The organism is Collinsella sp. CLA-ER-H7 (assembly GCF_040092345.1).
In the GTDB taxonomy this organism is placed as follows: Bacteria; Actinomycetota; Coriobacteriia; order Coriobacteriales; family Coriobacteriaceae; genus Collinsella.
Genome location: NZ_JBBNLT010000001.1, coordinates 1 through 230686, shown reverse-complemented (window position 1 = coordinate 230686; position 230686 = coordinate 1). Strand labels below are relative to the sequence as shown.

Sequence of the window (230686 nt, the reverse complement as noted above, 5' to 3'; positions counted from 1 at the left end):
AAGACGGGTTATTTTTGATTGGTAAAGCGTTTGACCTGCCAAAATAAACCTGTCCCTATTTGGTCGGTTGCCGTTTGGGGGCCGATTGGCAACGCTCGCTGATTGTAGTCTTGACCTGCGCTAGAATAGTGGCATCTGAATGTCCGGGCGCATGGAGGCGTGCGCCCGTATGCTGAGGAGGACTCTATGGCAACTGTTGCCGCACCTATCGATGCTACGTCGACTGCCGCTTGGAAGGCACTCGAGGCTCATCAGGAGAAGCTTGAGGCCGATGGTATCGACCTCAAGGCCTGGTTCGCCGCCGATGCCGAGCGCGTGAACAAGCTGAGCTTTGACGCCGGTGACCTGCACTTCGACCTATCCAAGAACCTGGTGACCGACGAGACCGTCAAGCTGCTGTGCGATCTTGCCCGCGAGGTGAAACTCGAGGAGCGCCGCGACGCCATGTTCTCCGGCGAGCACATCAACACCACCGAGGACCGCGCCGTCCTGCACACCGCGCTGCGCCGTCCGGCAAGCGAGAAAGGCCAGCTCATCGTCGACGGCCAGGACGTCGTCGCCGACGTGCACGAGGTCCTCGATCGCATGTATGCCTTCGCCGAGCGCGTGCGCTCCGGTGAGTGGAAGGGCGTTACCGGCAAGAAGATCGAGCACCTGGTGTCCATCGGCATCGGCGGCTCCGATCTGGGCCCGGTCATGGCCTACGAGGCTCTGCGTCCCTACGCCGACGCCGGTATCGACTGCCGCTACATCTCCAACATCGACCCCAACGACCAGGCCGAGAAGCTCAAGGGCCTGGATCCCGAGACCACGCTCGTGATTATCGTCTCCAAGACTTTCACCACGCTCGAGACCCTCACTAACGCTCGCGAGGCCAAGACCTGGATGCTCGAGCAGCTCAAGGCTCAGGGCGCCATCGACGGCTCCGATGAGCAGAACGCCGAGGCCGTGGCCAAGCACTTCGTCGCTGTTTCCACCGCACTCGAGAAGGTCGAGGCCTTCGGCATCGACCCCGCTAACGCTTTTGGTTTCTGGAATTGGGTCGGCGGCCGCTACTCCGTCGACTCTGCCGTGGGCCTGTCGCTGATCGTCGTGCTCGGTCCCGAGCGCTTCCAGCAGTTCCTCGAGGGCTTCCACGCCATCGACGAGTACTTCTGCAACACGCCGCTCGAGAACAATGCCGTCGCGCTGATGGGCCTGCTCAACGTCTGGTACGTCAACTTCTTCGGTTCCAAGAGCCACGCCGTGCTTCCGTACTGCCAGTATCTGCACCGTTTCCCGGCCTACCTGCAGCAGCTCACCATGGAGTCCAACGGCAAGCATGTCCGCTGGGACGGCAGCGCTGTGACCTCCGATACCGGTGAGATCTTCTGGGGCGAGCCCGGCACCAACGGTCAGCACGCCTTCTACCAGCTGCTGCACCAGGGCACCGTGGTGGTCCCGGCCGACTTTATCGCTTTCGCCAATACCGCCAACCCTGCGACCGACAGCGGTCAGGACGTGCACGAGCTGTTCCTGGGCAACTTCCTGGCCCAGACCAAGGCGCTTGCCTTTGGTAAGACGGCCGATGAGGTGCGCGCCGAGGGTACGCCCGAGCAGATCGTCCCGGCCCGCTGCTTTGAGGGCAACCGTCCGACGACCTCGATCTTTGGCGACACGCTGACCCCGTTCGCACTCGGCGAGCTCATCGCACTGTACGAGCACATCACGTTTGTCGAGGGCACGGTCTGGGGCATCGACTCCTACGACCAGTGGGGCGTTGAGCTGGGCAAGCAGCTTGCCAAGCAGATTACCCCGGCCTTCCACGACGACGCCGCCAAGGCCGAGCAGGACGCTTCGACCCAGGCGCTTATCGAGTTCTACCGCGCTCACCGTAAGTAGCCGCTGCTGTTAACGCATCGCGCCTTATAGTCAGGGGCCCGTATCCTATCGGATGCGGGCCCCTTTGCTTTGCCGTGGTCCCGGGGCGCACGGCCTTTGTGGAACATCGCCGGGGCGCCGCGCGCTGCGAGAACCCTGCGCCTAGATCTTGGCCTCCGCATGGCCTCGCTGCGCCTCGGGCAGCTCCCCATAGAGCGGATGGTCTTCGAGCCTAAAGCGCTCGACCTGTTCGGGAGTGCGACCGCGTACAAAGAGCCACGAGCGATCGATCGGCGTCGCCATGAGCGTGCTGGGCAGCGCGTCGGCGCGGTCGGAAAATACCCGGGCACTCTCGGGATCCTGGAACGCCAGCACCAGATGCGTGTCGCAGTTGCCCATGATGGAGCGTGCGCGTGCCTCGCCATAGAGCGCATCGAGCTGGTTGGTCGACTGCAGCAGCAGCGTTGCCCAGATGTTGCGGCTTCGGATAATCGAGAGCACGTTGTCGATCTGGGGGATTTGCAGATTTGCGAAGTCATCGAGCATAAAGCGCACGGGCACGGGCAGGCTGCCGTCGGGCTGCCTATCGGCCTCACGAATGAGGCCCATAAACGCCTGCGAAATAAAGAGGCCGGTCAGCGGATCGAGATTGCGGTCAATATCGCTCACGGTTACAAATAGGGCGCAGGGGGTGTGTCCCATGGAAGCGAAGTCCACCTGATGGCACTCACGATAGAGCTGTGCCGCACCGTCGAATCCCAGACACATGACCTTTTCGGCAAGGATGCCGACGATGCTCGCGTGCATGCGCTCGGCATTTTGCGTAATGGCGTAGCGCCGCCATAGCGAGAGAGCATAGCTTTGGGGGTCGATCGTGATCAGGTCGTCAAACAATCGACCCGTGGCACCGTCCTGCAGGTGCTCGATCAGCTTGATGACCGAGCTGATCGTCTGCTCGTCGGCGGGTAGCTGTTCGGTGACGTAGGCGATAAGACACGACAGCAGGTTTGCCGCCGCATGATCCCAAAAAGGCTGGTTGTTGTCCTCGATGAGGCAGATGGCCTTTGCCACCGAGAGGATGTCCTGCTGGTTGGGCCTGCCGTCCGCCTTGCGGCGAATGTGCCTCAGGGGGTTGTAGCCGCAGCGCTCGATGCCGGGCGCAAGGGCCGGGACGGTGTTGAGGTCGGCGAAGTTGAGACATTGCACGCGGTAGCCGTGGGCTGCCAGCACGGGTCCCACTTCGCGACAGAGCGTGCCTTTGGTGTCGAGCACGATGTAGCTTGCGTTCATTTGCAGCAGGTTGGGCTTGAGGACGTTTCGGGTCTTGCCGGCTCCCGAGGGGCCGATCACAAGTGCGTTGTTGTTGAGTCCCGTTTGGCGGGTGTCGCAGGAAAGCGTTCGATCCTTGGCGAGGATGGTGGACGATGCGGACTCAGATGCGGCGAGGCGGCTGGCGAGGTTAGACATGGGCGACCTCCTTGGTGGTCGAGAGGATTTCGTGGGCAAAGCCGAGCTCGACGGCGCGCTCGGCCGAAAGGTAGGTGTCTTTTGCAGTGAGGGACTGGATGCGCTTGGGCGTGAGGCCGCTGCGGTCCGAGAGGATTTGCGTGAGGGTCTTGCGGGTCTGCATGAGACGCCGGCTGGTTTCCTGCAGCGCAAGTGCCGAGCCGCCTGCCCCCTGGGGGATCAGCGGGTCGTGAATCATGAGCTCTGCATGGGGCGCCATACGGCGATCGTCGCCGCCCATAAAGATCACGGCGCCCATGGACGCGGCGAATTCCAGGCAGACGGTGCGGATGGGGCACGATGCGAGGCGCATGGCGTCATAGATCGCAAGACCCGATCGCACGCTTCCGCCGGCGCTGGCGACAAATATGGTGATGGGGCGGCTGGGGTCGGTGGCATCGAGCAGGCGGATTTGCTGGCATAGGTCGTGGGCCATCGGGGTTTCGATGTTTCCCATGACGGAGAGCTCGCGACGGGCGAGCATCTCATCGTAAATGCTGGTGAGCGTGATGCCTCGGGCGGATTCACGCATGGTGAGGGGGCTGATGATGGGGGAATGGTTGGTGTCCATGAGGACTCCTTTCTGTTGGTTGTGTTGTGGGATAGGATTGTTGCCCGCGGAGGGGCTGGCGAGCTACAGGGTTCGTCCGAGCCTGAGATCGAGCTCGGTTGTGGGGCAGGCTGCCTGTTCGTGCGGCTCGCAAGCGCCAAGGGCTCCAAAGCGATAGAGCGTTGCGGCGGGCGTGGTGTAGGCGAGCCGCAGCTGATGCTCGACAGGGGCACATCCGTCATTTTTGTAATGAGCCGCGTAGTACTGCGCGATGCTGGCGTTCATCTCGCTGCCATTGCGATGGCGCTCAAACTGGCGTCTGCAGGTCTCGATGATCTTTGCTACCGACTTGGGTGCCGTCGCGGGAACAAGGGCGAGATAGCCCTCAAATAGCTCGTTGATGCTCAGGAGGCACAGCAGGTCGATCAGCGTCCTTATGGCTGCTCCCTCGGCAGAAAAGTGCGCGGTCATGCGGTTATATCGGTTGCGGTCGACGATGGCCACATGGGGTCTAGGAGTTTTCTGCCCCGTGGTCCCGGGCTTTTGCCGCGCCTGTGTATTGAGCTTGACGTTGCAGCGCTTGAGGCCGTCCAACGGAAGGAACAGTGCGGTGCGCAGGGTGTTCCGCTTGCTTTCGAGTTCATGACGCTCGTCGGGTTCCCATTCGAGCTTGAGTTTCGTGTCGAGCGCCGTAAGCATATGGGCTAGGCAGCCTACGGTAAGAACGTGCGAATCGTTGTCGCGTTTTGGGGCATAGGGGTCTGTCAGCTTGCGAATGTCGGGGTCGCCCATGATCTTTGTGCAGCGCTTCAGCAGTTGAGGGTGATCGGCCAAGATCGTCGCGAGCGGTAGCGACGCGTAGTTCTTGATGGTCGCGGCGGCAAAGGCGGCGTCATATTCGTTTGCATATGCTCGCTCAATGCGGGCATCCAGAATGCTTTTCTTATCGCCGTCTTCAGCGTGGTGGTTTGTCATAGCTTCTCCAATCGGTTGATGTTCGTGCTGTTTGTTGATGTGTTGGTTGTCGTGAGTGATGTGCTTGCCGTGGGTGATGTGCTGACGTTGGGGTGCTATGCGGTTTTCAATGAGCCCGTGAGGCAGTTGCTGCAGGGGCGGGATGGAACGGCCCATGCAAGGCGGAAGGCATCGTGCTCAAAATCGAGACAGCAATGCCCTGGGTGCCTCACATGTGGCAGTTACCTCATTAAGTTGTCATTGCGTTTGGGGTTGTACTTTGCCGATCTTCCTTCTCTTACACGCTAAAACTCAAACTTCATATGCTCGATCTACTTAAAACCGCAACGGCGGTCTTTTATCAACTTATATGTCGGAACGCGTCTTTGCAAGTACTTTTTTGTCTTTGTTTCAAATGGGGTGGTTTTGCAACCGTCATACGCGCGCCGTGCGAACGTGCCCCGGCTCGGATAAGATAGTGCGCGATAAAAACGATGCAAGGAGGCACATATGGCAATTAAAGCCATCGCAATGGATATCGATGGTACGCTTACCAACGATCAGAAGGTGATCAGCCCGCGTACACGCGAAAAGCTGCTCGCGGCGCAGGAGTCGGGCATTAAGCTCATTTTGGCTTCTGGCCGTCCCGCATGGGGACTACATGCTCTGGCGCAGGAGCTCGACCTTCAAAACCATGATGGTCTGCTAGTCGCTTTCAATGGCGCGCATGTGGTCGACGCTCAGACCGATGAGGTTCTTTTTGACCAGGCCATGCCGGCTGACGAGCTGCACCGTCTGATTGATCATCTGCAAAACTATGATGTGATCCCCATGATCTCGCTCGGGCGTGACCTGCATGTAGAGGACTCGTATCGCTGCATGATTACACTGCCGGACGGCTCGCAGAAGAATATCGTCAAATACGAGCGCGATGCCTGCGACCTTAAGATCCGCGAGGTCGAGAGCTTGCATGAGGTCGTGGACACTTATCCCGTAGACAAGCTGCTGACGGCAGGCGACCCGGCATACCTGCAGGCGCATTACGAGGAGATGTATGCGCCCTTTAAGCAGACGCTTTCGGGCATGTTTACGGCCGACTGGTACTTTGAGTACACGGCGCCCGGTATCGACAAGGCTCGTGCGCTCGAGGGTGCCCTGCCCAAGCTCGGCATCGATGCCAGTGAGGTTGTATCGTTTGGCGACGGCCAGAACGACAAGTCCATGATTGAGTGGGCGGGTACCGGTGTTGCCATGGGAAACGCCATCGATGAGGTTAAGGCCGTGGCCAAGATGGTGACCGCCAATAACAACGAAGATGGTATTGCGGTGGCGCTGGATAAGCTACTGGGTTAGAATCGCCGATTAATGCATGGTTCGGGCGCCTACTCGCGGGCGCCCTTTTGTTAGGGAGGGTGCCGTGTCCGCATTTCCGTTCGACGCCGTTATCTTTGACATGGACGGCGTCATTGTCGATACCGAGTATTACTACCTGGGCGAGACTGCCGCGTTTGCCAAGGAGCTTGGGCTTAATCTGACTCAAGAGGAGTTGAACGGGCAGGTTGGTACCTCGCATCAGTTCTTCCTGCGTATGCTGGTCGATTGGTTTGAGCGCGCCGGGAAGGGGCATTTAACTGGCGAGGAAGCGTTGATCCGTTGGGACGAGTGGGCGCATAAGCGTCCGCGCGACTATCAGGCTTTGATTAACCCAGGCGCCGTGGATACGATTCGAGAGCTGCCGCGCCGTGGCGTTCGCGTGGCGCTTGCCAGCTCGTCTCCCATGGATAGCATCGAGGAAGTGCTCAATGCGTGCGGGCTGTCGGATGCCTTTGAGTATGTGGTGAGCGGCGAGCAGTTTAAGGAGAGCAAGCCCGAGCCCGACATCTACCTGCATGCGCTGGACCTGCTGGGGCTGCCCGCGAATCGCTGCTGCTGCGTTGAGGATTCGGTGCCTGGCATCACTGCCGGCAAGCGAGCCGGCCTGACAGTTATTGCCAAGCGCGAGGAGCGCTTTGGCTTTAGCCAGGATGCCGCGGACAAGATTATCGACCAGCTGCCGGAGCTGCTCACGCTTTCTTAGGAGCGCGGTAGTTGCGCGTTTTTCGGGTCAGATGGGTAAATACCCGACATTTTGGTGCGGCAGCAAGCATACTTTATGCTAATGCGGGCTTAAGGGCTTGTTGAATGCCCTTAAGCCCGCTTTTGACTTAATTGGGCTGGGAGAGGGTATATGCCACCGACTGAAGGGCTAACTGATGGTAAAGCAGCGATACCGCTGTACCAACAGGTTATTGATATCATTAAAAACGAAATCAACTCCGGTGCCTACAAGGCGGGCGCGCGGATACCCAACGAATTCGAATTGGCTGAGAGCTATAAAGTTGGCCGCGTTACCGTGCGACGCGCTATTGAGGAGCTCGTCCAGCAGGGCTATCTAACGAAGCGGCAGGGGAAAGGCACGTTTGTCAATGCCCCCAAGCTTAAGCGCAAGATTCGCCAGAAGGATGACGTCCAGAGTTTTTCGGACGCATGCCGCGTTAACGGAATGGAGCCGGGGGCGTGCGTCATTTCGAGAAAGATACTGCCGGCGGATTCCACTGAAGCACAGTTCTTTGGTGTTCCCGTTGGAACTGATTTGATTTGCGTTGAGCGTGTACGTACTGCCGATGGAGTCCCCGTCATACTCGAGAACAACATATACGTTTACGAGGACAACGCCTATCTATCAACGGCACCTCTATCTAACCAATCCATTTTTGAGTTCGTGCGCAACCGAACGGGCCGCACGCCCGCGTTTACCGACCCGTGCACGCTCGAGATCGCGTGCGCGTCGCCCGAGGTCGCTCGGCTGTTGGCAGTCCCCGTTGGCGAACCCTTGTTTTATATGGAAGCCTTCTTTTTCGATGAGCAGCGGCGGCCGTTTATCATCGGTCGTCAGCGGATCGTTGGGTCTCGCTACGTTTTTGACATCTAGGGCATTGCGAATGGAAACGCCCGGTGGATCATCTCACCGGGCGTTTCCATACCGTTCACGGCGCGAACACAACCGTTCAACCGCGTTGCGGCAATCAGTCTGAAATTATCTTGATGAAGGAAAAAGCTGCTGGTAATCTATGGGACGTCATAGAACGTTTGCATTGTGCAAACGTTGAAGCGAGATGCGATGCAGTCTCGAGTTCTTTGGAGGTATCTATGTCAGATACGAAGGCGAAGAAGACAAACAGACGTTTTAAGTTCAAATTACCGCATGTCTATACGATCATGTTCTTGCTGATCGTTGTCTTTGCGGTCCTGACTTGGATCGTTCCCTCTGGTCAGTATCAGCGCAAGACGATTTCAACAGCGGCGGGCGAGCGTGAAGTCGCCGTTGCTGGAACCTATGAACAGGTCGATAAGAACTACACCGATTCCGAGACCGGCGAGACCATCAATCTGGGTCAGGATATCTTCGCGGTCCTGCAAGCGCCCACCAAGGGCATCCAGGAGGCTGCCGACGTCGTTGCGTTCGTCTTATTGATTGGCGGATCGTTCGCGATCATCACCAAGACCAACGCTTTGAATGCCGGCATGAGCCGTGTGATTAAAAAGCTCAAGAACAAGGACATCCTCATCATTCCCATCACGATGACATTGCTGTCCATTTGCGGCACTACGTTTGGTATGTCTGAGGAAGCCCTGCCGTTCTATGCCATCTTCATTCCCATCATGATGGGTATCGGTTATGACTCGATGACGGCATTCATCATCTGCTTCCTTGGTCCTAACCTGGGATATTGTGCTTCGACCATCGACCCGTTTAATGTTTTGATCGCCCAAGGCATCATTGGCATCGAGGGTAATCCGCAACTGTGGCTGCGCGCCGTTTCTTGGGTTATCTTCACTGCCGTCGGTATCGCATGGGCCATGCGCTACGCCATGCGCGTCAAGAAAAACCCCGAGTCGTCCATTGTGTACGAGGACGATAAGCTCAAGCGTATTGAGTTTTCCGTGACCGATGCCTCCATCGAGGAAGAGTTCACTATTCGTCAGAAGCTCGTGCTTATCGATTTTGCTTGCGGTATGGGCATTATCGTCTGGGGTCTTGTTACCCAGGGCTGGTACATGAATGAGATTTCCGCTGTGTTCCTTGGCATGGGCTTGCTTGCCGGTATCCTGGGCGGCCTTGACCAGCAGACGATCGCAGAGGAGTTCGTTAAGGGTCTTGCCGACTTTGCGTACGCTGCCATCGTTATCGGTATCGCTCGCGGTATTCTGGTCATCGCCGAGGGCGGCATGATCATCGACACCATCCTCCAGGCGCTCGCTACCGCGCTTGCCGGTGCACCCGCCGCCGTCTACACCACGTTTATGTATATCGTCCTTGGCCTGCTCTCTTTGCTGGTTCCCTCGAGTTCTGGCCTGGCGGCGCTCACCATGCCCGTTATGGGCCCCCTGACCGAGCTCATGGGCCTCAATCCCGAGGCAGCCGTCACCGCGCTCCAGTTTGCCAACCAGACCATCAACACCATCAGCCCCGTGGCGGGCATGACGGTCGCCGGTCTTGCCGTGGCTAGGATTTCGTTTGGCCAATGGTGGAAGACCATTTGGAAGTTCTTCATTTTCATGGTCGTCTTTGGCGTGATTGTAACGGCAATCTCTGGCATGCTTCCGGTGTAGGTGGTTGTGATGTCTGATCGTTTGACGGTCCTGACGTCTAAGAGCGTCTTTACCGGTACGGGGGACCTGCCGTTTGAAGGTTTCGTAGCGGTCCGTGGCAATCGAATTGAGGCTGTTGGCACCAAGTGTGAGGTAGCTTCGTATTTGACCCAGGCGGACGAGGTAGTTGACCTGGGCGACCGCACCGTCATGCCTGGCCTGATCGACGTGCATACCTTCTATACAGGCTGGGCGCTGCGGACATTGGGGTCTGATCTGTCCGGCATCGCCGATGCCAAAGAGGCCGTGTCGCTCTTGCGCGCATGGAAAGAAGATCATCCGGATTGCGCGGCGGCTTTTGGCCACAACCTACCCGAAACGTTGGCATCGGATGCCGAGAACGCAAATACGGCAGCTGTGTTTGACGATTGTTTTGGCGATATCCCCGTCGTCTGCTTTACACCAGGAGCGGGGACCTGCGTTCTCAACGCTGCCGCCAGTGCGCGATACGGCTTTACACCCCAGGCGTGCTATGCCGAGAAGATCTGGCGCATGATGAGCGATTTCCTCGCGCTGCCCGAGGTGCGTGCCGGGTATTCGGACTACATGAGCATGCTTAACGAGCGCGGCGTTACCGCCATCAAGGAGATGGCGTTTGATGACTACTACGGCTTTGCCGACGAAATGGCTCGCCGTGAGGAATCTGGTGAGCTGACGGTTCGTGTCTCTATGATGTCGCAGCCGGTGGGTGCCGGTGCAAATCTGGCATATGCCCGCGAGGCGCGAGAGCGCTTCCGGGGACCGTTCGTTCGTTTTTCTGGCTTCAACCGTATGACCGATCGCGGCGTATGGGCGGGGCTTGCCGAGATGATTGATCCCTATGAGGACACGGCCGATGCGGGCGCTGCCGGCAAGACGGTCGTCGAGGAGCCAGAGTGGGATCTGATTGAGAACGAGCTGCGTGCAATTGATGCTGACGGCTTCCGATATTCCTTGCATTGCCAGGGCGATGGCGCCGTTCGTCGCACCGTGGCGCTCTATGCCTCGCTGCCTCGAGACGAGCATGGACGGATGCTTCGCCGCCATGCGATTACCGATCTCGAGAACTCTGACCCGACCGATCTTGTCGAGTTTGGCAAGTTAGGTGGAATTTGCGAGGTCTATCCGCAGATTCTGACGCTGGACCGGCGCGAGGATTGCCTGTCGATGATGCGTCGACAAATTGGCGAGACGCGACTTTTGCACAGCTGGAATCGCCGCGGCATGGAAGATTCCGGATGCACAGTGTGCTGCGGCACGGATCTGCCGCTGCTGATTCCGAGCCTGGGCGAGTCAATCTACAGCGCGTGCGGCGGATTCTTCGCCGACGGACTGCCCGTGAATGAGGTCAACACGCTGACGCTTGTCGAGCTCTTGCGCGCTTGGACTGCCGGGGGCGCGTACGACCTGATGCGCGAAGACGAGCTGGGTACGCTCGAGGTTGGCAAGCTTGCCGATATCTGCGTGCTCGATCGGGATGTGTTCGACCTCGATTATCGCGACGCACGCGATCTTGCGGTTGACATGACGATGTCGGACGGACAAATCGTGTTCGATCGAAATAAGGAGGCATAAGATGTCTGAATCCAAACCGACGCTGCACCGCGAACAGATTGCGGGCATGAATATCCACTACATCATGTGGTCGCTCGATTACTTCCTTGATGTGCAGCAGCGTTTGGGCTTTGAGTCCATTGAGCTGTGGTGTGCGGAGCCGCATGTGACGCTCGACCACACGGGCTACTTTGAGGCTGAGGTCCTGGCGAAAAAGGCTGCAGACCGTGGGCTTAGGTATCGTACTCTGTGTCCCGAGAATGTTGTCTATCCTTGGCAGTACTGCGCACGCAAACCGCTGCATGAACAGCGCAGCCTGGCGTACTTTAAGCACGGCATTGAGCTTGCCGAGGTACTTGGGTGCGACCGCATGTCCATCAACTCGGGCTGGGGCGACTGGGACGAGGACCGCGAGGAAGCCTGGAAGCGCAGCCGCGAGCACTTGTCCATTCTGGCGGAGTATGCCGGCGAGCACGGTCTGGTGCTTACGATGGAAAGCCTGCGTCCCGAGGAGAGCAACCTTGTGACGACGGTTTCCGATGCGAAGCGCATGATTGACGAGGTCGCGAGCCCGTACTTACAGCCCATGGTTGATACAACCGCGATGGGCGTTGCAGGCGAGACGCTCGAGGACTGGTTTGCCGCCTTTGGTGATGGGGCAATTCACGAGATGCACTTTATCGACGGTGACCCGTATGGCCATCTGGTGTGGGGCGATGGCAAGCACGATATGGACGCCTTCGTCGCCACACTCAACGCCCATGGTTTCGACGGCATGCTGGGCCAGGAAATCACGGACGGTCGTTACTACGATGACCCGGCGGCGGCAGATGCCAAGAACATGGCCGCATTCGAGAAATATCTGATTGACTAAAACAACCATCGGCCACGCAACCAACGTCATTGATTGCGGGCCAAACAAGAAAGGAACTGGATATGAACGCACACGATCTGATCAAAGAGGCAATTGCCGAGAAGGGCAAGTTCGACAGCGTCTACTGGATTGCTTGCGGTGGCTCCATGATCGATTTGATCCCGGCTCATGAGCTTCTGCAGCGCGAGGCAACCACCTTCACTTCGTATATCTATACGGCTCGCGAGTTCGATATCATGCGTCCGCGTCGTCTGGGCGAGAAGTCCCTGGTCATCGCTTGTAGCCACAGTGGCAACACCCCCGAGGTCGTCGAGGGCTGCGAGATTGCCCTTGCTGCCGGCGCTACGGTGATCGCCCAGACCGACAACGCTGGATCCAAGATCGACTCCGGCAAGTGGACCACGTGGGTCTACCCGTGGGGCGAGGGCGTGCCGCAGGCCGAGGTCCCCGCTGGCATTTCGCTGTCGCTTGCGGCCGAGCTGCTCGATCAGCAGGAGGGCTACGCCGATCTTGCCGATATGTATGCCGGTATCGCCGAGATGGATAAGATTCTTCCCCCGGCACGCGAGAAGGTAAATGCCGAGCTGGGCGATCGCTTTGCCAAGCTTTGCCAGGAGCACGAGTTCTTCTACATTCTGGGCAGCGGTCCCAACTTTAGCCAGACCTACGGTTTCGCTATCTGCTCTCTTATGGAGATGCAGTGGCAGCACTGTAGCTACATCCACTCTGCCGAGTACTTCCACGGCCCCTTCGAGGCTACTCAGGATGGCGTTTTTTACTTCCTGCAGATGGGCTCCAGCGAGTGCCGTGCTATGGACGAGCGCGCCCTGGCGTTCCTTAAGACGCATACCGATACGCTGATGGTGCTCGATGCCAAGGAGTACGGTATGGAAGCCGTGCCGGCGAGCGTCCGTGCCTATCTGGACCCGGTGCTGTTCTACGCCATGAACTGCGAGCTGCGTGCTGCACGCGGCAAGGTGTTTGATCACGATCCCGATTTCCGTCGCTATATGGGTGTTGTCGAGTACTAGAAGGAGCAAAGGCCATGGCATTTAACGTTAACGCGCTCGGATTTGGCGACAACGTCGTCGATCGCTACGAGCATATCCACACCATGTATCCCGGCGGCAATGCGGTGAACTTCGCCGTTTATGCCAAGAAATGCGGTGCCGCACGCTCCGCATACATGGGCATTTTTGGCAATGATGCCGCTGCCGAGCATGTCATTGCAAGCCTCGAGGATGAGGGTATCGAGCTTGACAAGTGCGAGCAGATGATTGGCGAGAACGGAGCGGCTCGCGTGACCGTCGTTGACGGTGACCGTGTCTTCCTTGGCTCCAACGAGGGCGGTATCCGTGGCGATGCGCGCTATGTCCTCGATCGCTTTGACCTTTCGTACATGAAGCAGTTCGATGTGGTTCATTCGGGAAACTATTGCTTTACCGAGCGCGAGCTGCCCAAGTTGAAGGCTGCGGGCGTCACGGTCTCTTTTGACTTTTCGGACGACTCTACCGACGAGTACTACGAGCAGATTGCGCCCTACGTCGATTTCGCTTTCTTTAGTGCGGCGGATGCTGCGAGTGAGGACGAGATTCGCGAGCGTCTGGCATGGGTGAAGGGCCTGGGTCCGCGTTTTGTGTCGGCTACGGCGGGCGCCGAGGGCTGCATTGCTTACGACGGCGAGCGTTATTACCGCCAGCTGGCTAAACCGGTAACGGACATGAAGGACACCATGGGGGCGGGCGACTCGTTCCTCACCTCGTTTTTGATGTGCTATCTCGATTCCGCCAAGCGCGGTGAGGATGGCGCCGAGGCCATCGAGCGCGCGCTCGACTTTGCTGCCGGGTTTGCCTCGACCGTGTGCGGCATGGAAGGTTCTTGGGGCCACGGAGCACCAATCGTCGAATAGCTTAAGAAAGCGTACGGCGGTCTGGCTATGAGGCCTTGGACAGCCGATGCAAAACAATAAGCGAAACGCGAAAAGGGGGCTCGCCATGTGGCGGGTCCCCTTTTGAACATTGGAGAAGACCATGGGTATTAAAGCGTGTGCGGCTGGTTTTTGCTGCGCGGACGTCTATCAAAACATCGGCGTGTTCTATCCGACTGGTAATGGCATTGACTGGGGTATCCATCTTGCACGAATGGGCGTTTCGGTATCCGCCGTGTCGGTTGTCGGCAAGGACGAGTACGGAGACAAGATGAGAGAGGCGCTGGCCGCTGAGGGGTTCGATATCTCACATCTGCGGGTGGAAGATGGCGACACCTCGGTGATGCTCATGGCATTGAAAGACGGCGTCGATCGCGTGCATCTCGAGGCAATCGATGGCGTAATGGAGACATATCGACCGAATGAAGACGACCGGGCGTTTATCCTAGAGCATGACATCATTCATACCGACCTGTTTGGCAATTGTTTGGACCTCCTGCCCGAATGGCATGATGCGGGCAAGACGGTGGTTATGGACTTCTCGGTGTTCAGCCAGGATCCCGAATATGCATGCGAGGCTCATTTTCCTTACGTAGACTATGCGTTCATGTCGTTTGAAGAGGACACTCCGGAGCTGCGGGACTGGGTACGCCACGTGCAGGAATTGGGACCGCGCGTTGCGGTTGCCACGCTTGGCGAGAAGGGGAGCATTGCCTATGACGGTGAGCGCTTCTATGAGTGCGGGATCGTACCGGCGGAGAAGGTCGTTAATACCGTGGGTGCCGGCGACTCGTATATTGCCGGGTTTACCAAGGGCGTGATCGATGGCCTTGATATTCCGGCGTGTATGAAGGCGGGCGCTGAGCTGTCGTCCCGAGTGATTGGTTCGTTTGAGCCGTACTAGGGTCAAATGCCTGGAAAGGAGTATGAAATGGTTATCGACATGTTGGTCCATCCTATGCTCTACGGCGAGATCTGTACGCCGGGTGATGAGCCTGATGGATTCGGTTTTTGGTCACGAGAATTTGGTATGGGGCATATGGGCCCCATGGATTGGGATGAGCTTCAAGTCGAGATGGACGTCTGTGACGTGCAGAAGAGCGTGCTCATGCCGCTCGATGTAACCACGGCATGCGGAGGGCACTTTGGCACTAATGACCAGATTGCCATGCTGGTTGCCGCGCATCCCGATCGTCTGTGGGGATTTGCGAGCGTAGACCCGCAGGTGAGCGGTGCCGCAGACGAATTGGAGCGCGCCTTTACCGAGTTGGGGGCAAAGGGGCTTTGCCTGCATCCTGCAAAGCAGGGTTTTGCCCCCGATGATGCTGTGGCCGAGCCGCTTTACGAGCTGTGCGAGCGCTATAACAAGCCGGTGGTTTTCCATGCCGGTATGTCTTGGGAGCCTGGCGCAGAGCTCTCGCGCAGTAACCCGCTTGCATTTGAGCACACAATCGCAACGCATCCAAATGTGCGCTTTAGTTTGGCCCACTTTGGCTGGCCCTGGGTGCGCGAGACCGTGGCGATGCTGCTCAAGTATCCCAACTGCTACACGGACACCTCTATCACTTACATCGATTCGCCCGAGGAGATGATGCAGCGTCTTTTCACGGTCGATATGGGGCCGCTGTGGTATGAGCGCGCGCTATCGCACCAAGTGATGTTCGCCAGCAATACGCCGCGCTTCCGTGCATTCAAACTCAAGCGGGCGCTCGATACCGTGCCCATGCGCGATGATGCGCGAGAAAGGCTCTACTGGGGTAATGCCCTGCGTTTTCTTGAAGGGGATGAGTGAACATGGTGACGCTCGAGACATTGAGCTATCTATCGACTGCTCCGGACCAGTTCATCGATATTACCGAGGACGTGCACGCCGCCATCGAACGCAGCTCGGTGACCAATGGCTTGGCAGCGATTATTTTGTCGCATACGACCTGTGGAATCGTGGTAAACGAGGGACTGCCCTGCGTGGAGACGGATCTTATGGAGACGCTCGATCGCATCGCCCCACTCGATGCCCCCTACGCGCACGCACACTTCCTGCCGAGCTATGGAGCCACCGGCAACAACTCCTGTGGGCATATCAAGAGCATGATTTGTGGAAACAGTTGCTTCTTTCCCGTCCAAGATGGCCACATCGTGTGTGGAGGTGCCCAGAACATCTATCTTGCGGAGTTTGACGGTCCGCAGAAGCGAAAAGTGTACGTCGAGGTGCTGGGGGAGTAACGTCCCTGCAATAACCCTATGAAGGAGCACGTTATGTCGTTTCTAACTTCGATGTTCAAGACCGAAAAGCCGGTTATCGGAATGCTGCACCTGCGTCCTCTGCCGGGCGATCCACTGTATTACCCGGGCGGAAGCGTGTCGCAGGTCGTGGAAGCCGCCAAGCGCGATCTCGAGGCGTTGCAGCAGGGCGGTGTCGATGGCATTTTGATTACCAATGAGCTCTCGATGCCCTACGAGCAGCACGTTTCTCCCTCAACCCTTGCATCGATGGGCTATGTTATCGGGGCTCTATCCCATGATCTGTCGACTCCTTGGGGAGCTGAGGCTATTTACGATGGTGATGCCACAATCGAGCTGTGCGCTGCCGTCGATGCGCAGTTCACGCGCTGCAATTTTTGCGGTGCCTGGGCCGGTGATCTCGGGCTGATTAACCGAGATTTCGCGCACACCATGCGTCGCAAGGCGGCGCTGCGCCTGGATGACCTCAAGCTTTTTCACTTCATCACGAGCGAGGGGGAGGTTTATCTCAACGACCGCACGACTGCGGACATTGCCGATTCACTTCTCTTTAATTGCCTTCCGGATGCAATGGTCATCGGCGGTTCGGCTGCCGGTCGTGGCGCTTCGGGCGAGCTTGCCGATGAAGTCCGCGAGCGTGTTGGCGAAGTACCCGTGGTATGTGGCACCGGTTGTCGCGAAAATACCGTGGCTGACGTATTTGCTCACTACGATGGCGCGTTTGTCGGCACCTGCTTAAAGCGCGACGGAAAGCTGGATGCTCCGGTTGATGTTGAGCGGGTAGCTCGTTTTATGGCTGCCGCTCGTACGGCGCGAGGGGAGTAGGCACCTATGGCGCTCTATCTGGGTATTGATATTGGGACAAGCGCCTCTAAAGGCGTTTTAATCGATGATCGATGCAATATCGTTTGCCAAGCCTCTTGTGGACATGAGACGGACAACCCGTGTGACGGATGGTACCAGCATGATGCAGAGGCAGTCTGGTGGGGCGATTTTTGCCGCTTGTCGCGCGAGCTGGTGGCGCGATCGGGGGTTAACGCGGCACAGATCGGATGCGTGGGCCTTTCCGCATTGGGTTGCGACTGTGTGCCGGTCGATACCGAGTGCAACGCGCTGGCGCCCGCGATTTTGTATGGAGTCGATGCACGTTCGAAGCCGCAGATTGACGAGCTTCTTTCCGAATATGGGTCAGACCGCGCACGCGAGCTTTTCGGGCACGATCCCTGTTCGTCAGATATTGCTCCCAAGATCTTGTGGTTTAAGGAGAATATGCCCGAGGTGCACGAACGTGCTGCGAAGTTCCTGACGGCGTCGTCGTTTCTATGCGCAAAGTTGACGGGGCGTTTTACGGTGGACCGTTATTTGGCGGAGGATTTTCTTCCCCTATACGACCGCTTCACTTGGAAGGTTGATGCTCGGGAATGTGCTCGTTTCTGCCGGCCTGACCAGATGGCGGAGGTAATGTCGGCTACCGATATTGCGGGGGTGATTACGCAGCGTGCGGCTGAGGCGACGGGGCTCGCGGTAGGGACACCTGTCTTAGTGGGAACGGGCGACTCTGGTGCCGAGGCCATTTCGACGGGTGTATTCCGTCCCGGCGATATGATGGTTCAGTTGGGGAGTACAGCGTATTTCATCTACCTAGCTGATCATATGATCGATGATGCCCGCCTGTGGCCGGGGACGTTTATCATTCCCGGAACTTACGGGATCTGCGCGGGGACCAATACGGCGGGTGCGCTCACATCGTGGCTGCGCCAAGAGCTGTATCGCGACGCCGTAGAGGCCGAGGACCACGGTGGCCCCGATGCCTATTCGGTTATGGCGCATGATGCCACCGATGTGGCGCCGGGTGCCGATGGGCTCCTGTGTCTGCCGTACTTTGCGGGGGAGCGTACTCCGCTCAACGATCCCGAGGCGCGTGGCGTCTTCTTTGGACTGACCGGAAGGCATACGCGAGCCCATATGGTTCGCGCCGCCTTGGAAGGCGTCGCGTATACCGTTGCATCCCATGTCGACATTATCGAGCGAGAGCATGGACTGCCAATTGGGCGCATTATGCTTGTCGGAGGTGGAACCAAGAATCCAGTTTGGATGCAGGCTATCGCCGACGTATGCGGGCGCGAGGTCTCGGTTGCCAAGGTTACGGTGGGCGCATGCTTCGGTGATGCCATCATGGCAGCTCTCGCAGGTGGTGCCTATGCATCATGGGATGAGCTCGCCCAAGTCCTTGGCGTTGCGCAAACAATCGAGCCCGATATGGCTGCCCACGAGTTATATGCGTCGCGCCGTCATATCTTCGACGAATTGTATGCACGCAACCGTGATCTCATGCACGAATTGGTGTAATGCTGCCGAATTGTACTGTCTACCAATAGGGGCTGCGTTGTGCGATTCGCATGTCCCTTGGCATTTTTGCCCACAGGGGTTAGCGAAGGTCAAAAACAGAGCGCGCATTTGCTAAAACTGCCGACTCAATGTGCTGTACATCGCAGTTTTTGAGTGAGGCAATGCGCATCGAGGTCCTTGTGAGCGATCTGATGAGCGACTGTGCGCTTGTTTCTGTGTTTGGTTCGGCTGGTGCATCGGTCTCGAGCAGTAAACGATCGAGTGGAATCTGTCGTGCGTATTCGCGTCCTCGTTTAGATGCGAGCATGCGTTCGTTGACGGAAAAATAACAGCCCGCATTACGTGCGCGGACGAGTTCGTCCGAAGTACCGCTAAACCAGTGGAAGATGATAACGGGGGAGTCGGGGTTTGGGATGAGTAGTCCATGCGATTCGAGGACGTCCAGTACGGCTCCTGCCGAACGAACGGCGTGAATTGATATCACGCGCCCGGTAAGAGGATGCTGCACGAGCGCATCGCAGAGCCGGTTAAGTGCCTGTATTTGTAGCGGCTCACTTCCAGCAAAGCGCGCGGAAAAGTCGAGTCCGACTTCGCCGATGTAGCGTTCTTGGGCAGCAACTTCGCAAAGCAGATTGACTTCGACAAAACCGCAGTGGCCATCGGCGAGCCACCAGGGGTGAAGCCCAACGCCGGCGATGATGCCTGGTTGGCGACAGGCGCGCTCGTTTGCGGCCGAAAAGTCGCGCGGATTGACGCCGCAGTCAAATAGACCCAAGCCCAGCGCCGTCGCCTCATCGGCAACGGCGTCCGGGTGAGCCATTAAATCAAGATGGCAGTGTGCATCAAATAACCGGGGCTCCATCTCGGTGCGCTCCGCTAGTCCAGACGTTGGCCATCGGAGCGTACGCGCTCAGTGCCGCGGCCGCTGATCTGGCGGATAACCTCGCCGGCAATCATCTGGCCCATGATGGGCGGCATAAAGCTGGCGGTTCCCAGCTCGGTGCGCTCGTGGATGTTGGAAGGGTCGCGGGGCTGTGTCTTAACCGATTCCTCGCAGCTAAACAGTACATGCAGGCTCTTGATTCCGCGCTTCTTGCATTCTTTGCGCATGATGCGGCTCATGGGGTCACGTACCGTATCGAAAATGTCGGCAAAGCGGAGGCACTCGGGATGGAGCTTGTTGGCCCCGCCCATGGAGCTAACCAAACGAATGTCGTGGTCCTGAGCATATTTGGCAATGGTGAGCTTGGCCGAGATGGTGTCGATGGCGTCGACGACGTAGTCGAGCTTGCCGTCCGTCTGCTCCAAAACGCTCGCGAAGAAATCATCGATGTTGTCGCTCAGCAGGTATTCGGTGCGCTTGATGACGGTAGCGGTAGGGTTGATGTCGTGAATCATAGCCTCCATGACGTCGACTTTGCGCTTGCCGACGGTGCTGTGAAAGGCGATGGCCTGGCGATTGATATTGCTGGGCGCGATGATGTCCTTATCCAGAATGACGAAATGACCGATGCCGCCGCGGGCGAGTGCCTCGCAGCAGTTGGAGCCCACACCTCCGCAGCCGAGCACTAGCACCGTAGCATCGGCGAGCTTATCGAGTGCCTCGCGGCCCATGATAATCTCGAGCTTGGTGTCGCGTGTCTCGATGGCGGCTGCGGCAGCGGTTTCGGTCATAAATATCCTCCGATGGGGAAGCGAATCGTGTTTTAGCTATCGTCATTATAGGTAATCGCCCATAGGTTGCGATGGCGTTTGCTTTGATGTGGTTTGAAGCATTGAGATTAGATAGTTAGACAAACATCTAAATATCGAGTATAGTGTGCACGTCATGAGAGATGATGAGAGGAGGTCTTATGCCGGGAGAGGGTTTTAAGGCGCTTGCCGATCCAACGCGACGGCGCATTTTGGAGTTGCTGCGCGAGGGCAATTGCACGGCGGGGGAGCTTGCCGAGCATTTTGATATCAGTAAGCCGTCGCTGAGCCATCACTTGGCGACGCTCAAAAACGCCGGGTTGGTGACCGACGAGCGCCATGGCCAAAACATCGTATACAGCTTAAACACCACCGTCATGCAGGATTTAATTGGCTGGTTTATGGGCTTTACAAACACTGAAGGTGATAAGGATGAATAACGAAAACAAGGGCATTCACCCCACGGGGGTATCGTCGCGCGTGTGGATTGCGCTGGTCGCTCTGTGCGTCGCCAATGTCGTAGCGCACCTCATGGTGATGCCGAGCTTGCCTACGCAGATTCCCACGCACTGGGGCGCGAACGGCGCCGTCGACGGTTGGGGTCCTAGCTGGATGGCCTCCGCGCTCGGCGTGCTGCCTCTGGCGCTTCTCGCAATGTTCCGCATGGTGCCGCGCATCGACCCCAAAGGTGAGGCATATCGAACCTCGGGCAAGTTCTACCAGGGCTTCGTAATCGCCTTCACCTTGTTCATGTGCGCCATAAGCTGGCTGGGAGAGCTTACGGTCTGGGGCGTGGTGCCGGCGGCCGGTTCGGTTAACGTGCTGATTTCCGGTGTTGTCGGTTTGCTATTCATCGGCGTAGGCAACTACTTGCCGCGTGTGAAGCAGAACTATACGCTCGGTATCAAGACACCTTGGGCGCTTGCCGATCCCGAGAACTGGCGCCGTACTCAGCGTTTTGGCGGCGCCTGCTTTATGGTGCTGGGTATTGGCCTGATTGTGATGGGCGTGGCAGGCAGCGTGCTTTCGAGTGAAGTCGTCGCCGCGGTGATTGCGGTTCTGGCGTTTGGTTCGGTTGGAGCCGTCTACGTCTACTCGTATCTGTTGTGGCGCAAATCGCAGCGAGCCGCTCGTTAAGGTTGCGGAAAACTAGCGTACGCAGTTCATAGTATGTTCCGGGGGACTTTTCCCAGGTAGTATTAGGGGGTGTGGGCAACCATGCCCCTTTTTCGTTACGTTTCAGAGCTGGTTCCCTCATTTCGTTTCCACTAAAGCGAATCAAGAATAGGGAAACAGCAGGTAGAAAGGATAGAACAGACATATGGCGGAGTTTATCTACCAGATGTATCAGGCTCGCAAGGCCCATGGCGACAAGGTAATCCTTGACGACGTGACCCTGAGCTTCTACCCCGGTGCCAAGATCGGCGTCGTGGGTCCCAACGGCATGGGTAAGTCGACCCTGCTCAAGATTATGGCCGGCATCGAGGAGGTCTCCAACGGCGATGCCAGGCTCACCCCCGGCTACACTGTGGGCATCCTGCAGCAGGAGCCGCCGCTCGACGACGACAAGACCGTCATCGAGAACGTGCGCATGGCGTTTGGCGATATGATCGCCAAGGTCGATCGCTTCAATAAGATCGGCGAGGAGATGTGCGACCCGGATTGCGACATGGACGCCCTCATGGCCGAGATGGGCAAGCTCCAGGACGAGATCGACGCCGCCGACGGCTGGGATATCGATTCCAAGCTCGGCCAGGCCATGGACGCCCTGCAGCTGCCCGATTCCGACATGCCGGTCAACGTACTTTCCGGCGGCGAGCGCCGTCGCGTGGCCCTGTGCAAGCTGCTGCTCGAGGCTCCCGACCTGCTGCTGCTCGACGAGCCCACGAACCACCTGGACGCCGAATCGATCCTGTGGCTCGAGCACTTCCTGCACAACTACCAGGGCGCGGTGCTTGCCGTCACGCACGATCGCTACTTCCTGGATAACGTTGCCGAGTGGATCTGCGAGGTCGACCGCGGTCACCTTTATCCCTACAAGGGCAACTACTCCACGTATCTGGAGACCAAGGCCGCCCGTATCGAGGCGCAGGGCAACCGCGACGCCAAGCTCGCCAAGCGCATGGAGGCCGAGCTCGAGTGGGTACGCAGCTCGCCCAAGGCTCGCCAGGCCAAGAACAAGGCCCGTCTGGCTCGTTACGAGGAGATGGAGGCCGAGGCCCGCGCAAGCCAGAAGCTCGACTGGACCGACATCCGCATCCCCGTGGGCCCGCGTCTGGGCAACAAGGTGCTCGAGGCCCATCACCTGCACAAGGAGTTCGATGGCCGTGTGCTCATCGACGACCTATCATTCACCCTGCCGCGCAACGGCATCGTGGGCGTCATCGGCCCCAACGGTGTCGGTAAGACCACACTGTTCAAGACGATTGTGGGTCTGGAGCCGCTGACTTCGGGCGAGCTCGAGGTGGGCGAGACCGTCAAGATTTCTTACGTCGACCAGAACCGTTCCGGCATCGACCCCGATAAGAACCTGTGGGAGGTCGTCTCGGATGGCCTGGACCACATGATGGTGGGCGAGACCGAGGTCCCCAGCCGCGCTTATGTGGCGAGCTTTGGCTTTAAGGGCCAGGACCAGCAGAAGCGCGCTGGCGTACTCTCCGGTGGCGAGCGCAACCGTCTGAACTTGGCGCTTACGCTCAAGCAGGGCGGCAACCTGCTGCTCCTCGACGAGCCCACGAACGACCTCGACGTCGAGACGCTGTCCTCGCTCGAAGCAGCGCTGCTCGAGTTCCCGGGCTGCTCGGTGGTCATTAGCCACGACCGTATGTTCCTGGACCGTGTTGCCACGCACATTCTGGCGTGGGAGGGCACCGACGAGAATCCGGGCAACTGGTATTGGTTCGAGGGCAACTTCGAGGCCTATCAGGCCAACCGCATCGAGCGCCTGGGCGAGGACGCAGCACAGCCGCATCGTATTCACCGCAAGCTGACGCGCGACTAGATCGTTACGCGGTTTTCCAAACCGCGTAACTGCTCGACGCTGCGCGGGTCGCAAGCACCCCATCTTGCCGTTCAAGCCGTCGCTCGCGTACCGAAGTACGCGTCGCTCCTCTTTCACGGCAACCTGGGGCACTTGCGGCCCGCTCGCTGTTGGTTACGCAACATCAACAAATAAAAACGGCTCAAATCCTGATTTGGATTTGAGCCGTTTGTCGTTACTGCTCGGGTTCTTCGACTTTATCGATGGCCCAGGTGGATCCGAGACCACCGGTGGTGTTGCGGCGAATGCGCACGGTGACTTCGTGGCGCTCGCCGGCCTGCGTGTAGCGCAGGGGGAAGCTTGCGCGGTTTCGCGCGGCCTCGATGGTACCGCGCTCGCGGGCGATCCAGTAGTACTCGCCGACAATGCCGAGGGTATCGGCGCCGTAGGGGAGATAGGTCGACAGCTGGTGCAGAAGCGGGCCGGGGCAGAAGACCTCGGTTGCGAAATCGATGGGGAAGTCCTCGGGGATGGTCGGTGCTGCGGGTGCGGGGGTTGGGGCCGCTGCGGGTGCCGAAGCCGGTGCCGGTGCGGGAATTTGGCCGCAAGCAGAGGTGGGCACGGATTCGATGACGGGTGCGGGCTCCGGCGTCGCTTCCGGCTTGATCGTGGAATCTGCGGGCTCCACGGTGACGGGCGCGTCTGCAGCTGCGGTTTCAACCTCAACCTGCGTCGCGTCCTCGTTCTCGACGCTCGACTTTGCTTCGATGGGCGTGGATGCCATGGTGGTGATGCCGGCGTTGGCGTTCTCGGGGTCATAGACGACCGTGAGCGAGATGGCGGGCTGCGGCGTCTCGGGCTCCGGTGTCGACTCGGTAGCGTCTTGATCTGCGGGCTTGTCGGACTGATCGTTCTCGGCCTCGTCGCCAAAGACGTCGCTGTTTTGGAACGCAGACGGCTCGGGTTGGTCAGCGGCTTCTTCGGTTGTCGACTTGGGCGCTTCGTTGAGCTCCACAGTGGCTTCCTGCTCGGATATGACTTCGGAATCGGTCGTGGCGGCGATTTCGGTTTCGGCTTCTGCCGTTACCTCAATAGCAACTTCGATCTCTGTCTCGGGCTCGGGTTCCGGCGCGGCTTCAACCATGGCTTCGGGCTCGGGACGCTTAACGTGCTTGGGGCGCACGGCCTTGAGGTCCTTCTCACCGCGCTTTTTCTTTTTGTAGGACTGCTTGGCGCCCTTGGCGGTCTTGGGCTTGTCCTCGCCCTTGGCAAGCGCAGCATCCCAGGCCTCGTTGGCGATGACCGTGGCATACAGGCGGCCACCTTTAAAGACGGTCAGCTTAATGCAGTCGTCGAGCTCCTCGAGCAGCTCGCGCGTGGACTCGAAGCCCAGGTCATAAGCGGTCATGTCGCCAGCGGCGAGCGCCTCCTCGACCTGCGTCATAAACGTTTGCTTGCCACATCCAATCGCATCGCGCAGCAGGCGATACAGATAGATGTGGTTGCCCAGCGAAAGCGTGGGCCTAACTATTGTCTTGCTCATGGCAAATCTCCTCTTTACACATGTAAAGCATCTTACCATCGCATGGCGTTCGCCATGGCGGCGCCCAAGGCAAACGGGCGCGAACCGCTTTCGATTCGCGCCCGTTGTACAGGTCGGTTATCTATGAGAGGCAAACGTGCTTAGTTGCCCGATGCCGTGCCTTGGCTCGAGTTGTCAGATGCCGTGCCGGAAGCGGTTCCGCTCGAGCTGTTGGTGTTGTTACTGTCTGCCGTGCCCGTTCCCGACGTGGTGTCGCTCGTCTGGCCTCCCGTGTTCGGCTGTGAACCGTCAGTCGTTTGGCTTGAGTCGGTCGTGCCGGACGGCGTGCCACTGTTGGCCGTAGAGGAATCGGTGCCCTGCGATTGGTTTTGGGTGTTCGAGGACGAATTGGCAGAGGTAGGACTGTCTTGCGTGTCGTCCGTCTGTGCCTGCTGATCCTGCGGCTGAGTGTTGCCATTTGCATCGCTCTCGGTCGTGCGCGACGACAGGATTGGCTCGGGACGCTCGCCCAGACCCTCACCGGCAGTGGTGATAAGGATGGCGCCGGCGCAGGCGATGACCGCGACGATGGCGATGGCGATCGAGAAGACGATGACCTTCTTTTGTGTCTGGCTGCGCTCTGCCGCCGCCTTGGCGCGCAGGCTGTTGGGGGCGACGCGCGCCGTGGTCGCGCGTCCCGCAACCTGGCGCATCTCCTGCGTGGTCGCGGCGCCACCTAGGTGCTCCTCGACATCGGGCTCAACGGGCTCGTAGGCGCCGGCAGGGTAGTCGACAGCGGCATGCGTGCCCTTGATTGCTTCGGCGCTGGCGGAGATAAAGTGGCGATAGACCTGCGAGGACACAACAGTGATGACTGAGCTCACAGCGGCACCAATCACCGAGCCGGCAATGCCGATCTTTGAAGCAAGCGCCACGCTCGTGGCGGCAGCTGCGGCGCCGGCGATGATCTGGGGAATGGAAATGTCGTCGAACAGGCCCTTTTTGGGCGCGATGGCCATGGTCTGTCCAATGGAATGGTTCTCGTGTACGCCGTTGTTGAGCGATGCCGGCGTCATGACGCGCGTGCGCGGCGCGTCGGTGTACTTGGTTGTCATACGGGGTCCTCCCGGTGTAAATCTGCTTCGTTTCGTGCAGCCATCAGGGTACCCACCAGATGTGAATCGTACGTGACATTTAACAGATACCATCAACTCATCAATTGCTCACCAAGTTGGTGGGATGCGGTTCCACCCGGCGGTTGAACTACAATAGGACTTGCTAATTGTTGTGAATGGCGTCTACGCACGGGAGCATTCTTATGAATCTTCACCTTTCTCAGTCTGATGGCTTTTTGCGTGTGGCGGCGGCGTCGCCGCAGATTCGCGTGGCCGATGTCGAGGGCAATGCCGAGGTTGCGCTGGCGGCTGTTCGCGATGCTGCCGGGCGTGGCGTTCGCGCGTTGGTGTTGCCCGAGCTTAATCTGACTGGCTATACCGCGGCCGATCTGTTCCATAATCGCACACTGCTGCATGCCTGCGAGGCTGCTCTGGTGCATATCCTCGATGAAACCCGTGAGCTGCCGATCGTCTTTACCATCGGTCTTCCCGTTGCGGTTGCCGAGAATATCTACAACTGTGCCGCCGTGTGCTGCGCGGGCGAGCTTTTGGGCCTCACGGCCAAGAAGTATCTGCCCAACTATGGCGAGTTCTATGAGCGTCGCTGGTTTGCTCCGTCGCCTGCGGATCCCGTGTGGGTTGAATTTGCCGGTCAGGGTCCGGTTCCGCTGGGTTCGGGGCTTGTCTACCGCTGCTGTGATGAGGGTGCCGAGGATATGGTGCTGGGCGTTGAAGTCTGCGAGGACCTGTGGGTGCCGGCGCCCCCTTCGACCGAGATGGCGCTTGCCGGTGCGACGGTGATTCTCAACCCGTCGGCCTCGGACGAGATTATCGGTAAGGCAGATTACCGCCGCAGCCTTATCTCCAATCAGAGCGCGCGCCTGTACTGCGCCTATGCCTACGCGGACGCGAGCGAGGGCGAGTCCACGACCGACATGGTCTTTGCGGGTGAGAACCTCGTCTACGAAAACGGCTCCAAGCTCGCCGCGACCAAACTGCTTACCTGCGATATGACCATCGCCGACGTTGACCTTGACCGCCTGGTTGCCGAGCGCCGTCGCTCGACGACGTGGACGCGCACCGACGATGCGCCGGAATCCGCGACCGTTGAGTTTTCGTTTGAGGGCGTACTGGCCGAAGAACCTGTCCTGCGCGATGCGCTCGACATCGACCGAGTCTTCCCCCGCGCTCCCTTTGTGCCGGCCGACCACGGTGATCTGGCTGAGCGTTGCGAGACTATCCTCGACCTGCAGACCGCCGGCCTCAAGACCCGCCTTGCCCATACGGGCACCAAGGCGGCCGTCATCGGCCTTTCGGGCGGCCTCGATTCCACGCTGGCGCTCCTCGTGACCGTGCGTGCGTTCGACGCCTTGGGCCTGCCGCGCACCGGTATCACGGCCGTGTCCATGCCCGGCTTTGGCACGACGCACCGCACCAAGTCCAATGCCGAGTCGCTCGCTCGCGACCTAGGCGTGAGCTTCCGCGAGGTTTCGATCCATGCGGCTGTGGAGCAGCACTTCAAGGACATTGAGCATGATCCGGCCGTGCAGGACGTGACCTACGAGAACAGCCAGGCGCGCGAGCGTACGCAGATTCTGATGGATCTGGCCAACCAGGCTGGCGGTTTTGTCATTGGCACGGGCGACCTGTCGGAGCTGGCGCTCGGCTGGGCTACCTATAACGGCGACCACATGAGCATGTACGCCGTCAACGCGAGCGTGCCCAAGACGCTTGTGCGCCATCTGGTACGCTATGCCGCCGATGTCTTTGGCGGGCGCATTGCCGAGGTCTTGCTCGATATCCTCGATACGCCGGTGTCCCCCGAGCTTCTGCCGCCCACGGGCGACGGCGAGATTGCGCAGAAGACCGAGGATTTGGTGGGCCCGTACGAGTTGCACGACTACTTCCTCTACTACCTGCTGCGTTTTGGCTTTGAGCCGGGCAAGATCTACCGCATGGCGCTCAAGAGCTTCGAGGGCGTCTACGACGCCAAGACCGTCTACACGTGGCTACGTACGTTCTACCGTCGCTTCTTTGCCCAGCAGTTTAAGCGCAGCTGCCTGCCCGATGGTCCCAAGGTGGGCTCGGTGACGCTCAGCCCGCGCGGCGATTGGCGTATGCCGAGTGACGCTAGCTCGCGTCTGTGGCTTGCGCAGATCGACGCGCTCAATCCAGTTGACTAAGGTTGGCTAAATTGAACCAATACGGGGGTTGCAAGCGTTACACTTTTGCAATCTGATGGCCCGTATCGCGCGGCGCTCTTGTCGGAGCGCCGCGTTTTTCATATCGAAAGGTGGCACCATGCAGGCATCGCAGCGTCTCGACCGCTTTGGCGCGGAGGTCTTCGCCTCGCTCAACAACAAGCTTCTCGCGCTGAAGGCTCAGGGCAAGACCATTTACAACATGAGCGTGGGCACGCCCGATTTTAAGCCGTACGACCATGTGGTCGAGGCGCTCACGCAGGCAGCCCAAGATCCTGAGATGTGGAAGTATGCCCTGCGCGACCTGCCCGAACTCAAGCAAGCCGTGTGCGATTACTATGAGCGCCGCTTTGGCGTTTCGGGCATTACGCCGTCTATGGTGCAGTCGTGCAACGGCACGCAGGAGGGCGTGGGCCATTTGGGCCTGGCCCTGCTCGATCCGGGTGACACCATTCTGGTTCCCGATCCGTGTTACCCGGTCTTTGAGGCGGGTGCCAAGATCGCCGATGCCAAGCTCGAGTACTATCCGTTGGTTGCCGAGCACAATTACCTGCCCTATGTGGCGGGCATCGATCCCGAGGTGGCCGATCGCGCCAAGTATATGATCGTGTCGCTGCCCGCGAACCCGGTCGGCTCGGTGGGCACGCCCGAGGTCTACGAGGAGATTATCGCCTTTGCCCGCGAGCATGATCTGTTGATCGTGCATGACAATGCCTACTCCGATATCGTGTTCGACGGCGAGCCGGGTGGCAGCTTCCTGCAGTACCCTGGCGCGCTCGAGGTGGGCGTGGAGTTCTTCTCGCTCTCTAAGTCGTTTAACGTCACCGGCGCACGCATCGGCTTTTTGGTCGGTCGCGAGGATGTGGTCTCGGCCTTTGCCAGGCTGCGCGGCCAGATCGACTTTGGTATGTTCTTCCCGATTCAGAAGGCTGCCATCGCCTGCCTGAACGGTCCGCGCGATGAGGTCGAGGCGCAGCGTCTGAAGTACCAGGAACGCCGCGATGCCCTGTGCGACGGTCTTGAGGGCCTGGGCTGGGAGCGTCCCAACGCGCATGGCTCTATGTTTGTGTGGGCCAAGCTTCCCGGTGGTCGCACCGATTCCATGGCGTTTTGCGAGGAGCTTATGGAGAAGGCCGGCGTTGTGGTGACGCCGGGCGCGAGCTTTGGCCCTTCGGGCGAGGGGCACGTGCGTATGGCACTGGTCCTGCCGCCCGATCAGATCGCTTTGGCTGTCGAGGCCATTCGCGAGGCTGGCCTGTATTAGAAACCTATTTCGACCCGTCAATAGCTCGAAACCGATTTCGTGCAGTTATTTTACGAATTCTGCAAACAATTTCGGTAAACGGTCGATTTTTGGCTGCGAATAGGAGCATAATCAAAGTCCCGATTGGATGTATTGGGATTACGGCAAGCCGCTCGGGTCGTTCCCGGGCGGCTTGTTTGTGGAGAGAGATGGGAGTTTCTAATGGTTAACGAGAAGAAGGTCGCTATTGTCGGCTGCGGTTTCGTCGGTTCGTCTTCGGCGTTCGCGCTGATGCAGAGTGGTCTGTTCTCCGAGATGGTCCTCATCGACGTGGACAAGAATCGTGCCGAGGGTGAGGCCCTGGATATCGCGCACGGCATGACATTTGCCGAGCCGATGAAGATCTACGCCGGCGATTATTCCGATGTCGCCGACGCCGCCATGATCGTCGTCACCGCTGGCGCTGCCCAAAAGCCCGGTGAGACTCGCCTGGACCTGGTCAACAAGAACGTTAACATCTTTAAGTCCATTATCCCCGAGATTAAGAAGTCCGGCTTCGAAGGCATTCTGCTCATCGTCTCCAACCCGGTTGATGTTCTGACCTATGCCGCCATCAAGATGTCCGGCCTGCCCGAGGGCCATGTCATCGGCTCCGGCACCGTGCTCGACACTGGCCGTCTGCAGCAGATGCTTGGTGCCCACGTCGAGGTTGACCCGCGCGATGTCCAGGCCTATGTCATGGGCGAGCACGGTGACTCCGAGTTTGTCGCTTGGTCCAGCGCTCAGGTTGCCGGCGTTCCGCTGAACACCTTCTGTGAGCTTCACGGCCACCTGGAGCATGAGGCTGCCGAGAAGCGCATCGCTGAGGACGTCAAGAACTCCGCCTACACCATCATCGAGAAGAAGCACGCCACCTACTATGGCGTCGCCATGGCCGTCAAGCGCATCTGCACCGCCGTTATGCGCGATGAGCAGACCGTTCTGCCTGTCTCCTCGCTCATGGTGGGCGAGTATGGCCTGTCCGATCTTGCCATCTCCATGCCGACTGTCGTTGGCCGCGACGGCGTTGTCTGCCGCGTCCCCGTGCCGCTGAACGATGACGAGCAGCATGAGCTCACCGTCTCCGCCAAGGCCCTCAAGGACATCATCGACAGCGTCGATTTCTCCTGCTAAATCAAGCTCGCTAGAGCGAAAAGCTACAATGAAGGCGTCCGGGTCCACACGGCCCGGGCGCCTTTTGGTGCAAAGTAACCTGACCCCAATGCACCATCCCAATACACCATAGTTGATGGGAGGGCCATGTCGGATTCGCCTAATTTTTTGACCTATGCCCAGACGGCGTTTGATCCGTTTGAGGAGCGGCCGTTCTGCGCGGTGGACAGCCTGGTCTTTGCGTGGCTGTCCTATTTGCGTTTGCCGGGTGATATGGCGGAGCTGACGAACTGGCAGGGCCTAGACGTACGCGAGCTGCTGCGTGCCGAGTGCTACCGGGACATGATTGACGACTTGTGGGACCCAGAGGGGAGCAGGGCCTTGCTGGAGGCCGTGGCAGCAAGTCCTCGCTACCGTGGCGTGCACGTTTGCGGCTATCGTGTCGTGAGCGATGTGGTGGCGACAGAGCAGTTTGCAGCCATGGCGTTCCGGTTTCCGGCAGGGTTTAGTTATCTTTCCTTCCGGGGGACCGATAGTACGATTGTGGGCTGGAAAGAAGACTTTAACATGGCGTTCCGGTGTCCTGTGCCGGCCCAGGAATCCGCGGCACGTTATGTGGACGAGGCGGCGGATGCGATTGACGGGCCGCTTTTGTGCGGAGGTCATTCCAAGGGCGGAAACCTTGCGGTGTACGGTGCGGCGATGTGCTCCGATGTCGCCCGTGAGCGAATCGAACGGGCGTATTCCCATGATGGTCCGGGCTTCGTCGAGGAGTTTCTGAACGGCAACGCCTTTGCCGATCTTTCCGGTCGAATCGACAAGACGCTACCTCGGTCGTCGATCTTTGGCATGATGTTCGAGACACAGGAGGACTATGCCATCGTTGAGAGCACCGAGTTCAGCCTGCTGCAGCACAATCCCTTTAGCTGGGTGGTTGATGGTCACGACTTCGTGTACTGTGAGCGCCTGTCTGCCGGTGCTCGATACGTTGATGGTTCCATTCGCGAGATGTTGCTTGCAGTGTCGCCTAGCGAACGCGAGCGTTTTGTAGATGCGTTGTTCTCCGTGTTTGAGGCTACGGGTGCTGAGCGGTTTGCGGATATCGCTGGGAATCTGCGCGAGAGCCTGCCCGTGATGCTCCAGGCTGCGCAAGGCTTTGACGAGGATACACGACGCTTTGTCTCGCAGACCATCGTAGCAATCCTTAAATGCGCACTGCTGCCCAAACGACCTCAGATCGACATGCCCGCTGCCGGCAAGAGTTTGGCAGAACAGCTCGAGGCTTGGCAGTCCGAGCTCCTGCGCTAACCATTGGTGCAAGCAACCTGTCCCCGATGCACCAATCTTCGAAGCGCCTGGGGCGGGCTCGACCGCTATACTGATTCGTGCCGAAATCGATCTAGAACGGAATGCCGTATATGAAAATCAATCACGCGATTCTGCATATCCTGGACTTTGACTCTGCCGTCAACGTCATGAGCCAGCGCGAGTTGGATATCGAAAGCCGTACTGTCCGCAACTTCGTGACCACACATCTGCGTCGCGCGCGCACTTCGGCCGATAACAAGCGTGCCACGTTTGCCGAGAACTCCGCATTCGGCGGCGAGCTCAAGAGCTATTTCTTTGGTGAGCGTGAGTTCGTGGACCTGTCGCAGCAGATTGCGGAGTTCATCTCTTCCGAACTCACCAAGGCCGAGAAAGCTGAGTCCACCGACGTGCTCGTGGCTGATTTTGACGACGATGAGGATGCCCGCTGGTTTGCCGTGATGCTGCTGGGCTCCAAGCAGGCCTTTATGCACGAAGTGGGCCGCGAGGAAGGGGAGGTGCGCAACGACATCGCGCGCCACTACGCCATTCTGCCGAACCCCTCGCAAAAGGTGCCGAGCTATGCCATCGTGCGCGCGAGCACCATGGAGATCGGCTATGTGGACAAGAAACGCAAGATCGCCGGCGAGGACCGTATGCTTATCCCCGATGGCCTGCTGCAGTGCGACACGGGCGTATCGGGCAAGGAGGTCATCGACACCGTGACGCGTGTGGTCGAGGAAGTCGCCGAGGAGCACGGTGCCAACACGGCTGTAGCACTCGCCAAGGTTAAGGCTGCTGTTGCCGAGAAAGTTGAGGATGACGAGGAACTGCCCCCTTGGGATATCGTCGATGAGGTCTTTGAGGACGAGCCGGTCATCAAGGAGAGCGTGCGCGCGGCACTGACCGAGGAGAAGGTGCCTGAGCGTGTGCCCGTGGAGCGCAAACAGGTCGAACGCGCGGCGGTGCGCAATCACAAGATTCGTACCGATACGGGCATCGAGATCAGCTTCCCGGCAGAGATGGGTTCGAATTCCGAGTACATTGAGTTCGTCAATGAGCCCAACGGCCTCATTTCCATCGAGCTCAAGAACATCGGAAGTATTGAGAATCGATAAGCTGCGCTTGGACGTTGCAGAAAAACAAAGGCCGAAGCCCTTCGGGACTTCGGTCTTTTTTGTTTTCGGCTTGGTTGCTGACATTGCGCCGCAGGTTGGGCATACGTCAGCGAAAACGCCCCAGAGCGAGCAAGGTGACGTGAAAGAGGGGGGCATTGACCTTTTGGTCATGCCCGACGATTGAACGTCAGATTGCCGCTCTGGGGCGTTTGCAGCGTCGACTAGTTACGCGGTTTGGTGAAAACCGCGTAACCCTACAGTTGACGTAAGCCCTCTTCCAGGCCGGTCTTGCTGTTGGTCTTCTCGTCGCGCATCTTGATGACGCGGGCGGGGACACCGGCCACGACGGCACCGGCGGGGACGTCCTCGACGCACACGGCGCCGGCGGCAACTACAGCACCCTTGCCCACGTGCACGCCCTCCAGGACCACAGCATTGGCGCCGATCATGACATCGTCCTCGATGATGACGGGCGTGGCGCTTGCGGGTTCCACGACGCCCGCCAACACGGTGCCGGCGCCGATGTGGCAGTTCTTGCCCACGGTGGCGCGACCGCCCAGCACGGCGCCCATATCGATCATGGAACCCTCGCCGATAACGGAGCCGATGTTGATGATGGCGCCCATCATGATGACGGCACGGTCGCCAATCTCGACGCGGTCGCGGATGATCGCGCCCGGCTCGATGCGGGCGTTGATGCCCTTAAGGTCGAGCATGGGCACGGCGGAGTTGCGGCAATCGTTCTCCACATCGTAGTAATCGATGGAATCGGCGTTGGCGTCCAGGATGGCCTTAAGCTCATCCCAGTCGCCAAAGACGGTCTTGCCGCGACGACCGCCGTAGACATGTGCGTCGCCCCAGGCAACCTTCATGCCGGGCTTTTCGCGCACGTACAGCTTGACGGGCGTCTTTTTGGGCGCGGTGGCGATGTAGTTGATAATCTCTTGTGCATCCATCTCGGCTGCGTTACTCATTTGCTATCTCTCCTTTGGGTGGATTCGGTTGATACCTGGTTAGGCAAACATGACCTGGTCGAAGTTGTAGAAGCCGGGTTCGCGGGCGACGAGCTTCTGCGCGGCTGCCAGGGCGCCGTTGACAAAGATCTGACGGCTCGTGGCGCGGTGGGTGAGCGTGACCTCCTCGTCCTGGCCAAAGAAACTCACCTCGTGCACGCCGGCGACGGTGCCCCCGCGCAGCGAGTGCATGCCGATCTCCTTGGGGTCACGCGCGCCGCACATGCCCTCGCGGCCATAGACGGGGTGGTAGCCTGCCTCGGGTTCAGCTTCGACGACGGCGTCGAGCAACAACTTGGCAGTGCCGCTGGGGGCGTCGACCTTTTGGTTATGGTGCGTCTCGACGATTTCACAGTCAAAGCCGGGCAGCTCGCGTGTGGCCTGGGCCACTAGATGACGCAGGGCTGCGATGCCGATGGAGTAATTGCCCGAGTGCATAACGCGGGTGTTCTGGCCCAGCTCACGCAGGCGGTCCATCTGCTCGGGGGTGTAGCCTGTGGTGCCCGAGACCAACGCCGCGCCCGTGCGCTCGACATAGGCGACGACGGCATCGAAGGTCACGACGTTCGAGAAGTCGATAATCACATCGGCAGCCGGTGCGTTCTCGAGCTTGCTCAAATCGAAGCCAATCTGGGCCACGATATCAAAAACGGGTTGACCGGCGGCGTCGACAACGCCCTCGGCGGTGGTGCGGATGAGCGAGCCCATGCGGCCCGTTCCCATAATGACGGTCTTAATCAAGCAGACCAGCTCCCTTCAGAGCATCGGTAAGTGCAGCGCGCGTGTCGTCTGCCATGGGGCACAGCGGCATACGGTAGTTTGCCTCGATCATACCCATCTGGGCGAGTGCCTCTTTGACGGGGATGGGGTTGACCTCACTAAAGAGGGCATTGATGAGCGGCTGGCCGGCAATTTGGATATCGCGGGCACGCGCCACGTCACCGTCCAAATAGGCGCGGCACATGTCATGCACGAGCTGCGGCTGCACGTCTGCCCACACGCTGATGGTGCCCGAGGCGCCCAGGCTCATGAGCGGCACGGTAAGCGCGTCCTCGCCCGAGTACATGCGAAAGTCGTCTGACAGCAGGTGGGCGATCTTGGCCGCGTAGGCGACGTTGCCCGAGGCCTCCTTAATACCCATGATGTTGGGGTGCGCGGCCAGGCGCTCTACGTTGCGCTCGCTGATACCGCAGCCGCAGCGGCCGGGGATGTTGTACAGGATGCAGGGGATGTTCACGGCATCGGCGACGGTCTTAAAGTGCTGATAGATACCCTCTTCGTTGGACTTGTTGTAGTAGGGGGTAATGAGCAGCAGGCCGTCGGCTCCCAAGCCCTGGTAAGTAAGCGACTTGGTGAGCATGGTCTGCGTGGAGTTGGAGCCCGAGCCGGCAATGACGGGGACGCGTCCTGCAACATGCTTGACCACGGCGGCGACGACGGAGTTGTCCTCGTCGTCGGTCATCGTGGCGCTCTCGCCGGTGGTGCCCAGGGTGAGGATGGCGTCGGTGCCGTTTTGCAGGTGGAAATCGATAAGGCGCTCGAGTGCGTCAAAGTCGACACTGCCATCCTTTTTAAACGGCGTGACGAGGGCGACGATTGAGCCCTCGAGATTGCGGATGTCCATGTTCTTCTCCTTCGCGTCCGCGATCTGGATGCGTTTGTTCCATTGGGCGGCGACTGCCAGGCGCTCGTCTTGGGCGCGACGGCGGGCACTTTCGGCGCGCGACTTGGCCAGCAGCTCTCGGCCGCTCGGCAGCACGTCGAGCGTGGCAAAGTAATCGCCCGGGCGCTCGGCGCGGCGGATGAGGTCGGCCGAGCCATCGGGGCGCAACAGGACCTCGGCGGAGCGCAGGCGTCCATTGTAGTTGTAGCCCATGGAGTAGCCATGCGCGCCGGTATCGTGGATCACAAGCAGGTCGCCCATGTCGATATGCGGCAGCTCGCGATCGATGGCGAACTTGTCGTTGTTCTCGCACAGATTGCCCGTGATGTCGTAGGTGTCCGTGACGGGCGCTGTGGTCTTGTCGTCGCCACCCGGCTGGCCCATCACCGTAATGTGGTGGTAAGCGCCATACATGGCAGGACGAATCAGATCGACGGCACTGGCGTCCACGCCGATATAGTCCTTGTAGATCTGCTTCTCGTGGATGGCCTTGGTGACCAGGCATCCGTAGGGGCCCATCATAAAGCGACCCATCTCGGTGCAGATCGCCACATCGCCCATGCCGGCGGGGACCAGAATCTCGTCGTAGGCTGCGTGTACGCCCTCACCGATGGCGTGAATGTCGTTAGCCTGCTGCTCGGGCAGGTAGGGGATACCCACACCGCCGGACAGATTGATAAAGGCGACATGTGCGCCGGTCTCGCGCTCCAGGCACACGGCAAGTTTAAAGAGGATGCGTGCGAGCTTGGGATAGTAGTCGTTAGTGACGGTGTTACTGGCAAGGAAGGCATGGATGCCAAAATTCTCGGCGCCCTTGGCCTTGAGCATGCGGAAGGCCTCAAAGAGCTGCTCGGTGGTCATGCCATATTTGGAGTCGCCCGGGTTGTCCATGATGCCGTTGGAGAGCTGGAACAGACCGCCTGGATTAAAGCGGCAGCTGACCGTCTTGGGGATGGGCCCCGCAACGCGCTCAAAGAACTCGATGTGGCTGATGTCGTCAAAGTTGACGATGGCACCCAGCTTGTCGGCGAGCTCAAAGTCGGCAGCCGGCGTGTCGTTGGACGAGAACATGATGTCGTGTCCCGTGATACCCAGTGAGCGGGCGATCATAAGCTCGGTATAGCTCGAGCAATCGCAGCCGCAGCCGTATTCGTTGAGAATGGAGATGAGCGCCGGGTTGGGGTTGGCCTTGACGGCAAAGTATTCCTTAAAGCCTGGGTTCCATGCAAAGGCGTCGCGCACTTCTTGCATGTTACGGCGGATGCCTGCCTCGTCGTATAGATGAAACGGCGTGGGGAACTGCTCGACGATATGCTCGAGTGTCTCCTTGTCCACAAACGGCTGCTTGGCCGCATATGCCTCGTTGGGGGTCAATGCCATGTCCCGTAAACCTCGCTATCCAGACGGCGCCATCTGCGCATCGAATCCGCATAGCGTGGACCCAATGTCCGGATAGCGCTCCCGCATTGCTGCAGACAGTCCTGTGGGTGTTTCCCACAGGCCCACCAGGTTGTTCGTGCCCGAAAAACCCAGTTCGGCGGGTTTCGCCTCCCCACGGGGTCAAAGCCTGCTGGCTCGCCCGCGGTTCTTCGTGCCCGCGCCTCTATCAAGTGGTAAAGACCCTATCACGTTGCACTTTACCAAACAAGAGTATTTGTATATAACGTTTAAAAAATGCAGCAATATGCTGGAAACATGTGTGCCACAATCCTGTATCACAATAAGTTGCAACAGATGTGCCTTACGAAGGGATTCTCTATGACCGAGCTCCAAGAACTCCGTCGCTATCGCCGCGATCTCCATCGCATTCCGGAGCTCGATTTCGATCTTCCGCAGACTATCGCCTATATCGAGGGCGTGTTGGCGCCGCTCGCTTGCGAGGTGACCCATCCGTGTCCCAGCTGTGTTTGTGCTTTCTTCGACGCTGGCACGGGCGCTGCGCATGTTACGGCGATTCGCGCCGATATGGATGCGCTGCCCATCGCGGAGGCGACGGGTGCGGCTTTTGCCTCGACGCATCCCGGCAAGATGCACGCTTGCGGACATGACGGACACATGGCCATGGCACTTGCCGCCGCGACGTATGTCGACCGTACGATTCGCGAGCAGCCGGGCGCCATTAGGCGCAACGTACTCTTTGTGTTCCAGCCGGCCGAGGAGACGACTGGTGGTGCCAAGACGGTGTGCGAGAGCGGCGTGTTCGAGCGCTACGGGGCGGATCGCATCTTCGGCTTCCACGTGTGGCCCGATCTGCCCGCCGGCACGTTGGCGAGCTGCCCCGGTCCGTTGCTGGCGCGTTCGAGTGAGACGCACATTCATATTCACGGGACGAGCATCCATATCGCTAAGACCTATGGTGTGCCGGTTGGGGAGTCGCACGATGCCGCGTTGGCGGCAGCGAAGTTTTTGGTTGCCGAGCGCAAGCTGATGGACGAACTGGGCACCGACGAGCCCTGCATTGGCAAGTTCGGCCTGCTGCAGGCAGGCACCGTCTGCAATGCGGTGGCGGGGGAGGCCCATGTTGCCGGTAGCTTGCGTGTGTTTACGGACGCCATGTTCGACCGTGCGCGCGGGGGCGTACGCCGCGTGCTGGACGATGCCTGTGCCGAAACAGGCTGTACGTACGATCTCGACTTTGCCGAGGGCTATCCGCCAGTCGATAACGACCCCGAGCTGTTTGCCTGCATTGCGCCTGCCTTGTCCGAGCTGCAACTTGTGGACGAGCCGCTGCTGATCGCCGAGGATTTCGCGTTCTATCAACGTCATCTGCCGGGCGTGTTCTTCTTGCTGGGCACGGGCGTGCCGGAGGGCCAAGACAACCCGAGTGATTCGGATGGCTGCCCCGCCTATGCCACAAGCGCCCTGCATACCGATAGCATGCTCTTTGACGAGGAAATCCTACTCAAAGGCCTCGATGTCTACAAACGATTACTTTCGCTTGACTAAGGCGTGAAGGACTATTTGTTCTAGAAAACACGAACAAACGTACGATATAATAGAGATGTAAGTCTATAGAAACGTTTGACGTTACTAACGTAAGGCGATACTATGATTGCATCGTATAAAGATGAGGATACCGAACGCTTTGCCATGGGTGTGCGGGTCAGGAGGTTCGTGCCCTTTGAGCGTGTTGCGTTGAGGAAGATTCGCCAACTGCAGGTTTGTGCTTCGCTTGATGATCTTCGCGTTCCACCGGGCAACCGCCTGGAAGCTTTGAAGGGCGTTCGTGCCGGTCAATATAGCATCCGTGTTAACGAGCGCTATCGGGTCTGTTTTGAGTGGAGACAGGAGATGGCTTGGAATGTCGAAATCGTCGATTATCACAAGTGATGAGACTTCGGCCGATTTGCTGTCGCCGGTGACTCCTGGTGAGCTTCTCAAAGAGGAGTTTCTTGTTCCCATGGGCATTTCTCAATATCGCCTTGCGAAAGAGACTGGGATTCCGGCTCAGCGTATCGGGCAGATTGTCTTGGGAAAACGTCGCGTGACGGCCGACACCGACCTCCGTCTTTGCCGTTATTTTGGCCTGACGGATGGTTATTGGCTGCGCGCTCAGGTGGCGTTTGACCTTGAGGCCGAGAAAAGGCGGATCGAACCGGAGCTGAATAAGATCGTTCCTGTCCAGCAGGCCGCTGCGTTGTAGTGCTCAAAGATATTGAGGTTGGAGTGACGATGGAACGACGCCGACAGTCTGCCGTTTATAGTCCCGGTGGGTGTGGATGCGGCTTGTTGTTGCTTTCGGTTATTGCTGTGAGCATTGGCGTGATGTTTGCGCTTGCCGGGTTGGCAGCAGCGGCACTCGTGTTGCTGATTGTGGCCATTGGCGTGACGGTCTGGCTGTCCCGTTCTCGCGAGCAACGTCGTGCCGACGGTAAGACCAATGTTGGATGGATTGCCTTTTTGGTCATTGCGTACCCGCTGAGTGTCAGCTACCTGGTGTTCTTTGTCCTGTTGATGGTCAGTGCCTTTACCGGGGAATCCGTCACGGTGGGTTGATGCGCTGCCGGCAGACGGTCGCGCAAAGTGCGTTTGCTCGGCGTTTGGATAACTGCATTGGCCGTTTACCGCAACCTTAGCTCTCAGCTAATGAATTCAAGTTTAATCCTTCCTACGATGTGCTGTGTGCCGGCACGGTAGCCGGATCGTAGGAAGGATGAATAATGGCAAAAGAGGGAAAGAAGCCGATCGGTAAGATTGTCCTAGGCGTCATCGTGGTGCTGGTTATTGTCGGTGCCGTGGGCTCTATGGGCGGCAACTCAACCGATTCGCCTGCGAGCGATTCGGCAAAACCTGCCGAGACGACACAGCAGGCTGAGGAGCAAAAAGAACCGCAAGAACCGTATACCATTGCTGACGAGGCTGAAGGCACTTCCAATCAGTTTGCCTATAAGATCACGGGGACGCTGACCAATAACACGGACAAGGAAAAGAGCTACATTCAGATTGAGTATGTTCTGTATGATGCTGATGGCAACCAGGTTGGAACGGCTCTTGCAAACACCAATCATCTGAAGGCGGGCGGCTCCTGGAAGTTCGAGGCGCTGGGCACGGTGTCTCCCGATCAGGTCGCCAGTTGGGAGCGTTCGGACGTAAGCGGTTTCTAGCATGTTGTATGCACTGGGGGAGGTGAAGTCGTATGCCCGATAAAAAGCTGACTGACGAGTTACTCAATGAGCTTCTCGACGCGCCAAACATCGATGGCTATATCAAAGAACACGACTTTGCCGCCCCGTCGCTTTCGAACTACCTGAAGCAGCTACTGCAGGAAAAGGGCTTGGAGCGCTCGCGCGTAGTTCGTATGGCCGATCTCAATGAGACCTTTGGCTATCAGATTTTTACCGGTGCGCGGCATCCGAGCCGCAATAAGGTGCTGCAGATTGCCTTTGCGATGGCGCTGACGCTCAAAGAGACTAACCGTGCGCTGACGGCTGCCGGGGTAAGCGTCCTTAACTGCAAGGACCGCCGCGATGCGATTATCATCTTTTGCATCGATCGTGGGTGCAGCCTCCAAAAGGTCAACGAGGAGCTGTATCGCTTTGGCGAGGAGACGGTGAGTTAGCGGCTGATATCTGAGCCGGCGGAGCTGCCGAACAACGATGCAAACGAACGGGGCGCGGATGCCATGGGGTGTCTGCGCCCTGCGCTATGATGGAGGCTATGGATACTCAGACCCCAACATATTCCGATGACGAGCTGACCGCAGCGCTTGCCGAGCACCTGGCGTCGCTCGATTGCGACGACAGCTATCGCGTGGAGCGTGTACTTAAGCGCTCGACCGTTGAAACAACCGAGCTCGTGTACTTTGAAGGAACCGGCGGTGGCTCGCTCGGCCCCTTTGTCCGTAAACGCATCGATGCTTCGGCTCAAATCGGCGGGGCATACGAGCGTCTGTTTGCCGTTCAGCGGGCAGGCAGGCGTTTTGAGCACCTGCCCAGAATCGTCGATTGTCGTCGTGTGGGCGACGAGCTCAACGTGGTTATGGAATACATCGAAGGGGAGACGCTCGGGGCGCTGGTGGACCGTCTGGGAGCCACCCCCGATTATGCGCGTGAATTGTATCCTGTCCTTTGCGACGCCGTGGGCGAGCTCCATGCCGGTTTTGCAATGGCGGGGGAGACGTCGGCGCCGGTGATCCATCGTGACCTCAAGCCGTCGAATATCATCGTGACAGGTGCCAACTATACGCCTGATGACGGCCTGACGTTTTCATCGCTGGTGATTATCGACCTGGGGATCGCGCGCGTATGGCACGATGGCGCCGATGCCGACACCGTCAAGTTTGGCACGCGACCCTATGCGCCGCCCGAGCAGTATGGGTTTGGGCAGACGAGCGTGCGAAGCGACGTCTACGCACTTGGCGCCCTGTTGTTCTTCTGCTTGACGGGAGTCGACCCTAAGCCAGGGCTCGACATGCGCGAGCAATGCGAGGCGCGCGGCATTCCCACTCCACTTGCCGATGCCGTCTGCATGTCGATGGCGCTCGACCCGGCCAAGCGTTTTGCGAGTGCGGAAGCGTTGGGACGGGCGACGCGCGCGGCATACGATCTGAGTCGCCCCGTGCGGCCTCCTGCGCCGCCTGTCCGAACTCCGGCCTCGGAGACGGTGTTGACGCCCCAAGGGCTCCAGAACCCCGCAGGGCCTCCTAGGCCTGCCGCCTCCGCTGCATGCGGTCTGCTCTCTCGCGTTCCGGAGTCTCTGGGCCGCATTTGGAATACGCTCGTCTGCTTCTCGCTGCTTGTGTTCTTTGCCGGAAGTCACTTTGCCGTCTTTCACCCCACCGGAGCAAACCAAAGCTACCCGACGTGGCTTCTCATAATCGAGTATTTTTTCTTTGTCGATGGCCTTATGGTGCTTATGCATTTCGCACTGCTCGATAAGCGCCGTCTTCGTCGGCGATTCGCACTGCTCGACAGCTATCGCGGCAAGAAACTCGCGAAACTCTGGCTCAAGGCATTGGGTGTGCTGCTCCTATGCATGATTGTCATAGTCGCGGTTGCCAATGCGACCGGCGTCGTCGATACCTCCGCTACCTAAAAGAAAAGGACCCCATTGGGGCCCTTTGCAGTTGCACTTAGATGCGGTTCATCTGAGCGGCGACTTTGTTGTACCAGTCCTGCCACGTGGGCGGGCAGTACTTTTTGGCCGCTGCCGGGGTAAGGGTGGAGCCGTAGTTGGCGCCCAGATAGGCAACGTGAGCGGAGATGCCCTCGCTCCAGCTGCCAAAGCTGCGCCAACCGCCGCCACGTGCACTCCAGCCCCAGGCGTTGTAAGAATTGGCGCAATAAGCACCCTTGGTGCTCTCGATGCAGGCGATGGCGGGGGACCAACGGGGGTCGACACCGGTATTCCAAGCGGCGACGGCAAAGTTATAGCCCTGGCCTGCCATGGGGGAGCCGGCGAGATAATTGTCGATGCGGCCTGTCCACTCATTAATGAACGAATCGTAATCGGAGCTACCAGTATTGGAGCTGTTCACCGTGGTGTCGATGGTGGTGTTGGTGTTGGTGGCCTGGCTGCTGGAATTGCTGCCGCTTACGCCCTCGCCCGAGAGCTTCTCGGCGGCAGCGGCCTTATCGGCCTCAAGCTTGGCAAGCTCGGCGGCATTTTCCTGCTCGGCTTTTGCCTGTGCCTCGCTGCGGAGCTGCTGGGCCTGTGCCAGCGCATCCTCGGCGTTTTTCTGCTCTGCCTCAAGCTGAGACTTGGCCTGCTGGAGCTCAGCCTTGTTCTGCTCGAGTTCGGTTTGCATGTTATTGAGCTGTTCGATCTCGTCGACGCTCGAGCTCGTGATCTGGTTGGTGTATTTGCAGGTCGTGATGAACTCACCCAGGCTCTGTGCGTTGACCAGGAAGCTCACGATGGGATTGGTGCCCTTCTGATACTTGTACAGATCGCGCATGGCGGAGCTTGCCTTGGCCTGCTGCTCGGGAAGCTTGGCCTCGATTTCCTCGATGCTTGCCTCATTGGAGTCAATCTGCTTTTGCAGGTCATCGAGTTTGGTGCGGGCGTCGTTGTAGGCGCTCGTGGCGGCTTCGATCTTCTGCTGGGCTGCGGAAAGCTGGTCCTGCGTTGCCTGCGAGGCGGCATACGCCGCAACGGGGGAGAGCATCGGCGTGGCCGTCAGCGCAACGGCGAGCACGGCGCTCGTGATGATACGAGCCGGCTTCGACGCAATGAACGCTGCGGTGCGATGATTCGAATGCTGCATCCAGTCCCTCTGCAATCAATCGTAGGTTATGGTTCGAACGGTATTCTACTACTGCTTTCGACCTCAACTTGAACCTTAAAGGTTCCAAAGGGTCAAGTTGAACTTGAGGCTTTGGCTTTGACCTGCAGTTATGATGAATTGTTGAGAAACCATAGAGTTCAACTTTAACGTTACAGAGCTCTGTTTGAGAGGAGTTTTGGGCTGTAAAAGCCATCTCAACGTGGGGTTTTATAACTACAGCGTGCCCTTCTGGCGAGCCTGCTCAATCTCTTCGAGGGCCTCGGCGGGGGTGAACGAACAGGTGCCGTCGCCGAGCTTGACTACCTGGATTTCGTCACCAGCGTTGACCTCTCCGCCCTTTAGTACCACGCCGAAAACGCCCTCGTGGGGAAAGATGCAGTCGCCGGCGAGATAGTAGATGGCGCAACGGGTGTGGCAGACCTTGCCGATTTGGCTGATTTCGACGAGCACGTCGCTTCCAAGCTTGAGCTGTGTGCCCAAAGGGAGCGAGAGCAGGTTGATGCCCCGGGTTGTGAAGTTCTCCCCAAAGTCACCCTCGTGTACGTCGAGCCCGCGTGCCTGCGCCGTCTGGATGGACTCCGCGGCTAAAAAGGAAACCTGACGGTGCCAATGTCCGGCGTGCGCATCGGTGGCGAGGCCAAATTGCTCTATAACGGTGTCGCGTCCATCGGCGACGGGCGACTTGCGAGTGCCCTTGTGTACCGACGTGTTGATCGAGACGATGTGGGCGGGTCCGTTGTAGGCGTCGTTTGCCGTGCACAGGGGAGCGGTCGCTTTCGCACGTTTCGCCAGCTCGCGCCTCGCGGCATTGAGGATGGGATTATCGGTCGGATGGTCTTGGGGCACGTGTGCGCCTTTCGCTCGAAGATGTCAATACACTGAATCCTACAACAACGGTAGGTTCATTGCCCATTGTCATACAACGGTGGGCGCCGTCTTCGTGCTGGACGATTACGTCGATTGCCATAGATACGGTGGAGCTTTGGGTGCCGGCGGCTTGGCACGCTAGAATAAATCAGTTGCGCAAAGACCGCCCGTTGTGTGGGCAGTTCATGATAGGAAGTTTCCATGGCATTGCAATTTACAGAGCGCGAGTTCATTCCCGTGCTGCTTGGTGGCGACATCAACGCCTATTCGGTGGCGCGCGCCTTCTACGAGGAGTACCAGGTCAAGAGTCTGGTCTTTGGCAAGTATCAGACGGGTCCCGCGTACCGCAGCCAGATTATCGACTACACGCCCAACGTGGATATCGACACCATGCCCGTGATGCTCAAAACCGTCAACGGCATTGCCCAAGCGCATGCCGACAAGACTATTGTCCTTGTGGGCTGCGGCGACAACTATGTCGCTCTCGTGGCTCAAGCCAAGGATGCTCATGAGCTGGCGGATAACATCGTCGCTCCCTACGCGCCCTACAGCATGCTCGAGCAGTGCCAGAAGAAGGAGATCTTCTACGAGCTGTGCGAGAAGCATTGCGTGCCCTATCCGCACACGTTTACCTTTACCAAGGCGATGCTCAATGCCCAGGGTGAGGCGCCTGCCGAAGTGCTCGACCAGATCGATTTTCCTTACCCGATGATTCTGAAGCCTTCTGACGGCATCATGTGGTGGCAGCATGAGTTCGAGGGCCAGAAGAAGGCCTATGAGATTGCCGACCGCGCCGAGCTGGAACAGGTCATTCGCGACTCGTATGCCAGCGGCTACACCGACGACCTGATCTTGCAGGATCGCGTGCCCGGCAACGACGAGTACATGCGCGTGCTCACCAGCTATTCCGACCGCAACGGTAAGGTCCGCATGATGTGCCTGGGCCATGTGCTGCTCGAGGAGCATCAGCCCCACGGTGTCGGCAACCATGCCTGTATCATTACCGAGCCCAACGACGAGCTCATGGGCGGCGTGCGCAAGTTGCTCGAGGACCTTCACTTTGTGGGCTATTCCAACTTTGACGTTAAGTACGACGAGCGCGACGGCTCGTTTAAGTTCTTCGATTTCAACACGCGCCAGGGCCGCAGCAACTACTACGTTACCAACAGCGGCTTTAACGTTGCCAAGTATGTGGTGGACGAGTATGTGTTCAACCGCCCGTTTGAGCCGGAGTTTGTGACGGCTCAGGACGAGGCCCTGTGGATGGTCGTCCCCATGGGCGTCGTCGACAAGTACGTCAAGGATCCCGAGCTGCGCGCTAAGGTGCATCGCCTGGACAAGGAAGGCAAGGGCGCCGACCCTTCGTTTATGAAGGGCGACTTTGTCTTTAACCGCTGGCTGCGCATGTGGCACACCAAGCTGCGCCACTTTAAGCTGTTCAAGACGTATTACAAGTAGATGAGCGCGGCGCCCGTCCGGTTTGCATCGGGCGGGCGCGGGTATGATACGCGCAATTGCGCAAGCGTCACCAAGGAGGCGGCGATGGAAAAGCTGGGAGTTATCGGCGGCATGGGCGCCGAGGCCACGTCGTATTACTACGACCAGGTGGTGCGTCATACGGCTGCTGCCTGCGATCAGGAACATATCGACATGGTGGTACTCTCCAAGTCGACCATGCCCGACCGCACGCTGGCCATTAAGACCGGCGAGCATGCCAAGCTGCTGGCGACCATGAAAGAGTGCGCCCAGGCACTCGAGTCGCTGGGCTGTGCACACATTGCCATTCCCTGCAACACGTCACACTACTTCTATGACCAGATCCAGTCGTTTACGAAGGTGCCGATTATCCACATGCCGCGTGAGTCGGTGCGCTATGCCCTTGCGGGTGCGGTGATGGGGGAGTGCGAGTTCGACCCCAACCTGAGTATGCCGGCCGAGCCGGTGCACAAGATTGGCATTATGGGAACCGATGGCACCGTGGGCGCGGGCGTCTACGGCCGCGAATGTAAGGCTGCGGGTGTTGAGGTCGTCTATCCCAGCGAGAAACGTCAGAACGATGTGATGTCGCTTATTTACGATGATGTGAAGGCCGGACGTGAGCCCGATATGGATAAGTTCGACCGCGTGATGTGGGAGTTCGCCCGTAGCGGCTGCGACCGCGTCATTCTGGCCTGCACCGAGCTCTCGGTGCTGCAGAAGTACCGAGAGATGCCCGAGATCACCCTCGACGCCATGGACGTCCTGGTGCGCGAATCCATCATCCGTTGCGGTGCTCCCTACCGCCTCTAGCTTCCGATCTGCCAAAAAGGGACAGGTTAATATTGGTAGGTTTTATCTGGTGAAACAGTAAAGGCCTCGGCTCGTTTGGTGCGAGCCGAGGCCTTTTGCGTTGGGCGGTTGCTGTCGGTGGTGAACTAGAACAGGAAGCCGATGGCGATGAGGGCGATGCTGACGATGAGCACGGCGATGTCTAGGCCCTTGATGGGGTAGCGCTTGTACGAGCTGGCGCGCGTACGCAGATAGAAGCCGCGTTGTTCTGCCGCCAAGGCTGTGGCATCGGTTTTGCCCACGCTTGAGATGAGCAGCGGCACGCACAGTGGCAGCATGAGCTTAAGCTTCTTAATGGGGTTCTTGGTGTCGTACTCGACGCCGCGTGCGGTCTGCGCCTCCATGATGGCGTTCATCTCCTGACCAAACACCGGCACGAAGCGCAGCGCCGTGGTAAAGGTGAAGGCATAGCGATACGGCACGTGCAGCACCTCGACGCAGGCGTTGGCAAGGTCGTTGAGCTTGGTCACCATGAGCATGAGGATGAGTGGTAACGCCACACCCAGCAGGCGCAGACAGGCCTTCGATCCTGTGATGAGACCCGTGTCGGTGATAAAGCCCCACACCACGTTGCCATCGCGCATAAAGGCCAGCTGGAGCACCAGCATGATAAGCGCGAGCGGAATCAGCAACTTGAGCAGCGAGAACAGACGGTCGACGACGCCGGCATAGGCACCCAGCGCAAGGGTGAGTGCCAAAAAGCCCAGCAGCGCCACGTAGGTGTCGGACAAGAAGATGCCGACGATGATGGCGGCGGCGAGGCCCAGTTTGACGACGGGATTCAGGCGATGCAGCAGCGTATCGCCCGGCATGTAGTCGATGACGTTAACCACGGTGGACCATCTCCTTGGCAATTCGAACGACATCGGTGACCTCGCTCACCTGCGCAAAAGCGGGCGAGACGGAAGATGCCAGACGGCGCGAGAGTTCAATAACCTGGGGAGGCTCCACGTAGGCACGCCGCATGAGATCGATGTTCGAGAATAGCTCGTGCGTGCGGCCGCGGTCGAGGATGCGACCGTCGGCCATTACCACAATGCGCTCGGCAAAGTCGGAGACGACTTCCATATCGTGGCAGACCATGATAACGGCGCAACCGCGCTCGGCCATGGTGCGCACCGTTTCCATGACGGTCATGCACTCGCGGTAATCAAGGCCGCTCGTGGGCTCGTCGAGCACGACGATCTTGGGCTCAACCACTACGACGGAGGCAAGCGCCACCATTTGTCGCTGACCGCGCGAGAGCGAGAAGGGCGCCTCGTCGGCCGGCAAGCCAAAGCGGTCGATGACGAGCTGGGCGCGACGCAGCGCCTCGGCACGGTCGATGCCGGCAAGCTCCAGGCCAAAGGCGACCTCGTCGAGCACGGTGTCCTTGCAGATCTGGCGGTCGGGGTTTTGGAAGAGGGTCGCGACCTCGCGAGCGATGCGGCTCGTGGGAACGGCTGCGGTATCCAGTCCCGTGACGCGCACGCTGCCCGAGGCGGGCTTAAGCAGGCCTGTGAGCAGTTTGGTGAGCGTGGTCTTGCCGGCGCCGTTTTGGCCGACGATGCCCACGAGCTCGCCGGGATAGAGCGTCAGGCTAAGGTCGTGTACGGCGGCGCCGCCATTGGGATAGGCAAACTCAACATGGTCGAAGGTGAGTACGGGTTCGGCGTCCTTGGCATGAGGGCGCAACGACGGTGCATGCGGGGAACCGGCGGGCGCCTGGGCTTCGATAGCCGCGCGTGCGGGGTCGACGATGCCCGAGATCATGCGCTCGGCCTCATCGACATCCAAGCAGGGGGTACCGCTTACCAGGCCATCGGCCTCGAGGCTATTGAAGATACGCGTGACGCGAGGGCAGTCGACGCCGATGGCACGGAGCTCGTCGGTATGCGCGAAGACCTCGTGTGGCTCGCCCTGCAGCGCGATTTCGCCATGGTTGAGCACGAGCACGCGGTTGCAGTACTCCGAGAGCAGGGCGACCTTTTGCTCGACGACGACGATGGTGATTCCAAGTGCGCGGTTTGCCTCACGCAGCGTCTCGAAGACCAACGTGGAGCTGGCGGGGTCGAGTGCCGCGGTGGGCTCGTCGAGAACCAAGACGCGCGGACGCATGGCGAGGATGGCGGCGATGGCTACCTTTTGCTTCTGTCCGCCCGAGAGGGTGGCGATCTCGCGGTCGCGCAGGTCGCTGATGCCGACGGTCTCGAGAGTTTCGCTCACGCGCTGCTTGATCTGGTCGTGGGGAACGCCAAAGTTCTCGAGGCCAAAGAGCATCTCGTCCTCGACGACCGAAGCGACCATCTGCGTGTCGATATCCTGCAGCACACTGCCGACGATTTGCGACACGTCGGTGAGCGAGACTTCGCAGGTGTCGTGGCCGTCGACCACGACGGACCCAAAGAACGTGCCGGTGTAGTGGTGGGGCACGGCGCCCGACAGGCAGGCGGCAAGCGTGGACTTGCCGGCGCCCGAGGGCCCGATGATGCCGATGAAATCTCCCTTGTTCACGCTGAGCGAGATGTGGCTGAGCGCCTGCTCGGTCTGCGTGCCATAGGAGAACGAGACATCGTCGACGTTGATGATCGTTTCCATGGATACCTTTCGTAGTCATTGGGGACGTTCTTAAATGACCAGTCGTTTAAGAACGTCCCCAAAAGCTAGTCGTTTGGGACAGTCTTTGGTGGTGAAGCACGGAGACGGCTTTACGAGGGACCCCAGGTTGGCGCGAAAGAGGAGTGAAGCGTACTTGGGTACGCGAGCGACGAATGAACGCCAAGATGGGGTGGCTCGTAAAGTCGAACGGGTTAGTTGAGCTTCAGGGCCTTCTGGATGGGCAAGTAGAGGGCGCCGACCAGAATGGCGTTAAAGACGGCGGTCATGGCGACGACGGGCAGCATGGCGGCGGCGAGCTCGCCTACCACGCCGAGCATGGCCATCTTGATGACCATGAAGATGACGCCGGAGACAAAGGTGGTCAGGAAGGTTGCGACAATAGCGATGGCGGGCTTGACCTGACCGTTCTTGCCGGCGGCGTTGACGATGCCGGCCATGAGCATGGCGGCGATGCCCTCGGCGGCAAAATCGACGAACGGCGAAGTGGTGGTGATCTGGATCACGGCAGCCGAGATGAGGCCAATGACGAGCGCCTGGCCGATGTTGGGACGAACGACCAGGATGGTGAGGCAGAAGGCCGAGATGATGAACTCGGGGCTGATCATGCCGCCCGAGATGCCCGAGATGGCCTTGCCGACGGTGAAGTTGAGGATGAAGCCGGCGGCGAGCAGGATGGCGAGCAGGACGAGGACGCGGACATCGAGTTTGCCGCGGTCGGCGGTCTGGACGGTGCGGGGCTGGGCGGCGGTGGTGTTCTGAGACATGGTGAAAATCCTTTCGGAATGGGAGTGCAAGAGAAAAGCGGAGGCGCGTGATGCGAATGCGATCGGGCGCGAGATAGAAAAAGGCCCCCGGTCGAAACCGGAGGCCTTCCAATCACCTAGAGCGCAAAAACAGGCGTGAGGGACTCACTGTCGACCGATCGTATTCGCATCACGCCACCACCAGTTGTTGAGAGACTTCATCGTGTTCTTCATGTTGGTGGCTCCTTTCGTGATGCCGTGGCGCGGTCGCACCTAGTTGCTGTTGCGCTGCACTATAGCACAGCGAAGTGTGTGCGGGGAAATCTTTTTTGAAAAGATTTCAGGCGGGTTTCCCGTCGGTCAAAAGAGCGGGCTGAGCGGGCGAGGCTGCCATTGCTGCCTTGCCCGCTCAGCTAAGACGTTACTCCTTATTGCGACGGTAGAGGAAGTAACCGCCTGCGGAGATGACGGCAACGCCAGCGATGGCGAATGCAGCCACCACGCGGCCATCAAAACGATCACCGGTGGTGGGCAGGCCGCCCTTGGTGTTCGTCTTGTTGGTGGTTACCGTGGTCGTGGTGTCCGACTTGCCAGGCTTCTCGGGCTTGGTGGTGGGCTGCTCGGGCTTAGCGGGCTGCTCGGGGGTACCGGGCTGCTCAGGAGTACCAGGCTGCTCGGGAGTGCCAGGCTGATCTGGGGTTACCGGGTCGGTGGCAAGAGCGTCCTTGGCGTAGGTGATGGACACCTTGAGGCCGTTGGTCTCGGTGTTCAGGTCGCTCGGGGTGAAGGGCTGGTCGAAGTTCTCAGCCTTCAGATAGGCGCGCATCTCCTGGAGCAAGGCCTTGCACTTGACGTAGGTGTTCTCGGTGGCAGCATTGCCGGCCTTGTTTGCCAGGGCGGTACGGGCCTCGGTGCCCTCGGTGGCCTGCATGACCTCGTCGACTTCCAAGTTCTGCTCGACGAGCTCGTTCTGGAGGGCGTCGAGGTAGGTGCGGACGTTGGCGCCGAGCAGCTCGGGATGCTCGAAGCAGAGGGAGCTGATGTCCATGAGGACGTAATTGATGGAGTTCTCGGGTTCTTCGTTGTTTACGATGTCCGTCTCTTTGCAGTGATCGTAGGAGACGGTCTGGTCGCTGAAATACGGGCTAACCTCGGTGAGCAGTGCGGAGTAGAAGGGGATGGCGACGGAGTACGCGGCGCGGGAGAGCATTTCCCATTGGATGGTTGCGATCTCGGGATCGAGGCCATCGCGAATCTGGAAGAGGTTGATCTCGCTGTTGCTTTCGGTACCGATGGCGTAGGCGCCGTCGGTGTTGGCGTTGAGGCCCGGGGCCTTCTCGCCGCGGTTGCCAAACGCGCGGATCATCTCAAAGGTGTTCCAGTTGGATTTGCCAGGCTGGAAGAACAGGGGCTGTGCCTCGAAGGGCAGAGCGCCGGTCGTGGCGCGGGCGTTTTCGCGCGTGTCCTTTACAATCTTATAGTCGGTGCCCTCGGTGAGCGGCGCATCGAAGTAAGCGCGACCCTGGACATAACGTGCCCAAGAGTGCATGGCATTTTCGCTAATTTCCTCGCCGTAGGTCTGGGCAACGTCGAACTGGCCATCATCGAAGTACTTGGCGAAGCCCTTCTCCTTGGGCATAGATTCGATGCCCTCGGAGTGGAGGCAGTTCTCGGTGTCGTTGAGGTCAACCTTGTAGTTGAGGTTGCCGATGTTGGGGTTAAGCGAGGCGATGTCATCGGTGAGCTTCATGGCGATCCACTGATGGCCGGAAAGTGCGGCGAACAGCCAGGTCTCATTGTTGTCGGAGATGATAATCTGGTCGTTGCCGCAGGCGCCCTGGTCGTCGATGATCTTGCCGAGGAGTTCGACACCCTCACGTGCCGTGGCGCTTTCGCCCAAGATTACGCTGCCGTAGCTATATTCGCCAATGCCAGTATCGGTCAGGGGGTCCGCAGCCTTGGCAGCTGCATTCATGTAGGTGGTCAGCGTGGCGGAGCAGGAGACACCCTTCTCGTTGATGCCAGCCTCGGAGTAGGCATCCCAGCGCTCGTCCCACTGACTGGGGTGGTCACGCACATAGGTGTAGCGATACGAGGTCTTGGTCGAGGTATACACGAATGCAGACTCATCCGAGCTGTAGGTGTGACCAGGGCCAAACGAAGGCTCGATGCCAAAGTGCTTGAGGTAACGCTTGCGGTAGTCCTCAGCACGGCCGTAGTACGTATTACCGTCGGCCGTCAGCTTGTTGCCCATGTATATCTGCGTGCAGGCGAGCGCAGATGTCGGCATGGACATGATGGTTGCAGCTCCAAAGGCGAGGCCTATGCCTAGCTTCTTGAGCGCGTTGACGGGGTGAGTTTTCCTCATTTTCCCTCCCAGCGTGCGAAAGCCCTCCGTTGCCAGAGGGCTTCAGCCAATAAAGACACCTCATTAGCGTAACGAACTGGAAACAATATTCATCTATGAAAAAAACTTACTCGATAAGCGTGATGAAATATGCGATGAGCGGTTAATTGTACTCAGTTTGTAGCTTTACTTTAATAAAGACGCCCTGTAATTACTGTAGCCGAATAAAGTAACTGGGAATGCCCGAAATGAAAATCCCCCGCTGTTTGGCAAATGCATAAACAGCAGGGGAGACGATAATTTGATGAATATCATACCAATGTGGAATTACTTCTTCCGGCGGTGGATCACGTTGATCGCATAGCCGACGAGCATGGCCAAAACGATGATGATAAAGCCGAGCAGGGGATTGTCGTTCATAGGGTCCTCCTATTTTCCGAGCGGGGAGAATTCGTCGACGATGAGGTCGAGGCATTGTGGAAGCGCGCGGGCTCCAAAGACGCCCGAATTGCTGGAGATAATTTCGCCATCGAACTGCATGCCCAGCGACGGGGTGCAGGTGATCTTGGCTTCCTTGGTCTGGATGATCTTGAACTGCGGGCGCCCGAGTACCTTGCCGGCGGGGTCAAGCGCAGCGGTGATCACGGTAGGCAGCAGCTGCACAGTGCGCACGGGTTCGATGACCGCAATGTCGACCATGCCATCGTTCATACGGCAGTCGGGGAACAGGTTGATGTCGTTTTGGATGACCGAGGTGTTGCCGGCCATGCAGCAGATGCCGTCGAGCTCCTCGACAATGCCGTCATGCTCAATCGTAAAGTGCGCCACCGTGGGATTGGGCGTGGCGAGCGCGGAGAGGAAGTAAGCGATCTCGCCGATGTCGTTTTTGGTGGGGGCGGCCTTCATCATGATCTCGGCGTCGAAGCCCGAGCCGGCGATGATGATAAAGCCGTGGCGCTTCTCGTTGCCGTTCTCGTCGAGCCAAAAGAGCTCACCCATGTCGACTTTGACCGTGCGACCGGCACGGCAGGCCTTGGCGAGCGCCGCTGCCTCGGGGGCATTACCGATGTTGTTAAAGAATAGACAGGCTGTGCCGGAGGGGAAGACGAGCGTGGGGACACCGCACCCGCGCATCTGGTCGAGCACGTTGGAGACGGTGCCGTCGCCGCCCGAAACGACCACGCGATCAAACTCGCGCACGTCTGCCACGGCATCCTCGGGCTCCATGCCATCGCCGATAAAACGCATCACGACCTCGTCGCCGCCCTGCGCGAGGGCGTGCGTGAATGCGTAGATTTCATCTGAGCTGGGGCCCGATGCCGGGTTGTGGATGATAAGGCAGCGCATACTTACGTTCCCGTTCTGTGACTAACCGAGTATAGTTGTAAGGCAATGCCGATATCCTACCCGTGTTTTTCGGGCCTAACCTTATTCGATGGGTTGATATGTACATTTCCACACATCAGGCTCTACTCGCCTTTTGCCAGCGCGCCCGTGAGTTCGACGCGATTGCCGTCGATACCGAGTTTTTGCGCGAGCGCACATTCCACCCGCGTCTGTGTTTGGTTCAGATTGCCACCCCTGCCGAGAGCGTCGCGGTCGATCCCCTGGTAATCGACGACCTATCGCCGCTGGCCGAGCTTATGGCCGACGAGAGCGTGACCAAGGTCTTCCACGCGTGCTCGCAGGATATGGAGGTCATGCTCCATACCGTGGGCGTGCTGCCACGACCGATTTTCGATACGCAGGTCGCCGCCGCCTTTTTGGGCGAGCGCCAGCAGATTTCGTATGGCGCGCTTGTTCAGACGTTCTGCGGCGTATCGCTGCCCAAGACCGAGTCGCTGACCGACTGGTCGCGCCGCCCGCTGACCGATAAGCAGATTGAGTATGCGATCGATGACGTCAAGTACCTGATCGTCGCCTATACCGAGATGATGAGCCGCCTGCGCGAGCTGGGCCGTGTGGACTGGGTGCTCGACGAGCTGCGCCCGCTGGCTGACGAGTCGCACTATCGCGCCGATCGCCACGAGGCGTTCCGCAAGGTCAAACGCATCAATTCGTGCAGCCGTCACCAGTTGGGCATCGCGCGCGAGCTCGCCGCCTGGCGCGAGGACCGCGCCGAGCGCCGTAACATCCCGCGCAAGTGGGTCATGTCCGACGACACGCTGCTTGTGCTCGTTAAGCGCAATCCCGTGCGCGTTGAGGAGTTCCGTAGCATCCGCGGTACCGATCAGTTGGGGGAGCGCGACGTGGACGGTGCGCTCATGGCCATCAAGCGCGGCGCGAGCTGCCCGCACGATCGCCTGCCGCTCATGGTGCGCGGGCACCGTCAGATTTCGCCGGAGTTGGAGAGCGTGACGGACCTGATGTACGCGCTCATCCGCCTGGTTGCCGAGCGCTCGGGCGTGGCGACTTCGGTCATTGCCTCGCGCGATGACCTGGCCGACTATATTGAGCATCCCGAGCAGAGCCCCTTGCGCGAAGGCTGGCGCTTTGAGCTTGTGGGCTCGCGCCTGGACGATCTGCTTTCCGGCAATATGGGGTTGACGGTGAAGGACGGAAAAATCGAATTGCTGTAAGGAAGCCTAGCCGCTTGAGTGGGTAGAATGCCTCCAACGTGTAACTCGATTCGGAGGAATTCGCATGCCTTATTACTATGGATACGGCTTTGGCATCGACCCGCTGTACCTGCTGGTTGTTCTTGTCTGCACGGTGCTTGGCCTTGCCGCACAGAACTATATCAACTCGACGTACAAAACCTGGTCCAAGGTTCGCTCGGACGGCGATACGGGTGCCACGGTCGCTCGCCGCATGCTCGATGCCAACGGCTGCAACGCCGTGGGTATCAAGGGTGTTGCTGGCGAGCTCACCGACCATTACAACCCGCAGGACAACAACCTGTATCTGTCGGATGCCAACCGTTCGGGCGGTTCGGTCGCAAGCGTTGCCGTCGCCTGCCACGAGGCGGGCCATGCCGCCCAGCGTCAAAGCGGCTATGCCATGATGAAAGTACGTACCGCCCTCGTGCCGGTCGTCAACTTTACCCAGAACACCTGGACCATCGTGTTGCTCTTGGGCCTTTTTATGAACATTGCCGGGCTCACAACCCTCGCGTTGATTTTCTTCTCGTTTAGTGTGTTGTTCCAGTTGGTTACGCTGCCGGTCGAGATTGATGCCAGCCGCCGCGCCGTGGCATATATTGAGCAGTCGGGTATGAGTTCCAAGCAGGTCAACGGTGCCAAGAAGGTGCTGACGGCCGCCGCGCTTACCTATGTTGCCGCTGCGCTCACCTCGATTATTCAGCTGCTCTATCTTATGGCTCGCTACAACAGAAACTCCAACCGATAACAAATTTGGTCGCTGGGCGCCGCGGGGATTCGTGTCCCCGCGGCGCTGTACTATGTGTTGGACTTGAATTTGCGCAGGGCCGAAGCCCTTGTGCACGATGACGAAAGGAGGCTGCGTGGCAGGCTGGAATCTAACCGGCAATGCCGTTTCCGCCGAGTTTGACGGTTCGGATGAGCAGGAGCGCAAGGAGCTCAGCGTGAGCCAGGCGGTAGAAATCGCTGCCAGTGCGCTCGATGCCATTCCGCAGCTGAGTGTCCTGGGCGAGGTCACGGGTTTCCGTGGTCCCAACGCCCGAAGCGGCCACTGCTACTTCCAGATTAAAGATGACTCGGCCGCCGTCGACTGCATCATCTGGAAGGGCGCCTATCTCAAGCGTACCTTCGATCTGCGTGACGGCATGCAGGTGAGCTTTAAGGGCAGCTTCAATCTCTATAAGGCCACGGGCCGCATGAGCTTTGTTGCCCGCTCGTTTTCGTTGGCGGGGGAGGGCCTGCTGCGTCAACAAGTGGCGCAACTGGCCGAAAAGCTACGCCGCGAGGGCCTGATGGACGAGGCGCGTAAGCGCCGCATCCCGGTGTTTTGCTCGCGCGTGGCGGTCGTCACCTCGCTTTCGGGTGCCGTAATCGACGACGTCAAGCGCACATTGCGTCGTCGCAACCCGCTCGTCGAGCTCGTCTGCGTGGGTGCCAAGGTACAAGGCGAGGGTGCGCCGACAGAGCTCATTGAGGGCCTGCGCCGCGCCGCTTCCATTACGCCGGCGCCCGACTGTATTTTGTTGGTGCGCGGCGGCGGCTCCTTTGAGGATCTTATGACCTTTAATGACGAGGAGCTTGCCCGCGCGGTGGCGGCTTGTCCTGTGCCCGTGGTGACCGGCATTGGCCATGAGCCCGATACCTCGATTTGCGACATGGTGAGCGACCGCCGCGCCTCCACGCCCACGGCAGCGGCCGAATCGGTGGCGCCGGCTATGACGGAGTTGGCCGATGTGCTTGAGGCACGTCATCAGCGTCTGGGTGCAGCGATGGCATCGATGATTGGGTCGAATCAGGTTGATTTTGAGATACTCGATCAGCGTGGTCGCCGCGCTTGGGATACCTATACGGCTCGCTTGGGCGATGCGCTCGATGCCGCCGCATGCCGCCCGTGCCTCAATGACCCCACATTTATGGTCGAGCGTCGCGAATCGGAGCTTGCGCTGACCGCCGATCGCCTTTCGGGTGCCATAGCGCGCTCGGTCGGGACATTCCGCTCCAACTTTGAACGTCTGCCCGAGCGTCTGGTTGCAAGCACCTCGGGGCTCGATGGCAAGCGCCATGCGCTCACGCTTGCAAGCTCCCGTCTGGAGCATCAGGGGCGCACGATGCTCAACAAGCCCGCGTCCGACCTGGGCCGTGCGGCAGCCTCGCTCGATGCTCTGTCGCCGCTCAAAGTGCTTGCCCGCGGCTATTCCATCGCGTACAGCGATGATGGCGTGGCCACGAGCGCCAAGACCTTTAAGCCCGGCGACGCCATTCGTGTACGCATGGCAGACGGCAACGTGGCGGCAACGGTCAATACGGTCGAGTAGGCCGCGTTTCACAGCGATAAACCTTTAGGAAAGGAAACAGATATGGCAGAGAAGACCCCGGTCGAGCAGCTTACGTACAAGCAGGCCTCGCAGGAGCTGGAGCTCATCATTCGCAGCTTGGAGTCGGGCGATATGGAGCTCGAGGAGTCGCTCGAGAGCTATACCCGCGGCGTCGAGCTTCTCAAGAGCCTGCGCACGCGCCTGGCCGATGCCGAGCAGAAGGTCTCGGTGCTTCTTAAGGACGTCGACGGCAACGACGTGCTTGCCGACGGCGAAGCCGCCAACACGGACGACAACCTCTCGTTCTAACCATCCCGACCAAATATAATTACCTTGGTCTGTGAGAAAGGAACCAACCATGTGCGATTGCATCTTCTGCAAAATTGCCAACCACGAGATCCCCTCGACCGTTGTCTATGAGGACGACCAGGTCATCGCCTTCGACGACCTCAACCCCCAGGCGCCGGTCCACACGCTCGTGATCCCCAAGAAGCACTACAGCGATATCGCCGATAACGTGCCGGCCGAGACCATGGGCGCCATGGCTCACGCCATCCAGGAGGTCGCTAAGGCCAAGGGCCTGGAGGACGGTTTCCGCGTCATCTCCAACAAGGGCGCCAACGCCGGTCAGACCGTCATGCATTTCCATATGCACGTCCTCGGCGGCAAGAACTTGGGTGAGAACCTCATCTGAGGGCGCGTAGGCCGTCGACTTGGCTGCCTTTGGAGTAATCTATGCAGCTTTCTCAACTCGAATACCTTCAAGCGGTAGCGAACTACGGCGGCGTGCGCAAAGCGGCTCGCGCCGTTCACGTGAGCCCACAGGCTGTCTCGTCGGCAATTAAGAAACTGGAGTCTGAGTATCAGATCGTTTTGCTCAATCGATCGGCGGGGGAGGCTGTTTTGTCTCCGGCGGGCAGAGAATTTGCGCGTCGTGCACGCGTGATCCTGGCACAAGTCGACGATCTCAAAAAGTACACCCAATCGGGGAACGGTGGCGTTTCGCCCGACGGCCACTTTCGTCTTTACGTCCCCTGTCCTCACGGGCGGGGGCGTCTTTTTTCCGAAAACTGGTACGACTCGTTTGAAAGCTCGCACCCTCAGATTCACCTTGATGTGTGGCATCAGCCAACGGCTACATGCTTTGAATCACTTGTGCTTGGCATTTCGGATGCAGCCATCTCATTTGAGGAGCCAAGGGACAGTGTCCTTTCTTCGAAATACTTGGGTGAAAAGGAGCTCAAGGTTCTTTCTTGCCCAGCGGGTCATCAATCTGTGGGCGCTATGACCGTTCGTGAGTTACTGGGCGGCAGGTTAGCTGTCCCCATTAATTTGTCGCCCTGTCTCAATGCAATCAATCAATGCCTCGAAGCTCAGCTGGTTAATTTCCGCTTTCGCGATGTCGAATACGGAAACAGGGCACAGGCTGAGTTTCTTCAGGCCGGGGGATTGATATTGAGTTTTTCTGGCTCTTCTCTCGCATCAGATGGGTCGGAAGTGAGCGAGTACTCTATTGAAGGTTCGCATGACGTAGCCTTGCCCATCTACTTTTGCTATCGACAAAATGCCTGGACCGATCGACACCAGACGGTATTTCTTCACCTATTGCGTCATCTTGCTTCGTGAGGCCATTTGGCCTCGTGTCGTCAAGTGAATGTTGACGCCTTGTAACACATGACTGACGGCTTTGCCCTCATGCTTTTCCAAGATTCCGATTTAGATTGTTGACTCTTGGAGGGCGGAGCATGAAAAACCGTACGGTTTTGCTTTATATGACGTTTGTTTTTCTGTCGAACTTCAGCACCATTTTGTATTTTCTGACGGTTTACCTTGAATTCGTCGGATTCTCGATGGTGGCGATTTCTAGCATGATGATTGCATATCAAGTGAGCAAGTTCATCCTTGAAGTTCCCACTGGCTATATTGCCGATAGGTTTGGACGAAAGACAAGTGGTTTCGTTGGCGTCGTGGGGATGCTTGGATACTACGCCGCCCTGCTTCTCGTCCGTTCTCCTCTGCTTTTAATCGGCGCGTTTGCTCTCAAAGGTTTTGCCGCTGCATGTATGAGCGGGTCCATGGAAGCGATTTACATTGACAGCGTCTCTCTGGACCAGCTCGTAAGGCTTAATGTCGTTGAGCGATTTGTTTTCTATGCCTCTTATGCCCTCTCCGCTTGTGTGGGCGGTTTCATTTCGTCCGCTGGCGCGTATCTCATTGGTCTTTTGGCAGATATCATCGCAATGGTGTTGACGTTGGTTGTCGTTGTCTGCATTCCTGAGATGCGAAGAGGGGACACTACAGCGACACCTAAGCGTGGAATTAGCCCGAAGATGATCGGTGCCGCTATTGCGCGTAACGGCATTCTTCGTTCAGCGTTCATCATGGACTGCTCTCAGGCATTTGCTTTTGTCGCCCTGGAAGACTTTTTCTCACTGTTGCTTGCGGGTCGCGGAATGAATGCCGTCGCTTCGGGTGTGATCATTGCGGTCCAGCTTCTTGCCTCGGCCTCCATGGGGCTTATTGTGCCCAGTGTGATTGCTCATGTCGACAAGGGCCGTTTTGCGCGTATTTGCGGCATCGTGCGCCTTTCCCTGGCTGCTCTGTTTTTGATTCCCTTTACTCCGGTCTATTTGCTGCCCGTGTTCTATGTACTGCAGACGGTCGCGTACTCGTTATTTGCTCCAATTAAATACTCAATTTTTCAAAATGCTGTCGATTCTTCGATGCGCTGTTCACTGATTTCGGTCCAAAGCCAGATGGTGGCGGTGGGTGCCATCCTTTTCTATCTGTTCAATGCTGCGTTGAGCAGCATCGCGGGCATTCGAGTCGTATTGCTTGTTGCGCTCGGGATTTCTTCCCTGGTGTACATCCCCGCGCTATTTCGTCTTACAAGTCAAAGGCCATGAGTATTTAGGCACCGATAACTTATATATCAACGCAATAAACCCGAGCGCGAGGGCGTTTGGGTTTATTATTGAAGCGTATGTAACCTGGCGGCGCCACACCGCCTGTTAGTAGGGAGACACATGAACGTTCTGGTCGTCAACGCGGGATCTTCGACCCTTAAGTATCAGGTCATCGACACCAAGTCCCATAAGGTGTCCGCAAAGGGCTCCTGCGAGCGCGTCTGCTTTACCGGTGGTACCTTCACCCATGCTGCCAATGGCTCCAAGAAGGTGACCGAGAACATCGAGTTCCCCGACCACAAGGTCGCCATCGAGGTCGTCCTGAAGGACCTTGAGGCCAACGGCGTCAAGATCGAGGGCATCGGCCACCGTATCGTTCAGGGCGGTTGGTACTTTGGTGATTCCTCCCTCGTCGACGAGGACGTCCTCGCCAAGATTCGCGAGGTCGCCCCGCTGGCGCCGCTGCACAACAACCCCGAGGCCAACGTTATCGAGTACTGCCTGGAGCAGTATCCCGATCTGCCCAACGTCACGGTCTACGACACCGCTTTCCACTTCAACATGCCCGAGGTCGCCAAGACCTACGCCCTTCCCAAGGACGTCTGCGACAAGCTGCACATCCGTAAGTACGGCGCCCACGGCACCAGCTATCGCTACATCTCCAAGAAGGTCGCCGAGATGACCAACGGCGAGGCCCGCAAGGTCGTCGTGTGCCATATCGGCTCCGGCGCTTCCCTGTGCGCCATCGAGGACGGCAAGTGCATGGACACCACCATGGGCTTGACGCCGCTCGACGGCGTCATGATGGGCACCCGCTGCGGCTCCATCGACCCGGCTACCGTGTGCTACCTGCAGCGCGAGGGTGGCTACACCTTCGACGAGGTCGACGAGATGATGAACAAGAAGTCTGGCCTTTTGGCTGTGACCGGTGGCAAGACCAACGACTGCCGCAACGTTGAGGAGCTCGCCGCTGCTGGTGACCCCGAGGCTCAGCTCGCCTTCGATATGTTCGTCTACAAGATTGCCGCTAAGGCCGCCGAGATGGCCACCTCCATGTGCGGCATGGACACCCTGGTCTTTACCGCCGGCATCGGCGAGCACGCTCCGGCCGTTCGCGCTGGCGTGGCCGATCGTCTGGCCTTTATGGGCGTCAAGATGGATCACGCCCGTAATGCCCTGCGTGGCGACGGCGCTTGGTGCCTGTCCGCCAAGGATTCCAAGGTCAAGATTTTCGTCATCCCTACGGACGAGGAGTTCATGATCGCTTCCGACGTCGAGCGCATCGTCAACGGCAAGTAATTGCAAGAGGGGAGGGGCTGGACGACCGAGCGCCGTTCGGCCCCTCTTTTGCGCTCGTTGGGCGATATGCTGATATCTATTTATCAAGATATGATAACTTCTTATTAACATGCGGCCGCCTTAAGGGGCCTGCGTCGACCGTATTGCACTGCGAAGGAGTCTCATGAACGTACTTGTTGTCAACGCCGGCAGCTCAAGCCTTAAATATCAGCTTTTGGATACCGATACCCGCAAGGTTTTCGCCAAGGGCAACTGCGAGCGTATCGGATCGGACATGGGCATCTTTGGCCACTCCGAGAACGGTGGCGCCAAGCAGACCGAGGAGGTCCCCTTCCCGGATCATCGTTCGGCTATCGCGCGTGTGCTCGAGGAGCTCGAGAAGACCGACTTTACGATCGATGGCATCGGCCACCGTATCGTTCAGGGTGGCTGGCACTTCGATGATTCCGCGGTCGTCGACGACGAGGTCATGGCTAAGATTCTCGAGGTGGCCCCGCTCGCCCCGCTGCACAATTACGGCGAGGCCGCAGCAATCGAGTATTGCCGCGAGAAGTATCCGGAGCTGCCCAACGTCGCCGTCTTCGATACCTCGTTCCACATGACCATGCCCGAGGTTGCCTACACCTATGCGCTGCCCAAGGACGTGTGCGATAAGTATCACGTGCGCAAGTACGGTGCCCACGGCACGAGCCATCGCTATGAGTGGATGATGGCCAAGGAGATCCTGGGCTCGCGCTGCCACCGTCTGCTTTCGTGCCATCTGGGCAACGGCGCTTCGCTCGCCGCCATCGAGGACGGCGTGTGCCGCGATACCACGATGGGCCTCACGCCGCTCGACGGCCTGATGATGGGTACCCGTTGCGGTTCCATCGACCCGGCCACCGTGTGCTATCTTCAGCGCGAGGGCGGCTACAGTTACCAGGAAGTCGACGACATGATGAACAAGCAGTCCGGCCTGCTTGCCATCTCGGGCATCTCCAACGATGCCCGAGACATCCGTACACGCGCCTCCGAGGGCGACGAGCGCTGCCTGCTCGCCTTCGATATGTTCGCCTACAAGGCCATGCAGCAGGCCGGTTCCATGATCGCTTCCATGGCGGGCGTGGACACCATCACCTTTACCGCCGGCATCGGCGAGAACGACTGGTCGATTCGCAAGGCTTTCTGCGACTGCTTTGAGTGGCTGGGCGTGCGCATCGACAACAACAAGAACCGCGAGGCCGTGGGCAACGGCCCGCAGGTCATCAGTGCCGCCGGTTCCGCCGTCACGGTCATGGTCATCCCCACCGACGAGGAATACATGATCGCCCACGACGTCGAGCGTCTGACCAAGAACAACTAACGCGCGCATTTGCAAGTAAACGAAAGGCCTCCAGAGCAACAGCTCCGGAGGCCTTTTTGCTAGCAGGCGGGCGGCGGAAACTTTGTCCCATTTCGAGCACAAATTCTGGGACACGCTTTCCGGTTGAGGCATGTTGCGGAAAGTGCGACCCACAATAAAGCAAAATTCCGTCCCAAAGTTTCCCAAACAGGCCCCAAGCGGAAGCCACATCCCACAATCCGCCTTCAAACCGGGACACACTTTCCGGCGGGCCAGACATCAGACCGCAGCCAACATTTCGGTCCCAAAGTGACCATATCTGCATCGTTTGACCCTCCAGCAACGGCACCCATTCATTCAGATTTTCAGCCCTAGCTCGTAGCCAAGCCGCCGTCCACCCCAGATACCCTGATTGCTACGTAGCGGTAGAAGGCCGTACGGGCTAACCCCTGAAAACAATCCGCAGACCAGAAACGCCCCCGTTCGTAGCTCCGAAGGAGCAGAACGGGGGCGTTTCATTGGTCGAGGACGTTTTCAGGGGTTAGCCCGTACGGCCTTCGAGCGAGTGCGTGCGCTACTCAGCCATCTGAGCCTGGACGGCGGTGATGGCCACGACACCCACGATGTCGTCGGCAGAGCAGCCGCGCGACAGATCGTTGACCGGCTTGGCGATGCCCTGCAGGATGGGGCCGTAGGCGTCGGCGCCGGCGAAGCGCTGGACCAGCTTGTAGCCGATGTTGCCGGCCTCGAGGTCGGGGAACACGAGCACGTTGGCCTTGCCGGCAACGGAGGAGCCGGGAGCCTTGAGCTGGGCGACGGTGGGGACGATGGCGGCGTCGAGCTGCAGATCGCCGTCGATGGCGAGCTCGGGAGCTTTCTCCTTGCAGAACTTCACGGCCTCCTGGACCTTCTTGGCGACCTCGCCGCCGGCGGAGCCCATGGTGGAGTAGGAGAGCATGGCCACGTGCGGCTCAACGTTGCCCATGAAGGTGGACCAGGAGTGAGCGGAGGCGATGGCGATCTCGGAGAGCTCGTCGGAGGACGGGTTGATGTTGAGGCCGCAGTCGGCGAAGATCAGCGTGCCGTCGGTGCCGAACTGCGGGGTGTCGGTGCACATCACGAAGAAGGCCGAGACCAGCTTGGTGCCCGGGGCGGTCTTGAGGATCTGAAGCGCGGGGCGCAGGGTGTCGGCGGTGGAGTGGCAGGCGCCGGAGACCAGGCCGTCGGCATCGCCCATCTTGACCATCATGGTGCCAAAGTAGGTGGCGTCCATCACCTGGGCGCGAGCCTGCTCGATGGTAACGCCCTTCTTGGCGCGGAGCTCGGCAAACTTCTGCGCGTACTCCTCGTGCTTCTCGGCATTGCGCGGGTCGATGACGGTAGCGCCGGGAACGTCGATCTCGTCGGGGTTGCCCAGGATGACGATCTTTGCCAGGCCCTCCTCGATGATCTTGGTGGCCGCGACGATGGTGCGCGGATCCTCGCCCTCGGGCAGGACGATCGTCTTAAGGTCGGCCTTGGCGGCAGACTTCATACGGTTTAGGAAATCGCTCATGTTACTCCTTACAAGCGTTTCGCTAAGCTCCAGGCGCCCGGCTGTTCACGAATAAACCCGCTGCTAGCGGGTTTACCTTTCAATTATGTTCGCCGCGGTGCTTGAGCTTTCCTTGTGTGGCAAGCTCATTATAGGACGCATTAGCGCTATAATCGCTCTGATAAATATGTCTCGAAGAATGTTCGAGAAAAGCCCAGCTAACGAGCCCGTGGCTTTTGACAAGGAGTATCGATGCAGATTACCTCAGGCCTGCCTGAAGGCTTTAACGCCGGCGCGTACGACATGATTGTCGTCGGTGCTGGATATGCCGGTGCCGTTTGCGCCCGCCGTCTTGCCGAGACCATCGGCTATCGTGTTGCCGTTTTGGAGCGCCGTAGCCACATTGCGGGCAATGCCTATGACTGCACTGATGAGGCCGGAATCCTGATTCACGAGTACGGTCCGCATATCTATCACACCTTTAACGAGCGCGTGCACAATTTCCTGTCGCGCTTTACCAAGTGGACGGATTATCAGCACAAGGTGCTCGCCAACATCAACGGTACCCTTATGCCCGTGCCCTTCAACCATGCGAGTCTCAAGCTCGCCTTTGGTGACGAGCGCGGCGAGGAGCTGTATCAGAAGCTCGTGGAGACCTTTGGCAAGGATGTCAAGGTGCCCATTATGGAGCTGCGTAAGAAGAACGACCCCGACTTGGCCGAGGTCGCCGATTACGTCTACGAGAACGTCTTTTTGCATTACACCATGAAGCAGTGGGGCCAGACGCCCGATCAGATCGATCCCTCGATCACCGGCCGCGTTCCCGTCTTTGTGGGCGATGATGACCGCTACTTCCCGCAAGCCCCCTTCCAGGGCATGCCGCAGGAGGGCTACACGGCGCTCTTTGAGCACATGCTCGACCACGACCTGATCGACGTGTTCTGCGACGTGGACGCCCGCGATCTCTTTGAGATCGACGAGACCACCGTCAAGATCGACGGCAAGGTCTATGGTGGCGAGATTGTCTATACCGGTCCACTCGACGAGCTGTTCAACCTCGACTTGGGTGCGTTGCCGTACCGCACGCTCGATATGAAGTTCGAGACGCTCGATATGGACCAGTTCCAGCCCGTGGGCACCGTCAACTACACCACGAGCGAGGACTACACGCGCATCACCGAGTTCAAGAACATGACCGGTCAGGTCCTGCCCGGCAAGACCACCATCATGAAGGAGTACTCCAAGGCCTATACGCCCGGCTCGGGCGAGACGCCGTACTACGCCATTCTTGAGCCCGAGAACCGTGAGCTCTATGAGCGCTATCTTGAGCGCGTCCAGAACCTGACGAACTTCCACCCGGTGGGTCGTCTGGCCGAGTATCGTTACTACGATATGGACGCCGTGACCAATTCTGCCCTCGATCTTTCGGATGAGATTATCGCCTGCCATGCATAAAGTCATAACATTCGGTATTCCCTCGTATAACGCCGCCAAGGACATGGACCATTGCATCACCTCCATCTTGGAGGGGAGCAATTACGCTACCGATATCGAGATTATCGTGGTGGACGACGGCTCCAAGGACGAGACGGCCGATAAGGCCGATGAGTGGGAGGCACGTTATCCTGGAATCATCCGCGCGGTGCACCAGGAGAATGGCGGTCACGGTATTGCCGTCCTTTCGGGTCTGCGCGAGGCGCAGGGCACCTACTACAAGGTTGTCGACTCGGACGACTGGCTTGACGGCGCTGCCCTTTCGACCATGCTGTCGATTCTGCGTGGCTTTGAGGAGCGCGACCAGCGCGTTGACCTGTTTATCTCGAACTACGTGTACGAGAAGGTTTACGAGGGCACGCATACCGCTATTGGCTACAAATTTGCCCTGCCGCGCAAAAAGATCTTTTCCTGGGATCAGCTCGGTCATTTCCGCCTGGACCAGAACCTTCTCATGCACAGCCTGTGCTATCGCACGGATGTGCTGCGCGAGTCCAACCTTCCCATGCCGCCGCACACGTTCTATGTGGACAACATCTACGCCTACGTGCCGCTGCCGCGTTGCAAGACCATGTACTACGCCGACATCGACCTCTACCGCTACTTTATCGGTCGCGAGGGCCAGAGCGTCAACGAGGCAACGATGGTCAAGCGTCTGGACCAGCAGTTCCGTGTTACGCGTATCATGATGGAGTCGTACCACTTGTACAGCGATGTTGGGTCGTCGCGCCTGCGTTCGTACATGATGGGCTACTTCACCATGATGATGGCGATCTGCTCGGTGCTTACCAAGCTTTCCGAGGAAGATTGCGCCGACGAGCGCCTAAAGACGCTGTGGAATGATTTGAAGGCCTATGACGAGCGCATGTATCGTCGTGCCCGCTACGGCGTGGTCGGGTTCTTCACCAATCTGCGCGGTCGTGCCGGTGACAAAACCACACTCGGCCTATACCGTCTTGCCTCAAAGATCTTCAAATTCAACTAGCTGCTGAGTAATCGCTGCTGATAGGTTGACTGGGCCCCTTGGCCTTTAGTTTGCTACTGCGAACAGTCCTGCTCGCGCGGAACTTGTATCAAACTAAAGGCCAAGGGGCCTCTGCTATAAGAATCGATTGTCAGGTTATTTGAATTTGAAGATCTTCGAAGCGCGGTACACAGGGGCCTGGGCTGAAAAGAATTAGGTTGGAAGTCGGTCGGAGGCGGGCGGGCATTACGTTTGTCGCGAGTTCCGCATGCAAAGAAGGCCACTTAATGTGGCCTTCGTCTTGCATAGGACTGTAGAGCAGCAAACGTAACGCCCGCCCGTCTCCGACCGACGGTCGAGTGGACTACTTCGCGGCGCCGGGGATGCTGTGGGAGGTTTTGGCGGTTTTGGCTCCGTTTACGATGGCAGTTTCCAGGGCCCTTACTGCGAGCATGCCCAGCAGGTCTAGGGGAACGGCGGCGCTTGCCTGGGCGCCCAGTTTGCCGCTGGCGAGGGTGTAGATGGTGTCGCCGTCGTTGGTGGTGTGCGTGGGACGGATGGCGTGTGCGTAGGCGTCTGCGGCCATCTGGGAGACCTTGGTGGCTTGTGCCTTAGTGAGTTCCACGTTGGTGATGATGCAGCTGATGGTGGTGTTGGTGCGGTCGAGCGGCATCTGCATGGATCCGGCGGCGGCAAAGGCTGCGAGTTCCATGTCGACGATCTGGTCGCTATCGGCTGCGGCGCGCATGCCGGCGACCCACTCGCCGGTGAAGGGGTCGACAACGTTGCCGCAGGCGTTGACCGAGACCACGGCGCCCACCTTGACGGGACCGAGTGCCACGGCGGCAGCTCCAAGACCGGCCTTCATGCAGGTGGCAGGCCCCATGAGCTTACCCACGGTGGCGCCCGTGCCGGCGCCTACGTTGCCCTGTTCGAGCTTGGTGGGGGTGTGGTCGAGTGCTTCGCGCACGGCGGCGATGCCGGCCTCAATGTCGGGGCGCACGGTGGGGTCGCCAAAGGCAAGGTCGAAGATACAGCTGGAGCACACGATAGGCACCTGCGTGGGGCCGACGGGAAGGCCGATGCCGCGGCTCTCAAGCTCGCGAGCGACGCCGCTTGCAGCTTCGAGGCCAAAGGCCGATCCGCCCGAAAGGCAGACGGCGTGGACCTTGTCGACGGTGTTCTCGGGTCGTAGCAGGTCGGTCTCGCGCGAAGCGGGAGCGCCACCGCGTACGTCAACGCCGCCGGTGGCGCCCTCGGGTGCCACGATTACGGTGCAACCGGTGCCGGCCTCCTCGTCCGTATAGTTGCCATAGCAAAAGCCATCGACATCGCAGACGTCAATGGCCTCGAGCAGTGTATCCATGTTTAACTCCTATCGGTTTTCCGCCGCGCCTTGTGCCCGGTCGGGATCCGTACGGTACGCCAAAATTGTAGGCGCTGGGGAATACCCAGCGCCAGATGCAATTACGAGAGTTTTTGAATCGCGCGCGCGACGCGGGCGATGGGTAGGCCCACTACGTTATAGAAGTCGCCCGAAATATCGTGCACGAGCATGCGGCCGCCTGTGCCCTGGATGCCGTAGGCGCCTGCCTTATCCATGGGCTCACCCGAGGCAACGTAGTGCTCGATCTGCTCGTCGGTGAGCTCGTAGAATGTCACGTCGGTCACATCGACAAACGACAGGCTCTCGGCGGCATGCGGGGCGGCCGTATCGCCTGCCTTAACGATGCAGACGCCGGTTGCGACCTGGTGCGTGCGGCCCGAAAGCTCACGGAGCATGGTGCGCGCCTCGCCCTCGGTTGCCGGCTTGCCCAAAATCTTGCCGTCGAAGGTGACGATGGTGTCGGCCGCGACCGTCAGTTCTTTGGGCTCGGCATACTCGGCAGCAACGGCAGCCGCCTTGGCGCGTGCCAAGCGCTCGACAAGCGTGAGCGGAGCCTCGCCATCAAAGGGCGTTTCGTCGATATCCGCGGGAATCACGCGAATGTTGTAGCCTGCCTCGCGCATCAGCTCTATGCGGCGCGGCGATTGCGAAGCCAAAATCATAGTTGGATGCCCTCGGCGACCTTCTCGACGGCCTTGTCGCCAGCGAGCGTGCGCAGCAGCTCCAATGCAAAGGGGAGTGACTGTGCCATGCCGCTGGCAGTGATGATGTTGCCGTCTTGCGTGACCTTCTCGCCAGTATAGGCGCCTTCGGGGAAGCTTTTCTCAAAGCCAGGGAAGCACGTGGCGTGGCGCCCCTCGAGTAGGTCGAGCTCGCCCAGGATAAACGGGGCGGCGCAGATGGCGGCGACGTGCTTGGTCGCGGCGAACTCGCAGACCACGTCGCAGACACGCTGATCGGCGCGCAGGTTGGTGGCACCGGGCAGGCCGCCGGGCAGCACGACGCAGTCGTACTCGTCAAAGTTGATCTCATCAAAGAGCGCATCGCAGGTCACGGGGATCTGCAGCGAGCTTACGACCTCACGCGTGGGCATAATCGAGACGAGCGTGGCACGCACGCCGCCGCGACGCATGACATCGACCATGGTCAAGCATTCAATAGTTTCAAAGCCATCGGCGGCGAGAACGGCAACGCTGGGCATGAGGGTTCCTTTCATAGGCGGCATACAATTAGCCGTCTTATACCCCGAAGACCTCCGCTTGCCACGCTCGATTTCCCAATGATTTTTCTGAGCAATGATTAAGTGGCTAGTTGCGCCTAAGGTGGACGACGGTCTCGCAGTGGAAGGTTTGTGGGAACAGGTCGACTGGCGTGATCTTTACGGGGGAGAAGGTGCCTTCTTCGACAAAGCGTTTGAGATCGCGCGCCAGGGTGGCCGGGTCGCAGCTCACGTAGGCGACATCGTGGGCACTCGTGCTGGCGATAAGGTCGATCGCTTCGGGGGCGAGGCCTGCGCGCGGCGGGTCGACCACCAAGACGTCGGCATCCTGGTCGGGGAACTCGCGCACCGCGTCTCCGCCAATGACGTCGACGTTATCAAGCTTGTTGATCTCCAGGTTACGGCGCAGGTCGCGCACGGCGGGGCCGTAGGCCTCGACGGCGGCGACAAAGTCGCAGCGGCGGGCGAGCGGCAGGGTAAAGGTGCCGGCACCGCAGTACAGGTCCACGGCAAGCTCGTCTTCCTGCGGATCGAGCGTTTCCATGACAAGCTCGATCAAAATCTCGGCACCCTTGGTGTTGACCTGGAAAAAAGACGGGGCAGACAAGCGCATCTGACCCTCGGCGATATTCTCGGTCCATGAGCCCTCTCCGGCGAGCATTTCGACCTTGGAAACACGGCGGGCCTTCTTTTCGCCCTTGCTCATCACGCGTACGACACTTGTGGGGTGCGCGGCGTCTGCCAACACGCGCGAGACTTGCGAGCGCGGGAAAGAGCCCGTAGGCGTCCAGAGCGCCACCTCGAGTGCCTTGGTGCGACGCGAGGCGCGAATGCCCACGCGCTCAAGGCCCAGGTCGTGGCTGCCGCTCAGATAATTGAGCGCGCCGACGACCGATTTGAGTGCCTTGGGGAAGCGTTTGTCGAACAACGGGCACGAATCGACGGTCACGATCTTGCGAGGATCGACACCGTGCATGCCAAGACGCACGCGGCCGTTTACAACGGTCGGCTCGAGTTCGATTTTATTGCGGTAGCCCCAATCATCCTTGGTGTGGCGGATGGGTTGCACCAGTTCATCGACTTGATCGGGGCAGAACTTGCCGATACGCTCGAGCGTGGAGCGCAGATTTTGCTCCTTGGCGGCGAGCTGTGCCGTGCGTGAGAGATTGCCCCACGAGCAGCCGCCGCAGATGCCCACGAAGGGGCAGGGAGACTGAATGCGATCGGGGCTTGGCTCCAGAATCTCGGTGGTGCGGGCACGCATGAACGACTTGCCGTCCTGTACGACCTCGGCCTCGACGGTGTCGCCTGCCACGGCGCCCTGCACAAAGACGGCCTTGCCGTTGTCGGCGTGCGCCAGCCCGTCGGCGCCGTAGGTCATCGATTCTATAGTGAGCTTCATATTCCTGCCTGTCATTCGCGTTGTTGTTCGCACCATGGTAGCAGGGAAAAGCGCCCCGCATCCGAGGCTTTCCTCAAATGCGGGGCGCTTCTACAAACTGCTTCTACAAACGACTATTTCGTCTTGCCGGTAATGAGCGTCTTAAGACCCAGGCCGATCAGACCCAGGCCCATGCGCACGCGGCCGGGGCGATGGCGCTCGATGGCCTTGGTCTTGCCGGCGGGCTTATCGCGACGGGCGCTCGTCTCGGGTGCGGGCTTGATGACCTGCGGATCGGGCTGAGGTGCAGGTGCAGGCTCGGGCTCAATGACGGTCGCCTGGACCTCTTGGACCTTGGGTGTGGCCGGCTGCGGCTCAGGAGCAGGGGCGGGCTTTGCCTCGGCGGCGGGCTCCGGAGTCGCAGTAGCGGGCTCGGGCGCTTTCTCCACGGCGGGCTCTGCGGCAGCCTCGGGCTCATTCACCGGGGGAGCTGCAACCGCTTCTGGTTTGGCAGCTGCCCCGTGTTCAACCTCGGCCTGAATGGCCTCCTCGGCCACACGTTCCTTCTCCTGTGCGCGCTGCTGCGCGGCGGCCTCGGCGTTGCGATAGGCACGCTCCAGCAGGGCTTCCTGCGAGTTGAAGGGTTTCTCACCCTCTGCACGCTCCACGGGGACCCAGGTGCCGTCGCTCGTGAGGCTGCGGGCCTTCACGTTGTCGCGCAGCTGCATGCCCATGTACTCGTGCACTAGGGTGCGGCAGGTGGGGTCGAGCACGGGGAAGGCAATCTCCACGCGGTGCTCGGTGTTGCGCGTCATCATGTCTGCCGAGCTCAGGTAAATCATGTCCGAGTCCACGCCGAAAGCATAGACGCGCGCGTGCTCCAAAAAGCGTCCGACGATGGAGCGGACATGCACGTTCTCGGTCTTGCCCGGAACACCGGGCTTGAGGCACGAGATGCCGCGGATGATCATGTCTACGCGCACGCCGGCACACGATGCCTCGGCGATCTTGTCGATAACCTCGCGGTCGGTCAGCGAGTTGAGCTTAAAGAACACGCGGGCGGGCTCGCCGGCAAGGGCGCGCTGGATCTCGCGGTCAAGCCCGCGCATGATGAGCGGTTTCAGTCCGACGGGCGCCACACCCAGGAAGCGGTAGTCGCCGCGCAGGTTGCCCAGCGACAGATTGCGGAAGAACAGGTTGGCGTCCTCGCCGATGCCGGGATGGGCTGTCATGAGCATAAAGTCGCTGTAGAGTTTGGCCGTCTTCTCGTTAAAGTTGCCGGTGCCCAAAAGCGTGAGGCGCGTTAGCGCCATGCCCTCGCGATAGGTGAGCTGGCAGATCTTTGAGTGGCATTTAAAGCCCTCGGAACCATAGATGACGGTGCAGCCGGCCTCTTCCAGGCGCTCGGCCCACTCGATGTTGTTCTGCTCGTCAAAGCGGGCACGAAGTTCCATGAGCACCGTGACCTCTTTGCCGTTCTCGGCAGCATCGATCAGCGACTCGCACAGGCGGCTCTGCTTGGCCACGCGGTAGAGCGTGATGCGCAGCGAGATGCACTCGGGGTCGTAGGCGGCCTCGTGCACCAGATCCAGGAAGGGGTTCATGGCCTCGTAGGGATAAAAGAGCAGCTTGTCGTGCTGCAGCACCTGCTCGCGGATGGAGCGGGTCATGTCGATGGTGGGATTGGGCTGCGGCCTAAACGGCGTAAAGAGCAGCTCGTTGCGCAGGTGCTCGGGAATCTTGCCCTCAATGCCAAAGACGTAGCCCAGGTCGAGCGGGATATCGCAGGTAAAGACAGAGCGGCGCGAAAGCTCGAGCGCCTTGCGGATGGTCTTGAGCGTTGCCTTCTCGAGCGACCCCGAGACCGCGAGCACTACCGGCTGCAGACGCAGGCGCTTCTTGAGGATGCGCTTCATGTGCTGGCGGTAGTCCTCTTCCTCTTCGACGCCCTCGCCGTCCGGATCGATGTCGGCGTTGCGGGTGACGCGGATCAGCGCACGATCCAGCGGCTTATAGGAGCCAAAGCAGCTGTCCAGGCAGGCGAGGATGACGTCCTCGAGCAAGATGTAGGAGTAGGTGCCGGTGGGCGAGGGGATCTCGACCACGCGGTTCATCGAGGCGGGAATCTCGATAAGGCCCAGCAGGCTCTCCTCGTCGGTGGCGCCGTCCAGACCACAGGCCAGATAGAGCGCGCCATTGCGTAGGTTGGGGAAGGGGTGGCGAGGATCGATGACCAGCGGCGAGATGACCGGCGACACGTAGGCCTGGAAGTAGCGGGTTACAAAGGTGCGCTCCTCGGGCGTAAGCGAATCGATGCGGGCGCGGTGAACGCCCAAGGTGTCGAGCTTGCCCTCGATGCTCTTAAAGATGGACTCCCAACGGGTAAGGAGCCCGGGCATTTCGGCCATGACAGCATCGACCTGTTCGGAGGCGGTCATATTGCTCTTGTTGTCGACAGGTTGCTTTTTGAGCTCTGCCAGATCGGACAGGCCGCCCACGCGCACCATGAGAAACTCGTCGAGGTTAGACTCGAAAATCGACACGAACTTTAGACGCTCGAACAGCGGAACGGTCTCATCGAAGGCTTCGTCAAGCACACGGTTGTCAAAGCGTAGCCAGCTGAGCTCTCGGTTCTGCGTGTACGAGAAGTCGCGAGGCGGTTTGCGCAGCTTTGCGGCGGCTTGCTTTTTTTCGATTTTGCTCGGCATATGCATCTGTCCGTTCAGTCCCCGCAGGGGACGGTAGCCTAACCCTATTCACTATTGTCTCAATTTAGTCGACTTGTGGCACGAACGTATTGTGCGAACGGTATCTTTACCTACTTCTTACGCTGACAAGTCATAGGACTGACGCCCTGCTCGTCTGCAAGCGGTCTATATCCTCACTCAACTGGTACGTAAGTGTGAATAAGAATGATGGATAGCTGAATATCATTGAATGCAGGCGGAAACGTAAACAAACATCATTTATATACATAAAACCGATTTAGCTATGCAATTCTGAATCAAAAGTTTAGAGATGCAATTGCAAATAGATTTTAGGAAAAAAGAGCGTTTACCTTAGAAAAGTTACTTTAGAACGCCGAAGTACATTATGGGGGAATCTCATGCGATATACCGTTCATCGCACTTTGTTGACCGTTCGGGGGCGAGGTGGAATTGCGGGTGGAATTTGGATATAACTAGAGCTGTCAGCAAGCAGCGTCCGCTATGGAAGGGCGCTGAGAGATTCGGCCGAAAGGCCCGAAAGAAAGGTAGGAGGCCATGACGAAAGGTCTGCACGTGCCTTCCGAGATCGGCAAGCTCAGGAAGGTCTGCCTGCACCGTCCCGGCGACGAGCTCCTCAACCTGCCGCCCGACGAGCTCGAGCGACTCCTGTTCGACGACGTCCCGTTCCTGGAGGTCGCGCAGCAGGAGCACGACACCTTCGCCCAGATCCTGAGGGACCAGGGCGTGGAGGTCCTCTATCTCGAGAACCTCGTCGCCGAGGTGTTCGACCAGGTCCCCGGCGCCCGCGCCGAGTTCACCGACCAGTACATCGCCGAGGCCGGCATCCGCGGCCAGCACATGCCGCAGATCGTCCGCGAGAAGCTGGACTCCATCGAGGACAACCTCGAGTTCGTCAAGAAGACCATGGCCGGCATGACCAAGTCCGAGATCGACATGCCCCTCACGGCGTCCACGACCCTCGACTCCCTGGTCAACTCCGAGTCCGAGTCCGACCTGATCATCGACCCGATGCCCAACCTCTACTTCACCCGCGACCCGTTCGCGGTCATCGGCGAGGGCGTCAACCTCAACCGCATGTACTCGGTCACCCGCAACCGCGAGACCCTGTACGGCAAGTACATCTTCAAGTACCACCCCGACTACAAGGACGTCTCGCTGTACTTCCGCCGCGACTGCCAGTTCCACACCGAGGGCGGCGACGTGCTGAACATCAACGAGAAGACCCTCGCCGTCGGCATCTCCCAGCGCACCCAGGCCGCCGCGATCGACGTCATGGCCCAGAACATCTTCTGGAACTCCGACTCCAAGGTCGAGCGCATCCTGGCCTTCGACATCCCGGTCTCGCGCGCCTTCATGCACCTCGACACGGTCTTCACCCAGATCGACGTCGATAAGTTCACGATCCACCCCGCCATCATGGGCACCCTGCGCGTCTACGAGCTGACCGCCGGCAAGAACCCGGGCGACGTGAACATCCGCCTGATCGAGGACACCCTCGAGCACGTCCTGGAGGACGCCACCGGCGTCGACCAGGTCAAGCTGATCCCCTGCGGCGGCGGCGACCCGATCGCGGCCTCCCGCGAGCAGTGGAACGACGGCTCCAACACCCTGTGCGTCGAGCCCGGCAAGATCTGCGTCTACGCCCGCAACACCGTCACCAACGACGTGCTGTACAAGGAGGGCCTGGACCTTCTCGTCGTGCCCTCCGCCGAGCTCTCCCGCGGCCGCGGCGGCCCGCGCTGCATGAGCATGCCCTTCTGGCGCGAGGACCTCTAAGGTCTTCAAGGACCCGTACAGGTCATAATACATACATCTAGCTGCCATTAGATGTCTCCCATTGGGGCGGTGCGGGTTTTCGCACCGCCCCAATCTTGTATGAGGAACGTCAACACGATTGGATGACTGCTTTTGTAAGGAGCTTGGCCATGGACATCAAGACGATTGGCGTTGAGGAATGGCTCAACGTTTGGGAGAAGAGCGCCACGTGGGACATCGCCCAGTCGACGATCTCGTCGCTCACCATGGGCGAGCTGCGCGCGCTCGATGAACAGGACGGCGCCACGTTCTACGAGCGCCTGGACCGCGAGAAGATGAACTACGGCTGGATCGAGGGCTCGCCGGAGTTTAAGGCCGAGGTTGCCAAGCTGTATCGTCGGGAGGTCAATCCCGATCACATTCTGCAGACCAATGGCTGCACGGGCGCTAACCTCAACGCCATCATGGCTGTGGTCGAGCCCGGCGACCATGTTATCGCCGAGTGGCCCACCTACGCGCCGCTCTACGAGATTCCGCGCACGCTGGGCGCCGAGGTCGAGTATTGGGAGCTTCGCGAGGAACTCGGCTGGAAGCCCGATATCGAGGAACTCAAGCGCTTGGTGCGTCCCAACACCAAGCTTATCTGCATAAACAACGCATCTAACCCCATCGGTACGGTGCTCGATGCCGATATGCTCGGCCAGATTGCCGAGATCGCCCGCTCGGTGGGCGCCTACGTGCTGTGCGACGAGGTATATCTGCCGCTCGAAAACACTGAGTCCTTTATGTCGATGGTCGACGTGTACGAGAGGGCCATTGTCACCAACTCGTTGTCGAAGACCTATTCGACACCTGCGGCCCGCGTGGGCTGGGTCCTGGCCGACAAAGAGGTGTCCAACCGCATCCGTACCTATCGCGATTACACCATGATCTGCGGCGGCGTGTTCAACGATGCTCTGGCGACCTATGTGCTTGAGCACAAGGATAAGATTCTCGAGCGCAATCGCAAGATCGTGTTTGGCAACCGCGATATCGCGCAGGCTTGGATCGATACGCAGCATCGCGTTTCCTGGACGGCCCCGCAGGGCGTGTCCACCTCGTTTATCCAGCTGGATATTCCCGAGGATGACGAGGAGTTCTGCAGGCGCCTGCTGTCCGAGAGGGGAGTGCTGCTGGTCCCCGGTAGCCGTTTTGAGCTTCCCTGCGGCGCACGCCTGGGCTACTGCGCGAGCGAGGACGTTCTGCGCGAGGGCCTGAGGCTTTTGGGCGAGGCACTGGCGGAGTTCGATCGCTAGGATTCCGATGGTCTTCGGGGGCCTTATCCAAATTAGCCGAAGATAATCGAAAACGGACCCGTTTCCCTAGGGGAAGCGGGTCCGTTTTTCTATACCGAGAAGTCAAGTTGTTACAAATGGGGCCGTAAAGCGAGGCGGTATCCGCTGGGCCTTATACTGAGTTTCCGGTGAACGGTATCAAGCGTCTGGTAAACGGTAATTTATTTATCAGAAATGAATAGGACAAACTTTTTTCTGAATAAAAATGAAAATGGTTGAGACGTGGTGTGAACCGCTAATTCTATTCATAGTTTTATTGGAAATATGCAATTTGAGGATGGTTTAACAAAGTTTAGTTCCATTTGATTTTAGGATTAAAACGCGTTTAAGCACGTAAATACGCTTTATTAAGATGAAGTGTGCCATGCGTGAAGTATATGTGTATGCCGTTCACCCCCTATAAAAAACCGTTCGGGGGCAAGGTGGAAGTATGAGCTGATTTTGGATATAAATATGTCGTCAGCAATAACGCCTCACACGGAGGGGCGCTAACGAATCGGCCCTGACAAGGGCCCGAAAGAAAGGTAGGAGGCCATGACGAAAGGTCTGCACGTGCCTTCCGAGATCGGCAAGCTCAGGAAGGTCTGCCTGCACCGTCCCGGCGACGAGCTCCTCAACCTGCCGCCCGACGAGCTCGAGCGACTCCTGTTCGACGACGTCCCGTTCCTGGAGGTCGCGCAGCAGGAGCACGACACCTTCGCCCAGATCCTGAGGGACCAGGGCGTGGAGGTCCTCTATCTCGAGAACCTCGTCGCCGAGGTGTTCGACCAGGTCCCCGGCGCCCGCGCCGAGTTCACCGACCAGTACATCGCCGAGGCCGGCATCCGCGGCCAGCACATGCCGCAGATCGTCCGCGAGAAGCTGGACTCCATCGAGGACAACCTCGAGTTCGTCAAGAAGACCATGGCCGGCATGACCAAGTCCGAGATCGACATGCCCCTCACGGCGTCCACGACCCTCGACTCCCTGGTCAACTCCGAGTCCGAGTCCGACCTGATCATCGACCCGATGCCCAACCTCTACTTCACCCGCGACCCGTTCGCGGTCATCGGCGAGGGCGTCAACCTCAACCGCATGTACTCGGTCACCCGCAACCGCGAGACCCTGTACGGCAAGTACATCTTCAAGTACCACCCCGACTACAAGGACGTCTCGCTGTACTTCCGCCGCGACTGCCAGTTCCACACCGAGGGCGGCGACGTGCTGAACATCAACGAGAAGACCCTCGCCGTCGGCATCTCCCAGCGCACCCAGGCCGCCGCGATCGACGTCATGGCCCAGAACATCTTCTGGAACTCCGACTCCAAGGTCGAGCGCATCCTGGCCTTCGACATCCCGGTCTCGCGCGCCTTCATGCACCTCGACACGGTCTTCACCCAGATCGACGTCGATAAGTTCACGATCCACCCCGCCATCATGGGCACCCTGCGCGTCTACGAGCTGACCGCCGGCAAGAACCCGGGCGACGTGAACATCCGCCTGATCGAGGACACCCTCGAGCACGTCCTGGAGGACGCCACCGGCGTCGACCAGGTCAAGCTGATCCCCTGCGGCGGCGGCGACCCGATCGCGGCCTCCCGCGAGCAGTGGAACGACGGCTCCAACACCCTGTGCGTCGAGCCCGGCAAGATCTGCGTCTACGCCCGCAACACCGTCACCAACGACGTGCTGTACAAGGAGGGCCTGGACCTTCTCGTCGTGCCCTCCGCCGAGCTCTCCCGCGGCCGCGGCGGCCCGCGCTGCATGAGCATGCCCTTCTGGCGCGAGGACCTCTAAGTCTTTCCGTTTCCGGTGCGGTCCCCCTACAACCGCACCGGCTTCGCCCGTTAAACGGGCAACACTAATACTTACGTAATTCATTTCTTCGAAAGGAATCGAACCATGGGTGTTAACCTCTCCGGCCGTAGCTTCCTCAAGCTTCTCGACCTCACCACCGAGGAGATCGAGTACCTGCTCAAGCTCTCCAAGAACTTCAAGGATATGAAGCGCGCTGGCGTTCCGCACCGCTATCTCGAGGGCAAGAATATCGTTCTGCTCTTCCAGAAGACCTCCACTCGTACCCGCTGTGCCTTCGAGGTCGGCGGCATGGATCTGGGCATGGGCGTCACCTACCTCGATCCGGGTTCGTCGCAGATGGGCAAGAAGGAGTCCATCGAGGACACTGCCCGTGTTCTCGGCCGCATGTATGACGGCATCGAGTTCCGTGGCTTTGCCCAGGACGACGTCGAGGAGCTCGCTGCTAAGTCCGGCGTGCCCGTGTGGAACGGCCTGACCACTGAGTGGCATCCCACCCAGATGCTCGCCGATATCCTGACCGTCCAGGAGAACTTCAACTACGACATCAAGGGCAAGACCCTCGTCTTCATGGGCGACTGCAAGAACAACGTCGCTCGCTCCCTCATGGTCGTCTGCTCCAAGCTCGGCATGAACTTCGTGGCCTGCGGCCCCGAGGAGTGCATGCCCGCCGACGACGTCATCGAGGCCTGCAAGCCCATCGCCGAGGCCAACGGTTGCACCATCAAGCTGACCACCGACGTCAAGGACGGCGTCACCGGTGCCGACGTTATCTACACCGACGTGTGGGTCTCCATGGGCGAGCCCGACGAGGTCTGGGCCGAGCGCATCGCTCAGCTCACCCCGTATCGTGTTACCTCCGAGGTCATGGCTATGGCCAACCCGGGTGCCATCTTCCTGCACTGCCTGCCCAGCTTCCACGACACCAACACCACCATTGGCGCCGAGAAGTGCGAGCAGTTCGGCATCACCGAGCAGGAGGTCACCGACGAGGTCTTCGAGAGCCCCGCTTCCAAGGTCTTCGACGAGGCCGAGAACCGCATGCACACCATCAAGGCTGTCATGTACGCCACGCTCAAGTAAGAGCATCTAGCATCTCGCTCGGGGTGTATTGCTGCACACCCCGAGCGGTTTTATCTGGTAATAATCTCGCATCAAGCGGCAGGCACGGCACGGAAGAGCCGCTTCTGGCGAGATCAGTAAATGATTTATGAAGGGGGGATGAGAACTATGACTGAGACTGCTAAGAAAAAGCGCGGTATGCCTTCATCGTTCACCATTCTTCTTGCTCTGCTGGCAATTGTCGCAGTGATTACCGTTATCGTCTCCGGCACGTCCGGCGGCGCGGTTACTGCCGCCCGTCTGAGCGATTTCTGCACCGCCCCGATTAAGGGCTTCGCTGACGCTCTGCCCGTCTGCCTCTTCGTTATGATCCTGGGCGGCTTCCTCGGTATGATGACCGAGACCGGCGCCCTGGACAACGGCATCGCCGTTCTGGTGCAGAAGCTTAAGGGCAACGAGATTATGCTCATTCCCGTGCTGATGCTCATCTTCTCCCTCGGTGGTACCACCTATGGTATGTGCGAGGAGACCGTTCCCTTCTACGCCCTGCTCGCCGCTACCATGATGGCCGCTGGCTTCGACCCCATGGTCGGTGCCGCTACCGTCCTGCTCGGCGCTGGCTGCGGCTGCCTGGGCTCCACGGTTAACCCGTTCGCCGTCGGCGCTGCCGTCGACGCTCTGACCGGCGTTGGCATTGAGGTCAACCAGTCCATCATCATCGGCCTCGGTGCCGTCCTGTGGATTGTCACTACCGCTATGTCCATCTTCTTCGTGATGAGCTACGCCAAGAAGGTCAAGGCTGACAAGGGTTCCACCATCCTGTCGATGCAGGAGCTCAAGGACGCCGAAGAGGCTCACGGCAAGGCTGCTTCCGAGGTTCACAAGGAGGTCAAGCTCACCGGTCGTCAGAAGGGTGTTCTGATTGCCTTCGCCTTCACCTTCGTCGTCATGATCGTCGGCTTCATTCCGCTGGCCGACCTCAACGAGGGCGTCGCTAACTTCTTCGACGCTGGCGCTGTCTACGACGCCGACGGTAACGCCGTCGTCCAGGGCTGGTCTGCCCTGATCACCGGCCTGCCCATTGGCCAGTGGTACTTCGACGAGGCTTCCACCTGGTTCTTCCTTATGGCCGTCCTGATCGGTATCATCGGTGGCCTGTCCGAGAAGCAGATCGTTAACACCTTTATCACCGGCGCTGCCGACATGATGTCCGTTGTTCTCGTCATCGCCCTCGCCCGTGGTATCTCCGTCCTCATGGCTAACACCGGCCTCGACGTCTTCGTCCTCGACGCTGCCGCCAATGCTCTGGCTGGCCTGTCCGGCGTGATCTTCGCTCCCATGAGCTTCCTGGTCTACTTCGGCCTGTCCTTCCTGATCCCCTCGACCTCCGGTATGGCCACCGTCTCCATGCCCATCATGGGACCGTTGGCTGTTAAGCTCGGCTTCTCGCCTGAGGTCATGGTCATGATCTTCTCCGCCGCCATCGGTGTCGTGAACCTGTTCACCCCGACCTCCGGCGCCATCATGGGCGGTCTCGCCCTGGCCAAGATCGAGTGGACGACCTGGCTCAAGTTTGCCCTTAAGCTCATCGTCGCGCTCTCTGTCGTCTGCGCCATCATCCTGACCGTCGCCTGCGTGTTGATCTAAGTACCCAACGGGTACCCCACGGAAACCTTGACGATCCTGTAGAGGATCACCTGGTCATCGTCTGTCCGGTGGGGTAAACCCACCGGTAGACTCCTACCTTTAGCCCCCTTCCGTTCCGTGCGCGGGAGGGGGCGCTCTTGTGTTCCGGCGTTTTACCAAACGCCGGAACCACTCGACGCTGCAAGCCCGCCAGAGCGGCAATCTGACGTTCAATCGTCGGGCATGGCCAAAAGGCCTATGCCCTCCTCTTTCACGTCACCTTGCTCGCTCTGGCGGGCTTTCGCTGACTTTTGCTCCACCTGCGGCGCTGCCATTGTTGGTGCTGAGTGCCTTGTTTCCCGTCCCAAATGATCTACCCCGGGTCCCCGGTGGTTGCGGTGGGCGTGTTTGGTTGGTGCCTGTTGATGGTCTGGGTATCGGGGAGGGCGGGCTCCGTTATAATCGCCTAGAACATTAAATGGAAACGGGACGGGAGCCATATATGCGCCAGGGTTTCGACAACGCGAAGTATATCGAGCTGCAGGCTGCTCACATTAAGGAGCGCATCTCGCAGTTTGGTGGCAAGCTCTATTTGGAGTTTGGCGGTAAGCTGTTCGATGACTATCATGCGAGCCGCGTGCTGCCGGGTTTTGAACCGGACAGCAAGTTCCGCATGCTCAAGAGCATCGCCGACGATGTCGAGGTTATCATCGCGATCAACGCGAACCACATCGAGAAAAACAAGGCTCGTGGTGACCTCGGCATTACCTATGACGAGGATGTGCTGCGCCTGGTTGACCTGTTCCGCGGCAACGGCTTTGCTGTCGCGGCTGTGGTCATCACCCAGTACGCCGGCCAGCCTGCTGCCGATGTGTTCCGCAACCGCCTGAACGCGCTCGGTATTCCCGCCAAGCTGCACTATCCCATCGAGGGGTATCCGCACGATGTCGATCTGATCGTGTCCGACGATGGCTACGGCAAGAATGAGTTTGTCGAGACCACCCGACCGCTCGTCGTGGTCACTGCCCCCGGTCCTGGCTCGGGCAAGCTTGCCACCTGCCTGTCTCAGCTCTATCACGAGCACAAGCATGGCACGGCCGCCGGCTATGCCAAGTTCGAGACCTTCCCGGTCTGGAACCTTCCCCTCACGCATCCGGTCAACATCGCCTACGAGGCGGCCACGGCGGACCTCGACGATGCCAATATCATCGACTCCTTCCACCTTGAGGCCTATAACAAGACCACGGTCAACTACAACCGCGACGTCGAGGCCTTCCCGGTGGTCCGTGCTCTGATGGAAAAGATCCTGGGCAAGAGCCCCTACCAGAGTCCTACGGACATGGGCGTCAATATGGTCGGCTTTGCCATCACCGATGACGATGCCTGCCGCGACGCTTCCAAGATGGAGATCGTCCGCCGCTACTTTACCGCGGTCGAAAATGTGCGCCGTACCGGCGTGGGCGATGAGCAAGTCGACCGTCTCAAGATCATTATGAAGAAAGCCGGCATCGATAAGAACTACTCACCGGCGCGCTCGGCAGCCCTCACCAGGGAGCAGCTGACGGGTGGTCCCGTGGGTGCCATGGTTATGCCCGATGGCTCCGTGGTGACCGGCAAGACTTCCACGCGCCTGGGCGCTGCGAGCTCGCTCATCATGAATGCACTTAAGCATGTCTCGGGCGTCGACCTTGAGCTCGAGGTCATTAGCGATGAAGCGATCGAGCCCATCAGCAAGCTCAAGACGCATTTCCTGGGCAGCAAAAACCCGCGCCTCCACACCGACGAGACGCTTATGGCGCTGTCGATCACCTCGGCCACGAGTGAGACGGCCGCTCGCGTCCTTTCGGGCCTGGAGCAGCTGCGCGGTTGCGATGCCTTCTTTAGCGTGATTATCTCGCCGACGGACGAGACGGTACTGCGCAAACTGGGTATCAACGTGTGCTGCGAGCCCAAGTTTGAGCGCCGCGGTTTCTTCCATCGCTAAGTTTGAAGCACCGCGGTAATTGCATTGCATTTTGGCCGTATCGGGTTAGCGCCCGGTACGGCTTTTTGATCAATAAAGCGCCTATTTCGGCGAAAAATAGCTGTTTACCTGCCTAGAAACAATTTGAGCGGTATACAATAACCGTAACTGTTTCATCCTTAGCGGGATGCCGCATGATGGATATTACCTGCCATCGTGAGGTGTGTCGGTCGCGCACGGCGCGTTAGATGCTCGTGCTCGGTTTGAGGAGGCTGCTATGGCGGGCAAGGGTCGTGCGAGTGTCAACGATATGAAGCGTGTCGAGGTGCTGGTGTTGATGGAGATCGACCAGCAAACCGAAGACAATGGCGGGCCGTATGGTTTCTCGCGCAAAACGCTTGCCGAGCGCGTGGGGGTTTCGCCGTATCGTGCCCGCGCCGCAATCGATCGCTTGGATTCCGAAGGCATGATTGATGTCGTCTCGCGTTATAGCGACGACGGCGGTCAGCTTGCAAATGGCATTTGCCTCACCGAACGTGGCGAGTGGTATCTTGAGGGCGTCCGTACCGGCATGCTCGTTCAAGAAATGCTTGAGGACGAGGTTGCTGATCGATAGCAGCATGTAACCCTTGCCATAGCGACGCCGCCTGGGAAACCGGGCGGCGTTTTGTTTCAAGATTGAGAAATGCAATCGCACGCGAGAAAAATTGCGAACGGTCCGCGGCGCGAGTATTACAATGAAGACCCGTAAGATGTGGATAAACAACTTCTACGGGAAGCGCAGGTAACTCAATATGACCAAGCATGTGTTCGTAACCGGTGGCGTGGTTTCGTCCCTGGGCAAGGGTATCACCGCGGCCTCGCTGGGCCGTCTGCTCAAGTCGCGTGGCTACAAAGTAACGATGCAGAAGGCCGATCCGTATCTGAACGTCGACCCCGGTACCATGAGCCCCTTCCAGCATGGTGAGGTCTTCGTTACCGAGGATGGTTACGAGTCCGACCTGGACCTGGGTCATTACGAGCGCTTTATTGATGAGAACCTGACCCGCGATTCCAACTTTACGACCGGCGCCATCTATAAGAGCTTGATCGCCCGCGAGCGTCGCGGCGACTTTTTGGGCGGTACCGTGCAGGTGATTCCTCACGTCACCAATGCCATTAAGGACAAGTTCCGCCGCATCGAGGAGCAGACCGGCTCCGATGTAGTCATCACCGAGCTGGGCGGCACGATCGGCGACATCGAGTCCCAACCGTTTGTCGAGGCCATCCGTCAGTACCGCAAGGAGGCCGGCCCCGAGAACGTCTGCTACATCCACGTGTCGCTCGTTCCCTATATCGCCGCCGCCCACGAGGTCAAGACCAAGCCCACGCAGCATTCCGTCAAGGAGCTCCGCAGCTTTGGCATCCAGCCCGATATCATCGTGCTGCGCTCCGACCACCATATCGATGACGCTATCCGCGGAAAGATCGCAAGCTTCTGCGACGTCGACACCGATTGTGTCTTTACCAACGAGGACTGCGCGAGCATTTACGATGTTCCGCAGCTGCTTGCCGAGCAGGACTTTGACCTGCGCATTTGCGAGCGCCTGGGTCTGGACCCGCGTGAGCGCGACATGAGCGAGTGGAATGAGTTCCTGCGCAAACAGAATCACGCCAACCATCACGCCGACAAGGTGAAGATCGCCGTCGTGGGCAAGTACACGCAGCTGCCCGATGCGTACCTGTCGGTTATCGAGGCCCTGCACCATGCGGGCGTCTTCTACGATCGCCATGTGGACGTCCAGCTGGTCGACGGCGAGAGCCTCGACGAGCAGAATGTCTCCGAGGTTCTGGGCGACGCCTCGGGCATCCTGGTCCCCGGCGGCTTTGGCAAGCGCGCCCTGGAGGGCAAGATCCTCGCGGCCGAGTTTGCCCGTGAGCACAAGATTCCGTATCTGGGCATTTGCCTGGGTATGCAGGTGGCCGTGTGCGAGTTCGCCCGCAACGTCGTCGGCCTTGCCGGCGCCAGCTCCTCCGAGTTCGATCCGGACGGCCCGTTTAGCGTCATCGATCTGATGAGCTCGCAGGAGGACGTGACCGAGAAGGGCGGCACCATGCGCCTGGGCGCCTATCCGTGCAAGCTCGCCGCCGATACCCTTGCTCGCGAGGCATATGGCGAGGAGCTCGTCTACGAGCGTCACCGTCATCGCTTTGAGTTCAACAACGCCTTCCGTGACCAGCTCGAGGACGCCGGCTTGGTTATCTCGGGTCTGTCGCCCGACGAGCGCCTGGTCGAGATGGTCGAGCTGCCGCGCGACGTGCATCCGTGGTATGTGGCAACCCAGGCTCATCCCGAGTTCAAGAGCCGCCCGACCAACCCGCAGCCGCTGTTCCGCGAGTTCGTGCGCGCTTCGATCGGCCAGCACGAGGGTGTCGACCGTCTGCAGGTGACGCCCATGAACCTCGCTTCGGACTAAGGGTGCCGGCGAATAAGGAACATACCGAAGCTACTCCCTCGTCGCTCGCCGTGGCGGCGGGGGAGTATCTCGATTACCTCGCGGTCGAGCGGGGTTTGGCGCGCAACACGATTGCGGCCTATCGTCGTGACCTGACGACGTACTGCGCCTATCTGGAGCGGGCGGGTATTGTGTCTTTTGAAGAGGTGACCCGTCAGGTCGTGGAGGGCTTTGTCGCCGACCGTCGCGATGGGGGCTATTCCGATGCCTCGGTGGAGCGTGCGCTTGCGGCTGTGAAGGGCCTACATGCCTTTTTGGTGCGCGATGGGGCTGTGGCCCAAAATCCAACGGCGGCGTTGCGCCTGCCTAAAAAGGCTGAGCGTTTGCCGGAGTATCTATCGGTGGAGGATGTCTCGGCGCTGCTCGATCAAGACTTCCCCGAGGGCGAGATGGGCTTGCGCGACCATGCCATCTTGGAAGTGCTCTACGGATGCGGTTTGCGTGTGAGCGAGTTGGTGGGGCTCGATGTGGGCGATATCCATATCGACGATGGCTTTGTGCTCGTTCGTGGTAAGGGCTCGAAGGAACGCCTGTCCCCGCTGGTAGGAAGCGCGGCGCGAGCTCTGACGCTTTATGTAACTGAGGGGCGTTCTCGCTTGGCGGCCCATGCCCGCGGAACCAAGACCTCGGCGGTCTTTTTAAATAAGAACGGCCGCCGTCTGTCGCGCCAGGGCATCCATGCCATCTGTGAGCGCTACGGGCGCCAGGTGGGACTGGTGGGGCTCCATCCCCATACCTTGCGCCACTCCTTTGCCACCCACATGCTCGCGGGCGGTGCCGACCTGCGTGTGCTGCAGGAGATTTTGGGCCATGCCGATATTTCGACCACGCAGGTCTACACGCATGTCGACCGAACGCAACTGACCGAGGTCTATCTGGCGGCGCATCCGCTAGCACATCGCTAGCACCTCGCTGACCTGCATATTTATAAATATTAAATGGGACGGGCCCCAGATTGCCGAGACGCACTTTTGCGCGCATGGGCAATCTGGGGCCCGTCCCATTTTTCGCCAGACACCGACGCGGTGGTGGGCCGTGTGTACCGTGGGCGGGGGAGTTTGGGGGCGATGTGAACGGCGTGTAAAGGGACGTAAAAATCGCCTCAAGGTCAACTTGAAGGTTGAGGTTCGCGGGCGTGGTTCTACAGGTGGCATCCCGCCGTTGCTGTAAACACAACATATTGTGTTTTCGAACATATGCTTGGGGGTGTTTTGCAATATATGGTGAGTGGAGTAGTGGGGCGGGGTGGGGGAAGGGGTGGGGAAAGGTGTTGAAAAATGGGGCGGTTCCCCATATTATTAATGACGTCGACAAGCGGGGTGGTTCCCCGCGTACGTGCCATCTGAGTAACCGAGGGGAGGGCGCACATGGGAATGACTGGTGCATACGAGCGCAATCTCGATGCAAAAGGTCGTCTGTCCCTGCCTGCACCCCTTCGCGAGGAGCTTGGAGAGCACGTTCGCGTGTTCAAAGCCCTGGATGTCGATGCTCTGTACGTGTTCTCTGCCGAGGCCTTCGATAAGTGGGTCGAAGGACTCTTCGCGGGTCGTGAGGGCCACGAGGGTTTTAACCCGCGTGACATTAATGACCAGAAGCTCATGAGGGCGATCAACAAGCGCACCACGTCGATGGATGTGGACAGTGCCGGTCGTATCGGTCTTTCCGAGTCTCTCCGCAAGCAGGCGAACCTCGACCGCGAGGTCACGGTTGTGGGCAACTACGACCACCTTGAGGTTTGGGATCGCGCCGCGGCCGATGAGGACGATGACGATGAGGCCCTGCTGGACCTCTTCTTCTCGTAAGGGCAAGGCACGGGTAACGGATGGAGCGTGGGATCTTGACACAAGAATATCGGCATGAACCTGTCATGCTCGGCGAAGTGCTTGAGTCGCTGCGGCTAAAGAGCGGCTCCGTTGTCTGCGATTGCACCCTTGGCGGTGCCGGCCATTCGGTAAAGATGGCCGCGCAGGTGGGGGAGACGGGCCTTTTGCTCGGCGTCGATCAGGACGACATGGCCCTCGAGGCCGCTGGCGCCCGTCTGGACCGCGAGGTTCCCGGCGTTCCGCACCAGCTGCTGAAGGGCAACTTCGGCGACTTGGACGAGCTACTTTGCTCGGCCGAGGTGCCCGGGGTCGATGGCTTCCTGTTCGATTTGGGCGTTTCGTCACCGCAACTCGATATCCCTGGCAGGGGCTTTTCGTATAACGAGGACGCCCCATTGGACATGCGGATGGATCCGGGTAATAACACCTTAAACGCAGCTGAGGTCATCAACACCTATAACGAACACGATCTCGCCCGGATTCTACGCGTCTACGGCGAAGAGAAGTTCGCCTCGCAGATCGCGCGCGAGATCGTGCGCCGCCGCGAGCAAGAACCGATCGAAACCACCGGCCAATTTGTCGAGATCATCAAGGCGGGTATCCCGGCTGCCGCTCGTCGGCATGGCGGACACCCGGCCAAGAAAAGTTTCCAGGCCATTCGCATCGAGGTCAATCACGAGCTCGATGTGCTCGAACGAGGGCTTGATGCCGCCACCAGGTGGCTCAACCCGGGCGGACGTATCTGCGTCATCTCGTATCACTCGCTCGAGGACCGTATCGTAAAGAACCACTTTAAGGAGATGAGCCAGGGGTGCACGTGTCCGCCGGAGATTCCGGTGTGCGTGTGCGGCAACGTGCCGATACTCAAGGTCATCACCCGCAAACCCTTGGTTGCCCAGCCTGATGAGGTTGAGCGCAACCCTCGGGCGAGATCAGCCAAAATCCGCGTGGCGCAGCGTCTGTAGGCGCGACCGCGCGATATTGGACCTCCCGCTCGCACCATAAACGAAGCTTAAACACACTACCAACGTACTCGGGATGGGAGGCGGCATATCATGGGCTACAACACTTCAAGCGCAGCACTCGCCTATGATATGAACGCCATGCCCGCCTATCGTGAGACGCCGCAGGCCCCCGTTGCTCCCCGTGAGCAGCGCGCGCCGCGCTTTGATGTCTACACGGGCGCGGGCCGTCAGGCAAACCAGGCGGTAAGCCCGGTTTTCATGAGCGTTCTTAAAACGTTTTGCATCATTGCGGCTATCTTCATGACGATCGGCGTCGCCCGCGTGGCGCTCGCCGGCGTTACGGCCCAGGTGCTCAACAGCAACGCCGAGCTTACCAACACGCTCGAAAAGGCGACCGATGAGAGCTCCGACCTGGAGGTCATGCATTCGGTCTATGGCGCCGACACGCGCATTCGCGACCTTGCGGGCGCTTATGGCATGGTGGAGCCCAGCGAGAGCGTTACACTTGACTTTTCGCAGGATGCAGCCGCGGGCGCCAACGCGACCGCGACCGCTCAGTAGCAAGACGGTAGCTGAGTATGACAAATGACTATCGCCGCGGTTCCGATGGGGGCCGCGGTTCTGGACGTCCCTCGTCGCGGGGACGTTCTGGTTATCAAGGAACGGGTCGGCAATCTTACAACGCCGGGCAGTCCCGTGGCAACGACCCGGCGTCGCGACTTCGCGGCTCGGGCGGCCCTCAAGTGCATAACACCAGGTCGCGCAAGAGTTCGTCGACCGAATGGCTCACAGGCGCACCTCTGCCTCGCCGCAAAGCCGTCATGGGCTTCATCGGGCTTGGCTTGGGCTTGGGCGTCTTTCGCCTTGCCGACTATCAAATTGTCGAAGCCGATAAACTGCGCGAGCGTGCCGATGCGCGCCGCCTGCTTGCGCAGACCCTCTATGCCAAACGCGGCACCATCTACGACCGCAACGGCAACGTGTTGGCGTCGTCGGTCGAATGTCGCAACATCGCCGTGAACCCGCAGCTTGTCGAGGATGTTGACAAGACGGTGTCGGCGCTGGTCAAGGCAACTGGAATCGATAAAAAGACCTGCCGCAAGCTCGTTGAGTCCGATGGAACCTGGGTGTATATCAAGCGCCAGGTGGACGAAGACGATGTTGCGGCGCTGGAGAAGAAGAACCTGCCCGGCGTGCTTTTTGAGCAGGCCATGAAGCGCGTATATCCATACGGCAATCTGGCATCGCAGGTGCTGGGTGTAGTGAATGTAGACAACGATGGCTTGACGGGTCTCGAAAAGCAATACAACAAGCTTCTGACCGGCACGAACGGTTCTCTCGTACGCGAGCGCGCGAGGGACGGCAGCTATATCGCGGGCGGTGCCTATAAAAAGGTGGCTGCGGTCGACGGCGTTGATATCGTGACGACGCTCGACGTCAATATCCAGCGTGCGGCCGAGGATGCCCTGGCAGAGGCAGTTGAGAAGACTAAGGCCAAGAACGGCTCGGCGCTGGTCACCGATCCTACGACAGGCGAGATTTTGGCAGCCTGCTCGTACCCGACCTACGACCAGACCGATCTGGAGAATGCCAAGACCGAGGATATGAATCTGCGCCTGGTCACCGACGCCTACGAGCCCGGCTCGGTCTTTAAGACGCTCGTGGCGGGCGCCGGCTTCGACTTGGGCGTCGTGCGATCGAGTACGTCGTTTGAGGTGCCGGCGAGCATCAAGGTGGGCGACGATACCGTCACCGATGCCGACAAGCGCGACTATGCCATGACCATGGATGTGCGCGAGATGATGCGCCGTTCGTCCAACGTGGGCTTTGTCCTAGTGGGGCGCAAGATCGGTGCCGACGACTTTGCCGCCTATGTGGACAAGTGGGGCATCGGTCACAGCTCGGGTGTCGATTTTCCGGGAGAGAGCCTGGGTATCGTCAAGGAGCGTGACCAGTATGACGGCGCCACGCTGGGCTCGATGAGCTTTGGACAGGCACTGTCCGTCTCGCCGATTGAGATCGCACGTGCCGTGGGCGGCATCGCCAACGGCGGCGTGATGATGACACCGCACTTCTATAAGTCCAGCAAAGGCGACGAGAAGGACTGGGGCGAAGGCGAGCGCGCGATTTCGGAGGACGCCGCATCCCAGGTGACATCGTGCATGCAGACGGTCGTGTCCGAGGGAACGGGCGTTGGCGGCGCGGTTGACGGCTATGACGTGGCGGGTAAGACCGGTACGGCCGAACGTGCCGACGAGAACGGCGGCTACCTCAAGGAGAACTACATGTCGTCCTTTATGGGCTTTGCACCGGCACAATCGCCCAAGGTGCTGTGCTATATCACGCTCGACGGAACGCCGAGCGGCTCAGATGCCGCTGCGGTGCCGTTCCAGTCCATTATGGCCAACGCGCTCGACGTGCTGGGTATCCCGCACACGAAGTAGGGGGTTACAATCTTTGGGGCGTGGTTTGTTGTCCCATATGAGGGTGTTCACATGCCCTGCACCACGCATGTGCGGCGCTGGGATACAATACGCCGATAGCATTATTAGGTTTACAGGGGAGCTGCAATGATAGAGATCGCCGTCAACAACCTCGCGGCCGCAACAGGGGCCCGAACCGTGACGGGAGAAGCCGATCGGGTATGCCGCGGGTGCGTTATCGACTCGCGCCAGGTCGAGGAAGGGACGATTTTCGTCGCCTTTCCCGGTGAAAACGTCGACGGCAATGATTTTGCTTCCCGTGCCGTCCAGTCGGGTGCCGGCGCCGTCGTGATGACGCGTGAGCCCGAGGCCGAGCTGGTCTCGCTGGCGCAGGACAAAGGATGCGCCATCCTGCTGACCGATGATCCCGAGGAGTTTCTGCTGCGTTTGGCGCACGCGTATCGCCTGGAGCTTGGCTGCCTGGTCGTTGGCATTACCGGTTCCATCGGCAAGACGACGACCAAGGACGTGCTCGCCGCCGTGCTCGCCAAGCGCTATCGTGTCTGGGCCACCAAGGGCAATTTCAATAACCTGATCGGCATGCCGCTCACGGTGCTTTCCGCCCCGGCCGATACCGAGGTCCTGGTGCTCGAGATGGGCATGAACCATTTCCACGAGATCGAGCGCCTTTCCCAGTCCGCCAATCCCAACTTTGCCATCGTGAGCAAGATCGGCACCTCTCACATCGGCATTTTGGGCAGCCGCGAGAACATCGCCCGCGCTAAGGCCGAGATTGTCCAGGGTATGCGCGCCGCCGGCGACTTCTTGCCGCTGCTGGTTTTGGGCGGTGAGGACGACTTTACGCCGTTCATTCGCGATACGTTCGCCCAGCCTGCTGGTATCGATGTGATGCTGGCCGGCGTCTCGGACGATGATGAGGTCCGTGCCCGCGACATTCGTGTTGATGACGAGGGCCGTCCGGTCTTTACGCTCGATTTTGGCCAGGGTGAGACGACCGATACCATGCTTGCCATCCCCGGCGTGCAGTCCGTCCCAAATGCCGTTAAGGCCGCCGCAGTTGCCTATCGCCTGGGCGTGACGCCCGAGCAGATCGATGCTGCCTTTAGAGGCCTCACGATCACCGGTCACCGCCAGGAGATCAAGCGCGCCAAGAGCGGTGCCCGCGTCATTGACGATTCCTATAACGCCAGCGCCGAATCCATGGCTGCTGGTCTCGATCTACTGTGCTCGCTTTCGTGCACGGGGTCTCGCATGGCGATCCTGGGCGAGATGGGCGAGATGGGCGATGAGGCTCCTCGCATGCATGAGCTCGTGGGCGCCTATGCCGCCGCCAAGAAGCTCGACATGCTGGCGTGCGTGGGCGGTGAGCTGGCCCAGCTTATGGCCGATGCCGCGCGCATGATGGGTATGGACGAGGACCGCATCCAGGTGTTCTCCGATTATCAGCAGGTGCTCGACCGCATGGGCGGCGCGCTTGAAAAACATGATGTTGTACTGGTCAAGGGTTCCCGCTTTGTTGAGCTCGACCGCTTTGTGGAAGGTGTGTGCTAGCCCATGTTCGGCAATCCCTCGTATCCAACGTATCAGGCTTTTTTGGGGCTTGGCATCGCCGCTGCCATTGCGCTGCTGCTCATGCCGTGGTGGATCAAGCTGCTCAAGGTCGAGGGTATCGGCCAGCAGGTTCGTGCCGACGGCCCCAAGCGTCATTTGGTTAAGCAGGGAACGCCCACCATGGGTGGCGTTGTCATTCTCGTCGCGATTTCGCTGACCTGCCTGCTGATGGGCAAGCTCACCACCGAGCTCGTGCTCGTGCTGCTCGCCACGCTGGCGACCGGCGTGCTGGGCCTGATCGACGACCTGACCTCCGTTACGCATGGGCGCTCGCTCGGTCTGACGCCTCATGCCAAGATGATCGGCCTAACCATTATCTGTGTCACCTTTACGGTACTTGCCGTCAACTGGTGCGGCGTCGCCCCCGAGATTCGTTTTCCCGGCGGCCTGACGATTGACCTTGGCGTGCTTTCGACCACCATCTGCGGCCTTTCGTTCCCGTGGCTCTACATTGTCTTTTGCTGGCTGATGATCGCCGGTCTTTCTAATGCCGTGAACCTGACCGATGGCCTTGACGGTCTTGCTGGCGGCACCTCCATGATTGCCATGCTCGCCATGGCTGCCATGGCGTTTTTGCACGGAGACGTGAACCTGTCCATCTTCTGCACCGCGTGTGCCGGTGCCTGCTTGGGCTTTCTGTGGTTCAACTGCTATCCGGCGAGCATCTTTATGGGCGATACCGGCTCGCTTGCCCTGGGCGCCGCGTTTGCCTGCACGTCCATCATGACCAACACCGAGGTCGTCTCCCTCATCATCGGCGGCCTGTTTATCGTTGAGACCCTGTCGGTCATGATTCAGGTTGTCTACTTCCACTTTACGCACAAGCGCGTCTTCCTTATGGCGCCCATCCATCATCATTTCGAAAAGAAGGGCTGGGCGGAGACCAAGGTCGTCATCCGTTTTTGGATTATCGCTGCTGCCTTTGGTGCCGTTGGCCTTGCCCTGTTCTTCCAGTTGGGATAGTGGTCTTTCATGCCTCTTGCTGATGTCTTTAGCCTGCTCGTTTTGGGTCAGGGCAAATCCGGTCTCGATGTCGCCCGCTGGGCGCTGGCACATCCCGAGCGCGTAAGTGCCGTTACCGTGTATGGCGGTGGCACCTCTGAGCCCAATGACGCCACGCGTGCGCTCGAGGCTGCTGGTGCGTCGTTTGTCTATGGGACCGAACAGGTCGAGGGCGCCTATGACGTATGCGTGACGTGCCCGGGCATCTCGGAGTTCTCGGGCTTCTTTAAGGCCGGGCGCGAGCGTGCCGCCCAGATTATGGGTGAGCCCGAGTTTGCCTATCGCCTGTCGCCCGATAACTGGATTGCCATCACGGGCACCAACGGCAAGACGACCACCACGTCGCTGACTGATTATCTGCTTAAGGCTGCCGGCGAGGCCAGCGTTGCTGTCGGCAACATCGGCGAGCCGCCGGTCAACGAGATTGACGGCCGAGCCCACAACGAGTGGTTTGTGGCTGAGCTCTCGAGCTATCAGATTGCTACGACAACCGAGCTCCACCCCCGCGTGGCGGTGCTGCTCAACATCACTCCCGACCACTTGGGCTGGCATAAGAGCCATAAGAACTATGCACTTGCCAAGATCAAACTGTTTGACAATATGGTCGATGACGATCTGGTGGTTGTCGACGTCGAAGACGCCGGCATTCACGAGTTCGATGAGTACATCTATACGCCGGGTCGTCGCATCTGCAAGGTTGCCTTTGACGAGCCTGAGGGCGAGGATGCCGCCTTTGTGCGCGACGGCAAGATGATCGTGCGTCTGAAGGGTGTCGAGACCCCGCTCATCGCTACATCCGAGCTCAAGATCTCGGGCCATCACAATGTTATCAATGCCCTGTGCGCTGCCACGGCTGCCTTGGCTGTCGGTGCCGATGTCGATGGTGTCTGCCGCGGTCTTGCCTCGTTCCAGCCGCTCGAGCACCGCGTGGAGCCGTGTGGCGAGATTGACGGCGTGCGTTACGTCAACGATTCCAAGGCGACCAACACCGATGCGGTCGAGAAGGCACTGACGGCATTTCCCGATGACGACGTGATCTTGCTGCTCGGCGGCCACGATAAGGGCACGCCGCTCACGGACTTCGCGCGCGTCGTTATGGACAACGTGCGCTCGGTCGTCTGCTTTGGCGATGCGCGCGAGCGCTTCACCGCCGCTATGGACGAGGCCGATGTCGATGGCGATGTGGATATCGCCCAGGCGGATGACCTACGCGACGCCGTGGACGTTGCCCGTTCGTTGTCGAGCCGTGGCGACGTGATCTTACTTTCACCTGCCTGCTCTTCGTTCGATGAGTTCTCGGGCTATGAGGAGCGCGGCCGCGTGTTTAAGGACTACGTGGCTCAGCTTGCCGCTGCGGCGAAATCACAAATGGAATAGGGGTTGCGGTGAGAGAGGAGAGCCCCCGACAAGGTATGAGGAGGCCCGACTCGGACCGTGCTTCCTTACGTCGCACCACACCGCGTTCCGGCCGCGGCGGGCAGTCGTTTAGCGAACGCTATATTGCCGGCGTTCCCGCCCGTATCATGCGCCCCCGTTTGATATTCATGGCCTGCTTGTTTACCTTGGTATGCTTTGGCCTGCTGATGGTGTACTCGGCGTCTTCGGTCGAGGCGCTGCACGAGAATGGCTCGGCGACGTTTTTTCTGGGTCGACAGGCCGCGTTTGCCGTGGTCGGTGTTCTGGCGCTGATTGCCATCGTGCGCGTTTTGCCGGACAGCTGGTTTGGGGAGGATGTGCTCAGGATCTTTCTTATCGGCATGATAGGGCTACTGCTTCTGGTGTTCTTGGTGGGCAGCGGCAGCCGCGGCGCCACGCGCTGGCTCAACATCGCCGGTATTCAGTTCCAGCCTTCCGAGTTTTTAAAGCCATTTGCCATTGCGTATTCGGCCATCATGCTTGATCGCTTCTTTTCGCCCGGTGGCAACATCAACGAATTCCTTCGCAAGATGGGCATCTACCTTGGCATTTCGCTCTTTCTGATCTTTATCCAGCCCGATTTCGGTACTGTCCTGATCATCCTGTTGACCCTCATGTGCATGGCGTTGTTTGCGGGTCTCGACCCCAGATTTATCATCGGCGTGCTAATCTTCGGCATTCTCGTGATCGTGATTGCGCTTGTCGCAGAGCCGTACCGTATGGTGCGTATTCAGGTTGCCTTGAACCCTTGGGCCGACGAGTATGGTGACGGCTATCAGGCCACGCTTGCCATCATGGCCTTTGCCTCGGGCGGTCTGTTCGGCCGTGGCATCGGCAACTCAACCATGAAGTACTCGTATCTGCCCGAGGCACACAACGACTACATCTTGGCCATCATTGGCGAGGAAGTCGGTTTTGTCGGAACCGTACTGTTCTTCTTGGTGTTTGCGATGCTGATCTACTCGGCGTTTCGCATTGCCGAGCAGGCGACCGATCGTCGGGGCGCGCTCATGGCGTCTGGCTCCGCAGTCATTCTCGCGGTGCAGTTTTTGATTAACGCGCTGGGCATCCTCAACGTATTTCCCATGACGGGCAAACCGTTGCCGTTTATTAGCTACGGCGGTTCGTCGATTATTGTGTCGCTTATGCTTGCCGGGTTGATCCTGCGCGTTTCGTACGAGAGCGCCCGCCGCGATGAGTATGACCGCCGCCGTGAGAGCTTTGCCGTTATGGATGAGAGCACCGCCGGCGTAGCCCATGTGCGCGGTGAACGACCTTCGCGTAGCGGCTTTACCGTTCTGGATGGTTCTGCATCCGAGCCGGCAGCTCGTCCACGCTCGCGAACGGCTCCGCAAGGCCGTCCGCAGCGCCCCAGCCCTCGCAACGCGGGCGGCGGATATAATCGAATCGATTTGAACTCGGACCCGTCGGCGCGTCTGCGCACCGACGACCAGGGACCGCGTGTACGAAGGGACTACCATGACCGATAAAATGACCGTTGCTATTGCAGCCGGCGGCACGGCAGGACACATCAACCCCGCGCTCGCCTTGGCCGAAGAGCTGCGTGACCGTGGTCACCACGTTGTGTTCGTGGGCCAGTCGCGCAAGCTCGAGGGTCGTCTGGTCCCCGAGGCTGGGTTTGATTTTGTGCCCATTACGGTCACGGGCTTCGACCGCTCCCGTCCTTGGACGGCGCTGACCTCGCTGTGGCGTGTCAACAAGGCCAAACGTGCGCTCGCCAGTCATTTCTCAAAGGTTGGCAAGCCCGATGCCGCCATTGGTTTTGGTGCCTATGTCGAGGTTCCGCTGCTGGGGTGGTGTAAGGGCGCGGGCGTTCCGTATCTGCTGCATGAGCAGAACTCTGTTCCGGGCCTGGCCAACAAGATGATGAACTCCCACGCCGCCCGCGTGTGCATCTCGGTGCCGGCAGCGCGCTCGGTCTTTGAGCACGAAGGTGACCCTGACCACGTGCTCATGACCGGCAATCCCGTACGTCGCTCGGTGATCGAGGGAGATCGCGCTCGCGGCCGCAAGGCACTTGGCGTTCCCGAGGACGCTACGCTGCTGCTCGTCTTTGGCGGTTCACTTGGCGCCCAGCACCTCAACGAGCGCGTGGCTTCGCTCAAAAACGAGCTGCTTTCGCGCAAAAATCTCTATGTGTTGCATTCGACGGGTGCCGACGGCTTTGAGGAGACCGAGCGCGCTTTGGCGCTGACGCCCGAGGAGGCGAAGCGTTACCGCGTCCAGCCTTACATCGACAACATGGGCGATATGCTGGCTGCTGCCGATTTGGTGCTCTCGCGTTCGGGCGCATCGAGCGTGGCCGAGATCGCTGCGCTCGCCGTGCCTTCGGTGCTCGTGCCGTATCCGCATGCGACAGCCGACCACCAAACCACCAATGCTCGTTATCTGGTCGACGCCGGGGCCGGCGTGCTCTGCGCCGATGCCGATATCGACGGTTCTGCCTTTGCCGATGAGCTGCTGCACCTGGTCGATGACGCGGCGGCGCGCGACGCCATGCGTCAGGCGGCGCGTGGTCTGGCTCAGGATAGGGCCGCCGCTCTTCTGGCGGATGCGGTAGAGGGTTTGCGTTAGTTAGACGGGATATCGTCGGTCGCCCTCGCGCTGATGCGGTAGGTGCGGTACAGTTAACGGGTTACAGGCAGTGTTTACGCAAGGAGTACACGAGCACATGGCTGATTCCCAGACTGCAACCTCCGCGCCCGAGTTTAAGAGCGCCCACTTTATCGGTATCGGCGGCGCCGGCATGAGCGGCGTCGCCCTCGTTCTTCACGAGCGCGGTTATGCCGTTACCGGCTCCGACCTTAAGACGTCACGTTATATCCGCCAGCTTACCCGCGCTGGTGTGAAGGTGCATGTGGGCCATGAGGCCGCCACGATCGACGAGGTCAAGCCCGACGTGGTTGTTGTCTCCACCGCTATTCCGGAGTCCAACCCTGAACTCGTGCGCGCTCGCGAGCTTGGTATTCCCGTGTGGCCCCGTGCCAAGATGCTCTCTGCTTTGGGCCACGGCTACACCACCGTCGCTGTTGCCGGCACGCATGGCAAGACCACCACGTCTTCGATGTGCGCCACCATGCTCGACCGCATGGGTCTGGATCCGAGCTTCCTGATCGGTGGCATCGTCGAGGGCTATGACACGAACGGCAAGAACGGCTCGGGCGACTACTTTGTCGCCGAAGCCGACGAGTCCGATAGCTCCTTCCTGTTCCTGAACCCCAACGTAGTCATTGTGACCAACGTCGAAGCCGACCACCTCGATCACTACTCGGGTATCGAGGAGATCGAGGCGACTTTCGCCAAATTCATGAGCCTGGTGGGCGAGGACGGCACCGTCATCGTCTGCGGTGAGGACCCGCATCTGGTCGAGCTCGCCAAGTCGACGGGTCGTCACGTGCTTTCCTACGGCTTTGCCGAGAGCAACGACATCGTCTGCATGCACCCGGATGTCAAGGGCATCCAGAGCGACTTTATCGTTCGCTTTGAGGACGGCACTGAACACGCTGTGGAGATCAAGAGCAATCCCGGTCGCCACAACATGCTCAACGCCACGGCGGTGCTCACCGTCGCCCATGTCCTGGGCCTTGACATCGACGCCGCCGCCAAGGCGCTCTCGAGCTTTGAGGGCGTCCGCCGTCGCTTTACCCACGTGGGCGATATCGATGGCATCACCGTGGTCGATGATTACGGCCATCACCCCACCGAGATCAAGGCGACGCTTGCTGCTGCTTCGTCGCTGGGCTACAAGCACGTCGACGTCGTGTTCCAGCCGCACCGCTATTCGCGCCTGCAGGCCCTGTGCGACGACTTTGCCGATGCATTTGCCAATGCCGATAAACTGCTGCTGATTGATGTGTTCTCGGCTGGCGAGATGCCCATTCCGGGTGTTACCTCTAAGATGCTCGCCGATACCGTGCGCGCCAAGCATCCTGGCAAGGAGGTCGTGTACTGTTCCAGCCGTCTTGAGCTTAATCAGGAGCTCGAGCAGATGGTGGGCGAGGGCGACCTGCTGCTCACTATGGGTGCCGGTGACGTTACGACCGTCGGTCCCGAGTTCATTGAGTATCTGACTGCCAAGAAAGACGCTTAAGTCTAATGGGTCTGTTTAACGCCGTCATGGCGCTCTCGGGCATGATCGACACGGATGTGATTGAGGACGAGCGCCTTGCGCGTCATACGAGCTATCGTATCGGCGGCAAGGCCGACCTCTTTGTGACGTGCCATAGCTATCATGCCCTCCGCCGCACCGTGGCGGTGCTCGATCGCGAGCAGGTGCCGTGGGTCATCATCGGCAAGGGCTCCAATCTGCTGGTTGCCGATGGCGGTTATCGCGGCGCCGTCATTTCGCTCGGACGTGAGTTTCAGCGCACGGTTGTTGCCGATGACGGTTGTACGCTGACGGTCGGTGCGGGCGTGATGTTTGCGCGCCTGGTCAACGATGCCCTGTCGCGTAGCCTCTCGGGCCTTGAGTTTGCCGTTGGCATCCCTGGCTCGGTTGGCGGTGCGATATCTATGAATGCCGGCACACGGACCGAGTGGATTGGCTCGCTGGTTGAGGATGTCGTAACGTTTGACCCGGCATCCGGTATCAAGCATTATGCGGGGTCCGAGATCACTTGGGGCTACCGCGAATGTAGCCTTCCCCGCAATGAGATCATCCTCGAGTGCGTGCTCAAGCTTAAACCGGCGCCCAAGGCCGACATTCGCGAGCGCATGGAACGGTACCTGACGAGGCGCAAGCGTACGCAGCCCATGGGTCGCGCATCCTGCGGGTCGGTCTTTCGTAACCCGCCCGATGCGAGTGTGGGCAAGCTTATCGAGGATTGTGGATTAAAGGGTTTTTCGATTGGCGGCGCGGAAGTTTCGCCCGTTCACGCTAATTTTATCGTTAATAACGGAACTGCCTCGGCCGATGACGTTGCCGCGGTTATCAGACATGTGCACGGAAAGGTGAGGGAGGCGTATGGCATCGAGCTCAGACCGGAAGTTAAATTCCTCGGCTTCTAGAGCATCGAAACCCACCTTCCGCCGCGCCGGAGGGCGTTCCGGCGCGCCTGCCAAACCTCAACGCAATACCGTCGCGCACTCTAAGCCTGTCGGGCATGCTCGACAGACCAGTCGTCCGGTCGTCGGCTCGCAGCTCGGTAATCGTCCGGCTGCAAAAAAGTCCTCGCGTCCCTCGGTGACGTCAAAGCCTGTTATGGGCGCCAAGCCTGCCCGCCCCATGGCAACTCCTAAGCCCTCGACGGGAACTAAAGCGGCGCGTCCAGGTCGCACACTGGGCGCATCGAAACCGCGCTCGCTGACATCGGTGCCGCCTACCGCCAAGAAGCCTTTGAGTAAAAAAGGCGTAAACCCGTTGTCTTCACTTGGGGCGATGGCAAATAAAACATCAGACGCCGCTTCTGTCGTTGCAGGCAAAGGCAAAATCGTGGGCGGAGTTCTGGCCGCCTTGGCCGTGCTCGTCGTCGTTGCCGTCGTGGTGATCAACTCTGGATTGTTTACCGCCACTGATATTCAGATTCAAGGCAGCGAGCATGTGACGAAGCACGATGCTATCCAGCTGATCGATTTGCCCGAGGGAACGTCGCTTTTTAACGTCGATCCCGACCAGATTACCGAGGATCTCAAGCAGAACCCGTGGGTCTCGGGCGTGGATGTCCAGCGTCAGTTCCCGCATACGCTCATCATTACGCCGATGGAGCGCAAGGTCATCGCAATTGCCTATATCAGCTCCGATGACCTTGCCTGGGCCATCGGGGATGATGACACCTGGATCGCCCCGCTGTCGACGTCGGTCGAAGTTGACGACCAGGGCAACGTCATCACGACAGGGCAGGGCTCAAATACCCTGACCGGCATTGATGCCGCACTTGCGCTCGCTAAGCACTATGGCGCGGTGTTGTTGACTGATGTCTCGGCGGATGTCGCTCCGGTTTCCGGCCAGGCAGTGAGCTCCAAGGCCGTTAAGGCTGGGTTGGATTATGTGCGTGGTTTTTCGAGCGAGTTCTTGGGACAAGTCAAGGATATTTCCACGCCTTCGGTCGAAGCCATCTCGGCAAACCTCAATAACGGCATTGAAGTGTCGCTGGGCGATTCGGACGATATCGTCAAGAAGGAACGCGTAGTCACCAAGTTGCTTTCGCAGGTAGAGGGCGTAACGTATATCAATGTGCGCTCTCCGGGTAACTACACATTTAGGAATGCTCCGACCTCGTAGCGCTGGTTGATGCTTTGTTGAGGGGCCATACCACGCCGTTTATCTGGTTTGTTTGGTTTTCACGGTCAATTATTTGACTGATACGTTCATAATGTGCAACCATAATACGGTTTACCTTTGCATTTACTTTCAACCTGAAGGTTAATGTGCGCAGGGGTCGACCCATGCTATGGCTATAACCTTTGTTCGGAGGACCGACATGCACGAGACAGAGATCAACAACTACCTTGCCGTCATTAAGGTGGTCGGCGTCGGCGGCGGCGGTACCAACGCGGTCAATCGAATGATCGAAGAGGGCATCCGCGGCGTCGAGTTTGTTGCCATCAACACCGATGCTCAGGCACTCGCGATCTCTGATGCCGATATCAAGGTGCACATCGGCACCGACCTTACCCGCGGCCTGGGCGCCGGCGCCAACCCCGAGGTTGGCCGCAAGGCTGCCGATGAGTCCCGCGACGACATTGCCGAGGCGCTCGCTGGCGCCGATATGGTGTTCATCACCTGCGGCGAGGGCGGTGGCACCGGTACCGGCGCTGCTCCTATCGTTGCCGATATCGCGATGAACGAGGTCGGCGCACTGACCGTCGCCGTCGTGACCAAGCCCTTCACCTTCGAGGGCCGCAAGCGCAAGAAGAGCGCCGAGGAGGGCATCAAGACCCTCTCCGATTGCGTCGATACCATGATCGTCATCCCCAACGATAAGCTGCTCGACATCGCCGAGAAGAAGACCACCATGCTCGAGGCCTTCGCGATTGCCGATGGCGTCCTTTCCCAGGGCACCCAGGGCATCACCGACCTCATCACCGTCCCCGGTATCATCAACTTGGACTTCGCCGATGTTAAGACCATCATGAAGCAGGCCGGTACCGCCATGATGGGTATCGGTACCTCTTCTGGGGATACCCGTGCCGTCGACGCTGCCCAGCAGGCCATCTCCAGCCCGCTGCTCGAGAGCTCCATCGATGGCGCCACGCGCGTGCTGCTCTCCATCGCCGGTTCCAAGGACCTGGGCATCCAGGAGATTAGCGACGCCGCCGACGTTGTCGCCAACGCCGTCGACCCCGAGGCCAACATCATCTTCGGTACCGTTGTCGACGAGTCCCTGGGCGATCAGGTGCGTATCACCGTCATCGCTACGGGCTTCTCCGACTCCAACGTCAACCGTCAGGACGAGCTCTTTGCTGCTCAGCAGTCTCAGAGCAAGGCCGCTGCCTCCGCTGAGCCGCAGCGCACCGCTCCTGCCACGAGCCCGGCTCAGGCCGCTCCGACCCGCAACGTCGGTGGCACCGAGCTTCCTAACTTCGGCAACGATCAGTTCGAGCTTCCCGACTTCCTGAAGCGCGGTAGCTTCTAAGTCGTTCTTTGCATTGTTGTGCACAGGGGCGTGTCCGTATGGACGCGCCCTTTTTATTTCGACTTTGTAAACTAGAACCTCCAATCTCTTTACGTTCCCTTTACGATTGCCTCCAGCGCAGCAGGTATCCTTTTAGAGAAGTATGACAGCCGTATAAACGCGGGCTGTAGCGGCGATGCCGCGGTACTTGTGTTATTAGGAGGCTTTAGTATGGCAGCACGTGCGGACAAAGTTTCGCGTGTCGACCATGATGGAGTTACGTTGGTGGAGGGCGCGACATCCGATGTTCGCTTTGCCTTCACCGAGCGCGCCGGTGGCGTTTCCGAAGATGCGTACTCCTCACTCAACTTGGGCTCGCATGTTGGCGATGACCCCTTTGCTGTTCAAGAAAATCGTCGTCGTGCGCTCGAGGCTATGGGTGCCGCCGAGTGCGAACACAACCTGCTCGTTCCCAATCAGGTCCATGGTGATCATATCGTTGCGGTGACCTCGAACGGCGCCGATGACCTTGAGGACGTTCGCGAGCAGATTGCCGAGGGCTGTGATGCCATCGTCTGCACGGCGCATAACGTGCCCGTGCTGCTCTGCTTTGCCGACTGCGTTCCCGTGGTGCTGGTGGCCCCTGGCGGATTTGCCGTGGTGCACTCCGGTTGGAAGGGCACGATTGCACGTATTTCTGCCAAGGCGTGCCAGGCGCTTTGCGATGCTGCCGGCTGCGATGCGAGCAACGTTTCCGCCTATATCGGCCCCCATATCTTGGGTGACGAATATGAGGTATCCCAGGAACTCATGGATCGCTTTGCCGCCGAGTTCTCTTGCATCGATGCGAGTGCCTCTCACATGCTCGATCTTTCCGCTGCCATTCGCGAGGCGCTGGTAGATGTCGGTGTCGACGCGGATAATATCGTGGATACCCAGCTTTCGACTGTGCGTCAGAACGACCGCTTTTATTCCTACCGTAACGAGGACGGCACCTGTGGGCGCCATGCTGCGATCGGCGTGATGCTATGAGAAAGATCGTATCGGTCCTGAGCGCCGCTGTGCTTACGCTTACGCTGTGCGCCTGTTCTTCGGGATCTTCTACCTCTTCCATTACCGTCGCCGGCTCCACGACCTGCCTTCCTATCGCCGAGATTGCGGCCGAGGGCTTTAAGGAGGAGACCGGCATCGACGTGCTCGTTTCCGGTTTGGGTTCTTCCGCTGGCATCGAGGCCGTCAGCGCCGGCACAGCCGATATCGCCAGCTCCTCCCGTGGACTCAATGCCGACGAACAGGATCTGGGCCTGACTCCCATCGTCATTGCCCACGACGGTATCGCGGTCATCGTGAACGACGATAACCCGGTCGATAACCTCTCGACCGAGCAGCTCCGCGATATTTACGCCGGCAAGATCACCAACTGGAAAGAAGTCGGTGGCGAGGACCTGAGGATCCAGGTCATCAATCGAGATGAGGCGTCCGGCACGCGTGAGGCCTTCCGCACCATCGTGATGGACGGCACCCCGTTCGATCGCCGCTCGGCCGTTCTTTCGGGCACGGGCCAGGTGCGCGACGTGGTATCTCGTTCGCGCGGTGCCATTGGCTACATTTCGCTGGGCTTCGTCGATAGCCTCAACGCCAAGACCTCGGTCAAGGCCGTCTCGGTCAATCATGTTGAGGCGTCCGAGAAGACGGTCGCGAGCGGCGGCTATCCCATCTCACGCGACCTTTACTTCTTTGTGAAGGGTGCGCCTTCGCAGCAGGCGCAGGATTATATCGACTATGTGACGTCCGAAAAGATGGACAAGCAGATTCGCGAGGCGGGCTTTATTCCCGTCACCAACGACGAGAAGGGGAGTGAGTAGCATGGAAGCACAGGAAAACTCCCAGACTGAGCAGAATGTTCAGACGCCCAAGAAGCGCGAGCTGGCGCTCGTATCGCGCAGTACCTATATCAAGGAGAAGGCGCTGCAGTGGATCTTCTTTGCCTGCGCGTTCTTGGCGGTCGTTACCGTCATCCTGATTTTTGTCTTTACCACGTACTCGGCGCTGCCCGTCTTTACTGACATCGGTCTGGCGGACTTCTTTAGCTTTACGTGGGCGCCTTCCGAGGGCCACTACGGCATCTTGTCGCTGCTTGCCGGCTCGGGTCTGGTGACCGTCGGTGCGCTCGCCATGGGCGTGCCGCTGGGCGTGGGTACGGCCGTTTACCTGGTCGAGATTGCCAGCAAGCGCGTGCGCAAGCTCATCAGCCCCGCCGTTGACCTGCTGGCGGGCATACCCTCCATCATCTACGGCTTCTTTGGCATGATCATCATCCGCCCGTTTATCGCACAACTGACCGGCGGCCTTGGTTTTGGTGCGCTGACGGCGTGGTTTGTGCTCGCCATCATGATCGTCCCTACCATCACCACGCTCACCATCGATGCTCTCAATTCCATTCCCATGGGCATTCGCGAGGCATCGTATGCCATGGGCGCCACCAAGTGGCAGACCATCTATAAGGTCGTGCTACCTGCCGCGAAGCTGGGTATTGTGGACGCCATCGTTTTGGGCATGGGGCGCGCCATCGGCGAGACTATGGCCGTGCTCATGGTCGTGGGCAATGCTCCGGTCATTCCCGATAGCATCGCGAGCCCCATCTCGACGCTCACGAGCCAGATTGCGCTCGACATGAGCTACTCCTCGGGCTTGCACCGCTCGGCGCTCTTTGGCATGGGCGTGGTCCTGTTTATCATCTCCGCCGCGCTGGTGGGCATTGTCCGTCTGATTTCCAAGAAGAAGAGGGGGTAGGCTATGTCCGATTTCGTTGACACGACGGTCGATACGACCTCGTCGCGCGAGCGCATTAAGCGTGCCCTTTCCCACGGCAAGAAGGGCCGCATCAACAAAGACCTGTCCAACAAGATCATGCTTGGCGTGTTTCGTGCCGCTGCCTACATCACCACGCTGGTGCTGGTCGCTATCATCGCCTACGTGGTCATTAACGGCCTGCCACATATCTCGCTCGACTTTATCTTCGGTTGGCCCCAGGGCGTCAACGCCGAGGGCGGAATTTGGCCCACGATCGTCTCGACCGTCTATGTGACGGCGCTCGCCATGCTTATCTGCACGCCGATCGCTGTGCTGGCAGCCGTCTATCTGGCCGAGTACGCCAAGCAGGGCAAGGTCGTCGAGCTCATTCGCTACGCTGCCGACGCTTTGGCCTCGGTGCCCTCCATCGTTATGGGTCTGTTTGGCTACGCCTTGTTTGTCGAGGCCATGGGCCTGGGCCTTTCGATGGTCTCGGCCGCTCTGGCACTCGCGCTCTTGATGCTTCCCATCGTCATGCGCACCACCGAAGAGGCCATTCGCGCCGTTCCGCGCTATATCCGTTGGGGCGCGTACGGCCTGGGCGCTACCAAGTGGCAGGTTGTCTCCAAGATCGTGCTTCCTTCTGCCTTTGGTCGCATCGCCACCGGTATCGTCCTTGCCATCGGCCGTGCCATCGGCGAGACCGCGGTGGTGCTCTACACCATGGGCCAGGCCATCAATCTACCTATTTCGCCGCTCGATTCCGGCCGCCCCATGACGGTTCACCTGTACCTGCTTGCCAACGACGGCATCAACATGAACGCAGCCTACGGCACCGCGCTCTTGCTGATGGTGATCATTCTGGCCTTCAACCTGTTTGCGCGCTTCCTGTCGCGCAGGCGTCGCTAGTTAAGGAGTCCCATGTCCGTTTATCAGTCCGCTCCCACGCTGGAGCAAGCGGCCATTACGGCCAAGGATTTCAACTTTTGGTACGGTGACTTTCATGCGCTGACGGGGCTTGACCTCAACATCGCCAAAAACGCCATCACCTCCTTCATTGGCCCTTCGGGCTGCGGTAAGTCGACGTTTTTGCGCTGCATCAACCGCATGAATGACCTGATCGAGGGCACGCGCGTCGAGGGCACCATGACGCTCGACGGCAACGATATCTATGCCGAGGGTGTCGACCCGGTCGATCTCCGTCGTCGCGTGGGCATGATCTTTCAGCAGCCAAACCCGTTTCCTAAATCCATCTACGAGAATGTCGCCTTTGGCCCTCGTCTGCAGGGCGTGACTAGCAAAAGTGACCTCGATGACATCGTGGAAGAATCGCTCAAGCGCGCCAACCTCTGGAAAGAGGTATCCAATCAGCTCAACAAGGATGGTTTGGCGCTCTCGGGCGGTCAGCAGCAGCGTCTGTGCATCGCGCGCGTGCTTGCGGTGCAACCCGATGTCCTTCTGATGGACGAGCCCTGCTCCGCCATCGACCCCACGTCTGTCTCTAAGGTCGAGGATCTGATGGCCGAGCTGGCGCCCGAGATGACGATCATCATCGTCACGCATTCAATGCAGCAGGCAGCTCGTATTAGCGACTACACCGCATTCTTCTTGCAGGAAGTTGCCGGCGAGCCCGCCACGCTCATCGAGTATGGTCAAACCGACGCGATCTTCACCAGTCCGGTGGACTCGCGGACGGAAGACTATATCACCGGCCGCTTTGGCTGATCGGTGCGACTAGTCCCAAGCTGATCGGACCTGGTCCGGTGTGTATTTACTGTGCGGGCGGCATGACCGCACCCAACTGATTGGAGTGAACCATGCGCAAACTGTTTTCCCGTCAGCTCGTCGAGGCCCGTCACGAGATGCTGAGCATCTATGAGGCCGTCGATCTGGCCCTCCACGATGCCGTGAAGGCCTATGTGACCGACGACCGCAAGCTCGCCACCAAGACCAAGAAGCGCACGCTTTCGATTGACGCGCGCTGCGCCAACCTGGAGGCCGTCTGCTACAACCTGATCGCCACGCAGTCACCGGTCGCCTCCGACTTCCGCCTGCTTCAGACGATCATCTACGTCGACTTTAACCTGCAGCGCATGACCGATAAGGTCCGTCAGATCTGCCGCGCCACGCGTCATATGATCAAGGCTGACATCTCGCTGCCCAAGGAGCTTGTCGGCACGGTCGAGGCCGAGGCTGAGGCCGTCTACCAGGTGCTGGGCTCTTCGCTTTCTGCGCTCGTCACCAATGACATGTCCATCATTTGCAACTTGGCCGTCGAGGACGAGCCAGTGCACGCCGCCTACGAGAAGTTCTTCCGCACCTTTAACCGTATGGATGCGGGCGACTTTATGGACGACGACAGCAACTATGACGACCTGCGCCGCGCCATCATGGTTTCGCGCTACCTCGATCGCATCGCCTCGATTTCCATCGATGCCGCCTGCCGTCTGACCTTCCTGTTGGCTGGTCAGCGCATGAATGCCGGCGATATCGCCCGCACTGATGAGGATGAGCTCGAGAGCATGCGCGTGCCTTCGGGCGAGGGTGTTATCATGAGGCCCGCCGTCGACGCTCGCTACGTTGCCAAGGTGCCCGCTAACGAGGTCAGCGAGGGTCTTCGCTACCTGCTCGATCATCTTGAGGATGAGGACGATGGCGAGGACGACGAGGAGTAAGCAACCCCGTTCGTCGAAAGATTGTAAATACCTAAGTGAGCGCGGCCTTGCACATGCGGGGCCGCGCTCTTGCGTTAGCATGGGACTACTTGTTTGGCTGTCAGCGGAGGCGATTAGCAATGGATAACTATTTGGACTTGATGCGCGCTCGCCGCGAGCAGATTCTGGAACGTTTTTATGCGGCGCTCGATCGCGCAGGCCGTCCCCACGACGCCGCGCGCCTCATTGCCGTGTCCAAGACCGTTGGTGTCGATGAGACCGTTGCCGCCATCCAGGCGGGGTATCGCCATTTTGCCGAGAATCGCCTGCAGGAGCTGGTTCGCAAGCTCACGGGTCTGGCGGAGCATCCGGAGCTGCCCGAGGTGCGCTTCGATATGATCGGCAACCTGCAGACCAATAAGATCAATGCGGTGCTGGGCTCAGCCGAGCTGATTCACTCGGTGGGTTCGCTGCATCTGGCGCAGGCGATCTCGAGCCGTGCTGTCCGCAAGATTGAGGCAGGCGAGCTCGCCGGCCCCCAGCGTGTGCTCATTGAGGTCAATGTGAGTGGTGAGGAGTCGAAGGGAGGCTTTTCGCCCGATGAGATTCGCGCCGCCGCGGGTGAGCTTGCGGAACTTGAGGGAATTTGCGTACAGGGGCTTATGACTATGGCGCCCCGGGGGAATAAGGATGTGGCACGCCGCACCTTTGCGGGGCTTCGTGAGCTGAGGGATGAGCTGGAGGCGGCGCATCCCGATTTGAACCTGCCTGAGCTTTCCTGCGGTATGAGCGAGGACTTTGAGCCTGCCCTTGAGGAGGGCTCTACGCTCGTTCGCCTGGGCAGGGTAGTATTTAGCCCGGAGTTTGCAGTAAAATAAGGCTCTGAAGTGCGCACTGATTATCGGGGCGCCTGCACTAAACCGCGAGAGGACACAACCATGGGCTTCCTTGACGAGATTAAAAATAAGATGCACCTGGGCGGCCAGCAGGGTTACGACCAGGGTTATGGCCAGGACGACGACTACGGCTACGATGATGGCTATGACGATGGCTATCAGGGCAACGGCTACAGCGGTGCTTCGGGCGAGGGCTTCTACACCCAAGACGAGCCGAGCAACGGCCTGCTTGGTCAGACGCGCCGTGGTGAAGCTGAGTCGGTTGCCGTGTATACACGCTCCGGACAGCTGGTCGGCGATGACTCTCGCCATGCCACGACGTATAACCCGCCTTCGCGCTCGCAGGACAGTGTTGCGAGCGGTTATCGTCCTGGTGCCTATGACACGCCGTCGAGCTACGCCGAGAACACCCGCGCCCGTGCCGCCGCTGCGCCCGCGCCTGCACCGAGCGATGCCTCGGCCTATGCGAGCAATATCATCAACGCCACACCGCAGCTGCCGGCCTATGTCCTGCGCCCCGAGAGCTATGACGACGTGGAGACCGTGGTGCGCCGCGTTCGCACCAAGCAGCCTGTCGCACTGATTTTTGTGGGCGTACGCACCGAAGTTGCCAAGCGCGTCTTGGACTTCTCTTACGGCTTTGCCTGCGGTCTGGGTGCCACGGTCAAGGAGGTGGGCGACCGCGTGTTCATGGTGCTGCCCGCCGGTTGCGAGGTCAAAGATTCCGATCTCAAGAAGCTTCGTGCCGACGGCTACCTTAAGTAAAGACAAGACGAGGAGATTCCCATCAACATCTACACTGTCGTCCAGCTGGTCAACACGCTGTTCAACTTCTATTCCACGCTCATTGTCGTCTACTGCTTTATGACGTGGATTCCCATGAAGCAGGGTGGTTTGCTTCAGGATATTGCCGCGGTGCTTGATAGCGTGTGCGGTCCGTGGCTCAACCTGTTCCGTCGTTTCATCCCGCCGATGGGCGGTATCGATTTTTCGCCGGTCGTTGCGATTATTGCGTTGCAGTTGGTGCAGAGGCTGGTTCTGCAGCTTCTTATAGGTATACTCGTGTAGAACTGACTTAGTAACTTACGTCGGGCGTGTAGCGCCGAGGCGATGAAAAAGGAGACTTGTTATGGCTATTACCCCTGCAGACATCCAGGCTCAGACTTTCTCTGAGGCCAAGCGTGGCTACGATCCTGCTGAGGTCGACGTCTTCTTGGAGACGCTGTCCTCCGAGGTCGACGCTATGCTCGCTAAGATCGTCGACCTTAAGGGTCGTCTGACTGCTACCGAGCAGCAGCTTGCCGATGCGCAGGCTCAGCTTGCCCAGGCTCAGGATGCCACCGCCCAGGCCGTTCCTGCCGCCCCCGTGGCTGCTCCCGCCCCTGACTTCTCCGCTCAGGAGCGCCAGATTTCCGCTGCCCTGATCGCTGCCCAGCAGACCGCTGAGACCATCGTTAACGATGCCAACGAGAACGCTGAGCGTATCCGCAATGAGGCTGACGCCAAGGCCCGCGAGGTTATCCGCCAGGCTCTGACCGAGAAGCAGGCCGAGCTCGAGGAGATCGATCGTCTCAAGGCTTCCCGTGAGGAGTTCAAGGCCGAGTATCTTAAGCTCATCCAGCACTTCATGGACGATGCCCAGAACTCCTTCCCGGCCGACCTCATGGCCTCCACACCGGTCGGTTCTGCCGCTTCTCCTGCAGTGACTGTTCCCGCCGAGCCGCTGCCCGTCGCTGACCCGGTTGTCCCCGTGGCCGATCCCTTCGCCCCGATCGACAACTTTGCTGCCGACGACCTGGACTAACATTCGGCCTACAATTTAGTGCCTAGAAAGGACCCGCAGCTTGCGGGTCCTTTTTTATGACTGTGCCGGGGTGCGTAACATAAAAACCGAGCCCTGCACATAGTGGCGCAGAACTCGGCGAACGGATGAACGGTCAAGGGTAGGTTTTAAGGCATGTCCCAAAAATCTACTTGAGGAGGAAGTCGGAGAGGGGAATGGTGCGGGCCTCGCGATGCTCGGGATCGGCGATGTGGTCGGCAGGATAGCCACAGACGAGCATGTGATAGGGGTAGACGCCCTCGGGCAGGTTGAACCGCTCCTGTGCCACCTCAGGCTTAAAATGGCATACCCAGCACGTTCCCAGACCCTGCTCGGTGGCCTCCATCATCATCTGATCACACACGATGGACGTATCGATTTCGCTGGAATTCATCTGATCATACGGGCGCACCCAAGCATCATCGGTAACGCTACAAATAAGGAAGATGAGCGGAGCGCCAAAGATGGACCCATCACGAGCAAACCGAGGCTGACAAACAGCAGCCTTCTCCAGAAGCTCAGGCGTATCCAACACCATCACACGGGTTGGATGATTATTACAAGCAGAAGGAGCAATCCGCCCAGCCTCAACAATGGCATCCACAACAGCTTGCTCTACAGCCCGATCTTCAAACTCACGACAAGAATACCGACCCCGAGCCAGATCCAAATAAGACATACAAGCCCTCCAACAATTAAAAATCAAACAAACCCAAAGTAACCCAAACAGTACCCAAAGCAGCAATCAGTCAAACGCTCATCGAGGGCCAAAGTGTCCGAACGGATACCAAAGGTCCCTTCAGCCAAGCCCCCATTGCACTATAACTATCAGCCAAAGTTCCCAATGGGGGTACATAAGGGAGCGGGCCCGACCACTAATAACCTTTTGAACGACTCTGCTTGCAGCCGGAGTGAAAAAGGTTATTAGTGGCCGGGCCCGCGACCGGTGGGACATGTACCCCCAATTAACTGTTCTTCATGACAATCGAATCCACGACATCGGCCACATTCTCGCAGCAGTCGGCGCAGTACTCCAGGAAGGCGTACACGTCACGCCAGGCGATGACCTCGAGCGGATCCTTGCCGTTAACGTGCAGGTTGCGCATGGCGTTGATATAGAGCTCGTCGGCCTCGGACTCGATGGTGTTGATCTGGATGACCAGCTCGCGCAGCGTTTTGGACTTGCGGTAGTTGGGCAGCTCGACCATCAGGTCCTTCATGGCGCGGCAGGCGTCGGTCACCTTGTGGGCGATCACGATGGCATCGGGATGGATGCTCTGGATGTTGGTGAAGTAGACGCGCTGCACTACGCCCTCGATACGATCGAGCACGGTGTCGAGCGAGCAGCTCATCAGGTCCAGATCCTCGCGCTCAAGCGGGGTGATAAAGGCGGTGAGCAAGGCGTCTTCGAGCTCATGGTGCTTCTTGTCTGCCGCATGCTCAATCGCATGCATCTTATCGAGCATGTCATGGATTTGCGTGGGGTCGAAGTTCTCAAAAATCTTGGTGAGCAGCTCGGCTGCCTGAACGGCGAGGTCAGCGCAAGCGACGTAGTTGTCAAAGTAGAACGAATCGGGTTTCTTTGCCATGGGTGGGTCCTTTCGAGGTGAAGACGGGTGGGCGAAGTGTTGCGGTCCGGATGGACGCTCGGTTTGATTAGAGGAACATCATGAACAGCTTGGCCATGACAAAGCTGATGAGTCCGCAGGCAGGGAAGGTGAAGAACCAGGTGAACATCATGTCCTTGACGACGCCAAAGTTGATGGCCGAAAGGCGCTTGACGGCACCGACACCCATAATGGCGCAGGTTTTGATGTGCGTGGAGGACACGGGGATGCCGGTAAGGGTGGCAAGTAGCAGATTCGCGGCGCCCGCGAGGTCGGCGGAGAAGCCCTGGTACTTTTCGAGCTTGACCATGCTCTGGCCGACGGACTTGATGATGCGCTCGCCGCCCACGCTGGTGCCGATACCCATGGTGGCCGAGCACAGCAGCATAATCCAGATGGGGATGCCTGCATCGCCGACGCTCGTCTGGCCGCTGGCAAAGGCCACGCCTAAAAAGAGCACGCCGATGAACTTCTGTCCATCCTGCGCGCCGTGCATAAAGCTCATGGCCGCGGCACTCGCGATCTGAGCGTATTTAAAGAAGACGTTGGCACGTCGCCTGTTGGCGGCGGCAAACAGAATCGAGACGAGTTTGCACAGGATCCAGCCCATGACAAAGCCCAGACCGATGGAGAGCGCCAGGCCGTAGATGACCTTCATCCATTCGTGGACGTTGACGCTGCTCGCGCCGCCGAGGGCGATAGCGGCACCGGTCAGGCCGGCGATAAGGCTGTGGCTTTGCGAGGTGGGGATACCAAAACGCGACGCTGTGGCGCCGTAGACGACGATGGAGAACAGCGCCGCGCAGAGGCACGCGAGCGCCATGGTGCTGTTTCCGCCAAAGTCGACGATATGTGAGATGGTGTTGGCGACGCTCGCGTTAAAGTGCGTCATGATGAGCACGCCGAGGAAGTTGAATGCGGCGCTCATGAGAATGGCGGCGCGGGCGGGCATGCAACGCGTAGTGACGCAGGTCGCGATGGCGTTGGGCGCGTCGGTCCATCCATTGACGAAGATGGCGCCCAACGCGAGGATCACGGTGACGGCAAGGACTGGGTTCGACACAATTTGGCCGAGGAAGGTTGAGAACGTTACGTCCATATATGGGCTTTCTCGAAGTTTGCAGACACGTTACAAAAACATGATAAATCGTATCACCTCCTGTGGGTTTCTTTACCGAGTTCTGATGGGAGAAGTGAACTTTTTGGCACTAAAATTGAATATTAGCCCTGTTGACCGCGGGTGTTCTATTTGCTAACACGCCATGCGGACACGTGCGATTACTACGACACTCCAAAACCACAGTCTGTTCGCTTTACAACATGCAAACATGCGTTCGATAATAGGAGGCATGGAATATCGACAGACAGATGGCAAAACTCGGCGCGTGCACAAGCAGTATGTGGACGTCGTGGCTCGCATCCTCGCGGGCGGGCAGGTCGTGCCGGTCACCGTCTGCTGGGTCGACGGTCGTTGCTTTACGATTGACGAGATTGTCTCGACCACTGGGTTTGGCCTGACGGTTCACGGCATCCGTACGGCAACCTATAAGGTGCGTTTTGGCGGGCACGCGACCGAGTTGTATCTGGAGGACCAGACGCGCGAACGACCAGATGGTTCGCAGGCCCATCTGATGCGTTGGTGGGTGTGGGCATTCGACCGTACGCTCGAGGGCGAGCGCCGTGGGTAAGGACGTACGGCATTCGGGTACAATGACAGGAATCTTGTCACCTGCTGCGCCGTCTTTCACGGCACTTTTTGAAAGGACGAACCTATGAACGATATCCAGGGCTTTCAGAACGGCCCCGTCGAGAGCGGCGCAAGCCGCGCCAAGGAGATGTCGCCGCGCGCGTACAATCTCGCCATGTCTGCCCTGATCTTCTTGGGCTTTTGCGCCATGGGCGCCGGCGCCTACTTTACGAGCACCATGTCGTTTGCGCGCATGATGATGAGCGGCGCCGCCCTGCCGCTGGTCTTTGGCTCGTTTATTTTGACCATCGTCGGCATGGTCATGATGTCGGCCGCCGCCAGCAAGCAGTCCGTGGGCCTGTCCCTTGTGGGCTACGTAATCTTTGCGAGTACCTTTGGCCTGACCGCGTCGTTTGGCCTTGCCAACTACGACCTGCCCACCATCAACACTGCCTTTATCGCCACGGCCGCCATCACCTTTGTCTTTGGCGCCTTGGGCGTGACGTTCCCCAAGTTTTTCCAGCGCGTATATGGCATCGGTTTTGGCATTCTGCTCGCAACTATTCTGGTTGAGATCGTGCTGATGTTCATGGGCGTCTCGCAGACCATCACCGATCTGATCGTGATCGTGGTGTTCGCCGGCTTTATTGGCTACGACACCTATGTTGCCACGACGGTGCCGCCTACTCTGCCCAACGCCGTGCTCATGGCGTCCAATCTGTTCGTGGACATTATCAACGTGTTCCTGCGCATCCTGAACATCCTTGGCCATCGCGACTAGTGGCGAATTGCGGCGGTGCTTGCCGTGCGTGTAAATCGATGCGAAAGGCGGTCCTTCGGGGCCGTCTTTTTTGTACTCGGCGGGGTATCATGGATGGGAAAAGCCGATAGCGGCAGCGACAGGAAAGGTGGCCACGTATGGCAGACGTCGACAACAGGAACCGTAACCGCAGGTCCAACCGAGCGGGTCAGCCCAATCCCAAGCGCGAGGCCCGTGCCAAGGCCGCCGAGCGTCACGTGGCAACTGTCTCCGAAGCGTGCGCCAAGGATATCGAGCGTTCGCTTGCCGGCGTGTGCGAGTTCGATGGTATGCCTGCCGGCTTTGTCTCGGCGATGAAGGCCAAGGCCCAAGCGGCCGACGCTGTCGAGGAACAGGTTGCCGAGGAGTCTGAGGCCGCCGAGGCCGAGACCGCTGAGGTTGCGTCCGCCGAGACCGAGGTTACGGCCGAGCCTGCACCCGCAGAGGAGGCCACGGAGACCGAGTCCGCGCCTGCCGCCGAGGAGCCCGCTCCGGTCCTGCCCGAGGTCACCGTGCTCGACGCCTCTGCCACGCAGGCCATTCTGGATAACGGCCGAGGCTACGCGCAATTCTGCGACATGGCCGTGCTCGCCTTTGCCTCGTTCACCAACCCGGGCGGCGGCTACATCCAGGGCTATCTGGGTCAGGAGGCCACGCTCTGTGCCGATTCGTACCTGTACAACGTGCTCGATAAACAGCGCAAATGGTACGGCGAGAACCGTCGCCGCAACATCAACTGCGAGCTTTACCGCAACCGTGCGCTGGTGGTGCCCGCGGTGCGTTTCGACCGCAACCATGTGCACGCCTATGCCGACGTAATCGTCGCCGCCGCGCCCAACGCCAAGCGCGCTCGCCAGGAGTATCGCGTGGGTGACGATGCCTTGCTGGACGCCCTGCGCGATCGCATCCGCTTCGTGCTTGCCATCTGCGACGAGCTGGGTCGCGAGAAGCTCGTGCTGGGCGCTTGGGGCTGCGACAACAACGGCTTTGACGCCGAGGCCGTGGCCGAGCTCTTCCGCAAGGAGCTCGCATCGGGCGACTTTAAGGTCAAGCAGGTCTTTTTTGCCGTGCCCTCTACGCGCTGGGACGAAGATTTTGCCAAGTTCGAGCACGTGCTGGCAAACTTCCCCGAGCGCAACGAGGAGTCCTATGCCCAGGTTGCCGCTCGCGCTGCGGCTGCCCGCGCCGCCGAGCAGGCCCAGGCTGCCGCCGAGGACGATGAAGACGATGACGATTGGCGCAAGTACCTGTAATCGGTGTGTGCTGACAGATAGGTCGATCCGGCGGGAGAGACTGCTCCCGCCGACTTTTTCTTTTTACTAGAGGAAGGGCTTACGATGAAAAACGTTCTGTGCTTTGGCGACAGTAATACCTACGGCTATGATCCGGCAGGCATGCGCGACGGCACCGCGGTACGCTATGCGCACGATGTGCGCTGGTGCGGTGTGGCCCAGCGCGACCTGGGCGAGGGCTGGCACGTGATTGAGGAAGGCCTCAACGGCCGCACGACGGTACGCGACGACATGTGCCATCTGGACACTAATCTCAACGGCATCCGCGCGTTGCCGATGCTGCTCGAGGCTCATAAGCCGCTGGATGCGATCGTGATTATGCTGGGCACCAACGACTGCAAGACGGTCTTTAGCGTGGGAGCTGCCGATATCGCTGACGGTGCCATGGCGCTGATTCGCACCGTCCGTGCGTTTCCCTGGACCGAAGCCGCGCCCTGCCCGCGTATTCTGCTGATGGCGCCTATCAAGATTAAACCGCAGATCGCCGATGTGTACATGACCGACTTTGACGAGCGCTCCGTCGAGGCCTCGGAGCATTTTGCCGAATACTATGCGTATGCTGCTAAACAGTTTGGCTGCGACTTTTTGAATGCCGCTGATTTTGCCGAGCCGGGCGATATCGATTATCTGCACATGATGCCCGAAAGCCACGAGAGCCTGGGCCACGCCGTGGCAGCCAAGCTCCAAGAGATGCTTGGTGAGTAGCGCGACCCCAAGCCACCGCAAAGGGGACGGGCGCCTTTGCGGTGGCTTTGGACTGCGAATCTTAATACTGCCACATGTGGTTGACGGGGCCGGAGCCTTTGCCCATGTTCAGGCCGGCGGCCAGAGCGCCTGTCAGGTAGGCCTTGCCGGCGTTGACGGCATCGGCAAGATCCATGCCCTGGGCCAGCGCGCAGGCGATGGCGGATGAGAGCGTGCATCCGGTGCCGTGCGTGTTGTCGGTCTCGATGCGCTTGTGGCGGAACCACGTGGTGAGTGGATCTCCCAGATGGTTGCCCTCGTCATCGAGCGGTGCGGGCTCTGCTAGTACATCGTTGGCCTCGTTGACAAAATGCCCGCCCTTAACGAGGGACGCGCAGCCAAAGCGGCGGGTGAGGAGCATGGCGGCGTTTTGCTGCGTACGCTCGGAGTCGACCTCGTAGTCGAGCAGGGCCATGGCCTCGGGAATATTGGGCGTGATAACCGTCGCCAGCGGGAACAGACGGCGGGTGAGCGCCTCGGCGGCATCCTCGGCAATCAGCCGTGCGCCCGAGGTGGCTACCATGACGGGGTCGACTACCACGTTTGTCGCGTTCCAAGCGCTCAGGCGGTCAGCGATAACATCGATAATCTCGGCAGAGGAAACCATGCCAATCTTGACGGCGTTGGGGCGGATATCGTCAAAAACGGCATCGATCTGCGCCGCGACAATATCCGGGGAGATGTTCTGCACGGCGGTGACGCCCAGGGTGTTCTGTGCGGTGATGGCGGTGATGGCCGTCTCGGCATACAGGCGGTGCGCCGTGATGGTCTTGATGTCGGCCTGAATGCCGGCGCCACCGCTGGAATCGGATCCTGCGATGGATAGAACGGCAGGTACCTTACTGCGATCCATGTTCGCTCCCTTGTTCGGTCGGAATCAAATGGGTCTATAAGCCAGCATTATAAAGATGCCCGGGCCGACTCTATGTCGAACCCGGGCGGGCGATGCAATCTTTACGCAAATGCAAGCAAATGTTCACACGTCAACAATTGACAGGCACCGGCTCGCCGCCAGAAGCGGCCGCGGCGACAGGGCTAGTCCTCCATGCCAAGGTCGATCGTGGTGCCCTCGAAGATCTTGTTGACGGTTCGGACGGCGCACATCTTGCCACACATGGTGCAAGTGCCCTCGGTGGCGGCGGGGGACTCCTCGTAGCGCTTCTTGCCCGTAACCGGGTCGAGCGCGCACTTCCACATGGCGTCCCAGTCGAGCTTGCGGCGTGCCTGGCCCATCTTGTCGTCCATGTCGCGGGCGTGGGGCACCTTTTTGGCGATGTCGGCGGCGTGTGCGGCGATCTTGGTGGCCATGAGGCCGTCGAGCACATCCTGGGCGTTAGGCAGGCATAGGTGCTCGGCCGGTGTCACGTAGCACAGGAAGTCGGCACCGGAGCTGGCGGAGATGGCGCCGCCGATGGCGGCGGTGATGTGGTCGTAACCCACGCCGATATCGGTCACCAGCGGTCCGAGCACATAGAACGGGGCGTTGTGGCACAGGCGCTTCTGCAGTTTCATGTTGGCGGCGATCTCGTCGAGCGCCATGTGACCCGGGCCCTCGACCATGACCTGGACGCCGGCGGCCCAAGCGCGCTTGCACAGCTTGCCCAGCTCGATCATCTCAGCGGTCTCGGTGGCGTCGTTGGAGTCGTAGAGGCAGCCCGGGCGGCAGGAGTCGCCGAGCGAAATCGTCACGTCGTACTCGTGGCAAATCTCGAGCAACTCGTCGTAGAACTCATAGAACGGGTTCTCGTTACCGGTGACCTCCATCCAGCCAAACAGCAGTGAACCGCCGCGGCTCACGATGTTCATCAGGCGGCCGGTCTCCTTAAAAGTCTTGGTGACCGACTTGTTGATGCCGCAGTGGATGGTCATAAAGTCCACGCCGTCCTCGGCGTGCGCGCGCACGACCTCGAACAGGTCGTCCTTGGTGAGCTTGACCAGCGGCTTTTCCATGTAGCCGATGGCGTCGTACATGGGGACGGTGCCCACCATGAGCGGCGTCTCGTCGATGAGCTGCTGGCGGAACTGGCGCGTCTTGCCCGAGTTGGAGAGGTCCATGATGGCGTCGGCGCCGTAGTCCTCGGCGATCTTGACCTTCTTCCATTCCTCGGCGGCATCGGCCTTGTCGCCCGAGATGCCCAAGTTCACGTTGACCTTGGTGGACAGGCCTTCACCGACGCCAAAGGCGCGCATGCCTTTTTTGATGTGCACGATGTTGGCGGGAATGGCGATACGGCCGTCGGCTACGCGCTCGCGGATGTACTCGGGGTCGCGATGCTCGCGCTCGGCGACTTCCTTCATCTGCGGCGTGATCTGCCCGGCACGGGCGAAGTCGATTTGCGTGACGAGCTTGGGCTCGGTCTGTGTGCTCATTGGCACGGCTCCCTTCGTTGGCATTACCCATATCAGGTTTGCGGGTCAGGGCGGGCGCGCCCAGTCTCAGCCTGCCGTCTTGTACTGCAAGCTCCCCGTTTATGTAATGGGCTCAAGTATAGCCTGAATGGGTACGATTGGGCCAACGAGCGTGCCTGTGGGGAGGCGAACATGGAAGACAAGCATCTATATCGAGAGACGCAATGGGACGTATCGGCCGAGGAAAGCCGTGCGCACCATGGCCTTGTTGCGATTGGTTTTGCGGTGCTTGCCGTGCTGGTGATTGCCTTTTGTATTTGGACGTTCGGCGGTCCTGGCGGCGCCACCTGGGGGTTTGAAGCCGACGAGGGCCTGCCGATTATGACCATGAAAGTTTCTGGTGGCAACACGGTTGCCGCACCGGGCGACTATTGGTATCCGCGCGACGAGTTTGTGCAGCTGCAGCTGAGCGGCGGGTCTATTCCGGGCGAAGAAATCGAACGCGTGACGTTTGATGCGACGCTCAAAACGCTGACGGTGAAGCTCAAAGATCAAGAGGACGTGCCCACGACCATGGACATTGCGCTGACGGAATGGCGCTTGGAGCCCCCGGCGGGCGCTGCGGTATCCGAGGTGGAGCACGTTAAGATTACCTACCAAGATGGCTCGACGAGCGAGATTGCAAAGGCCGATGGCTTGGCGGAGTAACGGGGTGTTTGGAAACGGCGGGCCTATAGTGCCTGCGCGTTCATGAAAACCAGGGTGTTTTTGTCTGAAAGCTCAGGGATGTGCCGATAGCCGATGTTGAATGCGGTAAGTTCGCTTGCATCCTCGAGCTTGTTTTCTGCCATCCACCGCACCATGGAGCCGCGCGCCTTTTTGCTGGCGGTCGACCGTTGGATGGGCTTCCCGTTGCGGACACCCTCGCCAAAGAGGCATGTGACGGCCGTGGCGTCGCCCGCGAGGTGGGGCAGAACGGCTTTGGCATACTCTACGCTGGCGAGGTTGACGATCGTGGTGTTTGAGCCTGTCGGGGCGATAGCCCGCGCGAGCTTGTCGTTCCAAAACGCGTAGAGGTCTCGGGCATCGTCAACGGCGAGCTTCGCGCCCATTTCCAACCGATACGGTTTGACGGCATGGAAGGGACGAACGCACCCGTAGAGGCCGGAGAGGATCCATAGATGGTCTTGCAGCCATGTGAGCTGCGCGGAATCCATCACCTCGGGCGCCATGCTTTGGTACTGAATGCCGTGATAGGACATGATGGCAGGGGAGAGGTGACGGGCGAGTGCGGGATTGTCGAGATCGCCGCTTTTCAGGATGGGCCCGAACTCATGCAGGGTGTTGAGGCAAGGTCCCAGCAGTTTGTCACTCACGTTCCACAGCGCCTGCAGGCCGCCGCTGCCTTCATTCCGCTCGATATCTAGCAGTGCGCGGTGGAGGCGAGCCGTCTCGCGCACAAAGGGCGGGATGCCCAGGACTTCAAAAGCATCTTGGGCCGCGTGCATCTGCTTGGCGGGCGAAATGATGACCTGCAGCATGAACTCTCCTCTGCCAAAAAGGAAGTTGCGGTGGAATACGGTCTGTTTTGGCCGTTTATGGGCCAGTTTAGTCCGTATTTCACCGCAACTGATGAAGGGTTGGTTAGGCTCGCTCGATGAAGGCCTTGTAGCCGCGGTAGGCCTCGTAGATGTCGGCCTTGTTGGCGACCTCCCACAGGGCGTGCATGGACAGGACGGCAACGCCGGAGTCGATGACGTTCATGCCGTACTTGGCCATGATGTAGGCGATGGTGCCGCCGCCGCCCGCGTTGACGCGGCCGAGCTCGCAGGTCTGGAAGTCCACGCCTGCCTCGTCCATGATGTCGCGGACGAGGGCCACGTATTCGGCGTCGGCGTCGTTCGAGCCACCCTTGCCGCGGCTGCCCGTGTACTTGTTAAAGCACAGGCCGCGACCCATAAAGGCGGCGTTCTTGGTCTCGAACTTGCCGGCATAGCCCGGGTCGAAGCCGGCGGACACGTCGGAGGAGAGCATGCGGCTGCGGGCGAGTGCGCGGCGCAGGGCCAGCGGGCTATCCTCGCCGGCGAGCGTCATGATCTCGGCGACGGTGTTCTCGAAGAAGCGGCTCGTCATACCGGTGGCACCCACGGAGCCGATCTCCTCCTTGTCGACGATGAGCGTGATGCTCGTGCGCTCGACATTGGCCACATTGATCTGGGCGAGCATGGAGGGGTAAGCGCAGACGCGGTCGTCGTGACCATAGCCCAGAATCATGGAACGGTCGAGGCCCATGTCGCGGGCGGGGCCGGCGGGCACGACCTCGATCTCGGCGGAGAGGAAGTCCTCCTCCTCGACGCCGTACTGCTCCTTGAGGATGTCCAGGAACATCTGCTTGACGGGCTCCTTGGGAGCGTCCTTGTCGTCCTCGTCAAACTTGACGGGACGGCCGCCTACGATCACGTCGAGGATCTCGGCGTCGACGGCGTCCTTGGCGGGCTTGGCCATCTGCTCGCTCGAGAGATGGATCAGCAGGTCGGAGATGGTAAAGACCGGGTCGTCGGCCTTGTCGCCGATGTTGATGTCGACGGTGGTGCCGTCCTTTTTGCAGATGACGCCCACGAGTGCGAGCGGGGAGGCCACCCAGTGGTAGCTCTTGACGCCGCCGTAGTAGTGCGTGTCGAGATAAGCCATGTCGCCGGCCTCGAAGGCGGGGTTCTGCTTAAGGTCCAGGCGCGGCGAGTCCACGTGGGCGCCCAGGATGTTAAAGCCCTGCTCGAGCGGGGCGGTGCCCAGGTTGACGAGCATGAGGTCCTTGCCGTGATTGGCGGCGTACACCTTGTCGCCTGCCTTGAGCTCGCGGCCTTCGGCGATCACGGTCTCCAGGTCGACGTATCCCGCCTCCTCGGCCATCTTGATGCCGGTCTTGACGCACAGGCGCTCTGTCTTGTTCTCGCTCAAAAACTGCTTATAGCCGCGGCAAAGCTCCTCGAGCTCCTCGACTTGCTGTGGCGTGTACTTTTTCCATGCGCAGGGACGCTCCATGACGCAGGCTCCTTTCGGATCGATCGTGCTGGTTGATGTACCGTGAGCCATCGTATCACGCGCGGGCTCACGGTGGCAGGGGGCTGATGTGCGGTAGCCGCGGGGCGGGGAGCGTGTAAACTGGAGTGAGCAAACCGTGCCCAGCCCAAAGCGAGGTATTCAATATGTCTGACAAGCGCCGCACTTTTGCCGTTATCGACGGCAACTCGCTCATGCATCGCGCCTTCCACGCCGTGCCGCCGACCATGAACGCGCCGGACGGTCGTCCCACCAACGCGATTTTTGGCTTTCTGAACATGTTTCTTAAGATGATCGACGCCTTTAACCCCGACGGTGTTGTTGTGGCGTTTGATAAGGGCAAGCCGCGCGTGCGTATGGAGATGCTGCCGCAGTATAAGGCGCAGCGCCCGCCCATGGACCCCGATCTGCACGCGCAGTTTCCGATGATCAAGGAGCTGCTCGGTGCGCTCAACGTGCCGATTCTGCAGTCCGAGGGCTGGGAAGGCGACGATATCCTGGGAACCATGGCGCGCCTGGGCGAGCAGGCCGGCTGTGACATGCTGCTGGTGACCGGTGATCGCGACATGTATCAGCTTGTTACCGAGCACGTCAACGTGGTCTCGACCCGCAAGGGCCTGTCCGACGTGGCGATTATGACGCCCGAGAGCGTGGATGACCTGTATCACGGCATTACGCCGGCGCTCGTGCCCGACTTTTATGGTCTGAAGGGCGACACGTCCGACAACATCCCCGGCGTGCCGGGCATCGGTCCCAAAAAGGCGAGTGCGCTTATTGCGCAGTACGGTAGCCTGGACGAGGTCATCGCACATGCCGACGAGGTCAAGGGCAAGATGGGCGAGAACCTGCGTGCACACATCGACGATGCGCTGCTGAGCCGCAAGGTCGCAACCATTCGCACCGATGCGCCCGTCGAGCTCGATTTTGAGGCGACGTCCTTCCCGGCGTTTTCTGCCGACGAAGTGTCCGCGGCGCTGGGCACGCTTGGTATCACCGCCATGCAGAACCGTTTCTTGGCGCTGATCGGCGGCGAGGGCGGGGCTGCTGCTGCCTCCAGTGTGTTTGAGATACCTGCGATGGTTCGCGCAGCTGCCGGCGATGCCGACGCGCTTGGTGCCGTTGCGGCTGAGGTCTCCCGCGCGATTGGTGCCGGCGAGTGGGTCGCCGCCGTGGTGGACGACGACAAGGAAGAGGGCGCGCTCTTTGGACTGACGCGCACGCTGTGGTTGGCGACGTCCAAGGGCCTGTTCGCGCTCGAGGAGGGCGATGGCGGTACCACTGCCGTAGTCGATGGCTTCAACTTCGTCCACGGCGTGATCTCCGGCGTGCTCGCGCGCCTGTTTATGGAGGGCCGCGTGGCGAGCCCGGACATGAAGGCGCTGCTGCACGAGCTTTCGCCTATCGATTCCTCTGAGCCCGAGCTCATGGATCCGCTGTCTGCCGATTCCACGCGCATCTTCGATACCGTGGTTGCCGCTTACCTGCTGGACTCCGACCGCTCCGAGTTCGATGAGGCGTATCTGGCCGATACCTATCTGCAGATGGCGCTGCCTGCGGCGCGCGGTGCAGAGGGTGCCGGCGAGGACGCTCCGGCACCTGCCGCTCGCACGGCGGCCTTGACGCTGGCGCTCGTGGCGCCGTTGCGCGAGTGCATGGCCCGCGAGAACGCCGTCAACGTGTTCGATGGCATCGAGATGCCGCTCGTTCCGGTACTTGCCAAGATGGAGCGCGCGGGTATGCTCGTGGATCCCGACCGCCTGCGCAGTCTGTCCGAGGGCCTGGCGACCCAGATTACCGAGGTCGAGCGAAGCATTCGCGACCTTGCCGGTGACGAGACCTTTAACATCGGCAGCCCCATGCAGCTCTCGCACGTGCTGTTTGACGTTATGGGGCTTCCGACCAAGGGCCTCAAGAAGACTAAGCGCGGTTATTATTCGACCAACGCCAAGGTGCTGAGCGACCTTGCGCGTGACCACGAAATCGTGCGTCTGATCTTGGACTGGCGTGAGAAGTCTAAGATCAAGTCCACCTATCTGGACACGCTGGGCCCGCTGCGCCGTGGTGACGGTCGTGTGCACACTACGTACAACCAGACCATCACGGCAACGGGGCGTTTGTCCTCGAGCGACCCGAACCTGCAGAACATCCCGACGCGCTCGGAGCTGGGTCGTACCGTCAAGACGGCGTTTTCGGCAGGCGAGGGAAGCGTCTTTTTGGCGGTGGACTACTCGCAGATCGAGCTGCGTCTGCTGGCGCATCTCTCGGGTGACGAGCACTTGGTGCGCGCCTTTAACGAGGGCGAGGACTTCCATGCCGAGACGGCCGCGCGCGTATTTGGCGTGCCGGTGTCCGAGGTGACACCCGACCTGCGCAGCCGCGCCAAGGCCGTGAACTTTGGCATTGTGTACGGTCAGCAGGCCTACGGCCTGTCGCAGTCGCTGCATATCTCGATGGCCGAGGCGCGCGACATGATCGACCGCTACTACGAGGCCTACCCGGGCGTGCGTACGTTCCTCGACAACGTGGTGGCGCGCGCCAAGCAGATGGGCTACGCCGAGACCATGTATGGCCGCAGACGCCATATTCCGAAGCTCAAGGCCAAAAACCCGCAACTCCGCGGCTTTGGCGAGCGCACGGCCATGAACCACCCCATGCAGGGCACCGCGGCCGACATCATCAAGATCGCCATGGCCCGTGTGAGCCGCCGCCTGGAAGAAGAGGGCTTTGCCGCCCACATGATTCTGCAGGTACACGACGAACTGGACTTTGAGTGCCCCGTCGACGAAGTCGAGCGCCTAACCACCATGGTCCGCGACGTCATGGAACACGTAGTAGACCTCCGCGTCCCCCTAATCGCCGAAGCCAGCACCGGCATAACCTGGGCCGACGCCAAATAGGGAAGTGCCCACAACCCTAAAGTAACCAAACCAGAAGGGGGCTCCTTGCCAACAAGGAGCCCCCTTCGTTCAATTAAATTCAGTCTAAGTATCTAGACACTCAAGACGCCATCTAGGCGGCAAGCAAGTAAACCTAGGGCCTGGCCGGGCGGCACAGGTTAACTTTTCGTAGATTCCGCACGCAAAGAAAGCCACTTAATGTGGCTTTCGTCTTGCGCAGGACCTGACCGAGCGAAAAGTTATCCTGTGCCGCCCGGCCAGGCCCGATGGGACGGCTACCGGGCCGCCAAGATGGCGTCGATGAGCGTCAGTACGCCCCCGTCGTTGTTGCTCGGAATGCGCCACTTGGCGTGCGCGTTCATGTGCTCCTCGGCATTGTCCACGATAAAGCTGTGCCCGACGCGCTCCAGCATGGGGATATCGTTGTAGGTGTCGCCCACGGCGGCGGCATCGGCGATATCGATGCCGAGCTGCTCGCACAGGTGCGCGACGCCAGCGCCCTTGTCGACGCCCAGGTTCATAAAGTCGATCCACTCGCGGCCGGCATTGGTGACGTAGAGCTTGTCCGAGAACTCGGGGCTATAGCTCTCGCGGAATGCGGGCTCGGCATCATAGGCCGGGAAGAAGATCGAGATCTTGTTGGACTCGATATCAAGGCCCTCAAAGCTGTCGACGTAGTTGATTGTGTTGTAGTAGACGCTGATCTCATCGTGGTATTGATGGTCGCGGGCAAGCACGTAGAACTCGTCGAAGCAGCACAGAACTGGGACAGCGCGCGGATCCTCCGAGGCGCGGCTCAAGACCTGCTGGTACAGCTCCACGTCAATATTGCTCTTATAGATATAGCTGCCGCGATAGATCACGCACGCTCCGTTGTCGGGACAAAAGGCGAGGCGGTTCCTGATGCCCTCGAACATCTCCTCGAGCTTGGGGGCGGGACGTCCGCTGGCGGGGCAGAATACGATGCCGGCGTCGGCGAGCTTGTCCAGGCGTTCGTCGAGGCCTTGCGGTAGCACGCGCTCGTCGGTCAGCAGCGTCTTGTCCATGTCGACGGCGATGAGCTTAATGTTTCCGATATTGGCGTCCGATTCGTAAGTTTGCATAAAAGCGAGCCTTTCGTTTCGAGATTGTTTCAGACGTTATAACCATCAACTCGTAGTCGGCCGTATTTTCGCAGGAACGGAGCGTATTTGCACCACGCTTCACAAACTAATGAAAAAACTTTTCAGAAATTTGAATTTGTCACTTGCGCAGCGTGCACTTTATCGTAATATAGCGACCATCGAAAACGGAGACGGAAAAACAACCGCTTACCGAGGAAAAGGTACCGTTTACGATATTAGAATTGCGCCCGGCGATAGGTGAAAGGAGAGGCAGATGCAGTTCGTAAAGATCATCACCACTGCAGACAATGCCATCCGACGCCAGCGCGCAATTTCCCGACGACGATAACAATCGTCTCTGTCCGCATGGGGCGAATTGCCTCAACAGAGTCATTTTGAGGTCGTTGGGTTTTAGCACGACATTGCTGCATGTTTCTAGGGCATGTATGTGCTGATTTTTGCTATTTAACCTGATATTGCACGGTATATGACCTTGAAATGACTTGCAACTGACCGATGTTCTAACTAGCTACCAAGGGCGAAAGGAAACAGCCATGAGCAAGGAAAAAGTCGTTCTCGCATATTCCGGTGGTCTTGATACATCCGTATGTGTCAAGTGGCTCCAGGACGAGAAGAATCTCGATGTCGTTTGTGTCTGCGGCAACGTGGGCCAGGAAGAGACCGGACTGGATGCCAAGAAGCAGAAGGCGCTCGACCTGGGCGTTCTCGATTGCCAGGTGCTCGACCTGCGCGACGAGTTCTCTGATGAGTTCCTGACTAAGGCCATCGCCGCAAACTCCATGTACGAGAACAAGTATCCGCTGCTCTCCGCCCTGTCTCGCCCGCTGCTTGCCAAGAAGCTTGTTGAGGTCGCCCACGAGTTTGGCGCGACCTACGTCGCCCACGGCTGCACCGGCAAGGGTAACGACCAGGTCCGTTTTGAGGCCGCCGTCAAGGCCCTCGACCCCGAGCTCAAGGTTATCGCCCCGGTTCGCGAGTGGGACCTGAAGTGCCGTCCCGACGAGGTCGCCTATGCCCACGCCCACAACGTGCCGGTTCCCGAGGGTGCCAACGACAACCCCTACTCTATCGACGACAACCTGTGGGGTCGTGCCATTGAGTGCGGCCACCTGGAGGATCCCTGGAACGAGCCGCTCGACGACGCTTGGGTTATGACCAAGAACCCCGAGGACACGCCGGATACCCCGACCTACACCGAGATTGAGTTTGAGGCCGGCAAGCCCGTCGGCGTCGACGGCAAGAAGATGAAACTCTCCGAGATCGTCATCGCCCTCAACAAGATCTCCGGCGACAATGGCTTTGGCCGCCTCGATCTGGTCGAGGATCGTCTGGTGGGCCTCAAGAGCCGTGAGTGCTATGAGGTTCCCGGAGCCCTGACGCTCATCACCGCCCACAAGGCGCTCGAGGACATCTGCGTCGAGGGCGACCTGCTCAAGACCAAGATCAAGCTCGAGCAGGATTGGGCCACCGCCGTGTACAACGGCCAGTGGTACAGCCCGCTCAAAAACGCGCTCGATGCCTTTATGGCCGATACCCAGAAGTTCGTGACCGGCACTGTCCGTCTGAAGTTCTTTAAGGGCAACTGCCATGTCGTCGGCCGCAAGAGCCCCTTCAGCCTCTACGACTACGGCCTGGCCACCTACGATCGCGACACCACGTTTGACGAGAAGGCCAGCGCCGGCTTTATCGAGATCGATACGCTGTCGCTCAAGACGTGGGCAAAGGTCCAGGGCCCCAGCTCTGCTGCCGCCCAGGCCTAGCGTCTCCTTCCCTTGGTATCCGCGCGGCCCATCCGCGTGATACATAACGGGCGCACGGGGTCCCTACCTTTCGTTATGCTTGCTGACACTTCTTAACATCGGTGGCCCCTACGTTCCGCCCGCATATATGATGCCGCGTCTGCGGCTGAGTCCGAGCCCCGCCGGGGTTGTCCGGCGGGGCTCCTTCTATCAATTTGGCGGCTCTGCGCCTATATATATGAGGAGTATCCATTATGTTCAATGCTATCGCGCATGCTTTACTTGCCCTCGCGCCCGAGTTCGATGCCGCAAGGGTCGAGGACGTCCCTATGAGCCTGAAGGCCTGGATCGATGGTTCGCAGGGCAACATCCGGAGGGAGACGTTGGGCGCCAAGTGCATGGCGCGTCACTTCTTTGCAAATTAGCTACATGGCTCCGCACACGGTGGGGAATGTGTAAAACTAGCGGTTGAAAAATCGCTTTAGCGATATGGCGTATTGCTTTGGGCGCTTGTTTTGGTATTTGGAGAAAGGGGACGGTTCCATGGCTCTTTGGGGCGGTCGTTTTGAGGCGGGCGTGGCCGAGGTCACGCAGGAGTTTGGCGCGTCGCTGCCGGTCGACAAACATCTCTATAAACAGGATATCGCCGGCTCTAAGGCGCATGCCAAGATGCTGGCGACCCAAGGCATCATCAGTGCCGAGGACGAGCAGACGATTGCCGAGGGTCTGACCGGAATCGAACAGGATATCGATGCCGGCAGCTTCACCTTCGACATCAACGACGAGGACATTCATATGTCCATCGAGAGCGAGCTGACGCGTCGCATCGGCGAGGCTGGCAAGCGCTTGCATACCGGACGTTCGCGCAACGACCAGGTGGCGACCGACACGCGCCTGGGCGTCAAGGCGCTGGCCAAGGAGCTCATGGAGGCCAATCTAGAGCTGCGCCATGTGCTGGTGGATGCGGCTAAGAAGTACGACAAGGTGATTTTGCCGGGCTACACGCACATGCAGCACGCTCAGCCCGTGCTACTGTCGCATCATCTGCTGGCGTATTCCTGGATGTTCGCGCGCGACTTTACACGCCTGAAGGCCGCCTTTGATGCCGCCGACAACTGCCCGCTGGGTGCTGCCGCGCTTGCCGGTACGAGCTATCCGCTCGATCGTCAGATGACGGCTGCCGAACTTGGCTTTGCGGGCGTGATCCCCAATTCGCTCGATGCTGTTTCCGACCGTGATTTCCTGCTCGATCTGCATTACGCCGGTTCCGTCATGGCCATGCACCTGTCGCGTCTTTCCGAGGAGATTGTGCTGTGGTCGAGCTCCGAATTTGGTTTTATCACGCTTTCCGACTCGTACTCCACCGGCTCGTCCATCATGCCGCAGAAGAAGAATCCCGACTTTGCCGAGCTTATTCGCGGCAAGAGCGGCCGTGTGTATGGCAACCTGGTGCAGCTGCTCGTGACCATGAAGGGCCTGCCGCTTGCTTATAACAAGGACTTGCAGGAGGACAAGGAGGGCGCGCTCGATACCGCTCACACGCTCATGCAGTGCCTGTCCGTTATGGCCGGTATGATTTCGACCTGGACCGTCAACGAGGATGCCATGGCGCGCGAGTGCGGCGTGGGGCACCTTGCCGCCACCGATGTTGCCGATTACCTGGCTAAGCGTGGCCTGCCGTTCCGCGAGGCACATGCCGTGGTGGGCCATCTGGTCCTGATGTGCGAGAAGCGCGGCTGCAATCTTGAGGACCTGCCGTTTGAGGTGTTCCAGGAGGCAAGCCCGCTCTTTGAGCGCGACATTACCGAGGCGCTCGACATCCCGTCGATTGTCGCCGCGCGCACGACCGAGGGCGGTACCGCCCCTGCCGCCGTTGCCGTGCAGCTGCAGCGTGCCGAGGCACAGCTCGTGGCCGACGAAGGCGTGTTTGGATCGCTAACCAAGGTCGTCGAGATGGGTCACGGGGCAAAGTAGAGGTTTGGCTGAAGACGTATTGTCCATTTATTGATAAATCGTTTTCGCTTTACGGGCGCCTACTGATGTAGGCGCCCGTATTTTGTTGCTATGGGGGAGGGGCTTGTCGAGAACTTCTGTAGGACCTTTGGGCAGGTTGTGAAGGGGATACGTTCGCGGGCGGCAACCGACCGCCTGCTCTGTTCGATGTGGTTGATGAGCGGTCGGATGGTACTCTAATCGGGCTTCGAAACAGAAGTGACACATATGGAGCGCTTTAATAAATTGCAGCGTTTCAATAAACAGCTTTTTGTTTAACTGCAGCTAAAACTCTGTTACGATGCAGTCCAGGCGGGTGCCGGAATGGGACTTGGGCACGCGCGAACCTACTTGAAAGGCTACTTTTATGGCTATCGAGAAGACCTTCATCATGATTAAGCCCGACGCGGTGCGCGATCGCAAGATCGGCGAGATTGTTGCTCGCATTGAGCGCAGCGGCCTTGTCATCGAGCGCATGGAGATGACCACGCTCGAGCGCGCTACCGTCGAGGAGCACTACGCCCATCTGGCCGACAAGCCCTTCTTTGGCGGTCTCTGTGACTTTATGACGAGCGGTCCGGTCGTCAAGATGGTCGTTTCCGGTCTCGCCGCTGTTGCTAAGATGCGCACCCTCATGGGCGCTACCAACCCGCTTGATGCTGCCCCCGGCACCATTCGCGGCGACTTCGCTGTCGATGTCAACGCCAACGTGATCCACGGCTCCGACTGCCTGGAGAACGCCGAGATCGAGATCAAGCGCTTCTTTGGCTAAACCAGCTTTGACTCCTTAAAGCTGTTAGCGTGTGGCTTTGGCGCCGCGGAATTCCATCCGCGGCGCCCTTTTTATTCCAAAATCTATGAAGGGGCCCGCTCGGACATGTGTTCCGAGCGGGCCCCTGCTGTTAGCTTGTGGCACTGAATAGTTTAGGCTTCGTCGACGATCTTAAGGCCGCGCGTGTGATCGATCTCGTTGAGGAGGTTAACGCGGCGCTCGTGACGACCACCCTCAAACTCGGCGTCGAGCCACTCGTCGACAATCATTTTGGCGAGCTCGGAGCCCACGACGCGGGCGCCAAAGGCGAGCACGTTGGTATTGTTGTGCATGCGGGAGAGCTTGGCGCTGAAGGGCTCGGAGCACACAACGGCGCGTACGCCCTCGACCTTATTGGCGGCCAGGCTGATGCCGACGCCTGTACCGCAGATCAGGATGCCCAGGTCGACGTCACCGTTGGCCACGGCCTTACCCACCTTGTAGCCGGCGATGGGGTAGTCAAAGCTCTCGGAGGTGTCGGTGCCAAAGTTCACGACCTCGCAGCCGCGCTCCTTCAGGTGCTCGGAAATGATGTTCTTGAGCTCGACGGCGGCGTGGTCGTTACCGATACCGATCTTCATGGATGGTTCCTCTCTGGTCTGTGCGGCGCAAATGCTAAAGGTGTTTACCGCGTTCGACTGCATGATAGCGCGACTTTTGCGTAAACGCTCGGGCGTTTTTTGGTCAAACGCTTTAGCATGCAACAAGACCGGCTTCTCATGAATGAATGCTGTCAGTTTGTGCTTGAGCGCCGTCCGCCGGAACCATGGTTGCGGTTTTTGATGCATTGTTATCAAATAAAGGAGCTAACTTTTTTGAGAGCCCAGCCCGTTATGCAAGCAGGAGATACCTATGCCTACCGATTCCATCCGTGATGCCGCGTTTTGCGATGTTCTGAACCGCGAACTTGTCTGTGCACTCGGCTGCACCGAGCCCATTGCCGTTGCCTATGCAGCGGCGCTGGCGAGCCAGACGCTCGGTTGCGAACCCGATCATATGGATGTTGCCTGCTCAGGCAACATCATCAAGAACGTTAAGAGTGTGACCGTGCCCAACTCGGGCGGTATGCACGGTATTGAGGCCGCGACCGTGCTGGGTGCCGTGGGCGGCGACGCCAAGAGCGCGCTCGAGGTGCTTGAGAGCGTTAACGATGAAGACCGTGCACGCGTGGCCGAGCTCCTCGCCGACGCCGGCTACTGCGATGTGTCGCTTGTCGAGGGTGTGCCCAACCTCTACATCAAGGTGACTGCGACGGCCGGGGGCCATACCGCGGTCGTCGAGATTACCGACCACCACACCAATGTTACGTGCCATACCCTCGACGGTATTCCGGTGTGCGGCAAGTCGGCGGGGGAGTGTGCCGCCTGCGCCGAGCGCGTCGTGGCCGAGCGGGCGGCAGATAACGCCGATACGCCCATGTCGATCGAGACCATCATCGACTTTATCGAGGACGGTGACATTGAGGACGCCCGCGCTGCCGTTGAGCGTCAGATTGAGCTGAACGGCGCGATCAGCGCCGAGGGCCTGGCGCACGCTTGGGGTGCCGAGGTGGGCCGCACACTGCTGGGCGCTCGTGCCGATGACGTTGCCTGCCGTGCCCGTGCCCGTGCGGCCGCCGGGTCCGACGCCCGTATGAACGGCTGCGCGCTGCCGGTCGCCATTGTGTGCGGCTCGGGCAACCAGGGCATTACCTGCGCACTGCCCGTTATGGAGTATGCCGAGTACCTGCGCTGCGACCACGAGCGCCTGGTGCGCGCCGTGATGCTGTCCGATCTTATCGCCGTGCATATCAAGAGCTATATTGGTGCGCTTTCGGCGTTTTGCGGTGCTATTTGCGCCGCGTGCGGCGCCGGCGCCGCGATTACCTGGCTGTGCGGTGGCACGCGCGAGCAGATTGGCGCCACGGTCTCGAACACGCTCGGCAACGTGGGCGGCATCGTGTGCGATGGCGCCAAGGCGAGCTGCGCCGCCAAGATCTCGGCTGCCGTCGATGCGGCGATTCTGGGCCATGATATGGCCATGCAGGGTCGCGGCTTCCGTGCCGGCGAGGGTCTGATCCAAGATACCGTCGAGCAGACAATCGCCAGCATGGGCTACGTAGGCCGCGTGGGTATGAAAGATACCGACGTCGAAATCCTCAACATCATGATCGGCAAAACCCAGGTTTGTTAGTTACGCGGTTTTACCAAACCGCGTAACCAGTCGACGCTGCAAGCCCGCCAGAGCGGCAATCTGCCTTTCAACTTCGGCGGCATGACCAGAAGGTCAATGCCGCCTTGTTTCAAGGCACTTTGCTCGCTCTGGCGGGCTTTCGCTGTCGTTGCCAAAACATCGGCGCCATCTTTGTAATGTGAAAAGGGGCTGAACCTTTGTCACATTCGGTCTGCGGCGTTATTTTGTTTGGAGCGAGCGAGGGGGTTCTATGACAGTTCGTCGGCTATTTGGTGCTCGTAGAAGGCCTCGATTACGGCGTTAAAGTCGCGGGCGAAGTCTTCCATGGTTCCGCGCCAGGTGGCTCGGCTGGGCTTGCCCTGGCCCACAAAGGCGGTTTGGATGCCGCAATCGGGGGACGGGAAGTCGCGTTTGGGATCGTTGCCCACCATAAGGACCTCGTGTGGCTCGAGCCCCATCACCTGAAGCTGCTCTAGATAGTAGGTGGCATCGGGCTTGCAGCGGGTGGTGTTTCCCATGTGCGTCACGAGTTCAAAGGGGGCGTCGGCCAGGTCGCCCCAGCCCATGCGGCACTCGATGGCCCCCTGGGGAAAGCTGGGGTTGGTAAAGAGCGCGCAACGCAGTCCAGCGTCCTGTACGGCCTGGAGCGCGGCGTGCGCGCCCGGCATAGCGTGGGCGTTAATGACCTCGTCGTTCTTGTACGGAAGAATTTCGCGGTCATAGTAGGTAAACGCCTCGTAGATGAGGGGATCGGAGAGGCAGATCCCGCATCGGCGCTCGACCTCTTCTTGGTAAAACTCAAGATTGGTGCGGTTGTCCGTGCCGCTGCGGCGATTGGCGTTGAGGTCGACCAGGATGGTGCCGAGGCGCGCCATCGTGCCACCGCGGCTGCGGCGCCCGATATCCGCGAGCATCGAAGAGACATCCTTAAAATAGCGAAGGATGAACGCGTTGAGGTTGATGCTGAGAAGCGTTTCGTCCATATCGAAAACGACTGCTTTGAGCACGCGGGCACCTTTCTCGAAAAATCGATCTAGAATCGTTGGCTCCAGATACTTTACCCCAAAGCCAAATGCCTGGCTGGTTATCGTCAAGTTGCGGAGACGTGTGTTCATAAGATTACGAAAAAGTCTCCACACGAGTAAAAAATCGCAGTTCACGCTTGAAATCGAACTCATTTCCCCGTAACCTATACGAACGTGATTGCATAAGCGTCACATTAGTATCTGTCGGCTCCCGAGTGTTCCTAAACGTTGTGTGCTTGTCGCACCCTTCTGTAGGTCCTAGCAATCGGGGCCCCGTAGTTCGAAAGGGGTCCACCTTTGAGTGAGATTCAGAACTCGTCCATTTTCTCTCTTGACGATGTCAACGAGGAGGAGATGAACAACCTCATCGACGGTACGATTACCGACTTTGATGAGGGCGATCTCGTTAACGGCACTGTCGTTAAGATCGAGCATGACGAGGTGCTCGTTGACATCGGATTCAAGTCCGAGGGCGTTATCCCGGTCCGCGAGCTGTCCATCCGCAAGGACGCTAACCCTGCAGACATCGTTGCACTCGGTGATCCCATCGAGGCTCTGGTTCTCCAGAAGGAGGACAAGGACGGTCGTCTGGTCCTGTCCAAGAAGCGTGCCGAGTACGAGCGTGCTTGGAACCGCATCGAGGAGAAGTTCAACTCCGGCGAGAACGTCGAGGGCGAGGTTATCGAGGTTGTCAAGGGCGGCCTGATTCTCGACATCGGCCTGCGTGGCTTCCTGCCCGCTTCCCTCGTCGACCTCCGTCGTGTCAAGGACCTCACCTCCTACATGGGCACTCGCATCGAGGCCCGCGTCATCGAGATGGACCGCAACCGCAACAACGTCGTCCTCTCCCGTCGCGTCGTGCTCGAGGAGTCCCGTAAGGCTGAGCGCTCCGAGATCCTGTCCAAGCTCAAGTCTGGCATGCGTCTCCAGGGCACCGTTTCCTCCATCGTCGACTTCGGCGCCTTCGTCGACCTCGGCGGTATCGACGGCCTCATCCACATCTCCGAGCTCTCCTGGAACCACGTCAACCATCCTTCCGAGGTTGTCAAGGTCGGCCAGGAGGTCGAGGTCGAGGTTCTCGACGTCGATCTCAACCGCGAGCGCATCTCCCTGGGTCTCAAGCAGACCACCGAGGATCCGTGGCGCGCACTGGTCAAGAAGTACCCCGTCGGCGCTATCGTCGAGGGCACTGTGACCAAGCTTGTCCCGTTCGGCGCTTTCGTCGACCTGGGCGAGGGCATCGAGGGCCTGGTGCACATCTCCGAGATGGCCAACAAGCACGTCGATCAGCCTTCTCAGGTCACCCATGTGGGCGACAAGGTTCAGGTCAAGGTCATGGAGATCGACCTCGACCGTCGTCGTATCTCCCTGTCCATGAAGTCCGCTGCTGAGACTCTGGGCGTCGAGATCGAGGTTACCCCGCTTCCTTCCGAGAAGAAGGACGAGGAGACCGACGCCGAGTAAATCGGTTTGACGATCACTTGTTTTAAGGGATCCGTCCGCAATGGACGGATCCCTTTTTGCAATTGGTGCCGAGATGCATGATGCTGCCCATGCTGTCTGCAGGCTATTTGGTTGTCGGTGCATGAAAAAATGCCGACATCCCGCCTCGGGGAGGAGGCGGGAACGCACCGAGTAGACGGAGGGGTGCGGAGCGCGGCCGCGTCTCGACTGACGACGTTGCCCATCGACAACCCTATTGTACTGCATGGCGTGGTTCTTGGTTTATCGTGTCGAACGCTTGTGTTGTGCCATTGCCTGCGGCAACGGTGTGCTACACTCTTGCACTGCTGAGTGGGCCAGACGGTCGCGCGATGTGCTGCTTGCAGCACGCGTGAGGAAAGTCCGGGCTCCAGAGGGCGGGATGCCGGCTAACGGCCGGGCGGAGTGATCCGACGGAAAGCGCCGCAGAAAAGAAGACTCCCACCTGCGCCGCAAGGCGTAAAGGGAAAAGCTGAAACGGTGGTGTAAGAGACCACCAGCGTCGTGGCAACACGGCGGCTTGGCAAGCCCCATCCGGAGCAAGCGCGAATAGGAACGCTATGGGCCGGCCCGGTCCGCGTTCGGGTAGCGTGCGTGGAGCTGCATGGTAACGTGCAGACAAGATAAATGACCGTTCACGACAGAACCCGGCTTACAGGCCCACTTGGCATTTTTGTTACCCTGACAATCGGTACGGCCTTTGCCGTATTATTGAGGCTGTTTGTTGCTTTGCTTGTTGTTGAGGGGCTTTGTTGGACAGCTATTTTACTCTGCAATCGAATATTGAGGCTTCGGGCGAGTTTTTGGACCGCAAGAGCCGGTTTATTGCCCAGCTGGTCCATATTGAGTCCGAGGACGAGGCGAATGCCTTTATCGAGATGGTTCGCAAGCGTCATTACGACGCTCGACACAATGTTCCCGCGTGGATTTTGGTCGATGGACGCGAGCGCCAGAGCGATGATGGTGAGCCGAGCCGCACGAGCGGCATGCCGACGCTCGAGGTGCTGCGCGGTGCGGGGCTCAAAAATGTTTGCTGCGTAGTGACGCGCTATTTTGGTGGCACGCTGTTGGGGCCTGGTGGCTTGGTACGCGCCTATACCGCGGCGACGCAGGCGGCGGTGGCCGCGGCTCAGGAGGCCGGGCAGATCGTCGAGATGACGAGTGTCGTGCCTGTTGACGTGCATGTGACCTATCCGCAGTATGAGCAGGTGCTTCGTTTGGCGCAGGATTCGGGTGCCAAGGTTTCGAATACCGATTACGCGGATACCGTGACGATTCATTTGGTGTTCAAAGCGGGGGAGCAGGAGTCGTTTTGCGCTAAGATGCGCGAGCTTATGGCGGGGCGCGAGGAGATTGAGGTCGGCGCTCCCGAGTTTGCCGAGTTCTAACGGCGACGGCCGGCGTGCTTTTGGATGGATTCCAAGTGCGCCGGCCGTCGCTTTTCTGTCGCTGCCGTTTACTCGGCGAGCTGCTTTAGCACATCGCAGGCGATATCGATGGCATCGTCGATGCAGCCGGGGCAACTGCGGAGCGGACCCTTATCCGATCCGATGCCCTTGAGCGTGCCGCAGACGGTCGTCGTGTTCTTCTCGCCAAATCGCTTGGCAATCTCGCGCGACAGCTTGTAGGTCTGGCCCTTAGTCTTGGGGTTTTCCATGCCGTCGCTCATTACAAAGCCCATGATGGCAACAGCGCCCGAAATGGCGCCGCAGGTTTCGGTCATGCCGCCCATGCCGGCGCCAAAGCCCTCGGTGAGGGTAAAGGCGGTCTGGGGGTCGAGCCCGACGGCAGGTGCGAGCGTGCAGGCGACGGCCTGTGCGCAGTTGAAGCCACGGGCGTGGAATTCGGCAGCCTGTGCCTGGCAGGCGATGATGTCGAGCTGAGCCGTATCGATTTGCTTCATCGTTGTCTCCTTGGTCACGGTGTACCCGCCTATGGTACCCGTGACGGTGCATGTAATCCATCGAGAGCTTCATGTATGCCTCATTTTTATCTATCGAATAAATGCCTAAGGCTGAGACGAATGCCCCTGATTCATTTGTCCCATAACCTATCGGCGGGATGGGTTGAGAGGGGTGCGGGGTAGCGGTATCGTGAACCGAATAAAAACAAAACCCAAGTAAGGGAGTTGGATATGAGCGAGCAGACCATCGGTACTACATGTGTTCAGGGCGGCTATCACCCGGGAGATGCCGAGCCGCGCCAGGTGCCCATCTACCAGTCCACCACGTGGAAATACGACACGTCCGAGCACATGGGCAAGCTGTTTGACCTGGAGGAGTCGGGCTACTTCTACAGCCGTCTGCAGAACCCCACGTGCGATCTGGTTGCCGCCAAGATCTGCGAGATGGAGGGCGGCACCGCTGCGATGCTTACGAGCTCGGGCATGGCTGCGAATTTCCTTGCGATCTTTAACGTGGCCGGTGCCGGCGATCATGTGGTCGCGAGCTCTGCCATTTACGGCGGTACGTATAACCTGCTCGCCCACACCATGGGCCGCATGGGCCTGACCTGCACGTTCGTTGCCCCCGACTGCACCGATGAGGAGCTGGAGGCAGCCTTTGAGCCCAATACCAAGCTTGTCTTTGGCGAGACGATCGCCAACCCCGCCCTTGCCGTGCTCGATATCGAGCGATTTGCTAAGGCCGCACATGACCACGGCGTGCCGCTGATGGTCGACAACACCTTCCCGACACCCGTGATGTGCCGTCCCTTTGAGTGGGGCGCCGACATCGTTACGCACTCCACCACCAAGTACATGGATGGACATGCTGCCTACCTGGGCGGTGTGATCGTCGACCACGGCCAGTTTGACTGGATGGCCCATGCGGATAAGTTCCCGGGTCTTACCACGCCCGACGAGAGCTACCACGGCGTGACGTATGCCGAGAAGTTCGGTCGCGAGGGTGCCTTCATTACCAAGGCCACTGCGCAGCTTATGCGCGACCTCGGCCCCATGCAGAACCCGCAGGCGGCCTTCTTCCTGAACAGCTCGCTCGAGAGCCTGCATGTGCGCATGCCGCGTCATTGTGAGAACGGCCTGGCCGTTGCCAAGTTCCTGCAGAGTCATCCCAAGGTACGCTTCGTGAGCTATCCGGGCCTGGAGGGCGACAAGTACTATGATCTCGCTCAGAAGTACATGCCCAACGGTACCTGCGGCGTTGTGAGCTTTGGCTTTAACGGTGGCCGTGCGGCGGCCGAGACCTTTATGAAGAGCCTCAAGCTCGCCCAGATCGCCACGCACGTGGCCGACGCCCGCACTTGCTGCCTGCATCCCGCTAATGCCACGCATCGCCAGATGAACGATGAGGAACTCATTGCCTGTGGCATTTCCGCCGACATGGTGCGCTTGTCGTGCGGCCTCGAGGACACGGCCGATCTGATTGCCGACCTTGAGCAGGCACTCGAGCAGTGCTAGGCTAGCGTGCGTGCGAGGCGTGGGACGGCTTTTCGGCTGACGACGTCCTCATAGTTCCGATTCCGTAGGCGGGACCCCGATCGTGTCCGTTTGTAGGCGATTGGGGTCCCGTTTTTGCGTTGCACGATAGAAAGGATATACATGGAGAAAACTGCCGAGCAGCTGCGCCGCGAACACATTGCCCTAGAGGGCGACACCCACGGTAAGAATAAATGGGCGATTCTGTTCACCGTGCTCGTCATGACCTTTATGGCGTGTCTGGATGCGAGCATCGTGACGGTGGCGCTCCCAGTGATGCAAAAGGAGCTGGGGGTGGGTCTCGACCGCATTCAGCTCGTGAGCTCGGTGTATCTGCTCGCGACGTGCGTCGCCATGCTGCCGTTTGGCCGCTTGGGCGATGTGCGCGGCAAGGTGAATGTGTTCCAGCTTGGTGTAATCGTCTTTACGGGTGGCTCGTTGCTTTGCGGGCTTTCGGCTTCGCTCGAGGTGCTTATCTTGGCGCGTTTCGTGCAGGGCATTGGCTGTGCCGCCGCGATGGCCAACAATATGGGCATCATCACCGAGTCGTTTCCGGCGCGTGAGCGCGGCCGTGCCATGGGCATTCTGGCGACCTTTGTGGCTCTTGGCATGATGTGCGGCCCCGTGCTCGGCGGCGTGCTGGTGGCGAGCTTTCCCTGGGAGAGCATCTTCCTTATCAATCTGCCCATTGGCGTAATCTCGTTTATCGTGGGACTCTATACGCTGCCGCATGTGAAGCCGGAGGCTGGCGAACGCCCTATGCCGTTGACAGAGGCGGCGCGTCGCTGCTTTGCGAGCTCGGCTTTCACGATTAACCTGGCTTGCATGCTTATCGTGTTCGTGGGTATCGGTGCCTCCGAGTTTGTGCTGCCGTTCTACTTTCAGGATGCCCACGGCTTTAGCTCCGATATCTCCGGCCTGTTGTTTTTGGCGATGCCGGTCGTGAATGCCTTTGTGGGCCCGCTTTCGGGCTCGGTGTCCGACCGTGTTGGTTGTGAAGCGCCCACGGCCGTTGGCCTGGGCGTGTACGTGTGCGGTCTCTTTGCGGTGAGCACGCTTGACGAGCACTCTTCCATCTTGATGATTGTGTGCTGCGTCGCGTTTATGTCGTGCGGCACGTCGATCTTCCAGAGTCCCAATAATTCGCTGTATATGGGTTCGGCTCCGCGTGAGGCGCTTGGCTTTGCGGGCAGCTTGAGCAGCTTGGCGCGCTATGCGGGCATAGCGCTGGGTATTACGGCGGCGTCGCGCATCCTGTATGGACAGACGAGCGCGGCGATGGGCAAGACGGTCACGAGCTATGTGGCGGGTCGTCCGGACGTGTTCCTCTTTGGCTTCCGTTTGGTATTCTACGTGCTGATGGCCGTTGCTACCGTGGGCTTTGCGCTCACATTGGTACGTTTGGTGAGGACGCGCACCCGGCATTAGCGTGTTGGGAGGCTGTCTGCCACGAATCGGGCCTATCTACTGGTCTTGCAGCTTTATAGTGCGATGCGGCTTGTGGGGCGGGCGGGGGTCGGTCCGTGGTAGACTATCGAACAACGTTTATTAATCGCGCGGTATCGTTGCCGCGAGAAGGGGTTGCGCCATGCAGGAGCTTGAGGATCGTATTCGCCATGACGGCATCGTAAAGGCCGGTAACGTCCTTAAGGTTGATGCCTTCCTCAACCACCAGTGCGACGTTGAGCTGTTCGACCATATGGGCGCCGAGTGGGCCCGTCTGTTCGAGGGTGTCGAGATCAACAAGATCCTGACGATCGAGGCTTCGGGCATTGGCATGGCTTGCATTGCGGCCCAGCATTTTGGCGGCGTGCCGGTGGTCTTTGCCAAGAAGGCACAGTCCATCAACCTCGACGGCGAGCAGTATGCCACGACCATCTACTCCTTTACCAAGCAGAAGGAGTACCCGGTCATCGTCGGCAAGCGCTTTCTGTCCGAGGGCGATAAGGTCCTGATTATCGACGACTTCCTGGCCAACGGCTGCGCGCTTGAGGGCCTTATCAAGATCTGCGAGGCTGCGGGTGCCGAAGTTGCCGGCATTGGCATCGCCGTTGAGAAGGGCTTCCAGGGCGGCGGCGATAATCTCCGTAAACGCGGCTTCCGCGTTGAGAGCCTGGCCCGTATCGCCGATATGGACTGCGAGAACGGCGAGATCACCTTCGCCTAGGCGCGCAACACAAGCGATTGGTATGCGATGTGACAAAGGGACTGTCCCTTTGTCACATTTTTTGTATGAGGGGAGGTGCTGATATGGATGAGAACAAGATGGAATGGCGCGAGTATGCGCGCTATGCCGAGATGTCGGCCGAGGAGTTGGCGCGCGATTGCGAGGTGCAGGTGTTTCGCGCGACGGGTCCGGGCGGACAGGGCGTGAACACGACGGACTCGGCGGTACGCATGAAACATATCCCTTCGGGGATTGTCGTGACGGCGCGTGAGAGCCGCAGCCAGTTTCAGAATCGCGCGAGCTGCCTGCGTAAGCTGCGCGCTGAGCTTGAGCGTCGCGGGCGTCCACCGCGTCGACGCGTAAAGACCAAGGTGCCTCAGCGCTCTCGCCAGCGCAGGCTTAATGACAAGCACTTCAACGCCATTAAAAAGGCCAACCGTCGCAAACCGGGCAGCGACGAATAGCCTCCTCATAAGTAGCGGTGAAATAGGGACTGTTTTGCGGCTTTAGCTACATAAACAGTCCCTATTTCACCGCAACTTAGGTGGGGTTAGCGGGTGGGATGCCAGACGTGGAGGACGCCGGCAAGGATGTCGACCTCGATGCGCGAGGCGACAACGGGCTCGCCGTCGGCCTGGATGGGGTAGTCGGGCTCCTCAAAGGTGAGCTCGACATGGCGGCAGCGGCGCATGCGAACCGGCGGCAACTTGGTATGGTGGCCGTCCTTGGCCGAAAGAAACATAGGCAGGGCAACCGCACGCGGAACGGGGCCGCAGGCGTAGCAGACGTCGAGTACGCCGTCGCAGGGGTCGGCATCGGGGCAGATGCGATAGCCCGAGCCATAGGTAGGACCCAGCTGAATTGCCATGATGATCGCCCGCACGCGCTCGGCGGGCGCGCCATCAAAGCTGATGGTCATGGGGTAGTTGCGATAGCGCAGGCCAAACTGCTCAAGTCCCGATAGGGTGTAGAGCGGAGCGCCGGCGAGGCCCGTCTTTTTGCGCAGCTCGGTGGTGCCCAGGCCGATGGCGGCATCGATGCCGACCGAAAGCGTTTGGTCGTAGTACTCAACGGTAGCCTCGCCGCTGCCGCTTGCGGGGTTCCATGAGCGAATGCGCCCGATGTCCTGACGCTGCAGCTCGCAGGTGAGCAGCGCGCCAAAATCCTTGCCGGAGAAATCGTCGATGCCGAGCGTTTGGGCAAAATCGTTGCCGGAGCCCACGGGCAGGACGGCAAGAGCGGGGCGGGCGTCCTCCTCTTGCGTCATAAGCCCGTTGACGACCTCGTGAATCACGCCGTCGCCGCCAAGGGCGATAACGGTGCGATAGCCCTGAGCCTGTGCGGCCAGCTCCTTGGCGTGTCCCATGCGCTCGGTCAGCACCAGATCAAACTGGGATGCGCGCGCGGTCATATCCAAAAAGCGTTGCAGGCGCTCGGCAACTTCGCGCGCCGCACCCGACTGGGCGGCTGGGTTGGCGATGATGAGCGTGCGGCCAAAATCAGTTGCGTGCATGGGGCGACTCCCGGCGTATGACGTGACGGTGCGGTCGCGCTCAGGTCGAATTGCCCCCGATTGTGGCTGCACGTCGAATACTTACGTCTACTCTATCAGGTCGTTGTGGCGCTCGATAGCATCCGCTACCGTACCGCCCTCATCCACAATAAGCGAACGGCGCTTGGGCGAGATGATGCGCTGGGCGGGGTACACGCCGCGGTGTCCGGCGGTTAGGTAGCTGATAAAGGCCACGATGACAAAGAACCCGGCTGCCGTGCCGTGGAACAGGTCGATGGCCATCATACAGGTGGTGATAGGCACGTTAAGGCCGGCGCAGAACACGCCGAGCATGCCCAGCGCTGCCAGAAAGCTGGGATCGATTCCGACGAGGCAACCGATCCAGCCGCCGAGCGCCGCACCGATACCAAACAGGGGCGTGACCTCGCCGCCTTGGAAGCCGGCGCCCAGGGTGAGCGCTGTGACGACCAACTTGATGACTGCGTCCGCCAGGGTGGTGTTGCCGGCAAATCCGGCGCCGGAAAGCCACGTGGAAAGGCCGGCGTAGTCCCAGGCGTCGAGGAGGGCATAGGCGGCCAAAACCACGAGTGCACCTATGAGTGCGCGAACAAGGTAATTGGTGATAAAGCGACCGTACAGGCTCTTGACGGTTCGAACTGACCAGGCAAAGAGGCTTGCCGTCAGACCGAAGATAATGGCGCTGATAACAACGATGACAACCGTCCGTGGTGTCATGTTTGGAACGCTGGCGATAACATTCGCCTCGTACTCGGTACCTAGGGCGAGTGATGTAAAGTAGCCGGTAAATGAGGCGACCAGGCAGTAGATGCCCGCCGTGTAGTCGATCTTGCCGATAAAGCACATCTCCATGCCAAAGAAAGCTCCGGCAAGGGGCGAGCCGAATACGGCGCCAAAGGCCGACGAGATGCCGGCGAGCATGAGGTCGTGGTGGTCATGCTTTTTGAGGTGGGCGAGGCTCGAGATGTTGCTGGCGATGGTGCCGCCAATCTGCACCGCGGCTCCCTCGCGACCGGCCGATCCGCCCGTTAGGTGCGTGAGCGTGGAGCAGACGAAGGTGAGGACGGCCATGCGCATATGGATGAGGCGTGTGCCCAGGGCGGAGTCGATGACCAGGTTGTTGCCACGCTTGGCGGCAAGACCGTGGTTTTTGTACACCCATGCGGTGGCAACGCCCACAACGGGAAGCAAGGCGTAGACCCACACATGGTGCTCGCGATAGTCGGTCGCGATATTCAACGAGGCCAAAAACGCCCAAGCGGCAACGCCCATGGCGAGCGAGACGATGACGACGAGTACGAGCAACTTAGCGCTCGCAAGTAGGTTGCGGGCATTGCGGCGCGTGTCGGCAGCCAAGAGATGCTCGGAGCGGGTAAGTTGATGCCTGCCTGCCGTGATGACGTCATTAAGAGAGAAAAAGCCGCCGTCGTCGAGCGGCTGGGAATGATCCTGCGCTTTGTTTGCGCTTTCGGGTTTGTCGTTATGAGCCATACGTTCCTCTTTTAGGTTGCAACGCAAGCATTATAAAACGCGGTAAACGCGACGAGCCGGTGGGTTGGTTTCCATTCTGTTTCGCGGCCTGCAACCGACAGGTGTATTTGCGGGTACAGGCCGAGTCGCGGTCGTGCGTTGGGGGATTATACTGAGACAAGCATAAAGAATTGGCGCCCCTGTTGTGCGCCGTGGCATTAAGAGGTGCATATGGCAGAGAAACTCATTCCACTGGAGGACGCACAGTCGATTGTCATGTCGCACGTTGCTCCGACCGATCTCGTCGAGATTCCCGTGTGGCAGGCGGCTGGTTTTCCCTTGGCCGAGGACGCGGTGGCCGATATCGATATCTCGCCGTTTGCCAACAGCGCTATGGACGGATATGCCGTGCGCTCGGCGGACTTGGTGCAGGCATCTGGCGAGGCACCGGTGACGCTCGACGTTATCGGACACGAGGCCGCGGGCCATGTGTTTGAGGGCGCAATCGGTGCGGGCGAGGCGGTCCGCATCATGACAGGCGCACCGGTGCCCGAGGGTGCCGATGCCGTGGTGAAGTACGAGATCGTCGATGTGCTCGACGGTGACGGCAACGAGGGCTCGCACGTTCGCTTTTCGGCGCCGGCCAAGGTAGGGGAGAACGTTCGCTCTGCTGCCGAGGAGGCCCATGCCGGCGATGTTGTGATGCACGCCGGCGAGGTCGTGGCTCCGGCGGGCGCGGGTCTGCTGGCGAGCGCCGGATACGCGAGCGTGAAGGTGCACGCTGCCCCGCGTGTGGGCATCATCTCGCTGGGCACGGAACTGGTCGCACCGAGTAAGGTACCGGCGCGTGGTCAGATTCGCGATTCCAACTCCTCGGCGCTGATGGCCGAGGCACTCGATGCCGGCGCCGAGCCCGTGTTCTATGGCATCGCGCCCGATGATGAGCAGGCGATTGCCGAGCTGGTACATCGCGCCACGCGAGAGTGCGATTTTGTCATTACGAGTGGTGGCGCCTCGGCGGGCGACTACGACTATGTGACGGCGCTCGTTCGGCGCGAGGGCGAGGTGCTGTTTGACCGCATCTCGATGCGCCCGGGCAAGGCCATCACGTTTGGCTTGCTCGCAGGTAAGCCCTACCTGGGACTTTCAGGCAATCCGGCCGCGGCGTATGTAGGCTTTGAGATGCTCGCCCGCCCGGCGATTCGCAAGATGCGCGGCTTTGCCGAGGGTGCGCGTCCTGTGCAGCAGGCGACGCTCACGCACGGCGTGAAGAAGCGCCAGCATCGCCGCTTCTTCGATCGCGCCACGGTTTTGCGCGACCCCGAGACCGGTGAGCTGTTGGTGACCGAGGCCAAGACGCAGAATTCGGCGCTGCTCGGCACGATGCAGCGGGCCAACTGCCTGCTGCGCATTGACGAAGGGCCGTGCGAGTTCAAGGCGGGAGATGTCGTGGACGTTGTTCGCGTCGACCTGCCTGAGGGAACGGTGCTATAGGAGGAACGCTATGGAGTTGAAGATATCGATCGTGACGTGCTCGGATACGCGCGACCTTGCCCAGGACGAGGCGGGTGCCGCGCTCGAGGAACTCATCGTGGCGCAGGGCTGGACGGTTGCCTCACATGTGGTCGTGCGCGACGACGCCAGCGAGATCGGTGATGCCATTGTGGAAGCCGCCGATGAGTGCCACGCCAACGTCGTGCTCACCTGCGGCGGTACGGGGCTTTCGATGCGCGATGTGACGCCCGAGGCGACGCGTGCCGTCTGCGACCGCGATGTGCCGGGTATTGCCGAGGCAATTCGTGCCTACTCCATGACCAAGACGCGCCGCGCCATGCTCTCGCGCGCTATTTGCATGCAACGAGGTCATACGCTTGTCGTAAACTTTCCCGGTTCTACGAAGGCCGCCCGCGAAAGCTGGGAGGCCATAGCGGACCAGCTGGAGCATGCGGCTCAGATGACAGCGGGCGGCGGACATACCAACTAAGCGGTTTACCTGCGGTGGGGCGACCTTATCGGTCGCTCCGCTTTTGTTTTCCGCCGAAGCGACACCGAGGTGCACGGTAACTTGAAACTATATTCTCTGGAGAGAATAATTTCTCATAATCATTATTCGCGCAGAAGTATAATCTGATTGCAGATTAAAGCCCGCGTTGGGGTACCCGGGCACAAGATCCGAAAGGGTTGAATATGTTCGATATGGTTTCACGCCGCGGTTTTGTCTCGCTTTCTGCTGCCGCCGGCCTTGGCCTTGCCGGCTGCTCGGGCAACAAGACGTCCGAGCCCGCTGGTTCCGATGCCGGCTCCGCCAAGTCTCCCTCTAAGAAGAAGGCTGTCGAGCTGCAGGTTTTCGCTGCTAACTCCCTCGAGAAGGCCCTTCCCGAGGTCCAAGAGCTCTACGCCGACCAGACCGGCACCACCTTTGCCGATACGCAGTTTAAGGCGTCTGGCGACCTTGTCGAGCAGATGCGCGCCGGTGCCGCCGTCGACGTGCTCATCACGGCTTCCAAGGGCACCATGGACGACGCCGAGGCCGCCGGGCTCGTCGACGCCGACACCCGTGAGGACATGTTCGTCAACGACCTTGTGATCATTCGCGCCGAGGGCTCCGACACCAAGATCGAGGCCATCGCCGACGTCGCGAACCTGGACGGCAAGATCGCCATTGGCGACGCCAAGACCGTCCCCGCCGGCAAGTACGCCAACCAGGCGCTGGCTTCCGTGGGCCTTTATACCGGCACCGAGGGCGACGACGGCGAGTATGCGCCCGAGATCGCCGACAAGGTGGCCCTGGCCGACAAAGTTGGTACCGCCGCCGCCTATGTGTCCACGGGCGACTGCGTGGCAGGCTTTGTCTACAGCTCCGATATCTTCCGCTACGACGGCATCGAGGAGGCCTTCGTGTGCCCCGAGGATTCGCACAAGCCCATCGTGTACCCGGGTGCCGTTGCCGAGAGCTCCGAGCATGCCGACGAAGCCAAGGCGTTCATCGATTTCTGCCTGACCAACAAGAAGGCTCAGAAGATTTGGGCTAAGTACGGCTTTGAGCTTTCCGCGTAGTGCGGCTTGGCGCGATAATTCCATCGTTTTGTGTTTCACTCCGTCCTTGTATTCGCTTGGAGCTTTTCGTGCTTAATAGATTCCGCATGCTTGTCGCCTGTGCTTTGACCTTCGCGCTTTGCTGGGTGCCGGGATTTGCGTTTGCTGGGGACGCTGAGGACGGGGCCCAGGTTGCTGCGACCGCTCATGGGCTTTCCTATGGGATCGAGGGTTTTGAGCGGCTGGCCAAGGGGACCGCTCGTGCCATGGAGGGCCAGCCTGAGGGCTACCGGTTTCCCGTTGACGAGGACGTGGACCTTGTGGTGGCGCCTGCTGCCGATCGCGTTGTGGTGTGGATATCGCCCAAGGCGGTCGAGAAGTATGGATTGGATCCGCAGGACAACGAGTGCGTATCGGGTCTCAAGGCCCTCGTCTGTAAGCTCGACAGCGCAAACTGCATGGGAGGTGCGCAGCTGGGGGACGTGGATCTTCCTTGGTATGTCACGGCGGAAACAACGTTTGATTCCGGCGGGTATACCTATGGCTTTGACGAGCGCGGTGCGGATGGGGACCGCTATGTGGTGATTGCATCAGCCTCGGGTGATGCCAAGGGCGGCGCGCGTTGGCTTGATAGCGCTCAAATGGTAGAAGCATCGTCTGTCGTATTGCGGGATGAGCAGGGGCCCTGGACCTCTCTGACCTCCTTTTTGTGCGACATCGACTATCGCCCGTTTTGGGTGTCCATAAAAACGAGCGGCCTTGCCCTGCTGATCTCCTTTGCGCTGGGCCTGTTCGCCGCGTGGAAGACTATGGGTACCTCGAGTCGCATCAAGGGCCTGCTCGACTCGGTCTTTACCATCCCTATGGTGCTGCCGCCCACGGTCTGCGGCTTTCTGCTCCTCATGCTGTTTGGCCGCTCGACCGGGGTCGGTCGGTGGCTTATTGCTCGCGGCGTCTCGATCGTCTTTACCTGGCCCGCGGCGGTGATATCTGCCGTGGTGGTGTCGTTTCCCCTGGTCTACCGCACGGCGCTCGGTGCCTTTGAGAGCCTTGACACGCAGATGCTCGATGCGGCGCGAACCCTGGGCTGGTCCGAGCGTCGCATCTTCACCAAGCTTATGATGCCGCTTGGCTGGCCCTCGATTGCCGCCGGCACGGTGCTCGCCTTTGCCCGCGCGATGGGCGAGTTTGGCTGCACCCTGTTCTTTGCGGGCAACTATGCCGGCATTACGCAGACCATTCCCATTGCGATTTACTTTGAGTGGATGGGCGGCAACACCTCGGTGGCCCTCTTTTGGGTCGCCGTTGTGATTGCGTTCAGTTTCCTGGTCATCCTATTCATCAACATGTACACGGCGCATTCGCAAAAGTATCGCGAGCGGGGCCTTTCCCGTGCGGAGCGCAAGCGGATCAAAGATCTTGCCGGACAGGGCGATTCGCTCGACCCGGCGGGCGGCGATGCCTTGCGTATCGATCGCGAGGCGCTGGCCGAGCTCATGCGCGATGATGCCGCTTTGCAGGGAGGTCGATAGGCCATGTCGCTCGTTCTGGATATCAAAAAGCGCTATCCCGGGTTTATGCTCGACATGCAGCTTGAGGCCGGCGAGGATCGTGTGGCGCTGCTCGGTGCCTCGGGTTGCGGCAAGAGCTGTACGCTGCGCTGCATTGCCGGTGTGGAGACGCCCGACGAGGGCAAGATCGTCGTCAACGGCGTGACCTTTTTTGACTCGGCGGCGGGCATCAACCTGTCGCCCCAGGAGCGAAAATGCGCCCTGCTGTTCCAAAACTATCAGCTGTTTCCCAACATGACGGTGGCCGATAACGTATGCGCCGGTGTAAAGGATGCGGGCGACGCCGCCGCGCGCAAAAAGCTCGCCGAGCGCTATCTGGGCATTTTCGGTCTGTCCGATTTTGCCGACCGCTATCCCGCGCGACTCTCGGGCGGTCAGCAACAACGTGTGGCGCTTGCCCGCATGGTGGCGGCGCATCCGGGCATTTTTATGTTCGACGAGCCCATGAGCGCACTCGATTCCTATCTTAAGAGCGCCCTCGAACAGAACATGCTCGACCTGTTCGATGTATGCAACCGCACCGTGCTCTACGTGAGCCACGACATCGACGAAGCGTGCCGCCTGTGCGGGCGCATCTGCGTGATGCACGACGGGCATGTGGAGGAGATCGGCTCCGTCGAGGACGTGGTCCGCCGTCCGCAGACGCTGGCGGCACTGCGCCTGACGGGCTGCAAGAACACAAGCCGGGCGCGCAAGATCGGCGACGAAGAAGTTGAGGCCCTCGACTGGGGCATGACCTTTAACGTGGGTCGCGAGGTTCCCGATAATGCAGCGTACCTGGGCATTCGCGCAAGCTACTTCCATGTTGACAATCGCGCGGAGCGGGGACGCAACAGCTATGATTTGCACGTGGCCCGTGTGAGCGATTCGCGCTTTGAGCGGCTGGTGCTGCTGGACGTGCCGCGTGCTGATGCGCCCACGCGTTTGCAGTGGAAGGTGAATAAGGTGAGTGTACCCGTGGAAGAGCTGCCGCAGGCGGGTGAGACTCTGCGCATGCATTTTGATGCAAGCAGGATTCATCTCGTTTGCCGATAATGCGGGGGCGATGCGGTCGAGGAGGTAGTCCTCGACCGCTTTGTTTTCACTTCGCCGTTCGCCGATTTCTACATGACTAAACCTTATCTGTCTGATAATTAATTATCAGACAGTGAGATGCTCACATCTCGACGCTGTCGTACGCATGTCGGCGGTGTTCGTCTGGACGACAACCGTTGATATAGTTACCTTCGACGAGAAAAGGAGGGTGCGCACATGCCGCAGACGACATACATTCGCCGCGTTGCCGCGCGCGCTCTGTATATGGCTCGGAGTCGCATATGAGCAGGTGTGTTCACGGCTCCGGGAGAGACGACGCACAACTAAATAATCGACCGCAAAGCAGGTTCCCTAAAATTCCGGGTTTGAGCACGGCCGGGCAATCGCCGTCCGTCGTGCATCGATACCGCTGTTATCCATTTTTGGTTCGAGAGGGGAACCGTCATGGCTGAAGAATTCGATTTCCATCCGATGTGGGAGAGCCTCGGCATGAATCTTGCCGATCACGACATGCTGCTGGGCGCCGTGGGCCAGATGTACGGCGACATGTTCCTGACGCAGAACAATCGCCCCAAGTCCACGTCCTACCTGGACTTTGTGGCCACCAACATCCACAGCGGCCGTATTAAGGAGATGCTCGACAAGAAGGAGGCCGGCGAGGCCACCAAGATCGTCGGTTCGTTCTGCGTGTACGTGCCCGAGGAGATCGTGCTTGCCTGTGACGGCATTCCCGTTGGTCTGTGCTCGGGTGCCGATTGGGCAACCGATAAGGTCGAGGAGCACCTGCCGCGCAACACCTGTCCGCTTATCAAGAGCTTTGCCGGCTTTAAGCTGGGCGAGGTCTGCCCCTACATTGAGTCGAGTGACCTGGTGGTAGGCGAGAACACCTGCGACGGTAAGAAGAAAGCCTACGAGTTCTTTGCCACGCAAAAGAACATGTACGTCATGGATATTCCCAACGTGCACGACGAGTCGACGCTCGTGACCTGGAAGGCCGAGGTCAAGAAGCTCGCCGCCAAGATCGAGGACGAGTGCGGCGTCAAGATTACGCCCGAGCGTCTGAAGGCTGCCATCCACGCCGTCAATGAGAAGCGCCGCGCCCTGCAGCGCCTCGCTGAGACCCGCGCTGCCGACCCTGCGCCCATCAGCGGTCTCGACAGCCTGCTGACCGTTCAGGCCGCCTTTATGGACGACACACCGCGTCTGACCGGAGCCATCAACGATATGGCGGCTGAGTGCGAGCAGCGTGTCGAGGCCGGCGAGGGCGTGGCACCCAAGGGGACCAAGCGCATCCTGTACACCGGTACGCCCATGGCCGTGCCCAACTGGAAGCTGTTCAACCTTATCGAGAAGGCCGGCGGCGTTGTGGTGGGCGAGGAGTCCTGCACTGGTTCGCGCTATTACAAGGACTTGGTCGATGAGTCCGGTGAGACGGTTGACGAGATGCTCGATGCTATCGCCGAGCGCTACTTTAAGATCAACTGCGCCGTCTTTACGCCCAACGACCAGCGTATGAAGGACATTGTCCAGATGGCCAAGGACCTGCATGCCGATGGCATCGTCGACGTGGCCCTGCAGTTCTGCACGCTCTACGAGATGGAGTCGTTTGCCGTGGAGAAGGCCGCCGAAGAGGCCGGCATCCCGTTTATGCACATCACGACCGACTACGCCGGCGAGGATGCAGGCCAACTGCAAACCAGGATTGAGGCTTTCTTGGAAACCATTTAGGGCTATCCGGTCCAGCGGCTTCCCCAAGCACCCGATCTTGCCGTTCAAACCATCGCTTGCATACCAAAGTACGCGGCGCTCCTCTTTCACGGCAACCTCGGGCACCTGGGAAAGCCGTTTCCTTGGTTGGTTAAAAGGTTTGTTAAGGAGTTATATGTCGGAAAATATTGAGCAGCCGTTGCCGTCCACGTTTGAGGAGTTCAACGAGCAACGCAAGGCGGCGTTTATTCGCGTCAAGGATTATAAGCAGGCGGGTAATCGCCTGGTCGGTTTTCTGTGCAGCTACACGCCGCTCGAGATTATCGATGCCGCGGGGGCTGCGAGCGTGGCGCTGTGCGGCACGTCCGACGAGGTGATTCCCGAGGCCGAGAAGGTGCTGCCGGCAAACCTCTGCCCGCTCATCAAGTCGACGTACGGTTTTGCCTATTCGCAAAAGTGCCCGTTTACGTACTTTAGCGACATGATCATCGGCGAGACCACCTGCGACGGCAAGAAGAAGATGTACGAGCTACTCAACGAGCTTAAGCGCACGCACATTCTGCACCTGCCGCAGGGTCGCGATCGCGCCTACGAGCGTGAGGGCTGGTACGAGGAGTGCCGTCTGCTCAAGGAAGAGCTCGAGAACTTCTACGGCATCACTATCACCGATGACGACCTGCGCGCTGCCGTCCGTCGTCGCAACCGCCTGCGCGCGGCCCAGCTCGAGATGTTTGCGCTTCAGGCCAACCAGCCGGCGGCCATGAGCGGTGTCGACCTGATGAGCACCATGTTTGCCGGTACGTTCAGCTTTGATATCGAGGCTTATACGCAGCAGCTGGAGCAAAAGGTTGCCAAGCTGCGCGAGGCCTACGACGCAGGTGAGCGCCCGGTCGCGGCAGACGCCAAGCGCATTCTGATCACCGGCTGCCCGGTGGGCGGCGTGATCAACAAGATCGGCCGTACCATCGAGTCCAACGGCGGCGTGGTCGTGTGTATGGACGACTGCTCGGGAGAGCGCACGGCGGCCATGATGATCGACCCGGAGGCTCCCGATATCCTGCGCGCGATTGCCGACCGCTACCTGGACATTAACTGCTCGGTCATGACGCCCAACGACGGTCGTATGGAAAACACGCTGGCCATGTGCGAGAAGTACCATGTCGATGGCGTGGTAGAGAGCGTGCTGCAGGCCTGCCACACCTTTAACGTTGAGAGCGCACGCATGCAGGAGGCCGTCGAGGGTGCGGGTATTCCGTATATGAAGATCGAGACCGACTACAGCAACGGCGACATGGGTCAGATCGAGACCCGCATCGCCGCCTTTATCGAAACCCTCTAGCTTCCTCAGGCACCGGATCTTGCCCCTCAAACCGTCGCTTGCGAACCCAAAGTACGCTGCGCTCCTCTTTCGGGGCAATCTCCGGCACCTGAGAAACCTAGAGCTAAGGCGCCTGAACGCGCCGCTACCTTTGATGTTTAGATTGGGAGAGAGCCATGATAGGGATCGGGATCGATATCGGGTCTACGGCGGCTAAGGCTGCTGTGGTCGACGGGGAGGGTTCGGTGGCGTGGACGTGCGTGCAGCCAACCGGGTTCTCCTCGGTCGATGCTTCCGAGCGGCTGCGCGAGGCACTGGCAGCGGCTGGCTACGACGTGGCTGCCGACGACGTGCGCGTGATCGCGACCGGCTACGGCCGTGTCGCCGTGCCCTATGCGCACAAGGTCGTGACCGAGATCACCTGCCACGGCACCGGTGCCGTGCGCCTGTTTGGCGATCACGGCACGGTGATTGACGTGGGCGGCCAGGACACCAAGGTCATTCAGCTTAAAAGTGGCCGCGTGGCCAAGTTCGCCATGAACGACAAGTGCGCTGCCGGTACGGGGCGCTTTTTGGAGATCATGGCCGACCGTCTGGGTATTTCCCAACAGCAGATGGCCGACCTTGCGCGTTCCGGTGAGCCCACCAAGATCAGCAGCATGTGCACGGTGTTTGCCGAAAGCGAGGTCATCAGCCTGATCGGTCGCGGTGAGCCGCGCGAGAACATTGCACGTGGCGTGATCGACAGCGTGGTCTCGCGCGTGGCGACCATGGCCGGGCAGGCCGCGGGCGCCCCGTACTACCTGACCGGTGGCCTGTGCGAGAACGCCTTCGTGGTGGAGCGGTTGGGCGAGCTGCTGGGGTCGCCGGTGACCACCTCGCCCCAGGCTCGCTTTGCCGGAGCGATTGGCGCGGCGATTCGCGCCGCCGCCTTGGCCTAGGGGTGTACCGCGACATGCGCATCCTCAATATCACGGCACAAAAACCAGATAGCACCGGCAGCGGCACCTACCTTGCCGCGCTTGTGCGCGAGCAGATCGAGACGGGGCATCGCGCCGCCGTGCTTTGCGGTGCGGCGCCGGGTGATACCCAAGGCGAGCTGGACCGGCGTGCTGCCGTGTTTGCCGTACCGTTCGAGTCGCCCGAGCTGCCGTTTCCCATCTGCGGTATGTCCGATGTCATGCCCTATCCCTCTACACGCTATCGTGACCTGACGCCTTCGATGCTCAAGGCATTTGAGCGGGCATTTGCTAATGCAATCGATCGGGCGGTGACTGAGTTTCGGCCCGATCTGGTGCTCTGCCATCACCTGTATCTGGTGACCGCATTGGCGCGCGAGTGCGTCCGGGGCGTGCCGGTTGTTGCCGTGTGCCATTCGACCGATCTGCGACAGCTGCGTTCGCATGCGCTCGAGCGCGATCGCATCGTACGTGCGGTTCGTCGGCTCGATGCCGTCTTTGCGCTCCATGCTGAGCAGGCTGAGCAGATTGGCCTGGTGTGCGGCGTCGATGCCGATCGCATCCACGTGATTGGGACGGGTTACGACCATCGCGTCTTCTGCCGCGACGCAAGCGTGGCGAGGCAGCCGGGATCGCTTGTGTACGTGGGCAAGATTTGCTTTAAAAAGGGCATCGAGTCGCTGGTTCGAGCCGTGTCATTGCCGATTGACGATGACGTCCGCTCATCTGGCTTGGTACTCGTGGGCGGCCGCGGGGACGATGCCGAGTACGCGCGTATCGAGCGCTTGGCCGCGGCCTCGGATGTGCCGGTGACGCTGGCGGGGCGCCTGGATAGCGATGGACTCGTGCATGCCTACCGCAGTTCCGACGTCTTTGTGCTGCCTTCGTTTTACGAGGGTCTGCCGCTCGTGACGATTGAGGCCCTCGCGTGCGGCTGCAAAGTTGTGGCGACCGATTTGCCCGGCGTTCGTCCCTGGATGGAGGCGATGCTTCCCGGTGCTCCCGTGACGTGGGTGGCGTCGCCGCGTATGACGGATGTCGACACGCCCGTGGCGGCCGACCTTCCGTTGTTTGAGCGCGCACTGGCAGATGCTATCGCGCAGGCGCTTGCGGCGCCGCCTTCGACGTTCGAGCCGTCGGCAGTCTCTTGGGAAGCGTGCCTGGGGCGTATACTTAGAGTCGTTGATTTGTTGGAAGGGGGTTCGTATGGCTAAGGACACCATAAGGCTTACGTCCATGACGGCCGCGAGCGGTTGAGCCGCTAAGTTGGCCCCCGGAGCCCTCGCCCAGGTCCTGGGCGATTTACCCAATGTGCATAACGACAACTTGCTCGTGGGGTTCGATACCTCCGACGATGCGAGCGTCTTCCGCGTAGGGGAGAACCTGGGACTCGTGCAGTCCATCGACTTCTTCCCACCGATGGTCGATGACCCGTTCCTGTTTGGCCAGATTGCCGCGGCAAATTCGCTGTCGGACATCTACGCCATGGGCGGGCGGCCGAGCCATGCCATGAACCTGCTCTGCATACCCAGTTGCCTGGGCGTCGAGGTTGCCGGTCAGATTCTGGCGGGCGGCGCCGACAAGTGCGTCGAGGCGGGTTGCTCCATCGCGGGCGGCCACACCATCAACGACGACGAGCCCAAGTACGGCCTGTCCGTGAGCGGCTTTGTCGCGCTCGACCGTATGCTCGCCAACAGCGGCGCACGCGTGGGCGATGTCTTGCTGCTGACCAAGGCGATCGGCTCGGGCATCATCACCACGGCCATTAAGGGCGAGCTCATCGAGCAGGACGAGGCCGCAGCCATGTTTGACTCGATGCGCACCCTCAACGAGGCCCCGATTCGTCTGGCCGAGGGACTCGAGCTTCACGGCTGTACCGACATTACGGGCTTTGGCCTGATCGGGCACGCATGCGAGATGGCCGAGGGCTCGGGCGTGCAGATTGAGCTTTCGTCGGGGTCGGTGCCGCTCTTTGACCAGGTGCTCGACATGGCGCGTCTGGGCATTATCCCCGCGGGCTCCTACCGCAACCAGGACTTCTTTGGCCCGCGCGTGGCTGCCGACGAGGACCTGGAGCCGGGCATGCTGGATGCGCTGTACGATCCGCAGACCTCGGGCGGCCTACTCATCGCGGCGCCTGCTGCCGATGTGGATGAGCTTGCGCGCCGCCTGGATGCCGAGGGGCGCATCGCCGCCGTTGTCGGGCGCGTGTACGAGGCAGTGCCGGGCGGTCCTGCCGTCCGCGTTGTTCGCTAGCCCGCACGTTTGTGTAATTGTTTACCGTTCTCTAGAACGGTTCTTTCGAAAGGAATTTACTATGTCTACCAAGATTGATGTCAATGCCATGGGCGATGCCTGCCCGCTGCCCGTCGTCAAGACGCTCAAGGCCCTCAAGCAGCTCGATGGCGAGGGCGTTGTCGTGACCTCGGTCGACAACGAGACCGCCGTCAAGAACATCTCCAAGATGGCACAGGAAAAGGGCTGCACGGCCTCGGTCGAGAAGGTTTCTGACGCCGAGTGGCACGTGACCTTGGCGACCTCTGGCGCCGTTGCCGTTGCGGACCCCGAGCAGGATAGCGCTGCCTTCTGTGATGCCAGCGCCGGCAAGGGCAAGCTCGTCATTTCCGTCTACACCGATTGCATGGGCCGTGGCGACGACGAGCTGGGCCACAAGCTCATGAAGGCCTTTATCTTTGCCGTGACGCAGCAGGAGGAGCTGCCCGCGACCATGCTGTTCTACAACGGTGGCGCCAAGCTCACCGTCGAGGGCTCTCCGGTGCTCGACGACCTGAAGGGCCTGGCCGAGCAGGGCGTCGAGATCCTTACCTGTGGCACCTGCCTCGACCACTATGGCATTAAGGACCAGCTTGCCGTGGGCGAGGTCACGAACATGTACGTGATCGTGGAGAAGATGGAGCAGGCCGTGCGCGTCGTGCGCCCGTAGCGTATTGGTTGGAGTTGCCATGAGGGAGAAGCGCCCGGCGCTTGTCATCACGTTTCCCACCACGGCGGCCGCCATGGGTTGCGAGTCCCTGTGCGTCGAGCGCGGCCTTCCCGGGCGAACGATTCCCGTGCCCGGGGAGGTCGCTGCCGGCTGCGGTCTGGCGTGGAAGGCGTTGCCTGCCGATGAGGAACTGCTGCGCAGCGAGCTTACCGCGGCGGGCGTTCCTACCGAGGGCTATACCGTGATTGATATGTGGGAGGTCGTGCGATGATCTATCTGGATAACGCGGCGACGACCATGCACAAGCCGCAGACGGTCATTGATGCCGTGACGCAGGCGATGTGCTCGCTCGGCAATGCCGGGCGCGGCGCCACGTCGGGTGCCCTCGATGCCGCTCGTACGATTCACGCTTGCCGTGCCAAGCTCGCGCGCCTTTTGGGTTGCCCGAGGGCGAACCATGTGTGCTTTACGCCCAACTCAACCGCGGCGCTCAACACCGTCATCAATGGCGTGGTTCGCCCCGGCGACCGTGTGGTCACAACAGTGCTCGAGCACAACTCCGTGCTGCGTCCGCTCAACCGCTTGGCGGTAGAGCGGGGTGTGACCGTTGAGCATGCGGGCTGCGACGCGAACGGCGCGCTCGACTACGACGAGCTCGAACGGCTGGTCACGCCCGGTACGCGTGCCGTGGTGGTGACGCACGCCTCCAATGTGACCGGCAACGCGGTCGACATTGCACGCGTAGCCGCCATGGCCCATGCGGCCGGTGCACTCGTGATCGTCGATGCCTCGCAGTCTGCCGGCACGGCGCATATCGATATGCAGGCCATGGGGCTCGACGTCGTGTGCTTTACCGGCCACAAGGGGCTCATGGGACCCCAAGGCACCGGCGGTCTGGCCGTGGCAGAGGGCATTGACGTGTCTCCGTGGGCCATGGGCGGCACGGGCGTGCACAGCTTCGACCCGCTGCAGCCGCTTGAGTGGCCCACGCGCCTTGAGGCCGGTACGCTCAACGGCCATGGCATCGCGGGCCTTTCCGCTGGTCTCGACTTTATCGAGGCCCAGGGTGGGGTCGAGGCGATTGCTTCCCACGAGCGTGCGCTCGCTGATCGCTTCCTTACCGGTGTGCGCGAGATTCCGGGGATTAAGCTCTACGGTGCGTTTGACCAACCCGCGCGCTCGGCGATCGTGTCGCTCAACGTGGGCGATATCGACTCTGCCGAGATCTCGGACGCGCTCATGCAAGGGTGGGGGATTGCGACGCGCCCCGGCGCCCATTGCGCCCCGCTCATGCACCGTGCGCTGGGGACCGAGCGCCAGGGCGTCGTCCGTTTCTCGTTTGGGTATTTCAACACGACCGAAGAAGTCGACACGGCTATCGATGCTCTGTGCGATTTAGCCTGCTAAAGCTGCTAGACCGTTTATACTTGCGGGATGGGTGTTTTTGCCCGTCCCGTTTTTGTTTCGACCCGAAAGGTGTGCATATGGCCTCATCCGCTCCGCGCGGTTTGCGCTCCGACCATGTTGTTACCGTCGGCATTGCGCTGTTCTCGATGCTCTTTGGCGCCGGCAACCTCATTATTCCGCCGCTGCTGGCGCTGCAGGCTGGTTCTGCCACGCCGGTCGCCATGCTCGGCTTTCTGATTGCCGCCATCGGCCTGCCCGTCATGGGTTTTATCGCCGTGGCACTTGCCGGAACGGCGCGCGAGCTTGCCGGCCGCGTGCATCCTAAGTTTGGCGAATTCTTCGTTGCGGCGGTCTATCTGGCCATCGGTCCGTGCCTGGCCATTCCGCGCACAAGCTCTACGGCGTTCGAAATGCTGGTGCCGCTGCTACCCGAGGGCGTTTCGCTCGGCACGGCACGTCTGGTGTTTGCCATCGGGTTCTTCGTCGTCGCGTTTGTGCTCACGCTGCGCCCGGGTGTCATCACGCGCGTGCTCGGCCGCATTACGGGCCCTGCGCTCATTGCGCTTATCGTGCTCGTTGTCGGCGCCGCCGTGATCTCGCCGCTAGGACCGGCTGCTATCCCGCAAGCTCCCTATGATGCCGGTGCTGCCGTGCAGGGCTTTTTGACCGGCTACCAGACCATGGACCTGCTCGCGTCGCTCGCCTTTGGCATTATCATCGCCGAGACCATCCACGAGCTGGGCGTTACCGATGACAAGCGCGTGGCCTTCGAGATTTCGCGCTCCGGTGTGATCGCCGGCGTGCTCATGGCCATTATCTATTGCGGCTTGGCACTTGCCGGTATGCAGCTCGGCACCGTGATGCCCGACGCCACCAACGGCGCTGCAATCCTTGCCCGCTCTGCCTCCATGCACTTTGGCCTTGCCGGCACGATCGTGGTCTTCGCCATCTTCTTCCTCGCCTGCATGAACGTGTGCATCGGCCTCATCAGCTGCTGCTCGCGCTACTTCTGCGAGACGTATGTGGTTGAAGGGGGAGCGGAGGCTTCCGAGGAGGCCATGCGCCGCCCCTTCGCGATCCTCGCCTTTGTATTCGCGGCGTTTTCGTGCGTGCTCTCCAACGTGGGCCTCGATGTGATCCTTATGTTCTCGGTACCCATGCTCAACGCTTTGTATCCCGTCGCCATTGTGCTGGTGCTTATGGGCCTGGTGCACGGCTTTTGCGACGCTCATCCACAGGTGTGGGTGTGGGTCGGCGGCGTGGTTGCTGTGCAGAGTGTGATCACCTCGGTCCGCGATGCGTTCTTTGCGGGCGCGTGGCTGCCGTTCGATGCACTGCCGCTTGCGGACATTGGAGCCGCGTGGGCGCCGGTTGCCGTGGTTGCCTTTGTGATCGGTCTGCTCCATAGTCGTTTTGTCGCACATTCGAGGAGCTAAGGCATCAATGCTTGCACAGGCGGGGAGTCTCCCCTATAATTTCCTTCGCTTTGGGACACGCAAGGTTTAGACCTTAGCTGCTCAACACCTTCGGGACGTGGCGCAGTTTGGTAGCGCGCCTGCTTTGGGAGCAGGATGTCGCAGGTTCAAATCCTGTCGTCCCGACCATATCTTGCGGGCGTAGTTCAATGGTAGAACCCCAGCCTTCCAAGCTGATGACGCGGGTCCGATTCCCGTCGCCCGCTCCATTAGATAAACGAACGGCTCTGGCTCCTTTTGGGACCAGAGCCGTTTTCATATACATGCCGGGGACCCCACATCCCCTCCTAAGTTGCGGTGAAATAGTTCCCGATTAGCCGCAAAAGCTGTTATCCAGGAACTATTTCACCGCAACTTATTGAGGCCGAGCGGGCTGGGTCGATGATGGGTTCTGTTGTCGAGAAGATGAGGGCAGCCGGTCAGGAGTCTGTGTAGGGTTTTGTGGTTGGTATACCGTAGCCGCGCATCATGGAGCCGAACGCTTTGACATCGAGGGTGTCTGAGAGCTTGAAATGAATGACGTTGTGGCCCATGGCACGCAGGTTCGCGTCGCGCACGAGGGCAGCTCGATAGGTTTTTGCCGCAGTATGTTCCGGATCATTTTGGGCATCGTCCTCAAACTTGCCTAGTCCATGCAGCTCAGCCAGCATCCAAGAGCCGTTTGGCATCTGCCAGCCGTAATCTGCCAAATAATAGCCGGCGTTTCCCGGTCGAGTGATTTCAACCTGAAGTTCGGGAGCGGCAACTCCCGCCAGAATCATTGCCGCCCGTGCCTCGGATTCTCCACCGTTATCCGATCTGCCATCCATGTGTTCAAAAACGTCAAATGCGCGCGCGATGCCGTGCAGTCCGCGGCAGTTCGTTTGTGCATATGCACGCAATTCTTCACGCTCGACACCGTACTCACGAGCCAACCCGTCGACATAGCCTAGTGCATATCGAAAAGCGTTAGTTCGGGCGATGTCGACCACCGTGCGATATGGATTCGTTAACGTAAAAGGACCGAGCTGCCATACGTCGCCCGGCCGCCAGCGTCGGTATTCAACGAATTCGTACATATCGCGTCTGGTGGAACGCGGCAACAGCACTTGCACCTTGTCGAGAAGCGAATATGCAGAACCGATGCCATAGAGCAGTGCCGCCGTTGCTCCACAAAACACGGCATTCGGTTCAACGACCGCAATAGCGGATGCCAATTGAAAGATGCGATCTTCGACGCCGAGGTCATTCCAATACGCGGGATCAGCGTAGACATGGTTGTAGAGTCGAATAATCATCTCTTTTTGCATGAGCGCGTAGGCACAGCGTTCATCCCATTTTTTGGTAGCTACAAACAGGTGCCCGCCATGATGGGCCTCGAATAACCGGAAGAACAGCTCTAATTGCGGTTTGGTACAGCGTTTATCATGACTCATTTTCGACCCCATGGTCTCGAGGGGGAGTGAATGACACTACGCTATCCCATATTTGGCCCGCCTGACCTTGCCATGAACTGACCAAAAGCTTGACGGGGCAGGTCAGAGTCATGAGTCGTAGCCAAACATATCGGCAAACGGTTGATTAGTGCCCCTCGGCGGCACTAAAAACCACCCTTACAGAAAGTTGCGGTGGAATAGTTCCTGAAAGGCTCGAATAAGCCTAAATCCAGGAACTATTTCACCGCAACTTAAGAGGGGATGGGGCTGAGTGGCGGGCGATGCCGTTGCCTGTCGGTTAGTGGCGGGATTGGTGGCGGAGCTTGTCGATGGTGGAGTCGGTGCTGTGACTGCGGGCTTCGGCGGCGCGGTCGCGAGCGTCGGCCGCGGTTTGGCGCTTGCGGCGGTAATCGATCATGCCTTGGATGATGGGCTTGCCAAAGCTCACGACATCATCGTTGTAGATGGCGGTTCGGGCTGCGAGGAGGCAGTCGGTAAAGTCCATATGGGTCTTGCCAAAGAGTTTGACGGCAAGGGCGACAACGGTGGGCTCGTCGACCATGACGTCATCGAGCAGCCTTTTCATGGCCGCAGTAATCTCAACGCGGGGAACCTTATAGACGTCGCGCAGCGTGACCACGACGCGCGTGATGATTTCGGGGTAGACGCGAGCGGTGCGCGTGGCGATGACCTTGGCGGCGCGCGGTGACAGAACCTCGTCGTCGTCAAGCAGGTAGCGCAGGATGACGGTCTCGTCGATGATGGTGCTACTCATGGATATCTACTTCCTCGGGACCCAAAATCGAATCGTCGCTTTCTGTGGCAAGGTACTCAATCCAGGCATTGCGCTCTTCGGAGCGGCGATTGGGGTCCCCATATGCTTTGAGCGATCCATAGGCGGCCGTGCCGTCCTTGGAACGCACGGCGACCGGCTGAAAGGGGAGCTTGCGCATCAAAATGCTCTGTGCGACAAATAGACGGACAGCCTCGGCGAGCGATGTGCCCATGGCGTCGTAGAGATGCTCGGCATGCTGCTTGTCTTCCTCGCGAATGCCCACCTGCAGGATGGCTCTTTTTTGAGTCGATGACATCACTGGCCCCCTTAATGAGCGTGCAATATAGTCGGTCAAATGCGGCATGTGCCGATACTTGAGCATCTTATAACGATTACTTTATTTCACTCAAGTTGATAACCATAAACACGAATACAAGCGTAGTACATCCAAAACGAGAGCGCGTAAAAATCTCAGAGGTGTACGCATGTAATACACTCACCTTTATAGTTTCTAGAGAATAATTCCAACCTGCAAAAACCCCTGCAATACACCCGTATTGCAGGGCCTATGCTCAAGTTTGCCCCCTGCAACTGCGTATATTAAACCTGTATATCGTTGGAGGAATTCTATCGAAGTGCCTGTTTCGCCGCATGCACTCGATACGCCGATGCCGGACCACGGGCGGTCCGGGGCAACGTTGGCAGGGTCTCTCCGGCATGGGATTCAGGAGGGAGTGAACAACATGGGCAATAAACGAGTCGTGGCTGATTCTTCACGCTGCATTGGGTGCCAAACCTGTATGGCGGCGTGCATCGAAGCACACGATATTCCCGGCAACATCGCCGCACCTCGCTTGCGCGTAACGCGCACCTACGAGATTTCCGCGCCGGTGGCATGTCACCACTGCGAGGATGCCCCGTGCGCCAAGGCCTGCCCCACGGGCGCCTTGTTCTTTGATCCAAAGAACCATCGCATCGGCGTCAACGAGGACAACTGCATCGGCTGCAAGAGCTGCGTCATGGCCTGCCCCTTTGGCGCCGTGAGCGTGGCGACCACGCAGGTCCCCGTCTTGATGGGCGACGTGCGCGTAGGTTCGCAGACTAAGAGCTTCGTGCTCAAGTGCGACCTGTGCGTGGACCGTCCCGGCGGTCCGGCGTGTGCCGAGGCTTGTCCGACCAAGGGCCTCACCCTGGTGGACGAGGAGCGCCTGGCGGAGCTGACTGCCGAGCGTGCCCGCGCCACCATCGAAAACGAGGCGTAGGCGGGCGGCCATACAAGCCCAACGATTATCAAATAAGTACCGATTAATCGGTAGCAGAGAAAGGAAGGAGGGTGTCATGGAGAAGCATAAAGTGATCTGCCCGTATTGCGGCGCCGGTTGCCAGTTTAACCTCTTGGTCCAAAACGGCCAGGTCGTGGGTACCGAACCGCTCAACGGCATCACCAATCAGGGCGAGCTGTGCCTTAAGGGCATGAGCGGCTACGACTTCATCAACGACACCAAGATCTTGACTCCTCGCGTACTGCACCCGATGATCCGCCGCACTAAGGGCGCGGATCTTGAGCGCGTAAGCTGGGACGAGGCACTGGATTTCACCGCATCTAAGATGCAGGCCATAATTGACGAATATGGTCCTAACGCTGTCATGACCACCGGCTCTTCGCGAGGCGGCGGCAATGAGGCGAACTACGTCATGCAGAAGTTTACGCGTGCGTGCATCGGCACCCACAGCGTGGACAACTGCGCCCGTACTTGACACGGCCCTACTGTCCTCGGTCTGATGGACACGGTTGGTTCAGGTTGCATGTCATGCTCCATCCCCGGTATGGAGGATGCGGGCTGCATTTTCCTCTTCGGCTATAACCCTGCCGATTCGCACCCCATCGTCGCAAGGCGTATCGTGCGAGCCAAAGAAAAGGGTTGCAAGATCATCGTCGCCGACCCGCGCCATATCGAAACCGCGCGTATCGCCGATCTCTACCTTCCGATCAAGAACGGTTGCAACGTTGCGTTCCTCAACGCCTTTGCCAACTGCTTGGTCAACGATGGCCTCTACGACAAGGAATTCGTCGCCGAGCATACGAACGGCTTTGACGAGTGGTGGGAGACCATCAAGAACTACACTCCCGAATCCGTACAGGACATCACGGGTGTCGAGCCCGCGTTGATCCACCAAGCTGCCGAGATGTACGCCACGGCGAAGCCCTCTGCCATCATTGGCTGGGGCATGGGCGTATGCCAGCAGAAGCAGAACCTGAAGACGGTGCACACCATCGCCTCCATCGCCTGCGTTGCCGGCCAGATCGGCAAACCCAACTCCGGCCTCGCGCCCGTGCGCGGTCAGAACAACGTCCAGGGCTCCTGCGATATGGGCATGCTGCCCAACCTGTATCCTGGCTACCAGAAGGTCACCGACCCGGCAGTGCGTGCCAAGTTTGCCAAGGCTTGGGGCGTGCCCGAGGAAAAGCTCCCGCTCGAGGAGGGCTACAAGCTCACCGACCTGGGTCACCTGGTCGACGAGGGCAAGGTGCACTGCTTCTACAACTACGGCGAGGACCCGGTGCAGACCGAGCCCGATTCGGCCGGTATGCGCAAGACGCTCTCCGAGCTGGATCTGTTCATTTGCCAGGACATCTTTATGACGCAGACGACCATGCTCGCCGACGTCATCCTGCCCGCTACCTCTTGGGGCGAGCACGAGGGTGTCTTTACCGCATCCGACCGTAGCTTCCAGCACTTTGACGCGGCCGTTCCGCCCAAGGGCGAGTGCCGCCACGACTGGGAGATCTTCGCGGACCTGTCTACGCGTATGGGTTACCCCATGCACTACGACAACACCGAGCAGATCTGGAACGAGTGCATTAGCCTGTGCCCCAACTTTGTGGGCGCGACCTACGAGAAGATGGCTCCCGAGGGCGGCTACGCCCAGTGGCCCGTTAAGAGCACCGATGTGAACGACCACGGTACGCCCGACATGTTCGCTGGTGGCAAGTTCACCACCAAGGACGGCCGCGCCAACCTGATGGCGCACGACTGGGAGGCACCCTCCGAGCTTCCCGACGATGAGTACCCGCTCATTCTGTGCACCGTCCGCGAGGTCGGTCACTACAGCTGCCGCTCGATGACCGGCAACTGCAAGACGCTGGCGCTGCTCGCCGACGAGCCCGGCTTTGTCCGCATGAATCCCGCGGACGCCGAGGCGCGCGGCATCAAGAACGGCGACATCGTCTCGATTCACAGCCGTCGCGGCCAGGTATACAGCCGCGCCGACGTGAGCGATCGCATCAATAAGGGCACGGTCTATATGACCTACCAGTGGTGGATCGGCAAGTGCAACGAGCTGACCATTCACAAGGTCGACCCGGTCTCGCATACGCCCGAGGACAAGTTCTCCGCCTGCCAGGTCGACGCTATCGCCGACCAGGTCTGGGCCGAGGGCGAGGTCGAGCGTCAGTACACCGAGCTCAAGCAGGCTCTGGTGGACGCCGCCGCTCCCCAGGACGTTGAGCCTGGCGCCGCCAAGTTCGACGACGAGACGCACGTGAACCAAATCGTGTAGTCCCGTTCTCGTTGGCTTTTTGGGCCGGGCGTCCCGTACGTTCGGGAGCCCGGCCCGTTATTTTGAAAGGAAGTGGGGATGAACCGCTTCATCGACATCAACCCGGAGAGGTGCATCGGCTGCGGAACATGCCAGTCCGCTTGTGCCGACGCCCACCGGATGCAGGGTCTTCAGGATACGCCGCGCCTGGCGCTCGTGAAGACCGGCGCTATTTCGGCCGCCCTTGCCTGCCACCATTGCGAGGGTGCCCCCTGCGCCGAGGTTTGCCCGGTGAATGCCATCGAGCACGATGGCGATCGCATCCACGTCAAGGAGCAGGAGTGCATCGGGTGCAGGCTGTGCGCCATCGCGTGCCCCTTCGGAGCCATCCATCCCGATGGCACGTCTATCGCCGGTGTCGCAGGCATGTGCGACCCGACGCCTTCGTATCCTAAGTCCCTGAGCAGCCTGCTTACGTGGGCTCCTGGCCAGTACACCTGTGCTGTCAAGTGCGACCTGTGCGCCTTTGATCCGGACGGCCCGCATTGTGTGGCGGCGTGCCCCACCAAGGCGCTGACCGTCATGGGCGGTGCGGCCGATCGCGAGCTCGACGAGGCCAAGCGCCTGCGCTCGATCGAAAACGGTCCAGTCGTCGACGTTACCGCTGTGGCCCAGGGCCTGTCCGAGAAAGCAGAAGGGAGCGTAAACAATGGATAGCATGACGCTGTTTATCGCATCGCTTGCCGTCTCGTGCATCGGTGCGCTCGCCTCGGTTCTGCTGATCAAGGCCGATAACGCCGCCAAGACCGCCGGCTGCCTGATCGGCGCCGTCGCGGCCGTGCTGTCGTTCATCGCGGGCCTCGAGGCCGTGCTTGGCGACGTTTCGTCCCTCAACACGGTCTTCTTTTTCCCGTTCGCCCGTCTCGAGCTCTTGCTCAACGGCCTTGCGGGCCTGATCGTGGTCCTCATCTCAATCCTCGCCTTTGCGGGCTTCATCTACGGTCTGTCCTACTTCGATGAGTACCCGGGCAAGGTCGGGCGCGCCGGTTTCTTCATGAACACCTTCGTCGCCTCGATGATGCTCGTCATCACCGCCGACAACGTGTTCTGGTTCCTGGTCGCCTTTGAGCTCATGTCCCTTACGAGCTACTTCCTTGTCGTTATCGAGGAGAACAAGAACTCCATTAGGGGCGGTTGGCTCTACTTCGTCATCGCGCACGTGGGCTTTGTCCTTATCATGGCGAGCTTCCTGCTCATGACCAACGGCGTGGGCGGTTCCTTCAGCTTCAGTGATTTCCGTACGCATGACTTTGGACCCGCCGTCTCCTCCGCGTGCTTCGTCCTCGCGTTCTTCGGATTCGGCGCAAAGGCCGGTATCATCCCGCTGCACTCCTGGCTGCCCCAGGCGCACCCCGAGGCGCCGTCCAACGTGTCCGCCCTCATGTCCGGCGGCATGATCAAGATCGGCATCCTGGGAATCCTCAAGGTCGGTCTCGACCTGCTCGCGGGTTCGGGCGTCCAGCTCTGGTGGGGCCTCATGGTCCTGGTCTTCGGATCCATCTCGTCGGTCCTGGGCGTCGTCTACGCCCTCCACGAGCACGACATTAAGCGCCTGCTGGCCTACCACTCCGTCGAGAACATCGGCATCATCTTGCTCGGTGTCGGCGCGTCCATGACGGCGCACGCCCTGGGCAACGACGTCATCGCGACGATCGCGCTCATGGCCGCCCTCTACCACACGCTCAACCACGCCATGTTCAAGGGCGAGCTGTTCCTCGGCGCGGGCTCCCTGCTCTATGCCACGGGTACGCGCAACATGGAGAAGATGGGCGGCCTGTTCCGCCGTATGCCGGTCACGGCCGTCTGCTTCCTCATCGGTGCCCTTGCCATCTCGGCTATCCCGCCGCTCAACGGCTTCGTTTCCGAGTGGTTCACCTACCAGTCCCTGTTCAACATCTCGACGCTCTCCGACCCGGTCGTCATGGTGTTCGCCGTCGCCTCCGCGGCCGCCCTCGCCATCACCGGTGCCCTGGCCGTCACGTGCTTCGTGAAGGCCTACGGCGTCTCGTTCGCGAGCAGCCCTCGTTCCCAGGAGGCCGCGAACGCCAAGGAGTCCCCGGCTCCGATGTTGTTCTCGCAGATGCTCCTCGCGGCCATCTGCGTGGTGCTGGGAATCGGCTCTCCCGTCATCGCCCCGGTTCTGGGCGACGTCGCCCAGAGCGTGCTTGCCGGCTCTGCCATCACAGCCACCTCGGGCGTGTCTCTGGTGAACGAGATTTCCGGTGCCGCCACCTCCACCCCCGCGATCGCCATCGCGCTCGTGGTCCTCACCGGCCTCGCGTTCGTGTTGAGGTCCTGCCTCGGCACCAAGGCCCCCGCTAAGAAGACCGACCCTTGGGCGTGCGGCTACGAGCCCAACGAGCACATGCCCGTCGTCGCCACGAGCTTCGCGTCAGACGTAGAGCTCTTCATGGGCCCGCTCTACACCCTGCGCGAGGTATGCACCAAGATCTGCTGGTCCATCGCGCACGTGTTCCAGAAGCTCACCGGTGTCGCCCAGGACGTTGAGCCCCTGCCCGACCGCTTCCTGGTCGATGCACCGAGCGAGGGTGCCGATAAGCTGGCCGGCCTCGCCTCCAAGATCGAGGGCGGCAACTACTCCGTATACATCTGCTACATCGTCGCGGCGCTCGTGGTCTTCCTCGTGCTCGCCGTGGTCATGGTCTAGAGAGGGGAGAGGATATTATGAACATCGTTCTTGCGAAAGCGCAGGGCCTCGTGGTCATGCTGGTCGCGCCCTTCTTCTCCGGCCTCGCCCGTGTGATTCGCGCGAAGATGCACAATCGCCGCGGTCCGTCCATCCTTCAGGATTACCGGGACCTCGCGAAGCTCATGGCGCGTCCCGAGTCCGTGAGTTCCGACTCGAGCTTCGTGCTGCGCATCATGCCGCCGCTGTTCCTCGCGGTGTCGTTCATGCTCGCCATGGGCCTGCCCATGTTCACGCTCGAGAGCCCCATGCCCGTCTTTGGTGACGCCATCACCATCATGTACGCGCTCGCGCTGTCCCGCTTCTTCTTCGCGCTGTCCGGCGTGGATTCCTCCAACGCCTACGCGGGCTTCGGCGGTATCCGCGAACTCCTCATGAGCGTGCTCATCGAGCCGTCCATGCTCATCGCGCTGTTTACCGTCGCCATCGTGTGCGGCTCCACGGACATTGCGACCATGGGTCAGCACATCGTTACGGGCAACGTCTCGAGCGTCGTCGCCGTCATCCTCGCCGGCGTCGCCTTCGCGGCCGCCTGCTATATGGAGCTCGGCAAGCTTCCGTTCGATCAGGCCGAAGCCGAGCAGGAGCTCCAGGAGGGCCCGCTCGCCGAGCTCTCCGGCCCGTCCCTGGCCATGATGAAGCTCGCCATGGGCATGAAGCAGGTCGTGGTCGTCGCTTGGTTCACCTCCATCTTCATCCCCTGGGGAGAGCCCGCGACCATCGGTGTCACCGCTCTCGTGGGCGCCGTCGTCTTCCTTGTCAAGTGCCTGGTCGATTTCGTTGTCTGCGGCGTGCTCGAGAACTCCGTTTCCCGTTCGCGCTTCAAGGTGCTCGGTAACCAGACCTGGGCCGTCGTCGGCATCGCGGTCCTCGCGTTCGTCTTCGTCGTCGTAGGCGTGTAGGGAGAAGGGAGAAACTATGTCAATCGAATCGAGCTTGTCCCTCTTTGCCATGGTGGCGATCGCCGTCCCCATGCTGGGCTCCCTGCTCATCGTCATGCTGCCGCGTCCCTACGCTAAATGGATCTGCGCCTTTGCCGGCGGCATCGCCACGGTCGCTTCCGTTGGCTTGGCCGCGACGTTTGCCGGAAACGGCATGAACGCGGTCGATGTAACCTGGGCGAGTATGGGCCAGACCTTGGTCATGGGCTTCATATTCGACCGGATGAGCACGCTGCTCGCACCCGCGTTCGTCGCTATCGGCCTGCTCGTCGTCATCTATTCGTTCCCGTACATGAGCGATAAGAACAAGGAGCATCCCGACGCGCCCCGTCGCCGCTTCTACGTGTACTTCTCCACGTTCATCGGCGCCATGGCCGGTCTCGCCTACAGCTCCACCATCGTCGGCCAGCTCGTTTTCTTCGAGATCACCGGCGTGTGCTCCTGGGGCCTCATCAGCTACTACATGACGCCCACGGCCAAGAAGGCCGGTATGAAGGCGCTCATCATCACCCATATCGGCGCTCTGGGACTCTACATCGGCGCGGCCTTCCTGTTCGCCGGAACCGGCACGTTCGCGCTGAGCGCGATCTCCCAGCTCGATTCCGGTATGAAGACCGTCGTGCTGCTGCTCATCCTGTTCGCCGCTTGGGCCAAGTCCGCCCAGTTCCCGCTCTACATGTGGCTGCCCTCCGCAATGGAGGCCCCCACGCCCGTTTCCGCCTACCTCCATGGCGCGTCCATGGTGAAGGTCGGCGTGTGCGTGTTCGCCCGCGCTCTTGCGAGTGCCGGCGATATCCCCGAGATCGTCGGTTGGGTCGCCATCATCGACGCCGTCGTGACCATGCTCTTCGGCTTCCTCATGTACCTGCCCCAGAAGGATATGAAGCGCCTGCTCGCCTTCTCGACGATCGCGCAGCTCGCCTACGTGTTCTTTGGCCTGGGCCTCTCCGTGTTCGGAAGCCAGATGGCGTTCAACGGCGCCGTCGAGCACATCTTCAACCACGCGTTCACCAAGACCCTGTTCTTCCTCATCGCCGGCTCCCTCAGCTTCACGCTGGGAACCCGTATGTTGCCCAAGATCCAGGGCCTCATGAAGAAGTACCCGGTCACGGGCGTGGGCTTCGCGGTCGCCGCGACCGCTATCGCCGGCGTGCCCCCCATGAGCACGTTCTTCTCCAAGTTCCAGATTATTTCCGGTGGCTTCGCGGTTGGTGCTTCCAACACGGTCATCTTCGTCCTCGTGTGCGTCATGGTCGTCGAGACCGTCGCCACCTTCGCATGGTTCCTGCGTTGGATGGGTAAGGTCCTGCCCGGTGAGCCGAGCGAGACCGTGGCCGCCGGCCAGCCCCTTCCGCGCGCCATGGCGTTCGTGTTCGTCGTCCTCATGATCATGGTCGTCGTCGCCGGTCCTCTGTCCTCTAGTTGGATGGGTTAGGAGGTAGGACATGGGTTATTCGTTAGTCAATATCCTGGGCGGTCTTCTGATCGTGACCTCCACCATGGTGGTCGTCTCGAAGACCATCCCGTCCGCCATTAAGTGGTACGCGATCCAGTCGGTTGTCCTGGTGGGCGTGCTGCTCACCCTGGGCCTCACCACCGGTGCCACCGAGCTTCTCATGTGGGCTGCGTCGGCCTTCGTCACCAAGGTGATCCTCGTTCCGTTCATTCTCAACCGTGCCTACAAAAAGATGGGTTCGCCTGCCGATAGCACGCTGACCTCCTCCATCAAGCCGGCCTGGACCATCATCCTCACCGGTCTGGAGGTGGCCATCTGCTTCGCGGTGGTCACGCGCCTGAGCCTGCCCACCGCTGAGGTGGCTACTCCGGCCCTCGCCATCAGCTTCGCGCACTTCTTCGTCGGCCTCACGTGCATCATCTCCCAGCGCAACATCCTCAAGCAAATCTTCGGGTACTGCCTTATGGAGAACGGTAGCCACGTGACGCTCGCCCTGCTCGCGCCCACGGCCCCCGAGATCATCGAGATCGGCATCGCCACCGACGCCATTTTCGCCGTCATCATCATGTCCGCCGTCGTCGTGAGGATCTGGAACGACACCAAGTCGCTCGACTCCCACGACCTGACCGAATTGAAGGGGTAGGCCATGGATGTTTCAATGCTGACGGTCGCCCTGCTCGCTTGTCCCCTCGTGTTCTCCCTGATTATGGCTGCGCTCCCCAAGACGACGTCCTACAGCGTCTTTGCGGGGCTCAACACCATCTCCGTCGCGGCGACCCTCGTCCTTTCGGTCGTCACCGCGGGAACCATGCTCTCGAGCGGGCAGAATATCGACGCTTTGGGCCTGTGGCTCCATCTCGATTCGCTCTCGTCGATCTTCGTCCTTCTGGTAGGCATCATCGGGTTCATCACCGGCGTGTACTCCATCTCCTATATCAAGATCGATATCGAGGAGAAGACCATGCCGGCCGAGCGCACCAAGCAGTACTACGCGCTGTTTAGCCTGTTCGTTTTCACGATGCTGCTCGCTTGCCTGTCCAACAACATCATCCTCACCTGGGCGGCGGTCGAGGCCACCACGTTGTCGACCGTGTTCCTCGTGGGCATCTACAAGAACAAGCAGGCGCTCGAGGCGTCTTGGAAGTACGCGATGGTCTGCACCGCCGGCGTGGCCTTCGGCCTGTTCGGCACGCTGCTCATCTACGCGAACGCCGCCGATATCATGCCCAACGCGCATGAGGCAGCCTTCCTCACCTCCATCATGCCCTACGCCGACCAGTTCGACCCGATGCTCGTGCGCCTCGCGTTCGCGTTCATCGTCATCGGCTTCGGCACCAAGGCGGGCCTGTTCCCCATGCACACTTGGCTGCCCGACGCGCACTCCCAGGCTCCGAGCCCGGTCTCCGCGCTGCTCTCGGGCGTGCTGCTCAAGTGCGCCATGCTGGTGATCATCCGCTTCTACTCCCTGTCCATCATCACGGTGGGCGACACCTATCCGCGTACGCTCCTGCTCATCCTGGGCACGCTGTCCATCCTGGTGGCCGCCCTGTGCATCTTTAAGCAGGACGATATCAAGCGCCGCTTCGCGTACTCCTCCGTCGACAACGTCGGCGTGGTCGCGCTGTGCCTGGGTATCGGTGGTCCGCTCGGTATCGCCGCCTGCCTGCTGCACTGCATCTTCCACGGTTTCACGAAGGCGCTCGCCTTCTGCATGGCCGGTAACATCCAGCACATCTACCACACCCGCGACCTGAACAAGATCAAGGGCGTCGTCGAGATCGCTCCCGTCACGGCAGCGCTCACCATCATCGCCCTGCTCGCGCTCGCCGCCTTCCCGCCGTTCGCCCTGTTCATCTCCGAGTTCCTCACCTTCGTGGCCGGCGTCCAGTCCGGTCCCATCTGGGTGGTCGTGCTCGTGGCCATTGGCCTCACCGGCGTGTACTTTGCCCTTACCGGCATCGCGCTCAAGTCCATCTTCGGCAAGGCGCCCGAGGGCATGAAGCGCCACGAGGTGCCCGCCCTCATGATCATCCCCGAGATCGCCCTCGCGATCGTGGTCATGTGGTTCGGTATCGCCACCCCGGTCGCCATCACGAGCGGCGTCGAGGATGCAACGTCCGTCGTTTTGAACCAGAGCGTCGAAGAGCTCCACGAGGCTCCTCTCTACCGCATGGTGTTCAGTTCCCAGACCAAGACAAGCGAGGTGAATTAGCACCATGGCAGAACCTGAAAAGAAGGACTACGCTCGTCGTTGCGAAAGCCACGTCGAGGCCCTGCGCGCCGCAGTGCCGGGCGCTATCGAGAAGGTTGAGTGGCAGTGCGAGGACCAGCTGACGATCACCGTCAAGCTGGACCGTCTGCCCGAGGCCGTCCACTACCTGTACTACGAGCGCTACGGCTGGATTCCCGTGATTGTCGGCAACGACGAGCGCTCCCTGTGCGGCCGTTACGCCGTGTACTACGTCATCTCCATGGAGGGGGAGGACCCCGGCTGGGTTACCGTGCGTGCCGAGGTCGACCCCGCCAAGATGACGTTCCCGTCCGTGACGCCGTTCGTCCCCGCCTGCGTGTGGGGCGAGCGCGAGCTGCGCGATATGTTCGGCCTGATTCCCGAGGGTCTGCCCGACCGCCGTCGCCTGGTGCTTCCCGACGATTGGCCCAGCGGGCTGTACCCGTTGCGCAAGGATTCGATGGATTACCGTTTCCGCCCCGCCCCCGCGAGCGACATGGAAAACTACGAATTCTTGGCCGACACCAAGGGCAAGGAGACCACGCTCGTCCCCATGGGACCGTTGCACATCACCTCCGACGAGCCCGGCCACTTCCGCCTGTTCGTTGAGGGCGAGACGATCGTCGATGCCGACTACCGTCTGTTCTACGTGCACCGCGGCATGGAGAAGGTCGCCGAGACGCGCCTGAACTATGACGCCGTGACGTTCCTCGCCGACCGCATCTGCGGCATCTGCGGCTGCGCCCACTCGGTGGCCTATGCCGAGGCCGTCGAGCGCGCCCAGGGCATTCATGTCCCGCCGCGCGCCCAGTACATCCGCGCCATCATGCTCGAGGTCGAGCGTCTGCACTCACACCTGCTCAATATTGGCCTCGCATCGCACTACACCGGCTTCGACTCCGGCTTCCAGCAGTTCTTCCGCGTCCGCGAGAAGTCCATGGACCTGGCCGAGAAGCTCTCCGGTCACCGCAAGACCTACGGCCTCAACGTGATCGGCGGCGTGCGTCGCGACATTTTGGCCGAGCAGAAGCTCTCCACGCTCACGACCATCCACCAGCTGCGCTCCGAGGTTCAGGAGCTCGTCGACGTCTTGCTCTCCACGCCCAACTTTATTGAGCGTACGAGTGGCATCGGCATCTTGGACCGCAAGATCGCACGCGACTTCTCGCCGGTCGGCCCGCTCATGCGTGGCTCGGGCTATGCCCGCGACGTGCGCTTCGACCATCCCTTCGACGGCTATGCCGATCCGGACGTTCAAAAGATGCACGCCGCCACGGCTGACACCTGCGATGCCTTCGGCCGTACCGCCGTTCGCATCCAGGAGGTCTACGATTCGATCGATATGATCGAGACCATGCTCGAGAACTGCCCGTCGGGCCCCATCCTCACCACGGATTGGGAGTACACCCCGCACAAGTACGCCATCGGTGCCACCGAGGCGCCGCGCGGCGAGGACGTGCACTGGGCCATGCTCGGCAATAACCAGAAGTGCTACCGCTGGCGCGCCAAGGCCGCCACGTACAGTAACTGGCCGGTCCTGCGCTACATGTTCCGCGGCAACACCGTGGGCGATGCGGCGCTGATCGTTGGCTCGCTCGACCCGTGCTATTCCTGCACCGACCGCGTGACGGTGACCGATGTCGCCGCCAAGCGCGACCACGTGCTCGACAAGGAGCAGTTCGAGAACGTCTGGCGCGACAAGTCGCCGCTCGCGGGCGAGGGCACCATGGCCGCTCCGCTCGATGAGGAGGCGCTCTAATATGCTGAAGCTTTGGAAGGTTAACGCCAAGGCCGGCGACGCGACGGTCAAGTACCCGTTTGCGCCGTTCCCCACCAACAAGGACATGCGCGGCAAGCCCGAGCACAATGCCGAGCTCTGCATCGCCTGCGGTGCCTGCGGCGTGGCGTGCCCGGCCGATGCCATTCGCATGGACACCGACCTTGCGGCCGATACCATTACCTGGTCAATCGACTACGGCCGCTGCATCTTTTGCGGCCGCTGCGAGGAAGCCTGCCCCATGGAGGCCATCAAGCTCACCGAGGAGTTTGAGCTGGCCGTCATGAGCAAGGACGACCTCACCAGCAAGAGCGTCTATGCGCTCGAGCACTGCTCGCGTTGCGGCAAGCCGTTTGCCCCGCACAGGGAGATCGACTATGCCAAACGCCTGCTGCAAAAGGCCGGCGGCATGGAGGCCGAGCAGGCCGCCCGCACCGTCGGTATGTGCCAGGAGTGCAAGCGCGAGCTCGACGCCCTGCGCGCCGCATCGGCCGTAAAGACCGGCAACGCACACGGCATGGCTGCCAACGAGACGCTTGCGTCCGGCGAGCCCCAGGGCCCCGGCATGGAGTATCTGGGCGGCCACGGCGTGAACCCGGAGTATATCGACCGCGAGCTTAACCCCGATGCGCCCGAGATTCCCGCCGGTCCGGCGCCGGTCGAGGGCATCATCATGGATTTTGAAACGAAGGAGGAGTAACCATGGCCGAACCCACGCTTTTGCCCGAGCGGCTTCAGTACCGCCCGACCAAGATCGAGCTCGACGAGAGCATCGAGAAGGCCAAGGCGACCCTTCTTAAGAAGATCAAGCGCTCGGTGTACGTCTACCGTGTCGACTGCGGCGGCTGCAACGGCTGCGAGATCGAGATCTTCGGTTCCATCACGCCCGTCTTTGACGTCGAGCGCTTTGGCATCAAGGTCGTGCCCTCGCCCCGTCACGCCGATGTGCTGCTGTACACCGGCGCCGTGACGCGTGCCATGCGCATGCCGGCCCTGCGCGCGTTTGAGGCCGCACCCGATCCCAAGATCGTGGTGTCCTATGGCGCGTGCGGCTGCACCGGCGGCATCTTCTACGACAACTACTGCGTCTGGGGCGGCACGGATAAGATTCTGCCGGTCGATGTCTACATCCCCGGCTGCCCGCCCAGCCCCGCGCAGACCGTCTACGGCTTTGCCATGGCACTTGGCCTGCTGGACCAAAAGCTCCATGCCGAGACTACGGTGGAGGCTGCCGGCGAGCAGGCCGATATCCTGCACCCCGGCGTGCCGTACAAGTTGCGCGTTGCCATCGAGCGCGAGGCTCGCGCCATGAGCGGCTACCGTTACGGCCGCGACCTGGCCAACGAGTTTATGGATACGCTCGAGGACGCGCCCAAGGGTGATATCCGAGGTGCCATGGCGCTGCTCATCGACAAGCAGGACGATCCGCGCCGCGTTGAGGTCTACTCGGCGCTGCAGGATCTGGTGCTGGCCGGAGGTCACTAGATGGAGCTCACGGACCGCTCTGGTTACTTTGCGGGCCCCGGTATGCTCGGCGGCTCCTTTGGCGATGCCTCGCGCGCAAGCGACGAGGCCGCCGAGGGCGTCGCCGACCCCTGCCTGGGCCATGCGCCCGACCAGGTGGTCTTCTATGAGCTCACGCGTAAGTTTGTGGAGACCGAGGAAGACGTTCCCCAGGAGGCCTGCGACGTGCTGTACTACACGCTCGCCGTGGGCCACCACACCGGCGTGCTCGATTGCTTTGAGCCGCGCCTGTCGGTGCCGGTGGATGTCTTCTATTCGCTCGTCGACGCGCTGCCGGAGGGGGAGGCCAAGACCAAGTTCGAGGCCATCCGCTCCTTTGGCGAGTGCCAGCTTGACAAGGCGGCGGTGCCGTCGCTGCTCGAGGCCTGCGACACGCTGCTCGACGAGCGCGGTTTTCGCGGCTCGGCCAAGGCCGGCATCTCGGTGTTCGACGACGACTTTGGCCTGCATGCACAGCAGGTCGCGTTTCTGATGAAGTTCCGCGATCTGGTTGAGCGCGTGCGCGATGTGTCGGGCGTGTATCTGACGGGAAGGTTGCAGTAATGGGTCGCGTTGTGGATGGTCGTGTGAACGGCGCCCCATTTGCGGGTATCGTGCTCACGGCGGGAAGCGTGCTGCGCGCCGACGATGCCGCCGGCCCCGTGCTCTCCAAAAAGATGGAGGACACGCCTATCGCCGGTTGGTACACCATCGACGGCGGTCAGACGCCCGAGGATGACATCATCGAGGTCAAGCGCGAGCGTCCGCCGCGTTTGGTTTTGGTCGATGCCGCCGACATGGCGCTGCCCGTCGGCGCCATCCGCTTGCTCGATAAGACCGACGTCGCGCGCAAATCGATGTTCACCACGCATTCGCTTCCTTTGTCGATTCTGATCGAAGAGATTGAGCAATCGTGTGATGATATCGTCTTCGTCGGGATTCAGCCGGGCGACACGGAGTTCTACAACCCCATGTCCCCGGAAGTCTTTGAGGCCGTCGACGCCGTGTACGACGCCGTGGCCGCCAACGACTTTTCCCACTTTGTCCGCTTGGGGCAAGAGCAATAGGAGCGCTTGTTCCTGCTGATTAGGAAAGAAGTGATTGACATGGCAGATTCCAAGGTGGAGTACCCCTCTCCCGATTGCCTGGCGCCCGCCGCGATCGAGGCCAAGACCGAGGCCGCCGGCGTGACCAAGGCTAACCTGCCGGTCGCTAAGGCCTTTCTGTTGGCAATGTTCGCCGGCGCGTTTATCGCCTTCGGCGGCCTGTTCTTTACCGTGTTCTTGAGCGACAGCACGCTGGGCTGGGGCGCTCAGCGCGTCGTGGGCGGTCTGTGCTTTTGCCTGGGCCTGGTGCTCGTGCTGGTGTGCGGCGCCGAGCTGTTTACCGGCAATTCGCTTATGGTCTGCGCACTCAAGAGCAAAAAGATCACCCTGGTTCAGATGCTTAAGGCCTGGGTCGTCGTGTGGGTCGGCAATTTTGTCGGTGCCCTGTTCATCGTCTTTTTGGTGTACATGGCCGGCATCTATAAGCTTAACGGCGAGGCGGTCGCCAACTCCATGGTGAGCGTCGCCGCCGGCAAGGTGACGATCGACTGGGTGACGATCTTCTTCCGCGGCATCCTGTGCAACATCTTTGTGTGCCTGGCCGTGTGGATCGGTACCGCCGGTAAGACCGTGGTCGATAAGGTTGTGGGCATTCTGCTGCCCATCGCCGCCTTTGTGGCCTGCGGTTTTGAGCACTGCGTCGCCAACATGTACTTTTTGCCTATGGGTGCCGTGATGCACGCGTGCGGCTATGGTGCCGACGTCGCCGGCGCCGATGCGCTCAACGCTGCGGGCATTGCGTTTAACTTGTCCGCCGCCACGCTGGGCAACATCGTGGGCGGCGCGGTTCTGATCGCGCTCGGCTACTGGTTTGTCTACGCCAAGAAGTCCGAGGCGTAATAAGCTGGAATGACGTACGGGCCTCCCGAGGGGCGTTTGCCTTTTGGGAGGCTCTTCGTGTCTTGCTGCGGTAGATGCAGCGGGCTTTGCGTCGCGGCAGCTGGTGGCAGGGCTGTGGTGCGGCGGGGCATGAACCCCTGAGCTGGAAGGAATAATCGAGATGGCATCGAGAGCTATGCATGACGGTCGCTCCGTGGTGACGACATGCGGGGGATGCTATGCCGATTGCGCCTTTGCGGCACGCGTTGAGGACGGTCGCGTGGTGGCCAAGTTGCCGGTGCCGGGACATCCGTGCGCGGCGCGTGCCCTGTGCGCCCGCGGGCGCCATCGCCTGGCAATGCCGTTTGACGAGCGCGACCGGATTTTGCACCCCATGCGACGCCGCCGGGATGGCTCGGGGTTCGATGCGATTACCTGGGACGAGGCGTTTGCTCAGATTGCCGAGCGTCTTTTGGGAATTGTTGACGAGCGCGGGCCCCGTGCGCTGGGCATGACACTTGGTGTGCCCTCGTTCGACCGCTACTGGGCCTATCGCTTTATGCATGCGCTGGGCTCGCCCAACGTGTACGGTGCCGATGGCGCCTGCGAGGTAAGCAGACTTACCGGTTGGGAGCACAGCCTGGGCTATAGCCCCGCCTCCGACCTTGCGCATACCGACTGCATCATGTACCTGGGGCGTTCCATTGTCGATTCGTCGACGATGGGGGCCGTTGACGCGCTCAACGATGCGCGCCGGCGCGGGGCGAAGATCATCGTGGTTGACCCCCGGCGCAGCGGCTCGGCCGCGCTTGCCGACCGCTGGCTGCGCGTACGTCCTGGATGCGATCTGGCGTTGCTGCTGGGTATCGCACATGTGCTGATATCCGAGGACCTGTACGATCACGAGTTCGTGGACCGCTACGCCACAGGCTTTTACGAGCTGGCGCAGGCGGCCAGTGCTTGGACGCCCGAGTGGGCCGAGTCGATGTGCGACGTGCCGGCCGCAGAGATTGTCGCCACGGCGCGCGATCTCGCTGCCGCCGCGCCTGCCGCCGTGGTGGATGCGGGCTTTCATGGCGGCATCGGAATTGCGTATGCCAATAGCACCCAGACCGCGCGCGCTATTTGCTTGGTCGACGTGCTGCTGGGCTGCATCGGACACGCGGGCGGTGCGCTCAACCCGCCCACGCCGCTTGTGTTGGGCGACCTCGATCCCACGCGCTTTGCGACGCCGCCGGTGCCGCGTGGGCCCAAGCTGGGGTCCGAGCGCTATCCACTGGTCGATCCGGTGCGCGGCCTGTGCACGACCATCGGTCAGTCGATTCTTGCCGGCGATTTGCGTGGGCTCATCGTCTATGCCAGTAACCCCGGTGCGGGCTATGGCAATGCACAGGCTTGGTTGAGTATTTTGCAGCAGCTCGACTTGCTCGTGACGATTGATATTCGCTGGTCCGAGACGGCGCGTGCTTCTGATTTCGTGCTGCCCGACGTGACGTATCTGGAGGCTGACCGCGGCGTGGGAACGCTGGCGGGCGCCAACGATGCGCGCGTGTTCTACCGCAACGCCGTGCTGCCTGTGCAGCATGATGACACACGTCCCGGTCGGGAGATTTTTGCCGGTCTGGCGCAGGCGTGTGGCGTGGGCGAGTACTTCGACTTTACGTCCGACGATCTGGCCGCTGCTCAGGTGGCTCCGTTTGGGATTGATTTGGACGAGCTCAAGGAGCGCGGCTGGGCCGACACGGGCGTTGCGCAGCCGTCGCGTACGGGCGAGCCGGTGATTCCCTTGAACGGCGGCAGGATCGCGCTGGCAAGCGACGTATGGGAACGAGCCGGTCTGGGTCGCGTGCCCAACTGGATCGCGCCCATGGTGGAGCCTGGCCCGGGGATGTTTCGCCTCATTAGCGGCAACCGTCCCTTTGAGTCGCATACCTCGCGCAGGCTCGCGGCGGCAGGTGCCGCCGAAGCGGGTTCCGACTTGGACGCCGTGCAGATGAATGCCGATGCCGCCGCTCGCATGGGTATCGCCGATGGCGAGGTCGTCGAGCTTGTGAGCGACATGGGCCGCGATCGCGTGCGCGTGGAGACGACGCCCTATCTGCATCCGGCGTGCATCTTCACCTCGGCCGCCCCCGGTGGGCGTTCGTTTGGCGCCGATGCCGGTGGCGCTCAAGCCCTGGGCGTGGGCCCGCTCGACCATACACCGTTGCGTTGGGACCCGTTGACGGGCGCCGCGCTCACCCAGGAAAACGCCGTTCGCGTGGAAAAGATCGCCGCGCACGGGGATAATGACGAGTAATTGACTCAGCTGATGTATTTGACTAATCCACGTTTCTTTTGAAAGGCCGCACATGAGCGATAGCCAGAACATGTCCGATGAGGTGCGCGCTCGTCTGCGTGCCATTCCTTCCGTCAACGAGCTGCTTGCCGAGTGGCCGGTGGTGAAGGCGGCGGGGGAGACCTGCGACGCGGTGGTGCATGCCGCCGTCACGGCCGAGCTCGACGAGGAGCGAGCCGCCATTCGCGCCGGCGCCGCCCCGCGCTCTAAGCGCGACCTGGCTTCGGCCATCGAGTGGCGTGCGCACCGCTCCGCGCTGCCGAGCCTGCGCCCTGCCGTCAACGCTACGGGCGTGGTCATCCATACCAACTTGGGCCGCGCCCCGCTCGCGGAGTCGGCGGCAAAGGCCGTGGCCGAGGTCGCGCGCGGGTACAGCACGCTCGAGTACAGCGTGGACACCTGCTCGCGCGGGTCGCGCAAGGAACATGCCGCGCAGCTGATCCGCTCGCTTACCGGTGCCGAGGACGCGCTGGTCGTTAACAACAACGCCGCCGCTGTGCTGCTGGTGCTGGCGACCCATGCCGCAGGCAAAGAGGTCATCGTCAGCCGCGGCGAGCTTGTCGAGATTGGCGGCAGCTTCCGCATCCCCGATGTCATGGCGGCTTCGGGCGCCAAACTCGTCGAGGTCGGCGCCACCAACCGCACGCATTTGGGCGACTACGAGCGCGCCATCACGCCCGATACGGCGATGATCCTCAAGGTCCATCCTTCCAACTATCGCATCGAGGGCTTTCACGAGGAGGTGGGCTCTCGGGAGCTTGCTGCTCTGGCCCACAAACACGGCCTGCTGTTCTACGAGGACCAGGGGTCGGGTGCGCTGTTGCCCGACGACATCTTGGTGCGCGGCGGCGAAGAAACCACGCCGGCTTCGGTTTCGGCAGGGCTCGATATCGTGTCGTGCTCGGGTGATAAGCTGCTGGGTGCCGCGCAGGCGGGCATTATCATGGGCCGTCGCGACCTGGTCCAGGCCTGCGGGTCGCATCCGCTTATGCGTGCCCTGCGCCCGGGCAAGCTCGCACTGGCGGCGCTCGAGGCTACACTGCGCATCTACATGGACGGTGCCGACGTGGCCCATCGTGATATTCCGGTGCTCAGCATGCTTACGATGCCACAGGCCCATTTGGAACGACGTGCCCGCAAGCTGCGCGATCGTATGGTCGCCGGCCTCGATAAGGTTGGTTGCCCGTGCGCTGTTCAGGTGGAGATCGTCGAGGAATCGTCGACCCCCGGTGGCGGCTCGCTGCCTACCGTGGAGCTGCCCACGATGTGCGTTGCCGTGCGTCTTGTTGACGAGCGCCTGTCCGTCGACGCGCTCAAGCGCTCGCTCGTCCAAGATTTCGACACGCCGGTCGTCACGCGCACCTCGCACGACCGCATTCTGTTTGATGTGCGCACGCTCGTGGGCGACCGCGATATCGAGACGGCGGCGTCGACGCTTGCCGCATGCGTTAAGAAGGCGATTGCTCGATGAGTGAGGTTCAAGCGCTGGTGGAGTGTCCCGTTATCGTTGGCACGGCGGGCCACGTCGACCACGGTAAGTCGGCGCTGATCGAGGCGCTGACCGGCAAGAATCCCGATCGCCTTGAGGTCGAGCGTCGCCGCGGCATGACCGTGGAGCTGGGCTTTGGCGAGCTGGCGTTGCCGAGTGGCAAGATCGTTGGCCTGGTCGACGTGCCGGGCCACGCGCATTACTTGCGGGCCATGGTGCAGGGCGCCACGGGCATCGACGTTGCCGTGCTGGTGGTCTCTGCCGTGGAGGGCGTGATGCCGCAGACGCGCGAGCACGTGCATGTGCTGGAGTTGCTGGGTGTAACGCATATGGTGGTCGCGCTGACCATGTGCGACCTGGCCGATGCCGAGATGACCGAGCTTGCCGAGCTCGATGTCGATGACTTTTTGTCGGGTACCGTGTTTGCAGGCGCGCCGATTGTGCCCGTGTCGTCTAAGACGGGCGAGGGGATCGACGGGCTGCTTGCGGTGCTCGACGAGCAGGTAAGTGCCTGCTGGGATGCCTGCCGCGACCGTGTCGAGCGGAGTGATGCCGCGCCGCGCCTGCCGATTGACCGCTGCTTTACGATCAAGGGCGCCGGTACCGTGGTGACGGGAACGTTGCACGATGCGCCGGTTGCGGTGGGCGACGAGCTGATGGCTTTGCCGTCGCGTACGGTCTGTCGTGTGCGCGGGATTCAGGTGCATGGCGATACGCCGCGCGCGCTGCCTGGGCAACGCGTGGCGCTCAACCTGGTTGGTGACGGTGTCGCGGCACTTGACCGCGGCGAGATGCTGGGCGTGGCAGACCGTTTTGGTCAGACGTTACGCTTTATGATGACGTTCACCTACCTGGGTCGCGAGGGCGTCAAGCCGCGCGTGCTCGAGTCGGGCGCGCGTGTGCACGTGATGGCGGGTACGGCCGAGGCCGTCGGCCGCATCATGCTTTTGGAGGGCGAGGCCCCCATGGCGGTGGGCGAGACCCGTACCGTGCAGGTGCGCTTGGAGGAGCCACTGCCGCTGCGAGCCGGAGACCATGCTGTGGTGCTGTCGTATTCGCCCGTTATGCTTATTGGCGGCGGGCGTGTGCTGCTTTCGCGTTGCCGTCGTTCGCGCGAGCTTGCCGAAGGAGAGCGTGCGCTGTATGTGGCGCTTGAGGCCGGCGATACCGCCGCTGGTGTTGAGGCGTGGCTGGCGCTGCAGACGTTGCCGGTTGCGGCCGTTGATGTTGCTAGGGGTTTGGATCTTGGTATCGGCGAGGTCGATACCGCGCTGCGCGGGCTGGTGGCGCAGGGCGCTGCTTGCGCGCTTGCTGGCTCGGATGGCTCGCTGTATGCAGATGCTTCCGTGCTCGACGCCGCTATGGATGCGCTGGCGGCGACCCTGTCAGCCATGCACGCGGCGGCTCCCAAGGAGACGGGCTTTACGCCTGGCGCCGTTGCCCATGCTGCGTGGCCTGCCGCTGATGAAGGCGTTGCCTCGGCTCTGTTTGCCGAGGGCTGCTCCCGTGGCGTGTGCGCCGCCGAGGGCGCCGAGGTATTCGATCCGCATTCGGCCGCCGCGGCGGCACGCGTGGTGCGAGAGGCTTGCGAGCGCATCGTCGCGCTGCTTGACGAGGCTGGCCTGGACGCACCGGCGCTTCCCGAGGTGGGCGAACAGCTGCAGCTCGGCCGCGACACCATGACGCGTGCCCTGCGCGAGCTTTCGCTCAACCGCTCGATCGTTAAGGTCGAGCGCGACGTTGCCCTGTCCGCTGCCGCCGAGGCCCATGCGCGCGAGCTTGTTGCCGCTGCCATTGAGACAGCCGGCGGCGCTGCCACCACGAGCGTGCTTCGCGAGGCCCTGGGCGTGTCGCGCAAACGCGCCATCAGCATCTTGGAGCACCTGGATGCCGTGCGCTTTACGGTGCTCGACAAGGATGCCGGCGGCCTGAGGTCCCTGCGCTAGATTGGCTGCTCGGTTTGGTAAAATACCTCCGCACTTGGGAACGGATGGGCTCCGGTGGGCTCCGCGGTCCTCAAAACCGTTGCGAGGCGTGCAAAACGTCTTGGATGTGTTCGATTCACATACGTTCCCGCCATACGCTACCAGCGCTTTTGTGCTCGCGGTCTTGCTGCGTGCCGCAAAGGCGCTGTTTTGTTTTTGCATGGGTTTGCCGTGCCGCCCGCTTTATCGGCGACGGTATTTGGCTTCGTGTGCCGGGTTTTGAGCATGCCGATGGAGGTGTTTTGCCGTATGACTACCGTAAGACGTGCCGATCTTTCTTGTGTCGTCCAAGCGGGCGGGCTGTCCTCGCGCATGGGCTGCGATAAGGCGCGCATGGCGTTTTGCGGCGAGCCGCTCATCGAGCGCGTGCTGGGTCGGCTGGCTCAGGTTGCCGGCGAGCTGGTTGTGACGACGTCGCGCCCTTGCGAGCTTGCCTATCTTGAGGAGCGCGCGTTTGGCGGCCTGGTGCCGCGTGTGGTGGCGGATCTTGAAGGGCCGGCGGGTGCCATGCGCGGCATCGCGAGCTCGTTGGCCGCGGCCCGATTGCCGCTCGTGGCGATCGTCGCCTGCGATATGCCGTTTGTCTCGCCGGAACTCATCGGCGCGCTTGCCGATCGTGTTGAGGCCGAGGCGCTCGATGTGTGCGTGCCGCACGAGGAACGGGGGATTGAGCCGCTTTGCGCCGTCTGGCGCCGTGACGCGTGTGCGCCGATTGCCCATGAGCTGCTCGCCTGCGACCGCCAGCGCATTCGCTGCCTGATCAATCGCGTTCAGGCTGGTTATATGGATGAACCGCAGATCGTTAAGGCCGCGGGCTCGACGCTCTGCTTCGAGAACGTCAATACGCCCGAGGAGTTTGCGGCGGCCGAGTTGCTCGCCTAGACGATTGGAGTTGCCATGTCTCACGATATTTGTCCCGACACGGGAGAGCCTTGCACTTGCGACGGATCCGAACCCTGTACCTGCGGTTGTGGTAGCTGTGGACATACCGCGGAAGAGGAAGCGGCCGCCGCGGCGTATCGCGAGGCACACCGCGCAGGCCCGTCCGGTGATGCCCTCGACCACGAACGCAAGATCATCGTTTCGTTCGATAGCACCTTCGATGTGATGGAATGCGAACAGCTGTGTCTTGCCGCCGGTGTGCCCGGGCGCATCATGCCGCTGCCCGGCTCCGTTACCGCCGGCTGCGGGCTGTGCTGGGCCATGCCGTTCTCGGGCGATGCGCTCGCGGCCTTCCGCGCTGCCACCGAAGGCCGCGTAACCCCCGCCGACTACCATCAGCTCGTCCTTTAGCCACCAAAACCACCACATTGGGGACAGGCACCTTTGTGTTGGTTTGGAACACGTGTACGAAACAGGTTTGAAACACGGGTTTTGCACGTCAGGCACTCAAAAACGCTTCTACCTGCATCGTAATCAAAACGAAACATCTGCTCGTCGGCTTATGCGAAACTTTGCTGCAACAGTGCGATATTATCCATACTCGATAAAGCTCGCGGCGCATAGGGTGCCGCGACCAACATTTTTCGTTTCCCATCATTGGAGGAAGCATGAGCTACACGCAGAAAGTTCTCGAAGAGCTCAAGGCCCGCTATCCCGAGCAGCCTGAGTTCATCCAGGCCGCGACCGAGATTCTCGGCACCATCCAGCCGGCGCTCGACGCCCACCCCGAGTACGAGGAGGCCGCCCTGCTGGAGCGCCTCGTCGAGCCCGAGCGCATCGTCATGTTCCGTGTTCCCTGGGTCGACGACCAGGGCAAGGTTCAGGTCAACCGCGGCTACCGTGTCGAGTTCAACTCTGCCATTGGACCCTACAAGGGCGGCCTGCGCTTTAATCCGACGGTCACCCTGGGTATGCTCAAGTTCCTGGGCCTGGAGCAGATCCTCAAGAACAGCCTGACCACCCTTCCCATGGGCGGCGGCAAGGGCGGCTCCGACTTTGACCCCAAGGGCAAGTCCAACAACGAGATCATGCACTTCTGCCAGTCCTTCATGACCGAGCTCTATCGCCACATCGGCCCCAACACCGACGTTCCCGCCGGCGACCTGGGCGTTGGCGGCCGCGAGGTTGCCTACCTGTTCGGTCAGTACAAGCGCCTGACCAACGAGTGGACCGGCGTCCTCACCGGCAAGGGCCTCTCCTTTGGCGGCTCGCTCGCCCGTACCGAGGCCACCGGCTACGGTCTGGCCTACTTTGTGGACGAGTACCTCAAGAGCCGCGGCGACTCCTTCGAGGGCAAGAACGTCGTCGTGCACGGCTCCGGCAACGTCGCTATCTACGCCGTCCAGAAGGTCTCCCAGCTCGGCGGCAAGGTGCTGGCCTGCTCCGACACCCACGGCTGGGTCGAGGATCCCGACGGCATCGACTACACCGTGCTCGAGCACGTCTACAACAAGAAGCGCTCCGGCCACGACAAGGGCGTTACGCTCGCTATGTACGTTGACGAGAAGCCCAACGCCGTGTGGCACGAGGGCGACGGCCGTGGCGTTTGGCAGCTGCCCTGCGACATCGCGCTGCCCTGCGCTCGCGAGAACACGCTGCTGCTCGAGGACGCCCAGGCGCTCGTCGCCAACGGCTGCAAGGTGGTCGGCGAGGGCGCGAACATGCCCACGACCATCGAGGCCACGACTTACTTCCAGGAGAACGGCGTCGCCTTTATGCCCGGTAAGGCTGCCAACGCCGGCGGCGTGCTCGTGTCCGGCCTGGAGATGAGCCAGAACGCCGAGCATCTGTCCTGGACCTTCGAGGAGGTCGACGGCAAGCTCGAGCAGCTCATGCGTGGCATGTTCCACAACGTGGACGACACCGCCAAGGAGTACGGCCAGGAGGGCAACTTCGTCATGGGCGCCAACATCGCCGGCTTCCTGAAGGTCGCTGACGCCATGCTCGCCCAGGGCGTCTGCTAGGTCTTCGCTCGACATAGCATGTGATAAGGCTCCTAGCCATTCCGGCTGGGAGCCTTTTCTATCCCGGAGGACTCCTCATAACTTGCGGTGATATACGGACTGTTTTGCGTTCCAGAACGGCTAATCAGTCCGTATATCACCGCAAGTTATGGATGGGTGGGTGGATTTTGTCCTAAAACGGTGTGCGGCCCCTCGTTTGGTACACTTAAAAGTACTGGTCAAGTGAAGAGATGGGGGAGAACGTGCTCAAGTTCGGTACCTACGTCCGTGTTGGAAACGCGGCCGAAGCCTATGAGCTCTTACAGAAGAACCGCAACAACAAGATTGTGGGCGGCGGCATCTGGATGCGCCTGGGTTCGCGTCGCGTGGCGACGGCGATTGACCTTTCGGCCTGCGGACTCGATCAGATCGAGGAGACCGAGACCGAGTTTCGCATCGGTGCCATGTGCACCCTGCGCCAGCTCGAGCGCCATGCCGAGCTCAACGCGCTTGTCAACCATGTCTTTGAGTTCGCCGTCCACGATATCGTGGGCGTGCAGCTGCGCAACACCGCCACGGTGGGCGGCAGCATCTACGGTCGCTTTGGTTTCTCGGACGTGCTCTCGGCCTTTTTGGCGCTCGATTCGTATGTTGAACTGACGGGTGCCGGCCGCGTGCCGCTCGCCGAGTTCGTGCGGATGGGCTACGTGCGCGACGTGATCGAGCACATCGTGGTCGTCAAGCACGACTACCGCGCGAGCTACGAGGCCGTGCGCAAGGCCGCGACCGACTTTCCCTCCTTAAACGTTACCGCTGCGTGGTGGGATAACACCTGGCACGTCACCGTGGGCGCCCGCCCGCTGCGCGCGACCCTGCTGCAGGGCGAGGCATCTGGCCTTACCGCCGAGCAACCTTCCGAGGACGAGCTCCGCGCCCTGGCCGCGTCTGTACGCGCCCTGAGCTACGGCACCAACCTGTGGGGCTCGGCCGAATACCGCCGTCGCATCTCGGCGCCGCTTGCCGTGCAGGCCGTGCGCCGCGCCGCCGGCATCGAGCTTTCGGCCGCGCTTGCCCGCGAGCTCGAGGGCGTGCAAGTGCCTAAGTTTGCCACGGACGAGTATTCCTGCCGCCGCGTGCCCGGCGTCGATTCTAGCGAGGTGCGCTAATGGCTGCCAAACTCATCGATCTTTCCTTTACGCTCAACGGCCGCAAGGTCAAGGTTCAGATTGCCCCCGACACCATGCTCTTTGCGTTGTTGCGCGAGCAGGGCTGCGCGTCGGTACGCTGCGCCTGCGAGACCACCAACTGCGGTCTGTGTACGGTGTGGCTCGACGGCGACCCGGTGCTGAGCTGCTCGGTTCCCGCCGCCCGTGTTGAGGGCCACACCATCACCACACTCGAGGGCCTCAAGGCCGAGTCCGAGGCGCTGGCCCGCGCAATGGCTGCCGAAGGCGCCGAGCAGTGCGGTTTTTGCGCCCCCGGCCTCATCATGAACGTGCTGGCGCTTGCCCGTGCTGCCAAGGAGGACCCGAGCCTCGTCGCCACGCGCGAGGAGCTCTCGCGCCAGCTCGCCGGCAACCTCTGCCGCTGCAGCGGCTACGAGAGCCAGCTGCGTGCCATCGTCCGCTTCCTCAACGAGTCTGGCGTACAGGTGGGCTTTGAGATGCCCGAGCTGCCCGCCAACGACACGAGCTCCGACGGCGTCTCCTACAAGCAGATTACCCACAAGCAGCCCAAGAAGGATTCGAAGGCTCTGCTCGAGGGCCGTCCCGTCTACACCGGCGATATGGTGCCCGCCGGCGCGCTCATCGTCAAACTCAAGCGCAGCCCCTATGCCCGCGCCAAGATCCGCTCCATTGACACGTCGCGCGCCTTAAAGGTGCCGGGCGTCGTGGGCGTCTACACCTACGAGGACGTGCCCAAACGCCGCTTTACCATCGCCGGCCAGAGCTATCCGCAGCCGAGTCCCTACGACCGCCTGATCCTCGAGAACCTGGTACGTTACCAAAACGAGGAGGTGGCGATCGTCGCCGCCGAGACCGAGGAGGCCGCCGACAAGGCACTCAAGCTCATCAAGGTCGACTACGAGGTGCTCGAGCCCTTGCTCGACTTTACCCAGGCACTCGATAACGACATCGTGGTTCACCCCGAGGGCGACGTGACCTTTATGTTCCCGCAGGGTGGCGACGTTGCTCGCAACCTGGTGTGCAGCGGTACCAGCGATTTTGGCGATCTTGACGAGGCGTTCGCCCAGAGCGACATCGTCTTTGAGCGCACCTACACCAGCCAAGCCACGCAGACCGCGCCCATGGAGACCTTCCGCGCCTTTGCGACGACCGACGCATTTGGGCGCATTTCGGTGACCACCTCGACGCAGGTACCCTTCCACGTGCGCCGTATGGTCGCGCAGTCGCTCGACATTCCGCAGTCGCAGGTGCAGGTCATTAAGCCGCGCATCGGCGGCGGCTTTGGCTCCAAGCAGACGGGCTGCTGCGAGATCTTCGTGGCGTTCGTGACCCAGCAGACTGGCCGTCCGAGCTATTGCTGCTACACCCGCGAGGAGACCATCACCGCGGGCAACTCGCGTCATCAGATGCAGATGACCGTCAAGCTGGGTGCCATGAACGACGGCACCATCAAGGCCATCGACCTGCATACGCTGTCCAACGCCGGCGCGTACGGCGAGCACGCCACCACGACGATTGGCCTTTCGGGCCACAAGAGCCTGCCCATCTACAACCACGTGAAGGCGAGCCGCTTTAGCTGGGAAGCCGTCTACACCAACACCAACCGCGGCGGCGCGTATCGCGGCTACGGTGCCACCCAGGGCCAGTTTGCCGTGGAGAGTGCCGTCAACGAGCTCGCCGACATGCTGCGCATGGACCCCGCCGACCTGCGCCTTAAGAACATGGTGCACGAGGGCGAGATCATGCCGCAGTACTACAACGAGAAGCTCAACGCCTGCGCACTCGACCGCTGCCTGCTGCGCGCGATGGACATGATCGGCTGGCGCGACAAGCCGCTGGCCGTGGACCTGGGCGACCGCGTGCGCGCCCTGGGCTGCGCGCTCACCATGCAGGGCTCGGGTATCTCCAACGTGGACATCGCCGGCATCGACATGCGCCTGGAAGAGGACGGCTTCATTACCATCGGCACCGGCGCCACCGATAACGGCATGGGTGTCGACACGATCCTGGCGCAGATTGCTGCCGAGGAGCTGGGCGTGGAGAGCTCGCAGATTGTGGTGCGCGGCGTAGACACCGATGTGTCGCCGTTCGACGCCGGCTCGTACGCGAGCTCGGGTACCTACGTGACGGGCCTGGCAGCCAAGAACGCCGCGACCGAGCTGCGCGAGAAGATTTGCGCCAAGGCCGCCGAGATGTGGGACGTTGACGCCACCGACGTGGTATTCGACGGCCAGTACGTGCGCCTGTTCGACGAGCGCGCCGCGCGCGAGCGCGGTCGCTACCTTACGCTGCGCGACTTTGCCAACCTGTGCGTCAAGAACATCGCGGGCGGTGACGCGCTCACCTCGCACGCCTCTGCCTGCCTGCCCGTTTCGCCTCCGCCGTTTATGGCCGGCATTGCCGAGGTCGAGGTCGACAAGGCCACCGGCAAGGTGACCGTGGTGGATTACGCCGCTGCCGTTGACTGCGGCACCGTGATCAACGAGGCGCTCGCACGCGTCCAGGCCGAGGGCGGCATTGCCCAAGGTATCGGCCACGCGCTCTACGAGATTGTCGAGCATGACGATCGCGGCCGCCTGCGCACCGGCAACTTTATGAGCTACAAGTTGCCCACGCGTCTGGATATCGGCAGCATTCGCGTGGCCTTTGAGCCGAGCTACGAGCCGACGGGTCCGTTTGGCGCCAAGTCGATCGGCGAGGTCGTCATCAACACGCCGCTCGCTGCCGTGGCCTCGGCCGTCGCACACGCCACCGGTCACCAGGTTCGCTCGCTGCCGATCACGCCCGAGAAGGCCCTGCTGGGGGAGTAGCGGGTCAGCGAACAAGTCGTAATTGGCGGGGCGGGGCAACCCGCCCCGCCTTTTGCACTCATGGTGAGGTCGTGAGCTAAAAACGTGTGCGTGCGCTTGCCGCTCGTATCTGCTATCATTCCTAATCTGTGCGCTCATGCGGGCGTGGCGGAATTGGTAGACGCGCCAGATTTAGGTTCTGGTGGGATTCCCGTGAAGGTTCGAGTCCTTTCGCCCGCACCAACGCACCCGCGTCGGCTTATGCCCTCGCGACGCTTGTTGCATAAAGGTACCAGCACCTCAGATAAGCTGGGCAGTATGAGGAGGAACGTGTTGAACATCACCGCTTCTGACGTCAAGGACGCCAAGCTCACCGCTACGGTCACCATCCCGGCCGCCGACGTCGACGCCGCGATCAAGAAGGCCTACAAGGACACCGCCAAGAAGTACCGCTTCCCGGGCTTCCGCGCCGGTAAGGCCCCCCGTCCGGTCATCGACTCCGCTCTTGGCGCCGAGGCTACCCTCGCTCAGGCCACCAACGACCTGATCGCCGCCAACGAGCCCGCCGTCCTCAACGAGCTGGACATCGTCCCCACCAAGAACGGTGACTACAAGGAGCTCGACCTCGCCAAGGATCACGAGGACTACACCTACACCGTCGAGTTCTCCCTGCGCCCCGCCGCTGAGCTCTCCTCCTTCGACGCCGTCGAGATCGAGATGCCCCCTGCGGAGGTCACCGAGTCCGAGATCAACAACCAGGTCGAGATGCTCCTCAACTACCGTGCCACCTTCGAGGACGTCGAGGGTCGCGCCGTCGAGGCCGAGGACTACGTCACCGTCGACCTCAAGGCCGTCGAGAACGCCGACAACTTTGCCGCCGAGGGCCGCATGCTCATCGCCGGTAGCGACAGCAACCCTAAGGAGTTCAACGAGGCCCTGATTGGCGCCAACGTTGATGACGTCAAGACCGTCACCTGGACCGACGAGGTCGAGGAGGGCGAGGAGGCCGAGACCCACACCGTCGAGGTCACCGTCAAGGGCATCAAGGTCCGCAACACCCCCGAGCTCACCGACGAGCTCGTCAAGTCCGACTTTGGCTTCGACAGCATCGACGCCATGCGTGACGCCATCAAGCTCGAGATCGAGCAGGACAAGGCTTCCCGCCTCCCGGCCGAGAAGGAGAACCGTTGCGTCTCCGCTCTCGCCGAGCGTCTGCAGCTCGACGAGATGGACGCCGACTACGAGCAGTCCGTCTTTGAGGAGCTTGGCCAGAACTTCCTGTCCAACCTCGCTGCCCGCGGCATGACGCTGGACACCTGGCTGCCCGCTTCCGGCCTGACCATGGAGCAGTTCATCGGCGACCTGCACAAGCAGGCCAACGACGTCGCCCGTGAGTCCCTGGCTCTCGACGCCCTCGCCCGTGAGCTCAAGATCGAGGTCACCGAGGACGACATCAACGCCGAGTTCGAGAAGGCCGGCGTCAAGGACGTCGAGGCTTCTAAGGCCGAGTTCATCGCCGACGGCCGCATGCCTGCCGTCCGCGAGTCCATCCGTCGCTCCAAGGCCGTCGACCACCTGGTCGAGAACGCCAAGGTGACCGAGGTCGACGAGACCGCCAAGGACGCCGAGTAATTCTCGCCACCTTGCCCGCGAGCGCATGCGTGTGCCCGTGATGGGGTAAAGTTATACACCGGTTATCCGGTTGCTTCGTACGGTGCCAGCCAATGCATAGCATGCGGGCACCGTACGTTTATCTAGAACCAATTTGGTCCGCAAGAGAGAAATGGAGATGCGTATGATCGCTAAGTTCGATTCCGCCCTCGTGCCATACGTTATCGAGCAGACGCCGCGCGGTGAGCGCAGCTACGATATCTATTCGCGCCTGCTCAACGACCGCATCATCTTCTTGGGCGAGGAGATCAACTCCGTCAGTGCCAACCTGGTCGTTGCCCAGCTGCTGCATCTTGAGAGCCAGGATGCCGAGAAGGATATCTCGCTCTACATCAATTCGCCCGGTGGCGAGGTCTACTCCGGTCTGGCGATTCTTGACACCATGAACTTTATCAAGCCGCAGGTTTCGACCATTTGCGTGGGTATGGCCGCGTCTATGGCCGCCGTGCTGCTTTCGGCCGGCGCCAAGGGCAAGCGTTTCTGCCTGCCGCACTCTAAGGTCATGATTCACCAGCCCAGCGGCGGTGCCCAGGGTCAGCAGACCGAGATCGAGATTGTGGCCGAGGAGATTAAGAAGACCCGCCGCGAGCTCAACCAGATCCTGTCCGACGCCTCGGGCCAGCCTATCGAGAAGGTCCAGGCCGATACCGAGCGCGACAACTACCTGACCGCTGCCGAGGCCCTCGACTACGGCCTGATCGACCGCATCGTCACCTCGCGCGACCTCGCCGCGAAGGACGCCTAGGATGGCCGGTAACATGCAGGACAATTTTGACGAGAACGGTAACCCCATCCGCTGCTCCTTCTGCGGAAAAGAGCAAGGGCAGGTTCGTCGCCTTGTAAAGGGTCCTACCAACATCTTTATCTGCGACGAGTGCGTTGCCGCCTGCTCCGAGATCCTTGAGGAGTCGCTGGCTTCGGACTTTATGGATGCCGCCCGCAACGGCAAGTTGCCGGGTTTCCTCAATGACCACGGCCAGGCTTCGTCCCAGCCTGCTGTGGATCCCGAGGCCGAGGGCTTTGAGCTCGAGGACGATGCCCGCCAGGTCATTACGCATGTGCCGACGCCGCACGAGATCTATGACGAGCTTTCGGCCTATGTCATGGGCCAGGAGGACGCCAAGCGTGCCATGTCGGTTGCCGTGTACAACCACTACCGCCGCGTGATCGAGGGCGGCGCTGCGCTTTCGGCCTTTGACGACGGCTTGGACTCGCAGCTCGACGATGACATGGACGAGGTGGAGCTCGCCAAGTCCAACATTTTGCTGCTCGGTCCCACCGGTACCGGTAAGACCCTGCTCGCCCAGACGCTCGCGCGCATCCTCGAGGTGCCGTTTGCCATCGCCGACGCCACCGCGCTTACCGAGGCCGGCTACGTGGGCGAGGACGTGGAGAACATCCTGCTCAAGCTCATCAACGCCGCCGATGGCGATATCGAGCGCGCGCAGGTCGGCATTATCTACGTGGACGAGATCGACAAGATCGCCCGCAAGGCCGAGAACCTCTCCATTACTCGCGACGTTTCGGGCGAGGGCGTTCAGCAGGCGCTGCTTAAGATTCTTGAGGGCACGGTGGCAAGCGTTCCGCCCACCGGCGGCCGCAAGCATCCCCAGCAGGAGCTGCTGCAGATTGACACGACCAACATTCTGTTCATCTGCGGCGGTGCCTTTGTGGGTCTGGACAAGATCATTGCCGACCGTGTGGGCAACAAGGGCGTGGGCTTTAACTCCGAGATCGCCGGCCCCACCTCGGTCGACGAGAACGACCTGCTGCGCCAGGTGCTCCCGCAGGACCTTAACGCCTTTGGCATGATCCCCGAGTTCGTGGGCCGTACGCCCGTCGTCACCCAGACGCAGGCGCTCGACGAGGACGACCTGGTGTCGATCCTGACCGAGCCCAAGAACGCCGTGGTGCGTCAGTACCGTAAGATGTTCCAGCTCGAGGACGTTGAGCTTGAGTTTGAGGACGCCGCCCTGCATGAGATCGCCCGCATGGCGCTTGCCCGCAAGACCGGCGCCCGCGGCCTGCGCTCCATCTGCGAGGACGTGCTGCAGCAGACGATGTTCGATCTCCCCAGCGAGGAGGGTGTTTCCAAGGTCATCGTGACCGAAGCCTCCGTAAAGGGCGAAGAACAACCCCAGCGCATCTACGGGTAAACCAGCCTAAAACGTGTTTGCAAATAGCCTCTGACCACCTGCGGTCGGAGGCTATTTTATATATGCGCAATAACCCCAACTACCTGTGTTATTCTGTGTGTTTGTTTAAGCCTCAGCAAAGTCATTACAGACTGAAGTAATCGATACCTAAGGGGAGGAATGTAGGCCCGTTTTTCGTAGATTCCGCACGAGCCGAAGACCACTTAATGTGGTCTTTGAGCGAGCCCAGGACCTGACCGAGCGAAAATCGGGCCTACATTCCTCCCCGACGGGCAAGGGAGAGATATATGGAAGAGATGCCCAAGAACTACGATCCGTCGACCAACGAGCCGGCGATCCTGCAGAAGTGGCTCGACGGCGGCTACTACAAGCGCCGTGAGGGCGTGGGCGACTGCACCGTCACCATTCCGCCTCCCAACGTGACCGGCAAGCTCCACATGGGTCACGCCACCGACGACTCCATCCAGGACGCCATCATCCGTATGGCCCGCATGCGCGGCAAGTCCACGCGCTGGGTGCTCGGCACCGATCACGCCGGTATCGCCACACAGACTAAGGTCGACAAGAAGCTCAAGAGCGAGGGTATTAGCCGCTTGGAAATCGGTCGCGATAAGTTTGTCGACGCCTGCTGGGATTGGACCCACGAGTACGGCGGCATCATTGTCGAGCAAATCAAGCGTATGGGCTGCTCCGTCGACTTCGACAACGAGCGCTTCACCATGGACGAGGACTACGCCCAGGCCGTGCGCAAGGTGTTTTGCGACTGGTACCACGACGGCCTGATCTACCGCGGCAAGCGCATCGTCAACTGGTGCCCCAACTGCACCACCGCCATCTCGGACGACGAGGCCGAGTACAAGGACGAGAAGGGCCACCTGTGGCACCTGCGTTACCCGCTGACCGAGCCGGTCAACGGCCAGGACTACATCGTCGTCGCCACCACGCGCCCCGAGACCATGCTCGGCGACACGGGCGTGGCTGTCTCCCCGAAAGACCCCGAGAAGGCTGCCTTTGTGGGTAAGACCGTCAAGCTCCCCATCGTCGATCGCGAGATCCCCATCTTTGAAGATTGGCATGTCGACGCCAACTTTGGCTCCGGTTTTGTCAAGGTCACCCCGGCCCACGACCCCAACGATTACGCTATGGGTCAGGCCCACGACCTGCCGCAGATCAATATCTTCGATGAGCACGCGGTGGTCGTTGAGGGCTACGGCGAGTTTACCGGCATGAACCGCGACGAGTGCCGCGAGGCCGTCATTAAGTGGTTTGAGGAGCATGACCTGCTCGATCACGTCGAGGACCTCGATCACTCCGTCATGCACTGCTACCGTTGCGACGCCGCGCTTGAGCCGTGGCTTTCCGAGCAGTGGTTCGTGGCCGTCGATAAGCTCAAGGGGCCGGCGCTCGACGCCGTTAACTCCGGTAAGGTCACCTTCCATCCCGCGCGCTGGACGCAGACCTACACCACCTGGATGGAGAACCTCAAGGACTGGTGCATCAGCCGCCAGCTGTGGTGGGGCCACCGCATCCCCGTGTTCTACTGCGAGGACTGCGGCTGGGAGGACGCCCTTACCGAGGACACCGACGTGTGCCCCAAGTGCGGCGGCCATCACGTGCACCAGGACGAGAACGTGCTGGACACCTGGTTCAGCTCGCAGCTGTGGACCTTCGCCACGCAGGGCTGGCCGCAAAAGCCGGAACTGCTCGAGGGCCATCACCCCACGACGGCGCTCGTTACCGCGCGCGACATTATCGCGCTGTGGGTCGCCCGCATGGTCATGAGCTCGCTGTACTTCCTGGACGAGGTGCCGTTTAAGGACGTCGTCATCTACCCGACGATCCTTGCCAAGGACGGCAGCCGCATGTCCAAGTCCAAGGGCAACGGTGTTGACCCCATGGACCTCATTGGCATGTACGGCGCCGACGCCATGCGCTTCAACCTGCTCACGCTGTGCACCAACAACCAGGACGTCAAGTTCGACGCGAACATCGACAAGAAGACCAAGAAGCTTATCGACAGCCCGCGCACCGAGCAGGCCAAGTCGTTTGTGACCAAGATCTGGAACGCCAGCCGCTTCCTGCTTATGAACATGGAGGGCTACACGCCCGGCGAGCCCGTCGTGGAGACGCCGGCCGACGCCTGGATGTTCAGCCGCCTGGCCAAGGCCGTGAAGATGGTCACCGAGGGTATTGAGAAGTACACCTTTGGTGACATGGCCCGCGGTGTGCAGCAGTTCTTCTGGAACGAGGTCTGCGACTGGTACGTCGAGGTCACCAAGGCCCGCCTGAAGGGCGAGGGCCGTCTGCAGGCGCAGCGCAACCTGATCTTTGTGCTCGACACCTCCATTCGCCTGATGCACCCGCTTATGCCGTTTGTCACCGAGGAGATCTGGGACAACATGCCGGCGAGCGTGCTCGACCTGGACGCCGAGGGCAACGTGGATCGCGCCGAGGCGCTCATGATCGCCAAGTGGCCCGAGCCCGCCGACTATGCCAAGTATGTCGACGAGGACGCCGAGCGCGCGTTTGAGCTTTGTCGCGCTGTCGTTTCCGCCGCCCGCGCCACCCGTTCGCGTTATCGCTTGAGCCCCAAGGCCGAGCTCGACGTGGTCGTGCGTGCCGGTGCCGAGGACATCGAGAAGCTCGAGAGCCTGCGTTCGACCATCGAGCCGCTGGCAAACACTGCCTCGCTGGTCATGGGTACCGACGTTGAGAAGCCGGCCGCGAGCATCGCCGTGGTCGACTGCGGCGTCGAGGTCTTTGTGGTGCTCGAGGGCAAGGTTGACCTTTCGGCCGAGAAGGCACGCCTGGAGAAGGAGATCGCCGCGGCCCAGAAGGAGCTCGCCGGCTGCGAGAAGACGCTCGCCAACGAGGGCTTTGTGGCCAAGGCCGCGCCTGCGGTGGTCCAGAAGAAGAGGGACCGTGCAGCTGAGCTCAAGGAGATCCTGGCGGCACTGACTGCTCAGGTTGCTGACTTCTCGTAGGCGGTACGGGGGGACGCGGTTTGGGGCATTGCTCGCTACTGCGGACAGTCCTGCTCGCACGAAGGCCACATTAAGTGGCCTTCGGCTCGTGCGGAACTTGTATCGAGCAAAGCCCCAAACCGCTCCCATAGCGTTTACGTGGTTGTTTGCATCTGCCTGTTAGGGCCACTGGGTTGTGGCCTTGATCTCGCTGCAAAGCGGTGTTTGGCTGATATTTTGAATGGGAGGGGCTCGTTGTTTATTACGGGCCTCTTTTTATGTTGAGGGGACTTTGGCTATGGCAAAGCGTTCTGGGTTGTATTCGGTGCCGTTTGAGGTTCCGGAGCTTTCTATTGATGAGGCTGTTGCACTTGCGGCCGATACGGGCAAGATTGCGCGTTATTCCACGCCGCTGCTCGAGACCGTCGTCGAGATGCTCGATGAGCTTGGTCGTCCTGACGAGTTTTATGATTGCGTCCAGATAGCCGGTACCAATGGAAAGACCTCGACGACGCGATTCTCGGCTGCCATTCTTCGTGGTGAGGGCCTTAAGACGGCACTCTTTACGTCGCCTCATCTGGTGCGATATCCCGAGCGTATGGAGATTGACGGAAAGGTCGTCTCAGACGAGGTCTTTGCCCATGGTGTCTCTGCGGCGTACGAGGCGGGTCGTCGTCTCAACGCACGTCGTGAGGCGGCGGGCGAGGAGCTCCGATCTATTACGCCCTTCGATCTTTTGTCCGTGGCTGGTTTGACTATGTTTGCTGAGGCTTGTGTGGACGTGGCCGTGCTTGAGGTTGGCATGGGCGGACGATGGGATGCTACGAGTGCGACCGATCCCGTGGCCGTCGCCATTACGGGCATTGGACTCGACCATACGAAGGTCCTTGGCGATACCCTCGAGGCCATTGCAGGGGAGAAGGCTGCGGTTATTAAGCCTGGGCGTTTGGTTGTTTTGGGCGAGGGCACGCATGAGGCAAGCGTTCAATGCGTGATGGATGCCCGTTGCCGTGAGTGCGGCGTTGTGCCGCTCATTGTGAGCCATACGACGACCAAACTTCCGACACACGTGGGCGATACGGTGGAGTTTAGCTGCACCACGCCGCGCGCGATCTATACGTCGAGTATGGTCAAGCCGGCGTATCAGCCGCAGAATGCCGCGTGCGCGATTATGCTGTGCGAGGGCTATCTGGGCCGCGAGCTCGACCACGATGCGCTCGACGCTTCGCTTATGGGCTGCCCCACGCCGGGTCGCTTTGATGTGCTGGGAACCGATCCGCTCAAGCTGATCGACGCCTGCCATAATCCCCAGAGCTGCGAGAACTTTGTGAGCGCACTGGACGAGATCGATCCGTGCGTAGAGAATCGTCCAACGCTGCTGTGCGCGGCGTTGGCTGACAAGGACGTGGCGGGCATCGTCGACGTGCTTGTTCCGGCGTTCCCCCGTGTGGTCGTGACGCAGACCGATTCCGACCGCGCCCTGCCGGCAGAGGAACTCGCCGCCCTGGTGGACGCCGATAAGCTCGCAGGCGTGTACCCCAGCGTATCTGAGGCCCTCGCAGCCCTCGATGCCGCGGGCGAGCCCTTCGTAGCAGCCGGCACCATCACCCTAGCCGGCGAAGTAGCGGGGCTGCTGCGTTAGAGCCTTTCCGCTGGGCAGCTAGTTGGCCTGCTAGCCACGAAATGGGCCTATCTACTACGTTTGACCGGTTACCCCCGACCACACCGAGAATTGCAAAATCAAAACCGCAGGTAGAAGGCTTGCCAGTTATGCGAAAACGCGGGTGTGGTCGACCCATGCGGGTTAAACGTAGTAGATAGGCCGTTTTCGTGGCGCATCTCTAGACTGTCAAATTGGTCGACTTGGCCCCTTGGCAGTTGCGGTGAAATAGTTCCTGGATTATGCCTCTGTGGGTCAATCTGGGAACTATTCCACCGCAACTTATTGAGGGGCTATTGGGTAAGGGCTAGTCTAGGCGGACTGGGTCGTGGGGGTAGGCGTTGAGGATCTCGACGCCGGACTCGGTAACCAGGGCCAGGTCTTCGATGCGGACGCCGGTTCGGCCGGGGAGGTAGATACCCGGCTCGATGGAGAACGTCATGCCAGGCTCTACGACTTGCTCGTTGACGAGCGAGACGTCGCCCGGCTCGTGGTCCTGCAGGCCGATCGAGTGTCCCAGACGGTGTGTAAAGTACTGCCCATAGCCTGCCTCCTCAATTACGTCGCGCGCGGCGCGGTCCAGGTCGTACATGCGCACGCCCGGTGCGATGAGCGCCTTGGCGGCCTCATTGGCGCGGCGCACGATGTCGTAGATGCGTGCCGTTTCCTCGTCCGGTTCGCCCCAAAAGAACGTGCGCGTCATGTCCGAGCAGTAGTTGCAGCGGCGTCCGCCAATGTCGAACAGTACCACGTCGCCACGCTTGAGCACGGTGTCATCGGGCTCGTGATGCGGGTCGCCGGCGTTGGCGCCAAAGCTTACGATGGGCGGAAAACTAAAGCCCTCGCAGCCGTGCTTGCGATACAGGCCGAGCATCTGGTCGGCAATTTCGCGCTCCGTCACGCCCTCGTGGACGAGCTTGATGGCGTCGGCCATCACGGCGTCGTTAGCGGCCGATGACGCGCGCATAAGCTCCTGCTCGGTGACATCCTTGTGGGCGCGTGCGGCGGTGACGGCAAAGTCGCCCAGGAAGAACTCACTCGCGGCGTGACGATCCATAAGGGGCATCAAAAAGCCGGAGCGCATAACGGTGTCGATGCCGAGTGGTTTGGTCGGATCGACCTCGCGAGCGATGGCGTCGGCCACGACGTCGGTATCGGTGTGATAGGCGACGCGGGCATTGTCGTACTCGGGCAACTGATGCAGCGCGTTGACCAAGATCACGGGCTCGGCATTGCGTGCGAGCAACACGCCGCAAAAACGTTCGAACATATCGGCATAAAAGCCGGTCAGGTAATAAATCGACCACGGGTCGTTTACGAGCAGCTGCGCGCCGGGGTGCTGAGCCTCGAGGGCATCGAGCACGCGCGCCACGCGCTGGTCATCGACATGTGCCATACATCGTCCTTTCGTTAGGGTGCCACCATGGTATCCCCAATGCCAGGGTAGTCAATTTGCGACGGGGCTATTTTAGCTGCGTCCAACATGCGGAATGATTTTTCTGGGACGGGGATTAAATAATCATTCGGCACCCAATGATTATTTAATCCCCGTCCCAGAAAAATCATTTGAGCGAACGTTCGGGCAAAAGTAGCTAAAAGAGGCCCGTCCCAAATGGGCTGGTTTCAAAAGTATGGCGGATTACGGGGCTGGACCGGTATTACTTGACCATGGGAAAAATCGCGAAATTAAAACCGCAGGTAGACGGCTTATCAAAAATCGTAAATTGCCGATATGGATGGGGGTCTCCGAATCAGCCCCGTAATCCGGCATAGTTTTGAATTGGCACTAAAGTAGGCACAAGCTAAATACCGATTCCAAGGATAGTTGCGGTGGAATAGTTCCTGGATGCCGGGGCTTTGGCGGAAATCAGGAACTATTTCACCGCAATTGAGGAGGGGCGGGGTGGATGGTGGGGGTAGCTAAAGAGCCCGTCCCAAATGAGCTGCTTAGGCTGGGTCGATGTCCATGCTGGCGATGAGGTCGATGTTGGTGTTGAGGAGGTTCTCTAGCACGACGTCGCCCATGTGGATGGGGGCGTCGATGACCAGACCGCGGATGAGGTCCATCGCCTGGGTGTGGAGCGCCAGCGGGATGGCTTCGGCCGTGCGCACGGGCAGCAGCGCCTCGTCGCCGCCGGATACGGCCACGGTTGTGGTGAGCACACGCATGGGGCAGGTGAGCTCCTGGTGCGCGAACGTATCGCCGCGCGGGCAGCTGTTGCCGGTCACGGAGCGCACCTCTACCACGGCGCCGTCTGCGTCGCGCTCCACCTCCACGGTCAGGAGGCATTCGGATGGGCAGGTGGTGCAGTTGAACTGCAATGTCTCGGTCACATTCGTGCTCATGGCCTTACGCCTCCTCAATGGGATCGACGGACAGGACAATTTCGCTAACACCCAGGTTGAGTGCGCTCTGAATCACCTTTGCCGGCAGCGGGAAGCTTTCCATGACGCTCGGTTTAAACGGGCGGACCTTACCTGCAAACAGTTCCTCGTCGCCTGCCAGAATGCGCACGCGGGCGGCGTCGACCGGTCGGCGCACGCGGAAGTTGAGTTTGGTGAGTGCCACAGCCGTAATGCGTCCCGGCAGTGCGTAGCCCGCGATACCGGCAGGGGAGACCTTGAGTTGGCAACTCGCGCCCGCATCTCCGGCCTCGACATTCGCGCCGCTCCCCAGCGCGTATGCCGCCGCAGCCGCGCCGGCACGCTCGGACTCGGTCGTCACGTTGTCGGCCAGGTCGTGCACGTGCAGCACGTTGCCACAGGCAAAGATGCCCGGCACGCCCGTTTGCAGGCTCTGGTCCACTACGGCGCCGCGCGTGCGTGGGTCAAGCTCAACGCCCGCGCCCACCGAAAGCTCGTTCTCGGGAATCAGACCAACCGAAAGCAGCAGCGTGTCGCACGGAACAACGCGCTCGGTTCCCGGAATGGGCGCCAGGCTCTCGTCGACCCGACTCACCTCTACGGCCTCCACGCGATCGTGTCCGATCACGCGCGTGACGGTGGTGGACAGGTGCAACGGAATGCCAAAGTCGTCCAGGCAGTTCTTGACGTTGCGGCGCAGACCGTTGGCGTACGGCATGAGCTCGTACACGCCCTCGACTGATATTCCCTCAAGCGTGCAGCGGCGCGCCATGATAAGCCCGATGTCACCCGAGCCCAAAATGACGGCACGCGAGCCGGGCTTGAGGTTTTCGATATTGATGTATCGCTGCGCCAGGCCCGCCGTAAACACGCCGGCGGGACGGCTGCCGGGGATCTTGATCTCGCTGCGTGTGCGCTCGCGGCATCCCATAGCAAGGACGACCGCACGCCCGGTGAGCTGAAGCATGCCGGTACGGCTCATGAGCGTGACGGTATGGACTGCGGTGGCTCCCGCGGTTTTGTCCGCATTCAGCGTGCCCACAGCCTCGCCCTCGCCCGAATCAATCCCAAGCACCATGCTGCCCAGGAACAGCGCAATATCAGTCGAGCACACCTGGTCGATAAAGCGCTGCGCGTACTCGGGACCGGTGAGCTCCTGTTTAAAGTGCGAAAGGCCAAAACCGGGGTGGATGCACTGGCGCAGGATACCGCCCAGATGCTGCTCGCGCTCCACGATGGCCACGTGGGCGCCGGCCTTATGCGCGGCGAGCGCAGCCGCCATGCCAGCAGGTCCGCCGCCGATAACAACCACGTCGAAGGCCTGCGTCTGCACCGCCTCGGTAGCTCCGGCATCCGCGCGTCCGTCGCGCATATCAAGCGTCGCCATCCTAGCGCACTCCCTTCAGCGGTCCCTCTACCAGCCAAGAACCGGCATCTTCCAACAGCACCTCACTGGGGTCGCAGCTCAGCTCGCGCGCCAGGATCGCTACCACGCGGCTCTGGCAAAAGCCGCTCTGGCACCGACCCATGCCGGCACGGCAGCGGCGCTTGACGCCCTCGACCGAAACCGCGCCCGGGCGGCGTCGGATCGCGGCCACGATCTCGGCCTCGGGCACCGTCTCGCAGCGGCAGACGATCTGCCCCCATGCTGGGTCGGACTCAATGAGCTCTTCCTTGCGCGCAAGCGGTGCACGGTCAAAGTCGTCCGGCGCGTGGCGTATCGAGTCCCAATCGTCCCGTTCGCGCAGGGCCACGCCGGCATCGCGCAGCGCCTGCTCCATGCGCTCGGCAATGGCCGGCGCGCTTGCCACGCCCGGCGACTGAATACCTGCCGCCTGGAACAGCCCCGGCACCATGGCAGACTGCCCAATAAAGAAGTCGTTCGTTCCCTGAATGACCGGACGACCGCCGGCAAACGCGCGCACCACACGACGCGTGTCCAGATCGGGCACCAGCTTGCGCGCGCCGTCCAGCAGCGCGTCGACATCGCTTGCATAGGTTTGCGTGTCGCCCGGCTCGCGCACGGCTGCGGTCGCGGTGATCACGGTGTTGCCGTGGACCGTGCCCGTGACGATAACGCCCTTGGACACCGGCGTGGGCACGGGGTAGAGCGGCATGAGCGCACGCGGCTCCTTGTCCAACACCACGATGTTTCCCTGGCGCCAGACCATCTGAAACTCCTCGGCGCCGGCCATGTGCGAGATGTCCGCGGCTCCGTTGCCTGCGGCATTGATCAGGTAACGGCAGCGCACATCGCCGGCGGGCGTCACCAGCGTAAAGCGCGCGCGGCCATTGCCGTCGGTAGCAACGCCCCCGTCAGCGACGCCGGCAACCTCAATCGCCTCCACCGGTGCGGAGCGCATAAACGTCACGCCGTTGGAGACCGCGTTCTCCAACGCGGCGATGGCCACTTCAAACGGGTCGACGTAACCGGTCGAAGGGCACCACAGCGCGCAGGTCGCCTTGGCGCTCGCACGCGGCTCCAGTTCGTGGATGCGCTCGGGGCCGATAATCGACAGTTCGGGCACGCCGTTGGCCAGGCCATTCTGGCCCAGCTTCTCCAGGTGCGCGCGGTCTTCGTCGTTGAAACCCAGCACCATCGACCCGGTGCGGCGGAACAAAAATCCCAGCTCCTGGGCCCACGTGCCATATAGCTCGCAACCGCGGGCGTTGACCTGCGCCTTTACGGTTCCCGGTGCTGGATCGTAGCCGGCGTGCACCAGGCCGCCGTTGGCCTTCGACGCGCCCAGCGCGATGTCGTTGGCCGCCTCGACCACGCAAATGGACAAGTCAAACCGCGCGAGCTGCCGCGCGATGGCGCATCCCGTGATGCCCGCGCCCACAATCGCGATATCAAACGTTTCTGCCACGGTGCCTCCCAGACAAGTTGACAGGCTGTCAATAGGACTATCCTACGGTCTGCACGCACCCAGCGCAGCGGCAATGCGGCGAACAGCCCCGCAACACCCGCCAACGGCAGGCGAGGGGAGACACGGGACCATCGGTGACATCGTCTGTCGCCCCTGGTGTCAGAGGTTTGTCTCGTTCTGTAACAGTAAGCAGAAGAACTGGGTTCTAGATGTTACAGATCGAGATGTTTGCCAGACGGCCCCTCCGTTTGTCTTGATTTGTAACAGTAAGAGGGGGAAATCGGGCCTACGTGTTACAGAGTGAGATTTAAAGTCAGGGAGAGATCTTCTGTCTCGATCTGTAACATCTAGGGACCGTTTTGGGGTCTAGATGTTACAGATTTAGATGAACCTATCAGTTGGTTTCGAATGTCTAAATCTGTAACGGTTAGACCTGTTTTTGCCGAGTTGTTGTTACAGATCGAGATTTAAGTTGGGGAAAGAATAGTTTGTCTGAATCTGTAACATCTGGGACTGTTTTTGCCGAGTAACTGTTACAGATTGAGACATTCGGCCTGGAGGTTTTCCTTTGTCTCAATCTGTAACAGTTAGCTGATGATTTGGGTTCTAGATGTTACAGATCAAGACAAACCTTCCGACGGATTTTGAATGTCTCGATCTGTAACAGTAAGAGGGGTTTTGGGGCCCAAGATGTTACAGATCGAGATTGAAGTCGGGGAGGGGCCCTGTGTCTCGATCTGTAACAGCAAGATAGGAAATTTGGTCCTAGCTGTTACAGATCGAGACGTTTGCTCGGCGGCCCTCCCGTTCGTCTCGATCTGTAACACTTAGACCCGTTTTTGCCGAGAAACTGTTACAGATTGAGATGTTTGTGTCCGCGGCGGCCCCGCCTGCAACCGTAGTCCCATATAAACAAACCCCGTGGTAAACTTGACCGGACTGTAAATATTCCGAAAGGTTCACCCCAATGTCCAAGTACATCTCCGAGCTCATGTCGCCGCAGCTTATGGGCGTCATCTATGCCTTTGTTGGCTTTATCATCGCCCTGTACGTGCTATCGGTCGTCTATGTGTTCATCGACGCTCGCCGCCGCGGTGCCAGCGCCTACGTGGCATGGGGCATCATCGCCCTCATCCCGTTTGTGGGCCTCATCGCCTACCTGGTCCTGCGCCCGCATTCCTACGCGGCCGACCGCGAGGAACAGGAGCTGGATATGGCCCTGCGCGAGCGCCAGCTTGCCCAGTACGGTACTTGCCCGCAGTGCGGCGCCCCCATCGAGAAGGACTTTGTGGTCTGTCCGGTGTGCGACACCCAGGTTCGCAACGTGTGCCCCAGCTGCCATCGCCCGCTCGACGCGCACTGGAAGGTCTGCCCCTACTGCCGAACTCGCATCCAGTAACGCATCCATCGCCGGGCCGGTCGCAAGCCACGAGCCCCGCGCGTAACGCGCAAGCCGCACGCGCGCCCCGCAGCCCCGCCCCCACACGATGAAGCATGCGTAGAAAATCGCCCGCCGTGCCATTAAGGTGCGGCGGGCGCTTGTATACCAAGGCAACCTGCCTATAATGATGCAAGTCAAAAACGCCGAGCGCATCGCGCGCACTTGCATCAGGCATCCGAGAGGAGAAAACATACCCATGAAGGCACTCTACAATGACGGTTCGGTGGCCGAGCTCCCGCAGGACGAGGTCACGCACGTCATCCGCCACTCCGCCGCGCACATCATGGCGCAGGCCATCAAGCGTCTTTATCCCGAGGCCGACTTTGCCTACGGTCCCGCGACCGACAACGGTTTTTACTACGACGTCGACCTGCCCGAGGGCGTCAAGATCAGCGAGGACGACTTCCCCGCGATCGAGGCCGAGATGAAGAAGATCGTCAAGGAGAACCTCAAGTTCACCGTCTTTGAGAAGCCCCGCGCCGAGGCCATCGCCCTTATGGAGGAGCGCGGCGAGAAGTACAAGGTCGAACACATCGGCGACCTGGACGACGACGCCCGCATCACCTTCTACCAGCAGGGCGACTACATCGATATGTGCGTCGGCCCCCACATCTGCTACACCAAGGCGCTGAAGGCCTTTAAACTCACCGGCGTCTCGGGCGCCTACTGGAAGGGTGACAAGGACAACAAGATGCTTACCCGCATCAACGGCGTCGCCTTTGCCACCAAGGAAGAGCTCGACGAGCACATGCACATGCTGGAGGAGGCCAAGAAGCGCGACCACCGCAAGATCGGCCGCGAGATGGACCTCTTTATGATGCGCGACGAGGCCCCCGGCTTCCCGTTCTTCCTGCCCAACGGCATGATCCTTAAGAACACGCTGCTGGACTACTGGCGCGAGATCCACCACAAGGCCGGCTACGTGGAGATCTCCACGCCGCTCATCATGAACAAGCAGCTGTGGAAGACCTCGGGCCACTGGGATCACTACAAGGACAACATGTACTCCACCGTCATCGACGACGAAGAGTACTGCATTAAGCCCATGAACTGCCCGGGCGGCGTGCTGGTGTACGCCTCCAAGCCGCACTCCTATCGCGAGCTGCCCATCCGTGCTGGCGAGATTGGCCTGGTTCACCGCCACGAGCTGCGCGGCGCCCTGCACGGCCTGTTCCGCGTGCGCTGCTTTAACCAGGACGACGCCCACCTGTTTGTGCGTCCCGACCAGCTGACCGACGAGATCGTGGGCGTGGTCAACCTCATCGACTCCGTGTACCAGAAGTTTGGCTTTAAGTACCACGTTGAGCTTTCCACCCGCCCCGAGGACTCCATGGGCTCGGACGAGGACTGGGCTCGCGCCGAGGAGGGCCTGCGCACCGCTCTGGAGAAGCTTGGCATGGACTACGAGGTCAACGAGGGCGACGGCGCCTTCTACGGCCCCAAGATCGACTTCCACCTGGAGGACTCGCTCGGTCGTACCTGGCAGTGCGGCACCGTCCAGCTCGACTTCCAGATGCCGCTCAACTTTGACCTGGAGTACGTGGACGCCGACGGCACCAAGAAGCGCCCCATCATGCTGCATCGCGTGTGCTTTGGCTCCATCGAGCGCTTCATCGGTATTTTGATTGAGCACTTTGCGGGTAAGTTCCCCACCTGGCTGGCTCCCGTGCAGGTCAAGGCACTTCCCGTCTCCGAGAAGAGCCGTGACTACGCCCACGAGGTGTGCGCCAAACTGGAGGAGGCCGGCATTCGCGTGGTCTGCGACGACCGCGATGAGAAGATCGGCTACAAGATCCGCGAGGCCCGCTCCATTGACCGCGTGCCCTATATGCTCATCCTGGGCGAGAAGGAGGTCGAGGCCGGCAACATCTCCGTCCGCGATCGCTCCAACGAGACCGTTCAGATGAGCGTTGACGAGTTTGTTGCCAAGGTGACCAAGGAGATCAAGAGCCGCGCCTAAGGCAAACTTCACAACATTTACAAAGGCGACCGTCCACAAAGGACAGTCGCCTTTTTTCATGCCCAAACGAGAAAAAGCCGCTGCTAGAGCGGCTTTTTTTGTTGTGCAAAAATGTACAGGTTTTTGTAGAGGGGTATGGAGATGTATCCGCTCGCGCCGCAATTTATGCAATCAGGGAAAACGGCTTGAAATTACTCGTATAATGAGCTTCGTCGAAAGATATAAAAACCTGTACTTATGCGACTGCGCCTAGCTGCGAGCGATAAGCCTGTTCTTAACGCCCCTGCATCCGCGTGCGTCGCAAAGCCAAAAGAGGGGGCGAGAACATGGAACAGACGGCACGGCGCCAAGAGCAGCTGCCGGGCGCATTTAACGGCGCCATCACCAACAGCCAGCACGGCCGCGTCCGCTGGTATCTGGTTCACACCCCCAATGGAAAAGAGCGCGAGACCTGCGAAAAGATTCGCCGCATTATCCCGTACGACCTGATGCAGGACGCTTTTGTGATGCAAAAGGAGTTCTGGTTTAAGCGGCGCGGCGCCTGGTCGCTCCAAACCAAATCTATGTACAAGGAATATTTCTTCGTCGCCACGCACGATGCCGCCGCGCTCGATAGGGCTTTGGCCCAGTTGAGCTTTGGCTGTCGCATCGCCGGCAGTAGGGAGCGGGCGTACATGCCCATGCCGGACGACGCGCAGGATTGGTACCGCAGTGTGTTGGACGACGACGGCGTGGTGCGCAACAGCGTGGCGCGCATAGAAAACGGCGTGTTGCACATAGAGCAGGGGCCCTTGGTGGGGCAAGAGGCCCGCGTAAAGAAAGTCGACCGTCATAAACGCTGGTGCCTGGTAGACGTGGGCGAAGGCGATTCCGCTTTTAGGGAGCTGCTACCGCTCGACGTTCCCAGCAAAACGTAAGGGAGACGTTGTACCGGCTGTTCGTTCGTATTTTTGAATTTACCGATTGGGGGATCCCTGGTGAACGGGGACGTAAGTTTGACTGTGGCTGCTAAAAAAGTAACAGAGAGCAATGTGCCCGCGGGGGCGGCGCTCATTGCTGAGGCCATGGGCCGGCGTGAGGGCATCGGTCGCTACAGGGCCATGCAATCCATCATGGACTGGGACCGCACGCGTCTAGCCTACCGGGCCGTCAAGCGTACGTTCGACATTGTGTTTAGCGGTGTCGCGCTCGTCCTCATCGCTATCCCCAGCTTGGTGCTTGCCGCGGCCATCCGCCTTGAGAGCGAGGGCAACCCCTTCTACAGCCAGATCCGCGTGGGCCAGACCCACCGCGATGGCAGCCTGTCAACCTTCCGCATGTGGAAGTTCCGCTCCATGTACAAGGACGCCGACGAGCGCCTCTCCGAGCTCAAGGAGCAGAACGAGATCGCCGGCGCCATGTTCAAGATGAAGGAGGACCCGCGCGTCACCAGGATCGGCAGGTTCATCCGCAAGCACTCCATTGACGAGTTCCCGCAGTTCCTGAACGTGTTTCTGGGCCAGATGTCCGTGGTGGGCCCGCGTCCGCCGCTGCCGAATGAGGTAGCTGAGTACACCGAGTACGACCTGCAGAGGTTAGCAGTGAAACCAGGTATTACGGGGCTCTGGCAGGTTACGGAGCGCAACTCCACCGGTTTCGACGGCATGGTCCGCCGGGACCTCGAGTACATAGCCAAGCGCGGAATCGTCATGGACCTCAAGATCGTCCTCCTCACGGTTCTGGAAGTCTTCAACGGGAGCGATGCGTACTAATGAACAGTTCAGTTGCACGAACCAAATCGGAGAAGAAAATGAAGATTGCCGTCGCCGGAACCGGCTACGTCGGCCTGTCCCTCGCCGTCCTGCTTTCGCAGCACAACGAGGTGCACGCGCTGGATATCGTGCCCGAGAAGGTCGAGAAGATCAACAACTACGTTTCGCCCATCCAGGACGACGAGATCGAGCGCTTCCTGGCGGAGGCCGAGGCGGGGGAGCGCGGGCTCGACCTACACGCCACCGTCGACGTGGCAGAGGCCTATAAGGGTGCCGACTACGCCGTCATCGCCACGCCCACCAACTACGACTCCGATAAGAACTTCTTCGATACTTCCTCCGTCGAGGCCGCCATCTCCGCCGTGCGCTCGGTGAACCCGGACGCCTGGATCGTCATCAAGTCGACAATCCCCGTCGGCTATACGGCGGGCCTGCGTGAGAGGCTGGGCGACAGCAAGATCTTCTTCAGCCCCGAGTTCCTGCGCGAGAGCAAGGCGCTCTACGACAACCTGCACCCCAGCCGCATCGTGGTGGGCGCGCCCAAGGAGGATGCCGAGGCCGTGGCGGCCGCCGAGCGCTTCGCACGCCTGCTCGCACAGGGCGCGGACCCCGCCGAGCTGGGGCGCGTGAACGCTGACGGAACTATCGGCATCCCCGAGCTCGTGCTGGGCACCACCGAGGCCGAGGCCGTCAAACTCTTCGCCAACACCTACCTGGCGCTGCGCGTGGCCTACTTCAACGAGCTCGACACCTACTGCGAGGTCCGCGGCCTCAACACCCGCGACGTCATCGACGGCGTGTGCCTGGAGCCGCGCATCGGCAGCCACTACAACAACCCCAGCTTCGGCTACGGCGGCTACTGCCTGCCCAAGGACACCAAGCAGCTGCTGGCCAACTACAGGGACGTGCCCCAGAACCTGATCGAGGCCATCGTGGAGGCCAACCGCACCCGCAAGGACTTCGTGGCCGACGAGGTGCTGCAGATGGTGTGGGACCGCGTCTACGAGGGCAAGCCGAAGCCGGTCGTGGGCGTCTACCGCCTGACGATGAAGTCGAACTCCGACAACTTCCGCGCGAGTTCTATCCAGGGCGTCATGAAACGCGTGAAGGCCAAGGGCGTGCCCGTGGTGGTCTACGAGCCCACGCTGGACGCGCCGGAGTTCTTCGGGTCCAAGGTCACGCACGACCTTGAGGCCTTCAAGGCCGGCTGCGACGTGATCGTCGCCAACCGCTGGAGCGACGAGCTCGCGGACGTGGCGGACAAGGTCTATACACGCGACCTGTTCAAACGAGACTAGGTGGTATGAATGGCAAATAAAAAAGTCTTCGTCACCGGAGCCGCCGGCTTTATCGGAGCGTTCCTCGTCAAGAAGCTGCTCGAGGAAACCGATTACGTGATTGTCGGACTCGACAATCTCAACAGCTACTATGACCCCGGCATCAAGGACGCGCGCCTTCGCATGTTGGCCGAGGCCGACCCTGAGAGCCGCTTCACTTTCGTTCGTGGCGACCTGTGCGATGCCGCTCTCATTGAGCGTCTGTTCGCGGAGAACGGCTTCGACATCGTGGTGAACCTCGCCGCCCAGGCGGGCGTCCGCTACTCCATCGAGAACCCGCGCGCCTACCTGGAGAGCAACCTCGTCGGCTTCTTCAACGTGCTCGAGGCCTGCCGCCACCACCCGGTCAAGCACCTGGTCTACGCGAGCTCCAGCTCGGTCTACGGCGGCAACAAGAAGGTGCCGTTCTCGGAGGAGGACCGCGTCGACTCTCCGGTGTCGCTCTACGCCGCCACCAAGAAGTCCAACGAGCTCATGGCCGCCGCCTACTCCAAGCTCTACTCCATCCCGGCCACCGGCCTGCGCTTCTTCACGGTTTACGGTCCCATGGGCAGGCCCGACATGGCCTACTTCGGCTTCACGGAGAAGCTGCGCCGCGGGGATACCATCAAGATCTTCAACATGGGCGACTGCCGCCGCGACTTCACCTACGTAGACGACATCGTCGAGGGCGTGAGGCGCGTCATGGACGCCGCGCCCGAGGTGGAGATGGGCGAGGACGGGTTGCCCCTCGCCGCGCACCGCGTCTACAACATCGGCAACTCGCACCCCGAGAACCTGCTCGACTTCGTCGACACGCTGCAGCGCGTTCTGGTGGAGGAGGGCGTGCTTCCCGCCGACTACGACTTCGAGTCGCATAAGCAACTCGTGCCGATGCAGCCCGGCGACGTGCCCGTCACCTACGCCGACACCACGGCACTCCAGCGCGACCTGGGCTACAAGCCCGCGACCCCGCTCGAGGACGGCCTGAGAGCCTTCGCCAAGTGGTATCGCGAGTATAACGGGGGTTGTTGCTAGCGTGCGAATCGCAATGATTGGTCATAAGCGGTTTGGCTCTCGCGAAGGTGGGGTCGAAGTCGTTGTTACGGAACTGGCGCGTCGTATGGCTGCTCTTGGGCATGTGGTTACATGTTACGATCGCTCTGGTTCCGACGTAATGACCGGCGAGGCGACATCCCTTTCCGAGCGCATCGTTGACGGTGTTCGTATTGTGCCGGTAAAGACAATTGATAAGAAGGGCCTCGCTGCACTTTCTTCGTCCTATTTTGCGACTCGTCAGGCGATTAAGGACCGTCCCGACGTGATTCATTACCACGCCGAGGGACCTTGTGTCCCACTGCCACTTGCCCGTCGGGCAGGAATTCGCACCGTTGCAACGATCCACGGTCTTGATTGGCAGCGAGCCAAGTGGGGACGACTTGCTAGCACTTATATCAAGATGGGCGAGAAGGCGGCTGCAGCCCAATCGAATGAGCTGATTGTTCTATCGTCGTCTGCGAAGGCCTATTTCAAGCAGGAATACGGTCGCGAGGCCACTCTAATACACAATGGAGTGGAAATCCGCGAGCGTATTGATGCCAGTTTAATTGCTGGGCGCTGGGGCCTGACCCGTGGCAACTATATCTTGTATCTCGGTCGACTGGTGCCCGAGAAGCGCGGTGATTTACTCGTCGATGCCTTCCGTCAGCTCGATACCGATAAGCGCTTGGTCATTGCTGGCGGAGGTTCAGACACCGATGCATTTGGGATTGAGCTTAGAAAGCGGGCTGGTTCTGACCAGCGCGTTATTTTTACCGGATTCGTCACGGGTGACCTTCTCGCCGAGCTTTATTCGAATGCATATGTCTACGTGCTCCCTTCCGATGTGGAAGGTATGCCACTTTCTCTTATGGAAGCCATGTCCTACGGGACATGTTGCGTTACGAGCGATGTGCCCGAATGCGCTGACGTTCTTGGAAGCGCCGGCGTAACTTTTGCCAAAGGCAACGTTTCTGAGCTTACTCGCGTCCTTCGCAGCCTTCTGGATAATCCGGAAAGGGCCAACAAGCTTGGCGAGAGTGCTCGCGAGCGCGTGAGAAATAACTATGACTGGGATTCCGTCGTCGAACGGACCCTCGAGCTTTATCAAGGAGAGGCCCGATGAAGATAATCTTGGCGAATTATCGCTACTATGTCTCGGGCGGTCCCGAGATTTATATGTTCAACGTTAAGCGCCTTCTCGAAGACGCCGGGCATACTGTTATTCCGTTTTCGGTCCGCAGCCCGCTCAATGAGGATACGCCATATTCTCGTTATTTTCCCCATGGGAAGAGCGAGTCGGGTGACGCCTACTTTAACAACGTTAAAAAGACTCCGAAGAACGTCGCTCGTTTGCTCTCCTGCGCTTTCTATAACCGCGAGGCATATAAGAATCTGCGACGTCTTATCCGGGACGAGAGGCCGGACGTCGTCTACGTCCTGCAGCAGATTAACGCGCTTTCTCCAAGTATCTTCAAGGCTTGTCACGATGAAGGCGTAAGGGTTGTCCACAGGCTTTCGGATTTCAATATTATGTGCCCCCGTTCCGATTTTCTCTGCAACGGGGAGGTCTGTACGGCTTGTATCAACGGCGATTACTCTAAAGCCGCCGATATGTCCTGCTGCCACGGTTCGAGGGCCACAACTGCAGTGCGTATCGCGTCAATGAAGTTCCACCGCCGCAAGCGCCTGTTTGATTATGTTGATGCATTTGTCTGTCCCTCTGCATTCACGGCGTCTCTTCTGGAAAAGTCCGGTGTGTCGGGGGAGAAAATCAATGTTGTTCCGACGTTTACTACGGCTCCTTCTTTGCTTGAGGACGGTCCTACCGCGGGAAAGTATGCTCTCTATCTTGGTAGGATCAGCCCCGAAAAGGGCGTTGATCTAACCGTAGATGCCGCCATGCGCAATAGCGGTGTTAGGCTCAAGATCACTGGTCGTACCGACGACGAGTACGCTGCGTCAATTAAAACGGCTGTAGAAGAGGCCGGCATATCGGACCGCGTAGATTTCGTAGGCTTCGTTAAGGGCGAGGAGAAGGAGCGCCTCATTGACGGCGCCGCTTGCGTTCTCTGCCCATCGACTTGGTTTGAGAACATGCCCAACACCGTGCTAGAGGCCTACGCACATGGCAAGCCGGTTGTCGTTTTCGATATCGGCTGCATGCCGGAGCTGGTGGAGAACGGGGAGACGGGATCCGTGCTTCCCCTGGGCGACGTTGATGCCCTTTCGAAAACCATCGCTATTTACCTGGAGAATCCGGATGAGGCCAAACGCCAGGGCATGAATGGCCGCAATGCCGTGCTTACGAAATATACACCGCAGAACCATCTCGAAAAGCTCGAAGCGATCCTGAACCCTGCCTACGCTAAGAAAGAGGACTAATCCACATGGCCGAAAAGAAACTCAACGGTACCGTCATCGTCACCTACCGCTGCAACGCGCGCTGCACCATGTGCAACCGCTACAAGGCTCCGAGCCGCCCCGAGGAGGAGCTCTCCATCGAGACCATCAAGAAGCTCCCCATGATGTACTTCACCAACATCACCGGCGGCGAGCCCTTCATCCGCCAGGACCTCAAGGACATCGTTCGCGAGCTCTATAAGAAGTCCGACCGCATCGTGATCTCTACCAACGGCTTCTTCACCGACCGCATCATCGACCTGTGCGAGGAGTTCCCCAATGTCGGCATCCGCATCTCCATCGAGGGTCTGCAGCAGACCAACGACAAGATTCGAGGCCTAGATAACGGATACAACCGCGGTTACGCCACGCTCAAGAAGCTCGTCGAGCTCAAGCACCCCGACGTTGGCTTCGGCATGACGGTCCAGGACCTCAACGCGCCCGACCTGGTGCCCCTCTACAAGATCTCCGACGAGCTGGGCATGGAGTTCGCCACGGCGTCGCTGCACAACAGCTTCTACTTCGTCGAGGCAAAGAACATCATCCACGACCGCCCCATGGTGGCCAAGAACTTCGAGGACCTGGTCAACGAGCTTCTCAAGTCCAACAGCCCCAAGAAGTGGTTCCGCGCCTACTTCAACCACGGCCTGATTAACTACATCTACGGCCAGCCGCGCCTGCTGCCCTGCGACATGGCGTTCGACACCTTCTTCATCGACCCCTACGGCGACGTCATGCCCTGCAACGGCACCAAGGACAAGGAGGTCATGGGCAACCTCAACGAGGAGTCCTGGGACGAGCTCTGGAACTCCGACCAGGCCGAGAGGGTCCGCGCGAAGGTCCGCCACTGCGACCGCAACTGCTGGATGATCGGCTCGGTGAGCCCGGCCATGCACAAGTACATTTGGAAGCCCGGCTGGTGGGTGCTCAAGCACAAGGTGAAGGCCCTGTTCACCAAGAGACCCTACGACATGCACGAGCTCAAGGTCGTCCGTGACTACGAGGAGGGTCGCGTGACCAAGGAGCAGCTCGACGCCTGTTCCACCTGCGACCTATGCGCCAAGATCAACGACGGTCTGTCCGAGGCGTCCAAGGCTGACGCGCACGTTTACGAGACGCATGAGGCGCTGTAGGGCTATAGCGTTGTCGGCATCTGATCTTACTATTTTCGTGAAGATAGCAAGTCTCTTCTTAGTTATTTTGCTTGGAAGACAAGTCATCTTATTTTTCTACTCGCAAGAGGAGGTATCTAAGCTTGCATTGCCCGAAGACGCGGGGCAAAGGTGAATTTGCGTTTGGCGTTATAACTCTTTTCGTCTGCTTATTTGCTTATTGCTCTTCTCTGATAACTTATAGAATTAGTTTTGTTATTTTTGCTTTGAGCATCATGCTGATGATTGCCCTTGCTGTTCGAAGTGGCAGGGTTATGTCCTTTGATCTGAGGGCAATCGTGCCGCTATTGCCATGGGGCGCGGTTGCTGTCATGGCTGCTATCGGATTTGTACTGGGCGGTGGTTATGACCTTTCTGCAACTATTGCCCTTGTCTCCGTAGTTGTTATTAGTTATTTTGCAGTTGAAAACCCTAATTGGATTCTGCCTGCCGTTAAAGTTTTTATTGGGGTGTTACTCATTTTTGCATTGGCAACTATTGCCTGCTATGTAGCGCCTCAGCTCTATACTGGTTTTATAAAACCGACGTTTTATTCAAATGTGCCAATGGCAATGGACTATCGATCGGGCTTAGCGTCACACTATAGTCATAATGGAACTTTCTGCACGATAGGCTTAATACTCGCTTCCTCTATGTCCTTTTATGGCAGCGAATCAAGTTCAGCTAAACGGTTCTACGGAATTCTTGCGTTAATTTTCTTTATTGCTCTTGTTTTGACTACAAAAAGGGCTCATTTGTTGTGCGGGATTTTTGCTATTGGTTTTGTTTACTTGCTTTCTGGCAATAGCCATAAATATCTAAAGGCTATTGGAGTCACAGTATTGATGCTGCTTGCCGTGGCCATCCTTGCGCCTCTTGTTCCTGGCGTTGAGGCGACAATTGAAAGATTGAATTCAACCTTTTCCAGCGGTACCAGCTTCGAGGATAACGTTAACAATAGGACCTTTCTTTGGAATTACGCCCTTAATGGCCTTTCCCAGGCGCCCTTATTTGGTCATGGCTGGACTAGCTACTGCTATCGTTGGCCTGACGGTTTTACTATTACATATATGGCGCACAATGAGCTCCTTAACCTTTTATATGAAACCGGTTTTTTTGGAACTGCCTTGGTTCTTGCTGGCTGTCTAACAAGTTTTGTATTGACCTTCACGACTATTTCGAGGGTTGTGGAGGGGCAACAAAAAGCTTTTCTACGCCTTTCACTTTGCATTCAGGTTTTCTTTTTAAGCTACGCGTTCACGAGCGGAGCTCTATTCACAACGATTCCAAACCTGATTACGTATTTCTTTGCTATCGCGATAACTTGCAGCCTCCGGTGGAATTCAATTTCCCGCCAAAAGGCTGCGTAAGAGCAACGGAGATAATTAATGGGAAAAATTAGTAAGGCAGTTCAGTATCTGAAGCATCCTATGAGAGCTTACTCATTAATCTCAAAATGGGGATGGACTCGCTGCTTGCCTGATGAGATTCACTTAAAATTAATGTATAGGGCGCTGATTGGAAAGAATATCAATCTTGATAATCCAAAAGGCTTTAACGAGAAGCTGAACTGGCTAAAGCTTCATGATCGTAACCCTCTCTACAATGTCCTTGTTGATAAGCTGGCCGTTAAGCAGTGGGTTGCTGACAAAATCGGCGCCCAATACGTGTCTAAGACTTATGGCTCTTGGAACTGTGTTGAGAACATAGGTCTCGAGAATCTTCCCGATCAATTCGTACTTAAGACGAATCATGACAGCGGGGGAGTTGCTATCTGCCGCGACAAATCCACGTTTGATTTTGCTGTGGCCAAGAGAGTTCTTCGTAGACACCTCAATAGTAATTATTTTTGGTGGACAAGGGAGTGGCCCTATAAGGATGTTACCCCAATGGTCATGGCGGAAGAATATCTTGAGGATGAAGGTCTCGATACTGGCCTGGTTGACTATAAAGTCACGTGCTTCAACGGAAATCCTCGCCTTATTGAGGTGCATAGGGGCAGGTTTGGTGAACATACTTGCAACTATTACGATCAGGATTGGAATCCAGTCTCCATTGATTGGGCTGGCATTCCAGTTTCTCCTGTTGAGGTTGAGCGTCCTGAAAAGCTTGAGAAAATGCTTGAGTTGAGTAGTGTCCTCACCAGGGGAATTCCTCAAGTGCGTTGTGATTGGTACGTTCTGGGCAATCGCTTGGTTTTCGGAGAGTTAACGCTGTTTAATGGGGCCGGACTTGACCCCATTGATGAGAAAAACGATTTATGGCTCGGATCGCTCATTGATTTGTCGCTTGCCTATGGGGATCAATAATTCGTTTAGAAGCACGATAAGGTGATTATTAATATGAGAATTGGTATCGTTACACTATTCGGTAATTTTAATTACGGCAATAGACTTCAGAATTATGCACTTCATACCGTTTTGAGCCAAATGGGACATGATGTAGATACGCTCGTTACTCTTGAAAAATCATCTGCACTTAAATCCATTTTTCACAAGTATTTTGAAAAAGAGAACGGTGCGATAAGGCTCAGGACTAAAAAGGAGCATGGTCGTGATACCGCTTTTTCTAAGTTTACGGAATCTCTAATTCCTACAAGAATTATTTCAACGAACGGCAGTGGTCTTTCGACTCAATTGAATGATGAGTACGACTATTTTGTTGTCGGAAGTGACCAGGTCTGGAATCCCCTTTGGTGGGGCGATTCGTTGGAGTGCAGATGCGCCAATGATTATCTTCTTCAATTTGCCGATGCCAATAAGCGAGTAGCTTACTCTGCCAGTTTCGGTCTGGCATCTCTTCCCGAGAATTGGGCGTCTTCCTTTAAGGAAGCTCTTGAATGTTATTCGGATATTAGTGTGCGAGAAGATGCCGGAGCTCGCATTGTAGAGGAACTGACTGGTCGAAAAGTGCCGGTTACCCTGGATCCGACCATGCTTTTGACTGCAAATCAATGGCGTAAGATAGAAAAGCCTGTGGCTTGCAAGCAGAAGTACGTATTTCAATTTAATCTTGGCGAGCAGTCTGATGCTCAGGTTAAATTGACGGCGGAGTTGAAGTCACTCGGGTATGAAATTGTTGACTACATGAATCCTAAGTGCCGCTATTTTGGCGGTGATCCTTCGGATTTCCTATCTTATATCGATAAGGCCGATTGTGTCTTAACCGATAGTTTTCATGCGTCGGTTTTTTCGATTTTGTTTAACCGTCCCTTTGTCGTTTTTGATCGCAAGCATGCGAACGGCTCAAACATGAACAGTCGCATTAACACCTTGCTGCGGATGTGCGGTCTCGAGGAGCGGTGGGGCCTTTCAAGTGCGACGAGTGCGCTTAGCTGCGACTATTCAGGAGTTGGCCATGCGATTGATATGCGCAGAGCCGATTCCAATTCATACTTATTAGACGCTTTGTCACGTTAAGTTCGTCCCCTTCAGTTATCGGAGAACACATGTCTCTCAAATCAGATGTTAAAGATGGCTTATATGATGTCTTGGAGAACGTTAAGATTCATCGCGCTCGACAGGCAGAAATTGCAAAGTTTAAAGATCCCAAAAGAAAATCTATTCTCAGCGATGTCGAGCTCTCTTCCGAGCAAATGCGTGCCATCGACAAGTTTTATGTTGAGAACTATGGTAGAAAAATCCCTTACACATGGCATCGGCATAATCTTGCGATTTCTGGCAAGTTCGATGTTAGGTTTTTTCCAGAACTCCTGTTTATCCCTGAGTTTGAACGATATATGAATATGCCGGTGGCGTATGCCACCGTATTTGAGGATAAGAATCTTCTTTCATTGTTTGCCGAAAGAGCTGGGGTTAGAACTCCACGTCCAATCGTTACAAGCACGTCTGGGGTTCTTCGCAATTCCGACTTCAAAGAGATTTCCAAAGAGACAGCACTTAATTTAATTGGCAACTGTGGTGCTTGCTTTGCAAAACCGACCGTAGGGACTTGTTCGGGCGAAGGCTGCGGGTCTTATTGCTTTGCTTCCGGTGTCGATGCTGCGACGGGTGTTACTGCTGAAGAATTATTCGAATTGCTCGGCAGTGATTTTACAGTTCAAGAAGTAATCTCATGCCATTCTTCAGTGGTTAAATTACATCCTGAGAGCGTTAATACGCTGAGGATTATGACATACCGCTGGCAAGGCGAACTCCGTTCTTTACCTCTGCTGATGAGGATTGGTCGCGGAAAGAGTGCGGTGGATAATGCGCATGCTGGCGGCATGTTCATTGGCATTTCAAATGAAGGTTTGCTTGCACCATCGGCCCTTACTGAGTTTAATGATCGGTTCGAGAAACATCCTGACACGGGGGTTGTTTTTCAGGGATATAAGATTGCTGGTGTTCCCGGTGCTATTGATGCGGCGAAGCGCATGCATTCGTTGATGCCTCAAATGGGCCTTATCAGTTGGGACTTTACCATCGGGGAAGATGGCGCGCCGATTGTTATTGAAGCCAATATTAGGGGAGGCTCTATTTGGCTTTCCCAGATGGCGAATGGCATTCCAGGGTTTGGTGACGCAACGGCGGAAATACTTCAGTGGCTTCGTTTCATGAACAATTTGGCTCCTCACGAGCGGCTTAAATATAAATTCGGTTACAAAGAATTGGGGTAGTTGCCGCCTATGAAAGGCAAAGTATCGATAATTATTCCCGCATTTAATGTTGAGAATTATATCGGGCGCGGTGTCTCTTCCGCTCTTTCCCAGACGTATGAGGACATTGAGGTTGTCGTTGTCGACGACGGGTCGTCTGATGGCACATGGAGTGTTCTCCAGACGTATTCTGCTGATTCAAGAGTGGTGCTTTCACGCCAAGAAAACTCCGGTGTCTCTCGCGCGCGCAACCATGCGTTGAATCTTGCGACTGGTGACTATGTTATCTTTCTCGACTCTGATGACTGGCTTGAACCTGAAGCATGTGAGCAGATGATGCGGATGCAAAGCCTTAAACCGGGCGCTCTAATTGCTGCAGATGCAAATTTTGTTTCTGTGGTTAACGGTTTGGAGGTTTGCGGCAATCAGATTGCCGACATGTCCATTGAGGACCTATCCTCCGATGCCGCTATTCTCCGCTTTGGAGTTTACAATTCGATACATATCGGCAGTTCCTGCTATAAACTTTTTTCTCGTGAGTTAATTGAACGGTGCGGCATAAGGTTTGATGAGCGGATTGCCCATACCGAGGATGGTCTTTTTGTATTTAACTATCTTAAGGAATGTCGCGGCCTTCACTATGAGCCCCTTGCGTTGTGGAATATTTTGGATCGCCCTGGAAGCGCTACCACCAGCGGCTTCAATCATAGTTTGCTAAGCTCTCTCGATGCTATTGATCAGATGATTGGTTATCCAGGGAACAGTCCTGAGATCGTTAGTCATCTTCGTCATTTCAAGGTTCATGAGGCTTTGAGGATTCTTGGAATGGGTGTCGATTCGGGCCAAATGAGCTCGAACGAGGAAGATCGACTATTTAACGCTATTAGGTTTACCGAGTGTGACAGTTCTCAGCTAAGTGGTGTCGATAGGGTGCGTAGAGCGATGTATCTTAACGCTCCACGAATTGTTTCGAGGGCATTTAATTCAACATTGCGTGCCGTAAAGAAGAGGAAATGAGAATGACTCAGCAAGAACAGTCGGGAAGGGCTGATAGGGCACCAGAAATCATCTCTCTGGGTGATTCCTGCTGTGGATGCGGCGCCTGTTCTGCCAAATGCCCGAAGGGATGTCTTTCGATGACGCCGGACGAGGTGGGCTTCTTAAGGCCCAGCTTCAATTCCGACCTATGTATCGGGTGCGGTGCTTGTGACTTGACTTGCCCCGTATTAAGTCGCAATCCCGTTGTCGAACCTGTTGAAGTGTCTTGGGCCAAGTCTCTTTCAAGTGATGTTCTCCAGCAATCATCGTCTGGAGGGCTCTTTGGTGTGCTTGCCGATGCTGCTATTAAGTCCGATGGCGTTGTCGTCGGGGCTTCTTTCCAGGAGCACTGCCATACGGTTCGACATGAGTGTGTTACTGATTTAGAGGGCCTCAAAAGACTCCAACGATCAAAATATGTCCAAAGCGAGATTCCTGCTTCTCTTTATCGAGAGGTTAAGGACTATCTTCTGGCGGAACGCTTAGTTTTCTTTACGGGCACTGCTTGCCAGGTTTCCGGCATGAGGAACTATCTGGGCAAGCTAGCAGATTCCGCTTTTTTTATTTCTGCTGACGTTATCTGCCACGGCGCCCCATCGCCTCTGCTCTGGAGAAAATGGATTGAATTCCAGTCTTCTGCCCAAAACTCTGCAATTGATGATGTCAATTTCCGGAGTAAGACGACCGGATGGTCGTCTTACTCCGTCCTTTACTACGCAAGGACGGAGAAAGACGATCAACGCGTCTTAGGTGGTCGCTTTGGTGACGATTGGTATATGAGAGCATTTTTGGACAACGCGTCGTTACGTTCTTCATGTTTTGATTGCCCGGCAAAGCGCTCTTGCGGTTCAGATTTAACTCTCGGTGATTTTTGGGGATTTCCCTCTATTCATCCCGAAGTCGATTCCTCTATGGGGGTCTCTGCCGTTCTGTGCAATACCGACAAAGGCAAGAAATGGTTCGACAGGGTATCGCCTGAGCTTGAAATAGGGCCTTCTAGCTATGACGAGGTGATTGGCGGGAACCCTGCGCTTGCTACTTCCGTAGCCCCTCATCCACAAAGAAATAAGTTTTTGCATGCCCTTGCCGACGGTGCGAGCATAAGGGGGCTTTCTTCGAGGTGGAGCTTTGAGGATACATTTTTGATTCGTGTGAGGCGAAAACTCAAACGGATACTCGGCAAGTAGGCCGTATTTGTTGTTTTTGCTATATGGTTTGGATAGACAGATGGCTGCAGAAAGTAAATATAAGAAATTAGTCAAGAACTCTGTGGTTTTCTTTATTGGGAACCTGGGTAGCAAGGTTATTACCTTTCTCATTGTTCCCTTTTATACTTATTATTTAACGACCGCAGAGTATGGCACAGCTGACCTTGTTACCACTACGGTCAATTTGCTCGTCCCGTTTGCTATGGTTGGCATGAACGAAGCTGTTCTTCGCTTTACAGTTTCAAAGGAAGTCGATGTTAAAACCATTGCGTCGAATTCGCTGCTTGTTGTTATTGCTGGTTGGGTTATTTGCTGGTTGCTGTTCCCGTTTTTTCGCATGTTCAGCGTCATTGGTGATAACGTTGTCTATTTCTTGCTCTTGCTTTGCTTGACCAGTTTCAACTACGTATTCATGCAGCTTCTTCGCGGAATCGGCAATTCAAAGGCATTCGCCGCTAATGGAGTGGTCATTACATTTGTTACTGCCTTTTCGAACGTACTTGCACTTGCGGTATGGCATCTAGGTGTTGGCGGATACCTTGCTTCTATGGTCGTAGCGCAATTTATCGGTTCTTTGCATATCATCGTTTCCAGTAGGCTTTGGAATTACCTATCGTTCTCCAGCTTAAATAGACATGCGCTAAATGCCATGTTGACCTACTGCATACCTCTAATTCCGAACTCGCTTATGTGGTGGATTATGTCGGCTTCCGATAGGTATGTAATACTGTTCTTTATTGGCGCCAGCGCAAACGGTATCTACAACGTTGCCCAGAAGATCCCCCAAATCGTGAACATCGTCTACAATATCTTCATGCAGGCATGGCAGATTTCGGCAATTGAAGAACGAGAATCTGCGGATAATGCTAGGTTTCAGTCGACGGTCTTTCGCTATATCTTTGTGGTTCTTGCTGTGGCATCGTCCCTTATCGCTGCGTCTGCTTACCCCGTCTACACGTTCCTCATGAGCTCGTCGTATGAAGGCTCGTGGCAGCCAGTTGCTATGCTATCGCTTGCCAATCTCTTTTCCTGCGTTGCCGCTTTCTTTGGAACAACGTATGTCGTTACTAAAGAAAGCAAGAAGGCCTTCTCTACAACTGCTATCGGAGCAATCGTTAACATAGCGCTCACTCTGCTTCTTGTTCCGGCGTTTGGAATTATGGGCGCTGCTGGCGCTACTGCTATTAGCTATGCCGTTATCGCCGCGGTGCGTGCGCGTGATACACGTAAGTTTATTAAACTTGATTTTCACAGGGGAGAGATTGCTGCCAGCTTTGTTCTGATTGGCGCCCAAGTGGCTCTGTCTTTCGCACCGTTCTCTCATGGGATTCTAATTGCGGAGTCCCTGCTTTTCTTTGTCCTTCTATTCGTTCTCAGGAATGGTCTCTTAGACATTGCACGCAAGGGCATGAAGGTAGTTGGAAAGCGTAAGCAATCTGCTTAAGCGGTGCCTGATTGGGTTTTGTTCGTTTGAGCACTGCAGAATATTGTGAAACAGTACCGAAGAAATTGCACATGGGTGTCGGGACAAGTATGAGCCTCGGCACCCATTTTGGGTAGCGTCGAGAAAGTTGGTGTAGAGCCCGATCCGAGCGAGTCGGCCCTGCGTCCTAGAATCTGGAATACTGTTGATATCCTATGCCGTCTCGACCCTGTCTGCTGCGGGGAGCGCCGGGTCCGCGAGCAGCCACGCCTGGTCGGCAGCCCCGTTGTGCGCGTAGAGCCACACTCGGTTGCCCTCGGAGGTCGACTGCGCGAAGTCGTCGAGCGTCATGCCCGACGCAGACACGATGGCGTAGCCGCCCTCGCAGGCCGAGACGCGCCAGAGTTGTGAGGCGGAGCCGTCCGCCTCGGCCAGGACCGCCCGGTCGCCCGACTCGGTCAGCGGCGCGCCGCCCGAGGAGATCCTGTAGAGGCCTGTGGCGCCGTCGCGCTCGAACGTCAGCGCGCCCGCGCCCGACGGCAGGGAGCGGCCCGAGGCGGTGACCGCGATGGCCATCCCCCCGTCGAGGGAGGACGCGACGCGGTGTGCGCCGTCCTCGATGATTTTTTCTTATGCTGCGTTTTGTTAATTTGCTGCTAGGACGTACTTAGCGCTCCATTTGCTGATCGATTCCTTGCCGATGTTCGAAGTCGCGGTTAGCTCAACCTCCGCGCCTTGAGCCTTCCGCACTCTCGGATTCATCGCAAAAGCAACGATCCCGTTCTGAATCCCCGAGTTACTCGGCGGGAACAACTGGTTGTCGGCATCGATGGAAAAACTCTCTTCCCTGGCATCCAAGTGCTGCTGAATTCGGTCGGCATACTTCTCCGCCCATTCTTCGGCTTTGCCATTTCGCACAAAGTAATTGTTGGATAGGTCGGTCGAGCGGTAGGCGTAGCCGTCCTTTTGGTAGTTTGCCGCGTGGTCGAAGTGGGCGATTGCCATGAGCTCGTCGGTCAGGCCAAAGTACAGATGGCGCTGGTCCAGGTCTCCGTACCAGTTGTCGCTGGTGTCGTCCCAGGTTATGTCCATCTGGCACCATTTGCCATCGATCTTTACGGCGTTCCAGGTGTGGCCGTTGCCGGTGATGCGGCCGTTGGCGATGCCCGCGGCGTCAAGGAGCTTGGAGTAGATGCGCTGGTAGCTCTCGCAGGTGCCCTGGTGGCGCGTGAGGCCGCTTTCGGCTGAGCACCAGTTGAGGTTGCGGTCGTACTCCAGCTGGTCGAGCGTCCAGTCGTGGAGCCACAGCGCCATGTCGTACTCCGAGCCGTTTGTCTCTTGCCTGCACTGGGCCACTGCGTCGTTGACGATCTGCGTGACGCTTGGGCGGGCGGCGTCGTTTACGGCCACCTCCGCCGTGGTGCGCAGGTAGTAGATCCCCTTGTCGTTTTGGGGGTCGTTTCTGTCGTTGTCCATAAAGTAGAAGTAGATGCGCTACGTGCCCGATGCCGTGAAGTCAAAGGTAAAGTCGTGGCCCGCGGCGCCAAGACTGTAGTAGCTGCCCCATGCCGCGCGCGACGGGTCGCAAACGCTCTCATGGCTGCCGCCGTCCCAATGGGTGGGCACGTCCATGCGCGCCTTGGCCTGGGACGAACCGCTGGTTTGGGTTACGTGGAAGGTCGTCGCGGTGCCCGCGGGGGCGTCGTTCCACGAGACGTTGAGGGTGACGCCGTTTTGGGTTGCGGTGGCGGAGTGGGCGTAGCCGGTTTCTGTCGCGGTGGAGATTGCCTCGGGCGTGGGGGTGGTTTGGGCTCGGAGGGATGGGGTGGGGGTGGTGGTTGCGGCGGTGGTGTCGGTTGCGGCGGTGGTGGTGGCGTCAGCACTTTCCGTGTTGCCTGCGCTGGTGCCGGTGGATGTTGCGGTGCTGTCTTCTGCGGCATCTGCTGCCGCATTTGTGTTGGCGTCGTCTTCGACCTTGCCTGTGTCGCTGCTCGCGGCGTCGGCTTGCGCCTGCTGCTCGGCTGTTGCCTGAGGTTGGGCGGCATCCGCTATGGCTGCCATGGGCATCGTCGAGCTGACCATGGACGTGCACGCGATCGCGCAGATCAGGTAGTAAAGGGGTCGTTTCATAGCGGAGCCTCTCGGTGAGCAGCCAATAGGGTCCGAAGGCAGCTCCAGGCCAGCACTCCGCACATATTTTGCTGCGGTTTATTTTACGGGAACACCAGTCAACATCAGCGAACTTTCTGGGGAATGTTGGGATGGGGAGGGGCGGTGGCTTTCTGTTTCCCCATCTGGCGGCTATGCGGCATGCGTTGGGTTGTCTATGCGTGCTGCGGAAGCTCCAGCGCGAGTCTGTGTTGTTCCTCCGTGAGGCTCGACACGGGCGTCTTCCAGGAAAAGCCTGTGAGTTGGCTACCCAGATCCAGCTCTGCGTGGCCATATTCTTCGATTTTGCATCCAGGGTGCTTGGTATCGGGCCTCAGGCGGCACTCGACCGGGTTCGACCCGATGATTCGATATTCCTGCTGGTAAGCGTACTTGGGCGTTTTGATAAGTAGGTTGCAGATCGTGCCTTGGAAAATTTCCTCGATCAGCTTTGGTCCGGGGATGCCATAGGAGATGGCGCCGTGGGCGTATACCTCCTCGCCGCCGGTGGTGTGGCTGTCTATAAGGCGTGCGAAGCTGTCGTACCGCACGATGCCGATCCATCCGTCTGCACATCCGAACTCCCGGTTCATGCGCTTCGGGATTTGGACAGAACCGTCGACGATGTCGTTCTCGCGGACCGTGTACATGCAGTAGATGGGCAGGCGGTAATTGCCGTAGATGCATGCCGGGAGGACCATGGACGCCTCGAGCGGATCGCCCTGTTCGCCAGGTAGGCCATGATAGTAGCCGGCTGCATTCATATAGAGATGTCCGTTCAGCAGGTCGTCGATGTACACCTCCTTGGGTGTGCATTTTAGTAGGTAGATGATGGTGTCTTGGACAGCTGGACGCTTGTTCCTTCGTTCGATTCGCTTGGTGAGAAGTTCATTTTCATGAGCGTGACTTTGGTTGCAAGGCTTGTGCAAGCCTTCGTACGGAATGGTGATGCCGTTGCGTGAGCTGTTGTATCTGTCATGTTGCCGTTCGTACGCAGCGGCGGGGAGTGCCGTCTGGGCTTCCGTGTTTAAGCAATTTAGGTTACTGGAGTGGTCGCGCATTGTCGGTTCCAAATGCTTCATTTGGAATTCCAATTTCTCAAGACACGGCATACATATATGGGGTTTATAGAGGTGGATTTGCCCGAGGCGCATTCAATAACGGTTAATGCTCGGCCGTTTATCTAGTAAACCTGGCATGCTGTTTCATGGTCTTGAGATGCCCGTTGATCTATCATGCAGAAATATGGAATTACCCTAAATGCCCGGTAGTTTTGTTTGATTAAAATTTAGTACGAGAAGGTGGTGTTTGGATGCTTCTATCAGTGGTTTTAGAAAAGAAATTATCCGAACACATTCGCCTTACGTATTTTAATGTCATTGAATACGAGGATTTTGCCAAACGTTTGGACGAATGCTTGGTGTCAATTTGGTTTGGCCCAAAAGAGCAGAGGTCTTTGGAGGTGACAAAAAGAAAAGTTCGAAATTATTATGAATCTAAGCTAGGGGATCGTTCTTTGCTTTGTGGCTCCTGCGCAGAGTTCTTCCTTCATATCTACTTGGGGCAAGCTGGGTATCGGCAGGCTTGTCTTGCGTCAAACCTCGAAGAGGGATCGATAAAAAAGGGATTTGATGGCTTTTATTTAAAGGGTGACCAGTGCTGGCTAATGGAGAGTAAATCTGCAATTAACGGTAGTGCCTCGCATCTTTCCAAAGTGGAGGAGGCTTACCGTGATCTTTGTAATAAATTAAATGATTTTAATAATAATGACCCTTGGGAAAATGCTTTAAATCATGCTTTTGCTGCTGGAATCGAGGAGTCTATTCTAAAACAGATTAGATCGCTTTCAGATGATTTTACGCTTGCTTGCAAGCATGAGGTCAGCGAGTTCAATATGATTCCGTGCGGTACAGTATTTATTGACAAGCCTTTAACCAATGAGCAGGTTGATAAATTGTCGCATAGCGTATGTCGATATTTTAAAGACCGAGATTACTCTGCGCTGCATATTATTTGCGTTTCGCATTCGGCACTTATCGGATTCCTACGATATTTGGGGTTAGAGTATAAAGATGAGTGACATTGGCTCCATTACAAAACTCAGTAGTATTGATGCATTTAATGCCGCTGCCGATAAGTTGCTTTTAGGCAAAGGCCTTACAAATGAAGAATCAAGCTTTCTTCTATCTGCTGCCGTTCTTTTGCTGAGGTATGGCCTCGCTGATGCTGATAGGCAGCGAAGTCGTGAGTTTGCATACTGGATAGTTTTAAATTACTCCTTAAGCTCGGGAGATTATAGACCTTTATACGACCTATCATTTGAACTCGGCTTATATCCGTTATCTAAAGCAATAGCAGTTATTGATAAGAATTCTTTGAACACTTTTAATAATTACATTGCTCTTACGGAAGTCGAAGATCGATTTACTGATAAAGTGACTATTACATTCGAGCAAAAACTAGCTGATAATTCCTTTTCTTCACACACAGGTGAAGGATTTGCCTACATCGCACCCACTTCGTTTGGTAAAACCGAGCGTCTGGTTAATTGCGTTCTAGATGAAAGAAGCGGCAATCGTCCCTGCATAGTGGTACCAACTAAATCATTGCTAGCTCAAACTCGCGATGATGTATTTAGATGTCACCCTTGCACAAAAGTAATAACTCATGACGAAATGTATCGTGGCGAATCTGAATTCATTGCAGTTCTTACTCAGGAAAGAGCAATTCGCCTATTAGAATCTCATCCTTCTCTTTCATTCACTAGTCTATTTGTTGATGAGGCGCATAATGCCTTTAACAAGGGTGATCGGTCGTTACTCTTATCGCGCCTGATAAGAGAATCTCGACTACGAAATCCAAATGCTAAGTTTTATTTCTTTAGCCCAGTTATTGAAGATATCGATAATTTAACTCTAATTTCAGGTTTCGATGTTTCGGGGTTTAAGGTAAGCAGAAGTATGAAAGAGCCGCGTTATTACCACCTTGATTATGGTGGAACCTTGCATGCTTATAACAGGTTCTTTAATTCCTTTTGCACTGACTCTTGCTATCAAAATCTGTGGGATTGCTTGTACAAACGAGCTACTTTAAAAAACCTCGTCTTCTTATCGAGCCCCAAAAAAATACGTGAGGCGGCGATGGATTTTGCGAACAACCTTCCGGCTATCTCGATCGAACCTGATCTTGAAAGAGTAATTGCGGCTCTGTCTGAGCATGTGAGCGCCATGTACGACGAGGTAGCGTGTCTTCGCCATGGCGTAATTTACCTACATGGCCAGATGCCTGACGGGATTAAAAATTATTTGCTCGATCGCGCGGCAAAACTGAGCTCTATTCGATTCATTTTTGCTAATTCAGTCATTATGGAAGGTATTAATTTACCATTCGATTCGGTATTTATTGTCAACTTACGAACATGCAGACTTGCAGATTTAGTTAACCTGATCGGACGTGCATCTCGTCTTAATTACGTATTTGGGGATACCCCTCATCTTGAAAGACTCTGTCCTCAAGTAATTTTTGCAGATTCGAAATGGACTGGGTCTAGAATCAAGATGGAAAACGCTATTAAGAATCTGCATAAAGTATCTTTTAAAGATTGCGAAGATAATCTCCGGATTAAGAAATCTAAAGGCTATTCGCTAACTCCGGAAGAAAACCGCCGACTTGCATTTGAGGATAATTTAATTAAGACGAGCAGACAGCCGGAGGACGATTTGGGTATTCTGCTGAATCGCTCGGGCCTTTGCTCACTTTACGATAATTGGGTTGAGTCGAGCGGGGAAATCATTCATAGGCTCGAAACGCTTGAGCCGAACATCGATGACGATGTATTTGAGCTCATATGTAAGTACTTCATTGACGATGGTCCTTTTAGTTTTTCTAGAGCACATCGTCGAGTTGCATTTTTGCGGCAACAGATTGATTTTTATCGAAATTATTTAGAAAGAAAGGCTTCTCAATCATTGCGTCAGCGACTCGCTTCTGACATTTCATTTTGGAAAAGAAAGAGTGAAATAACAGGGAGCCTTCTCTATGTTGGTTCAAGTTTTGGAGAGCTAAGCTACTCTGGGCTAGCTGACGGGATTAGGAGCTACGTAGATTTGAGGCAGAAAGCGGATGCCGAGCTCCCAGCTCTATTTCTCGCAAAGTATAAGACCGAGGACGATTATATTGGCTTTATTCTGTCTAGGTTCGTTCGGGTTCTATATAAGACCGGCAAAATAGATAAAAGCCAGTACTATATGTTCATATATGGTGCTTCCGACGACAAAAGTGTCAATTTGATTCGATCTGGCGTTCCACTGTCTTTAATTAAGAATCTCAGCGAAAACAATCTGCTTGACGACATAGGACTTGACGATTATGGGAATATCAAAATTGGAGATAGGCTAAGTGCTTATTCGAATGAAGTTGATGACTATATTGGGTTTGAAATAAGCCAATTTCTTATTGGGTAATTTTATCCACCCTAGTTAATTGGTTTGCTTTATGCACTGCTGCCTTTTTAACGTATTTGATGTTTGCTGTGGGGGCTAGCGGCTTGCCATTCAAGGGGTCTTTTGCAATGTTTATTGGGTTCAGTGAGCCTCCCGTAGCAATCCCTATCCTTTCTTGAGGTCTGATGCTTAGGTCATTTCAGGTTCTAGGTCAAAGGTCATTTCTCGTTAGATGAACGTTGCGACACCGCGTTTACACCAACTTCTTTGTTGTAATCGATTGCTGACGGGGCGGATAGGGGATAGTCCATGACAGAGACGTTTGAACCCCGCAACATCATCGTCACGGGCGGCTGCGGCTTCATCGGCAGCAACTTCGTGCACTACGTGGTCAACAACCACCCGGGCGTCCACGTCACCGTCTTGGACAAGCTGACCTACGCCGGCAACCCCGAGAACATCGCCGGGCTGCCGTCGGACCGCGTGGAGCTCGTCGTCGGCGACATCTGCGACGCCAAGCTGCTGGACAGGATCGTCCCGGGCCACGACGCGATCGTGCACTACGCCGCGGAGTCCCACAACGACAACTCCATCGCGGACCCCGAGCCCTTCCTGCGCACCAACGTCGAGGGCACCTTCCGACTTTTGGAGGCCGTCCGCAAGCACGGCGTCCGCTACCACCACGTCTCCACCGACGAGGTCTACGGCGACCTGGCGCTCGACGACCCGGCGAAGTTCACCGAGGAGACGCCGTACCACCCGTCTTCGCCGTACTCGAGCACCAAGGCTAGCTCCGACATGCTCGTGCGCGCCTGGACCCGCACCTACGGCCTTCGCGCCACGATGTTAGCGCCGGGCGATTTTAGCCGCTAATAGTCAAACTATTTTGACCAATCCCGGTCACCGAATAATGGCCACCGTGCCTCCCCGCCGCCACTACGCTGGTGGTGCCAACACGCCGGCGTTAGGAG

General features: G+C 59.4%; 197 protein-coding genes, 4 tRNA genes, 1 other RNA gene, 1 pseudogene and 2 riboswitches. Of the genes and pseudogenes, 156 read left to right on the top strand and 47 right to left on the bottom strand.

Going from position 1 to position 230686, the window contains the following annotated elements; all coding sequences use genetic code 11:
- Positions 1–186 precede the first annotated feature (186 nt).
- Positions 187–1881 carry a glucose-6-phosphate isomerase gene (gene pgi / locus AAAX75_RS01015; RefSeq protein WP_349090817.1) on the top strand — a complete coding sequence of 565 codons (1695 nt, stop codon included), beginning with the start codon at positions 187–189 and terminating at the stop codon, positions 1879–1881.
- Between the two features lie 141 nt (positions 1882–2022).
- Here pgi and AAAX75_RS01010 read toward each other — a convergent pair whose 3' ends face one another.
- The 3 genes from AAAX75_RS01010 to AAAX75_RS01000 all read right to left on the bottom strand — a co-directional run bounded on the left by AAAX75_RS01010 (position 2023) and on the right by AAAX75_RS01000 (position 4891).
- Positions 2023–3327: a VirD4-like conjugal transfer protein, CD1115 family gene (locus AAAX75_RS01010; RefSeq protein WP_349090816.1), complete on the bottom strand. Its 1305-nt coding sequence runs from the start codon at positions 3325–3327 to the stop codon at positions 2023–2025.
- A complete protein-coding gene (locus AAAX75_RS01005; RefSeq protein ID WP_022094432.1) occupies positions 3320–3937 on the bottom strand; it encodes an ATP-dependent Clp protease proteolytic subunit in 618 nt (205 codons plus the stop codon). The genes AAAX75_RS01010 and AAAX75_RS01005 overlap by 8 nt, the downstream gene beginning before the upstream one ends.
- A 63-nt stretch (positions 3938–4000) precedes the next feature.
- Positions 4001–4891: a hypothetical protein gene (locus AAAX75_RS01000; RefSeq protein ID WP_349090815.1), complete on the bottom strand. Its 891-nt coding sequence runs from the start codon at positions 4889–4891 to the stop codon at positions 4001–4003.
- A 489-nt stretch (positions 4892–5380) separates the two neighbouring features.
- On the opposite strand from AAAX75_RS01000, the gene AAAX75_RS00995 reads away from it, so the two are divergent.
- From AAAX75_RS00995 to AAAX75_RS00935, 13 genes are all read left to right on the top strand, one after another.
- Entirely contained in the window at positions 5381–6223 is an 843-nt protein-coding gene (locus AAAX75_RS00995) for a Cof-type HAD-IIB family hydrolase (RefSeq protein WP_349090814.1), read from the top strand.
- Between the two features lie 64 nt (positions 6224–6287).
- Complete coding sequence (locus tag AAAX75_RS00990; RefSeq protein ID WP_040358370.1) at positions 6288–6947, top strand: HAD family phosphatase; 660 nt, start codon at positions 6288–6290, stop codon at positions 6945–6947.
- A gap of 150 nt (positions 6948–7097) precedes the next feature.
- Positions 7098–7841 (top strand): GntR family transcriptional regulator, encoded by a 744-nt coding sequence (locus tag AAAX75_RS00985; RefSeq protein WP_349090813.1) that lies wholly within the window; start codon positions 7098–7100, stop codon positions 7839–7841.
- Positions 7842–8059: 218 nt separating this feature from the next.
- Positions 8060–9523, top strand: coding sequence for a putative basic amino acid antiporter YfcC (locus AAAX75_RS00980; RefSeq protein WP_195239145.1), 1464 nt, complete (start codon positions 8060–8062; stop codon positions 9521–9523).
- A gap of 9 nt (positions 9524–9532) precedes the next feature.
- A complete protein-coding gene (locus AAAX75_RS00975) occupies positions 9533–11116 on the top strand; it encodes an amidohydrolase family protein (protein ID WP_006234362.1) in 1584 nt (527 codons plus the stop codon).
- 1 nt (position 11117) lies between these two features.
- Entirely contained in the window at positions 11118–11969 is an 852-nt protein-coding gene (locus AAAX75_RS00970) for a sugar phosphate isomerase/epimerase family protein (protein WP_195503316.1), read from the top strand.
- 62 nt (positions 11970–12031) lie between these two features.
- Entirely contained in the window at positions 12032–13000 is a 969-nt protein-coding gene (locus AAAX75_RS00965; protein ID WP_022094440.1) for an SIS domain-containing protein, read from the top strand.
- Between the two features lie 14 nt (positions 13001–13014).
- Complete coding sequence (locus AAAX75_RS00960; RefSeq protein WP_035138847.1) at positions 13015–13878, top strand: PfkB family carbohydrate kinase; 864 nt, start codon at positions 13015–13017, stop codon at positions 13876–13878.
- 121 nt (positions 13879–13999) lie between these two features.
- Positions 14000–14800 (top strand): fructoselysine 6-kinase, encoded by an 801-nt coding sequence (gene frlD, locus AAAX75_RS00955; protein ID WP_195239143.1) that lies wholly within the window; start codon positions 14000–14002, stop codon positions 14798–14800.
- A 27-nt stretch (positions 14801–14827) separates the two neighbouring features.
- Positions 14828–15688 (top strand): amidohydrolase family protein, encoded by an 861-nt coding sequence (locus AAAX75_RS00950; protein ID WP_349090812.1) that lies wholly within the window; start codon positions 14828–14830, stop codon positions 15686–15688.
- A 2-nt stretch (positions 15689–15690) separates the two neighbouring features.
- A complete protein-coding gene (locus AAAX75_RS00945) occupies positions 15691–16119 on the top strand; it encodes a secondary thiamine-phosphate synthase enzyme YjbQ (RefSeq protein ID WP_117735290.1) in 429 nt (142 codons plus the stop codon).
- A 33-nt stretch (positions 16120–16152) separates the two neighbouring features.
- On the top strand, positions 16153–16962 hold the full coding sequence (locus AAAX75_RS00940; RefSeq protein ID WP_117786628.1) for a BtpA/SgcQ family protein: 810 nt from the start codon (positions 16153–16155) through the stop codon (positions 16960–16962).
- Between the two features lie 6 nt (positions 16963–16968).
- The gene (locus tag AAAX75_RS00935) at positions 16969–18486 is read left to right on the top strand and encodes an FGGY-family carbohydrate kinase (protein WP_349090811.1); all 1518 of its coding nucleotides are present in this window, start codon (positions 16969–16971) and stop codon (positions 18484–18486) included.
- A 79-nt stretch (positions 18487–18565) separates the two neighbouring features.
- On the opposite strand, the gene AAAX75_RS00930 is transcribed toward AAAX75_RS00935, so the two are convergent.
- Together AAAX75_RS00930 and AAAX75_RS00925 are read right to left on the bottom strand one after the other, a co-directional pair.
- Positions 18566–19348: a TatD family hydrolase gene (locus AAAX75_RS00930; RefSeq protein WP_349090810.1), complete on the bottom strand. Its 783-nt coding sequence runs from the start codon at positions 19346–19348 to the stop codon at positions 18566–18568.
- 14 nt (positions 19349–19362) lie between these two features.
- Complete coding sequence (locus AAAX75_RS00925) at positions 19363–20160, bottom strand: tRNA threonylcarbamoyladenosine dehydratase (protein WP_349090809.1); 798 nt, start codon at positions 20158–20160, stop codon at positions 19363–19365.
- Positions 20161–20339: 179 nt separating this feature from the next.
- Between AAAX75_RS00925 and AAAX75_RS00920 the strand changes: the two genes are divergently transcribed.
- The 3 genes from AAAX75_RS00920 to ettA all read left to right on the top strand — a co-directional run bounded on the left by AAAX75_RS00920 (position 20340) and on the right by ettA (position 23179).
- The gene (locus AAAX75_RS00920) at positions 20340–20618 is read left to right on the top strand and encodes an autorepressor SdpR family transcription factor (RefSeq protein ID WP_022094448.1); all 279 of its coding nucleotides are present in this window, start codon (positions 20340–20342) and stop codon (positions 20616–20618) included.
- Positions 20611–21315, top strand: coding sequence for an SdpI family protein (locus AAAX75_RS00915; protein WP_152067795.1), 705 nt, complete (start codon positions 20611–20613; stop codon positions 21313–21315). The genes AAAX75_RS00920 and AAAX75_RS00915 overlap by 8 nt, the downstream gene beginning before the upstream one ends.
- Positions 21316–21499: 184 nt before the next feature.
- Positions 21500–23179: an energy-dependent translational throttle protein EttA gene (gene ettA / locus AAAX75_RS00910; RefSeq protein ID WP_055251458.1), complete on the top strand. Its 1680-nt coding sequence runs from the start codon at positions 21500–21502 to the stop codon at positions 23177–23179.
- Positions 23180–23393: 214 nt separating this feature from the next.
- Here ettA and AAAX75_RS00905 read toward each other — a convergent pair whose 3' ends face one another.
- On the bottom strand, positions 23394–24701 hold the full coding sequence (locus tag AAAX75_RS00905) for a hypothetical protein (protein WP_346979381.1): 1308 nt from the start codon (positions 24699–24701) through the stop codon (positions 23394–23396).
- A 140-nt stretch (positions 24702–24841) separates the two neighbouring features.
- A complete protein-coding gene (locus AAAX75_RS00900) occupies positions 24842–25795 on the bottom strand; it encodes a hypothetical protein (protein ID WP_260699863.1) in 954 nt (317 codons plus the stop codon).
- Between the two features lie 203 nt (positions 25796–25998).
- Here AAAX75_RS00900 and AAAX75_RS00895 point away from each other — a divergent pair, with 203 nt between their 5' ends.
- The 5 genes from AAAX75_RS00895 (at position 25999) to AAAX75_RS00875 (ending at position 32814) form a co-directional block, all read left to right on the top strand.
- Complete coding sequence (locus tag AAAX75_RS00895) at positions 25999–27978, top strand: NAD(+) synthase (RefSeq protein ID WP_346979380.1); 1980 nt, start codon at positions 25999–26001, stop codon at positions 27976–27978.
- Positions 27979–28096: 118 nt separating this feature from the next.
- Entirely contained in the window at positions 28097–29260 is a 1164-nt protein-coding gene (locus tag AAAX75_RS00890; protein WP_349090808.1) for an aminotransferase class I/II-fold pyridoxal phosphate-dependent enzyme, read from the top strand.
- Between the two features lie 201 nt (positions 29261–29461).
- On the top strand, positions 29462–30412 hold the full coding sequence (locus AAAX75_RS00885; protein ID WP_035137893.1) for an L-lactate dehydrogenase: 951 nt from the start codon (positions 29462–29464) through the stop codon (positions 30410–30412).
- A 126-nt stretch (positions 30413–30538) separates the two neighbouring features.
- Complete coding sequence (locus tag AAAX75_RS00880) at positions 30539–31699, top strand: Mbeg1-like protein (RefSeq protein WP_349090807.1); 1161 nt, start codon at positions 30539–30541, stop codon at positions 31697–31699.
- A 110-nt stretch (positions 31700–31809) separates the two neighbouring features.
- Positions 31810–32814, top strand: a complete 1005-nt coding sequence (locus AAAX75_RS00875) for a nucleoid-associated protein (protein WP_316367139.1) — start codon at positions 31810–31812, stop codon at positions 32812–32814.
- 254 nt (positions 32815–33068) lie between these two features.
- On the opposite strand, the gene dapD is transcribed toward AAAX75_RS00875, so the two are convergent.
- The 3 genes from dapD to dapA are packed head-to-tail and all read right to left on the bottom strand — an operon-like array spanning position 33069 to position 36870.
- Complete coding sequence (gene dapD / locus AAAX75_RS00870) at positions 33069–33788, bottom strand: 2,3,4,5-tetrahydropyridine-2,6-dicarboxylate N-acetyltransferase (protein WP_230317452.1); 720 nt, start codon at positions 33786–33788, stop codon at positions 33069–33071.
- 39 nt (positions 33789–33827) lie between these two features.
- Positions 33828–34568, bottom strand: a complete 741-nt coding sequence (dapB, locus tag AAAX75_RS00865; RefSeq protein WP_349090806.1) for a 4-hydroxy-tetrahydrodipicolinate reductase — start codon at positions 34566–34568, stop codon at positions 33828–33830.
- Positions 34561–36870, bottom strand: a complete 2310-nt coding sequence (gene dapA / locus AAAX75_RS00860) for a 4-hydroxy-tetrahydrodipicolinate synthase (protein WP_349090805.1) — start codon at positions 36868–36870, stop codon at positions 34561–34563. Before dapA ends, dapB begins: the two co-directional genes overlap by 8 nt.
- A 65-nt stretch (positions 36871–36935) precedes the next feature.
- Positions 36936–37104: riboswitch (Lysine riboswitch) on the bottom strand.
- Between the two features lie 144 nt (positions 37105–37248).
- Here dapA and AAAX75_RS00855 point away from each other — a divergent pair.
- The 7 genes from AAAX75_RS00855 (at position 37249) to AAAX75_RS00825 (ending at position 42024) form a co-directional block, all read left to right on the top strand.
- Positions 37249–38436, top strand: a complete 1188-nt coding sequence (locus tag AAAX75_RS00855; RefSeq protein WP_349090804.1) for an N-acetyldiaminopimelate deacetylase — start codon at positions 37249–37251, stop codon at positions 38434–38436.
- 102 nt (positions 38437–38538) lie between these two features.
- The gene (locus tag AAAX75_RS00850) at positions 38539–38820 is read left to right on the top strand and encodes a type II toxin-antitoxin system RelE/ParE family toxin (protein ID WP_349090803.1); all 282 of its coding nucleotides are present in this window, start codon (positions 38539–38541) and stop codon (positions 38818–38820) included.
- Complete coding sequence (locus AAAX75_RS00845) at positions 38792–39133, top strand: HigA family addiction module antitoxin (RefSeq protein ID WP_055309779.1); 342 nt, start codon at positions 38792–38794, stop codon at positions 39131–39133. The genes AAAX75_RS00850 and AAAX75_RS00845 overlap by 29 nt, the downstream gene beginning before the upstream one ends.
- An 86-nt stretch (positions 39134–39219) precedes the next feature.
- On the top strand, positions 39220–39486 hold the full coding sequence (locus AAAX75_RS00840) for a hypothetical protein (RefSeq protein WP_349090802.1): 267 nt from the start codon (positions 39220–39222) through the stop codon (positions 39484–39486).
- 164 nt (positions 39487–39650) lie between these two features.
- Complete coding sequence (locus AAAX75_RS00835; RefSeq protein WP_349090801.1) at positions 39651–40094, top strand: FxLYD domain-containing protein; 444 nt, start codon at positions 39651–39653, stop codon at positions 40092–40094.
- Positions 40095–40126: 32 nt separating this feature from the next.
- Entirely contained in the window at positions 40127–40549 is a 423-nt protein-coding gene (locus tag AAAX75_RS00830; RefSeq protein WP_022094127.1) for a hypothetical protein, read from the top strand.
- Positions 40550–40647: 98 nt separating this feature from the next.
- Positions 40648–42024, top strand: a complete 1377-nt coding sequence (locus AAAX75_RS00825) for a protein kinase (protein WP_349090800.1) — start codon at positions 40648–40650, stop codon at positions 42022–42024.
- A gap of 37 nt (positions 42025–42061) precedes the next feature.
- Here the strand turns inward: AAAX75_RS00825 and AAAX75_RS00820 are convergent, their stop codons facing one another.
- Together AAAX75_RS00820 and AAAX75_RS00815 are read right to left on the bottom strand one after the other, a co-directional pair.
- Positions 42062–43195, bottom strand: coding sequence for a glucosaminidase domain-containing protein (locus AAAX75_RS00820; protein ID WP_055287231.1), 1134 nt, complete (start codon positions 43193–43195; stop codon positions 42062–42064).
- A 234-nt stretch (positions 43196–43429) separates the two neighbouring features.
- The gene (locus tag AAAX75_RS00815) at positions 43430–44062 is read right to left on the bottom strand and encodes an MOSC domain-containing protein (protein WP_227790100.1); all 633 of its coding nucleotides are present in this window, start codon (positions 44060–44062) and stop codon (positions 43430–43432) included.
- A 222-nt stretch (positions 44063–44284) separates the two neighbouring features.
- Here AAAX75_RS00815 and AAAX75_RS00810 point away from each other — a divergent pair, with 222 nt between their 5' ends.
- Both AAAX75_RS00810 and AAAX75_RS00805 read left to right on the top strand, forming a co-directional pair.
- Positions 44285–45541, top strand: coding sequence for an ATP-grasp domain-containing protein (locus AAAX75_RS00810; RefSeq protein ID WP_349090799.1), 1257 nt, complete (start codon positions 44285–44287; stop codon positions 45539–45541).
- An 84-nt stretch (positions 45542–45625) separates the two neighbouring features.
- Positions 45626–46372: an aspartate/glutamate racemase family protein gene (locus AAAX75_RS00805; RefSeq protein WP_229058896.1), complete on the top strand. Its 747-nt coding sequence runs from the start codon at positions 45626–45628 to the stop codon at positions 46370–46372.
- A 125-nt stretch (positions 46373–46497) separates the two neighbouring features.
- Here the strand turns inward: AAAX75_RS00805 and AAAX75_RS00800 are convergent, their stop codons facing one another.
- From AAAX75_RS00800 to AAAX75_RS00780, 5 genes are all read right to left on the bottom strand, one after another.
- Positions 46498–47244: an energy-coupling factor transporter transmembrane component T gene (locus AAAX75_RS00800; protein WP_022094111.1), complete on the bottom strand. Its 747-nt coding sequence runs from the start codon at positions 47242–47244 to the stop codon at positions 46498–46500.
- Complete coding sequence (locus tag AAAX75_RS00795; RefSeq protein ID WP_349090798.1) at positions 47237–48988, bottom strand: energy-coupling factor transporter ATPase; 1752 nt, start codon at positions 48986–48988, stop codon at positions 47237–47239. Before AAAX75_RS00795 ends, AAAX75_RS00800 begins: the two co-directional genes overlap by 8 nt.
- A gap of 212 nt (positions 48989–49200) precedes the next feature.
- Complete coding sequence (locus AAAX75_RS00790) at positions 49201–49773, bottom strand: hypothetical protein (protein ID WP_349090797.1); 573 nt, start codon at positions 49771–49773, stop codon at positions 49201–49203.
- Positions 49774–50173: 400 nt separating this feature from the next.
- Positions 50174–52120 carry a C69 family dipeptidase gene (locus AAAX75_RS00785; RefSeq protein WP_349090796.1) on the bottom strand — a complete coding sequence of 649 codons (1947 nt, stop codon included), beginning with the start codon at positions 52118–52120 and terminating at the stop codon, positions 50174–50176.
- Between the two features lie 408 nt (positions 52121–52528).
- Positions 52529–53446, bottom strand: a complete 918-nt coding sequence (locus tag AAAX75_RS00780; RefSeq protein WP_055309791.1) for a diacylglycerol kinase family protein — start codon at positions 53444–53446, stop codon at positions 52529–52531.
- Positions 53447–53544: 98 nt separating this feature from the next.
- Between AAAX75_RS00780 and rnd the strand changes: the two genes are divergently transcribed.
- The 9 genes from rnd to AAAX75_RS00735 all read left to right on the top strand — a co-directional run bounded on the left by rnd (position 53545) and on the right by AAAX75_RS00735 (position 62561).
- The gene (gene rnd / locus AAAX75_RS00775; protein WP_349090795.1) at positions 53545–54678 is read left to right on the top strand and encodes a ribonuclease D; all 1134 of its coding nucleotides are present in this window, start codon (positions 53545–53547) and stop codon (positions 54676–54678) included.
- Positions 54679–54742: 64 nt separating this feature from the next.
- Positions 54743–55447, top strand: coding sequence for a zinc metallopeptidase (locus AAAX75_RS00770; RefSeq protein WP_117635400.1), 705 nt, complete (start codon positions 54743–54745; stop codon positions 55445–55447).
- Positions 55448–55643: 196 nt separating this feature from the next.
- Positions 55644–57014: an exodeoxyribonuclease VII large subunit gene (gene xseA, locus AAAX75_RS00765; protein WP_349090851.1), complete on the top strand. Its 1371-nt coding sequence runs from the start codon at positions 55644–55646 to the stop codon at positions 57012–57014.
- Positions 57015–57056: 42 nt separating this feature from the next.
- The gene (xseB, locus tag AAAX75_RS00760) at positions 57057–57323 is read left to right on the top strand and encodes an exodeoxyribonuclease VII small subunit (RefSeq protein WP_161144749.1); all 267 of its coding nucleotides are present in this window, start codon (positions 57057–57059) and stop codon (positions 57321–57323) included.
- A 49-nt stretch (positions 57324–57372) separates the two neighbouring features.
- A complete protein-coding gene (locus AAAX75_RS00755; RefSeq protein WP_099431508.1) occupies positions 57373–57708 on the top strand; it encodes a histidine triad nucleotide-binding protein in 336 nt (111 codons plus the stop codon).
- 41 nt (positions 57709–57749) lie between these two features.
- A complete protein-coding gene (locus AAAX75_RS00750) occupies positions 57750–58640 on the top strand; it encodes a LysR family transcriptional regulator (protein WP_349090794.1) in 891 nt (296 codons plus the stop codon).
- A 119-nt stretch (positions 58641–58759) separates the two neighbouring features.
- The gene (locus AAAX75_RS00745) at positions 58760–59920 is read left to right on the top strand and encodes an MFS transporter (RefSeq protein ID WP_349090793.1); all 1161 of its coding nucleotides are present in this window, start codon (positions 58760–58762) and stop codon (positions 59918–59920) included.
- Positions 59921–60040: 120 nt separating this feature from the next.
- Positions 60041–61219, top strand: a complete 1179-nt coding sequence (locus tag AAAX75_RS00740) for an acetate kinase (RefSeq protein WP_006234305.1) — start codon at positions 60041–60043, stop codon at positions 61217–61219.
- 163 nt (positions 61220–61382) lie between these two features.
- Entirely contained in the window at positions 61383–62561 is a 1179-nt protein-coding gene (locus tag AAAX75_RS00735) for an acetate kinase (RefSeq protein WP_195361193.1), read from the top strand.
- Between the two features lie 553 nt (positions 62562–63114).
- Here the strand turns inward: AAAX75_RS00735 and pta are convergent.
- Positions 63115–64095: a phosphate acetyltransferase gene (gene pta / locus AAAX75_RS00730; RefSeq protein WP_055309798.1), complete on the bottom strand. Its 981-nt coding sequence runs from the start codon at positions 64093–64095 to the stop codon at positions 63115–63117.
- A gap of 231 nt (positions 64096–64326) precedes the next feature.
- Between pta and glf the strand changes: the two genes are divergently transcribed.
- Together glf and AAAX75_RS00720 are read left to right on the top strand one after the other, a co-directional pair.
- Complete coding sequence (gene glf, locus AAAX75_RS00725) at positions 64327–65529, top strand: UDP-galactopyranose mutase (protein ID WP_195361192.1); 1203 nt, start codon at positions 64327–64329, stop codon at positions 65527–65529.
- Positions 65522–66553, top strand: coding sequence for a glycosyltransferase family 2 protein (locus AAAX75_RS00720; RefSeq protein ID WP_349090792.1), 1032 nt, complete (start codon positions 65522–65524; stop codon positions 66551–66553). The genes glf and AAAX75_RS00720 overlap by 8 nt, the downstream gene beginning before the upstream one ends.
- A gap of 343 nt (positions 66554–66896) precedes the next feature.
- Here AAAX75_RS00720 and AAAX75_RS00715 read toward each other — a convergent pair whose 3' ends face one another.
- The 5 genes from AAAX75_RS00715 to ppk1 all read right to left on the bottom strand — a co-directional run bounded on the left by AAAX75_RS00715 (position 66897) and on the right by ppk1 (position 73227).
- On the bottom strand, positions 66897–67898 hold the full coding sequence (locus AAAX75_RS00715) for a P1 family peptidase (protein ID WP_250787641.1): 1002 nt from the start codon (positions 67896–67898) through the stop codon (positions 66897–66899).
- Positions 67899–67999: 101 nt separating this feature from the next.
- Positions 68000–68581 carry a Maf family protein gene (locus AAAX75_RS00710; RefSeq protein ID WP_250787640.1) on the bottom strand — a complete coding sequence of 194 codons (582 nt, stop codon included), beginning with the start codon at positions 68579–68581 and terminating at the stop codon, positions 68000–68002.
- A complete protein-coding gene (locus tag AAAX75_RS00705) occupies positions 68578–69120 on the bottom strand; it encodes a DJ-1 family glyoxalase III (RefSeq protein ID WP_055287259.1) in 543 nt (180 codons plus the stop codon). The genes AAAX75_RS00710 and AAAX75_RS00705 overlap by 4 nt, the downstream gene beginning before the upstream one ends.
- A 106-nt stretch (positions 69121–69226) precedes the next feature.
- On the bottom strand, positions 69227–70555 hold the full coding sequence (gene rlmD / locus AAAX75_RS00700) for a 23S rRNA (uracil(1939)-C(5))-methyltransferase RlmD (protein ID WP_349090791.1): 1329 nt from the start codon (positions 70553–70555) through the stop codon (positions 69227–69229).
- 98 nt (positions 70556–70653) lie between these two features.
- Complete coding sequence (ppk1, locus tag AAAX75_RS00695) at positions 70654–73227, bottom strand: polyphosphate kinase 1 (RefSeq protein WP_349090790.1); 2574 nt, start codon at positions 73225–73227, stop codon at positions 70654–70656.
- Between the two features lie 555 nt (positions 73228–73782).
- On the opposite strand from ppk1, the gene arcA (AAAX75_RS00690) reads away from it, so the two are divergent.
- The 32 genes from arcA (AAAX75_RS00690) (at position 73783) to AAAX75_RS00535 (ending at position 110259) form a co-directional block, all read left to right on the top strand.
- A complete protein-coding gene (arcA, locus tag AAAX75_RS00690) occupies positions 73783–75024 on the top strand; it encodes an arginine deiminase (protein ID WP_055309804.1) in 1242 nt (413 codons plus the stop codon).
- A gap of 149 nt (positions 75025–75173) precedes the next feature.
- The gene (locus tag AAAX75_RS00685) at positions 75174–76298 is read left to right on the top strand and encodes an aminotransferase (protein ID WP_195363478.1); all 1125 of its coding nucleotides are present in this window, start codon (positions 75174–75176) and stop codon (positions 76296–76298) included.
- Between the two features lie 573 nt (positions 76299–76871).
- Positions 76872–78113, top strand: coding sequence for an arginine deiminase (arcA, locus tag AAAX75_RS00680; RefSeq protein WP_055309804.1), 1242 nt, complete (start codon positions 76872–76874; stop codon positions 78111–78113).
- Between the two features lie 105 nt (positions 78114–78218).
- Positions 78219–79214, top strand: a complete 996-nt coding sequence (gene argF, locus AAAX75_RS00675; protein ID WP_006234279.1) for an ornithine carbamoyltransferase — start codon at positions 78219–78221, stop codon at positions 79212–79214.
- A gap of 147 nt (positions 79215–79361) precedes the next feature.
- Positions 79362–80840 (top strand): YfcC family protein, encoded by a 1479-nt coding sequence (locus AAAX75_RS00670; RefSeq protein WP_148332921.1) that lies wholly within the window; start codon positions 79362–79364, stop codon positions 80838–80840.
- Between the two features lie 481 nt (positions 80841–81321).
- Positions 81322–82803: a DUF1846 domain-containing protein gene (locus AAAX75_RS00665; protein WP_006234276.1), complete on the top strand. Its 1482-nt coding sequence runs from the start codon at positions 81322–81324 to the stop codon at positions 82801–82803.
- Positions 82804–83059: 256 nt separating this feature from the next.
- Positions 83060–83398: a hypothetical protein gene (locus tag AAAX75_RS00660; protein ID WP_040358312.1), complete on the top strand. Its 339-nt coding sequence runs from the start codon at positions 83060–83062 to the stop codon at positions 83396–83398.
- Between the two features lie 178 nt (positions 83399–83576).
- Positions 83577–85238 (top strand): CTP synthase, encoded by a 1662-nt coding sequence (locus tag AAAX75_RS00655; RefSeq protein WP_349090789.1) that lies wholly within the window; start codon positions 83577–83579, stop codon positions 85236–85238.
- Positions 85239–85240: 2 nt separating this feature from the next.
- The gene (gene xerD, locus AAAX75_RS00650; RefSeq protein WP_349090788.1) at positions 85241–86182 is read left to right on the top strand and encodes a site-specific tyrosine recombinase XerD; all 942 of its coding nucleotides are present in this window, start codon (positions 85241–85243) and stop codon (positions 86180–86182) included.
- A gap of 462 nt (positions 86183–86644) precedes the next feature.
- Positions 86645–87079 (top strand): division/cell wall cluster transcriptional repressor MraZ, encoded by a 435-nt coding sequence (locus tag AAAX75_RS00645; protein ID WP_006234269.1) that lies wholly within the window; start codon positions 86645–86647, stop codon positions 87077–87079.
- Positions 87080–87099: 20 nt separating this feature from the next.
- A complete protein-coding gene (rsmH, locus tag AAAX75_RS00640) occupies positions 87100–88065 on the top strand; it encodes a 16S rRNA (cytosine(1402)-N(4))-methyltransferase RsmH (RefSeq protein WP_006234266.1) in 966 nt (321 codons plus the stop codon).
- A gap of 90 nt (positions 88066–88155) precedes the next feature.
- Positions 88156–88626: a hypothetical protein gene (locus AAAX75_RS00635; protein ID WP_152067760.1), complete on the top strand. Its 471-nt coding sequence runs from the start codon at positions 88156–88158 to the stop codon at positions 88624–88626.
- A 182-nt stretch (positions 88627–88808) separates the two neighbouring features.
- Positions 88809–90509, top strand: coding sequence for a penicillin-binding protein 2 (locus tag AAAX75_RS00630; protein WP_306421710.1), 1701 nt, complete (start codon positions 88809–88811; stop codon positions 90507–90509).
- A 126-nt stretch (positions 90510–90635) separates the two neighbouring features.
- Positions 90636–92060, top strand: coding sequence for a UDP-N-acetylmuramoyl-tripeptide--D-alanyl-D-alanine ligase (murF, locus tag AAAX75_RS00625; RefSeq protein WP_227790116.1), 1425 nt, complete (start codon positions 90636–90638; stop codon positions 92058–92060).
- Between the two features lie 3 nt (positions 92061–92063).
- Positions 92064–93083 (top strand): phospho-N-acetylmuramoyl-pentapeptide-transferase, encoded by a 1020-nt coding sequence (gene mraY, locus AAAX75_RS00620; protein WP_006234262.1) that lies wholly within the window; start codon positions 92064–92066, stop codon positions 93081–93083.
- 9 nt (positions 93084–93092) lie between these two features.
- Entirely contained in the window at positions 93093–94499 is a 1407-nt protein-coding gene (murD, locus tag AAAX75_RS00615; RefSeq protein WP_227790117.1) for a UDP-N-acetylmuramoyl-L-alanine--D-glutamate ligase, read from the top strand.
- A 35-nt stretch (positions 94500–94534) separates the two neighbouring features.
- Positions 94535–96028 (top strand): putative lipid II flippase FtsW, encoded by a 1494-nt coding sequence (gene ftsW / locus AAAX75_RS00610; protein ID WP_349090787.1) that lies wholly within the window; start codon positions 94535–94537, stop codon positions 96026–96028.
- A complete protein-coding gene (gene murG / locus AAAX75_RS00605) occupies positions 96018–97133 on the top strand; it encodes an undecaprenyldiphospho-muramoylpentapeptide beta-N-acetylglucosaminyltransferase (RefSeq protein WP_349090786.1) in 1116 nt (371 codons plus the stop codon). Before ftsW ends, murG begins: the two co-directional genes overlap by 11 nt.
- 97 nt (positions 97134–97230) lie before the next feature.
- Entirely contained in the window at positions 97231–98649 is a 1419-nt protein-coding gene (gene murC, locus AAAX75_RS00600) for a UDP-N-acetylmuramate--L-alanine ligase (RefSeq protein WP_349090785.1), read from the top strand.
- A 5-nt stretch (positions 98650–98654) separates the two neighbouring features.
- Positions 98655–99566, top strand: a complete 912-nt coding sequence (murB, locus tag AAAX75_RS00595) for a UDP-N-acetylmuramate dehydrogenase (protein WP_349090784.1) — start codon at positions 98655–98657, stop codon at positions 99564–99566.
- Positions 99567–99990: 424 nt separating this feature from the next.
- On the top strand, positions 99991–100779 hold the full coding sequence (locus AAAX75_RS00590) for an FtsQ-type POTRA domain-containing protein (RefSeq protein WP_347478307.1): 789 nt from the start codon (positions 99991–99993) through the stop codon (positions 100777–100779).
- 199 nt (positions 100780–100978) lie between these two features.
- Positions 100979–102133 carry a cell division protein FtsZ gene (ftsZ, locus tag AAAX75_RS00585; protein WP_022094491.1) on the top strand — a complete coding sequence of 385 codons (1155 nt, stop codon included), beginning with the start codon at positions 100979–100981 and terminating at the stop codon, positions 102131–102133.
- A 210-nt stretch (positions 102134–102343) separates the two neighbouring features.
- On the top strand, positions 102344–103144 hold the full coding sequence (locus AAAX75_RS00580; RefSeq protein ID WP_347478308.1) for a polyphenol oxidase family protein: 801 nt from the start codon (positions 102344–102346) through the stop codon (positions 103142–103144).
- Complete coding sequence (locus AAAX75_RS00575; protein ID WP_055251678.1) at positions 103141–103977, top strand: phosphate ABC transporter substrate-binding protein; 837 nt, start codon at positions 103141–103143, stop codon at positions 103975–103977. Before AAAX75_RS00580 ends, AAAX75_RS00575 begins: the two co-directional genes overlap by 4 nt.
- 1 nt (position 103978) lies before the next feature.
- Entirely contained in the window at positions 103979–104905 is a 927-nt protein-coding gene (gene pstC / locus AAAX75_RS00570; RefSeq protein ID WP_349090783.1) for a phosphate ABC transporter permease subunit PstC, read from the top strand.
- Between the two features lie 3 nt (positions 104906–104908).
- Complete coding sequence (gene pstA, locus AAAX75_RS00565) at positions 104909–105814, top strand: phosphate ABC transporter permease PstA (protein ID WP_347478310.1); 906 nt, start codon at positions 104909–104911, stop codon at positions 105812–105814.
- Positions 105815–105826: 12 nt separating this feature from the next.
- The gene (pstB, locus tag AAAX75_RS00560) at positions 105827–106630 is read left to right on the top strand and encodes a phosphate ABC transporter ATP-binding protein PstB (RefSeq protein ID WP_089571588.1); all 804 of its coding nucleotides are present in this window, start codon (positions 105827–105829) and stop codon (positions 106628–106630) included.
- 92 nt (positions 106631–106722) lie between these two features.
- Positions 106723–107580: a PhoU domain-containing protein gene (locus tag AAAX75_RS00555; protein WP_349090782.1), complete on the top strand. Its 858-nt coding sequence runs from the start codon at positions 106723–106725 to the stop codon at positions 107578–107580.
- A gap of 119 nt (positions 107581–107699) precedes the next feature.
- Complete coding sequence (locus AAAX75_RS00550) at positions 107700–108437, top strand: YggS family pyridoxal phosphate-dependent enzyme (RefSeq protein WP_349090781.1); 738 nt, start codon at positions 107700–107702, stop codon at positions 108435–108437.
- Positions 108438–108497: 60 nt separating this feature from the next.
- Positions 108498–109220, top strand: a complete 723-nt coding sequence (locus AAAX75_RS00545) for a cell division protein SepF (RefSeq protein ID WP_022094497.1) — start codon at positions 108498–108500, stop codon at positions 109218–109220.
- A 15-nt stretch (positions 109221–109235) separates the two neighbouring features.
- A complete protein-coding gene (locus AAAX75_RS00540; RefSeq protein WP_328517311.1) occupies positions 109236–109523 on the top strand; it encodes a YggT family protein in 288 nt (95 codons plus the stop codon).
- Positions 109524–109584: 61 nt separating this feature from the next.
- A complete protein-coding gene (locus AAAX75_RS00535) occupies positions 109585–110259 on the top strand; it encodes a DivIVA domain-containing protein (RefSeq protein WP_006234242.1) in 675 nt (224 codons plus the stop codon).
- A gap of 166 nt (positions 110260–110425) precedes the next feature.
- Here AAAX75_RS00535 and AAAX75_RS00530 read toward each other — a convergent pair whose 3' ends face one another.
- From AAAX75_RS00530 to AAAX75_RS00520, 3 genes are all read right to left on the bottom strand, one after another.
- A complete protein-coding gene (locus tag AAAX75_RS00530) occupies positions 110426–110956 on the bottom strand; it encodes a nitroreductase family protein (protein ID WP_349090780.1) in 531 nt (176 codons plus the stop codon).
- A gap of 286 nt (positions 110957–111242) precedes the next feature.
- A complete protein-coding gene (locus AAAX75_RS00525) occupies positions 111243–111866 on the bottom strand; it encodes a DUF47 family protein (protein WP_195919441.1) in 624 nt (207 codons plus the stop codon).
- A 67-nt stretch (positions 111867–111933) separates the two neighbouring features.
- On the bottom strand, positions 111934–112983 hold the full coding sequence (locus AAAX75_RS00520; RefSeq protein WP_055309823.1) for an inorganic phosphate transporter: 1050 nt from the start codon (positions 112981–112983) through the stop codon (positions 111934–111936).
- 250 nt (positions 112984–113233) lie between these two features.
- Between AAAX75_RS00520 and AAAX75_RS00515 the strand changes: the two genes are divergently transcribed.
- The 4 genes from AAAX75_RS00515 (at position 113234) to AAAX75_RS00500 (ending at position 116367) form a co-directional block, all read left to right on the top strand.
- On the top strand, positions 113234–113572 hold the full coding sequence (locus AAAX75_RS00515) for a hypothetical protein (protein ID WP_006234236.1): 339 nt from the start codon (positions 113234–113236) through the stop codon (positions 113570–113572).
- A gap of 84 nt (positions 113573–113656) precedes the next feature.
- The gene (locus AAAX75_RS00510) at positions 113657–114352 is read left to right on the top strand and encodes a Bax inhibitor-1 family protein (RefSeq protein ID WP_349090779.1); all 696 of its coding nucleotides are present in this window, start codon (positions 113657–113659) and stop codon (positions 114350–114352) included.
- Between the two features lie 137 nt (positions 114353–114489).
- A complete protein-coding gene (locus AAAX75_RS00505; protein WP_349090778.1) occupies positions 114490–115623 on the top strand; it encodes a TIGR02452 family protein in 1134 nt (377 codons plus the stop codon).
- A gap of 84 nt (positions 115624–115707) precedes the next feature.
- Positions 115708–116367, top strand: coding sequence for an SGNH/GDSL hydrolase family protein (locus AAAX75_RS00500; protein ID WP_349090777.1), 660 nt, complete (start codon positions 115708–115710; stop codon positions 116365–116367).
- A 61-nt stretch (positions 116368–116428) separates the two neighbouring features.
- Here the strand turns inward: AAAX75_RS00500 and thiD are convergent, their stop codons facing one another.
- Together thiD and thiC are read right to left on the bottom strand one after the other, a co-directional pair.
- The gene (gene thiD, locus AAAX75_RS00495; protein ID WP_349090776.1) at positions 116429–117259 is read right to left on the bottom strand and encodes a bifunctional hydroxymethylpyrimidine kinase/phosphomethylpyrimidine kinase; all 831 of its coding nucleotides are present in this window, start codon (positions 117257–117259) and stop codon (positions 116429–116431) included.
- A gap of 182 nt (positions 117260–117441) precedes the next feature.
- The gene (gene thiC, locus AAAX75_RS00490; protein WP_349090775.1) at positions 117442–118776 is read right to left on the bottom strand and encodes a phosphomethylpyrimidine synthase ThiC; all 1335 of its coding nucleotides are present in this window, start codon (positions 118774–118776) and stop codon (positions 117442–117444) included.
- Positions 118769–118884, bottom strand: a riboswitch (TPP riboswitch). Its footprint overlaps the gene before it by 8 nt.
- 63 nt (positions 118885–118947) lie before the next feature.
- Between thiC and AAAX75_RS00485 the strand changes: the two genes are divergently transcribed.
- Complete coding sequence (locus AAAX75_RS00485; protein ID WP_349090774.1) at positions 118948–119463, top strand: hypothetical protein; 516 nt, start codon at positions 118948–118950, stop codon at positions 119461–119463.
- Between the two features lie 23 nt (positions 119464–119486).
- Here the strand turns inward: AAAX75_RS00485 and AAAX75_RS00480 are convergent, their stop codons facing one another.
- Both AAAX75_RS00480 and AAAX75_RS00475 read right to left on the bottom strand, forming a co-directional pair.
- Complete coding sequence (locus tag AAAX75_RS00480) at positions 119487–120296, bottom strand: YaaA family protein (RefSeq protein ID WP_349090773.1); 810 nt, start codon at positions 120294–120296, stop codon at positions 119487–119489.
- Between the two features lie 103 nt (positions 120297–120399).
- On the bottom strand, positions 120400–121797 hold the full coding sequence (locus AAAX75_RS00475) for an aminopeptidase (protein WP_349090772.1): 1398 nt from the start codon (positions 121795–121797) through the stop codon (positions 120400–120402).
- 164 nt (positions 121798–121961) lie between these two features.
- Between AAAX75_RS00475 and polA the strand changes: the two genes are divergently transcribed.
- On the top strand, positions 121962–124712 hold the full coding sequence (polA, locus tag AAAX75_RS00470; protein ID WP_349090771.1) for a DNA polymerase I: 2751 nt from the start codon (positions 121962–121964) through the stop codon (positions 124710–124712).
- A gap of 275 nt (positions 124713–124987) precedes the next feature.
- Here polA and AAAX75_RS00465 read toward each other — a convergent pair whose 3' ends face one another.
- Entirely contained in the window at positions 124988–125815 is an 828-nt protein-coding gene (locus tag AAAX75_RS00465) for an HAD family hydrolase (protein ID WP_349090770.1), read from the bottom strand.
- 554 nt (positions 125816–126369) lie between these two features.
- Here AAAX75_RS00465 and AAAX75_RS00460 point away from each other — a divergent pair.
- The 4 genes from AAAX75_RS00460 to ndk all read left to right on the top strand — a co-directional run bounded on the left by AAAX75_RS00460 (position 126370) and on the right by ndk (position 130339).
- The gene (locus AAAX75_RS00460; RefSeq protein WP_217107782.1) at positions 126370–127596 is read left to right on the top strand and encodes an argininosuccinate synthase; all 1227 of its coding nucleotides are present in this window, start codon (positions 126370–126372) and stop codon (positions 127594–127596) included.
- Positions 127597–127829: 233 nt separating this feature from the next.
- Positions 127830–128000 carry a hypothetical protein gene (locus AAAX75_RS00455; protein ID WP_158550218.1) on the top strand — a complete coding sequence of 57 codons (171 nt, stop codon included), beginning with the start codon at positions 127830–127832 and terminating at the stop codon, positions 127998–128000.
- A 118-nt stretch (positions 128001–128118) separates the two neighbouring features.
- Positions 128119–129549 (top strand): argininosuccinate lyase, encoded by a 1431-nt coding sequence (gene argH / locus AAAX75_RS00450; protein ID WP_349090769.1) that lies wholly within the window; start codon positions 128119–128121, stop codon positions 129547–129549.
- A gap of 385 nt (positions 129550–129934) precedes the next feature.
- Positions 129935–130339 (top strand): nucleoside-diphosphate kinase, encoded by a 405-nt coding sequence (gene ndk / locus AAAX75_RS00445; RefSeq protein WP_349090768.1) that lies wholly within the window; start codon positions 129935–129937, stop codon positions 130337–130339.
- A gap of 152 nt (positions 130340–130491) precedes the next feature.
- Here the strand turns inward: ndk and rpiB are convergent, their stop codons facing one another.
- Positions 130492–130959, bottom strand: coding sequence for a ribose 5-phosphate isomerase B (rpiB, locus tag AAAX75_RS00440; RefSeq protein WP_035138007.1), 468 nt, complete (start codon positions 130957–130959; stop codon positions 130492–130494).
- Positions 130960–131230: 271 nt separating this feature from the next.
- On the opposite strand from rpiB, the gene AAAX75_RS00435 reads away from it, so the two are divergent.
- Positions 131231–132550, top strand: coding sequence for an L-serine ammonia-lyase, iron-sulfur-dependent, subunit alpha (locus AAAX75_RS00435; RefSeq protein WP_349090767.1), 1320 nt, complete (start codon positions 131231–131233; stop codon positions 132548–132550).
- 248 nt (positions 132551–132798) lie between these two features.
- Here the strand turns inward: AAAX75_RS00435 and AAAX75_RS00430 are convergent, their stop codons facing one another.
- A complete protein-coding gene (locus AAAX75_RS00430) occupies positions 132799–133557 on the bottom strand; it encodes an HAD family hydrolase (RefSeq protein WP_349090766.1) in 759 nt (252 codons plus the stop codon).
- Positions 133558–133872: 315 nt separating this feature from the next.
- Between AAAX75_RS00430 and rpsA the strand changes: the two genes are divergently transcribed.
- The 3 genes from rpsA (at position 133873) to AAAX75_RS00415 (ending at position 136445) form a co-directional block, all read left to right on the top strand.
- A complete protein-coding gene (gene rpsA / locus AAAX75_RS00425; protein ID WP_022095232.1) occupies positions 133873–135039 on the top strand; it encodes a 30S ribosomal protein S1 in 1167 nt (388 codons plus the stop codon).
- A 327-nt stretch (positions 135040–135366) separates the two neighbouring features.
- Positions 135367–135728, top strand: an RNA gene (gene rnpB, locus AAAX75_RS00420) — RNase P RNA component class A.
- A gap of 78 nt (positions 135729–135806) precedes the next feature.
- The gene (locus AAAX75_RS00415; RefSeq protein WP_349090765.1) at positions 135807–136445 is read left to right on the top strand and encodes a YigZ family protein; all 639 of its coding nucleotides are present in this window, start codon (positions 135807–135809) and stop codon (positions 136443–136445) included.
- A gap of 68 nt (positions 136446–136513) precedes the next feature.
- Here the strand turns inward: AAAX75_RS00415 and AAAX75_RS00410 are convergent, their stop codons facing one another.
- Complete coding sequence (locus AAAX75_RS00410; protein WP_349090764.1) at positions 136514–136960, bottom strand: C-GCAxxG-C-C family protein; 447 nt, start codon at positions 136958–136960, stop codon at positions 136514–136516.
- 231 nt (positions 136961–137191) lie between these two features.
- Here AAAX75_RS00410 and AAAX75_RS00405 point away from each other — a divergent pair, with 231 nt between their 5' ends.
- From AAAX75_RS00405 to AAAX75_RS00390, 4 genes and pseudogenes are all read left to right on the top strand, one after another.
- Positions 137192–138475, top strand: coding sequence for an O-acetylhomoserine aminocarboxypropyltransferase/cysteine synthase family protein (locus AAAX75_RS00405; protein ID WP_148346077.1), 1284 nt, complete (start codon positions 137192–137194; stop codon positions 138473–138475).
- Positions 138476–138616: 141 nt separating this feature from the next.
- Complete coding sequence (locus AAAX75_RS00400) at positions 138617–139921, top strand: MFS transporter (RefSeq protein WP_349090763.1); 1305 nt, start codon at positions 138617–138619, stop codon at positions 139919–139921.
- A 160-nt stretch (positions 139922–140081) separates the two neighbouring features.
- A complete protein-coding gene (locus tag AAAX75_RS00395; RefSeq protein WP_349090762.1) occupies positions 140082–140660 on the top strand; it encodes a xanthine phosphoribosyltransferase in 579 nt (192 codons plus the stop codon).
- 164 nt (positions 140661–140824) lie between these two features.
- Positions 140825–141124: pseudogene (locus AAAX75_RS00390) on the top strand (peptide chain release factor-like protein); the annotation flags it as partial.
- Positions 141125–141210: 86 nt separating this feature from the next.
- Here AAAX75_RS00390 and AAAX75_RS00385 read toward each other — a convergent pair.
- Together AAAX75_RS00385 and AAAX75_RS00380 are read right to left on the bottom strand one after the other, a co-directional pair.
- Entirely contained in the window at positions 141211–142173 is a 963-nt protein-coding gene (locus tag AAAX75_RS00385) for a diacylglycerol kinase family protein (RefSeq protein ID WP_349090761.1), read from the bottom strand.
- 87 nt (positions 142174–142260) lie between these two features.
- Positions 142261–143682 (bottom strand): chloride channel protein, encoded by a 1422-nt coding sequence (locus AAAX75_RS00380; RefSeq protein WP_349090760.1) that lies wholly within the window; start codon positions 143680–143682, stop codon positions 142261–142263.
- A gap of 210 nt (positions 143683–143892) precedes the next feature.
- On the opposite strand from AAAX75_RS00380, the gene glp reads away from it, so the two are divergent.
- From glp to AAAX75_RS00300, 16 genes are all read left to right on the top strand, one after another.
- Complete coding sequence (glp, locus tag AAAX75_RS00375; protein WP_349090759.1) at positions 143893–145155, top strand: gephyrin-like molybdotransferase Glp; 1263 nt, start codon at positions 143893–143895, stop codon at positions 145153–145155.
- Positions 145156–145165: 10 nt separating this feature from the next.
- Complete coding sequence (locus tag AAAX75_RS00370) at positions 145166–145645, top strand: MogA/MoaB family molybdenum cofactor biosynthesis protein (protein WP_349090758.1); 480 nt, start codon at positions 145166–145168, stop codon at positions 145643–145645.
- A 203-nt stretch (positions 145646–145848) separates the two neighbouring features.
- Positions 145849–146718, top strand: coding sequence for a molybdate ABC transporter substrate-binding protein (gene modA, locus AAAX75_RS00365; protein WP_349090757.1), 870 nt, complete (start codon positions 145849–145851; stop codon positions 146716–146718).
- A 68-nt stretch (positions 146719–146786) separates the two neighbouring features.
- Entirely contained in the window at positions 146787–148229 is a 1443-nt protein-coding gene (gene modB / locus AAAX75_RS00360; protein ID WP_346979083.1) for a molybdate ABC transporter permease subunit, read from the top strand.
- Between the two features lie 3 nt (positions 148230–148232).
- Positions 148233–149303, top strand: a complete 1071-nt coding sequence (locus tag AAAX75_RS00355; protein WP_346979082.1) for an ATP-binding cassette domain-containing protein — start codon at positions 148233–148235, stop codon at positions 149301–149303.
- Positions 149304–149747: 444 nt separating this feature from the next.
- A complete protein-coding gene (locus tag AAAX75_RS00350; RefSeq protein ID WP_349090756.1) occupies positions 149748–151031 on the top strand; it encodes a double-cubane-cluster-containing anaerobic reductase in 1284 nt (427 codons plus the stop codon).
- A 154-nt stretch (positions 151032–151185) separates the two neighbouring features.
- Positions 151186–152349 carry a double-cubane-cluster-containing anaerobic reductase gene (locus tag AAAX75_RS00345; RefSeq protein WP_349090755.1) on the top strand — a complete coding sequence of 388 codons (1164 nt, stop codon included), beginning with the start codon at positions 151186–151188 and terminating at the stop codon, positions 152347–152349.
- Between the two features lie 155 nt (positions 152350–152504).
- A complete protein-coding gene (locus AAAX75_RS00340; RefSeq protein ID WP_349090754.1) occupies positions 152505–153269 on the top strand; it encodes an acyl-CoA dehydratase activase in 765 nt (254 codons plus the stop codon).
- 14 nt (positions 153270–153283) lie between these two features.
- Positions 153284–154501 (top strand): glycosyltransferase family 4 protein, encoded by a 1218-nt coding sequence (locus tag AAAX75_RS00335; protein WP_349090753.1) that lies wholly within the window; start codon positions 153284–153286, stop codon positions 154499–154501.
- Complete coding sequence (gene selD / locus AAAX75_RS00330) at positions 154494–155543, top strand: selenide, water dikinase SelD (protein ID WP_349090752.1); 1050 nt, start codon at positions 154494–154496, stop codon at positions 155541–155543. Before AAAX75_RS00335 ends, selD begins: the two co-directional genes overlap by 8 nt.
- Positions 155544–155604: 61 nt before the next feature.
- The gene (gene yedF, locus AAAX75_RS00325) at positions 155605–156231 is read left to right on the top strand and encodes a sulfurtransferase-like selenium metabolism protein YedF (RefSeq protein ID WP_349090751.1); all 627 of its coding nucleotides are present in this window, start codon (positions 155605–155607) and stop codon (positions 156229–156231) included.
- Positions 156232–156250: 19 nt separating this feature from the next.
- Entirely contained in the window at positions 156251–156502 is a 252-nt protein-coding gene (locus tag AAAX75_RS00320; protein ID WP_117773607.1) for a DUF3343 domain-containing protein, read from the top strand.
- Positions 156499–157638, top strand: a complete 1140-nt coding sequence (locus AAAX75_RS00315) for an aminotransferase class V-fold PLP-dependent enzyme (RefSeq protein WP_349090750.1) — start codon at positions 156499–156501, stop codon at positions 157636–157638. The genes AAAX75_RS00320 and AAAX75_RS00315 overlap by 4 nt, the downstream gene beginning before the upstream one ends.
- A gap of 77 nt (positions 157639–157715) precedes the next feature.
- Positions 157716–159074, top strand: coding sequence for a branched-chain amino acid transport system II carrier protein (gene brnQ, locus AAAX75_RS00310; RefSeq protein WP_349090749.1), 1359 nt, complete (start codon positions 157716–157718; stop codon positions 159072–159074).
- Positions 159075–159165: 91 nt separating this feature from the next.
- Positions 159166–159242 (top strand) — tRNA-Pro (locus AAAX75_RS00305).
- Between the two features lie 6 nt (positions 159243–159248).
- A tRNA-Gly gene (locus AAAX75_RS00300) sits at positions 159249–159322 on the top strand.
- Between the two features lie 210 nt (positions 159323–159532).
- Here the strand turns inward: AAAX75_RS00300 and AAAX75_RS00295 are convergent.
- From AAAX75_RS00295 to AAAX75_RS00285, 3 genes are all read right to left on the bottom strand, one after another.
- Complete coding sequence (locus tag AAAX75_RS00295) at positions 159533–160528, bottom strand: hypothetical protein (protein WP_349090748.1); 996 nt, start codon at positions 160526–160528, stop codon at positions 159533–159535.
- Positions 160529–160826: 298 nt separating this feature from the next.
- On the bottom strand, positions 160827–161303 hold the full coding sequence (locus AAAX75_RS00290; RefSeq protein ID WP_349090747.1) for a hypothetical protein: 477 nt from the start codon (positions 161301–161303) through the stop codon (positions 160827–160829).
- A complete protein-coding gene (locus AAAX75_RS00285) occupies positions 161296–161619 on the bottom strand; it encodes a type II toxin-antitoxin system RelB/DinJ family antitoxin (protein ID WP_349090746.1) in 324 nt (107 codons plus the stop codon). Before AAAX75_RS00285 ends, AAAX75_RS00290 begins: the two co-directional genes overlap by 8 nt.
- 427 nt (positions 161620–162046) lie before the next feature.
- Here AAAX75_RS00285 and AAAX75_RS00280 point away from each other — a divergent pair, with 427 nt between their 5' ends.
- The 29 genes from AAAX75_RS00280 (at position 162047) to AAAX75_RS00140 (ending at position 198547) form a co-directional block, all read left to right on the top strand.
- Positions 162047–162565 carry a 4Fe-4S dicluster domain-containing protein gene (locus AAAX75_RS00280; protein WP_022095206.1) on the top strand — a complete coding sequence of 173 codons (519 nt, stop codon included), beginning with the start codon at positions 162047–162049 and terminating at the stop codon, positions 162563–162565.
- 76 nt (positions 162566–162641) lie between these two features.
- Positions 162642–164864 (top strand): formate dehydrogenase subunit alpha, encoded by a 2223-nt coding sequence (fdhF, locus tag AAAX75_RS00275; protein WP_349090745.1) that lies wholly within the window; start codon positions 162642–162644, stop codon positions 164862–164864.
- Between the two features lie 78 nt (positions 164865–164942).
- Positions 164943–165560, top strand: coding sequence for a 4Fe-4S dicluster domain-containing protein (locus tag AAAX75_RS00270; protein ID WP_349090744.1), 618 nt, complete (start codon positions 164943–164945; stop codon positions 165558–165560).
- Positions 165553–167571, top strand: a complete 2019-nt coding sequence (hyfB, locus tag AAAX75_RS00265) for a hydrogenase 4 subunit B (protein ID WP_349090743.1) — start codon at positions 165553–165555, stop codon at positions 167569–167571. The genes AAAX75_RS00270 and hyfB overlap by 8 nt, the downstream gene beginning before the upstream one ends.
- Before the next feature lie 17 nt (positions 167572–167588).
- Positions 167589–168512 (top strand): NADH-quinone oxidoreductase subunit H, encoded by a 924-nt coding sequence (locus tag AAAX75_RS00260; RefSeq protein ID WP_349090742.1) that lies wholly within the window; start codon positions 167589–167591, stop codon positions 168510–168512.
- Between the two features lie 16 nt (positions 168513–168528).
- Entirely contained in the window at positions 168529–169986 is a 1458-nt protein-coding gene (locus AAAX75_RS00255) for a hydrogenase 4 subunit D (protein ID WP_055309579.1), read from the top strand.
- 10 nt (positions 169987–169996) lie between these two features.
- Positions 169997–170650, top strand: a complete 654-nt coding sequence (gene hyfE, locus AAAX75_RS00250; protein WP_035138044.1) for a hydrogenase 4 membrane subunit — start codon at positions 169997–169999, stop codon at positions 170648–170650.
- Positions 170651–170653: 3 nt separating this feature from the next.
- Positions 170654–172219: a hydrogenase 4 subunit F gene (locus tag AAAX75_RS00245; RefSeq protein WP_035138046.1), complete on the top strand. Its 1566-nt coding sequence runs from the start codon at positions 170654–170656 to the stop codon at positions 172217–172219.
- A 4-nt stretch (positions 172220–172223) separates the two neighbouring features.
- Positions 172224–173996, top strand: a complete 1773-nt coding sequence (locus AAAX75_RS00240; protein WP_118206179.1) for a hydrogenase large subunit — start codon at positions 172224–172226, stop codon at positions 173994–173996.
- 1 nt (position 173997) lies between these two features.
- Positions 173998–174714 (top strand): formate hydrogenlyase complex iron-sulfur subunit, encoded by a 717-nt coding sequence (locus AAAX75_RS00235; protein ID WP_349090741.1) that lies wholly within the window; start codon positions 173998–174000, stop codon positions 174712–174714.
- A 2-nt stretch (positions 174715–174716) separates the two neighbouring features.
- Positions 174717–175499 (top strand): NADH-quinone oxidoreductase subunit B family protein, encoded by a 783-nt coding sequence (locus tag AAAX75_RS00230; protein ID WP_215693723.1) that lies wholly within the window; start codon positions 174717–174719, stop codon positions 175497–175499.
- Positions 175500–176081 (top strand): formate hydrogenlyase maturation HycH family protein, encoded by a 582-nt coding sequence (locus tag AAAX75_RS00225; RefSeq protein WP_055286175.1) that lies wholly within the window; start codon positions 175500–175502, stop codon positions 176079–176081. It begins immediately after the preceding gene.
- Positions 176081–176584, top strand: coding sequence for a hydrogenase maturation peptidase HycI (hycI, locus tag AAAX75_RS00220; protein ID WP_215693726.1), 504 nt, complete (start codon positions 176081–176083; stop codon positions 176582–176584). The genes AAAX75_RS00225 and hycI overlap by 1 nt, the downstream gene beginning before the upstream one ends.
- A gap of 39 nt (positions 176585–176623) precedes the next feature.
- Positions 176624–177463: a formate/nitrite transporter family protein gene (locus tag AAAX75_RS00215; RefSeq protein WP_349090740.1), complete on the top strand. Its 840-nt coding sequence runs from the start codon at positions 176624–176626 to the stop codon at positions 177461–177463.
- Positions 177464–177623: 160 nt separating this feature from the next.
- A complete protein-coding gene (locus AAAX75_RS00210) occupies positions 177624–179741 on the top strand; it encodes a molybdopterin-dependent oxidoreductase (protein ID WP_349090739.1) in 2118 nt (705 codons plus the stop codon).
- Between the two features lie 52 nt (positions 179742–179793).
- Positions 179794–181251 (top strand): L-seryl-tRNA(Sec) selenium transferase, encoded by a 1458-nt coding sequence (gene selA, locus AAAX75_RS00205; protein ID WP_349090738.1) that lies wholly within the window; start codon positions 179794–179796, stop codon positions 181249–181251.
- Positions 181248–183215 carry a selenocysteine-specific translation elongation factor gene (gene selB / locus AAAX75_RS00200; protein ID WP_349090737.1) on the top strand — a complete coding sequence of 656 codons (1968 nt, stop codon included), beginning with the start codon at positions 181248–181250 and terminating at the stop codon, positions 183213–183215. Before selA ends, selB begins: the two co-directional genes overlap by 4 nt.
- A 36-nt stretch (positions 183216–183251) precedes the next feature.
- Positions 183252–183348, top strand: a tRNA-Sec gene (locus AAAX75_RS00195).
- Positions 183349–183503: 155 nt separating this feature from the next.
- Positions 183504–184136, top strand: coding sequence for a molybdenum cofactor guanylyltransferase (locus AAAX75_RS00190; protein WP_349090736.1), 633 nt, complete (start codon positions 183504–183506; stop codon positions 184134–184136).
- Positions 184137–184151: 15 nt separating this feature from the next.
- Positions 184152–184547 (top strand): DUF3343 domain-containing protein, encoded by a 396-nt coding sequence (locus AAAX75_RS00185; protein ID WP_349090735.1) that lies wholly within the window; start codon positions 184152–184154, stop codon positions 184545–184547.
- Between the two features lie 257 nt (positions 184548–184804).
- Positions 184805–186160 (top strand): NADP-specific glutamate dehydrogenase, encoded by a 1356-nt coding sequence (gene gdhA / locus AAAX75_RS00180; RefSeq protein WP_022095186.1) that lies wholly within the window; start codon positions 184805–184807, stop codon positions 186158–186160.
- A gap of 242 nt (positions 186161–186402) precedes the next feature.
- Positions 186403–187305: an FAD binding domain-containing protein gene (locus AAAX75_RS00175; RefSeq protein WP_349090734.1), complete on the top strand. Its 903-nt coding sequence runs from the start codon at positions 186403–186405 to the stop codon at positions 187303–187305.
- The gene (locus AAAX75_RS00170; RefSeq protein WP_349090733.1) at positions 187305–190136 is read left to right on the top strand and encodes a molybdopterin cofactor-binding domain-containing protein; all 2832 of its coding nucleotides are present in this window, start codon (positions 187305–187307) and stop codon (positions 190134–190136) included. The genes AAAX75_RS00175 and AAAX75_RS00170 overlap by 1 nt, the downstream gene beginning before the upstream one ends.
- Before the next feature lie 138 nt (positions 190137–190274).
- Positions 190275–190358, top strand: a tRNA-Leu gene (locus AAAX75_RS00165).
- 87 nt (positions 190359–190445) lie between these two features.
- Positions 190446–191747: a trigger factor gene (tig, locus tag AAAX75_RS00160; RefSeq protein WP_349090732.1), complete on the top strand. Its 1302-nt coding sequence runs from the start codon at positions 190446–190448 to the stop codon at positions 191745–191747.
- Positions 191748–191910: 163 nt separating this feature from the next.
- Positions 191911–192531, top strand: coding sequence for an ATP-dependent Clp protease proteolytic subunit (locus AAAX75_RS00155; protein WP_022095182.1), 621 nt, complete (start codon positions 191911–191913; stop codon positions 192529–192531).
- A 1-nt stretch (position 192532) separates the two neighbouring features.
- Positions 192533–193942, top strand: coding sequence for an ATP-dependent Clp protease ATP-binding subunit ClpX (gene clpX, locus AAAX75_RS00150; protein WP_349090731.1), 1410 nt, complete (start codon positions 192533–192535; stop codon positions 193940–193942).
- A gap of 287 nt (positions 193943–194229) precedes the next feature.
- Entirely contained in the window at positions 194230–196926 is a 2697-nt protein-coding gene (locus AAAX75_RS00145) for a valine--tRNA ligase (RefSeq protein ID WP_349090730.1), read from the top strand.
- Positions 196927–197203: 277 nt separating this feature from the next.
- Positions 197204–198547 carry a bifunctional folylpolyglutamate synthase/dihydrofolate synthase gene (locus tag AAAX75_RS00140; RefSeq protein ID WP_349090729.1) on the top strand — a complete coding sequence of 448 codons (1344 nt, stop codon included), beginning with the start codon at positions 197204–197206 and terminating at the stop codon, positions 198545–198547.
- Between the two features lie 325 nt (positions 198548–198872).
- Here the strand turns inward: AAAX75_RS00140 and AAAX75_RS00135 are convergent, their stop codons facing one another.
- From AAAX75_RS00135 to AAAX75_RS00120, 4 genes are all read right to left on the bottom strand, one after another.
- Entirely contained in the window at positions 198873–199961 is a 1089-nt protein-coding gene (locus AAAX75_RS00135) for an aminopeptidase P family protein (RefSeq protein WP_349090728.1), read from the bottom strand.
- Between the two features lie 551 nt (positions 199962–200512).
- Entirely contained in the window at positions 200513–200911 is a 399-nt protein-coding gene (locus tag AAAX75_RS00130) for a DUF1667 domain-containing protein (RefSeq protein ID WP_349090727.1), read from the bottom strand.
- A 4-nt stretch (positions 200912–200915) separates the two neighbouring features.
- Positions 200916–202301, bottom strand: coding sequence for an FAD-dependent oxidoreductase (locus AAAX75_RS00125; RefSeq protein WP_349090850.1), 1386 nt, complete (start codon positions 202299–202301; stop codon positions 200916–200918).
- A 16-nt stretch (positions 202302–202317) separates the two neighbouring features.
- On the bottom strand, positions 202318–203799 hold the full coding sequence (locus tag AAAX75_RS00120; RefSeq protein ID WP_349090726.1) for an NAD(P)/FAD-dependent oxidoreductase: 1482 nt from the start codon (positions 203797–203799) through the stop codon (positions 202318–202320).
- 967 nt (positions 203800–204766) lie between these two features.
- Between AAAX75_RS00120 and AAAX75_RS00115 the strand changes: the two genes are divergently transcribed.
- The 16 genes from AAAX75_RS00115 to AAAX75_RS00040 all read left to right on the top strand — a co-directional run bounded on the left by AAAX75_RS00115 (position 204767) and on the right by AAAX75_RS00040 (position 223146).
- Positions 204767–205198, top strand: coding sequence for a zinc ribbon domain-containing protein (locus AAAX75_RS00115; protein WP_006234085.1), 432 nt, complete (start codon positions 204767–204769; stop codon positions 205196–205198).
- Between the two features lie 238 nt (positions 205199–205436).
- Positions 205437–207200, top strand: a complete 1764-nt coding sequence (thrS, locus tag AAAX75_RS00110; protein WP_349090725.1) for a threonine--tRNA ligase — start codon at positions 205437–205439, stop codon at positions 207198–207200.
- 326 nt (positions 207201–207526) lie between these two features.
- The gene (locus AAAX75_RS00105) at positions 207527–208117 is read left to right on the top strand and encodes a hypothetical protein (RefSeq protein ID WP_349090724.1); all 591 of its coding nucleotides are present in this window, start codon (positions 207527–207529) and stop codon (positions 208115–208117) included.
- An 84-nt stretch (positions 208118–208201) separates the two neighbouring features.
- Positions 208202–208951 carry a sugar transferase gene (locus AAAX75_RS00100; RefSeq protein ID WP_349090723.1) on the top strand — a complete coding sequence of 250 codons (750 nt, stop codon included), beginning with the start codon at positions 208202–208204 and terminating at the stop codon, positions 208949–208951.
- A 38-nt stretch (positions 208952–208989) separates the two neighbouring features.
- Positions 208990–210249 carry a nucleotide sugar dehydrogenase gene (locus tag AAAX75_RS00095; RefSeq protein WP_349090722.1) on the top strand — a complete coding sequence of 420 codons (1260 nt, stop codon included), beginning with the start codon at positions 208990–208992 and terminating at the stop codon, positions 210247–210249.
- A gap of 9 nt (positions 210250–210258) precedes the next feature.
- Positions 210259–211305, top strand: coding sequence for an NAD-dependent epimerase/dehydratase family protein (locus AAAX75_RS00090; RefSeq protein ID WP_349090721.1), 1047 nt, complete (start codon positions 210259–210261; stop codon positions 211303–211305).
- A gap of 13 nt (positions 211306–211318) precedes the next feature.
- Positions 211319–212431, top strand: coding sequence for a glycosyltransferase family 4 protein (locus AAAX75_RS00085; RefSeq protein WP_349090720.1), 1113 nt, complete (start codon positions 211319–211321; stop codon positions 212429–212431).
- Positions 212428–213690: a glycosyltransferase family 4 protein gene (locus tag AAAX75_RS00080; RefSeq protein ID WP_349090719.1), complete on the top strand. Its 1263-nt coding sequence runs from the start codon at positions 212428–212430 to the stop codon at positions 213688–213690. The genes AAAX75_RS00085 and AAAX75_RS00080 overlap by 4 nt, the downstream gene beginning before the upstream one ends.
- Positions 213691–213695: 5 nt before the next feature.
- Positions 213696–214841, top strand: a complete 1146-nt coding sequence (locus AAAX75_RS00075; protein WP_349090718.1) for a radical SAM protein — start codon at positions 213696–213698, stop codon at positions 214839–214841.
- Positions 214842–214963: 122 nt separating this feature from the next.
- Positions 214964–216229 carry an O-antigen ligase family protein gene (locus AAAX75_RS00070; RefSeq protein ID WP_349090717.1) on the top strand — a complete coding sequence of 422 codons (1266 nt, stop codon included), beginning with the start codon at positions 214964–214966 and terminating at the stop codon, positions 216227–216229.
- 18 nt (positions 216230–216247) lie between these two features.
- A complete protein-coding gene (locus AAAX75_RS00065; RefSeq protein ID WP_349090716.1) occupies positions 216248–217168 on the top strand; it encodes an ATP-grasp fold amidoligase family protein in 921 nt (306 codons plus the stop codon).
- A 21-nt stretch (positions 217169–217189) separates the two neighbouring features.
- Positions 217190–218278 (top strand): polysaccharide pyruvyl transferase family protein, encoded by a 1089-nt coding sequence (locus AAAX75_RS00060; protein ID WP_349090715.1) that lies wholly within the window; start codon positions 217190–217192, stop codon positions 218276–218278.
- A gap of 29 nt (positions 218279–218307) precedes the next feature.
- Positions 218308–219477 carry a sugar-transfer associated ATP-grasp domain-containing protein gene (locus AAAX75_RS00055; RefSeq protein WP_349090714.1) on the top strand — a complete coding sequence of 390 codons (1170 nt, stop codon included), beginning with the start codon at positions 218308–218310 and terminating at the stop codon, positions 219475–219477.
- Between the two features lie 9 nt (positions 219478–219486).
- Complete coding sequence (locus AAAX75_RS00050) at positions 219487–220473, top strand: glycosyltransferase family 2 protein (RefSeq protein ID WP_349090713.1); 987 nt, start codon at positions 219487–219489, stop codon at positions 220471–220473.
- 2 nt (positions 220474–220475) lie between these two features.
- Positions 220476–221681, top strand: coding sequence for a Coenzyme F420 hydrogenase/dehydrogenase, beta subunit C-terminal domain (locus AAAX75_RS00045; protein WP_349090712.1), 1206 nt, complete (start codon positions 220476–220478; stop codon positions 221679–221681).
- 40 nt (positions 221682–221721) lie between these two features.
- Positions 221722–223146 (top strand): oligosaccharide flippase family protein, encoded by a 1425-nt coding sequence (locus tag AAAX75_RS00040; protein ID WP_349090711.1) that lies wholly within the window; start codon positions 221722–221724, stop codon positions 223144–223146.
- A gap of 192 nt (positions 223147–223338) precedes the next feature.
- Here AAAX75_RS00040 and AAAX75_RS00035 read toward each other — a convergent pair whose 3' ends face one another.
- The 4 genes from AAAX75_RS00035 to AAAX75_RS00020 form a co-directional block, all read right to left on the bottom strand.
- Positions 223339–223701, bottom strand: a complete 363-nt coding sequence (locus AAAX75_RS00035) for an RICIN domain-containing protein (RefSeq protein ID WP_349090710.1) — start codon at positions 223699–223701, stop codon at positions 223339–223341.
- A gap of 69 nt (positions 223702–223770) precedes the next feature.
- On the bottom strand, positions 223771–224601 hold the full coding sequence (locus tag AAAX75_RS00030; RefSeq protein WP_349090709.1) for a transglutaminase domain-containing protein: 831 nt from the start codon (positions 224599–224601) through the stop codon (positions 223771–223773).
- 18 nt (positions 224602–224619) lie between these two features.
- Positions 224620–225255: a hypothetical protein gene (locus tag AAAX75_RS00025; RefSeq protein WP_349090708.1), complete on the bottom strand. Its 636-nt coding sequence runs from the start codon at positions 225253–225255 to the stop codon at positions 224620–224622.
- A 194-nt stretch (positions 225256–225449) separates the two neighbouring features.
- Positions 225450–226355 (bottom strand): hypothetical protein, encoded by a 906-nt coding sequence (locus tag AAAX75_RS00020; protein WP_349090707.1) that lies wholly within the window; start codon positions 226353–226355, stop codon positions 225450–225452.
- A 230-nt stretch (positions 226356–226585) separates the two neighbouring features.
- Here AAAX75_RS00020 and AAAX75_RS00015 point away from each other — a divergent pair, with 230 nt between their 5' ends.
- From AAAX75_RS00015 to AAAX75_RS00005, 3 genes are all read left to right on the top strand, one after another.
- On the top strand, positions 226586–227353 hold the full coding sequence (locus AAAX75_RS00015) for a hypothetical protein (protein WP_349090706.1): 768 nt from the start codon (positions 226586–226588) through the stop codon (positions 227351–227353).
- Positions 227346–229736 carry a DEAD/DEAH box helicase gene (locus AAAX75_RS00010; RefSeq protein ID WP_349090705.1) on the top strand — a complete coding sequence of 797 codons (2391 nt, stop codon included), beginning with the start codon at positions 227346–227348 and terminating at the stop codon, positions 229734–229736. Before AAAX75_RS00015 ends, AAAX75_RS00010 begins: the two co-directional genes overlap by 8 nt.
- Before the next feature lie 288 nt (positions 229737–230024).
- A complete protein-coding gene (locus tag AAAX75_RS00005) occupies positions 230025–230588 on the top strand; it encodes a GDP-mannose 4,6-dehydratase (protein ID WP_349090704.1) in 564 nt (187 codons plus the stop codon).
- Positions 230589–230686: the final 98 nt, after the last annotated feature.

What these genes read in the sequence shown, in the direction of transcription:
- pgi (WP_349090817.1), top strand. Translation starts at nt 187, where the DNA reads ATGGCAACTGTTGCCGCACCTATCGATGCTACGTCGACTGCCGCTTGG.
- AAAX75_RS01010 (WP_349090816.1), bottom strand. Translation starts at nt 3,327, where the DNA reads ATGTCTAACCTCGCCAGCCGCCTCGCCGCATCTGAGTCCGCATCGTCC.
- AAAX75_RS01005 (WP_022094432.1), bottom strand. Translation starts at nt 3,937, where the DNA reads ATGGACACCAACCATTCCCCCATCATCAGCCCCCTCACCATGCGTGAA.
- AAAX75_RS01000 (WP_349090815.1), bottom strand. Translation starts at nt 4,891, where the DNA reads ATGACAAACCACCACGCTGAAGACGGCGATAAGAAAAGCATTCTGGAT.
- AAAX75_RS00995 (WP_349090814.1), top strand. Translation starts at nt 5,381, where the DNA reads ATGGCAATTAAAGCCATCGCAATGGATATCGATGGTACGCTTACCAAC.
- AAAX75_RS00985 (WP_349090813.1), top strand. Translation starts at nt 7,098, where the DNA reads ATGCCACCGACTGAAGGGCTAACTGATGGTAAAGCAGCGATACCGCTG.
- AAAX75_RS00980 (WP_195239145.1), top strand. Translation starts at nt 8,060, where the DNA reads ATGTCAGATACGAAGGCGAAGAAGACAAACAGACGTTTTAAGTTCAAA.
- AAAX75_RS00975 (WP_006234362.1), top strand. Translation starts at nt 9,533, where the DNA reads ATGTCTGATCGTTTGACGGTCCTGACGTCTAAGAGCGTCTTTACCGGT.
- AAAX75_RS00970 (WP_195503316.1), top strand. Translation starts at nt 11,118, where the DNA reads ATGTCTGAATCCAAACCGACGCTGCACCGCGAACAGATTGCGGGCATG.
- AAAX75_RS00965 (WP_022094440.1), top strand. Translation starts at nt 12,032, where the DNA reads ATGAACGCACACGATCTGATCAAAGAGGCAATTGCCGAGAAGGGCAAG.
- AAAX75_RS00960 (WP_035138847.1), top strand. Translation starts at nt 13,015, where the DNA reads ATGGCATTTAACGTTAACGCGCTCGGATTTGGCGACAACGTCGTCGAT.
- frlD (WP_195239143.1), top strand. Translation starts at nt 14,000, where the DNA reads ATGGGTATTAAAGCGTGTGCGGCTGGTTTTTGCTGCGCGGACGTCTAT.
- AAAX75_RS00950 (WP_349090812.1), top strand. Translation starts at nt 14,828, where the DNA reads ATGGTTATCGACATGTTGGTCCATCCTATGCTCTACGGCGAGATCTGT.
- AAAX75_RS00945 (WP_117735290.1), top strand. Translation starts at nt 15,691, where the DNA reads ATGGTGACGCTCGAGACATTGAGCTATCTATCGACTGCTCCGGACCAG.
- AAAX75_RS00940 (WP_117786628.1), top strand. Translation starts at nt 16,153, where the DNA reads ATGTCGTTTCTAACTTCGATGTTCAAGACCGAAAAGCCGGTTATCGGA.
- AAAX75_RS00935 (WP_349090811.1), top strand. Translation starts at nt 16,969, where the DNA reads ATGGCGCTCTATCTGGGTATTGATATTGGGACAAGCGCCTCTAAAGGC.
- AAAX75_RS00930 (WP_349090810.1), bottom strand. Translation starts at nt 19,348, where the DNA reads ATGGAGCCCCGGTTATTTGATGCACACTGCCATCTTGATTTAATGGCT.
- AAAX75_RS00925 (WP_349090809.1), bottom strand. Translation starts at nt 20,160, where the DNA reads ATGACCGAAACCGCTGCCGCAGCCGCCATCGAGACACGCGACACCAAG.
- AAAX75_RS00920 (WP_022094448.1), top strand. Translation starts at nt 20,340, where the DNA reads ATGCCGGGAGAGGGTTTTAAGGCGCTTGCCGATCCAACGCGACGGCGC.
- AAAX75_RS00915 (WP_152067795.1), top strand. Translation starts at nt 20,611, where the DNA reads ATGAATAACGAAAACAAGGGCATTCACCCCACGGGGGTATCGTCGCGC.
- ettA (WP_055251458.1), top strand. Translation starts at nt 21,500, where the DNA reads ATGGCGGAGTTTATCTACCAGATGTATCAGGCTCGCAAGGCCCATGGC.
- AAAX75_RS00905 (WP_346979381.1), bottom strand. Translation starts at nt 24,701, where the DNA reads ATGAGCAAGACAATAGTTAGGCCCACGCTTTCGCTGGGCAACCACATC.
- AAAX75_RS00900 (WP_260699863.1), bottom strand. Translation starts at nt 25,795, where the DNA reads ATGACAACCAAGTACACCGACGCGCCGCGCACGCGCGTCATGACGCCG.
- AAAX75_RS00895 (WP_346979380.1), top strand. Translation starts at nt 25,999, where the DNA reads ATGAATCTTCACCTTTCTCAGTCTGATGGCTTTTTGCGTGTGGCGGCG.
- AAAX75_RS00890 (WP_349090808.1), top strand. Translation starts at nt 28,097, where the DNA reads ATGCAGGCATCGCAGCGTCTCGACCGCTTTGGCGCGGAGGTCTTCGCC.
- AAAX75_RS00885 (WP_035137893.1), top strand. Translation starts at nt 29,462, where the DNA reads ATGGTTAACGAGAAGAAGGTCGCTATTGTCGGCTGCGGTTTCGTCGGT.
- AAAX75_RS00880 (WP_349090807.1), top strand. Translation starts at nt 30,539, where the DNA reads ATGTCGGATTCGCCTAATTTTTTGACCTATGCCCAGACGGCGTTTGAT.
- AAAX75_RS00875 (WP_316367139.1), top strand. Translation starts at nt 31,810, where the DNA reads ATGAAAATCAATCACGCGATTCTGCATATCCTGGACTTTGACTCTGCC.
- dapD (WP_230317452.1), bottom strand. Translation starts at nt 33,788, where the DNA reads ATGAGTAACGCAGCCGAGATGGATGCACAAGAGATTATCAACTACATC.
- dapA (WP_349090805.1), bottom strand. Translation starts at nt 36,870, where the DNA reads ATGGCATTGACCCCCAACGAGGCATATGCGGCCAAGCAGCCGTTTGTG.
- AAAX75_RS00855 (WP_349090804.1), top strand. Translation starts at nt 37,249, where the DNA reads ATGACCGAGCTCCAAGAACTCCGTCGCTATCGCCGCGATCTCCATCGC.
- AAAX75_RS00850 (WP_349090803.1), top strand. Translation starts at nt 38,539, where the DNA reads ATGATTGCATCGTATAAAGATGAGGATACCGAACGCTTTGCCATGGGT.
- AAAX75_RS00845 (WP_055309779.1), top strand. Translation starts at nt 38,792, where the DNA reads ATGTCGAAATCGTCGATTATCACAAGTGATGAGACTTCGGCCGATTTG.
- AAAX75_RS00835 (WP_349090801.1), top strand. Translation starts at nt 39,651, where the DNA reads ATGGCAAAAGAGGGAAAGAAGCCGATCGGTAAGATTGTCCTAGGCGTC.
- AAAX75_RS00830 (WP_022094127.1), top strand. Translation starts at nt 40,127, where the DNA reads ATGCCCGATAAAAAGCTGACTGACGAGTTACTCAATGAGCTTCTCGAC.
- AAAX75_RS00825 (WP_349090800.1), top strand. Translation starts at nt 40,648, where the DNA reads ATGGATACTCAGACCCCAACATATTCCGATGACGAGCTGACCGCAGCG.
- AAAX75_RS00820 (WP_055287231.1), bottom strand. Translation starts at nt 43,195, where the DNA reads ATGCAGCATTCGAATCATCGCACCGCAGCGTTCATTGCGTCGAAGCCG.
- AAAX75_RS00810 (WP_349090799.1), top strand. Translation starts at nt 44,285, where the DNA reads ATGGCATTGCAATTTACAGAGCGCGAGTTCATTCCCGTGCTGCTTGGT.
- AAAX75_RS00805 (WP_229058896.1), top strand. Translation starts at nt 45,626, where the DNA reads ATGGAAAAGCTGGGAGTTATCGGCGGCATGGGCGCCGAGGCCACGTCG.
- AAAX75_RS00795 (WP_349090798.1), bottom strand. Translation starts at nt 48,988, where the DNA reads ATGGAAACGATCATCAACGTCGACGATGTCTCGTTCTCCTATGGCACG.
- AAAX75_RS00790 (WP_349090797.1), bottom strand. Translation starts at nt 49,773, where the DNA reads ATGTCTCAGAACACCACCGCCGCCCAGCCCCGCACCGTCCAGACCGCC.
- AAAX75_RS00785 (WP_349090796.1), bottom strand. Translation starts at nt 52,120, where the DNA reads ATGAGGAAAACTCACCCCGTCAACGCGCTCAAGAAGCTAGGCATAGGC.
- AAAX75_RS00780 (WP_055309791.1), bottom strand. Translation starts at nt 53,446, where the DNA reads ATGCGCTGCCTTATCATCCACAACCCGGCATCGGGCCCCAGCTCAGAT.
- rnd (WP_349090795.1), top strand. Translation starts at nt 53,545, where the DNA reads ATGTACATTTCCACACATCAGGCTCTACTCGCCTTTTGCCAGCGCGCC.
- AAAX75_RS00770 (WP_117635400.1), top strand. Translation starts at nt 54,743, where the DNA reads ATGCCTTATTACTATGGATACGGCTTTGGCATCGACCCGCTGTACCTG.
- xseB (WP_161144749.1), top strand. Translation starts at nt 57,057, where the DNA reads ATGGCAGAGAAGACCCCGGTCGAGCAGCTTACGTACAAGCAGGCCTCG.
- AAAX75_RS00755 (WP_099431508.1), top strand. Translation starts at nt 57,373, where the DNA reads ATGTGCGATTGCATCTTCTGCAAAATTGCCAACCACGAGATCCCCTCG.
- AAAX75_RS00750 (WP_349090794.1), top strand. Translation starts at nt 57,750, where the DNA reads ATGCAGCTTTCTCAACTCGAATACCTTCAAGCGGTAGCGAACTACGGC.
- AAAX75_RS00745 (WP_349090793.1), top strand. Translation starts at nt 58,760, where the DNA reads ATGAAAAACCGTACGGTTTTGCTTTATATGACGTTTGTTTTTCTGTCG.
- AAAX75_RS00740 (WP_006234305.1), top strand. Translation starts at nt 60,041, where the DNA reads ATGAACGTTCTGGTCGTCAACGCGGGATCTTCGACCCTTAAGTATCAG.
- AAAX75_RS00735 (WP_195361193.1), top strand. Translation starts at nt 61,383, where the DNA reads ATGAACGTACTTGTTGTCAACGCCGGCAGCTCAAGCCTTAAATATCAG.
- pta (WP_055309798.1), bottom strand. Translation starts at nt 64,095, where the DNA reads ATGAGCGATTTCCTAAACCGTATGAAGTCTGCCGCCAAGGCCGACCTT.
- glf (WP_195361192.1), top strand. Translation starts at nt 64,327, where the DNA reads ATGCAGATTACCTCAGGCCTGCCTGAAGGCTTTAACGCCGGCGCGTAC.
- AAAX75_RS00720 (WP_349090792.1), top strand. Translation starts at nt 65,522, where the DNA reads ATGCATAAAGTCATAACATTCGGTATTCCCTCGTATAACGCCGCCAAG.
- AAAX75_RS00715 (WP_250787641.1), bottom strand. Translation starts at nt 67,898, where the DNA reads ATGGATACACTGCTCGAGGCCATTGACGTCTGCGATGTCGATGGCTTT.
- AAAX75_RS00710 (WP_250787640.1), bottom strand. Translation starts at nt 68,581, where the DNA reads ATGATTTTGGCTTCGCAATCGCCGCGCCGCATAGAGCTGATGCGCGAG.
- AAAX75_RS00705 (WP_055287259.1), bottom strand. Translation starts at nt 69,120, where the DNA reads ATGCCCAGCGTTGCCGTTCTCGCCGCCGATGGCTTTGAAACTATTGAA.
- rlmD (WP_349090791.1), bottom strand. Translation starts at nt 70,555, where the DNA reads ATGACAGGCAGGAATATGAAGCTCACTATAGAATCGATGACCTACGGC.
- ppk1 (WP_349090790.1), bottom strand. Translation starts at nt 73,227, where the DNA reads ATGCCGAGCAAAATCGAAAAAAAGCAAGCCGCCGCAAAGCTGCGCAAA.
- arcA (WP_055309804.1), top strand. Translation starts at nt 73,783, where the DNA reads ATGACGAAAGGTCTGCACGTGCCTTCCGAGATCGGCAAGCTCAGGAAG.
- AAAX75_RS00685 (WP_195363478.1), top strand. Translation starts at nt 75,174, where the DNA reads ATGGACATCAAGACGATTGGCGTTGAGGAATGGCTCAACGTTTGGGAG.
- arcA (WP_055309804.1), top strand. Translation starts at nt 76,872, where the DNA reads ATGACGAAAGGTCTGCACGTGCCTTCCGAGATCGGCAAGCTCAGGAAG.
- argF (WP_006234279.1), top strand. Translation starts at nt 78,219, where the DNA reads ATGGGTGTTAACCTCTCCGGCCGTAGCTTCCTCAAGCTTCTCGACCTC.
- AAAX75_RS00670 (WP_148332921.1), top strand. Translation starts at nt 79,362, where the DNA reads ATGACTGAGACTGCTAAGAAAAAGCGCGGTATGCCTTCATCGTTCACC.
- AAAX75_RS00665 (WP_006234276.1), top strand. Translation starts at nt 81,322, where the DNA reads ATGCGCCAGGGTTTCGACAACGCGAAGTATATCGAGCTGCAGGCTGCT.
- AAAX75_RS00660 (WP_040358312.1), top strand. Translation starts at nt 83,060, where the DNA reads ATGGCGGGCAAGGGTCGTGCGAGTGTCAACGATATGAAGCGTGTCGAG.
- AAAX75_RS00655 (WP_349090789.1), top strand. Translation starts at nt 83,577, where the DNA reads ATGACCAAGCATGTGTTCGTAACCGGTGGCGTGGTTTCGTCCCTGGGC.
- AAAX75_RS00645 (WP_006234269.1), top strand. Translation starts at nt 86,645, where the DNA reads ATGGGAATGACTGGTGCATACGAGCGCAATCTCGATGCAAAAGGTCGT.
- rsmH (WP_006234266.1), top strand. Translation starts at nt 87,100, where the DNA reads ATGGAGCGTGGGATCTTGACACAAGAATATCGGCATGAACCTGTCATG.
- AAAX75_RS00635 (WP_152067760.1), top strand. Translation starts at nt 88,156, where the DNA reads ATGGGCTACAACACTTCAAGCGCAGCACTCGCCTATGATATGAACGCC.
- murF (WP_227790116.1), top strand. Translation starts at nt 90,636, where the DNA reads ATGATAGAGATCGCCGTCAACAACCTCGCGGCCGCAACAGGGGCCCGA.
- mraY (WP_006234262.1), top strand. Translation starts at nt 92,064, where the DNA reads ATGTTCGGCAATCCCTCGTATCCAACGTATCAGGCTTTTTTGGGGCTT.
- murD (WP_227790117.1), top strand. Translation starts at nt 93,093, where the DNA reads ATGCCTCTTGCTGATGTCTTTAGCCTGCTCGTTTTGGGTCAGGGCAAA.
- ftsW (WP_349090787.1), top strand. Translation starts at nt 94,535, where the DNA reads ATGAGGAGGCCCGACTCGGACCGTGCTTCCTTACGTCGCACCACACCG.
- murG (WP_349090786.1), top strand. Translation starts at nt 96,018, where the DNA reads ATGACCGATAAAATGACCGTTGCTATTGCAGCCGGCGGCACGGCAGGA.
- murC (WP_349090785.1), top strand. Translation starts at nt 97,231, where the DNA reads ATGGCTGATTCCCAGACTGCAACCTCCGCGCCCGAGTTTAAGAGCGCC.
- murB (WP_349090784.1), top strand. Translation starts at nt 98,655, where the DNA reads ATGGGTCTGTTTAACGCCGTCATGGCGCTCTCGGGCATGATCGACACG.
- ftsZ (WP_022094491.1), top strand. Translation starts at nt 100,979, where the DNA reads ATGCACGAGACAGAGATCAACAACTACCTTGCCGTCATTAAGGTGGTC.
- AAAX75_RS00580 (WP_347478308.1), top strand. Translation starts at nt 102,344, where the DNA reads ATGGCAGCACGTGCGGACAAAGTTTCGCGTGTCGACCATGATGGAGTT.
- AAAX75_RS00575 (WP_055251678.1), top strand. Translation starts at nt 103,141, where the DNA reads ATGAGAAAGATCGTATCGGTCCTGAGCGCCGCTGTGCTTACGCTTACG.
- pstC (WP_349090783.1), top strand. Translation starts at nt 103,979, where the DNA reads ATGGAAGCACAGGAAAACTCCCAGACTGAGCAGAATGTTCAGACGCCC.
- pstA (WP_347478310.1), top strand. Translation starts at nt 104,909, where the DNA reads ATGTCCGATTTCGTTGACACGACGGTCGATACGACCTCGTCGCGCGAG.
- pstB (WP_089571588.1), top strand. Translation starts at nt 105,827, where the DNA reads ATGTCCGTTTATCAGTCCGCTCCCACGCTGGAGCAAGCGGCCATTACG.
- AAAX75_RS00555 (WP_349090782.1), top strand. Translation starts at nt 106,723, where the DNA reads ATGCGCAAACTGTTTTCCCGTCAGCTCGTCGAGGCCCGTCACGAGATG.
- AAAX75_RS00550 (WP_349090781.1), top strand. Translation starts at nt 107,700, where the DNA reads ATGGATAACTATTTGGACTTGATGCGCGCTCGCCGCGAGCAGATTCTG.
- AAAX75_RS00545 (WP_022094497.1), top strand. Translation starts at nt 108,498, where the DNA reads ATGGGCTTCCTTGACGAGATTAAAAATAAGATGCACCTGGGCGGCCAG.
- AAAX75_RS00535 (WP_006234242.1), top strand. Translation starts at nt 109,585, where the DNA reads ATGGCTATTACCCCTGCAGACATCCAGGCTCAGACTTTCTCTGAGGCC.
- AAAX75_RS00530 (WP_349090780.1), bottom strand. Translation starts at nt 110,956, where the DNA reads ATGTCTTATTTGGATCTGGCTCGGGGTCGGTATTCTTGTCGTGAGTTT.
- AAAX75_RS00525 (WP_195919441.1), bottom strand. Translation starts at nt 111,866, where the DNA reads ATGGCAAAGAAACCCGATTCGTTCTACTTTGACAACTACGTCGCTTGC.
- AAAX75_RS00520 (WP_055309823.1), bottom strand. Translation starts at nt 112,983, where the DNA reads ATGGACGTAACGTTCTCAACCTTCCTCGGCCAAATTGTGTCGAACCCA.
- AAAX75_RS00515 (WP_006234236.1), top strand. Translation starts at nt 113,234, where the DNA reads ATGGAATATCGACAGACAGATGGCAAAACTCGGCGCGTGCACAAGCAG.
- AAAX75_RS00510 (WP_349090779.1), top strand. Translation starts at nt 113,657, where the DNA reads ATGAACGATATCCAGGGCTTTCAGAACGGCCCCGTCGAGAGCGGCGCA.
- AAAX75_RS00505 (WP_349090778.1), top strand. Translation starts at nt 114,490, where the DNA reads ATGGCAGACGTCGACAACAGGAACCGTAACCGCAGGTCCAACCGAGCG.
- AAAX75_RS00500 (WP_349090777.1), top strand. Translation starts at nt 115,708, where the DNA reads ATGAAAAACGTTCTGTGCTTTGGCGACAGTAATACCTACGGCTATGAT.
- thiD (WP_349090776.1), bottom strand. Translation starts at nt 117,259, where the DNA reads ATGGATCGCAGTAAGGTACCTGCCGTTCTATCCATCGCAGGATCCGAT.
- thiC (WP_349090775.1), bottom strand. Translation starts at nt 118,776, where the DNA reads ATGAGCACACAGACCGAGCCCAAGCTCGTCACGCAAATCGACTTCGCC.
- AAAX75_RS00485 (WP_349090774.1), top strand. Translation starts at nt 118,948, where the DNA reads ATGGAAGACAAGCATCTATATCGAGAGACGCAATGGGACGTATCGGCC.
- AAAX75_RS00480 (WP_349090773.1), bottom strand. Translation starts at nt 120,296, where the DNA reads ATGCTGCAGGTCATCATTTCGCCCGCCAAGCAGATGCACGCGGCCCAA.
- AAAX75_RS00475 (WP_349090772.1), bottom strand. Translation starts at nt 121,797, where the DNA reads ATGGAGCGTCCCTGCGCATGGAAAAAGTACACGCCACAGCAAGTCGAG.
- polA (WP_349090771.1), top strand. Translation starts at nt 121,962, where the DNA reads ATGTCTGACAAGCGCCGCACTTTTGCCGTTATCGACGGCAACTCGCTC.
- AAAX75_RS00465 (WP_349090770.1), bottom strand. Translation starts at nt 125,815, where the DNA reads ATGCAAACTTACGAATCGGACGCCAATATCGGAAACATTAAGCTCATC.
- AAAX75_RS00460 (WP_217107782.1), top strand. Translation starts at nt 126,370, where the DNA reads ATGAGCAAGGAAAAAGTCGTTCTCGCATATTCCGGTGGTCTTGATACA.
- AAAX75_RS00455 (WP_158550218.1), top strand. Translation starts at nt 127,830, where the DNA reads ATGTTCAATGCTATCGCGCATGCTTTACTTGCCCTCGCGCCCGAGTTC.
- argH (WP_349090769.1), top strand. Translation starts at nt 128,119, where the DNA reads ATGGCTCTTTGGGGCGGTCGTTTTGAGGCGGGCGTGGCCGAGGTCACG.
- ndk (WP_349090768.1), top strand. Translation starts at nt 129,935, where the DNA reads ATGGCTATCGAGAAGACCTTCATCATGATTAAGCCCGACGCGGTGCGC.
- rpiB (WP_035138007.1), bottom strand. Translation starts at nt 130,959, where the DNA reads ATGAAGATCGGTATCGGTAACGACCACGCCGCCGTCGAGCTCAAGAAC.
- AAAX75_RS00435 (WP_349090767.1), top strand. Translation starts at nt 131,231, where the DNA reads ATGCCTACCGATTCCATCCGTGATGCCGCGTTTTGCGATGTTCTGAAC.
- AAAX75_RS00410 (WP_349090764.1), bottom strand. Translation starts at nt 136,960, where the DNA reads ATGAAGCAAATCGATACGGCTCAGCTCGACATCATCGCCTGCCAGGCA.
- AAAX75_RS00405 (WP_148346077.1), top strand. Translation starts at nt 137,192, where the DNA reads ATGAGCGAGCAGACCATCGGTACTACATGTGTTCAGGGCGGCTATCAC.
- AAAX75_RS00400 (WP_349090763.1), top strand. Translation starts at nt 138,617, where the DNA reads ATGGAGAAAACTGCCGAGCAGCTGCGCCGCGAACACATTGCCCTAGAG.
- AAAX75_RS00395 (WP_349090762.1), top strand. Translation starts at nt 140,082, where the DNA reads ATGCAGGAGCTTGAGGATCGTATTCGCCATGACGGCATCGTAAAGGCC.
- AAAX75_RS00385 (WP_349090761.1), bottom strand. Translation starts at nt 142,173, where the DNA reads ATGCACGCAACTGATTTTGGCCGCACGCTCATCATCGCCAACCCAGCC.
- AAAX75_RS00380 (WP_349090760.1), bottom strand. Translation starts at nt 143,682, where the DNA reads ATGGCTCATAACGACAAACCCGAAAGCGCAAACAAAGCGCAGGATCAT.
- glp (WP_349090759.1), top strand. Translation starts at nt 143,893, where the DNA reads ATGGCAGAGAAACTCATTCCACTGGAGGACGCACAGTCGATTGTCATG.
- AAAX75_RS00370 (WP_349090758.1), top strand. Translation starts at nt 145,166, where the DNA reads ATGGAGTTGAAGATATCGATCGTGACGTGCTCGGATACGCGCGACCTT.
- modA (WP_349090757.1), top strand. Translation starts at nt 145,849, where the DNA reads ATGTTCGATATGGTTTCACGCCGCGGTTTTGTCTCGCTTTCTGCTGCC.
- AAAX75_RS00355 (WP_346979082.1), top strand. Translation starts at nt 148,233, where the DNA reads ATGTCGCTCGTTCTGGATATCAAAAAGCGCTATCCCGGGTTTATGCTC.
- AAAX75_RS00350 (WP_349090756.1), top strand. Translation starts at nt 149,748, where the DNA reads ATGGCTGAAGAATTCGATTTCCATCCGATGTGGGAGAGCCTCGGCATG.
- AAAX75_RS00345 (WP_349090755.1), top strand. Translation starts at nt 151,186, where the DNA reads ATGTCGGAAAATATTGAGCAGCCGTTGCCGTCCACGTTTGAGGAGTTC.
- AAAX75_RS00340 (WP_349090754.1), top strand. Translation starts at nt 152,505, where the DNA reads ATGATAGGGATCGGGATCGATATCGGGTCTACGGCGGCTAAGGCTGCT.
- AAAX75_RS00335 (WP_349090753.1), top strand. Translation starts at nt 153,284, where the DNA reads ATGCGCATCCTCAATATCACGGCACAAAAACCAGATAGCACCGGCAGC.
- yedF (WP_349090751.1), top strand. Translation starts at nt 155,605, where the DNA reads ATGTCTACCAAGATTGATGTCAATGCCATGGGCGATGCCTGCCCGCTG.
- AAAX75_RS00320 (WP_117773607.1), top strand. Translation starts at nt 156,251, where the DNA reads ATGAGGGAGAAGCGCCCGGCGCTTGTCATCACGTTTCCCACCACGGCG.
- AAAX75_RS00315 (WP_349090750.1), top strand. Translation starts at nt 156,499, where the DNA reads ATGATCTATCTGGATAACGCGGCGACGACCATGCACAAGCCGCAGACG.
- brnQ (WP_349090749.1), top strand. Translation starts at nt 157,716, where the DNA reads ATGGCCTCATCCGCTCCGCGCGGTTTGCGCTCCGACCATGTTGTTACC.
- AAAX75_RS00295 (WP_349090748.1), bottom strand. Translation starts at nt 160,528, where the DNA reads ATGAGTCATGATAAACGCTGTACCAAACCGCAATTAGAGCTGTTCTTC.
- AAAX75_RS00290 (WP_349090747.1), bottom strand. Translation starts at nt 161,303, where the DNA reads ATGAGTAGCACCATCATCGACGAGACCGTCATCCTGCGCTACCTGCTT.
- AAAX75_RS00285 (WP_349090746.1), bottom strand. Translation starts at nt 161,619, where the DNA reads ATGTCATCGACTCAAAAAAGAGCCATCCTGCAGGTGGGCATTCGCGAG.
- AAAX75_RS00280 (WP_022095206.1), top strand. Translation starts at nt 162,047, where the DNA reads ATGGGCAATAAACGAGTCGTGGCTGATTCTTCACGCTGCATTGGGTGC.
- AAAX75_RS00270 (WP_349090744.1), top strand. Translation starts at nt 164,943, where the DNA reads ATGAACCGCTTCATCGACATCAACCCGGAGAGGTGCATCGGCTGCGGA.
- hyfB (WP_349090743.1), top strand. Translation starts at nt 165,553, where the DNA reads ATGGATAGCATGACGCTGTTTATCGCATCGCTTGCCGTCTCGTGCATC.
- AAAX75_RS00260 (WP_349090742.1), top strand. Translation starts at nt 167,589, where the DNA reads ATGAACATCGTTCTTGCGAAAGCGCAGGGCCTCGTGGTCATGCTGGTC.
- AAAX75_RS00255 (WP_055309579.1), top strand. Translation starts at nt 168,529, where the DNA reads ATGTCAATCGAATCGAGCTTGTCCCTCTTTGCCATGGTGGCGATCGCC.
- hyfE (WP_035138044.1), top strand. Translation starts at nt 169,997, where the DNA reads ATGGGTTATTCGTTAGTCAATATCCTGGGCGGTCTTCTGATCGTGACC.
- AAAX75_RS00245 (WP_035138046.1), top strand. Translation starts at nt 170,654, where the DNA reads ATGGATGTTTCAATGCTGACGGTCGCCCTGCTCGCTTGTCCCCTCGTG.
- AAAX75_RS00240 (WP_118206179.1), top strand. Translation starts at nt 172,224, where the DNA reads ATGGCAGAACCTGAAAAGAAGGACTACGCTCGTCGTTGCGAAAGCCAC.
- AAAX75_RS00235 (WP_349090741.1), top strand. Translation starts at nt 173,998, where the DNA reads ATGCTGAAGCTTTGGAAGGTTAACGCCAAGGCCGGCGACGCGACGGTC.
- AAAX75_RS00230 (WP_215693723.1), top strand. Translation starts at nt 174,717, where the DNA reads ATGGCCGAACCCACGCTTTTGCCCGAGCGGCTTCAGTACCGCCCGACC.
- AAAX75_RS00225 (WP_055286175.1), top strand. Translation starts at nt 175,500, where the DNA reads ATGGAGCTCACGGACCGCTCTGGTTACTTTGCGGGCCCCGGTATGCTC.
- hycI (WP_215693726.1), top strand. Translation starts at nt 176,081, where the DNA reads ATGGGTCGCGTTGTGGATGGTCGTGTGAACGGCGCCCCATTTGCGGGT.
- AAAX75_RS00215 (WP_349090740.1), top strand. Translation starts at nt 176,624, where the DNA reads ATGGCAGATTCCAAGGTGGAGTACCCCTCTCCCGATTGCCTGGCGCCC.
- AAAX75_RS00210 (WP_349090739.1), top strand. Translation starts at nt 177,624, where the DNA reads ATGGCATCGAGAGCTATGCATGACGGTCGCTCCGTGGTGACGACATGC.
- selA (WP_349090738.1), top strand. Translation starts at nt 179,794, where the DNA reads ATGAGCGATAGCCAGAACATGTCCGATGAGGTGCGCGCTCGTCTGCGT.
- selB (WP_349090737.1), top strand. Translation starts at nt 181,248, where the DNA reads ATGAGTGAGGTTCAAGCGCTGGTGGAGTGTCCCGTTATCGTTGGCACG.
- AAAX75_RS00190 (WP_349090736.1), top strand. Translation starts at nt 183,504, where the DNA reads ATGACTACCGTAAGACGTGCCGATCTTTCTTGTGTCGTCCAAGCGGGC.
- AAAX75_RS00185 (WP_349090735.1), top strand. Translation starts at nt 184,152, where the DNA reads ATGTCTCACGATATTTGTCCCGACACGGGAGAGCCTTGCACTTGCGAC.
- gdhA (WP_022095186.1), top strand. Translation starts at nt 184,805, where the DNA reads ATGAGCTACACGCAGAAAGTTCTCGAAGAGCTCAAGGCCCGCTATCCC.
- AAAX75_RS00170 (WP_349090733.1), top strand. Translation starts at nt 187,305, where the DNA reads ATGGCTGCCAAACTCATCGATCTTTCCTTTACGCTCAACGGCCGCAAG.
- AAAX75_RS00155 (WP_022095182.1), top strand. Translation starts at nt 191,911, where the DNA reads ATGATCGCTAAGTTCGATTCCGCCCTCGTGCCATACGTTATCGAGCAG.
- clpX (WP_349090731.1), top strand. Translation starts at nt 192,533, where the DNA reads ATGGCCGGTAACATGCAGGACAATTTTGACGAGAACGGTAACCCCATC.
- AAAX75_RS00145 (WP_349090730.1), top strand. Translation starts at nt 194,230, where the DNA reads ATGGAAGAGATGCCCAAGAACTACGATCCGTCGACCAACGAGCCGGCG.
- AAAX75_RS00140 (WP_349090729.1), top strand. Translation starts at nt 197,204, where the DNA reads ATGGCAAAGCGTTCTGGGTTGTATTCGGTGCCGTTTGAGGTTCCGGAG.
- AAAX75_RS00135 (WP_349090728.1), bottom strand. Translation starts at nt 199,961, where the DNA reads ATGGCACATGTCGATGACCAGCGCGTGGCGCGCGTGCTCGATGCCCTC.
- AAAX75_RS00130 (WP_349090727.1), bottom strand. Translation starts at nt 200,911, where the DNA reads ATGAGCACGAATGTGACCGAGACATTGCAGTTCAACTGCACCACCTGC.
- AAAX75_RS00125 (WP_349090850.1), bottom strand. Translation starts at nt 202,301, where the DNA reads ATGCGCGACGGACGCGCGGATGCCGGAGCTACCGAGGCGGTGCAGACG.
- AAAX75_RS00115 (WP_006234085.1), top strand. Translation starts at nt 204,767, where the DNA reads ATGTCCAAGTACATCTCCGAGCTCATGTCGCCGCAGCTTATGGGCGTC.
- thrS (WP_349090725.1), top strand. Translation starts at nt 205,437, where the DNA reads ATGAAGGCACTCTACAATGACGGTTCGGTGGCCGAGCTCCCGCAGGAC.
- AAAX75_RS00105 (WP_349090724.1), top strand. Translation starts at nt 207,527, where the DNA reads ATGGAACAGACGGCACGGCGCCAAGAGCAGCTGCCGGGCGCATTTAAC.
- AAAX75_RS00095 (WP_349090722.1), top strand. Translation starts at nt 208,990, where the DNA reads ATGAAGATTGCCGTCGCCGGAACCGGCTACGTCGGCCTGTCCCTCGCC.
- AAAX75_RS00090 (WP_349090721.1), top strand. Translation starts at nt 210,259, where the DNA reads ATGGCAAATAAAAAAGTCTTCGTCACCGGAGCCGCCGGCTTTATCGGA.
- AAAX75_RS00085 (WP_349090720.1), top strand. Translation starts at nt 211,319, where the DNA reads ATGATTGGTCATAAGCGGTTTGGCTCTCGCGAAGGTGGGGTCGAAGTC.
- AAAX75_RS00080 (WP_349090719.1), top strand. Translation starts at nt 212,428, where the DNA reads ATGAAGATAATCTTGGCGAATTATCGCTACTATGTCTCGGGCGGTCCC.
- AAAX75_RS00075 (WP_349090718.1), top strand. Translation starts at nt 213,696, where the DNA reads ATGGCCGAAAAGAAACTCAACGGTACCGTCATCGTCACCTACCGCTGC.
- AAAX75_RS00065 (WP_349090716.1), top strand. Translation starts at nt 216,248, where the DNA reads ATGGGAAAAATTAGTAAGGCAGTTCAGTATCTGAAGCATCCTATGAGA.
- AAAX75_RS00055 (WP_349090714.1), top strand. Translation starts at nt 218,308, where the DNA reads ATGTCTCTCAAATCAGATGTTAAAGATGGCTTATATGATGTCTTGGAG.
- AAAX75_RS00050 (WP_349090713.1), top strand. Translation starts at nt 219,487, where the DNA reads ATGAAAGGCAAAGTATCGATAATTATTCCCGCATTTAATGTTGAGAAT.
- AAAX75_RS00045 (WP_349090712.1), top strand. Translation starts at nt 220,476, where the DNA reads ATGACTCAGCAAGAACAGTCGGGAAGGGCTGATAGGGCACCAGAAATC.
- AAAX75_RS00040 (WP_349090711.1), top strand. Translation starts at nt 221,722, where the DNA reads ATGGCTGCAGAAAGTAAATATAAGAAATTAGTCAAGAACTCTGTGGTT.
- AAAX75_RS00035 (WP_349090710.1), bottom strand. Translation starts at nt 223,701, where the DNA reads ATGGCCATCGCGGTCACCGCCTCGGGCCGCTCCCTGCCGTCGGGCGCG.
- AAAX75_RS00030 (WP_349090709.1), bottom strand. Translation starts at nt 224,601, where the DNA reads ATGGACAACGACAGAAACGACCCCCAAAACGACAAGGGGATCTACTAC.
- AAAX75_RS00025 (WP_349090708.1), bottom strand. Translation starts at nt 225,255, where the DNA reads ATGAAACGACCCCTTTACTACCTGATCTGCGCGATCGCGTGCACGTCC.
- AAAX75_RS00020 (WP_349090707.1), bottom strand. Translation starts at nt 226,355, where the DNA reads ATGAAGCATTTGGAACCGACAATGCGCGACCACTCCAGTAACCTAAAT.
- AAAX75_RS00015 (WP_349090706.1), top strand. Translation starts at nt 226,586, where the DNA reads ATGCTTCTATCAGTGGTTTTAGAAAAGAAATTATCCGAACACATTCGC.
- AAAX75_RS00010 (WP_349090705.1), top strand. Translation starts at nt 227,346, where the DNA reads ATGAGTGACATTGGCTCCATTACAAAACTCAGTAGTATTGATGCATTT.
- AAAX75_RS00005 (WP_349090704.1), top strand. Translation starts at nt 230,025, where the DNA reads ATGACAGAGACGTTTGAACCCCGCAACATCATCGTCACGGGCGGCTGC.